Annotated in this window: 217 protein-coding genes and 5 tRNA genes (1 of these 222 cut by a window edge); 113 read left to right on the forward strand and 109 right to left on the reverse strand. The window is 51.6% G+C overall.

Annotation, left to right across the window (positions count from 1 at the left end; all coding sequences use genetic code 11):
• The 8 genes from E4L36_RS09965 to pilM form a co-directional block, all read right to left on the reverse strand.
• A partial coding sequence (locus tag E4L36_RS09965; RefSeq protein ID WP_136680493.1) for an ATP-binding protein occupies nt 1-1,160 on the reverse strand: 1,160 nt, incomplete at its 3' end.
• Nucleotides 1,161-1,178: 18 nt separating this feature from the next.
• Nucleotides 1,179-2,252 carry a 3-dehydroquinate synthase gene (gene aroB / locus E4L36_RS09970; protein WP_136680494.1) on the reverse strand — a complete coding sequence of 358 codons (1,074 nt, stop codon included), beginning with the start codon at nt 2,250-2,252 and terminating at the stop codon, nt 1,179-1,181.
• Nucleotides 2,253-2,271: 19 nt separating this feature from the next.
• A complete protein-coding gene (gene aroK / locus E4L36_RS09975) occupies nt 2,272-2,790 on the reverse strand; it encodes a shikimate kinase AroK (RefSeq protein ID WP_276606067.1) in 519 nt (172 codons plus the stop codon).
• A gap of 13 nt (nt 2,791-2,803) precedes the next feature.
• Nucleotides 2,804-4,972 (reverse strand): type IV pilus secretin PilQ, encoded by a 2,169-nt coding sequence (gene pilQ, locus E4L36_RS09980; protein ID WP_169051520.1) that lies wholly within the window; start codon nt 4,970-4,972, stop codon nt 2,804-2,806.
• A 12-nt stretch (nt 4,973-4,984) separates the two neighbouring features.
• A complete protein-coding gene (locus tag E4L36_RS09985; protein WP_136680495.1) occupies nt 4,985-5,560 on the reverse strand; it encodes a pilus assembly protein PilP in 576 nt (191 codons plus the stop codon).
• A complete protein-coding gene (pilO, locus tag E4L36_RS09990) occupies nt 5,544-6,143 on the reverse strand; it encodes a type 4a pilus biogenesis protein PilO (protein WP_127693322.1) in 600 nt (199 codons plus the stop codon). The genes E4L36_RS09985 and pilO overlap by 17 nt, the downstream gene beginning before the upstream one ends.
• Nucleotides 6,144-6,149: 6 nt before the next feature.
• The gene (locus E4L36_RS09995; RefSeq protein ID WP_127693323.1) at nt 6,150-6,767 is read right to left on the reverse strand and encodes a PilN domain-containing protein; all 618 of its coding nucleotides are present in this window, start codon (nt 6,765-6,767) and stop codon (nt 6,150-6,152) included.
• 12 nt (nt 6,768-6,779) lie between these two features.
• Entirely contained in the window at nt 6,780-7,841 is a 1,062-nt protein-coding gene (gene pilM, locus E4L36_RS10000) for a type IV pilus assembly protein PilM (RefSeq protein WP_127693324.1), read from the reverse strand.
• A gap of 149 nt (nt 7,842-7,990) precedes the next feature.
• On the opposite strand from pilM, the gene E4L36_RS10005 reads away from it, so the two are divergent.
• Entirely contained in the window at nt 7,991-10,324 is a 2,334-nt protein-coding gene (locus E4L36_RS10005) for a penicillin-binding protein 1A (RefSeq protein WP_136680496.1), read from the forward strand.
• Between the two features lie 140 nt (nt 10,325-10,464).
• Here E4L36_RS10005 and E4L36_RS10010 read toward each other — a convergent pair whose 3' ends face one another.
• Entirely contained in the window at nt 10,465-11,733 is a 1,269-nt protein-coding gene (locus E4L36_RS10010) for a malic enzyme-like NAD(P)-binding protein (RefSeq protein ID WP_136680497.1), read from the reverse strand.
• Nucleotides 11,734-12,163: 430 nt separating this feature from the next.
• Entirely contained in the window at nt 12,164-12,382 is a 219-nt protein-coding gene (gene rpmE, locus E4L36_RS10015; RefSeq protein WP_127693687.1) for a 50S ribosomal protein L31, read from the reverse strand.
• A gap of 189 nt (nt 12,383-12,571) precedes the next feature.
• Between rpmE and E4L36_RS10020 the strand changes: the two genes are divergently transcribed.
• The 9 genes from E4L36_RS10020 (at nt 12,572) to E4L36_RS10060 (ending at nt 23,242) form a co-directional block, all read left to right on the forward strand.
• Nucleotides 12,572-14,803, forward strand: a complete 2,232-nt coding sequence (locus tag E4L36_RS10020; protein WP_240770709.1) for a primosomal protein N' — start codon at nt 12,572-12,574, stop codon at nt 14,801-14,803.
• Nucleotides 14,804-14,883: 80 nt separating this feature from the next.
• Nucleotides 14,884-16,854, forward strand: coding sequence for a methyl-accepting chemotaxis protein (locus E4L36_RS10025; protein WP_136680498.1), 1,971 nt, complete (start codon nt 14,884-14,886; stop codon nt 16,852-16,854).
• A gap of 111 nt (nt 16,855-16,965) precedes the next feature.
• Nucleotides 16,966-18,651, forward strand: a complete 1,686-nt coding sequence (argS, locus tag E4L36_RS10030; protein WP_136680499.1) for an arginine--tRNA ligase — start codon at nt 16,966-16,968, stop codon at nt 18,649-18,651.
• 19 nt (nt 18,652-18,670) lie between these two features.
• Complete coding sequence (locus E4L36_RS10035; protein WP_136680500.1) at nt 18,671-19,396, forward strand: SPOR domain-containing protein; 726 nt, start codon at nt 18,671-18,673, stop codon at nt 19,394-19,396.
• A gap of 79 nt (nt 19,397-19,475) precedes the next feature.
• Complete coding sequence (gene hslV, locus E4L36_RS10040) at nt 19,476-20,006, forward strand: ATP-dependent protease subunit HslV (RefSeq protein WP_127693330.1); 531 nt, start codon at nt 19,476-19,478, stop codon at nt 20,004-20,006.
• A gap of 11 nt (nt 20,007-20,017) precedes the next feature.
• A complete protein-coding gene (gene hslU / locus E4L36_RS10045) occupies nt 20,018-21,355 on the forward strand; it encodes an ATP-dependent protease ATPase subunit HslU (RefSeq protein WP_136680501.1) in 1,338 nt (445 codons plus the stop codon).
• A 69-nt stretch (nt 21,356-21,424) separates the two neighbouring features.
• Nucleotides 21,425-21,790 carry a DUF971 domain-containing protein gene (locus tag E4L36_RS10050; RefSeq protein ID WP_206052625.1) on the forward strand — a complete coding sequence of 122 codons (366 nt, stop codon included), beginning with the start codon at nt 21,425-21,427 and terminating at the stop codon, nt 21,788-21,790.
• 63 nt (nt 21,791-21,853) lie between these two features.
• Nucleotides 21,854-22,612 (forward strand): bifunctional demethylmenaquinone methyltransferase/2-methoxy-6-polyprenyl-1,4-benzoquinol methylase UbiE, encoded by a 759-nt coding sequence (gene ubiE / locus E4L36_RS10055; RefSeq protein ID WP_127693332.1) that lies wholly within the window; start codon nt 21,854-21,856, stop codon nt 22,610-22,612.
• Between the two features lie 12 nt (nt 22,613-22,624).
• Nucleotides 22,625-23,242, forward strand: coding sequence for an SCP2 sterol-binding domain-containing protein (locus E4L36_RS10060; RefSeq protein ID WP_136680502.1), 618 nt, complete (start codon nt 22,625-22,627; stop codon nt 23,240-23,242).
• A gap of 14 nt (nt 23,243-23,256) precedes the next feature.
• On the opposite strand, the gene E4L36_RS10065 is transcribed toward E4L36_RS10060, so the two are convergent.
• Nucleotides 23,257-23,670 (reverse strand): CopD family protein, encoded by a 414-nt coding sequence (locus E4L36_RS10065; protein ID WP_136680503.1) that lies wholly within the window; start codon nt 23,668-23,670, stop codon nt 23,257-23,259.
• An 18-nt stretch (nt 23,671-23,688) separates the two neighbouring features.
• The gene (locus E4L36_RS10070) at nt 23,689-24,351 is read right to left on the reverse strand and encodes a fumarylacetoacetate hydrolase family protein (RefSeq protein WP_136680504.1); all 663 of its coding nucleotides are present in this window, start codon (nt 24,349-24,351) and stop codon (nt 23,689-23,691) included.
• 52 nt (nt 24,352-24,403) lie between these two features.
• Between E4L36_RS10070 and E4L36_RS10075 the strand changes: the two genes are divergently transcribed.
• On the forward strand, nt 24,404-24,733 hold the full coding sequence (locus tag E4L36_RS10075) for a peptidylprolyl isomerase (protein WP_127693690.1): 330 nt from the start codon (nt 24,404-24,406) through the stop codon (nt 24,731-24,733).
• Nucleotides 24,734-24,737: 4 nt separating this feature from the next.
• Here the strand turns inward: E4L36_RS10075 and E4L36_RS10080 are convergent, their stop codons facing one another.
• Nucleotides 24,738-26,039: a GGDEF domain-containing protein gene (locus E4L36_RS10080; protein ID WP_136680505.1), complete on the reverse strand. Its 1,302-nt coding sequence runs from the start codon at nt 26,037-26,039 to the stop codon at nt 24,738-24,740.
• 86 nt (nt 26,040-26,125) lie between these two features.
• On the reverse strand, nt 26,126-27,334 hold the full coding sequence (locus E4L36_RS10085) for an MFS transporter (RefSeq protein ID WP_136680506.1): 1,209 nt from the start codon (nt 27,332-27,334) through the stop codon (nt 26,126-26,128).
• A gap of 98 nt (nt 27,335-27,432) precedes the next feature.
• On the opposite strand from E4L36_RS10085, the gene E4L36_RS10090 reads away from it, so the two are divergent.
• From E4L36_RS10090 to serA, 3 genes are all read left to right on the forward strand, one after another.
• Nucleotides 27,433-28,314 (forward strand): LysR family transcriptional regulator, encoded by an 882-nt coding sequence (locus E4L36_RS10090; RefSeq protein ID WP_136680507.1) that lies wholly within the window; start codon nt 27,433-27,435, stop codon nt 28,312-28,314.
• Nucleotides 28,315-28,366: 52 nt separating this feature from the next.
• Nucleotides 28,367-28,648: a pyrimidine/purine nucleoside phosphorylase gene (locus E4L36_RS10095; RefSeq protein WP_127693339.1), complete on the forward strand. Its 282-nt coding sequence runs from the start codon at nt 28,367-28,369 to the stop codon at nt 28,646-28,648.
• Nucleotides 28,649-28,879: 231 nt separating this feature from the next.
• On the forward strand, nt 28,880-30,112 hold the full coding sequence (gene serA / locus E4L36_RS10100) for a phosphoglycerate dehydrogenase (RefSeq protein WP_136680508.1): 1,233 nt from the start codon (nt 28,880-28,882) through the stop codon (nt 30,110-30,112).
• Nucleotides 30,113-30,204: 92 nt separating this feature from the next.
• Here serA and E4L36_RS10105 read toward each other — a convergent pair whose 3' ends face one another.
• Nucleotides 30,205-31,146 carry an alpha/beta hydrolase gene (locus E4L36_RS10105; protein ID WP_136680509.1) on the reverse strand — a complete coding sequence of 314 codons (942 nt, stop codon included), beginning with the start codon at nt 31,144-31,146 and terminating at the stop codon, nt 30,205-30,207.
• A gap of 100 nt (nt 31,147-31,246) precedes the next feature.
• On the opposite strand from E4L36_RS10105, the gene E4L36_RS10110 reads away from it, so the two are divergent.
• The 4 genes from E4L36_RS10110 (at nt 31,247) to E4L36_RS10125 (ending at nt 38,122) form a co-directional block, all read left to right on the forward strand.
• Complete coding sequence (locus E4L36_RS10110) at nt 31,247-34,459, forward strand: mechanosensitive ion channel domain-containing protein (RefSeq protein WP_169051521.1); 3,213 nt, start codon at nt 31,247-31,249, stop codon at nt 34,457-34,459.
• A gap of 31 nt (nt 34,460-34,490) precedes the next feature.
• On the forward strand, nt 34,491-34,907 hold the full coding sequence (locus E4L36_RS10115; protein WP_127693343.1) for a thioesterase family protein: 417 nt from the start codon (nt 34,491-34,493) through the stop codon (nt 34,905-34,907).
• 165 nt (nt 34,908-35,072) lie between these two features.
• Nucleotides 35,073-37,250 carry a malate synthase G gene (locus tag E4L36_RS10120; protein WP_136680511.1) on the forward strand — a complete coding sequence of 726 codons (2,178 nt, stop codon included), beginning with the start codon at nt 35,073-35,075 and terminating at the stop codon, nt 37,248-37,250.
• Between the two features lie 140 nt (nt 37,251-37,390).
• A complete protein-coding gene (locus E4L36_RS10125) occupies nt 37,391-38,122 on the forward strand; it encodes a M48 family metallopeptidase (protein WP_136680512.1) in 732 nt (243 codons plus the stop codon).
• Between the two features lie 213 nt (nt 38,123-38,335).
• Here the strand turns inward: E4L36_RS10125 and E4L36_RS10130 are convergent, their stop codons facing one another.
• The 3 genes from E4L36_RS10130 to E4L36_RS10140 form a co-directional block, all read right to left on the reverse strand.
• A complete protein-coding gene (locus E4L36_RS10130; RefSeq protein ID WP_136680513.1) occupies nt 38,336-39,262 on the reverse strand; it encodes a 5'-nucleotidase in 927 nt (308 codons plus the stop codon).
• 262 nt (nt 39,263-39,524) lie between these two features.
• On the reverse strand, nt 39,525-39,989 hold the full coding sequence (locus E4L36_RS10135; RefSeq protein ID WP_169051522.1) for a GNAT family N-acetyltransferase: 465 nt from the start codon (nt 39,987-39,989) through the stop codon (nt 39,525-39,527).
• Entirely contained in the window at nt 39,986-40,489 is a 504-nt protein-coding gene (locus E4L36_RS10140) for a hypothetical protein (protein WP_136680515.1), read from the reverse strand. The genes E4L36_RS10135 and E4L36_RS10140 overlap by 4 nt, the downstream gene beginning before the upstream one ends.
• 49 nt (nt 40,490-40,538) lie before the next feature.
• On the opposite strand from E4L36_RS10140, the gene E4L36_RS10145 reads away from it, so the two are divergent.
• The 6 genes from E4L36_RS10145 to E4L36_RS10170 all read left to right on the forward strand — a co-directional run bounded on the left by E4L36_RS10145 (nt 40,539) and on the right by E4L36_RS10170 (nt 46,165).
• The gene (locus E4L36_RS10145) at nt 40,539-41,411 is read left to right on the forward strand and encodes a DMT family transporter (protein WP_136680516.1); all 873 of its coding nucleotides are present in this window, start codon (nt 40,539-40,541) and stop codon (nt 41,409-41,411) included.
• A 57-nt stretch (nt 41,412-41,468) separates the two neighbouring features.
• Complete coding sequence (locus tag E4L36_RS10150; RefSeq protein ID WP_136680517.1) at nt 41,469-41,669, forward strand: DUF2970 domain-containing protein; 201 nt, start codon at nt 41,469-41,471, stop codon at nt 41,667-41,669.
• A gap of 305 nt (nt 41,670-41,974) precedes the next feature.
• Nucleotides 41,975-43,105 (forward strand): cytochrome c oxidase subunit II, encoded by a 1,131-nt coding sequence (gene coxB, locus E4L36_RS10155; RefSeq protein ID WP_136680518.1) that lies wholly within the window; start codon nt 41,975-41,977, stop codon nt 43,103-43,105.
• A gap of 10 nt (nt 43,106-43,115) precedes the next feature.
• Nucleotides 43,116-44,699 (forward strand): cytochrome c oxidase subunit I, encoded by a 1,584-nt coding sequence (ctaD, locus tag E4L36_RS10160; RefSeq protein WP_127693351.1) that lies wholly within the window; start codon nt 43,116-43,118, stop codon nt 44,697-44,699.
• Between the two features lie 9 nt (nt 44,700-44,708).
• Nucleotides 44,709-45,290, forward strand: coding sequence for a cytochrome c oxidase assembly protein (locus tag E4L36_RS10165; RefSeq protein WP_136680519.1), 582 nt, complete (start codon nt 44,709-44,711; stop codon nt 45,288-45,290).
• Nucleotides 45,287-46,165: a cytochrome c oxidase subunit 3 gene (locus tag E4L36_RS10170; protein WP_136680520.1), complete on the forward strand. Its 879-nt coding sequence runs from the start codon at nt 45,287-45,289 to the stop codon at nt 46,163-46,165. Before E4L36_RS10165 ends, E4L36_RS10170 begins: the two co-directional genes overlap by 4 nt.
• A 1-nt stretch (nt 46,166) precedes the next feature.
• Here the strand turns inward: E4L36_RS10170 and E4L36_RS10175 are convergent, their stop codons facing one another.
• Complete coding sequence (locus tag E4L36_RS10175; protein ID WP_127693354.1) at nt 46,167-46,379, reverse strand: twin transmembrane helix small protein; 213 nt, start codon at nt 46,377-46,379, stop codon at nt 46,167-46,169.
• On the opposite strand from E4L36_RS10175, the gene E4L36_RS10180 reads away from it, so the two are divergent.
• The 5 genes from E4L36_RS10180 (at nt 46,378) to E4L36_RS10200 (ending at nt 50,252) form a co-directional block, all read left to right on the forward strand.
• The gene (locus tag E4L36_RS10180; protein ID WP_136680521.1) at nt 46,378-47,115 is read left to right on the forward strand and encodes an SURF1 family protein; all 738 of its coding nucleotides are present in this window, start codon (nt 46,378-46,380) and stop codon (nt 47,113-47,115) included. The two genes, E4L36_RS10175 and E4L36_RS10180, sit on opposite strands and share 2 nt — an antisense overlap.
• Nucleotides 47,102-47,572, forward strand: a complete 471-nt coding sequence (locus E4L36_RS10185; RefSeq protein ID WP_136680522.1) for a hypothetical protein — start codon at nt 47,102-47,104, stop codon at nt 47,570-47,572. Before E4L36_RS10180 ends, E4L36_RS10185 begins: the two co-directional genes overlap by 14 nt.
• A 12-nt stretch (nt 47,573-47,584) precedes the next feature.
• Complete coding sequence (locus tag E4L36_RS10190) at nt 47,585-48,589, forward strand: COX15/CtaA family protein (RefSeq protein WP_136680523.1); 1,005 nt, start codon at nt 47,585-47,587, stop codon at nt 48,587-48,589.
• Nucleotides 48,576-49,502, forward strand: a complete 927-nt coding sequence (cyoE, locus tag E4L36_RS10195; RefSeq protein ID WP_136680524.1) for a heme o synthase — start codon at nt 48,576-48,578, stop codon at nt 49,500-49,502. The genes E4L36_RS10190 and cyoE overlap by 14 nt, the downstream gene beginning before the upstream one ends.
• Nucleotides 49,503-49,646: 144 nt before the next feature.
• The gene (locus tag E4L36_RS10200) at nt 49,647-50,252 is read left to right on the forward strand and encodes a Yip1 family protein (protein WP_136680525.1); all 606 of its coding nucleotides are present in this window, start codon (nt 49,647-49,649) and stop codon (nt 50,250-50,252) included.
• A 59-nt stretch (nt 50,253-50,311) separates the two neighbouring features.
• Here E4L36_RS10200 and E4L36_RS10205 read toward each other — a convergent pair whose 3' ends face one another.
• Nucleotides 50,312-51,178, reverse strand: coding sequence for an aminotransferase class IV (locus E4L36_RS10205; RefSeq protein ID WP_136680526.1), 867 nt, complete (start codon nt 51,176-51,178; stop codon nt 50,312-50,314).
• Nucleotides 51,179-51,582: 404 nt separating this feature from the next.
• Here E4L36_RS10205 and E4L36_RS10210 point away from each other — a divergent pair, with 404 nt between their 5' ends.
• The gene (locus E4L36_RS10210; protein WP_136680527.1) at nt 51,583-52,470 is read left to right on the forward strand and encodes a LysR family transcriptional regulator; all 888 of its coding nucleotides are present in this window, start codon (nt 51,583-51,585) and stop codon (nt 52,468-52,470) included.
• Here E4L36_RS10210 and E4L36_RS10215 read toward each other — a convergent pair.
• From E4L36_RS10215 to E4L36_RS10235, 5 genes are read right to left on the reverse strand one after another with little or no spacing between them, the layout of a single operon-like run.
• Nucleotides 52,467-53,315, reverse strand: coding sequence for a DUF4392 domain-containing protein (locus E4L36_RS10215; RefSeq protein ID WP_127693361.1), 849 nt, complete (start codon nt 53,313-53,315; stop codon nt 52,467-52,469). The genes E4L36_RS10210 and E4L36_RS10215 overlap by 4 nt on opposite strands.
• 43 nt (nt 53,316-53,358) lie before the next feature.
• On the reverse strand, nt 53,359-54,297 hold the full coding sequence (locus E4L36_RS10220; RefSeq protein ID WP_136680528.1) for a biotin-dependent carboxyltransferase family protein: 939 nt from the start codon (nt 54,295-54,297) through the stop codon (nt 53,359-53,361).
• Nucleotides 54,294-54,971: a 5-oxoprolinase subunit PxpB gene (gene pxpB / locus E4L36_RS10225; RefSeq protein ID WP_136680529.1), complete on the reverse strand. Its 678-nt coding sequence runs from the start codon at nt 54,969-54,971 to the stop codon at nt 54,294-54,296. Before pxpB ends, E4L36_RS10220 begins: the two co-directional genes overlap by 4 nt.
• Entirely contained in the window at nt 54,971-55,714 is a 744-nt protein-coding gene (locus tag E4L36_RS10230; protein ID WP_136680530.1) for a 5-oxoprolinase subunit PxpA, read from the reverse strand. Before E4L36_RS10230 ends, pxpB begins: the two co-directional genes overlap by 1 nt.
• Before the next feature lie 21 nt (nt 55,715-55,735).
• The gene (locus E4L36_RS10235) at nt 55,736-56,524 is read right to left on the reverse strand and encodes a putative hydro-lyase (RefSeq protein WP_136680531.1); all 789 of its coding nucleotides are present in this window, start codon (nt 56,522-56,524) and stop codon (nt 55,736-55,738) included.
• A gap of 253 nt (nt 56,525-56,777) precedes the next feature.
• Between E4L36_RS10235 and E4L36_RS10240 the strand changes: the two genes are divergently transcribed.
• From E4L36_RS10240 to E4L36_RS10260, 5 genes are all read left to right on the forward strand, one after another.
• Nucleotides 56,778-58,502, forward strand: a complete 1,725-nt coding sequence (locus E4L36_RS10240) for a GGDEF domain-containing protein (protein WP_136680532.1) — start codon at nt 56,778-56,780, stop codon at nt 58,500-58,502.
• Nucleotides 58,503-58,583: 81 nt separating this feature from the next.
• Nucleotides 58,584-60,419 (forward strand): sodium:proton antiporter, encoded by a 1,836-nt coding sequence (locus tag E4L36_RS10245; RefSeq protein WP_136680533.1) that lies wholly within the window; start codon nt 58,584-58,586, stop codon nt 60,417-60,419.
• Complete coding sequence (locus E4L36_RS10250) at nt 60,394-61,233, forward strand: NAD-dependent protein deacetylase (protein WP_136680534.1); 840 nt, start codon at nt 60,394-60,396, stop codon at nt 61,231-61,233. The genes E4L36_RS10245 and E4L36_RS10250 overlap by 26 nt, the downstream gene beginning before the upstream one ends.
• Nucleotides 61,234-61,428: 195 nt before the next feature.
• Entirely contained in the window at nt 61,429-63,063 is a 1,635-nt protein-coding gene (locus tag E4L36_RS10255) for a HAMP domain-containing methyl-accepting chemotaxis protein (RefSeq protein WP_136680535.1), read from the forward strand.
• A gap of 289 nt (nt 63,064-63,352) precedes the next feature.
• On the forward strand, nt 63,353-63,562 hold the full coding sequence (locus E4L36_RS10260; protein ID WP_136680536.1) for a cold-shock protein: 210 nt from the start codon (nt 63,353-63,355) through the stop codon (nt 63,560-63,562).
• Between the two features lie 44 nt (nt 63,563-63,606).
• On the opposite strand, the gene E4L36_RS10265 is transcribed toward E4L36_RS10260, so the two are convergent.
• The 8 genes from E4L36_RS10265 to tkt all read right to left on the reverse strand — a co-directional run bounded on the left by E4L36_RS10265 (nt 63,607) and on the right by tkt (nt 72,841).
• The gene (locus E4L36_RS10265; RefSeq protein WP_136680537.1) at nt 63,607-64,194 is read right to left on the reverse strand and encodes a YitT family protein; all 588 of its coding nucleotides are present in this window, start codon (nt 64,192-64,194) and stop codon (nt 63,607-63,609) included.
• Between the two features lie 174 nt (nt 64,195-64,368).
• Nucleotides 64,369-64,782, reverse strand: coding sequence for a YidB family protein (locus E4L36_RS10270; RefSeq protein WP_136680538.1), 414 nt, complete (start codon nt 64,780-64,782; stop codon nt 64,369-64,371).
• 64 nt (nt 64,783-64,846) lie between these two features.
• Entirely contained in the window at nt 64,847-66,733 is a 1,887-nt protein-coding gene (locus tag E4L36_RS10275; RefSeq protein ID WP_136680539.1) for a diguanylate cyclase, read from the reverse strand.
• The gene (locus tag E4L36_RS10280; protein ID WP_136680540.1) at nt 66,733-67,236 is read right to left on the reverse strand and encodes a molybdopterin-dependent oxidoreductase; all 504 of its coding nucleotides are present in this window, start codon (nt 67,234-67,236) and stop codon (nt 66,733-66,735) included. Before E4L36_RS10280 ends, E4L36_RS10275 begins: the two co-directional genes overlap by 1 nt.
• Nucleotides 67,237-67,357: 121 nt before the next feature.
• The gene (gene fba, locus E4L36_RS10285) at nt 67,358-68,422 is read right to left on the reverse strand and encodes a class II fructose-bisphosphate aldolase (RefSeq protein ID WP_136680541.1); all 1,065 of its coding nucleotides are present in this window, start codon (nt 68,420-68,422) and stop codon (nt 67,358-67,360) included.
• A 133-nt stretch (nt 68,423-68,555) separates the two neighbouring features.
• Nucleotides 68,556-69,722 (reverse strand): phosphoglycerate kinase, encoded by a 1,167-nt coding sequence (locus E4L36_RS10290; protein ID WP_136680542.1) that lies wholly within the window; start codon nt 69,720-69,722, stop codon nt 68,556-68,558.
• A 38-nt stretch (nt 69,723-69,760) separates the two neighbouring features.
• On the reverse strand, nt 69,761-70,789 hold the full coding sequence (locus E4L36_RS10295; protein WP_136680543.1) for a glyceraldehyde 3-phosphate dehydrogenase NAD-binding domain-containing protein: 1,029 nt from the start codon (nt 70,787-70,789) through the stop codon (nt 69,761-69,763).
• 57 nt (nt 70,790-70,846) lie between these two features.
• On the reverse strand, nt 70,847-72,841 hold the full coding sequence (gene tkt, locus E4L36_RS10300; RefSeq protein ID WP_136680544.1) for a transketolase: 1,995 nt from the start codon (nt 72,839-72,841) through the stop codon (nt 70,847-70,849).
• Nucleotides 72,842-73,176: 335 nt separating this feature from the next.
• On the opposite strand from tkt, the gene metK reads away from it, so the two are divergent.
• From metK to E4L36_RS10350, 10 genes are all read left to right on the forward strand, one after another.
• On the forward strand, nt 73,177-74,367 hold the full coding sequence (gene metK, locus E4L36_RS10305; protein ID WP_127693378.1) for a methionine adenosyltransferase: 1,191 nt from the start codon (nt 73,177-73,179) through the stop codon (nt 74,365-74,367).
• A 133-nt stretch (nt 74,368-74,500) separates the two neighbouring features.
• Nucleotides 74,501-76,636 carry an EAL domain-containing protein gene (locus E4L36_RS10310; protein WP_169051523.1) on the forward strand — a complete coding sequence of 712 codons (2,136 nt, stop codon included), beginning with the start codon at nt 74,501-74,503 and terminating at the stop codon, nt 76,634-76,636.
• Nucleotides 76,637-76,673: 37 nt separating this feature from the next.
• The gene (locus E4L36_RS10315; RefSeq protein WP_136680546.1) at nt 76,674-77,411 is read left to right on the forward strand and encodes a 16S rRNA (uracil(1498)-N(3))-methyltransferase; all 738 of its coding nucleotides are present in this window, start codon (nt 76,674-76,676) and stop codon (nt 77,409-77,411) included.
• A 37-nt stretch (nt 77,412-77,448) separates the two neighbouring features.
• On the forward strand, nt 77,449-78,402 hold the full coding sequence (gene gshB, locus E4L36_RS10320) for a glutathione synthase (protein WP_136680547.1): 954 nt from the start codon (nt 77,449-77,451) through the stop codon (nt 78,400-78,402).
• Entirely contained in the window at nt 78,371-79,357 is a 987-nt protein-coding gene (locus E4L36_RS10325; RefSeq protein ID WP_240770710.1) for a TonB family protein, read from the forward strand. The genes gshB and E4L36_RS10325 overlap by 32 nt, the downstream gene beginning before the upstream one ends.
• A gap of 38 nt (nt 79,358-79,395) precedes the next feature.
• Nucleotides 79,396-79,962: a YqgE/AlgH family protein gene (locus E4L36_RS10330; RefSeq protein WP_136680548.1), complete on the forward strand. Its 567-nt coding sequence runs from the start codon at nt 79,396-79,398 to the stop codon at nt 79,960-79,962.
• Nucleotides 79,963-79,983: 21 nt separating this feature from the next.
• On the forward strand, nt 79,984-80,460 hold the full coding sequence (ruvX, locus tag E4L36_RS10335; RefSeq protein ID WP_136680549.1) for a Holliday junction resolvase RuvX: 477 nt from the start codon (nt 79,984-79,986) through the stop codon (nt 80,458-80,460).
• Complete coding sequence (gene pyrR, locus E4L36_RS10340; protein WP_127693384.1) at nt 80,441-80,953, forward strand: bifunctional pyr operon transcriptional regulator/uracil phosphoribosyltransferase PyrR; 513 nt, start codon at nt 80,441-80,443, stop codon at nt 80,951-80,953. The genes ruvX and pyrR overlap by 20 nt, the downstream gene beginning before the upstream one ends.
• Before the next feature lie 14 nt (nt 80,954-80,967).
• A complete protein-coding gene (locus E4L36_RS10345; protein ID WP_127693385.1) occupies nt 80,968-81,972 on the forward strand; it encodes an aspartate carbamoyltransferase catalytic subunit in 1,005 nt (334 codons plus the stop codon).
• On the forward strand, nt 81,969-83,246 hold the full coding sequence (locus tag E4L36_RS10350) for a dihydroorotase (protein ID WP_136680550.1): 1,278 nt from the start codon (nt 81,969-81,971) through the stop codon (nt 83,244-83,246). Before E4L36_RS10345 ends, E4L36_RS10350 begins: the two co-directional genes overlap by 4 nt.
• 83 nt (nt 83,247-83,329) lie before the next feature.
• On the opposite strand, the gene E4L36_RS10355 is transcribed toward E4L36_RS10350, so the two are convergent.
• Together E4L36_RS10355 and E4L36_RS10360 are read right to left on the reverse strand one after the other, a co-directional pair.
• Nucleotides 83,330-84,499, reverse strand: a complete 1,170-nt coding sequence (locus E4L36_RS10355; RefSeq protein WP_136680551.1) for a PilT/PilU family type 4a pilus ATPase — start codon at nt 84,497-84,499, stop codon at nt 83,330-83,332.
• Between the two features lie 42 nt (nt 84,500-84,541).
• Nucleotides 84,542-85,576, reverse strand: a complete 1,035-nt coding sequence (locus tag E4L36_RS10360; RefSeq protein WP_127693388.1) for a type IV pilus twitching motility protein PilT — start codon at nt 85,574-85,576, stop codon at nt 84,542-84,544.
• Nucleotides 85,577-85,659: 83 nt separating this feature from the next.
• On the opposite strand from E4L36_RS10360, the gene E4L36_RS10365 reads away from it, so the two are divergent.
• The 8 genes from E4L36_RS10365 (at nt 85,660) to hemW (ending at nt 92,120) form a co-directional block, all read left to right on the forward strand.
• Nucleotides 85,660-86,355, forward strand: coding sequence for a YggS family pyridoxal phosphate-dependent enzyme (locus E4L36_RS10365; protein ID WP_136680552.1), 696 nt, complete (start codon nt 85,660-85,662; stop codon nt 86,353-86,355).
• 32 nt (nt 86,356-86,387) lie between these two features.
• A complete protein-coding gene (proC, locus tag E4L36_RS10370) occupies nt 86,388-87,215 on the forward strand; it encodes a pyrroline-5-carboxylate reductase (RefSeq protein WP_136680553.1) in 828 nt (275 codons plus the stop codon).
• A 75-nt stretch (nt 87,216-87,290) separates the two neighbouring features.
• Nucleotides 87,291-87,839: a YggT family protein gene (locus E4L36_RS10375; protein WP_136680554.1), complete on the forward strand. Its 549-nt coding sequence runs from the start codon at nt 87,291-87,293 to the stop codon at nt 87,837-87,839.
• A gap of 328 nt (nt 87,840-88,167) precedes the next feature.
• Nucleotides 88,168-89,328: a homoserine O-acetyltransferase gene (locus tag E4L36_RS10380; protein WP_127693392.1), complete on the forward strand. Its 1,161-nt coding sequence runs from the start codon at nt 88,168-88,170 to the stop codon at nt 89,326-89,328.
• Complete coding sequence (metW, locus tag E4L36_RS10385; RefSeq protein ID WP_127693393.1) at nt 89,328-89,918, forward strand: methionine biosynthesis protein MetW; 591 nt, start codon at nt 89,328-89,330, stop codon at nt 89,916-89,918. Before E4L36_RS10380 ends, metW begins: the two co-directional genes overlap by 1 nt.
• 17 nt (nt 89,919-89,935) lie before the next feature.
• On the forward strand, nt 89,936-90,367 hold the full coding sequence (locus E4L36_RS10390; RefSeq protein WP_136680555.1) for a DUF4426 domain-containing protein: 432 nt from the start codon (nt 89,936-89,938) through the stop codon (nt 90,365-90,367).
• 2 nt (nt 90,368-90,369) lie between these two features.
• Nucleotides 90,370-90,981: an RdgB/HAM1 family non-canonical purine NTP pyrophosphatase gene (gene rdgB / locus E4L36_RS10395; RefSeq protein WP_127693395.1), complete on the forward strand. Its 612-nt coding sequence runs from the start codon at nt 90,370-90,372 to the stop codon at nt 90,979-90,981.
• A 5-nt stretch (nt 90,982-90,986) separates the two neighbouring features.
• On the forward strand, nt 90,987-92,120 hold the full coding sequence (gene hemW, locus E4L36_RS10400; RefSeq protein ID WP_136680556.1) for a radical SAM family heme chaperone HemW: 1,134 nt from the start codon (nt 90,987-90,989) through the stop codon (nt 92,118-92,120).
• Between the two features lie 15 nt (nt 92,121-92,135).
• Here hemW and E4L36_RS10405 read toward each other — a convergent pair whose 3' ends face one another.
• From E4L36_RS10405 to E4L36_RS18120, 6 genes are read right to left on the reverse strand one after another with little or no spacing between them, the layout of a single operon-like run.
• Nucleotides 92,136-92,855 carry an HAD family hydrolase gene (locus tag E4L36_RS10405; protein WP_136680557.1) on the reverse strand — a complete coding sequence of 240 codons (720 nt, stop codon included), beginning with the start codon at nt 92,853-92,855 and terminating at the stop codon, nt 92,136-92,138.
• Complete coding sequence (gene xerC / locus E4L36_RS10410; protein ID WP_136680558.1) at nt 92,848-93,768, reverse strand: tyrosine recombinase XerC; 921 nt, start codon at nt 93,766-93,768, stop codon at nt 92,848-92,850. Before xerC ends, E4L36_RS10405 begins: the two co-directional genes overlap by 8 nt.
• A gap of 3 nt (nt 93,769-93,771) precedes the next feature.
• Nucleotides 93,772-94,464 (reverse strand): DUF484 family protein, encoded by a 693-nt coding sequence (locus E4L36_RS10415; protein WP_127693399.1) that lies wholly within the window; start codon nt 94,462-94,464, stop codon nt 93,772-93,774.
• Nucleotides 94,461-95,294 (reverse strand): diaminopimelate epimerase, encoded by an 834-nt coding sequence (gene dapF, locus E4L36_RS10420; RefSeq protein ID WP_127693400.1) that lies wholly within the window; start codon nt 95,292-95,294, stop codon nt 94,461-94,463. The genes E4L36_RS10415 and dapF overlap by 4 nt, the downstream gene beginning before the upstream one ends.
• Nucleotides 95,295-95,304: 10 nt before the next feature.
• Complete coding sequence (gene lysA, locus E4L36_RS10425) at nt 95,305-96,558, reverse strand: diaminopimelate decarboxylase (protein ID WP_136680559.1); 1,254 nt, start codon at nt 96,556-96,558, stop codon at nt 95,305-95,307.
• Nucleotides 96,559-96,578: 20 nt separating this feature from the next.
• A complete protein-coding gene (locus E4L36_RS18120; protein ID WP_338067670.1) occupies nt 96,579-96,692 on the reverse strand; it encodes a lipoprotein in 114 nt (37 codons plus the stop codon).
• A 130-nt stretch (nt 96,693-96,822) separates the two neighbouring features.
• Between E4L36_RS18120 and cyaY the strand changes: the two genes are divergently transcribed.
• Nucleotides 96,823-97,143, forward strand: a complete 321-nt coding sequence (gene cyaY, locus E4L36_RS10435; RefSeq protein ID WP_127693402.1) for an iron donor protein CyaY — start codon at nt 96,823-96,825, stop codon at nt 97,141-97,143.
• A gap of 1 nt (nt 97,144) precedes the next feature.
• On the opposite strand, the gene waaA is transcribed toward cyaY, so the two are convergent.
• Together waaA and msbA are read right to left on the reverse strand one after the other, a co-directional pair.
• Nucleotides 97,145-98,416 carry a lipid IV(A) 3-deoxy-D-manno-octulosonic acid transferase gene (gene waaA / locus E4L36_RS10440; RefSeq protein WP_136680561.1) on the reverse strand — a complete coding sequence of 424 codons (1,272 nt, stop codon included), beginning with the start codon at nt 98,414-98,416 and terminating at the stop codon, nt 97,145-97,147.
• Nucleotides 98,409-100,178 (reverse strand): lipid A export permease/ATP-binding protein MsbA, encoded by a 1,770-nt coding sequence (gene msbA / locus E4L36_RS10445; RefSeq protein ID WP_136680562.1) that lies wholly within the window; start codon nt 100,176-100,178, stop codon nt 98,409-98,411. Before msbA ends, waaA begins: the two co-directional genes overlap by 8 nt.
• A gap of 116 nt (nt 100,179-100,294) precedes the next feature.
• Here msbA and lpxL point away from each other — a divergent pair, with 116 nt between their 5' ends.
• On the forward strand, nt 100,295-101,221 hold the full coding sequence (gene lpxL, locus E4L36_RS10450; protein WP_136680563.1) for an LpxL/LpxP family Kdo(2)-lipid IV(A) lauroyl/palmitoleoyl acyltransferase: 927 nt from the start codon (nt 100,295-100,297) through the stop codon (nt 101,219-101,221).
• On the opposite strand, the gene E4L36_RS10455 is transcribed toward lpxL, so the two are convergent.
• From E4L36_RS10455 to E4L36_RS10480, 6 genes are read right to left on the reverse strand one after another with little or no spacing between them, the layout of a single operon-like run.
• Nucleotides 101,218-102,465: an O-antigen ligase family protein gene (locus E4L36_RS10455; RefSeq protein WP_136680564.1), complete on the reverse strand. Its 1,248-nt coding sequence runs from the start codon at nt 102,463-102,465 to the stop codon at nt 101,218-101,220. The two genes, lpxL and E4L36_RS10455, sit on opposite strands and share 4 nt — an antisense overlap.
• A 4-nt stretch (nt 102,466-102,469) precedes the next feature.
• Entirely contained in the window at nt 102,470-103,222 is a 753-nt protein-coding gene (locus tag E4L36_RS10460) for a glycosyltransferase family 2 protein (RefSeq protein WP_136680565.1), read from the reverse strand.
• The gene (locus tag E4L36_RS10465) at nt 103,219-103,968 is read right to left on the reverse strand and encodes a polysaccharide deacetylase family protein (RefSeq protein WP_136680566.1); all 750 of its coding nucleotides are present in this window, start codon (nt 103,966-103,968) and stop codon (nt 103,219-103,221) included. The genes E4L36_RS10460 and E4L36_RS10465 overlap by 4 nt, the downstream gene beginning before the upstream one ends.
• Nucleotides 103,965-104,966: a glycosyltransferase gene (locus E4L36_RS10470; RefSeq protein ID WP_136680567.1), complete on the reverse strand. Its 1,002-nt coding sequence runs from the start codon at nt 104,964-104,966 to the stop codon at nt 103,965-103,967. The genes E4L36_RS10465 and E4L36_RS10470 overlap by 4 nt, the downstream gene beginning before the upstream one ends.
• Nucleotides 104,963-106,063: a glycosyltransferase family 4 protein gene (locus E4L36_RS10475; protein WP_136680568.1), complete on the reverse strand. Its 1,101-nt coding sequence runs from the start codon at nt 106,061-106,063 to the stop codon at nt 104,963-104,965. The genes E4L36_RS10470 and E4L36_RS10475 overlap by 4 nt, the downstream gene beginning before the upstream one ends.
• Nucleotides 106,060-106,941 (reverse strand): ELM1/GtrOC1 family putative glycosyltransferase, encoded by an 882-nt coding sequence (locus tag E4L36_RS10480; RefSeq protein ID WP_169051524.1) that lies wholly within the window; start codon nt 106,939-106,941, stop codon nt 106,060-106,062. The genes E4L36_RS10475 and E4L36_RS10480 overlap by 4 nt, the downstream gene beginning before the upstream one ends.
• Nucleotides 106,942-107,177: 236 nt before the next feature.
• Here E4L36_RS10480 and E4L36_RS10485 point away from each other — a divergent pair, with 236 nt between their 5' ends.
• Nucleotides 107,178-108,173 (forward strand): branched-chain amino acid aminotransferase, encoded by a 996-nt coding sequence (locus tag E4L36_RS10485; protein ID WP_136680570.1) that lies wholly within the window; start codon nt 107,178-107,180, stop codon nt 108,171-108,173.
• Nucleotides 108,174-108,236: 63 nt separating this feature from the next.
• Here E4L36_RS10485 and glnE read toward each other — a convergent pair whose 3' ends face one another.
• Nucleotides 108,237-111,149 (reverse strand): bifunctional [glutamate--ammonia ligase]-adenylyl-L-tyrosine phosphorylase/[glutamate--ammonia-ligase] adenylyltransferase, encoded by a 2,913-nt coding sequence (gene glnE / locus E4L36_RS10490; protein ID WP_136680571.1) that lies wholly within the window; start codon nt 111,147-111,149, stop codon nt 108,237-108,239.
• A gap of 71 nt (nt 111,150-111,220) precedes the next feature.
• Nucleotides 111,221-111,859: a CYTH domain-containing protein gene (locus E4L36_RS10495; RefSeq protein ID WP_136680572.1), complete on the reverse strand. Its 639-nt coding sequence runs from the start codon at nt 111,857-111,859 to the stop codon at nt 111,221-111,223.
• A gap of 232 nt (nt 111,860-112,091) precedes the next feature.
• On the opposite strand from E4L36_RS10495, the gene E4L36_RS10500 reads away from it, so the two are divergent.
• From E4L36_RS10500 to argA, 4 genes are all read left to right on the forward strand, one after another.
• Nucleotides 112,092-112,772, forward strand: a complete 681-nt coding sequence (locus E4L36_RS10500) for a TIGR00153 family protein (RefSeq protein ID WP_127693415.1) — start codon at nt 112,092-112,094, stop codon at nt 112,770-112,772.
• A 25-nt stretch (nt 112,773-112,797) separates the two neighbouring features.
• Nucleotides 112,798-114,063, forward strand: a complete 1,266-nt coding sequence (locus tag E4L36_RS10505) for an inorganic phosphate transporter (RefSeq protein ID WP_136680573.1) — start codon at nt 112,798-112,800, stop codon at nt 114,061-114,063.
• A 64-nt stretch (nt 114,064-114,127) separates the two neighbouring features.
• Entirely contained in the window at nt 114,128-115,294 is a 1,167-nt protein-coding gene (gene argE, locus E4L36_RS10510; RefSeq protein WP_136680574.1) for an acetylornithine deacetylase, read from the forward strand.
• A complete protein-coding gene (gene argA, locus E4L36_RS10515) occupies nt 115,295-116,632 on the forward strand; it encodes an amino-acid N-acetyltransferase (protein WP_136680575.1) in 1,338 nt (445 codons plus the stop codon).
• Here argA and E4L36_RS10520 read toward each other — a convergent pair.
• From E4L36_RS10520 to E4L36_RS10540, 5 genes are all read right to left on the reverse strand, one after another.
• Nucleotides 116,629-117,990 (reverse strand): ATP-binding protein, encoded by a 1,362-nt coding sequence (locus E4L36_RS10520; RefSeq protein WP_136680576.1) that lies wholly within the window; start codon nt 117,988-117,990, stop codon nt 116,629-116,631. The two genes, argA and E4L36_RS10520, sit on opposite strands and share 4 nt — an antisense overlap.
• Nucleotides 117,991-118,000: 10 nt before the next feature.
• A complete protein-coding gene (locus E4L36_RS10525; RefSeq protein WP_127693420.1) occupies nt 118,001-118,678 on the reverse strand; it encodes a response regulator transcription factor in 678 nt (225 codons plus the stop codon).
• 405 nt (nt 118,679-119,083) lie between these two features.
• Nucleotides 119,084-119,275 carry a DUF2892 domain-containing protein gene (locus E4L36_RS10530; RefSeq protein WP_127693421.1) on the reverse strand — a complete coding sequence of 64 codons (192 nt, stop codon included), beginning with the start codon at nt 119,273-119,275 and terminating at the stop codon, nt 119,084-119,086.
• A gap of 70 nt (nt 119,276-119,345) precedes the next feature.
• Complete coding sequence (locus tag E4L36_RS10535; protein WP_136680577.1) at nt 119,346-120,002, reverse strand: Crp/Fnr family transcriptional regulator; 657 nt, start codon at nt 120,000-120,002, stop codon at nt 119,346-119,348.
• On the reverse strand, nt 119,999-120,235 hold the full coding sequence (locus E4L36_RS10540; protein WP_127693423.1) for a hypothetical protein: 237 nt from the start codon (nt 120,233-120,235) through the stop codon (nt 119,999-120,001). Before E4L36_RS10540 ends, E4L36_RS10535 begins: the two co-directional genes overlap by 4 nt.
• 155 nt (nt 120,236-120,390) lie before the next feature.
• On the opposite strand from E4L36_RS10540, the gene ilvD reads away from it, so the two are divergent.
• On the forward strand, nt 120,391-122,223 hold the full coding sequence (ilvD, locus tag E4L36_RS10545) for a dihydroxy-acid dehydratase (RefSeq protein WP_127693424.1): 1,833 nt from the start codon (nt 120,391-120,393) through the stop codon (nt 122,221-122,223).
• 36 nt (nt 122,224-122,259) lie between these two features.
• Here the strand turns inward: ilvD and E4L36_RS10550 are convergent, their stop codons facing one another.
• The 4 genes from E4L36_RS10550 to ubiM form a co-directional block, all read right to left on the reverse strand.
• On the reverse strand, nt 122,260-123,000 hold the full coding sequence (locus tag E4L36_RS10550; protein ID WP_136680578.1) for a sulfite exporter TauE/SafE family protein: 741 nt from the start codon (nt 122,998-123,000) through the stop codon (nt 122,260-122,262).
• Nucleotides 123,000-125,546 carry an EAL domain-containing protein gene (locus E4L36_RS10555; protein ID WP_240770711.1) on the reverse strand — a complete coding sequence of 849 codons (2,547 nt, stop codon included), beginning with the start codon at nt 125,544-125,546 and terminating at the stop codon, nt 123,000-123,002. Before E4L36_RS10555 ends, E4L36_RS10550 begins: the two co-directional genes overlap by 1 nt.
• A gap of 39 nt (nt 125,547-125,585) precedes the next feature.
• On the reverse strand, nt 125,586-126,827 hold the full coding sequence (locus tag E4L36_RS10560) for an HDOD domain-containing protein (RefSeq protein ID WP_240656926.1): 1,242 nt from the start codon (nt 126,825-126,827) through the stop codon (nt 125,586-125,588).
• A 154-nt stretch (nt 126,828-126,981) separates the two neighbouring features.
• Entirely contained in the window at nt 126,982-128,235 is a 1,254-nt protein-coding gene (gene ubiM / locus E4L36_RS10565) for a 5-demethoxyubiquinol-8 5-hydroxylase UbiM (RefSeq protein ID WP_136680579.1), read from the reverse strand.
• A gap of 157 nt (nt 128,236-128,392) precedes the next feature.
• Here ubiM and E4L36_RS10570 point away from each other — a divergent pair, with 157 nt between their 5' ends.
• Entirely contained in the window at nt 128,393-128,617 is a 225-nt protein-coding gene (locus E4L36_RS10570) for a DUF6677 family protein (RefSeq protein WP_127693429.1), read from the forward strand.
• Nucleotides 128,618-128,671: 54 nt separating this feature from the next.
• Here the strand turns inward: E4L36_RS10570 and E4L36_RS10575 are convergent.
• The 3 genes from E4L36_RS10575 to E4L36_RS10585 all read right to left on the reverse strand — a co-directional run bounded on the left by E4L36_RS10575 (nt 128,672) and on the right by E4L36_RS10585 (nt 130,615).
• Nucleotides 128,672-128,747: transfer RNA gene (locus tag E4L36_RS10575), tRNA-Thr, on the reverse strand.
• 113 nt (nt 128,748-128,860) lie between these two features.
• Entirely contained in the window at nt 128,861-129,757 is an 897-nt protein-coding gene (locus tag E4L36_RS10580) for a DMT family transporter (protein WP_136680580.1), read from the reverse strand.
• A gap of 111 nt (nt 129,758-129,868) precedes the next feature.
• Nucleotides 129,869-130,615, reverse strand: coding sequence for a dienelactone hydrolase family protein (locus E4L36_RS10585; RefSeq protein ID WP_136680581.1), 747 nt, complete (start codon nt 130,613-130,615; stop codon nt 129,869-129,871).
• Nucleotides 130,616-131,064: 449 nt separating this feature from the next.
• Between E4L36_RS10585 and zapE the strand changes: the two genes are divergently transcribed.
• Nucleotides 131,065-132,549 carry a cell division protein ZapE gene (gene zapE / locus E4L36_RS10590; RefSeq protein ID WP_136680582.1) on the forward strand — a complete coding sequence of 495 codons (1,485 nt, stop codon included), beginning with the start codon at nt 131,065-131,067 and terminating at the stop codon, nt 132,547-132,549.
• Between the two features lie 261 nt (nt 132,550-132,810).
• Here the strand turns inward: zapE and E4L36_RS10595 are convergent.
• Nucleotides 132,811-132,887 (reverse strand) — tRNA-Arg (locus E4L36_RS10595).
• 242 nt (nt 132,888-133,129) lie between these two features.
• Here E4L36_RS10595 and E4L36_RS10600 point away from each other — a divergent pair.
• The 3 genes from E4L36_RS10600 (at nt 133,130) to E4L36_RS10610 (ending at nt 135,544) form a co-directional block, all read left to right on the forward strand.
• On the forward strand, nt 133,130-133,594 hold the full coding sequence (locus E4L36_RS10600; RefSeq protein WP_136680583.1) for a c-type cytochrome: 465 nt from the start codon (nt 133,130-133,132) through the stop codon (nt 133,592-133,594).
• 94 nt (nt 133,595-133,688) lie between these two features.
• A complete protein-coding gene (locus E4L36_RS10605) occupies nt 133,689-134,564 on the forward strand; it encodes a DUF2971 domain-containing protein (protein WP_136680584.1) in 876 nt (291 codons plus the stop codon).
• 65 nt (nt 134,565-134,629) lie between these two features.
• Nucleotides 134,630-135,544 carry an MBL fold metallo-hydrolase gene (locus tag E4L36_RS10610; RefSeq protein ID WP_169051525.1) on the forward strand — a complete coding sequence of 305 codons (915 nt, stop codon included), beginning with the start codon at nt 134,630-134,632 and terminating at the stop codon, nt 135,542-135,544.
• A 59-nt stretch (nt 135,545-135,603) separates the two neighbouring features.
• Here the strand turns inward: E4L36_RS10610 and E4L36_RS10615 are convergent, their stop codons facing one another.
• The 4 genes from E4L36_RS10615 to E4L36_RS10630 form a co-directional block, all read right to left on the reverse strand.
• Nucleotides 135,604-136,215: a DoxX family protein gene (locus E4L36_RS10615; protein WP_136680586.1), complete on the reverse strand. Its 612-nt coding sequence runs from the start codon at nt 136,213-136,215 to the stop codon at nt 135,604-135,606.
• A gap of 5 nt (nt 136,216-136,220) precedes the next feature.
• Nucleotides 136,221-137,000, reverse strand: a complete 780-nt coding sequence (locus E4L36_RS10620; protein ID WP_169051526.1) for a putative DNA-binding domain-containing protein — start codon at nt 136,998-137,000, stop codon at nt 136,221-136,223.
• Nucleotides 136,984-137,847 (reverse strand): DUF692 domain-containing protein, encoded by an 864-nt coding sequence (locus E4L36_RS10625; protein ID WP_136680588.1) that lies wholly within the window; start codon nt 137,845-137,847, stop codon nt 136,984-136,986. Before E4L36_RS10625 ends, E4L36_RS10620 begins: the two co-directional genes overlap by 17 nt.
• 72 nt (nt 137,848-137,919) lie before the next feature.
• Entirely contained in the window at nt 137,920-138,321 is a 402-nt protein-coding gene (locus E4L36_RS10630) for a hypothetical protein (protein WP_136680589.1), read from the reverse strand.
• 477 nt (nt 138,322-138,798) lie between these two features.
• Here E4L36_RS10630 and E4L36_RS10635 point away from each other — a divergent pair, with 477 nt between their 5' ends.
• The gene (locus tag E4L36_RS10635; protein ID WP_136680590.1) at nt 138,799-140,235 is read left to right on the forward strand and encodes a hypothetical protein; all 1,437 of its coding nucleotides are present in this window, start codon (nt 138,799-138,801) and stop codon (nt 140,233-140,235) included.
• A gap of 112 nt (nt 140,236-140,347) precedes the next feature.
• Here E4L36_RS10635 and E4L36_RS10640 read toward each other — a convergent pair whose 3' ends face one another.
• From E4L36_RS10640 to E4L36_RS10655, 4 genes are read right to left on the reverse strand one after another with little or no spacing between them, the layout of a single operon-like run.
• Nucleotides 140,348-141,457 carry a DUF1513 domain-containing protein gene (locus tag E4L36_RS10640; protein WP_240770715.1) on the reverse strand — a complete coding sequence of 370 codons (1,110 nt, stop codon included), beginning with the start codon at nt 141,455-141,457 and terminating at the stop codon, nt 140,348-140,350.
• Nucleotides 141,447-142,526, reverse strand: a complete 1,080-nt coding sequence (locus E4L36_RS10645; protein ID WP_136680592.1) for an imelysin family protein — start codon at nt 142,524-142,526, stop codon at nt 141,447-141,449. The genes E4L36_RS10640 and E4L36_RS10645 overlap by 11 nt, the downstream gene beginning before the upstream one ends.
• The gene (locus tag E4L36_RS10650; RefSeq protein WP_136680593.1) at nt 142,527-143,996 is read right to left on the reverse strand and encodes a di-heme oxidoredictase family protein; all 1,470 of its coding nucleotides are present in this window, start codon (nt 143,994-143,996) and stop codon (nt 142,527-142,529) included. It lies immediately after the preceding gene.
• A 10-nt stretch (nt 143,997-144,006) separates the two neighbouring features.
• The gene (locus E4L36_RS10655; protein WP_136680594.1) at nt 144,007-145,275 is read right to left on the reverse strand and encodes an imelysin family protein; all 1,269 of its coding nucleotides are present in this window, start codon (nt 145,273-145,275) and stop codon (nt 144,007-144,009) included.
• Between the two features lie 165 nt (nt 145,276-145,440).
• Between E4L36_RS10655 and E4L36_RS10660 the strand changes: the two genes are divergently transcribed.
• The 4 genes from E4L36_RS10660 (at nt 145,441) to E4L36_RS10675 (ending at nt 148,919) form a co-directional block, all read left to right on the forward strand.
• Nucleotides 145,441-146,598 carry a cytochrome c peroxidase gene (locus tag E4L36_RS10660; protein WP_136680595.1) on the forward strand — a complete coding sequence of 386 codons (1,158 nt, stop codon included), beginning with the start codon at nt 145,441-145,443 and terminating at the stop codon, nt 146,596-146,598.
• Between the two features lie 78 nt (nt 146,599-146,676).
• Nucleotides 146,677-147,222, forward strand: a complete 546-nt coding sequence (locus E4L36_RS10665) for an HD domain-containing protein (protein WP_136680596.1) — start codon at nt 146,677-146,679, stop codon at nt 147,220-147,222.
• Nucleotides 147,223-147,285: 63 nt separating this feature from the next.
• Nucleotides 147,286-147,633 (forward strand): hypothetical protein, encoded by a 348-nt coding sequence (locus E4L36_RS10670; RefSeq protein ID WP_136680597.1) that lies wholly within the window; start codon nt 147,286-147,288, stop codon nt 147,631-147,633.
• A gap of 140 nt (nt 147,634-147,773) precedes the next feature.
• The gene (locus E4L36_RS10675) at nt 147,774-148,919 is read left to right on the forward strand and encodes a hypothetical protein (RefSeq protein ID WP_136680598.1); all 1,146 of its coding nucleotides are present in this window, start codon (nt 147,774-147,776) and stop codon (nt 148,917-148,919) included.
• 43 nt (nt 148,920-148,962) lie between these two features.
• Here E4L36_RS10675 and E4L36_RS10680 read toward each other — a convergent pair whose 3' ends face one another.
• A complete protein-coding gene (locus E4L36_RS10680; RefSeq protein WP_136680599.1) occupies nt 148,963-149,685 on the reverse strand; it encodes a glutathione S-transferase N-terminal domain-containing protein in 723 nt (240 codons plus the stop codon).
• 18 nt (nt 149,686-149,703) lie between these two features.
• Entirely contained in the window at nt 149,704-150,249 is a 546-nt protein-coding gene (locus tag E4L36_RS10685; RefSeq protein WP_127693448.1) for a gamma carbonic anhydrase family protein, read from the reverse strand.
• Between the two features lie 81 nt (nt 150,250-150,330).
• Here E4L36_RS10685 and prlC point away from each other — a divergent pair, with 81 nt between their 5' ends.
• From prlC to E4L36_RS10705, 4 genes are read left to right on the forward strand one after another with little or no spacing between them, the layout of a single operon-like run.
• Nucleotides 150,331-152,358 carry an oligopeptidase A gene (gene prlC, locus E4L36_RS10690; protein ID WP_136680600.1) on the forward strand — a complete coding sequence of 676 codons (2,028 nt, stop codon included), beginning with the start codon at nt 150,331-150,333 and terminating at the stop codon, nt 152,356-152,358.
• A 12-nt stretch (nt 152,359-152,370) separates the two neighbouring features.
• Complete coding sequence (locus E4L36_RS10695) at nt 152,371-152,628, forward strand: YheV family putative zinc ribbon protein (RefSeq protein ID WP_127693450.1); 258 nt, start codon at nt 152,371-152,373, stop codon at nt 152,626-152,628.
• Between the two features lie 12 nt (nt 152,629-152,640).
• On the forward strand, nt 152,641-153,234 hold the full coding sequence (locus E4L36_RS10700; RefSeq protein ID WP_136680601.1) for a DNA-3-methyladenine glycosylase I: 594 nt from the start codon (nt 152,641-152,643) through the stop codon (nt 153,232-153,234).
• 35 nt (nt 153,235-153,269) lie between these two features.
• Nucleotides 153,270-154,154, forward strand: a complete 885-nt coding sequence (locus E4L36_RS10705; RefSeq protein WP_136680602.1) for a DMT family transporter — start codon at nt 153,270-153,272, stop codon at nt 154,152-154,154.
• 4 nt (nt 154,155-154,158) lie between these two features.
• On the opposite strand, the gene znuB is transcribed toward E4L36_RS10705, so the two are convergent.
• The 3 genes from znuB to E4L36_RS10720 are packed head-to-tail and all read right to left on the reverse strand — an operon-like array spanning nt 154,159 to nt 156,214.
• A complete protein-coding gene (znuB, locus tag E4L36_RS10710; protein WP_127693453.1) occupies nt 154,159-154,953 on the reverse strand; it encodes a zinc ABC transporter permease subunit ZnuB in 795 nt (264 codons plus the stop codon).
• Nucleotides 154,954-155,727, reverse strand: a complete 774-nt coding sequence (gene znuC, locus E4L36_RS10715; protein WP_127693454.1) for a zinc ABC transporter ATP-binding protein ZnuC — start codon at nt 155,725-155,727, stop codon at nt 154,954-154,956.
• Nucleotides 155,720-156,214, reverse strand: a complete 495-nt coding sequence (locus E4L36_RS10720; protein WP_127693455.1) for a Fur family transcriptional regulator — start codon at nt 156,212-156,214, stop codon at nt 155,720-155,722. The genes znuC and E4L36_RS10720 overlap by 8 nt, the downstream gene beginning before the upstream one ends.
• Nucleotides 156,215-156,273: 59 nt before the next feature.
• On the opposite strand from E4L36_RS10720, the gene znuA reads away from it, so the two are divergent.
• The 3 genes from znuA (at nt 156,274) to E4L36_RS10735 (ending at nt 157,596) form a co-directional block, all read left to right on the forward strand.
• Complete coding sequence (gene znuA / locus E4L36_RS10725; protein ID WP_136680603.1) at nt 156,274-157,248, forward strand: zinc ABC transporter substrate-binding protein ZnuA; 975 nt, start codon at nt 156,274-156,276, stop codon at nt 157,246-157,248.
• A gap of 109 nt (nt 157,249-157,357) precedes the next feature.
• Nucleotides 157,358-157,444: transfer RNA gene (locus tag E4L36_RS10730), tRNA-Leu, on the forward strand.
• Nucleotides 157,445-157,509: 65 nt separating this feature from the next.
• A tRNA-Leu gene (locus E4L36_RS10735) sits at nt 157,510-157,596 on the forward strand.
• Nucleotides 157,597-157,762: 166 nt separating this feature from the next.
• Here the strand turns inward: E4L36_RS10735 and E4L36_RS18070 are convergent.
• Both E4L36_RS18070 and E4L36_RS10740 read right to left on the reverse strand, forming a co-directional pair.
• On the reverse strand, nt 157,763-157,891 hold the full coding sequence (locus tag E4L36_RS18070; protein WP_276317499.1) for a hypothetical protein: 129 nt from the start codon (nt 157,889-157,891) through the stop codon (nt 157,763-157,765).
• A 209-nt stretch (nt 157,892-158,100) separates the two neighbouring features.
• Nucleotides 158,101-159,372, reverse strand: a complete 1,272-nt coding sequence (locus E4L36_RS10740; RefSeq protein ID WP_136680604.1) for a peptidoglycan DD-metalloendopeptidase family protein — start codon at nt 159,370-159,372, stop codon at nt 158,101-158,103.
• A gap of 151 nt (nt 159,373-159,523) precedes the next feature.
• Here E4L36_RS10740 and E4L36_RS10745 point away from each other — a divergent pair, with 151 nt between their 5' ends.
• The 3 genes from E4L36_RS10745 (at nt 159,524) to E4L36_RS10755 (ending at nt 162,438) form a co-directional block, all read left to right on the forward strand.
• Nucleotides 159,524-160,117, forward strand: a complete 594-nt coding sequence (locus tag E4L36_RS10745) for a gamma-glutamylcyclotransferase family protein (protein WP_136680605.1) — start codon at nt 159,524-159,526, stop codon at nt 160,115-160,117.
• Between the two features lie 79 nt (nt 160,118-160,196).
• Nucleotides 160,197-161,129, forward strand: a complete 933-nt coding sequence (locus E4L36_RS10750) for a DUF808 domain-containing protein (RefSeq protein WP_136680606.1) — start codon at nt 160,197-160,199, stop codon at nt 161,127-161,129.
• Between the two features lie 94 nt (nt 161,130-161,223).
• Complete coding sequence (locus E4L36_RS10755; protein WP_136680607.1) at nt 161,224-162,438, forward strand: bifunctional alpha/beta hydrolase/OsmC family protein; 1,215 nt, start codon at nt 161,224-161,226, stop codon at nt 162,436-162,438.
• A gap of 21 nt (nt 162,439-162,459) precedes the next feature.
• Here E4L36_RS10755 and E4L36_RS10760 read toward each other — a convergent pair whose 3' ends face one another.
• Both E4L36_RS10760 and E4L36_RS10765 read right to left on the reverse strand, forming a co-directional pair.
• On the reverse strand, nt 162,460-163,080 hold the full coding sequence (locus E4L36_RS10760) for a LysE family translocator (protein WP_136680608.1): 621 nt from the start codon (nt 163,078-163,080) through the stop codon (nt 162,460-162,462).
• Between the two features lie 72 nt (nt 163,081-163,152).
• A complete protein-coding gene (locus E4L36_RS10765; protein ID WP_136680609.1) occupies nt 163,153-163,659 on the reverse strand; it encodes a Slp family lipoprotein in 507 nt (168 codons plus the stop codon).
• Between the two features lie 132 nt (nt 163,660-163,791).
• Here E4L36_RS10765 and E4L36_RS10770 point away from each other — a divergent pair, with 132 nt between their 5' ends.
• Together E4L36_RS10770 and E4L36_RS10775 are read left to right on the forward strand one after the other, a co-directional pair.
• Nucleotides 163,792-163,962, forward strand: coding sequence for an oxidoreductase-like domain-containing protein (locus E4L36_RS10770; RefSeq protein WP_136680610.1), 171 nt, complete (start codon nt 163,792-163,794; stop codon nt 163,960-163,962).
• On the forward strand, nt 163,943-164,752 hold the full coding sequence (locus tag E4L36_RS10775) for a transporter substrate-binding domain-containing protein (protein WP_136680611.1): 810 nt from the start codon (nt 163,943-163,945) through the stop codon (nt 164,750-164,752). Before E4L36_RS10770 ends, E4L36_RS10775 begins: the two co-directional genes overlap by 20 nt.
• Nucleotides 164,753-164,970: 218 nt before the next feature.
• On the opposite strand, the gene E4L36_RS10780 is transcribed toward E4L36_RS10775, so the two are convergent.
• Both E4L36_RS10780 and E4L36_RS10785 read right to left on the reverse strand, forming a co-directional pair.
• Nucleotides 164,971-165,996: a TIGR01620 family protein gene (locus E4L36_RS10780; RefSeq protein WP_136680612.1), complete on the reverse strand. Its 1,026-nt coding sequence runs from the start codon at nt 165,994-165,996 to the stop codon at nt 164,971-164,973.
• On the reverse strand, nt 165,996-167,429 hold the full coding sequence (locus tag E4L36_RS10785; protein ID WP_136680613.1) for a YcjX family protein: 1,434 nt from the start codon (nt 167,427-167,429) through the stop codon (nt 165,996-165,998). Before E4L36_RS10785 ends, E4L36_RS10780 begins: the two co-directional genes overlap by 1 nt.
• A 128-nt stretch (nt 167,430-167,557) precedes the next feature.
• Here E4L36_RS10785 and E4L36_RS10790 point away from each other — a divergent pair, with 128 nt between their 5' ends.
• From E4L36_RS10790 to E4L36_RS10800, 3 genes are all read left to right on the forward strand, one after another.
• Complete coding sequence (locus tag E4L36_RS10790; protein ID WP_136680614.1) at nt 167,558-167,944, forward strand: acyl-CoA thioesterase; 387 nt, start codon at nt 167,558-167,560, stop codon at nt 167,942-167,944.
• A 248-nt stretch (nt 167,945-168,192) separates the two neighbouring features.
• Complete coding sequence (locus E4L36_RS10795) at nt 168,193-169,656, forward strand: lipopolysaccharide biosynthesis protein (protein ID WP_127693468.1); 1,464 nt, start codon at nt 168,193-168,195, stop codon at nt 169,654-169,656.
• A gap of 104 nt (nt 169,657-169,760) precedes the next feature.
• The gene (locus E4L36_RS10800) at nt 169,761-171,254 is read left to right on the forward strand and encodes an HD domain-containing phosphohydrolase (protein ID WP_240770712.1); all 1,494 of its coding nucleotides are present in this window, start codon (nt 169,761-169,763) and stop codon (nt 171,252-171,254) included.
• Here E4L36_RS10800 and E4L36_RS10805 read toward each other — a convergent pair.
• A complete protein-coding gene (locus tag E4L36_RS10805) occupies nt 171,240-172,643 on the reverse strand; it encodes an SLC13 family permease (protein WP_136680615.1) in 1,404 nt (467 codons plus the stop codon). The two genes, E4L36_RS10800 and E4L36_RS10805, sit on opposite strands and share 15 nt — an antisense overlap.
• A gap of 81 nt (nt 172,644-172,724) precedes the next feature.
• Here E4L36_RS10805 and E4L36_RS10810 point away from each other — a divergent pair, with 81 nt between their 5' ends.
• Nucleotides 172,725-173,525: a helix-turn-helix transcriptional regulator gene (locus E4L36_RS10810; protein ID WP_136680616.1), complete on the forward strand. Its 801-nt coding sequence runs from the start codon at nt 172,725-172,727 to the stop codon at nt 173,523-173,525.
• On the opposite strand, the gene glcF is transcribed toward E4L36_RS10810, so the two are convergent.
• Genes glcF through E4L36_RS10825 form a run of 3 tightly spaced genes read right to left on the reverse strand, consistent with a single transcriptional unit; the run spans nt 173,518 to nt 177,188 of the window.
• Complete coding sequence (gene glcF, locus E4L36_RS10815; RefSeq protein ID WP_136680617.1) at nt 173,518-174,732, reverse strand: glycolate oxidase subunit GlcF; 1,215 nt, start codon at nt 174,730-174,732, stop codon at nt 173,518-173,520. The two genes, E4L36_RS10810 and glcF, sit on opposite strands and share 8 nt — an antisense overlap.
• A gap of 9 nt (nt 174,733-174,741) precedes the next feature.
• Complete coding sequence (gene glcE, locus E4L36_RS10820; RefSeq protein ID WP_136680618.1) at nt 174,742-175,800, reverse strand: glycolate oxidase subunit GlcE; 1,059 nt, start codon at nt 175,798-175,800, stop codon at nt 174,742-174,744.
• Entirely contained in the window at nt 175,800-177,188 is a 1,389-nt protein-coding gene (locus E4L36_RS10825) for an FAD-linked oxidase C-terminal domain-containing protein (RefSeq protein WP_240770716.1), read from the reverse strand. Before E4L36_RS10825 ends, glcE begins: the two co-directional genes overlap by 1 nt.
• Before the next feature lie 404 nt (nt 177,189-177,592).
• Here E4L36_RS10825 and E4L36_RS10830 point away from each other — a divergent pair, with 404 nt between their 5' ends.
• Together E4L36_RS10830 and E4L36_RS10835 are read left to right on the forward strand one after the other, a co-directional pair.
• Nucleotides 177,593-178,306, forward strand: a complete 714-nt coding sequence (locus E4L36_RS10830; RefSeq protein ID WP_136680619.1) for a FadR/GntR family transcriptional regulator — start codon at nt 177,593-177,595, stop codon at nt 178,304-178,306.
• A 64-nt stretch (nt 178,307-178,370) separates the two neighbouring features.
• Complete coding sequence (locus E4L36_RS10835; protein WP_136680620.1) at nt 178,371-180,632, forward strand: methyl-accepting chemotaxis protein; 2,262 nt, start codon at nt 178,371-178,373, stop codon at nt 180,630-180,632.
• Nucleotides 180,633-180,682: 50 nt separating this feature from the next.
• Here the strand turns inward: E4L36_RS10835 and E4L36_RS10840 are convergent, their stop codons facing one another.
• On the reverse strand, nt 180,683-181,111 hold the full coding sequence (locus E4L36_RS10840) for a hypothetical protein (RefSeq protein ID WP_136680621.1): 429 nt from the start codon (nt 181,109-181,111) through the stop codon (nt 180,683-180,685).
• Between the two features lie 146 nt (nt 181,112-181,257).
• Here E4L36_RS10840 and E4L36_RS10845 point away from each other — a divergent pair, with 146 nt between their 5' ends.
• Nucleotides 181,258-182,019: a helix-turn-helix transcriptional regulator gene (locus E4L36_RS10845; RefSeq protein ID WP_127693476.1), complete on the forward strand. Its 762-nt coding sequence runs from the start codon at nt 181,258-181,260 to the stop codon at nt 182,017-182,019.
• Here E4L36_RS10845 and E4L36_RS10850 read toward each other — a convergent pair.
• Nucleotides 181,989-182,492, reverse strand: coding sequence for a DUF3087 family protein (locus E4L36_RS10850; protein WP_136680622.1), 504 nt, complete (start codon nt 182,490-182,492; stop codon nt 181,989-181,991). The two genes, E4L36_RS10845 and E4L36_RS10850, sit on opposite strands and share 31 nt — an antisense overlap.
• Nucleotides 182,493-182,584: 92 nt before the next feature.
• Nucleotides 182,585-183,466: a LysR family transcriptional regulator gene (locus E4L36_RS10855; protein ID WP_136680623.1), complete on the reverse strand. Its 882-nt coding sequence runs from the start codon at nt 183,464-183,466 to the stop codon at nt 182,585-182,587.
• Between the two features lie 150 nt (nt 183,467-183,616).
• Between E4L36_RS10855 and E4L36_RS10860 the strand changes: the two genes are divergently transcribed.
• The 3 genes from E4L36_RS10860 to E4L36_RS10870 all read left to right on the forward strand — a co-directional run bounded on the left by E4L36_RS10860 (nt 183,617) and on the right by E4L36_RS10870 (nt 186,598).
• Nucleotides 183,617-184,747 (forward strand): S-(hydroxymethyl)glutathione dehydrogenase/class III alcohol dehydrogenase, encoded by a 1,131-nt coding sequence (locus tag E4L36_RS10860; RefSeq protein ID WP_136680624.1) that lies wholly within the window; start codon nt 183,617-183,619, stop codon nt 184,745-184,747.
• Between the two features lie 14 nt (nt 184,748-184,761).
• Nucleotides 184,762-185,601, forward strand: a complete 840-nt coding sequence (fghA, locus tag E4L36_RS10865; RefSeq protein ID WP_136680625.1) for an S-formylglutathione hydrolase — start codon at nt 184,762-184,764, stop codon at nt 185,599-185,601.
• 76 nt (nt 185,602-185,677) lie between these two features.
• Nucleotides 185,678-186,598, forward strand: a complete 921-nt coding sequence (locus E4L36_RS10870) for a DMT family transporter (protein ID WP_136680626.1) — start codon at nt 185,678-185,680, stop codon at nt 186,596-186,598.
• Between the two features lie 4 nt (nt 186,599-186,602).
• On the opposite strand, the gene E4L36_RS10875 is transcribed toward E4L36_RS10870, so the two are convergent.
• The 6 genes from E4L36_RS10875 to E4L36_RS10900 all read right to left on the reverse strand — a co-directional run bounded on the left by E4L36_RS10875 (nt 186,603) and on the right by E4L36_RS10900 (nt 194,808).
• Nucleotides 186,603-187,238 carry a LysE family translocator gene (locus tag E4L36_RS10875; RefSeq protein ID WP_136680627.1) on the reverse strand — a complete coding sequence of 212 codons (636 nt, stop codon included), beginning with the start codon at nt 187,236-187,238 and terminating at the stop codon, nt 186,603-186,605.
• Between the two features lie 111 nt (nt 187,239-187,349).
• Complete coding sequence (locus E4L36_RS10880; RefSeq protein WP_136680628.1) at nt 187,350-187,601, reverse strand: TIGR03643 family protein; 252 nt, start codon at nt 187,599-187,601, stop codon at nt 187,350-187,352.
• 102 nt (nt 187,602-187,703) lie between these two features.
• A complete protein-coding gene (locus E4L36_RS10885; protein ID WP_136680629.1) occupies nt 187,704-189,857 on the reverse strand; it encodes a TRAP transporter permease in 2,154 nt (717 codons plus the stop codon).
• Nucleotides 189,858-189,957: 100 nt separating this feature from the next.
• Entirely contained in the window at nt 189,958-190,989 is a 1,032-nt protein-coding gene (locus E4L36_RS10890; RefSeq protein ID WP_136680630.1) for a TAXI family TRAP transporter solute-binding subunit, read from the reverse strand.
• A gap of 340 nt (nt 190,990-191,329) precedes the next feature.
• Nucleotides 191,330-192,718 (reverse strand): sigma-54 dependent transcriptional regulator, encoded by a 1,389-nt coding sequence (locus tag E4L36_RS10895; protein ID WP_136680631.1) that lies wholly within the window; start codon nt 192,716-192,718, stop codon nt 191,330-191,332.
• Entirely contained in the window at nt 192,715-194,808 is a 2,094-nt protein-coding gene (locus E4L36_RS10900; protein ID WP_169051527.1) for an ATP-binding protein, read from the reverse strand. Before E4L36_RS10900 ends, E4L36_RS10895 begins: the two co-directional genes overlap by 4 nt.
• Nucleotides 194,809-194,966: 158 nt before the next feature.
• On the opposite strand from E4L36_RS10900, the gene E4L36_RS10905 reads away from it, so the two are divergent.
• On the forward strand, nt 194,967-196,064 hold the full coding sequence (locus E4L36_RS10905; RefSeq protein WP_136680633.1) for a GGDEF domain-containing protein: 1,098 nt from the start codon (nt 194,967-194,969) through the stop codon (nt 196,062-196,064).
• A 6-nt stretch (nt 196,065-196,070) separates the two neighbouring features.
• Here E4L36_RS10905 and E4L36_RS10910 read toward each other — a convergent pair whose 3' ends face one another.
• From E4L36_RS10910 to E4L36_RS10930, 5 genes are all read right to left on the reverse strand, one after another.
• Nucleotides 196,071-196,847 (reverse strand): ABC transporter substrate-binding protein, encoded by a 777-nt coding sequence (locus E4L36_RS10910; RefSeq protein ID WP_136680634.1) that lies wholly within the window; start codon nt 196,845-196,847, stop codon nt 196,071-196,073.
• A 162-nt stretch (nt 196,848-197,009) separates the two neighbouring features.
• A tRNA-Phe gene (locus E4L36_RS10915) sits at nt 197,010-197,085 on the reverse strand.
• Nucleotides 197,086-197,144: 59 nt separating this feature from the next.
• Nucleotides 197,145-197,417 (reverse strand): oxidative damage protection protein, encoded by a 273-nt coding sequence (locus E4L36_RS10920; RefSeq protein WP_127693490.1) that lies wholly within the window; start codon nt 197,415-197,417, stop codon nt 197,145-197,147.
• A gap of 16 nt (nt 197,418-197,433) precedes the next feature.
• A complete protein-coding gene (gene mutY / locus E4L36_RS10925) occupies nt 197,434-198,486 on the reverse strand; it encodes an A/G-specific adenine glycosylase (RefSeq protein WP_136680635.1) in 1,053 nt (350 codons plus the stop codon).
• 3 nt (nt 198,487-198,489) lie between these two features.
• Nucleotides 198,490-200,628: an AsmA family protein gene (locus tag E4L36_RS10930; protein WP_136680636.1), complete on the reverse strand. Its 2,139-nt coding sequence runs from the start codon at nt 200,626-200,628 to the stop codon at nt 198,490-198,492.
• Between the two features lie 194 nt (nt 200,629-200,822).
• Here E4L36_RS10930 and hisB point away from each other — a divergent pair, with 194 nt between their 5' ends.
• The 6 genes from hisB to E4L36_RS10960 all read left to right on the forward strand — a co-directional run bounded on the left by hisB (nt 200,823) and on the right by E4L36_RS10960 (nt 208,139).
• The gene (hisB, locus tag E4L36_RS10935; protein WP_127693493.1) at nt 200,823-201,416 is read left to right on the forward strand and encodes an imidazoleglycerol-phosphate dehydratase HisB; all 594 of its coding nucleotides are present in this window, start codon (nt 200,823-200,825) and stop codon (nt 201,414-201,416) included.
• Entirely contained in the window at nt 201,417-202,061 is a 645-nt protein-coding gene (gene hisH, locus E4L36_RS10940; RefSeq protein WP_136680637.1) for an imidazole glycerol phosphate synthase subunit HisH, read from the forward strand.
• A gap of 38 nt (nt 202,062-202,099) precedes the next feature.
• The gene (gene hisF / locus E4L36_RS10945) at nt 202,100-202,873 is read left to right on the forward strand and encodes an imidazole glycerol phosphate synthase subunit HisF (protein ID WP_136680638.1); all 774 of its coding nucleotides are present in this window, start codon (nt 202,100-202,102) and stop codon (nt 202,871-202,873) included.
• Between the two features lie 132 nt (nt 202,874-203,005).
• Nucleotides 203,006-204,019 carry an efflux RND transporter periplasmic adaptor subunit gene (locus E4L36_RS10950; protein ID WP_136680639.1) on the forward strand — a complete coding sequence of 338 codons (1,014 nt, stop codon included), beginning with the start codon at nt 203,006-203,008 and terminating at the stop codon, nt 204,017-204,019.
• A complete protein-coding gene (locus E4L36_RS10955; RefSeq protein ID WP_136680640.1) occupies nt 204,019-207,105 on the forward strand; it encodes an efflux RND transporter permease subunit in 3,087 nt (1,028 codons plus the stop codon). Before E4L36_RS10950 ends, E4L36_RS10955 begins: the two co-directional genes overlap by 1 nt.
• A gap of 86 nt (nt 207,106-207,191) precedes the next feature.
• Complete coding sequence (locus tag E4L36_RS10960; protein ID WP_136680641.1) at nt 207,192-208,139, forward strand: ornithine cyclodeaminase family protein; 948 nt, start codon at nt 207,192-207,194, stop codon at nt 208,137-208,139.
• Here E4L36_RS10960 and E4L36_RS10965 read toward each other — a convergent pair.
• The 3 genes from E4L36_RS10965 to E4L36_RS10975 form a co-directional block, all read right to left on the reverse strand.
• Entirely contained in the window at nt 208,128-209,774 is a 1,647-nt protein-coding gene (locus E4L36_RS10965) for an EAL domain-containing protein (protein ID WP_136680642.1), read from the reverse strand. The genes E4L36_RS10960 and E4L36_RS10965 overlap by 12 nt on opposite strands.
• A 96-nt stretch (nt 209,775-209,870) precedes the next feature.
• Nucleotides 209,871-210,470: an indolepyruvate oxidoreductase subunit beta gene (locus E4L36_RS10970; protein WP_136680643.1), complete on the reverse strand. Its 600-nt coding sequence runs from the start codon at nt 210,468-210,470 to the stop codon at nt 209,871-209,873.
• Nucleotide 210,471: 1 nt separating this feature from the next.
• On the reverse strand, nt 210,472-212,331 hold the full coding sequence (locus E4L36_RS10975) for a thiamine pyrophosphate-dependent enzyme (protein ID WP_136680644.1): 1,860 nt from the start codon (nt 212,329-212,331) through the stop codon (nt 210,472-210,474).
• Between the two features lie 162 nt (nt 212,332-212,493).
• On the opposite strand from E4L36_RS10975, the gene E4L36_RS10980 reads away from it, so the two are divergent.
• Together E4L36_RS10980 and E4L36_RS10985 are read left to right on the forward strand one after the other, a co-directional pair.
• On the forward strand, nt 212,494-213,201 hold the full coding sequence (locus tag E4L36_RS10980) for a GDSL-type esterase/lipase family protein (RefSeq protein WP_136680645.1): 708 nt from the start codon (nt 212,494-212,496) through the stop codon (nt 213,199-213,201).
• Nucleotides 213,188-214,207 (forward strand): acyltransferase, encoded by a 1,020-nt coding sequence (locus E4L36_RS10985; protein WP_136680646.1) that lies wholly within the window; start codon nt 213,188-213,190, stop codon nt 214,205-214,207. Before E4L36_RS10980 ends, E4L36_RS10985 begins: the two co-directional genes overlap by 14 nt.
• 18 nt (nt 214,208-214,225) lie before the next feature.
• On the opposite strand, the gene E4L36_RS10990 is transcribed toward E4L36_RS10985, so the two are convergent.
• The 4 genes from E4L36_RS10990 to elbB form a co-directional block, all read right to left on the reverse strand.
• Nucleotides 214,226-215,146 (reverse strand): hypothetical protein, encoded by a 921-nt coding sequence (locus E4L36_RS10990; protein WP_136680647.1) that lies wholly within the window; start codon nt 215,144-215,146, stop codon nt 214,226-214,228.
• The gene (locus E4L36_RS10995; protein WP_136680648.1) at nt 215,133-217,280 is read right to left on the reverse strand and encodes an EAL domain-containing protein; all 2,148 of its coding nucleotides are present in this window, start codon (nt 217,278-217,280) and stop codon (nt 215,133-215,135) included. The genes E4L36_RS10990 and E4L36_RS10995 overlap by 14 nt, the downstream gene beginning before the upstream one ends.
• Nucleotides 217,277-218,179: a phosphate/phosphite/phosphonate ABC transporter substrate-binding protein gene (locus E4L36_RS11000; RefSeq protein WP_136680649.1), complete on the reverse strand. Its 903-nt coding sequence runs from the start codon at nt 218,177-218,179 to the stop codon at nt 217,277-217,279. Before E4L36_RS11000 ends, E4L36_RS10995 begins: the two co-directional genes overlap by 4 nt.
• A gap of 73 nt (nt 218,180-218,252) precedes the next feature.
• Nucleotides 218,253-218,906: an isoprenoid biosynthesis glyoxalase ElbB gene (gene elbB, locus E4L36_RS11005; RefSeq protein ID WP_136680650.1), complete on the reverse strand. Its 654-nt coding sequence runs from the start codon at nt 218,904-218,906 to the stop codon at nt 218,253-218,255.
• 148 nt (nt 218,907-219,054) lie between these two features.
• On the opposite strand from elbB, the gene E4L36_RS11010 reads away from it, so the two are divergent.
• The 9 genes from E4L36_RS11010 (at nt 219,055) to E4L36_RS11050 (ending at nt 227,781) form a co-directional block, all read left to right on the forward strand.
• Nucleotides 219,055-219,831, forward strand: coding sequence for an ABC transporter ATP-binding protein (locus E4L36_RS11010; RefSeq protein WP_136680651.1), 777 nt, complete (start codon nt 219,055-219,057; stop codon nt 219,829-219,831).
• Nucleotides 219,828-220,442, forward strand: coding sequence for an energy-coupling factor transporter transmembrane protein EcfT (locus E4L36_RS11015; RefSeq protein ID WP_136680652.1), 615 nt, complete (start codon nt 219,828-219,830; stop codon nt 220,440-220,442). The genes E4L36_RS11010 and E4L36_RS11015 overlap by 4 nt, the downstream gene beginning before the upstream one ends.
• Nucleotides 220,443-220,463: 21 nt before the next feature.
• Nucleotides 220,464-221,027 (forward strand): biotin transporter BioY, encoded by a 564-nt coding sequence (locus tag E4L36_RS11020; protein WP_136680653.1) that lies wholly within the window; start codon nt 220,464-220,466, stop codon nt 221,025-221,027.
• Between the two features lie 148 nt (nt 221,028-221,175).
• Entirely contained in the window at nt 221,176-222,186 is a 1,011-nt protein-coding gene (hemB, locus tag E4L36_RS11025) for a porphobilinogen synthase (RefSeq protein ID WP_136680654.1), read from the forward strand.
• A gap of 30 nt (nt 222,187-222,216) precedes the next feature.
• Nucleotides 222,217-224,415, forward strand: coding sequence for a polyphosphate kinase 1 (ppk1, locus tag E4L36_RS11030; RefSeq protein WP_240770713.1), 2,199 nt, complete (start codon nt 222,217-222,219; stop codon nt 224,413-224,415).
• 252 nt (nt 224,416-224,667) lie between these two features.
• Entirely contained in the window at nt 224,668-225,441 is a 774-nt protein-coding gene (locus E4L36_RS11035) for an ATP-binding cassette domain-containing protein (protein WP_136680655.1), read from the forward strand.
• Between the two features lie 50 nt (nt 225,442-225,491).
• Entirely contained in the window at nt 225,492-226,256 is a 765-nt protein-coding gene (locus E4L36_RS11040) for an ABC transporter substrate-binding protein (protein WP_136680656.1), read from the forward strand.
• A gap of 110 nt (nt 226,257-226,366) precedes the next feature.
• Nucleotides 226,367-227,059: an ABC transporter permease gene (locus E4L36_RS11045; RefSeq protein WP_136680657.1), complete on the forward strand. Its 693-nt coding sequence runs from the start codon at nt 226,367-226,369 to the stop codon at nt 227,057-227,059.
• On the forward strand, nt 227,056-227,781 hold the full coding sequence (locus E4L36_RS11050; RefSeq protein ID WP_136680658.1) for an ABC transporter permease: 726 nt from the start codon (nt 227,056-227,058) through the stop codon (nt 227,779-227,781). Before E4L36_RS11045 ends, E4L36_RS11050 begins: the two co-directional genes overlap by 4 nt.
• Before the next feature lie 49 nt (nt 227,782-227,830).
• Here the strand turns inward: E4L36_RS11050 and E4L36_RS11055 are convergent, their stop codons facing one another.
• Complete coding sequence (locus E4L36_RS11055; RefSeq protein WP_136680659.1) at nt 227,831-228,667, reverse strand: SDR family oxidoreductase; 837 nt, start codon at nt 228,665-228,667, stop codon at nt 227,831-227,833.
• Between the two features lie 47 nt (nt 228,668-228,714).
• On the opposite strand from E4L36_RS11055, the gene E4L36_RS11060 reads away from it, so the two are divergent.
• Nucleotides 228,715-229,617, forward strand: coding sequence for a hydrogen peroxide-inducible genes activator (locus E4L36_RS11060; RefSeq protein ID WP_136680660.1), 903 nt, complete (start codon nt 228,715-228,717; stop codon nt 229,615-229,617).
• 15 nt (nt 229,618-229,632) lie between these two features.
• Nucleotides 229,633-230,686: the 5' portion of an ATP-dependent DNA helicase RecG gene (gene recG / locus E4L36_RS11065; RefSeq protein WP_136680661.1), read on the forward strand. 1,016 nt of this gene lie beyond the right edge of the window; only the first 1,054 of its 2,070 coding nucleotides appear in the window; it begins with the start codon at nt 229,633-229,635; its stop codon lies beyond the right edge, outside the window.

The raw sequence follows: 230,686 nt of genomic DNA on the forward strand, positions 1-230,686 counted from the left end.
GCTGGAGCTGGAGCTGGAGCTGGAGCTGGAGCTGGAGCTGGAGCTGGAGCTGGAGCTGGAGCTGGAGCTGGAGCTGGAGCTGGAGCTGGAGCTGGAGCTGGAGCTGGAGCTGGAGCTGGAGTATTCAGCGTACTATCGGCCAGCGCTTGGTCAAGCTTCTTACTTAACTCACTCTTAGTTTCGTTGCCTTCTGGAAGCGGTGGTACCAGCTCACCTTGACGTAGTTTTTCTTGCCGCTCCAAACGTTCTGATAGCGTGCTCCTAATCACTGGGACAGATTCGGTGGTCGCTAGGACCTCCTCTTCAGGCACAGCAACACGCAGTGGCACTGACATCCGACTTTTCGGGTCATCTGAGTTCGCTTGCACAGCCTGCGAATCTTCTGGCATAAACTGCCAAGTTGCGATACCCAATACCCCTACTAGCACCGCAGCCATGCCAATCATGTGCGGCAGCGGTAAAGGAAAGGCAGTTGAGCGCTTAGCTGGAGCAGCTTGACCACCGCTACGGTGAATCTCCGATACGGCATCCGTTAGACGCCCGGGAAACCCCTCGCTGCTTTTAAATACACTCTTCAGTTGCTTGGCTTTGAGCGCCGGCTGATTCGGGAAGCGCAGCTTGATGAACTCTTTCGCTTCATCGAGTGTAAATGGGTGCAACTCTTCAAAGTGTATTTTTCCTTCGAGTAGCTCTCCAACAGCAAGCGAAGCAAGGCGCGTCTTGATAGCCGGCTCGCCCGCGAGAATAACTTTTGGCATTCCGGTGCCAGAGACGAGCAACCCTGCTAGCAGCTCGATCGCTTCATCATTTAGCCACTCGGCATTATCGATCAGTATCAGCAGGTGTTGGTGCACTTCATGGAGGGCACGGCTATGAGCATGAAGCTGTGTTAATGGGTCATCATTAGTAACATCCACTCCCAACGCTTTCGCCGCCAATGCCATCAACTGGCTTGCGCTGGTCTCCTCACGCAGAGATATCCGAATTTGGCGGATATCAGAGGTTAGGCTTTCTACTGCTAACTTTTTCGCAACAGATGTTTTACCACTGCCTTTAGGGCCTGAAACGACCACTAAGAAGTCGGAGTAGCGCAGCAAATGGAGAATTTTGTCGATTAACTGCAGACGGCTATCTGGCTCAAAGTAGAAGTTCTGGCTCATATGGGGATACCTAATAGGCTAGCGTGAGCGGTTCAGTACTTTGGACAAACTGCTCGCCGGATAGTCAGACGTCACCGTCGCTTCGCCCAGTGCTTTGAGAAGCACTAATCGTAGCTCACCATTGATAACCTTCTTATCAACCGCCATCAGTTCTAAAAAGTCTTTTTCAGACATATTTTCTGGCGGCTCGATCGGCAAGTTAGCGGCGGCGAGAAGCTCAGTAGCACGTGCCACATCACGCTCGGTGATCCAATCCAGTTCGCAGGACAACTCAAGGGCTTGAACAGTACCCGCAGCAACGGCTTCGCCGTGCAGCCAATTACCATACCCCTGATGCGTTTCAATAGCATGACCGAAGGTATGACCAAGATTGAGCCACGCACGAATACCTGCTTCTCGCTCATCTTGGGCAACAACTTCGGCTTTGATTTCACACGAGCGCTGTACTGCATAAGAGAGTGCTTTTGGGTCGCGCGCTATCAGCGCAGGCATATTCTCTTCTAGCCACTCAAAAAACTGTACGTCGTAAATGAGGCCGTACTTAATGACCTCAGCAAGCCCTGCGGAAAGCTCTCGGTCAGGTAGCGTTGAGAAGACGCTAATATCCGCCAGAACAGCTTGTGGCTGATAAAATGCACCAATCATATTCTTGCCACGCGGATGGTTTACGCCCGTTTTCCCCCCCACAGAAGAGTCCACCTGAGACAACAAGGTGGTTGGAATTTGGATAAAGTTAACACCACGCTGATAGCTCGCAGCCGCAAAGCCTGTCATGTCTCCTACAACACCACCACCTAACGCAATTAACGTTGTCGTACGGTTGTGTCGCGCCTCTAAGAGTGCATCATAGATTAAATTAAGATGCTCGAGGTCTTTATAAGCTTCGCCATCGGGCAGCACGACGCTATCCACCTCAAACGAGGCCAACATTCCACGTAGTTGATCTAAGTACAGGGGAGCGATTGTCTCATTGGTAACAATCATCACCTGACTGCCTTTGATATAAGGAGTCAGTTGTGCCGTATCGATGACATCTGAACCGATAAAAATTGGATAAGATCGATCGCCCAAATCGACATTAAGTGTATGCACAGTAGATGGCTCCGCAGTACTAGTTGATGAGTTCTTTACGCTTTAGCTGTCTGATAATTTCATTGACAACATTTTTAGGATGGCGCCGGTCTGTTTTAACGACAATATCAGAAGTGCTAAGGTAGAACGGCTCGCGCTTTTCGATCAGCTGCTCTAACACTTGTTTTGGGTTATCGGCTTGCAGTAGTGGGCGGTTTTTATCCTTAGCTGTGCGCTCTAATTGCTGCTCAACAGATGTCATTAGGTAGATGACCGTCCCTCTACTTTGTAAACAAGCTCTGTTTTCGGCACGAATCACAGCACCACCGCCTGTAGCGATAACCAGCCCATCTTGCAGTGTAAGCTCATCTATCACCTGAGCTTCTCTTTGCCGAAAGCCCTCTTCACCTTCAACATCAAAAATCCACGGGATATTCGCCCCTGCCCGTTCCTCTACTTCTCGATCAACATCCGTGAAAGCTAGCTTTAGCTCATGAGAAAGTAGTCGGCCTATGGTACTTTTTCCTGCCCCCATAGGCCCTACTAAAATAATATTCAAAAACTTGCCTCAATTAACGACTAGCTGACAGCGACTCACGGATAATCTTTGGCGTAATAAAGATCAAGAGTTCGACTTTTTCATCGATTTTAGTCTCTTTACGGAACAGACGGCCGATCCCCGGCAAATCACCGAGTACTGGCGTCTTGAGCGTACCGTCAACTTGCTTGTTTTTATATACTCCGCCGAGGACGATTGTATCACCGTCCTTCACGACGACTGAAGTCACAAGCTCATTCGTATCAATAGCAAATTCGCCACTCTCCAATGCTTGGCCAACAGAGTCCTGAGTAATCTTAAGGTCTAGCGCGATTCGATCACCTGGGTTGATTTGCGGAATAACATCTAGGCGCAATACAACCTCTTTGAACTCAATTTTCACTTCGCCGTTTTCGACCGTTTGGTATGGCAGTTCTGTACCGGACTCGATACGCGCCGCTTTACCATTCGTGGTAATCACTTTTGGCTGGGATACCACCTCTGCACTGCCTTCGTTCTGAAGGGCAGATAACTCTGCAGAGATCAAGAAATCACTCGACGCATAACCAATGCGGAAAGTCGACGTTGCCTCATCAACACCTAAGTCGACATTGAGGGGGGTATTTACACCAATTGCGGGAAAATCTTCTGCATAGTAAGGGGATGAGCTACCGCCACCACCAGCCACCCAGCGGTCCGACTGCAAACCAAACCCCCAACGAACACCTAGCTCTTTGGTAAAGTCGGTAGACGCTGTAACCAGACGAGCTTCTACCATGATCTGCTCAACTTCGGCATCAAACTTTTTGATGGTCTTTCGAATCTGCTCGAGCTGCGCTGCCGTTTCTCGAACCATCAGAATATTCGTTTCGTTATCAGCGATAATGAGGCCGCGCTCTGAAATGAGCTGCGCTGCTTCAATACGTGACTTCATTTCTGATGCTTTACGGAAATCAACTTGAATAAAGTCTGTACGCAGCGGAGATAGCTCTTTTTCCGACTGCTGGCTTGCCAACTCAATACGCTCACGTTCGGCAATTTGCTCAGCAGGCGCCACCAGCAAAACATTACCCACTTGGCGCTTGTCTAAGCCTCGCGTTTTCAGCACGATATCCAAGGCCTGATCCCAAGGTACATGTTTAAGGCGCAACGTGATCTGGCCAGTTACTTCATCGTCCACAACCAAGTTAAGTTGAGCCACTTCCGCAAGGATCTGCAACACTGACCGCACGCTAACATTTTGGAAGTTAAGGTCGATCTTCTCACCTTTGTAAGGAAACTCGTTTTCGGCTTCCTCATCCTCTTCTGACCGAGTCAAATGTTTGAAGTCTAGAACGAGCTGAGAACCCGTTTGGTATGCCATGTAGTCGTAAGGTGTCGCTTCTGGTTTGATCAAGATGGTTGTATTACCACCTTGGCTCACCGAATCGATAAACATCACCGGTGTCGCGAAGTCTTGGACATTAACTCGCTGCTGCAGACCTGGAGACAGCAATGCGCTTGTCAAAGTCACCGCAACATTGTTGCCCTCTTCTTCAATATCAATACCAGCCTTGTCATCAGACAAAGCAATCGTCACACGTCCGATACCACCAGCAACGCGCTCGAAGTCGATACCTTTAACGCGTGTATTGTCATCATAGGCCTGCTTGACCGTTTGAGCTTTAGCTAACGCCGGTGCTTTTGCCACCTTCGTTACAGGTGCACTGACCGCAGGCTTCGCTTCTGCGACGGGCTGAGGCTGCACAGGGGCCGAAGCGTTTTTACTAGCAACCGACTCTCCACCACCGAACACGATAAACAAGCTGTTGTCCTGCGCATACGTCTCATAAGGTGTCGCTAGGAATAGGTTTGCGACCACCCGAAGTCGATCTGCACTTTGTGCAAAATTGAGTGTATCGATGTAATCATTTTTGATTGCCACCGATTTGCTACCAATGTCGTTTTCGACTCCGAAGAAGTCGAGTACCAGCCTTGGAGGGCTGTCGATTGCGTACACGCGCGGATCGCCCGGTGCGTGATCGAAGTCAAGCCGCACTTCCAGCTTATTACCGGGTAGTTTTACGAAAGCCGTATCTTTTAATAGTGTATTAGCAGCATTAGCTAGCGAGGCGATGCCCGTAGAGCAAAGCAACAAGCAAACCAGTAATACACGCTTCAGTTCCCTAGCTGAGACGCTCAGCAAACATTTATTGGTAGTCATTCTGGTTCCTTATTACTCTTGTCCTACTAGCTCAACAACACGTGGGCGGTGCATCCATCCGCCTCGACCGTCAGATATAATTTCAAGTACATCTAATCGCTCATCTAAAACGGCGATTACCTTACCAAAATCAAGCCCCATATGGTCACCCACCGATACCCGATGAATCTCGCCGTTTTGATCTCGAACAAGGCCCCAAGTAACTTCAGCTTCGGTCTTCCCAACGGTACCAACCATCTCTAAGTCATCGAGCGAAAACTGCTCGAGATAGCTCCGAGGCCGATTTTGATCAGGCTCTAACTCGACGCCATCATCCATCTCCATCTCCATGTCGCCCAGCTCCACTCTGACAAGAGGTACGAATGGGTCACGCAAACTAGCGCCTTCATACACAAAGCTGAGATAAGGCTTGAACGTGGGAAGAGGCTCTATCTTGCCTTTCGGCCTCGCCTGTACATCACTGACAAAACGCACGAGGTCATTTTTATCTTCAACCCATATACAACCGGATAACAAAGCGACGGAGGCCGCCAAGCATATCAGCTGCCCTTTGGCGGTTAGAAACTTCACTTTATTCTGAGTCATCATAGCGATATGTCTTAGCATCAATTTTCAGCTGCAGTACACCGGCCTCATCAGCAACAATTTTATAGTTATGTAGTGTCACGATTCGTTTAATCGCTGCTACACCACTAACGAACTGCCCCATCTGATGGTAGGTTCCTTGTACTTCTATATTGATCGGTAACTCGATGTAGAATTGCTCTTTTTTCTCGGGCTCAAGGGCAATTCTCTTAATTTCTAGACCCGCTGCTCGGCCGATATCTGTGATGTCTTCTAGCAGACCCGGCACCTCTTTCGCAGTTGGGAGTTGGCGCAGCAGTTCAGAGAACTTGTCCTCAACGTCTTCCATTTGCTTACGTAGAGCAGAAAGGTTCGCCACCTGAAAGGATTTGGACTCAAACTCTTTACGCAGCTCCGACTCACGGCTGATCTCCCGTTCAAGACGATCGTGTTTATCCTGAACGTAAAAATGCACACCACCCCATGAAACTAGGCCAAGCACGATGAGATAGAAGATAACCTTAACACCGATAGGCCAGTTACCAGCGGTATTTAAGTCAAGGTTGTTAGGATCAAACCCTTGAAACGCTTTTTTGAAGGCATCCATATTCGTTTACTCCGCCTCCTCTGCTTTTGGCTTCGCCAAGTCAACCACGAGATTGAACATGTTTTGACCTTGGTGCTCCACAACCACCTTCGAGTTTTTCTCGTCTAAGCGCTCAACCACTGAAAGGTCAGGTTCGCCAAACCAAATCGAATCATTAAGATTACGCATCAGCTCCGATACATCTTCATTTTGATGCACTAATCCACTGATTTTTATAGCATCTTCACTACTAGCTTGGCCTGCATCATCAAAGCCATTCTCACTGCGCTCCAGAGAGACATAATGAAGACCATCAGGTAGCACACGAACTAGCTCGTCGAAGTTTCGTACAATGATAGGTCTGTTGCCCTGTAGTTCTTGAATCGCGTTCAAACGCTCCAGAAGACGCTCACGTTGCTTCTTAAGGTCTTCAATCTCCTCGATTTTGAGATCGAGCTTTGCAATTTCTGATTTGAGGTAATCATTCCGCGCCACTTGACGGTCAAACTGAACGTCGTAGTAGTAGCCAACCAAGAGGACTAGGGCTAAACCAAACAATGCTGAGGCAGCAACATTGGTCACAAACTCTTTTTGTTTTGCTGCCGCGCGCTCTTCACGCCAAGGTCTGAGGTTAATCTTCGCCATATCTCACTGTTCCTACTGATCGAATGATCGAAGAGCCAAACCGCATGCCTTAATAAGTGCAGGGGCGTCTTTCATTAAGCGACCACGATTGATCTTGCTATTAAGTTCCATCTTCGAGAATGGATCTGCCAAAAACACAGGAACATCTAATTCCTCAGTTAATATATCGACAAGCCCATCAATTGCTGCAGTCCCGCCACAGACATATATCTTTGTAAGTTGATGCTGCACACCTGATGAGTAGAAGAACTGCAAGGCGCGTGAAACCTGCTGCGCAACGGTATAACGGAACGGCATAACGATGGCATCTCGTATCTCTTCGCCAAGCTCGCCCAAACGTAATGCTTGCTGCACCTCATCAACCGACATACCGTATTGATGATGAATACTCGTCGTTAAGTCGTTACCACCAAAAGACTGTTCACGGTTATAGATGACTTTGTGATCTCGGATTACGTTTAGCGTCAGCGTAGAAGCGCCTATATCGACGATTGCGACCATATCTTCCACGCCGGGATCTTCGCTGAGCAGCATGGGATAACTGCGCTCTATCGCATAGGTATCTACATCAACCACTTCGCACTTCAGCCCGCCGGCCGCAATCGTATCTTCGCGTTGATCAACATCATCACGGCGACAGGCAACCAAGAGAATTTCATTTAATTCGGGGTGGGAGGGGGATGCCCCGACAACTTCGAAGTCGAGTGCAACTTCATCAAGAGGGTAAGGAATAAATTGATCAGCCTCTACGCGCACCTGCTCTTCCAGCTCAAGTTCGGTAAACGAGCTGCTAAGTTCAATGCGTTTAATAATGACCGCGGATGAGGGCACCGCTGTGACTGCCACACCATTTTTGAGCGCGCATAGCTTAGCGCCGCGCTCTATGGCATCCGCAACAGGCTGCACTTCCTGAATATTTCCATCAATGATCGCTGTTGGCGGCAAAGACACAACCGCGTATGCATCCAGCCCGACCTTGCTTCCATGCCTAGAGAGTACGACGAGTTTTACCGATGATGAACCGATATCCACTCCAACCCAGCTAGCCGACTTCTTCCCGAACAAACTGATCACTATTTTTTCCTTAAAAGATATGGATTTACCTTCTATAGACCAACTTTAGCCATAAAACGATAAAAGTTAAACTCTAATTCAACTAGATAGGAGTATATTTCGCCCTATATAATGCGTTTTCTCTTAAATTTGAGGTAAATCAAGACACAATGCGCGCACTAAAGATTTTTCTCCGGCTTGGGATAGCACTCGCGTTTATCGGTATTATCGGCGCTGCTGCGTTGGGCGTTGGCCTGTATTACCATTTTTCGCCGAAACTACCGGATGTCGAGACACTAAAGGATGTTAAGTTCCAAACACCGCTAAAGGTACTCTCTAGTGATGGCAAGCTCATCGCAGAGTTTGGAGAGAAAAAGCGCATCCCCGTCAACTTTGAAGAGATACCACCAAACTTTGTTTATGCCCTAAGAGCCGCTGAAGATAGCCGCTTCTTTGAGCACTTCGGTATTGATGTCATTGGTTTAGCGCGCGCAGCGGTGCAGCTGGCTTCAAGTGGTCAGATTAAAAGTGGCGGCTCAACCATCACGATGCAGGTCGCGAAAAATTTCTTTCTAACACGCGAGCGTACGTTTGAGCGTAAGTTCAGCGAAATCCTTCTCTCTCTTAAGATAGAACAGTCATTATCAAAAGAGGAGATCATGGAGCTATACGTCAACAAGATCTATCTTGGCCACCGCTCGTATGGCATCCAAGCCGCTGCAAACACCTACTATGGCAAAAACATTGACGAGCTCAACATTGCCCAGCTCGCAATGATCGCCGGATTGCCTAAAGCACCCTCTGCCTACAACCCAATTACCAACCCGACACGCGCGCTGGAACGTCGTAACTGGATCTTAGGCCGTATGCAGAGCTTAAACTTCATCTCATCATCCGAGTATGAAAGCGCAGTCAACACGCCTGTCACGGCTAAGTACCACACAACTGATATCGAACTATACGCACCCTATATTGCGGAGATGGTACGAGGCGAGCTCTTCGAGCATTACGGTGAGGAGCTATACAGCGACGGCTTTACCGTCCACACGACAGTCGATAGCCGCATGCAAGAGGCAGCAAATACCGCGTTACGCAACGGCTTACTCAGCTACGTTAAACGTCACGGCTACCGAGGCCCTGAAAAACAGTTCGACATTAGCCAACTCAGCCTAACTGAGAAGCAACAACTACTGAAAGATGAAACCGCCTTCGCACAAGTGGAGCCTGCTTTAGTTATCGATGTCGACGAGAAAAGTTTAAAAGTGCTGCGCAAAGACGGTTCAGAAATCACTGTCGACTGGGAGGGACTAGCATGGGCTAAACCTTTCAAAACGGTCAACTACACAGGCGCTGCGCCAAAAAAAGCATCTGATATCGCCGCAGTGGGCGATCTAGTTCGTATTTTTAATACGGGCGAACACTGGGAGCTCAGCCAAGTACCTAAGGTACAGGGCGCGCTGGTGGCGCTTAACCCTCAGACAGGTGCCGTTGAGTCATTGGCGGGCGGTTTTAGCTTCACCCACAACAAATTCAACCGCGCAACGCAGGCACTGCGCCAACCGGGATCCAACTTTAAGCCTTTCATCTACGCAGCCGCACTTGAAAACGGCTTTACACCCGCAACGATCGTCAATGACGCTCCGATAGTACAGAACGACTCATTAGATGAAGGCTGGCGACCAGAAAACTCAAACCGCAAGTTTGCTGGCCCAACACGTTTGCGGGTTGGGTTATATCAATCACGCAACCTTGTCTCAATTCGCGTTTTGCGCTCACTGGGAATCAGTAAAGGAATTGATTACCTCGCACGGTTTGGCTTCAACAAGGACACACTTCCCTCCAATCTAAGCTTATCGCTAGGCAGTGCGGACGTTACTCCAATGGAACTAGCCACCGGCTATGCTGCGTTAGCCAACGGCGGTTATCGCGTTGCGCCCTTCTTCATTGATCGTATCGAGGACCAAGACGGCAATATCGTTTTCGAGAACAGCGCCCCCATGGTTTGTAGTGAGTGCGATCATCCAGCACCTCGCATCATGGACAAACGCGCTAATTACCTCCTTTACAGCATGCTGCAAGACGTTATCCGCAAAGGCACCGCAACACGCGCTCGCGCGCTCAAGCGTAACGACTTGGCCGGCAAGACAGGGACAACCAACGAGCAGAAGGATGCATGGTTCTCGGGCTATAACGCCAACATTGTCGCAACCGCATGGGTCGGCTATGACCAACCCGCGCCGCTAGGCCGCCGAGAGTACGGCGGCACGGCAGCGTTGCCGATCTGGATCAACTTTATGCGCACAGCATTAGCCGATACACCAGAGTCACCACTCCCCGTCCCTGCAGGCATTGTACAAGCCCGCATTGATGCGCAAACGGGCTTACGCGCCCAACCCGGGCAAGGCAATACGATCTTTGAATACTTCAAAGCTGAGCAGCTGCCACGCCAAGGCTATAGTGCAACCGGCGCACCACCTGGCCAATCAGCTGAAGATATCTTTTAGCATCACACTAAGGCCGCTTGCCTTAACGCCTAATGGCAAGCGGCGATTACTAGCTCTTCCCGAAGAGCAAATCCTGCTTTTCGCAGACACAAAAAAGCCCAGCATAAGCTGGGCTTTTTAGATCATATTCCTAACCTTAGTTAGCGCTGTTCATCCGCCAAGGTTGTCAACGGATAGTGAGCTGGCAGCGGGTCACGAGCAACGCCCGTATCAATCGCAGCCTGGGCAACTGCCATAGATAGCGCACTGTATAAGCGCGAATCTGTTGGCTTAGGAATGATGTATTCGCGACCAAACTCCAGCGATTCAAGACCGTAAGCATCAAGTACTTCTTGAGTCACAGGTTCTTTTGCCAAGTCAGCCAGCGCACGGACAGCTGCCGCTTTCATCTCTTCGTTAATGGCAGATGCACGAACATCTAATGCACCACGGAAGATGAATGGGAAGCCCAATACATTGTTAACTTGGTTCGGGAAGTCGGAACGGCCTGTACCGATGATCACGTCAGAGCGCGCTTCATGCGCAACTTCTGGACGAATCTCTGGATCAGGGTTAGCGCAGGCAAACACAACAGGGTTGTCTGCCATTTTCTTCAATTGCTCTGCAGACAGAAGATTTGGACCAGATAGACCAACAAATACGTCAGCTCCATCGATCGCATCATCTAGCGTGCGCTTATCTGTCTCGGTTGCAAAGATTGCTTTCTCGGTAGTCAGGTCTTCACGGCCAGAGTGGATCACACCCTTACGGTCAAGCATATAAATATTCTCGACCTTGGCTCCCATATTCAATAGCAGCTTCATACATGCGACAGCTGCAGCACCTGCACCTAGGGTAACGATAGTAGCGTCTTCTAGTTTTTTACCTGCCAATTCCAGCGCATTGATCATACCAGCAGCTGTTACGATAGCAGTGCCGTGTTGGTCATCGTGGAATACAGGAATATTGCAACGTTCGATCAAGGCGCGCTCGATTTCGAAACACTCAGGTGCCTTGATATCCTCAAGGTTGATACCACCAAATGTCTCAGCAATACGCGCTACTGTGTCGATAAAAGCTTGTGGGCTTTCTGCATCTACCTCGATATCGATAGAGTCAATGCCTGCAAACTTTTTAAACAGTAGAGACTTACCTTCCATTACTGGCTTAGACGCCAATGGACCTAAGTCCCCCAGACCAAGGATCGCAGAACCGTTTGAGATCACTGCCACCAAGTTCCCTTTAGCTGTGTACTTATAAGCGTTTTCTGGGTCCTTAGCGATTTCGCGGACAGGTTCCGCAACACCAGGACTATACGCCAAAGCAAGATCACGGGCAGTTTCAGCTGATGTAGACAGCTCGACACTGATTTTACCAGGACGAGGGTTCGCGTGGTAATCCAGTGCCGCTTGTTTTAGATCTTCAGACATGGTTGCTTTTCCAAAATTTAAATAATAAAAGACGGACAAACAATCATATAGAAAAGGGTTTTAGCGAACAACCACTCACATTCGCTTATATTGGAATCAATTTTCCTTTCAAACGCTTTTTCGACAAAAAGGTTTACTAAAAATGAACAGATTGCACGAAATTTTCCGCAATTTCGTAAAATCAAGCGTCGCTAAACAAAGAATGATTAATATTGGCACAGCCTAGAAAAAACCGGCTTGTGAGTGCCAGCAGATATAAAAACACATTTAAGCAACTAGAAACCTTGCCCGTTCGGATATAAATAACGTGTAAGCGCCGCACTCTGCTCACGCACTCATCAAACCAACAACACAAGGCGACCTGCATCCAACACCGAGATCAAAAACAAAAAAGGCGCCAACAAGGCGCCTTTTCAGAATTGTTCGCGTATTACGCTTTCTTAGTACCGATTGCACCAAAACGCTTGTTGAAGCGGTCGATACGGCCACCAGAAGTCGCTTCTTTCTGCTTACCAGTGTAGAAAGGGTGGCATTGGCTGCATACGTCTACGTGCATATCAGAGCACATAGTCGAGCTAGTTTTCATTGTGTTACCGCAAGAACAAGTAATCGTTACTTCTTCATATTTTGGGTGGATATCAGCGCGCATATTAACCTCGGCTTTTCGTTGCACCGCCACTCAGTCATCTATGCTGAGCACCGTACAAAGATTTTTAAATAATGCCGTGAAACCGGCATAAAATCGTAGGCGGCGAATTATACACGACCCAACCACCAAAACAAGAGCCAACACCCTGCGCCGCTGAGGGCTTGGCGCAGCTTCCATCGACGTCCTACAATGGCGCCATACCCAATCACATGTACAACTGAGCAGCCCGATATCAATATGAACATCCTGCGCCTTGCAATCCCTTCGCCACTGCGGCGCACGTTCGACTACCTAGCACGCTCACCTGAAGACAGCGAGCTAAAACCCGGAACGCGGATTAAAGTCTCTTTTGGACGGCGCGAGCTGATTGGCCTATTGTTGGAAGTTGTCGATAAAACTGACATCCCAAGCGGTAAACTGAAACCCATCATCGCGGTGCTGGATGAAAAACCTGTTATACCAAGTTACATTATCGACTTAGCACTATGGGCTGCTGACTACTATCAACACCCGTTAGGTGATGCGCTTTTCCATGCCGTGCCAACCTATTTACGTAAAGGAAATAGCGCCCACCTTGCGCCACATACTGTTTGGTGCGCAGAGCCACTGGGGGCTGAAAAAATTTCGAGCCGCGCCTCAGCCCAAAAAGCGCTATTTGAGCTGATTAGCGCTCATGAACACGGTGTTAGCAAGCCCGCTCTCACTGCCGAAGGGGCCAATACCGCACTGCTCTCTAAACTTGCTGCAAGCGGAGCCATTTCAGAGCACGAGATATCAGCTGCCCCAAACCACCCTGAACACCTGCTCAAAGAGCCGCCTTTGGCGCTCAACACTGAACAACAAGCGGCTCTAAACCACATCACCGAGAGCGAAGGATTTACCAGTTTCCTGCTCGACGGCGTCACCGGCTCGGGCAAAACGGAAGTTTATCTACAAGCCATTCATCACTGTTTGAACTCTGGCCGCCAAGCACTCGTACTGGTGCCAGAAATAGGCCTCACGCCACAAACGCTGCAGCGCTTTCATCATCGCTTTCGCTGCGACATTGTGGTCATGCACTCCAACCTTACCGATAAGCAGCGCTTCGAAGCTTGGAGCAAAGCTAAATCAGGGCAAGCAGCCATTGTTATCGGTACACGCTCCGCCATCTTCACACCGCTTGAAAGGCCCGGCATTATTATCGTCGATGAGGAACATGACGGATCCTTTAAGCAACAAGATGGGTTTCGCTACTCAGCTCGAGATCTAGCCATCGTACGCGGGCATGGCGAGCAGATCCCAGTGGTTTTAGGCAGCGCCACACCTGCGCTTGAAAGCCTTGCAAACTGCCACAAGCAGCGTTCTAACCACCTGACACTGCGCAGCCGCGCAGGTAACGCCCAAGCGCCAACGTTCGCACTGCTAGATATCCGCAAAAAACCGCTTACCAACGGCTTTTCCAGCGACTTATTAGCCCTCATTAAGAAACACTTAGAGAGCGGTACACAGGCGCTGATCTTCATTAATCGCCGTGGTTTCGCGCCCAGTCTCATGTGCCATAGCTGCGGTTGGATTTCCGAGTGCCGGCGCTGCGATGCGCGGATGACTCTGCACCAATCCCCACCTCACCTGCACTGCCACCATTGTGACAGCCAGCGTCCGATACCGCGCCAGTGCGACCATTGCGGGGCAGATGACCTACGCCCGATGGGCACCGGCACGGAACGCGCAGAGATGACCCTTAAGCAACACTTTAACGATGTACCTATCTTGCGTGTTGACCGCGACAGCACGGCCCGTAAAGGCGCGATGGATAGCATTATTGCCGAGACGCTTAAAGGCGAGCCGTGCATCCTCATTGGCACTCAGATGCTCGCCAAAGGGCACCACTTCCCCAAAGTAACGCTCGTGGCAATTCTAGATGCCGATGGCGGCCTGTTTAGCACAGATTTTCACGGCATGGAGCGCACCGCGCAGCTGATTATGCAAGTTGCAGGACGAGCAGGACGCGCAAGCCACCCGGGCCACGTGGTGCTGCAAACGCATCAGCCAGACCACCCGCTTCTGAATACATTGACCACACAAGGATATGAAGCGTTTGCGAAGGAGGAGCTCCTGCTGCGCCAGCAGTACCAGCAGCCACCCTTTACGCATATGGCGCTACTGCGTGCCGAAGCATCCACTCAGGGGCGCAGCATCGCTCTTCTCCAAGCGATCCGAGACCACTTTTCACCGCACGCGCCCTACTGCCAGTGGTCGGGACCATTCCCCTCTCCCATGGAGAAGCGCGCCGGTGTTTATCGCGCTCAAGTATCACTCACCGCCGCGCAGCGCCCTGCACTGCAACACCTACTCAAACTCATCTGTACTACACTAGAAACTCATCCTTTAGCAAACAAAGTGCGTTGGTCAGTTGACGTCGATCCGTACGACCTCTACTAATATTTAGTCGTACAGGTTTGTACTTAACTGCCGACACTACTTTAATAATCATTACAAAAACAAAAAGAAGAATTGGGCTAATGAAAATTTCACAAAAGATCTTGGCAAGCTTCGCTATTCTCACCTTGACCATTCTTATCGTTGGAATTGGCGGTATCGTTGGCATTGGAGATATCAACAAGCAACTCAGAGTCGTGACGGATGACTCGGTACCTAAACTTATGGATAGCTACCAGCAGATCGTGCGCATCAATCAAGCAAACCAAGCACTGCTCAAACTGCTGAATAATCCACTGGATAAGTTTGATGAATATGCTGAAAGTTTTAATGGGCACTACACCGCATTTGAAGAGCAGGTAGCAGCACTTAAGAGCGGTCAGTTAGCGAATAGCGAGTTAGCCACGACGCTTGAGCAGGTTCAAGCAGAAGGTAGCGCATACCAAGCGAAAGCCACTGACATCCAAGCGCTATATCAAACGGTTAATAAGACCCAAGCCGAAGTGATCACCGAGACCCAGATGTTCCAATCGCAGATAGACTCTCTCTCTAACTGGGGCCAACGTTATCTATCTAATGATCCACCAGAGCTACCCATGATTGAGATTCGTAAAATCATGCGTACAGCGAATAAATTACGCCTCTCAATACGCGGGTATCAGCGTACGCGGGATATCAAGCGCCTCGTTAGCTCCGCAGAGAAGAACCGTGATTTGCTCACAGAGCAGTTCAACAACTTCAAACAGATAGAGAGCGATGGCGCTCGTATAGAGGGGATTATCATCGGTATACAAGCCTCGATCCATCGCGAAATCGGCTTGATGGGCGCTTATATCAAGCTAGACCAAGCCCAGAAACAACTGCAAGCAACACTTGATCAAGCAGAAACTCACCTCACCGCAACAGCAACGATGCTAGATAGCGTCCTTCAGATGACATTGGCGGACACGCAAACCGCGCGTGCGTCAGCTAAAAGCACCATCGACACAAGCCGCATGTTGATTATCGGCTTATGTATTGCAGCTATCGTATTGGCGGTTATTGTTGGTATTGCTGTGCTAAACACCATTCGCCGCCCTCTCAGCGCCATTCAGAAGAGCCTTGAAGAGGTGCGCGATGGCAACTTGACCACGCGTTTTGATGATCATCGCAATGATGAGTTTGGCCAGCTGGCGCAGAGTCTTAACTTGGTTGTTAACAGCCTACAAGAGATTCTCAACCGCATCATCAATAACACGCAGCAACTGGCATCAGTGGCCGAGAGCAACGCTTCCACGAGCCAAGAGACAACCTCAGCCATGGCGGAGCAAAGCCGCCAGCTTGAGCTAACCGCTGCAGCTGCAACCGAGATGGAGAGCACCGTCAGCGAGGTATCTCAACACTCCGACTCCACATTGCAGGCGGTACAAAACTGCGAATCACTCAGCTTTGACGTTGTGGGCAAAATGGGGCAAACCCGCGAGAGCATCAAATCGCAATCATCTGCGATTGAGAGCGCCGTACATGCCTCGTCCGAGCTTGAGAATGATAGTAAAAAGATCGACACCATTCTTGAGACGATCAACACTATTGCCGAGCAGACCAATTTACTGGCCCTCAATGCGGCAATTGAAGCAGCCCGTGCTGGAGATCATGGCCGCGGCTTCGCGGTAGTTGCCGATGAGGTACGCCAACTCGCGAGCCGCACACAGAACTCCACCGAGGAGATTCAGAGTATGGTCAACAACATGCAGAGCCGTATTCGTAGCGTGGCCGATAATATGCGCAATAGCCATGACCAAGCCGCTGCGTGTGTCGAGTATGCCCAGTCATCCAGCCATGCTTTAGAAACGATGCAAGAAGCGATTAGCAGCATTCGCGACATGAACACTCATATCGCTGAAGCCGCCGCCCAGCAAAACTCTGCCGTACGTGAAGTCAACCAAACATTGGTTGGCATTAACGAAGTCTCCACCGAAACATCAATGGGTGCCGAGCGTGCAGCTCAAAGTAGCAGCACGCTGTTAAGCATTGTCCAAGAGCAGCGCCAGTTGATCTCTCGTTTTCGGATTTAAACACCAATAAAATGCTCGGATGCAGCGGTCGGGGGTTAACATCCCCCGACCAACAAGAGATAATAGCCGGTCTTTTAACCCATTCTTGAATCGACCGGTATTTAACAACAGATGAAACAGCAAATCGCAGATATTATCAGCGCCGCCGTTCAGGCTCTGATCGAAAACGGCACCTTGGGCGCCGACGTGCAACCGAAAATCATGGTTGAAAATACACGTGATAAGTCCCACGGTGATTTCGCATCTAACATTGCAATGACTCTGGCAAAACCGGCTCGACGCAACCCGCGTGAGCTCGCACAAATGCTCGTTGACGCGCTACCTGCTTCTGAATTCGTAGAGAAAACAGAGATCGCAGGTCCAGGTTTTATCAACTTTTTCGTCAGCGACGCATCCACCAGCAGCTTGATCAAGGCGATCCTGACACAAGCTGACGCGTACGGCCGCAACGATAGCGGCGCTGGTAAAAAAGTACAGGTTGAATTCGTGTCAGCAAACCCGACAGGGCCGCTGCACATCGGGCATGGCCGTGGCGCGGCGGTCGGCGATTGCCTTTGCCGCTTGATGGAAGCGAATGGTTGGGATGTTACCCGTGAGTTTTACTACAACGATGCGGGTGCGCAGATCAATAACTTGGCGCTCTCAGTGCAAGCTCGCTGCAAAGGTCTCACACCAGAAGATCCTAGCTGGCCAGCTGACGGCTACCGTGGTGAGTATATCGTTGAGTTAGCAGATAGCTTCATGCGCGGCGACACCGTAACATCAGAAGACCAGAGCTTTACCGGCACTCAAGATGCTGATGATCTAGACGCGATTCGCCACTTTGCGGTGGCTTACCTGCGCCACGAACAAGACTTAGACTTGAAAGCTTTCGGCGTCGACTTTGATGTCTACTTCCTAGAGTCCTCACTCTACGCTGATGGCAAAGTAGAAGCTGCCGTCAATACGCTTATCGAGAACGACTTCACCTACGAAGAAGACGGCGCATTATGGCTGCGCACCACAGATTTTGGTGATGATAAAGACCGCGTAATGCGCAAGAAAGAAGGCGGTTACACCTACTTCGTCCCTGATGTCGCTTATCACTTGGATAAATGGCAGCGTGGTTTCGACACAGTGATCAATGAACAAGGCGCTGACCACCACGGTACGATTGCCCGCGTCCGTGCAGGCCTGCAAGCGCTCAACACAGGTATTCCAAAAGGCTGGCCGGACTACGTACTGCACCAGATGGTGACCGTCATGCGTGGCGGTGAAGAAGTTAAGATCTCAAAACGTGCGGGTAGCTACCTTACCCTGCGGGACCTTATTGATGAAGTGGGCCGCGACGCGACACGCTTCTTCCTCGCTGCTCGCAAGTCCGACAGCCACCTAACCTTCGATATCGACCTTGCCCGCTCAGAGTCAGCAGACAACCCGGTTTACTACATTCAATACGCTCATGCACGTGTCTGCTCGATCTTCCGTAAGCTTGCAGAAAACAACTGGAGCTGGGATGAGGAAACTGGTATCGCCGCTTTAGGTAGCCTCACACTGGATTCAGAGAAGCAACTGGTGATGAACCTAGGCCGCTACCCGGAGGTTGTGCGCAACGCAGCGGCAGCGCGCGAGCCACACCAGATCGCTAACTACCTGAAAGACCTAGCGGCAGATTTCCATACCTACTACAACTCTGAGAAGACGCTAGTAGAAGATGCCGATGTTCGTAATGCGCGTTTGACGCTGGCACTTGCTGTACGCCACGTACTTGCCAACGGACTTGGCCTGCTGGGTGTTAGCGCACCCGAGCAGATGTAAGACACAGGAGGTCTGCTCTATGGCTTCGCGTAAAGACTATGCGCCACAATCTCGCCGCCAGCGAAAGGCACCGGCAAAGTCCGCTCCGAAGCCACAAAAGGCCCCTCAACCGGCACCCAAAAAAGTGCCATGGAAGCTGGCGATCACCACTTTTCTGGTGCTCGCCGGTCTGGTTTTCCTGCTCAATCAGTTGCTAAAAGTCGACTCTACACCGACGCAGCCTACACAGGTAGAACGCTCAGTTCCCGCTCCAAAGCCGGAACCTAAAGCTAAACCTGCGCCAAAGCCGAGCCAACCAAAGCCTGTCGCTGCAACGCCAAAAACCGAGAAAACGATCGTCGCGCAACCCAAGGTTGTAGAGCGCTCAACCAAAGCGGCGCCAACACCTCCTCCTACCCCGCCGAAGCCGAAAGAGGAGAAGTTCACCTTCTATGAACTACTTCCCGAGAGCGAAGTCACGCCAGCGCAGGTAGATGCCTACAAATCTACGCCACGTACAGAAAAGCTTAGCAAGACCTATCTGCTGCAAGCGGGCTCATTTCGCAGCGCTGCCGATGCCGAGAAGATGCGTGCTCAGCTACTGCTTTCTGGCTTACCCAATGTAAAAACGAGCCGCTCCGATGGCAAAAATGGCGTTTGGTATCGGGTTCGTTTAGGGCCTTTTGAATCACGCTCTGCACTGAACAAAGCGCAAGACAAGCTCGCGCGCCTGAATATCAGCGCGATGAAGATTCAACTGGACTGAGCTCCCGCATTCACCTTGAAAAAGTGAAAACGCCCCCCATCTACTAACCTAATTCGAACCGCAATAAGGTTAGTTACACATGACAACGATTGTTTCAGTGCGTCGCGGCGACCAAGTCGTCGTAGGCGGTGATGGTCAGGTTTCCTTGGGCAATACGGTAATGAAAGGCACGGCGAAAAAGGTCAACGTGCTGCCCAAGCACAATGTTATTACAGGTTTCGCCGGCTCTACCGCCGATGCGATCACCCTTCGCGACCTCTTTGAGCAACAACTTGATAAGCACCAAGGCAATATCGTGAACTCGGTTATCCACCTAGCGCGTGAATGGCGTGGCGATCGGGTATTACGCCGCCTTGAAGCCCTGATGCTCGTTGCAAACGAGGAGAAAACCTACCTTATCTCCGGTTCTGGTGACGTAATTGAGCCGGAAGATGGCGTGATCGCCATCGGATCGGGCGGCAACTTCGCGCTCGCTGCAGCCAAAGCCTTGGTAAACAATACCGAGCTAAGTGCTGAAGATGTGGTGCGCAAGAGCCTCGATATTGCTGCTGAGATCTGTGTGTTCACCAACCACAACCTCACTATCGAAACGCTACCAAACAAAGCCTAAGGAGCCTGAGAATGTCGAATATGACTCCCCGAGAGATCGTCCATGAGCTAGACCGCTACATCGTCGGCCAACAAGACGCAAAGCGCTCCGTGGCTATTGCACTGCGCAACCGCTGGCGCCGCATGCAGCTTGACGCAGAGCTGCGCGCAGAGGTTTCGCCTAAGAATATCTTGATGATCGGCCCAACAGGGGTGGGTAAAACAGAAATTTCCCGCCGCCTAGCAAAGCTGGCGAATGCGCCCTTTATCAAGGTTGAAGCAACCAAGTTCACCGAAGTAGGCTACGTTGGCCGTGATGTAGAGACGATTGTTCGCGATCTTGTTGATATGGCGATCAAAATGCTACGCGAGCAAGAGACCGAGAAGGTTCGCTTCCGTGCTGAAGATGCAGCGGAAGAGCGTATTTTAGATGCGCTACTGCCACAAGCTCGCCCAACGGGCTTCGATGATGCAACGAGCGAGAGCAAAACGGATAGCGCTACACGCCAAATTTTCCGCAAGAAGCTCCGCGAAGGTCAGCTTGACGATAAAGAGATCGATATCGACGTTGCGCCACCTAAGGTGGGTGTTGAGATCATGGCTCCGCCTGGCATGGAAGAGATGACCAACCAGTTGCAGAGTATGTTTTCGAACATGGGCGGCAACAACAAAGAGACGCGCCGCATGAATGTTAAAGATGCATTCAAGCTACTGGTCGAAGAGGAAGCGGCTAACCTCATTAAAGAGGATGATGTTAAGCAGCGCGCTATTGAAGCGGTGGAACAGAACGGCATCGTGTTCTTAGACGAGATTGATAAAGTCTGTAAACGTGCAGAAGCTGGCGGTGCTGATGTCTCCCGAGAAGGCGTACAGCGCGACCTGCTACCGCTGATTGAGGGCTGCACCGTCAACACCAAGCACGGTATGGTAAAAACTGACCATATCCTGTTTATCGCCTCTGGTGCGTTCCATTTAGCGAAACCCTCCGATCTTATTCCTGAGCTACAGGGCCGTCTTCCTATTCGCGTTGAGTTAAGTGCGCTGACGCCTGAAGACTTCCGCCGCATCCTAACTGAACCAACAGCCTCACTGACAACACAATATATCGCGCTTATGAAAACAGAAGGCGTTAATATTGAGTTTACTGAAGATGGTATCGCGCGCATCGCGGAGCTGGCCTATCAAGTCAACGAAGCGACTGAAAATATCGGTGCGCGCCGCTTACACACGATGCTGGAACGCCTTATGGAAGAACTATCTTTCCAAGCTTCTGACGAAGCTGGCAAAACCATCTCCATTGATGCTACGTATGTAAATACGCAGCTAGGCGAACTATCTCAGGATGAAGACCTGAGTCACTACATACTGTAACCGCCTGGTTGATTCCGCCGGCAGCCCTCCTAGGTGGGTTTGCCGGCGCACTATACAGGAGCGCTTCTGATGATCCCCTCTTCCATTAACCTACACAAAAAGTCACGCACCTTAGAGCTTCAGTATGGTGACCATACCTACGAACTCACCGCGGAGTATCTGCGCGTGCACTCGCCCTCAGCCGAGGTGCGGGGCCATGGTATTGGCAACGGCATTTTGCAAACCGGAAAGAAGTTCGTCGGCATCGATAGTATTGAGATGGCTGGCCAATATGCGCTGAAAATCACCTTCGATGACGGCCACGATAGCGGCCTGTTCATATGGGAATACTTGTATGACTTAGCCATCAACCACGATAGCCACTGGGCCAGCTACTTGGCAAAGCTAGAAGCGGCTAACGCGACACGTGATGAAGGACTGATTGGCAAGTTCTAATACAGGACAAATTCACCGCCCCTAGGTACAATGCCAACAAATAGTTTGGCCGAGCAGCAGACAATGAGTGAAGAGAGCAAGAAAAGTACCATCGACTTCGGTTATCGCCAGATTCCAGTAGAAGACAAAGTCAGCCATGTGGCCGACGTATTCCACTCGGTTGCAGGTAAGTATGACCTGATGAACGACCTGATGTCCGGTGGTATCCACCGCCTCTGGAAAAAGCTCACGATCGAACAAAGTGGTGCGCGCCGCGGCCATAGTATTCTGGATATCGCTGGCGGTACTGGCGATCTCACCATGCGTTTCTCCCGCATTGTCGGGGCAGATGGTAAGGTCGTGCTTGCCGACATTAACGATTCCATGCTCAAAGTTGGCCGCGACAAGCTGATGAATAAAGGCGTGGCCGGCAATGTTGAGTTTGTGCAAGCTAACGCTGAGTGTTTGCCCTTTCCAGACAATACCTTCGATGTCATCACCATTGCGTTTGGTTTACGCAACGTGACCGACAAAGACGCTGCATTGCGCTCTATGGCGCGCGTTTTGAAGCCGGGCGGCAAAGTGATGGTGCTAGAGTTTTCAAAAACCGATAACCCAGCTCTCACGAAGCTCTACGATTTCTACTCGTTCAATATCTTACCTAAGATGGGTCAGGTCATTGCAGGGGATTCAGAGAGCTACCAGTACCTAGCTGAATCAATTCGCATGCATCCAGACCAAGAAACCCTCAAGGGCATGATGGAAAATGCTGGCCTTGTGAACTGCAAATACCAAAATATGACCGGTGGTATTGTGGCGCTTCACACAGGCATCAAGCCATAACGAGGTACACTGATGTCAGACATTTTGCACGCTGCCGTTCTTACTCCGTTAGAGGAAGCCGTCAACCATTTACTGGCGAGCGACCCGCTCAGCCGCAAAATTCTGACACCGATCGCTGGGCGAACCATCGCTGTTGAGCTTTCAGATCTGCACCAAATCCTTTACATCCTGCCTTACGAGGGCGGCGTACAGTTGCAGGGAACGCTGCTTAGTTCTGCGGATGTGACCTTATCAGGCGCATCTTCACGTTTTTGTCAGCTGATGATGAGTGATGATAAAAGCGAGCACTTCTTTGGAAATGGTATCGATATCGCCGGTGACTCGCATCTCGCGAATCAATTTCAAGGCGCTTTGGCACAGCTGAAGATCGATTGGGAGAGCTTAGTCGCTGAGCATATCGGTGATTTAGCAGCCCACGAATCGGTTTCGCTGCTTAAGCAACAAGCAGGCTTTTTTACTCATTTGCAACAGAGCTTTCATGCGAATGTGCAGGAGTATGTGCAAGAGGAGGCCCGTTTACTGCCGAGCCGCCCAGAGGCCGAGGGCATGATGGATCAGATCGACCAACTACGCCAGCGCACTGACCGTTTAGCTGCCCGCATCGAGCAACTAAACGCCAAACTCAGCTAGCTCTAGCCAGGCCGTTAGAACGGCTTCACCACCACGAAGATCAAGATTGGAATAAAGATAAGCAGCGGTAGCTCGTTAAAGAGACGAAAATAACGCCCGCTGCGCGTCAGGGTATCTTGCTGCATTTTTCGCAGATACTGGCGGCACCAAACGTGATAGCCAATTAGCAGTGCAACGAAGGTTAATTTGGCGTGCAACCAGCCCCCAGTAAAGCCATAGCCTAACCATAGCCACAGACCTAATGCGAGCGTAAACACCGCCATAATCGTCATGAAGCCATAGAGCTTACGCCCCATTACCTGCAACCGAGCCACATCTTGCCCAGCTTCTCGCCCTTCAACATAATGCACGAATATACGTGGCAGATAGAAGATACCCGCCATCCAACTGGTCATGGCAAGTATGTGAAACGCTTTAATCCACAGCATGGCTGCTTTTCCTCTTAGTTAACGTACGGCGGTTGTAACGCGCAATAGATCCACCAGCTCCACAACCAACTGATCCCCTGCAGCTATCGGCCCAACGCCAGCCGGCGTACCGGTGAGCACCACATCTCCCGGTTCAAGGGTAAAGTACTGGCTAATATGGCTTATCAGACCTAACACCGGATTAAGCATCAGCGCGCTATTACCGTTCTGGCGTGTCTCACCGTTCACTGTTAAACGGATACCCACATCCTGCAGATCACTCACCGCGTCAGGTGTAATAAAAGCCGATAGAGGACAGGAGCCATCAAAAGCTTTCGCACGCTCCCAAGGGTGACCTTGCTCTTTAAGGCGCGATTGTACATCACGTAATGTTAGATCTAAGCCAAGGCCCACACCCGCGATCGCAGCCTTTGCTTCCTGTTCGCTCGCCTTTGATAGCGTCTCTCCAATTAAGATCGCCATCTCGGTTTCGAAGTGCACACTGCCGCGATCTCGTGGGATAGAAAACCCCTCTTCCATCGCAACGGCAGCACTCGCTGGCTTGATAAATAGGATTGGCTCACTCGGAATCGGATTATTCAGCTCTTTCGCATGGTCAGCAAAGTTGCGACCCACGCAGACAATCTTCCCTAATGTTAAATCGCTTGCTTGTTCACCCACAAAGCGGTGTTGAAACGCCATAATCACTCCTCCTAGTTTGGTTTACGTATGATAACAGGTATCCTTGGCTAAGCTGTTCGCTTGGCGGCAGAAACTAACATCTATATTCAGGAGACTCATCATGGCTAGAGCACGCGCACGCCACCTACTGGTAGAAACCGAAGCACAATGTGAAGAACTAAAGCAGCAAATTGAAGCCGGTGCAGACTTTGCAGAGGTTGCTAAGCAGCACTCATCTTGCCCATCAGGCCGCCAAGGCGGTGACCTAGGTGAGTTTGGCCGCGGGCAGATGGTACCGGAGTTCGACCAAGTCGTATTTAGCGGCGAGTTGAACAAAGTTCACGGGCCGGTGAAAACACAGTTCGGCTACCACCTGCTCGAAATCACGAGCCGCTCAGAATAATTGGCTAACGGCGCGCGTAGTCTCGTTTCGAGCGGCGCGCCGCACTTTTGCGCGGTTTAGGCTCAGCCACTTTAGGTTGGGTACTAATAACCGTCTGATTACGCCCCGCCCCTTTCGCCTGATAAAGTGCCTGATCCGCTGACTTGATCACCGCATCAGGGTTCGCATGAATATCCTGCTTGTGTGCCGCACCAATACTAATGGTGACGGTAACAATTTCACTTTCGCTACTTTCATTGCGCCGCTGCTTGCCCGTTTCATTGTCTTTAGGCCGCTGGTCACCGCGAATACGCATGGGATAATTGGCTATCGTTTGGCGAACCTCTTCCAAAAAAGGTTCCGCCTCGTGCTCCTCTTTGCCAGCAAAGACTACGGTAAATTCTTCACCACCAAAGCGATAGGCTTTACCTCCGCCACGCACTTGATTGATCTTGGCCGCCACCATTCGCAACACCTGATCACCAACATCATGGCCGTAGGTATCATTAAACTTTTTGAAATGGTCAATATCCATCATAGCGATCGTGTACTGCTTACCCAGTGTGGCGAGTTTATCGCGCAGAGCACGCCTTGCAGGTATACCGGTCAGCTCATCAATAAAGGCCATGTTGTAGCTGTTCTGCACAACTGATACCGAAAGCGCCAATAGCGCAGCCGATACAAACAGCGATGAGATCATCGCTTGGTCGAACCACACTAGCATCACCAGAGCCGCACCCCACGCCGCTAAAATACCCGCATCTGCGTGGGTTTTACGCAACCCAAGAGATAACAACACCGGCAACAAAGACACACCAAATGCCCATGCCGCCGCATCGCTCAAAAAGGTCTGGGCGAAAGCCATCTCAATCATGCTGGTGGGTAGCGAGGGCAGCCAATAAGCAAGTTCACCGCTTTGCTTCAACGCAAAAAGGACCGCGTAGCCTAACAGCACGCCCACAACACGCGCACACCCCACCCATGTCAGCACGCCGCGCTCTTTATACCAGGCAATCAGCGCAAAATTGAGCGGCAATAACAGGGACAGAAGGCTGAAGAGAACATAGTTATCTGGCCGCGCCAGACTCGTTTGAAGTGATGTTTGGATCAGCAGATAGGCGCCACCCAAATTGAGCGCCGCTAACAGCACACGGCCGCGCTTAAATCCCACTCCCAAGGTCCCTGCAACAATGACAAGCAGATAAGGCAACAGCCCCAACATCTCTTGTTGCGTGCCGGAGAGCTGAGCAACAGACAGCAACGCCACACCTGCACCAACCAAAAGAGCCGCTGCTGGAAGAAGCAATGTGAGAAGCTGAAGTGCCAAGTGTAAGTCCTTAATCAGGCAAGAGTTTAGACTTACATTGTAGCCAACGGATGTGAAAAAAAAGAGTCCCCAGAAGGATACTGCACTTAAACGAGTGCTGTATGACTCGCAGCCCTCTGCTGCGCACTCACCACTCGCAATAAACACACAGCAAACAACGAAAGACTGAGCACCACGAGTGAGCCGACCACCACCCCCTGCCAGCCAGCCCACTGCCAGAACGGTTGGAGGTAAAAACTACCCAAGCTAGAGCCTAAGTAGTAAAACACCAGATAAAGTGATGAAGCACTCGCCTTCGCTACGCTAGCGCGATGGCTAACCCAACTACTAGCCGCAGAATGGGCGACAAAAAAGCCCAGCGCATTGAGCAGAAAACCCATCAAAATGGCGGTGATGCCGGGCAGCAGCGTTACTAATGTACCGGTCATCAGGATACCGATCCCCACCAGCATGATAATCGGCTGCGCTACGCGTTGAGCAACACGTCCAGCGATCGATGAGCCAATGGTTCCCGATAGGTAAGTCAAAAACAGCATCCCGAGCCAACCAGAGGACAAGCTGTAAGGAGCCTCAGCCAAGACAAAGGTGATAAAGCTGTACTGATTGACAAAAATCAGCATATTCAAACCACCGATGATATAAGCGATCAGCAGCAACGGATTACGCATATGGCCCATCAAGGGAGTGGCCAATGCACGCATACATAATGGCCTTGGCGCAAAGTGCTGCGAGCGCGGCAGCAACCAAACAAAGATGGCTAGCAGGGCTAGGCTCATCACTGCCATCACGCCAAAGACATGCTCCCAACCTAACCATTGCGCTGCCAGCCCGCCAATCAGACGTCCACCAATGCCGCCTAGCGAATTACCGCTGATATAAAGCCCCACCGCCAAGACCATCGCCTTATTACGGAACTCATCCCCCATATACGCCACCGCAATCGCTGGCAAACCACCGAGACAAAAACCCTGCAAGGCACGCAATAACAGCAGCTGATCATAGTTGCTAACATACGACAAAAGAAATGTCGTCAGCACCGCACCCACCATGCTGGTCACCATCACGCTCTTGCGCCCCACCACATCAGATAGGGGGCCATAAACTAATAATGATAAGCCCAGCGTTAGCGTTGTTACCGTCAAGCTCATGCTCGCTTGTAACTCCGAGATCTCGAAAGCCTCAGCGAGTGTAGGCAGTAACGGTTGCGTCACATATACGTTGGCAAAAATCATAAATGATCCGAGACAAAGCGCGAGGGTTGCACGCCAAAACTCACGGCTGCCAGCATCAATCATGGTGGTTCTCTGCATTAGGAAAATATGCAGTAACGATAGACAACACCTAAAAATCAGTAAAATATATAGTTATTATCAAAGCCATCAAAAATATTGATATGGATATTAAACAACTCCGCTACTTCGAGGCGGTGGCTAAACACCTCAGTTTTTCGCGAGCGGCCGAGCATCTACATATTGCCCAACCTGCGCTCAGCATGTCGATCAAGAAACTTGAGCAGCAGCTAGCGCTCACACTGTTTCACCGCAATGATCGTAAAATCAGCCTCACCGATGAGGGCAACGAACTACTGCGCCATGCACGCGTGATCCTACGCAACATGGCCGACGCCGAGCACGCCATGCAGCAGCTGCGCGGCATACAGCGGGGCGTTGTGCGGGTGGGTATCCCCAGCATGTTAGGCTCCTATCACTTTCCGCCGATTCTAATGGCTTTCAAACATCGCTATCCCGAACTGGACCTCGAGGTGATAGAAGGAGGTACATGGCAGATCCAACAACAGCTCGAACGGGGTGAACTGGATCTAGGCGTCATCGTTGCGGAGCTCGTTCCCGACTCGCTCTGTGCAACGGTATTCTTGCAGCAAGAGGTGATGGTGACTGTTAGCCGCGAACACCCGCTCGCCTCCCAGCAACAGGTCACCGCCAAACAGTTCTTTGAGCAAGAGTTAGTCATGTTTAAAGAGGGCTATTTTCATCGTAAAGTCGTTGACCGACTCGCCAACCAGACAGGCGCTACGCCGAAGATCAGCTTCGAAACTAACCTTGTTCCGTTGATTAAGTCGATCGTCAAACAGGGGTTTGGCATCTCCACACTCCTTGGCATGGCGGTTGACGATGACCAAGATCTTGTTGCCTTACCCTTCGCCGAACCGGTGATTCTTGACCTCTCACTTGCTTGGAGCCGAGATAGGCACCTGTCGATCGCTAACCAAACCTTCCTAGATTTTGTTTTGGAGCACAGCTGCGCAAATAAGTAGCCAAGGCCTGAGCAACTGCCTATGATGCCTCCATTAGATAAGGAGAAACCTGATGTTAAATGTAAATGAGTACTTCGACGGCCAAGTAAAATCTATCGGCTTTGAAAACAACGAAGGGCAAGTGACGGCAGGCGTCATGGCACCGGGCGAATACGAGTTTGGCACAAGTCAGAACGAATTGATGAAGGTGGTCAGCGGTGAACTGATCGTTAAGCTGCCAAACGAAAGTGATTTCTCAAACTACCCGGCTGGCACTGAGTTCCGTGTTGCTGCAGGTGCAAAGTTTCAGCTGAAAGTCGAACAAGCAACAGCTTACATCTGCATTTATAGCTAAGTCAGATGATTCCTGCGCCCGCCGAAAGCCATGCGCTTGGGCGCAATTTCCCTCCCCGTTAGGTTTAAATTTATTCACCTTTGCGTGAATTATTTTCTGCCTACCGAGCCCCCTCAAGCCCCCATTTTCGCCATTTGCTGTGCTAAGATACGGCTCCTTACATAAATTAAGGTTGCCTAATACTTTCGTATAAGCGACCAACGTCTGGTAAAAAACGAAGAGTTGCAGGAAATGAGCAAAGTTACTTCCCTGGATAAGAGCAAAATCAAAATTCTGTTGTTGGAAGGCGTACACCAGTCCGCTATCGACACGCTGAACTCCCAAGGCTACACCAACATCGAATTTCACACCGGCTCGTTACCGGAAGAGGAGCTCATTGAGCGAATCGCAGATGTTCACTTCATCGGTATTCGTTCCCGTACTCAGCTAACAGAGCAGGTTTTCGCTGCGGCGCAAAAACTCGTTGCAGTTGGTTGCTTCTGTATCGGTACCAACCAAGTCGACCTAACGGCAGCAACACGCCAAGGTGTTGCCGTCTTTAACGCACCGTACTCAAACACACGCTCTGTGGCTGAGCTTGTGCTGGCGGAAGCGATTCTGTTATTGCGTGGTGTGGCTGAGAAAAATGCCAAAGCACATCGCGGTGTTTGGCTAAAATCTGCGAAAAACTCTTATGAAATTCGTGGCAAGAAGCTAGGTATTGTTGGTTACGGCAGCATCGGCTCTCAGCTGAGCGTCCTTGCTGAATCGATGGGTATGGATGTTTATTTCCACGACACCGTCAACAAGCTGGCGCTGGGTAATGCGAAGCAGACAGCCGATCTGAATGAACTGCTGCGTACCTGCGATATCGTCAGCCTGCACGTACCTGAAACAGCGTCGACCAAAGATATGATGGGCGCAGCTCAGTTTGAGCAGATGAAAGATGGAGCCATCTTTATCAACGCCGCTCGCGGTACTGTTGTTGTGATCGATGACCTTTGCGATGCACTGCGCGCAGGTAAACTGCACGGCGCAGCTATCGACGTATTCCCAGTTGAGCCACGCTCTAACGACGATGAGTTCATCTCGCCGCTGCGTGAGTTCGACAACGTTATCCTGACGCCTCACGTGGGTGGTTCCACGATGGAAGCGCAGGAGAATATCGGTTACGAAGTTGCTGAGAAACTCGTTAAGTACAGCGATAACGGCTCATCTATTACTTCTGTTAACTTCCCGGAAGTAGCGCTTCCAGAGCACCCGAATGTTCACCGTTTGCTGCACGTGCACAGCAATATCCCTGGTGTACTATCGGCGATCAACAACGTGTTCTCTGAGAACAACATCAACATCTCTGGTCAGTACCTACAAACCAACGATAAAGTCGGTTATGTGGTGATCGACGTTGATGCAGACTGCTCAGATGTTGCTCTTGAAAAGCTCCTAACCATCGATGGCACTATTCGCTGCCGCCGCTTGTTCTAAGGTAGCCATGCGCTAGGGTAGATATGCTCTAGGCGATAAGATCGAAGAAAGGGTGCCTCAGGCGCCCTTTTTTATGGTGTGTCTTCCTCAGCTTACATATTTGCAAGCCGAGCACGAATATGTGCAAACACTTGCTGACGCCACAGTGGCGCCTCATTGACCAAATGATGCCGTGCGCCGTCGACCAAGTGGATGGCCTCTGCCGGCACACAGGTACGCAAACGCAGTACGTTGTGCTGCCAATCCACTGTTTTATCTCCTGTTCCCTGAATAACGCAGCCGTTCTCAAGCGTCAGTGTTTCGCCCTCTAATTCACGAATCCAATCCAGCATCGCCCCAATCCAGCGTACTGAGATCCAATGTTTGGCAAGCGGGTCTTGATCACGCACAAAGGGTAAAAAGCGCTCATCATGGCTGTTTTCACTGTAGAAACGGCGCACGCGCTTCAGCCATAAATGCATCAACTGGTAACGCAGGCGAATACTCTGAAAGCCTGCCGGGCGAATCAGTGGTGCGAGCAAAATACGCTGGTCGATCTTACGAGCCGGTTCACGGTGGCGACGCTGATGTTCCAGTATGATGGCGCCGCCCGTGCTTTGGCCGATCAAGGTGCACGCCCCCACTGGGGATACTTGGCCCAACACCCGCTCTAAAGCGTCCACATAATGGCCGAACGTATCGATTGCATAAGGCTCGCCACCAGAGAGTCCATGGCCAGGAAGATCAAAGCTATAGACTTGCAAGCCCTGCGCCAATAGATCACTGATTAGGTGGCTATACAAACCCACATGGTCCATGTAACCGTGCAAAACAACCACATTGGCACGGCACTTACCCGGCTTTGCAAAGCGCTGCACCACAACGCGTTCACCACTCTCAACCAAGCACTGCACATCACACTGCACCTCATCTAACCACGGCAGGAAGCCGTAGAGAGACCAGTAGCTACGCCATACATCTGGGTTGGCCGGTTGCCACCCCGCTGTCGCCGCGGGCAATTCGTTGATCAGTACAGTAGGGTTAAAGTCACTCACAATGAAACTCGCATAAACACAGGCACTTTCTATTACTTTAGTCGTCACACAAGCTATGATCTGCTATTACTATCGTGCTTGCACCAACCAACAGGATTTTATGGGATATCTCAGCCACATTATCTTCGCCCTCCTGCTACTTTTCAGCAACTGGGCTTTGGCCTCAAATATTGACGCCATTGAGCAGTACAAAAGCAAGATTGCGCAGCTCCCACAGGATGAGTCCCCAGCAACACAAGCACAACGTGAGCAGTTCCAGCAGATTGTTACGGTCTATCAAGAAGCCGTTGATGCAGACAGTAAAGCTGAGCAGCTTAAAGCGCGGCTAGAAGAGCAACCTCAACTGATCGCCACGCTGGAGCAACAGATCCAACAGCCCACACCCAGTGTGGATCAAAAAGCCTTGAGCCGTGATGATGTCGACCAACTCGAGCAGCGCCACACCCTTGCAAAAGCCAAACTGCTGGAGCTCGAACAGAAACGCAGTTTACTGCAAAAACGGATCAATGCTGCCGATCAAACACTCATCTCCCGCCGCGAACGTCTGGTGGAGCTCAAGCAAACACCCATTGCCGACAACGAAAACCGCACATCGGAGCTGAACGAAGCTCAGTTTGCACGCCGCAACAGCCGCGTCTCGGCAATCGAGCTAGAACTACTCACGTTACCCGGTGAAAACGAGATCGACCGTTTAACGCTGGACGGTCTAGAGCGCGAGGTACAGCACCAGAAAACGCTGATCACCACACTGCGCACTCTGATCCAAGACAAGCGCCGCGCCGATGCGGAAGAAGCCGCCGGTGCAACGTTGCCGGCAGATAGCAGCGCCAACCAGCACCCACTTTTGGCCGCGCTCGCCGAGGAGAACAAGCAGTTAGGCCAGCGCTTGCTGTGGGTGAACAACACATCTGAGGGTGCATTCGGCAAACGCAGTGAGCTGGAATTAAAGCTCTCTATCGTGTCGCAAAGCTACACCACCATCCAGCAGCACTTGCAGTTGAGCTCGCAACCGGTTGGCACTGAACTACGGCGCTTTACACGCAATTTAGCCAAACCGATTGATACAGCAGAAACCCAGAAAAGCATCAATGACCTGCGCGTGCTGAACCTAGAGATCAGTAATGCGTTTATCGAGTCACGCAAAATTACCGCGCGGCCACCCGCTGCACTTGATGAGCCTCAAAGCAAGCAATACATCGCCCTCAAACAGGACAAAACCGAGCTGCTACAGCGGTTGCGCGAATCCAGTGCCCGTGCACTCGACGAAGTATCACAGCTATTGAGTGTGCAAGAGCAGATCAACAAACAAGCGGAACTAGGCCGCCGACTGATCACGCAAGATCTACTCTGGGTACCGAGCATTCGTCCGGTCAGTACCAACTGGTTTACTGAGATCACGCAAAGCGTTGGCCCTCTGCTTTCGATGCTAGCACCGGAAGCACAAGCACCTTTGTTCCAAGAGCAATCAAAGTGGCTGCCCAAGCTCAGTGCACTGTTAGTACTGACGATTTTGTCTGCCACCATCTTGCGTCGCTACCAACGCAAGAGTCGCAAATGGGGTGAACAGATTGGTAATGTTATGCACGACCGTTTTGGTCACACCTTTAACCTCGTGTGGATGCCCATCGCGATTGCACTCCCTATCGTAGGTCTGGTTTGGTTGGTGACCAAAAAAGTGATTAACCAGAGTGCCTGGGTGATCCCGTTTGAATCGCTCGGGCCGCTGCTTGCCGCTATCACCGGTGCATATCTGCTGATGATACTGTGGCTAAGTACACCAAATGGACTGCTCGTTTCCCATCTCGGTGTGCCAGAGAAGCTCGCGGATACGCTACGCCGTTTACTGCACCCTCTCTACTGGATCAGCACACCGTTGCTGAGCCTTTTGCTACTGACCGATCAAAGCAGTGCACCGGAGCAAAGCTCTGGCGTCGGTAGACTGCTCTTTATCGGCTTAGCGCTGCTACTGACCTTCTTCTGGGCAGCGTTGTGGAAAGTCGCACCGCAGATTGACCAAGCAACGCAACGAAACGCATGGTGGCAAAATGCGCGGCTCTGGCTGGCCTCCATGGTTGGGCTTCACCTTGCGATGATCGTCGGCGCACTCTTAGGGTATGTATTCACTGGCGTGGCGATGATGGTCATTCTGGGAGTACTGGTCGGCATTTTGTTCACAACGTTCCTGTTCTTCAAGCTGGGGACACGCTGGTTGCTGATTGAGGAGCGCCGTTTAGCATTTTCCCGCGCGAAAGCGCGCCGCAATGAGATTCTGGAAGCCCGCGAGAAAAACGAAGATGTTCCACCGTTAACCGAGAACTACATCGATCTACAAACTATCTCTGATCAAGCCCGCGTCCTGTTAAAGGCCGCGACGCTCATTATCTTCTTATCGCTGGTTTGGCTGCTGTTGAAAAACGCACTGCCAACGCTGGATGTATTGGATAAAGTTACGCTTTGGAGCAATGACATCACCACCGCCAATGGCGTAATCCCAGAGACCATCACGCTGAAGAACCTCCTCTTCGGCATCGCCACGATTACGCTGTGTATCGTTGCAGCGTACAACTTACCCGGCGTGTTCGAGCTACTGGTGTTACGTCATCTGACGCTTAGCCCCGGCACCTCCTTCGCGATCACCACGATCAGTAAGTATCTGTTGATCGTTATCAGCATCATTGCAGGCTCCAGCCAACTGGGGCTCGAATGGTCGAAGCTACAGTGGCTCATCGCGGCACTGGGTGTTGGTCTAGGTTTTGGTCTTCAGGAGATCGTGGCGAACTTCGTCTCCGGTGTGATTATCCTGTTCGAAAAGCCGATTCGTATTGGTGATACGGTCACCATCGGTGGCTATAGCGGCACCGTCACGAATATTCAGATGCGTGCCACAACCATCGCTGACTGGGACCGTAAAGAGATCATCATCCCCAATAAGACCTTTATCACAGACCAACTGATTAACTGGTCGCTCTCTGACCCGATCACTCGTGTGGTGCTTAAAGTTGGGCTAGCTTACGGCTCAGACACCAGCCACGCGCGCGAGCTTTTGCTGGCAGCCGCCAACCAACATGAGCGCGTCCTGAAAGACCCCGCGCCAGAAGCTTACTTCCTCGCTTTTGGTGCAAGCTCGTTAGATATGGAGCTGCGTCTGTACGTTAATTCTCTAAGCGACCGCCTCGCGGTGACGCATGAGTTAAATGAGATCATTGACCGCCAATTCAAAGAGGCCGGATTAGAGATCGCCTTCCCGCAGCTGGACGTGCACCTCTACCCGCAAACCCAATCGCCGGATACCCCCTCGCCTAAAGGGGCTTAGCAGGGGAAGCCATGCAACACAGGATGAGACGATGGAAAATCAGCAAGGCACGTTAATTTATCAATGTGAGCTACCAGTGCGCTGGGGGGATATGGACGCATATGGGCATGTGAACAATGCCGTCTATATACGCTATCTTGAGGAAGCTCGCGTTCAGATGCTCGTCAAGATGGGCGCAAACCTTGACGGTAGCGGCATCGATCCGGTGGTTATCAACGTGGGTTGCACCTTTTTAAAACCCGTTGTGTATCCAGCCACACTGCGTATCGACTGTTTTGTGAAAGACCCTGGCCGTTCCAGTTTTATGACCACCTATCAGCTTTTCGACACTCGCCAGCCTGACGAGCCGGTTGGCGAGGGCTATGCCAAAGTCGTTTGGATGGATCACCACACCGGTCGATCTGTGCCACTTCCCGAGGCGATAAGAGCTCAAATAACCCCATCATAAGGCCGACAAACCCTCTCATACTTTAGGCTCGAAAGCGCCCCTGAGGGGGCGACAGCACGCTGCCCTTACGCTATTTTTGCGTTGCACAATTGTGTTTATAAAAAACGACCGGCCACGGATGCCTCGCTCCGGACCGGATCACATACTAATTGAGGCAGTATTACTATGAGTCAAAGGGTACAGACTGGCGGCCTAACCGTCGCACAAGGTCTTTTCGATTTCGTTAATAACGAAGCTATTCCAGGCACTGGCGTTTCTAGCGAACAGTTCTGGCGCGCTTTAGATGCCATCGTTCACGACTTGGCACCGCGCAACCGTGAGCTACTCGCAAAGCGGGACGACCTGCAACAGCAGATCGATGCGTGGCACCTCGCCCGTAAAGGGCAGCCGCTGGATATGGCTGAATACAAAGCTTTCCTAACCTCTATCGGCTACCTATTGCCAGAGGGCGAGGACTTCACCGCTGAAACCACCGACGTTGATCCAGAGATGGCAACGATGGCTGGCCCACAGCTTGTTGTTCCTGTGATGAATGCACGCTTTGCCCTTAACGCAGCCAATGCGCGTTGGGGTAGCTTGTATGATGCACTTTACGGCACCGATGCGATCTCTGACGAAGGTAGCGCTGAAGCCGGCAAAACGTACAACCCAGCACGCGGCGCAAAATGTATCGCATTTGCGCGTAACTTCTTGGATGAAGCCGCACCACTAGCACAGGGTTCCCACAAGGACTCCACCAGCTACCGTGTGGCGAACGACGCACTCGTCGTAGCGCTAGCAGATGGTAGTGAAACCGGTCTAGCTCAACCAGAAAAGCTGGTGGCCTTCCAAGGTGATGCAGCAGCGCCGTCCTGTGTTTTGTTGAAGAACAACGGCCTGCACTTCGAGATCCAGATCGATCGCGACAGCCAAATCGGCAAAGACGACGCGGCTGGCGTTAAAGACGTACTGATGGAATCTGCACTGACCACTATCATGGACTGTGAAGACTCCGTTGCCGCGGTAGATGCCGACGACAAAGTTGTGGTTTATCGCAACTGGCTAGGTCTTATGAAAGGCGACCTAGCGGAAGAGGTCAGCAAAGGCGGTAAAACCTTTACCCGCGTGATGAACCCTGATCGCGAATACACCGCGCTCGATGGTTCAGCACTGACACTAAAGGGCCGCAGCCTAATGTTCGTGCGTAACGTGGGTCACTTGATGACAAACAGCGCAATCATCGACAGCGTAGGCAACGAAGTACCAGAAGGTATTATGGATGCCATGATGACCACACTGGTATCGCTGCACGATATGAAAGGTTTGGGTCAGTTCCGCAACACCACAACAGGCTCCATGTACATCGTAAAGCCGAAGATGCATGGCCCTGAAGAGGTTGCCTTCTCGAACGAGCTGTTTGGCCGCGTAGAAGATGCGCTTGGTCTTGCGCGCTTTACCCTCAAGATGGGCATCATGGATGAAGAGCGCCGTACCACGGTAAACCTCAAAGAGTGTATCCGTGCCGCCAAAGAGCGCGTGGTGTTTATCAACACCGGTTTCCTTGATCGTACCGGAGATGAGATCCACACCTCAATGGAAGCAGGCCCAATGGTCCGCAAAGGCGAAATGAAAGGCGCTAAGTGGATCTCAGCTTACGAAGACTGGAACGTAGACACTGGCCTGATGTGCGGCCTAAGTGGGCGTGCTCAGATCGGTAAAGGTATGTGGGCGATCCCTGACCAGATGGCCAACATGCTAGAAGCGAAGATCGGCCACCCGTTGTCGGGCGCAAATACCGCATGGGTGCCATCGCCAACGGCAGCAACACTGCACGCACTGCACTATCACAAGGTTGATGTGTTTGCGCGCCAAGCCGAGCTACGTAGCCGTCCGCGTGCGAGCCTAGACGACATCCTAACGATCCCTGTGGAACAGAACCCTAGCTGGTCTGCCGCAGAGATCCAAGCCGAGCTCGACAACAACGCACAAGGCCTGCTGGGCTATGTTGTGCGCTGGGTCGACCAAGGTGTTGGCTGCTCGAAAGTGCCAGATATCAACAACGTTGGCCTAATGGAAGACCGTGCCACGCTGCGTATCTCTAGCCAACATATCGCCAACTGGTTACACCACGGCATTTGCTCAGAAGAGCAGGTCATGGAAACCCTTAAGCGTATGGCGGCTGTTGTGGACGAGCAAAACGCTGGTGATGCGGAGTACCGTCCAATGGCGGCAGATTTTGAAGGCAGTGTCGCATTTGCAGCCGCATGTGAACTCGTCTTTGAAGGCTGTGCACAACCTGCCGGTTATACCGAGCCGGTGCTGCACCGTCGCCGTTTAGAGGCAAAAGAAAAGTTCGGCGCTTAACCCTTAAGCGCGCAATCAAGCCCTGCGATGCCTGAACGCATTCGCGGGGCTTTTTTATGCGCCCAAGCTATTGAGCCGCTTGGGCCTACGGAGAAAATTCGCTATCGTATCAGCTATTCATTAGCACGAAGGAACTAGCCATGAAACGGATCGCCGTTACCATCGCAACGTGGGTTGCCCTCTCTCTACCACTCTCTGGCTGTATGAACCAAACATCCGTTGCCGCACTCGGAGATGCCTTCAAAGCAGCAACACTGACCGATAGCGCAGCCAAAGAGATGGCGGCACAAGCCACCGTACAGATGGACAAAAAGAACCCTGTGTTACCAGCAAACCATCCCTACAGCCGCCGGTTAGCGAAAATCGTAGCACCTTTCAAAAATGAAGATGGCCTTGCACTCGACTTTAAGGTTTACGATGCTAAACAAGTCAACGCGTTTGCGATGGCCAACGGCACCGTACGCGTGTACCGCGGCCTGTTAGACAACTTCACCGACGATGAAGTGCGCTTTGTGATCGGCCACGAGATTGGCCATGTGAAGCTGGGCCACTCACTCAAAGCGATGCGCACCGCCTACGCAACATCAGCTGTACGTAAAGGATTAGCAAGCCAAGGCGGCCTTGCTGGGCAGCTCTCGGCATCACAGCTCGGCGCTTTGGGCGAACAGCTGGTGAACTCAAAGTTTTCTCGCACCCAAGAGACCGAGTCCGACACCTACGCTGTTAGCTTCATGAAAAAGCATGGCTTTGATCCGCGCGCAGGCCTATCGGTGATGCAGAAGTTCTACAAAATGGACGGTGGCAAACGCAGTATCCTATCCAGCCACCCCGCCTCTAAAGACCGCGAAGAGCATATTGAAAATTTGCTGTGATATTTAGAGAGGGAAAAGCCAAACAGATAGCTGTCGTTTGGCTTACTTAAAAATTTGTACCGGAAGCGTTATTTTCGGTTTATAACATGCGTCTAAAAACCGCAAGCTCGCCTAATAGTCAACGCTGATTAGCTGTTTCAATGAAATAATTTTAGTGTAGATTTGATTCCATTATCCAGCACTCTCCTATAAGATTTTCGTTATTTTTCAATCTTATCGATTAGTCACACCAAATGGAATATGAACTGATGGAAGTACTTTTGATGAAGACTCCAAGTGTATTTTCTGATCATCAAAAAATATATGAGGATTAATAACCTCTAAAACATTAAACTTATCGACTCCACCCATAAAAAAAGCCTCATTTACCATTATACCCCACGACCTCATCGTATTAATAACTCTTTTATGAGAAGGTGCATTACGCGCGGTCACAATTGATACTTTTAGAACCGGTCTATATGAAGGGTCTTTTTCGGCCTGTTCTATCTCAAGCTTTTGAATATCAGAAATTCTTTGTAAGAAATTTTTCAGCGGGCCTGGATTATGAGCTATATCTACTTTCTTTTCTTCATGCTCATGAAAGTCCAATAAATTTCCTGTAGCCTGATATACCTCTTCAGCCTCATCATCGGCAAGTACACCGTCAAAGTCAAAAGCTATTCTCAGTTCGCTATCATTAAGGTCATCCTCAATATTCCCAGATAATATTTCCCCCGCTGGATAACCAGACATCATAGCTTGCTTTACATCTGTAGGATTCGCAGATAAAAAAAGTTCAATATCAAAAGCCGGAATATATTTATAAGGTAATCCACCTTGGAGAAATACAGCTCTTGTCATACCCAAATTATAGTGTTCAATAGAGCTCATGACTCTCATACCTGTATCGGGGTCATTTCGAGATACCAGAATTACTTCAACAGGAGGATCATCCGGATTTAGTTTATTTAGGCTAAGTAGACGCCTTATCAATGGGAAGGCAACCCCTTTCCTTAAAGGAATATTTTCATTCTTTCTCTGATACTTCCTATATTCTTGTTCTCCTTTTGTTCGGAAAACTTCATCAGATTCAGAGAGATCAAATAAAGCGCTTGAAGCTAAACCCACAACAAGCCTAGAAGTCAAATCATATGGCATACACCCTCCCTTTTAACTTAATAAAAACTGATAGTTAGCAATTATCAAAAGTAAATATCCATTTAAATACACCACTTCCCCATAATTATTACCTAGAACTAGAAAGCGGACGTGCATATAAATTCCAGCCGTCTTTTCATATCGTTAATCTTCAATCTGATAATACAGAACGCAGCTCCACCTAAAACATTAATCACATATTTAGGTGCTAGCAAGACTCATTTTGCGGGCTGAGGTACCAATGAAGTACCGTAAAGATGCACTACACTGGTGCCTTTACCATCACGCTATTGGTCAGAAACTCACCGGCGCGTTCAATGTGCTGGCGCTTGATTGCCTTATACCCCCAGTGGCGGAAAACAGGTTCTGCTGCCAGCGATGCTTCTACCCACACCTGCTCCACCTTATTGGCCTTTAACGCGCTAAGAAAGGCACGGTGTAACTCGCTGGCAATGCCCTGCCCTTGGTAAGCAGGATCGGTGTATAGGCAATTTAAATATCCTTGCGGCTGATAGATGATAAACCCCAGCAGCTGGCTACCACAAAAAAGGCCTAACCCTTTTTCTGCGGTAAGTAAGGTGCACCAGTCCTTTGGCTGAGGGCCGATCCATGCTTGCTTTTCAGCAGACGAGTAAAGCGATTGGTCTATTGCGTTGATGGCTGCACAAAAGAGCAGCTGCATAGCTGCGGCATCGCTTGGTCGAAGCGCACGTAGCTGTATGTTCATGCGCGATTCTGCAAACGCGGTTGCAGCCATTCGCGCGCGCTTGTTACCAAGCTATTGGGAAACTGACGATAATCAAAATATGGTGTGCAAAGCGTCTGGTTATCCACAAACAGTTTCGCGTGCTTGTCGATCACTTCTAGCGTTGTGGTGTTGCAGGCTAACGCCTCCCAACTGGCTTTGCCGGCCACAATGCGCAGTTCAGAACCGGTCGGCGCACTGGCCAAGCGTATTTGTGCTGCGCGATGCAGTAGGTGATGATCCCGATAGTGACGCCAATCATCTGCCAACGGTGCGAGCAGCTTGGCGTAAATTGAAAAGATCTTGCGCCAGTGGTTTCCATTAAGAGCGATAAGTTCGGCAATGTTCAACTGGTCACCTTGGCAGGGTTCAACTGGTAGTAGCGGCAAAGTGGCTGTGTATAACACAATGATGGGCTCGTCAGCGCCAAGGGCCAGCAGCGTGTTAGCACCGTTGATATTGCTGTAGTGGGTTTGGATCATCGTTTATCCTAGGCGTTTTCCGTTCGCTTGACTTCAGATAGGTGGTGAGATGTCAGCACACCAGCAAGGGCTTTTATTCGCGTTTTTTGGCGCATTGGTGTTGAGCTTCGATGCCATGCTCATCCGCTTGGCAGATACCAGCGAGTGGCAGGTACTGTTTTGGCGCGGCGGATTGATCGCCATTGCGTTTGGTATCCTAACATGGCTTTTTAAGCAGCGTATTGTTTACCCTAGCCAACCGCATTTATGGTTTGCCATCTTCGCGATAGCACTGATGTATGGCCTTAATACCACGCTATTTGTCTATGCGGTTAGCCATACCAGTACGGCCAATACGGTTGTTATTCTTGCCAGCTCTCCGCTGTTTGCGGCGCTGTTTTCGCGGCTTTTTCTACAGGAGCGGCTCGCGCTGCGTACCTTACTGACCATTGCTGTCGCGTTTGTTGGCGTGGTCAGCATTGTGTATCAGTCGTTAGGAAGCGGCCACTTAAACGGCGATTTGGCAGCACTGGCGCTGGCCATATCAATGGGAGCCGTCCTTACTGCGCTGCGTTGCTTCGCGTCTCTACCACTGTTCCCAATTATTGCGCTATCCGGCGTGGTGGCTGCCGTGTTAGCACTGCTGAATATCGAAGTTGCGCCGCTGGATATTCGCTGGCAACAAGCCCAATGGCTGCTAATTATGGGCGCTATTCAGATCCCATTGGCAACGTGGTTGCTGATGTCGGCAACACGCCTACTGCCCTCAGCGGAGGTGAGCCTGTTTTTACTCATCGAAACCGTCTTTGGGCCGGTGTGGGTATGGCTTGCCGTCAATGAAGCAGTGCCAGAGAACACCCTTTTCGGTGGCGCATTGATTTTGGGCGCGATCAGCTTAAACAGCGTGATAACGCTAGTGAAGCAAAAAAACCGAACCTCTTAGCATAGGTAGCGTCTTAAAAGTTAGAGCATATTCACCCAATGCAGAAGGAGGCCCGTTATGGCGACTAAACCGACGCTTTGGCAAGTATTTTGTTCAACTCTCGCGGCATTTTTTGGTGTGCAATCTGAACGAAATCGCACCCGAGACTTTGAATCAAAAAGCATAATCCCCTATGTTTTTATCGCGATTTTTTCTACCGCCCTGTTCATTATCCTGGTTATTGGGCTGGTTAACGCTGCTCTCTACTTGGTCTCTTAAACATATTTTTTTAAGAAATTAGCAGCAAATAACAGCACAAAGAGAACAATAAAAACCATACCTTTATTAGAGAAATTTGCGGTTGACTTTTCCCAACACGCCACTGCTATACTGAAAACACTCAAACGGATGGGTAAGACCACTGGGAAGGATTTTAGGCATGTTTTGCCTGACTGAAGCCCTAGGCTACCGACGTTGCAGTAGTTCCAGCACCCCGCCAACACCTTGCTGACGGCTTGCTCTATACAGCGCCATAGTGATGAAGGACTTCGTACAGGTTTTGCCCTCCGAAAGGGGAGCCTGCGATGAAAATAAAAATAACGGTCATCGGTGCTCTGCTGCTTTTAGCGAGCCCCTCACAACACACGTTTGCTGATTGGCAGCTCAATATGCCACGCGGCGTGACAGATATCAGCCGCTCGGTCTTCGATCTGCATATGATCATCTTTTGGATCTGTGTCGCCATCGGAGTGCTGGTGTTTGGTGTTATGTTTTGGTCGATCTTTCATCACCGCAAGTCACGCGGAGCCAAAGCCAAACACTTCCATGAGAACACCTTCGTTGAAGTGATCTGGACGTTGATCCCCTTCGCGATTCTGATCGCCATGGCCGTTCCCGCCACCGCTACGCTGATTAAGATGTACGACACATCCGACGCCGATGTGGATATCCAGATCACCGGTTACCAGTGGAAATGGCGTTATCAGTACCTTGGGGAAAACATCGATTTTTTCTCAAACTTATCCACACCGCGTGAGCAGATCGACAACAGCGAAGCCAAGGGTGAAAACTACCTGCTTGAAGTGGATAACCCGCTTGTTATCCCCGCTGGAAAAAAAGTTCGCTTCTTAATTACCTCGGCAGATGTTATCCACAGCTGGTGGGTTCCTGCCTTTGCTGTTAAGAAAGATGCCATTCCCGGATTTATCAATGAGTCGTGGACCCGTGTCGACGAGCCCGGTATCTACCGCGGCCAATGCACCGAACTGTGCGGTAAAGATCACGGTTTTATGCCCGTTGTGGTGGATGTCCGTAGCGCCGAAGACTACAACATCTGGCTTGCGCAAGTTCGCGCGGAGCAAGCAGCCGAAGCCGCCGCAGCACAGCAAGAGCTCGGCATGGAAGCCCTGATGCAGCGCGGTGAAGTGGTTTACAACCAAGCCTGTGCCGCCTGCCACCAAGTCAATGGCGAAGGCCTCCCTAACGTTTTCCCCGGCCTCAAAAACAGTCCTATCGTCATGGGCGATATCGCGGCACATATCGATATTGTGCTGAACGGTAAGCCCGGCACCGCCATGCAAGCATTTGGCGACCAGCTCAGTGCAGTCGATCTTGCTGCGGTTATCACCTACGAGCGTAACGCGTGGGGCAATAATCGTGGCGACAAGGTTGAACCCACTGAGATCGAAAAACTCAAGGCCGCCAACGGTCAGTAGGAGGTGCTAAATGGCCACTCTCAGCTCCACCGACAGCATTGCACCACACCACGGCCCAGCGCGCGGTTTAAGCCGCTGGCTATTTACCACCAATCACAAAGATATCGGCACGCTCTACCTCTGGTTCAGTTTTTTGATGTTGCTCACCGGTGGCTGCATGGCGCTGATGATCCGCGCCGAGCTGTTTCAACCTGGCCTACAACTGATCGAACCTAACTTCTTCAACCAGATGACCACCATGCACGGCCTCATCATGGTGTTTGGTGCGGTCATGCCAGCCTTTGTTGGTCTGGCCAACTGGATGCTGCCAATCATGATCGGTGCGCCAGATATGGCGCTGCCACGGATGAACAACTGGAGCTTCTGGATTCTGCCCTTCGCCTTCTCCATGCTGTTATCCACGCTCTTTATGGAGGGTGGTGGCCCCAACTTTGGGTGGACCTTCTACGCACCGCTATCCACCACTTATGCACCACCGAGCGTGACCTTCTTTATTTTCGCTATCCACATGATGGGCATCAGCTCCATTATGGGGGCCATCAATATTATCGCGACCATTCTCAACCTGCGCGCACCCGGTATGACCATGATGAAGCTACCGCTGTTTGTGTGGACGTGGCTTATCACCGCTTTTTTGCTGATTGCCGTGATGCCGGTGTTGGCGGGTGTCGTCACCATGATGTTGATGGATATCCACTTCGGTACCAGCTTCTTTAATGCCGCTGGCGGCGGTGATCCAGTGCTGTTCCAGCATATCTTTTGGTTCTTCGGGCACCCTGAGGTTTACATCATGATCTTGCCAGCTTTCGGCATTATCAGTGAGATTTTACCGACGTTCGCGCGCAAACCTCTGTTCGGCTACGCATCCATGGTGTACGCCACCGCATCCATCGCACTGCTCTCGTTTATCGTTTGGGTGCATCACATGTTCACTGTTGGCCTACCGCTGGCCGGTGAGCTGTTCTTTATGTACGCCACCATGCTGATCGCTGTTCCAACCGGTGTGAAAGTCTTTAACTGGGTAGCGACGATGTTCCACGGCTCCATGACCTTTGAGACCCCCATGCTGTTTGCCATCGCCTTTGTGGTGCTCTTCACCATCGGGGGGTTCTCGGGGTTGATGCTCGCCATCGCACCGGCAGATTTCCAGTATCACGATACCTACTTCGTGGTGGCACATTTCCACTATGTACTCGTACCGGGAGCTGTCTTTGCCATCATTGCTGGGGTCTATTACTGGCTGCCGAAATGGACAGGGCACTACTACGACGAGAAGCTCGGTAAGTTGCACTTTTGGTGCAGTTTTATTGGCGTCAACCTCACTTTTTTCCCAATGCACTTTATCGGGCTTGCCGGTATGCCACGGCGTATCCCTGACTACGCATTGCAGTTCGCCGACTTCAATATGATTGCGTCGATTGGCGCGTTTATCTTTGGTTTCTCGCAACTGATCTTTTTAACGGTGGTGATAAAAACGATACGCGGCGGGCTTCAAGCACCACCGGCGGTTTGGGATGAACCGAAAGGGCTGGAATGGACGATTCCCTCGCCAGCGCCTTATCACACTTTCTCAACCCCTCCCGAAATAAAGTAGGAGGCCGCTATGAATACGCTAGAACAGAAAAACCGCACCACGCTGATCAAGCTGATTGGCGGCTCAGTGCTGATGTTTGGATTCGGTTTTGCACTGGTGCCACTTTACGATGTGTTTTGCGAAGTGACCGGTTTGAATGGCAAGGTGACCAACACCGGCCCCTATCAGGGCAAAGCCGCAGCAAACGAGCGCACTATCAGCGTACAGCTGCTCGCCACCAACAATGCCAGCATGCCTTGGGCATTCCAGCCTGAGCAGCCCATGATTAAAGTTGCGCTGGGTGAGTCCCGGCACACAGCCTATGTCGCGTTTAATCCAACCCAAGAGCATATGATTGGCCAAGCGGTTCCCTCGGTCTCGCCATCAGAGGCGGCACAATATCTACATAAGGTGAACTGCTTCTGCTTTGAGCGCCAGCCGCTGGATAGCCTTGAAAGCCGAAAAATGCCGCTGCTCTTTGTCGTGGATCCAGAACTGCCAGATCATATCCGCACCATTACGCTCTCGTACACACTATTCGACATTACTCCCAGAGCCACCAACGCCAGCCACCGCTATACCACTGATACGATCGGGAGGAACACACTATGAGCCAAGGCACCTACTACGTTCCCGAACAGAGCCGCTGGCCTATTTTGGCCTCCATCGCCCTCTTTTTAATGGCGTTTGGCGCGGCGAACCTGATGAACTCCCTCGGCCAAGAGGCGGGTAGCGGGCTCTACTTTTTACTCAGTGGCACAGCACTTATGCTGATGATTATGTTTGGCTGGTTCCGCCATGTGGTGATTGAGAGCATGAAAGGGCTCTATTCGGCACAGATGGACCGCTCGTTCCGCTGGGGGATGAGCTGGTTTATCTTCTCGGAGGTGATGTTCTTCGCGGCCTTCTTTGGCGCGCTCTTCTACATCCGAGTGTTCGCCGTACCTTGGTTAGGCGGCGAGGGTGATAAGGGTGTTAGCCAGATGCTTTGGGAGGGCTTTACGCCAGCGTGGCCATTGCTAAGCAACCCCGACTCCGCGCTCTTCCCACCACCGAGTAATATCATCGACCCTTGGCACCTTCCTCTGCTCAACACGATCATCCTAATCGCCTCCAGTTTCACTTTAACTTTGGCACACCATGCCCTAAAACGTGATCAGCGTAAGTCTTTGATTCTTTGGCATCTTTTAACTGTGATATTAGGACTCATCTTTCTCGCGCTGCAGGCAGCAGAGTATGTCGAGGCATACGAAGAGCTGGGCCTTACGCTGCAATCAGGCATCTATGGTTCCACCTTTTTTATTCTGACAGGCTTCCACGGTGCTCACGTCACCTTGGGTACAGTCATGCTAATCATCATCTGGCTAAGGGTGTTGAAAGGCCATTTCTCGCCCCAGCAACATTTCGGCTATGAAGCGGTGGCGTGGTATTGGCACTTTGTGGATGTGGTTTGGATCGGGTTGTTTCTATTTGTGTATGTCTTTTGAACTAACGCGTTAACCACGGCGCTTGTGAGGCGAGCTCACCGGTGTAAAACCCCCATAACAACAACAGTACGATTAAGACACAAAAGCCCACCCGCAGGTAGAGCGACACCACAATACGTTGGCGATTACCGGGGTCACGCAGCAGGAAAAACAAGCCGCAAAACAGGCTAACCACCGCAGCGGCAAACAAGAGTAGCAGCAGGAGTTTGACCATGGGATACCTCCGCTATCAGATAGCTTTCAGTAAAGACGCTAAGCGCACCGGCTTCAAGTTCGCGGTGCTCGCACAGGGCGTGCTGATCGTTGCGCTGCTCGCTTCACTGGGCGTTTGGCAGCTTGAGCGCGCCACTGAAAAAGCCCAAATGCTTAACCAATTTGAGCAAGCCCCCATAACTAGCCAAGATAGCCGTTACTGGACACGCTACGCCAACGTTACCCTAAGCGGCCACTTTCTGCCCGACCTCTTCTTACTCGATAACCGCACCCGTCACGGCGCTAGCGGATATGAAGTCATTGCTGTCATGCGCACCTCAACAGAGTACCAATTGGTCAACTTAGGCTGGACACCAGCACCGTTGCACCGTGGGCAACTCCCCGAAATATCGCTACCTGCCGGTGAGTTAACACTCACTGCGCGGGCCGATCGCCCCTCAGATCATCTCGTATTAGGTGCTGACTATTGGGCAGTAAGCTGGCCAAAACGTATCCAGCAGGTGGATATCGAACGCATCGAATCACAACTGGATATCGCGCTTTCACCTTGGTTAGCACGGGCAAGCGAAGCTGTGGTGGCTAACACCATACCCAACTGGCAACCGGTTGTGCTGCCACCAGAGCGCCATCAAGGCTATGCCGTGCAGTGGTTTGGTTTAGCAGTGGTCTGGTGTATCGGTTCAATCTACTGGTTACGTGCGTTATCAGCGCAGGAGGAGCACCATGAAAAACCTTAACTTCTGGCTGATCTGGTTATGGGGCGCAGGACCACTGCTGATCGCGATCGTACTCTACACGAGCCAAACTGTTCCGCTGACTTCCAATGAGCGCGGCCAATTTGTCGAGCCCGGACGAACCCTAGCTGAGCTTTCAATCACCACGCTTGATAACCAACCGTGGCAGCCTGAGCGCCGCTGGCAGTTGGTGCTAAATGCCGACGCCTCTTGTGATCACGCTTGCCAGCGCTGGATAGAGCAACTGCCAAACCTTGTTACAGCGTTGGGAAAAGACCAGCCGCGAGTGCGCTGGCAAATTGTTGGCCCGAACCGCAAGCTAGCCACTGCAAGCTCCAGCCATGGCATCTGGATTGCCGATCCTCTAGGCAATCTGGTGCTGCACTATCAATTTGATCAGCCTGCGAAAGATCTGTTAAAGGATCTAAAGCGGCTTTTAAAAGTGTCACGCATCGGGTAGGAGGCAGCAGCGATGATCGTTCGGCTTATCCGCATCACTTTCCTACTCTCTTTAGTGGTCGTACTGCTCGGCGGTTGGACACGCATCAACTATGCAGGACTCGGCTGCCCCGATTGGCCGGGCTGTTATGGAGAGCTCGTGGTGCCTTACAGTGCACAGGCGATCAGTGCCGCACAAGCAAGCTATCCCGACCAACCCATCGATGCCTACAAAGCGTGGTTAGAGATGTTGCATCGTTATGTAGCGGGGCTGCTCGGCGTGTTGGTGTTAGCCATCGCAGTGCTTTATCGCCGCACTCGTCCAGAGAACAACACAGCCGTCGCAACGCTGGGGCCATTGCCCTATATGCTCTTAGGAGTGGTGATTGTGCAAGCACTGTTTGGTATGTGGACAGTGACACTACAGCTCACACCCGCCATTGTCACTGCACACCTCTTGGGTGGCCTGACCACAGTAACCCTGCTCTTCTTAATGCAGCGGCGAGTCTCGCATGGGAAACCCCAATCGACACACAACAAACCACGCGTGCTGCACCTTGCGGCACTGTTGTTGATAACTCAACTACTACTGGGCGGCTGGACGAGTGCTAACTATGCCGGCTGGGCCTGTGACAAGCTGGTGCAGTGCAATAGCCTCAACCACTCGCTCGACTTTTCCACAGGCTTCACCATCAGTTACGACCCCAACACGAATTACGAGGGCGGCACCTTACCACTCGAAGCCCGCGCTGCAATTCAGATGACTCATCGCGTAGTCGGGCTGGTGTTGATCATCACCTTATTGGCCGCGGCACTGCAGCTTCGACACAGTCCCAGCCAAGCAACACGAGCGTGGTGCTGTGCAAGCATTGCGGTGTTGCAAGCGATCATCGGGTTCTCAGCGAGCTTACTGGCGATGCCTCTTCCGCTAGCGATGGCTCACCATATTGGAGCCGTTGCGGTGTTACTCAGTTTTTTATGGCTCTACTTAACCCCTTCGACCCTATCCGTACGGGAGGTACGTTATGCAGCTGCGTGAAACCGTCACCGTGAAAGCAAGCAACCCCAAACACTGGCATTTTGTGACCCATTGGCGTGACTATTTGGGGCTGTGCAAACTGAAAGTTGTGGCTGTTATGCTGCTTACCGCAGCCGTAGGGATGTGCCTTGCCACCGTGCAACTCCCCCCTGTGGCTACTGTGTTTTGGGGGTTACTGGGTATTGGGCTGGCGGCCTCTTCAGCAGCAGCGGTCAACCATGTGGTGGATCGCCACATTGATGAGAAGATGGCCCGCACCCGCTATCGCCCTCTGCCACGGGGCAAAGTATCCCACCTTCAAGCGCTCAGCTTTGCAGCGATTGTTGGCTCCTGTGGCATCGCGATGCTCGCTTTGTTGGTTAATCCGCTCACCGCATGGCTGACGCTGGCTTCTTTAATCGGCTACGCCATCATTTACTCTTTGTGGCTGAAACGCGCCACGCCTCAGAATATCGTGATTGGAGGTATCGCTGGTGCTGCTCCGCCGCTGCTGGGATGGGTGGCTGTGAGCGGCACACTCGAACCTCATAGCCTCCTGCTGATGCTGATTATTTTTGCGTGGACACCACCGCACTTTTGGTCACTTTGTCTGGCCCGCAAAGAGGACTACCGCAGAGCGGGAGTACCCATGCTACCCGTCACCCATGGCGATCATTACACCCAGCTCCATATCGTGCTCTATACCCTACTGATGATCGCGACCACAGCCTTACCCTATTTGAGCCAAATGAGCGGCCTGCCCTACTTGATGGGCGTGTGTTTGCTCAATCTTCGTTTTCTGATGTGGGCGTTACGCGTCTATCGCGATGCCTCGCCCGCAACATCCATGGCGATGTTCCGCTACAGTATTACCTACATCATGCTGCTGTTTGTGGTGCTACTTGTGGATCATTACGTCATTTTATGGGTCTGAACTAGAGCAGGTTAAAAATTAATCATCCGTTTCGAAACACTTTTCGTAACGAAAAGGACATACCGACAGAAGGAAAGCAGTTGAACTCACACAAAAATTAGGCGCTCACCCTTGGGGGGGTAAGGCGCTTGGAGGAGAAATATTATGTTTTTTCAACACATGATGGGCATCCTTTACCACCCAAAAGCTGAGTGGAATCAAATAAAAAATGAGCACTACAGTACTGCTCACGTTTTTCTACAACAGATTAGTATTCTCGCCGCTATTCCCGCGGTATCTCTTTACATCGGTACAACCCAAATTGGTTGGAGCATCACTGGTGGAGAGTTTGTAAAGTTACAAAGCAGTAGCGCTTTTATGGCCGCTATCGCGTTTTACTTCGCGATGTGGGTAGCCTGTGGCTTTATAGCTTATTCGATTCGCTGGATGGAGAAGACCTATGGCGGCAGTATCTCCTTTGAGGATTGTTTACTGCTAACGACTTACACGGCAACGCCCATGTTCCTCGCAGGGCTCGCGGGCCTCTATCCGATGTTATGGTTTAACGTCACCGTAGGGTTGGTTGCTGTCTGTTACAGCGTTTATTTACTCTATACGGGTGTTCCGATCATCATGAATATTCCAGAAGAGCGCGCGTTTATGTTTTCCACATCGGTCCTCACGGTGGGTTTGTGTGTGCTGGTAGGTTTGATCGTGACCAGCGTGATCCTTTGGAGCACAGTCATACCACTTAACTACATCGCTGGATAACACTTTTTAGGCACAAAAAAGGCGAGCTTGATGCTCGCCTTTTTTCATTGCAGCTGACCTTATGAGTGGTCGAACTTCGCTGCTGTATAAATGCCGAACGCCTTTTCCCAGACTGGGCCAACTTTACCGTCACCCACTGGCTTGTCGTCGATCTTAACAACCGGAGCGATCTCTTTAGACGAAGAGCTGATCCAAACTTCATCAGCGTTTAGAACTTCGTCCATTGTCACAGTGCGCTCTTCAACAGGGATAGAGCCATCAGCTTTCAAGCTATCAATGATAATACGGCGGGTGATACCTGGTAGGATTTGGTTATCCTGAATAGGTGTGACCACTACACCATCTTTAACGATGAATGCGTTAACCGAACTACCTTCTGTTAGCTCGTTTTTATCGTTATATAACAAACACTCACTATTGCCCGATGCGTAACCTTGTTGGAAGTGCATCACGTTACCCAGCAGTGCTGTAGACTTAATGTGGCAACGCTTCCAACGCAAGTCTTGTGTTGTTGTCACAGAGTAAGCCGTTACTTTTTCACGATCAACTGGCTCTGGCTCTTTAATAGCAAATGTAAAGCAGAAGATAGTTGGCTCAACGTTCTCTGGGTATGCGTGGAAACGCTTCGTGTCAGCACCACGTGATACATGAACATAAACACCTAGGTTTTGGTTCGCACCATCGTTGCGAGCGATAACTTCATCTAGCAGCTCTTTCCATTCATCAACAGATTTGTTGCACTTGATCTCGATAGAGCCAAGGCCGTCAATCATGCGCTCAATGTGTGGAATCAAACCGACAGATTTACCACCGTAGTAAGGGATAACTTCGTAGATACCGTCACCAAATAGGAAACCACGGTCAAGTGGCGAAATGCGCGCTTCTTCAAGTGCCATGTATTCGCCGTTCAGATATGCGATGCTCATCAACTAAATTCCTCTTAACTAGGGCAGGTACCGACGCGCATACCGTACTGAGTTACGCTGGCTTAGCCGGGCTTTCCTGCAAAATCTCTATCGCTACATGGGGTATCTATAAAACCACAGATACCTGAGCGAGTTCAGAGCGGGAGCGAAGTTATAGTACAAAAAGTAAAATCTGTTCAACCAGCAAACAAATAAAATAAAAATAATCCAAAAATCAAAAAAAAGCAGACAATAAACCCAAAAAACATCAAAAAAACCAAAAAATATAAAACAACCGTATTAGCCAGAAGTCTAATAGCCACTTCCTCATTCCTGCTTTGAGTACTCTCGTCTCACAAATGCACTCTTTTCCTTTCGCTAAAATTATCCCTATACTGCCGCAAAACCTCATCGACATCAGCCTCATGCGTATCAGAAACCTCGCCACCTTTGTTAAAGTCGCGCACCTTGGTAGTTTCCATGCCGCTTCGCAACAGCTACACGCCAGCCAACCGGCTATTTCAGCACGTATCGCTGCACTTGAAGAGGAACTAGGCGTTAAGCTTTTTCAGCGCGACAAGAGTGGTACCCGTATTACTGCCCGTGGCGCACAGTTGCTACCCTACGCAGAAAAGCTGCTGGCGATCAGCCAAGAGATGCGCGAGCAAGTCAGCGAAGATAAACCCGAACGCGGCACTTTTCGGGTGGGGATTGCAGATACACTGGCCTATCTTTGGTTATCACCGCTGCTACAGCTTTGGCAGAGTAACCATCCGCTGCTCTCATTCGAGCTCACCAATGATGTGACACCCACGCTTACCCACCAACTGCAGCAACATCAAATCGACCTGGCTTTGATGGTCGCAAACGAAACACTCGCGCCTGATCTTGTCGTTGAGCCGCTATGCAGTTATCCGCAGTGCTGGGTTGCCGCTCCTTCGTTGGTGGGTCAGCAACAACACCTGACACTGGGTACGCTCGCAACTTTCCCTATTTTGAGCTTCCCACGCGACACCCATCCATGGCATTACCTACAACAGCTATTTAGCCAGTGTGAGGAACCACCGGTGGTGCACACATGCAGCGCAGTTGCAGGGTTGTTGATGATGGCGGAGCAAGGCTTGGGAGTGACGTTCTTGCCAGAGCCGCTAGTCAAAACGCCGCTGGAACAAGGCCGCTTGGTGATGATACAGACAGAAGAAACGCCGCCAGAGCTGAGCTTTTGCTACAGCTGGCGGCTGGATGACGACCGCATTCTACCGCGATTGCTGGCAGAAAGCGGCCGCTCGATCATTGATGTATCGCTCGCTTAAGCCATACCGATCAGTTGACGTAATTCAAGTAACACCGCCTCGCCTTCTTTAGGGTCGAGGCCATCTTCGGTGAGTTCGTTCAAACGCGTGACGCCATCAACGCTACCCAGATTTGATAGGTACTCAAGGATCTCTAGAGGCTTCACATCTGCTAGCAGGTCACACTCATTCCAGATGCTTAGATACGCCAAGATGCCATAAGCACCCCAGTTGGAAACATCCGCGATCAGCAACTCATCAACCTGTGTTGCCGAAGAGACGATATCCAGATCTTTCAGTGCTTCGGAGATGTTACCCATGCCGATCTCGTTACCACCATCGCCAATCGCAATCGTTGGGCACTTGGCATGGTTAACAAAGGTGTCGAAACACGCAGTACGAGGGCTGATCGATTCACCGCGCATATTGTAGTAACCGCCATCCGCAGCCTGACCCGGACGCTCGATCGAGACAATCGCATCAGGATGATAGCGATACAGCGCCTGAAACGCTTCCAGTGCGCGCTCTTGGTGTTCACCAACACGGATTTCGTGAACACGGAAATCCTTAGCTAGCGCTTGAGAAACCGGCGGCCCGCACACAAGTACCGGCGTTGCACCCAACTTCTCTAGCGCGTTGTATAGCGCAATAGCACCCACCGGGCCATCGGTTTCAAAGGTATCCACCACGGGAAACCCAGTACCAATCAGCACGTGGCCTTTACACTTATTCAAAACACGCGCAGCACGCTGATAGTAGCCGCTCTGTAACGCTGGCTGTACCGTCTTCATACCACGTAGATTGCGTGCAACAAGCGCATCTTCAATCTGCTTACTCAGTGCAGCATCAATCAATTTATTATTCACGTTTATCTCCACCCGCGCTGGCGCGCGTTATTATTCAGTTCGGTTAGTGCAGCGCCACGAGCTCGGTTGTCATAAAGCGGCGTGTTTCAAGGCAGTTGATGTTGTGTGCCTCTTCCATGCTGATCTGCGTAAACATCACTTTCGCGCCCGGCATCAGTTGCGCAAGGCGTGCCGTGTCGCGTGCGATCACAGAGCCGATTTTGGGATAGCCACCAATCGTTTGGCGGTCGTTGAGTAGCACAATCGGTTGGCCATCCGCTGGAATCTGAATCGCTCCGTGGCAGATACCCTCTGAGAGGATGCCATCCAATGTTGATTTCACCGGTTGCCCTTCAAGGCGAAAGCCCATGCGATCGGCACGGTCAGATAAGGTGTATTCGCTACTGAAGAACAGTGCTTGCTGAACAGAGTCAAAGCTGGCTTGTTGATATCCCAAGATCACCCGCAGCTCAGCGAACTTACCGTAGTTCGGGCGCGCTGCCACCGGCACCTGCCAGCGAGGCTCACTGCCACTGGCCGCACACAGCAACTGATCGCCTTGCTGTAGTTTTTCCCCTGCTAAGCCGCCAATACCCTCACGGGTCACGGTCGCTGTACTACCAAACTGGGCTGCAACATTGAAACCACCAGCAACGGCTAAGTAGGCGCGCGAGCCTGCGGTGGCAAACCCCAGCTCGATCTTATCGCCCGCTTTAACGGCATGTGTTTCCCACGCAGCCGCTTCTTGGCCCGCGATTTTCAGGGGCATCTGCGCGCCCGTTACCGCGATACGGGTATCAACCTGCGCTTCGAGCACCAAACCACCAAAGCTGACCTCGAGGGCCGTTGCTTCCAACGCGTTTTCGCACAAGCGGTTTGCCCAGAAGAACGCTTCACGGTCCAGCGGGCCGCCCGTTGTCAGGCCGATACCATGGTAGCCAAAGCGTCCTGCGTCTTGTATTAGTGTTAGCAAGCCCGGTTGAACAACGTTAAATCCACTCATAGCTCACCTCCCAATGCGATAAATTCTTCCCGCTCAATCGGGCGGAACGTCACCCGATCGCCCACTTGCACAGGCATGGTTGGATCGGCATCAGGATTAAACATGGGTGTTGGACATAGACCAATTAAGTTCCAGCCGCCGGGTGATACCGCTGGGTAAACCGCAGTTTGCTGATCAGCAATCGCCACTGCACCACGGGGTACTTTGAGGCGCGGCGTGCTGAGCCGCGGTGCGGCGATACGCGGATCAACTTCACCTAGGTAAGCAAAGCCCGGCGCAAAACCAATGGCGTAGACACGGTACTCTTGGCTGCTATGGATCTGGATCACTTCCTCCACGGAAAGCCCAGCACGCTTGGCCAAGTCCGCCAGATCAGGGCCTGACTCTTCGCTGTAGTAAACGGGTAGCGCAACCACTTGCCCCGCTTGTGCATCGTGCTCCCCAAGCCCATCCGCCACTTGGCGGATTGCGCTGCGTACAGCAAAGTGGTCGGTACGTAGCGGGTCATAGATCACCAGCAATGAGGCGTAAGAGGCAACCATATCGATCAAATCGCCACCAAGTTGAGTACGCAACAGATGCTCTGCCTGCTGGACTTGGGCGGAGATACGCGGGTCAGTTTGCTCACCAAAGTAGATAATCAGGGCATTTTCGCCCGCGATTTCAACACGCATCAGCTTGCTTCTCCGTTAATCAGCGCACGGATCTCAGCAATCGCTTGAACACCCTCAAGGTTGTCTCCGTGGACGCACAACGTATCCGCGTGCAGGTTGAGCGTATGGCCGCTCACGCTGGTTACAGTGCCGCTCTCTTTCAGCTGTTTAACCTGCGCGAGCATCTTATCGCGACTGTGCACCGCACCTTCGCGGGTACGCGCCAGCAACTTGCCATCGTCGTCGTAGCAGCGGTCAGCAAAAGCTTCAAACCAAAGCGTTAGGCCAAACTCTGCCGCTTCTGCGCGATGGGTTTCCGCCTCAGGTGTCCCCTGCAACATCAACACAACCGGTTTATGGTAGCTTGCGACAGCTTCCATAATTGCGCGGCGCACGTTGCTATCTTTCATCATGTCGTTGTAGAGCGCGCCATGGGGCTTTACGTAGCTCAGCTCAAGCCCCTGGATCGCTGCCATGCCATCAACTGCAGCCATCTGGTAGTGCATCATGGCTTTGATCTCAGCTGGTGTGGCATTCATAGAGCGACGCCCAAATCCAACAAGATCAGGATAGCCGGGATGCGCGCCTACCGTAACGTCATGCGTTTTTGCTAGTGTCAGCGTCTTTTGCAATACCAGCGGGTCGCCGGCATGAAAGCCACACGCGATATTCGCCTGATCGATATGCGGCATCACCGCATCATCCATGCCCATTTTCCAAGAGCCAAAGCTTTCACCTAGGTCACAATTTAGCTTCAGTGACATCGTCGTTCTCCTGCAATCGGTTTAAAGAATGGCCAAGCGGCTGTTAGGAACATCTGAAACCAACATGTGGCCTGGGCTGTGGGTAATACACAGCGGCGGACGTGCAGCTTCGATCGCTACCTGCGGCGTGACACCACATGCCCAAAAGACAGGGACTTCACCCGGATTGATGGTGACGGCATCACCAAAATCAGGCGTGGCAATATCGCTGATACCAATCTCAGCAGGGTCGCCAAAGTGCAAGGGTGCGCCGTGAACGGATGGGAAGCGCGTGCAGATCTGGATCGCGCGGATCGCATCTTTTGGTTTCATTGGGCGCATACTCACCACGGTGGTGCCGCTGAATCGGCCTGCCGACTGGCACTCGATATTGGTGCGGTACATAGGCACGTTCACACCCTCAGTGATATTGCGCACCTCAAGGCCATCAGCAATCAGCGCCTCTTCAAACGAGAAGGAACAGCCCAGTACGAAAGCCACCATATCGTCCGTCCACAGTGAGGTGATATCTGCAACCTCTTCTGTCAGTTGGCCATCACGATAGACTCGATATTTGGGAATATCTGTGCGGATATCGATATCTTTACCCAGCGTGTTAATCATGTAATCGCCAGGGGACGCTGACATACCGACAATCGGACAAGGTTTCGGGTTTAGTTGGCAAAACTGCAAGAACTCGTTGGCCCACTCCTTTGGCATAATCGCTAGGTTACCCTGCACAAAGCCCTGCGCGTAGCCTGATGTGTTAGTGGTGAAGTCACCACGTCGAATCGCTTGGCGAAGTTCATAAGGGGAGATATTTGCATCCATAGCAGTGCCTCTAAACCGTCTAAAATATGATCTTTTATGATCAACATAGAGTGCACTGGTGAGCTGGCGAGTGTCCAATTAAAAATAATTTCTACAACTGATAACAAAAAACTATCAGAAAGTTCGTTACATTCGCCGTGCAACCCCTTAGTTTCGCTTAAACGCTTTGACTTTGAGCAACACGGTTACACCGCTATCGGGTTTAGAATAATTAAAAGGAAGCCGCTCCTAGAGCAGACAGAGGGATAATTTCATGGCGCCCAGCTCGCTACGCCACATCTTCGCGCTACTGATACTTTTTTTTGGGGTCACATTAAGTAGCGTAGCGACTGCCGTTGAAACGCCACGCCATATTTTGGTTTTGCTCGCTTATCGCATTGACCTGCCTTGGTCCCAAGCGTTTATTAGCGGCCTACGCGAAGCTCACAAAGCATCGGGCGAGGAGATCGAATTCTACTTTGAATACATCGATGATCAGCGCCTTAGCTCCCGTTTTACACCCGCACAGCTACACCGTTATCTGCTGGATAAATACCGCGATATTCCTCTCTCTGCGATCGTGATGGAACCCAACACTGCAGATCGACTGCTGCAAGCAGGCACCGATAAACTGTTTGGCGATAGCATGGTGGTTGTGGTGGGTACCGATTACCAGCGGGTCGCGCCCGATGAGCGTTTTTCCTATGTGATTAAACGCAACCTTTTGCAGAACAACATTGCACTAATTACTCAGCTCCACCCTGATATCGATAAGCTTATCGTCGCTGGTGGTGCTGGTTACACTGCCACATGGCTTGCAGAAAATGCCGCACGTATCGGCCGCGACGACTTCCCCAACCTTAAGATCGAGATCGCTAAGCCACGCGAGCCAGCTGCACTCGTTGACTACCTCGCCGACCAGCCAGAGGGCACCGCAATTTTGCTGACAGCGTATCTGCGCTCTCCATCAGGAGCGGCGTTTGATACGCCCCATGTTGCTCATGCGCTACTCGAAAAAACCTCGCTGCCAGTCTATGCCATTATCGATCCAGTTCTAGGCACGGGCGTGATTGGCGGTGACCTCTTTAACCCTAAAGAATCCGCCCGCTTAGCACTGGATAAAGCACTAGCTGCAATGGCTGCAGGGAAACGCGATTTTAGCTTGGTCGTACTGCCAAACCGCTACCGCTTTGATCAAGCCGCTCTTGAGCAACATGATATTAAAACGGCGCAGCTACCGCTCAACTCAGAGGTACTGAATCTCCAGCAGCCGAACGACACCAACCCACAAACACTGCTCATTCAGGCAGCTCTCGCCTCGCTGCTTGCCTTGGCGCTGCTTGGTAGCTTGCTACTCTATCGTGATCGCGCCAAGCTCACGCGCGAGCTCAGATCTCAGCATCGGATGCTAGAATTGCGCGTGGAACAGCGTACCCAAGCTCTAAAGGTGATGGCCGTCACCGACTCCTTAACAGGCCTCGTCAATCGTGGCGAGTTCTACCGGCACTTAAAATTGGAACTGCGCCACTTTAGGGATACCCAAGAGGAGAACTGCTTTTCGATCGCGATGCTAGACCTCGACAACTTCAAACGGGTCAATGATCGCTACGGTCACCCAGCCGGTGACAAAGTGCTGATATCCTTCGCTAGCCGATGCAACCAACTCACCCGTGGGCCTGACATTATCGGGCGCTTAGGCGGCGAAGAGTTCGCTATATTGCTCCCAAACACCAATCTGCAGCAGGCCACGACCATTCTCGAGCGTGTGCGCACCGAGGTCGCGCAAATGCGCGTGGAGCTGGATAGTGGCGATACGGTGAGTGTTACCACCAGCATTGGCGTCGTGGTGGTTGATACCCCTAAACTCAGCACTCGTGAAGTGATGATGTATGTTGACCAGATGCTTTATACCGCCAAAACCCAAGGTAAAAACCGTGTTTGGGCCGGTTGTACGAGCACATTGACCGCGCAGAGCCCCCAACAAGAGGAGTTGGTCTAAACATCATCACCCCCGTTGTGCTGGCATTTATGCGCCAGACCAGTAGAGTGATAACGTCGCCTTCACACAAAGGAACGTGCTATGTCGATACCTGATGCTCTTATGGTTGCACTCATTGCGCTGGCGGGATTGGGCTGCCAATGGCTCGCATGGCGAGTCAAACTCCCAGCAATCGTCTTTCTTCTGCTCACCGGTATTCTTGCAGGCCCTATCAGCGGTATCTTGAACCCCGATCAATTGCTGGGTGACTTGCTATTCCCATTTGTGTCATTGGCTATCGCCATCATCTTGTTTGAGGGCAGTTTAACGCTGCATTTTAACCAAACACGTGATGTGGGCGGTGTCGTTTGGCGCTTGGTTTCGATCGGAGCTGTCTTAACTTGGGGCCTTATCGCATTTGCAACACACACGTTCATTGGCTTATCTGCACAGCTTTCTGCGCTGTTTGGTGCGCTAGTTGTCGTGACGGGGCCCACAGTTATTGTACCTATGCTGCGCACCCTACGCGCAACAGAGCGCATTGCAAATACGCTCCGCTGGGAAGGCATTCTTATTGATCCTGTCGGAGCGCTTATGGCCGTAGTGATCTATGAATGGATCGTGTCAGGCCATATGGAAGCATCACTGCCGTCCCACCTACTATTGTTTGGCGAAATCGCCCTTGTAGGTACGGTCTTCGGTGTTGTGGCAGCAGCAGCGATGACCGTAGCATTGCGGCGTTATTGGCTACCTGAGTATCTACACGCGTTTGGAACATTATCGGTGGTGCTAATTACCTTTACGCTAGCAAACCAAGTCGCGCACGAATCAGGTCTGTTAGCTGTAACGGTGATGGGCATTTGGCTCGCAAACGCACGCGGCGTGCATGTTGCAGAGATACTTACGTTTAAAGAACACCTCACCGTGCTGTTAATTTCAGCACTCTTTATTATTTTAGCCGCCCGCATGGATCTACAAGCTTTACTAGAGCTAGGCATTCCTGCCCTGATGCTACTTGCCTGTATCCAGTTCATTATTCGCCCGCTAGTGGTATTTGCTTGTGCGCTGGGTAGCGATCTCTCTTGGCAAGAAAAAGCTGTGATCGCCTGGGTTGGCCCGCGTGGAATCATCGCGGCAGCGGTGTCGGCGTTATTTGCGTTAAAGCTCGAGCAAGCCGGTTATGAAGAGGCGCAGCTGCTTACGGCGCTAGCCTTCTCTATTATTATCGGCACCGTTATTTTCCAGAGCGCCACAGCGCGCTTTCTTGCAACACGGCTGGGTGTCACGGAACCAGAGCCGCGCGGTGTGTTAATTATTGGTGCCAATTTAGTGGCCCGCGCGATCGCTAAAGCACTAGAAAAACACGATATCGCATGTACTCTGGTTGATCCTCATTATGACAATATTCGCGCAGCGCGCATGGAAGGCCTTAGCACTCTGCTAGGTAACCCACTGTCAGGACACATCGAAGAGCACCTAGCACTGGGCCGCTTTCGCTATGTTTTGGCGGCAACACCGCAACATGAAGCCAACGCCTTAGCCTGTTTACATTTTAAAAGCGAATTTGCTGAACGTTTTATCTTTAGTATTAAAACCGAACGCAACGGTAGCCTGCAGGAGCGCGCCGAAGTTGCCGAGAAACGCCAAGGTCAGGTGATCGGCGAACACGCACTGGGCTTTCAACAGCTTGCCAAACTGATCGCTAAAGGCGCAGCAATCCGTACAACTCAACTGACCAGTGACTACACATTTCAGCAGTGGCGCGAAGCCCATGACGGTAATCGAGAGCTACTTGCGGCTTTCGATCCGAACAAACATCTGCACTTCGTGACGCCCGGCATACAAAACGAAATTGGCGTAGACTGGCTGTTATTATCGTTGGAGCTAGTGGATACCGTTGAATCAACATTACATGAATCAAAACCAGCAACCTTGTGAAGCGGCTGAGAAATTACAGCTATTTATTGAACAGCATCCGCAACTTGTGGTGCTCACTGGTGCGGGTATCAGTACCGCGTCGGGTATTCCAGATTACCGCGATCATAATGCCGAGTGGAAACGCAAGCAGCCAGTCCAGCACCATGACTTCATGTCACAACGCGCAACTCGACAACGTTTCTGGGCACGCAGCTTAGTCGGCTGGCCAATCATGCGGGATGCTAAGCCTAACGTGGCACATAAGCATCTAGTTGAGTGGGAGAAACAAGGCCACATCGACCTGCTAGTCACGCAGAACGTTGATGGCCTCCATCAACAAGCTGGCCACCAAGCGGTGATCGACTTACATGGCCGTTCTGACCGCGTTATCTGTACTCAATGCCACCACAGCCTTTCCAGAAACGCAGCGCATCAGATGATGGCATATGCTAACCCCAGCTTTCTGGCGTTCTCAGCAACTGCGGCACCGGATGGTGATGCCGATCTAGAGGGCGTTGATTTTGACAGTTTCATCGTATCCGACTGCCCAGAATGTGGAGGTATTTTAAAGCCTGACGTGGTGTTCTTTGGCGACAATGTGCCACGTCATACCGTTGAAACGAGCTTGCAGCACCTCAAAGACGCCAGCGCTTTGCTCGTCATAGGCTCCTCGCTGATGGTTTACTCTGGCTACCGTTTTTGTAAACGGGCCCATGAATGGGGGATCCCTATCGCGGCCTTAACACTGGGTAAAACGCGTGCAGACGCGCTCCTCACTCTGAAACTCAATGCGCCTATCCCCGACACGTTTGCTCGCTTGCCGAAGCACGAATAAATAGCACTGAAAGCAGAATGCACCAAAAGAGGGCTAAAGTATTACGTCATCAGTTACGTACTATGCCAAAGCGTGTCTATACTTATAATTAGTTAATGTAGATACCCTACCTAAACTACCAAGCTCTAACACAAATTCAGCCCATAAAGGCAACATATGCCCTTTAAGCTTTAGCCGTTCTTGAGGTGACGTCCTATGCTGCTATCTTCTTTGAGCATTCGCTCAAAACTCCTTTTGCTTTCTATTCTTCCAATTGTTGCTCTAATTTTTATGGTAACAAACAGCATGGTAGCGCTTAACGACGCCAATGACGGCATGGATAAGGTATATCAAGACCGTATCATTCCGATACAGAAACTAAAACTCATCGCCGATGATTACGCCGTTCTGGTGATCGATACGGCGAATAAAGCCAACTCCGGCTTAATTTCAGCCACTGATGCTCTCAGTAACATCAACTCAGCCACTCGCAATATTCAGGAAAACTGGCGCAGCTTCTTAGAGGTAGATCATCCTAATAGCGATGAAAAACGCCTAATTAAAGAAGCTGAGCAGCTGTTCAAACCCGCTAACCAATCGATAGCCGAGTTTTCCGCTGCTTTACGCAATATTCAAGGTTCAACCACCAATAAGCTGCAAGCGTTCGATGGCCCACTCTATGAAACCATTGACCCTATCAGCGAGAAGATCACGGAACTGTTCAATCTACAAACAACCTATACTCATGCATCTATTGAAGAGCTTCATGACCGCTACAACTCAGAGAAGATCACAACCGGCGTACTGATCGTCATTTTAATCTCCGCTATGGCTGTTTTCGCGTTCTTGGTTTATCGCTCTATTCGAGAGCCTTTGGATAATCTGAAGAATGCGATGGAGAATGTACGTGATAACTCCGACCTAACACAGGCGATACCCGTTAACGGCAAGGATGAGCTATCGTCGATTGCAGAGAGCTTTAACCATATGGTCGCGCAAATGCGCCAAGTTCTCTCCCAAATCAATATCTCATCAAAGCAACTATCGACATCGGCTATGGAGCTGAACGGCGTTAGTGCCAATGCGCAGAGCAGCATTAACTTCCAGAACCAAGAGGTCGAGCAAGTTGCCGCAGCAATGAATGAGATGGCAGCTACCGTGACAGAAGTCGCAAAAAGCGCAGATCTAGCTGACCAAGCAGCACAGGACACGCTAAACCAAGCGATGGAAGGGAATAATATCGTCGCGAACGCTGTTGCTGCGACCAACGAGCTTATCCATGAAGTACAGCAGGTTTCCGATAAGATCCTGTCGGTCGAGACGGATAGCACCAACATCGGCTCTATCATTGAGGTGATCCAAGGCATTGCGGAGCAGACGAACTTACTCGCCTTGAATGCGGCGATTGAGGCAGCGCGTGCTGGAGACCAAGGCCGCGGCTTCGCCGTCGTAGCTGATGAGGTTCGTACACTTGCCCAACGTACTCAACAATCAACTGCCGAAATCCAGCAAGCCATTGAGCGCTTACAGGCGGGTACGAAAGCCGCGGTACAGGCGATGGAGCATAGCCGCCAACGCGCCGAAGCAACCGGTGAAGAAGCGACTGCTGCTGGAGCGGCGCTAACCTCCATCCAGCAAGCTGTCTCTAGTATCACTGATATGAACTCTCAGATCGCTTGCGCATCCGAAGAGCAAACCAGTGTAGCCGAAGAGATCAACCAATCTCTTGTGTCGATCAACGATGCCTCTAACTCGTCCGCAGCCGGAACCGACCAGATACTCTCATCAAGTACCGAACTGTCACGACTAGCGAACGATCTTGATACGCTGGTGAAGCGATTCAAAGTTTAAATTATTTTGGCGAAGGGCTTTTTGCCCTATCGCTAGACATTAAGATGACAAGATAGTAATATTCGCCGTTTTTTCAAAAAAACGGCGTTTTTTTTTGCGTTGTGTCGGTTGAATGGATACACTCAAAACTGATCTGTATCCACGATCAAGTTCTTTGCGTTGAAGTAGCACGACTCTTTCAGATGATACCTGCTCCAGTCGCTTTGCTTGCTTGGGTGCAGTGACGCAAAGCTCCTTGCTGCTAGTAAAGAGTGGGAAACCAACGTTCAATAAGAAAGAGTGCTATATCGTGTCTGATACACAAACAGGAACCGTTAAGTGGTTCAATGACGAAAAAGGCTACGGATTCATCAAGCGTGACAGCGGTTCGGATCTGTTCGTTCACTTCCGTTCAATTGTCGGTCAAGGCCGCAAAACCCTCGTAGAAGGTCAATCAGTATCTTTTGTTGAGGTCGAAGGCCAGAAAGGCCCTCAGGCAGACCAGGTGACTCCGCTCTAAGCAGCACAGGTCGTCGTAACTAAAGCAGGCTTCGCCTGCTTTTTTTATGCCTCACTGCCCGTCTGAGCAACTGACTGATGATAACGCCCGACGACTTGACTCATCAAAACAAAAGCAACCACCGAGAGCATGACCTGTGTGGGCGACATCACCAATAGCGCACATGCGCCTAATAGCAAATCGCTGACGAACAACGTCTTCCCAGGATGAATGCCAAAATGTTCTTGCAAGAAAACAGCGAGCACATTGATTCCGCCTAAAGAAGCCTGCTGACGCAGCAACACCATCAAGCCAAAACCAATCAGAGTACCGCCAATAATAGCCGCGACCACTGGAGTAACATCGATGAACGCGTAACGGGCCAGCACCTCAGAAAAGATGGCCAGTAGCGTGACACAAATACCAGTACGCAGCGTAAAAGCAGCACCTAGATAACGCCATGCAAGCAGGCAAAATGGTAAGTTCAACACGAAAAAGAGCTGCCCAAACGATAGCCCAGATAGCGGCTGTAGTAAGATGCCTACGCCCGCTGTGCCACTAATAAGTAGCTGTGACGCGCTCAGCACATGCACACCCAGCGCAACAAGAAAGCAGCCCTCAAGCAAGGAGAGCCAGTAATGAGTACGGTTCATCTGATACCTATTATTCCGACCAACCGGCTTGTGACCTGTTGGTGTAAGAATGAATCATAGGCCTCTTTTGGAGGCCTAATGACCGGTCATAAAAGCGACCGATAGGTAGATTATCCGACTATTTAAGCCAGATAACAGCGCTCACGCTTAATACCGCACAAATGGACAAGGAGACTACCGAAATAGCTTCGAGGCCATACCTGCAAGGCCTTCCACGCCACCGACAGCATCCAATAAACCATCTGCCCCACCCTCATTAAGCAGCTGTGGCAGCATTTGGCCAAGCGCTTGGGTAGAGTCCGCACTATCAAGTCCTATATTGGCAGCAAAATCGCTCAGAGAGCTCTCACCGAACACCTGAGTTAACTGCTCGACAGAAAACCCTTCGCCCTCTCCGCCTTGCAACAACGACTGCGCAACGGATGCTAAGCCGCCGCTGTTGAATTGCTCTAACAGAGCGCTTAGATCAATATTACCGTCGCCACTTCCTAGCAATTGACCAAGCGCAGAAGAGACCGCATCCGCGTCTAAGCCTTGGCCTTCGAGTTGTTGTAAGAAAAGGTCCGACGCAACTTTTAGTAGATCCATGGTGAAGTCTCCAGTTAATTTTCGACTATGACACTACGTGGCATGCTATGAACTCATCATTAACTTAACCGACCGTCGACTGCTTGCCAAGAAACCTTAACAAAGCCGTCAGTTCCACAGGCTCACAGAAGACCCCCCCTTGCCCCCACACAAAGCCCATCCTCCTGAGCACCGCACGCTCAGACTCTGTTTCAACCCCCTCGACAACACCTTCAAGCTTTAGTCCTGCGAGTAGTTGCGCGATCATATACAGCAGCCGCGTATCACGCTGTACAGAGTGCGTTAAACTGCAATCCACCTTGAGCAACTGGATAGGCAGTTCGTTCAAGTGCTTTATCGAAGCACACCCCGCACCAAACTTATCCAATGCGATACCTACGCCCAAACGGGATAGTACTGCTGAAGCTCTTCTTGCGGCCTCCAAATGGCGCACCACCACCTCTTCCGACACCTTGATAACGATGCAGTGCCCCGGTAACGCCAACCGCTCCAACTCTTGCTTTAGTGTGGTTGCTAAATGACTGTCGATATAACTGAGCGACGAAACTTCAAGGTGCACTGGTAATGTTACAAAACCTGCGCGAAACCAAGTAGCACAAGCTTGGCAGGCGGTACGAACTTGCCATTCGCTATACGCACGCCCCAAGCCACAGTACTCCGCTATGGTGCTGATCTCCAGCGAGTCTAAACCGCCAAACACCGGATGCTCCCAATATGCTTGCGCATCTACACCCCAAACATGATCGGTTTTTAGAGCAAGGATAGGCTGATATCGTAAACCAAGTTCATCACCACTCAGCGCAGCAGGAAAGTCCGCAGCAAGCATCTGCCTACGCACTAATTGGTCATTCACGGAGCGGTCGAAAAACTGAAAGCGCATCGCGTGCTGCAGCTTTGCCTGATACATCGCCTGATCGGCGTTCACCATCGTTTGTTCTGCGCTTGCAGCATCATCAGGGTAAATACTCGCCCCCACACTCACCGCAATGTGGAGACTTTCACTACCCAGAGTTATTGGGCCTTGCATCGCTTTGCAAATGCGCTCACCTAGCTGCGCAACGGCCTCCACATCATCCAAGTGTTCTTGAATGATGGCGAACTCATCTCCACCCATCCGCGCCACGGTATCGGACCGGCGTACACAGCTCGATAAGCGCTTGGCCACCTCCGTGAGTAGGTGATCTCCTGCGGCATGACCATACTCATCATTCACCAACTTAAAGTCATTTACATCCACCACGTGAATCGCCATACGTGCTCTGGTACGAAATGCGCGTGCTTCTGCGCTCGCTAATTGCTCATTAAAATAGTTACGATTGGGTAGGCCGGTTAATGCATCGTGCAATGCTAAGCGACGGTTTCGAGCACTCTGGCGAGCGATGATAAAAACAAGCGCAGCACCGCTGCAAAGCAACCCTAATAGGAAAACACTGATCTCTTGGTGCAAGTTTTGAATACGCTCTAGGCGCAGAAATGTGTTCTCCCCGTTGAAACTCTGCACATTGATCTCTCGTATCAACGGCAATAGTGCCGAGAAGTCTGCGTACGTAGAGGCTAAAACAGCGGGAGCCGGTGGCGACTCTCGATCAAAGTATGCTTCGTGCTTCTCAAAGAGCCCCTCTAACCTCACAAGAATCGATCGCACTTCTTGGCGTGATCGAAACTCTCTGTTCTCCTCTCCTTGGGTTAGCACTCCCACACGAGACCAAAACAGATCGAAGCGTAAACGAACCTCCTCCCAACGGCGCAATCCCGCCGGCAGTAACTCCAACGCATAAAGAAAGTGCTGCATCTCACTCTCAAGCTCAGTCGCGCTCCAAGCACCATTTTTCATCGAGACGGCAATCAATTGCGACGCCTCAGAATTGCGCTGCAAGCTGACAACCGACGACACTGCAAACACAACGACGACGATTAAGAGCGGCAAGAGTCGAACCAACGGCGAGCGCATTAACGCACCTCGATATGCCGTAATTGCCAAACCATATGGCTATGAATTTTTGGCGTATCGAGTTCCGGGAAATCGCTCAGCGGATACACAACCCAAACCGGGCCTTTATCGCGCACTCGCATCTTTTTTCCGTCTGCTTCATACGCCAGAACGATCGGATAACGCTGTATTTCGCGCAGCGATAAGGTAGCGGAGTAGTTGTTAAGCGCAGTGAGTTTCACCTCGCTTGCATCAGCGGCGCCTGCCCAGTCCAGCAACTCAATGAGTAACGCACCGCGATAAATCGCTTCACCATCAGTCCAAGGTGTTTTTGTCTTAATTTGATGGGTAGGCAGAGCCTTAAGCAACGCCATATCCAGCTCAACCCCGTGGTGAGAGTTACCAAACGAGAGCTGTCCTGTTAGCGTTAAAATGACCGTCCCTTGAGGTCGTGGTAGTTCATTCGCAGCGACGGGGTTGCTCAACAGTAAGACGCAAACAGCCAGATAGCTGATTGTTCTCATAATCACATCTCTGTTTGAACAACTTACGTTCAGTTTAGTGTAACTCCCCATAAATAGGGAGAGCTAGCGCCAAAAAAAAACCGCCTATAAAGGCGGTTTTGTTTAAAATCAATACACTAGATCAGGCAATTTTTGCGTCTAGTTCACCAGCTGTATATCGATCAGCCATCGCTTCAAGAGAGATCGCCTTGATAGAAGATGCGTGACCTGCTGTACCAAACGCTTCGTAGCGAGCAATACAGATTTCACTCATCGCTTCGATAGTCTTCTTCAAGTATTTGCGTGGATCAAACTCAGCTGGGTTTTCCGCCATGAAACGACGCACAGCACCTGTCGATGCCAAACGCAGATCCGTATCGATGTTAACCTTACGCACACCGTACTTAATACCTTCAACGATCTGCTCAACTGGCACACCGTACGTTTCTGGAATCTCACCGCCAAACTCATTGATCACAGCCAACCACTCCTGTGGAACAGAAGAGGATCCGTGCATCACCAAGTGAGTGTTAGGGATACGATCGTGGATCGCTTTGATACGATCGATCGCCAAGATGTCGCCTGTTGGTGGGCGCGTAAACTTGTAAGCACCGTGCGAAGTACCACACGCGATTGCAAGTGCATCCACATTCGTTTTCGAGACAAAGTCTGCCGCTTCATCTGGGTCAGTTAGCATCTGGTCGTGGGACAAGATACCCTCTGCACCGATACCATCCTCTTCACCCGCCTGCCCTGTTTCCAGTGATCCTAAGCACCCCAGTTCACCTTCAACAGAAACACCGCATGCATGTGCCATTTCAACCGTACGGCGCGTAACATCAACGTTATACTCGTAAGATGATGGTGTTTTTCCATCTTCCATCAATGAACCATCCATCATAACGGATGAGAAGCCCATTGCGATTGAGCGCTGGTTAACCGCCGGAGATGTACCGTGGTCTTGGTGCATACAAACAGGAATGTGCGGGAACTCAGCAATCGATGCCAAGATCATGTGACGCAGGAAGTTAGAGCCTGCGTATTTACGTGCACCTGCAGATGCTTGAACAATAACAGGTGAGTTAGTCTTGTCAGCCGCTTCCATGATGGCACGCATCTGCTCAAGATTGTTTACGTTAAAAGCTGGAATGCCATAGCCGTGTTCAGCTGCATGATCCAGCAACTGACGCATTGAGATCAAAGCCATTATTTTGCCCTGTTATTTTAAGTTTTCAAAAAAGTGACCCAGCATGGCTGAGTCGAATCTGATATCTAACCGCCTAGTACGCTGTGCATAAACGCGCAACTAGGCGATCTGTACAACTCTTTAACCCGCCCGGTTATTGTGCAGCGCATGCCTCAAGCATCGCAACCGCTGGCAGCGTTTTTCCTTCAACAAACTCTAGGAAAGCGCCGCCGCCCGTTGAGATGTAGGATACACGATCAGCAATTTCATACTTATCCACTGCTGCTAGCGTGTCACCACCACCAGCAATCGAGAAACCTTGGTTCTCTGCAATCGCCATAGACAGGGCTTTCGTGCCTTCACCAAACTGGTCAAACTCAAACACACCGACAGGACCATTCCAGATGATCGTGCCCGCGTCCTGCAATAGTGCCGCCAGCGCAGCCGCCGAATCAGGGCCGATGTCCAGAATCATGTCGTCTTCAGACACATCATCCGCCGCCTTGATCGTCGCTTCTGCATCTTCAGCAAACGCCGTCGCCACAACAACATCCGTTGGGATTGGCACGTTCACCTTCTCCATCAACGCTTTAGCTTGCGGGATAAGGTCAGCTTCGTAGAGTGACTTACCTACAGGCTTGCCTGCTGCTGCAAGGAATGTGTTAGCGATACCACCTCCGACGATCAGTTGATCAACCTTGTCGGATAGCGCTTCCAATACGGTCAACTTGGTAGAAACCTTTGAACCTCCAACAATCGCAGTCATTGGCTTAGCAGGCGTTTGCAGTGCTTTTGCTAGCGCGTCTAGCTCACCTGCTAACAGAGGGCCCGCGCAAGCAACTGGCGCTAACTTACCAACACCATGTGTAGAGGCCTGTGCACGGTGCGCCGTGCCAAACGCGTCCATCACATACACATCACATAACGCTGCCATTTTTTGAGAAAGCTCAGCATCGTCTTTCTTCTCGCCTGCGTTAAAGCGCACGTTCTCAAGCAATACGAGTTCACCTTCTGCCACATCGAAGCCACCCTCTAGCCAATCTTTAACCAGTGGCACCTCGCGGCCAAGCAACTTACCTAGGTGGCTCGCAACAGGTGCCAGAGAGAACTTCTCTTCGTACTCGCCTTCTGTCGGACGGCCCAAATGAGACATTACCATCACTTTTGCACCCGCTTTTAGGGCAAACTCAATAGTTGGTAAAGATGCGCGGATGCGGGCATCCGATGTTACCTGACCATCTTTTACGGGAACATTCAGATCTTCGCGGATCAAAACGCGCTTACCGCTCAGATCCAGATCTGTCATCTTTAATACACTCATTTGGCGTGTCCTACTCTGTAAGTTGATAATTCAAAAATTCAGTTCTTCGGCTGGCTGCTCGCCAACCAATCGCGTGCCACATCGAGCATACGATTTGCAAAGCCCCACTCGTTATCAAACCAGCAAAGTAGTTTGATCATCTTGCCACCGCTGACGCGCGTTTGGGTACCATCAACGATCCCTGAGCGCGAATCGCGGTTAAAGTCTACTGAAGCGTGTGGCTCGTCGGTATACCCCAATAGTCCTTTCAGCTCATTATGCGCAGCCTGTTTTAATAGGCTATTAACCTCATCGATACTTGCGGATTGTTCAACCTGTAAACTGACATCCATCGCTGAAACGTTGATCGTCGGAACCCGCAGGTGCAAACACTCAAAGCGCCCTGATAACTCAGGCAAAAGACGATCAATTCCCTTATCAAGGCCCGTATCAACAGGGATGATTGACTGCAGAGCACTGCGCGTCAGACGCAAGTCGGTTTGGTGATAGCTATCGATCACCGGCTGGTCGTTCATCGCCGAGTGAATCGTCGTTGTTAACCCATGAACAATGCCATATTGGCGATGCAACAGATCCAACACAGGTACGATACAGTTGGTCGTACAAGACGCCGCTGAAACGATTGTCATATCGGGACGTAACAGGTGGCTGTTCAAACCGGTAATAATCGTGGCATCGACATCAGGCTTAGCTGGCTGTGAAAACAACAACCGTTTCGCGCCAGAGTCCAAGTGCAATTGAGCCATTTCACGGTCGCTGAAAGAGCCAGAGCACTCAAAGACCATATCTACATCGAGCTCTCCCCACGGCAACTGCGACGGATCCGATTGATTGATGACTCGGATGCGATCCTCTCCAATTAAGAGGTGCTCAGAGTCATTCTCAACCGGCAAAGGGAAACGGCCATGGGTGGTGTCGTAACGCGTCAGATAGGTAACAGTATCGATATCTGATAGTTCGTTAAGCGCTACAACCTGTAGCTGCTTATGCAAACCGGATTCATAGATTGCCCGTAAGACACACTGCCCGATACGGCCATATCCATTGATTGCAACACGATAGGTCATATGAGTGATTACGCTAAAACGCAGGAGCCGCAAAGAGATGCGGCTCCGAGGGTGACATTAAAGTACTGACTTAACCGTATCGACAACATTGTCGACCGTGAAGCCAAAGTGCTTAAATAGCTCGCCAGCAGGCGCAGACTCACCGAAGGTTGTCATACCAACGATAGCGCCATTCAGGCCAACATACTTGTACCAAAAGTCTGCTTGCAGCGCTTCAACTGCCACACGAGCAGTAACAGCCGCTGGCAGCACCGACTCACGGTATGCAGCATCTTGCTTGTCGAACAGACCCGTCTCTGGCATCGACACAACACGTGCTTTGATACCGTCTGCCGCCAGCGCTTTCGCCGCATCCATCGCAAGGCCCACTTCAGAACCTGTCGCGATAAGAATAGCATCAGGCTGACCATCCGTATCTTGTAAGATATAACCACCGCGCTGGATGTTAGCGATCTGCTCCGCGCTGCGTGCTTGATGCGGTAAACCTTGACGAGAGAATACCATCGCTGTTGGGCCGTCTTTGCGCTCCAACGCCGCTTTCCATGCCACTGCAGACTCCACAGCATCACATGGACGCCATGTGCTCATGTTTGGTGTGTGACGAAGGTTAGCAACCTGCTCAACAGGTTGGTGCGTAGGACCATCTTCACCCAGGCCGATTGAGTCGTGCGTGTATACATGGATCGCTTGTTGCTTCATCAAAGCCGCCATACGCAGAGCGTTGCGCGCGTACTCCATGAAGACAAGGAACGTAGCGCCGTAAGGGACGAAGCCACCGTGCAACGCAATACCGTTCATGATGGCAGACATACCAAACTCACGAACCCCGTAGAATAGGTAGTTACCAGATGCATCATCTTTAGAGATGCCCTTCGCACCCGACCATAGCGTTAGGTTAGAGCCAGCCAAGTCAGCAGAACCGCCAAGCAGCTCTGGCAGCATCGGCGCATAAGTGTTGATCGCGTTTTGTGACGCTTTACGCGAGGCGATAGTTTCACCTTTCTCAGCGACTTCTGCGATCCACGCGTCCGCTTTCTCGCTGAAGTCCGCTGGCAGATCACCAGAGATACGGCGCAGCAGTTCAGCAGCAAGCTCAGGATGAGCCGCGCGATACGCTGCTAGACGCTCATTCCATTCGTTTTCAGAGACAGAACCCGCGTTCTTAGCATCCCAGTCAGCATAGATATCTTCTGGTACTTCAAAGGCACCGTGGTTCCAACCCAGACGCTCACGCGTTAAAGCGATCTCGTCGTCGCCTAATGGTGCGCCGTGGCAGTCCTCTTTACCTTCCTTGTTTGGCGAGCCAAAGCCGATGATCGTCTTACAGCAGATCAGCGTTGGCTGCTCTGTGTTCGCTTGCGCTTGCTCAATAGCCGCACGGATCTGATCAGGGTTGTGGCCGTCGATATTTGGAATCACTTGCCAGCCGTAAGACTCGAAGCGCTTCACGTTGTCATCGGTGTACCAACCTTCAACTTCACCGTCGATAGAGATGCCATTGTCATCCCAGAACGCGATCAGCTTGCCAAGACCCAACGTACCTGCCAGTGAACACACCTCGTGTGAGATGCCTTCCATCATGCAACCATCACCTAAGAATGCGTAAGTGAAGTGGTTGATGATCTCGTGGCCTTCGCGGTTGAACTGCGCTGCAAGCGTTTTTTCAGCGACCGCAAAACCAACGGCGTTAGAGATACCTTGGCCTAGCGGGCCAGTGGTTGTTTCAACACCTGGGCAGTAGCCGTATTCAGGGTGGCCTGCCGTTTTAGAATGTAACTGGCGGAAGTTTTTAAGATCGTCGATCGAAACGTCGTAGCCTGTTAGGTGCAGCAAAGAGTAGATCAGCATAGATCCGTGGCCGTTGGATAGAACGAAGCGGTCACGATCAAACCACTGCGGGTTCGTCGGATTGTGCTTCATAAAATCGTTCCAAAGCACCTCGGCGATATCCGCCATACCCATAGGCGCGCCAGGGTGGCCCGATTTTGCTTTTTGAACCGCATCCATACTTAGTGCACGAATAGCATTCGCTAGTTCTCTGCGAGAGGACATTCAATCAACTCCTGGGAAAAACCCAATTAGTTCTAGGCTGGTCAGCATCATTTTTGATACCCGCCAGCACCGGTAAAAAAGGAAGGAAAAACTGCGCGCAATTTTCGCGCAGATAGGCCTCTGCTTCAATAAAAAACCGATAATTCACGTAAAAGTGAACGAATTTCATGTTTCACGCGTAAATTTTCATCTAACCGGCCATTGAATTTCATGCAATAGTGCGGCAACAAGGCTAGAATAGCTGGCTACTTCAATACTTCAGAGACACTTCGCCCGTACGAAAACCTATCTCTGGCTTCCTTAATATCGATTCTTTAAGAGGGTATTTACACGCGATGAGCGAATACAGCCTATTTACTTCTGAGTCCGTGTCCGAAGGGCACCCGGATAAAATCGCCGACCAAATTTCCGATGCTGTGCTAGATGCCATTATCAGCGAAGATAAATATGCACGTGTTGCTTGTGAAACCTTGGTAAAAACGGGTGTAGCAGTTGTATCCGGTGAGATCTCCACATCGGCTTGGGTAGACCTTGAAGATTTAGTACGTACTGTTATCAACGATATCGGTTATACCTCATCTGAGGTAGGTTACGATGGCGATACCTGTGGCGTAATCAATATTATCGGTAAGCAATCTATCGATATCGCCCAAGGCGTTGATCGCTCTAAGCCAGAAGATCAGGGTGCTGGTGACCAAGGTTTGATGTTCGGTTATGCGTCCAACGAAACAGACGTGCTGATGCCTGCACCGATCACCTACGCACACCGTCTTGTTGAGCGCCAAGCTGAAGCGCGCAAATCAGGCTTGCTGCCATGGTTGCGTCCAGATGCGAAGTCACAGGTAACTTTCCGCTACGAAAACGGCCAACCTGCCGGAATCGATGCGATCGTTCTTTCGACGCAGCACAACCCTGATGTATCGCAAGCCGATCTGCGCGAAGCTGTTATGGAGCTGATCATCAAACATGTGATCCCAGCACAGTGGATCACAAACGAAACCAAATTCCACATCAACCCAACAGGCAACTTCGTGATCGGTGGACCTGTCGGTGACTGCGGCCTGACAGGTCGTAAGATTATTGTTGATACCTACGGCGGTATGGCTCGTCACGGTGGTGGTGCGTTCTCGGGTAAAGACCCATCAAAAGTTGACCGCTCCGCCGCTTACGCAGGCCGTTATGTTGCGAAAAACGTAGTGGCTGCTGGTCTAGCTGATCGTTGTGAAATTCAGGTGTCCTATGCCATCGGTGTCGCTGAACCGACTTCTGTTTCTATCAACACGTTCGGTACCGGCAAAATCTCCGATGAGAAGATCATTGAACTTGTTAAGCGCCACTTTGATCTGCGCCCTCACGCGATCACTCGTATGCTTGATCTATTACACCCGATGTATAAAGCAACGGCCGCCTACGGTCACTTCGGCCGCCAGCCATATGAGATGACTGTCGGCGATGACACCTTCACAGCCTTCACATGGGAACGCACCGATAAAGTCGAAGCGTTAAAAGCTGACGCAGGTCTCTAGTTAAAACGTTCGTATGAAAAAAGCGCCTTAAGGCGCTTTTTTTTTGGTAAAAAATCAAACTTTCACTATAAATATAAATTACTTAGTTAACTTTACGATCCGTCGCGCAAAGGATATGCCGGAAGTTTGTAGTGTGATTGAATCAAAACGCCTTTTGCCCAACTTAGAGAACTTCAGCATACACTCGAAACTGTTCCTGCTTGTTTCGGTGCTGCTGGTGAGTGTCTCGGTGATTCATCTGTTGTCGCAGCAGTTTTTCAAAGACGCGCTCTATGAATCACGCAAAGAGGTCCTGCGCAGCGTGGTCACCGGCACCGCCAATCAACTGCAAAGCGTCGCCGAACGTGACGATATCTCCCCAGCAGAACAGATGCAGTTAGCCAGCGACCTAATCAAAGGTTTCCGCTACGGCGAAGGCAACTATCTCTACCTCTTTACCAGCCAAGGCATCAGCATCTCCCACCCGCTACGTCCCGATATCGAAGGTCAACCCTTAAGTTCGCTGTCTGACTCGATCGATATCTCATTGCTGAAAGAGATGATCAGCAAAGCCGCCAGCACAGGGAACGGCTACTGGACGTATCAGTGGCTCCGGCCGGGCGACAGCCAACCCACCGATAAACTCAGCTATGCCATGCACGTAGCTGGCACCGATTGGGTTATTGGTAGCGGTTACTTCACTGAAGATATCGAAGGGATGCTCAATGACCAGCATACGCTGTATGTCGCTCTGCTAGCGATCACAGCGATTTTTACCTTTATTTTATCTGGTGTTATCGCACGTAGTATCAGCCTACCGGCCCACCGAACCGTTAAGCAGATTGATCAGCTTGCCAGCGGCAACCTCGATATCTTAATTACCGATACGATGCGCCGAGATGAGTTCGGCACCATCGCCCGTGCTTTAGCTCACTTCCAAGAGCAAAGCCACGAAAATAGAGAGCTCAAAGATGCGCAAGAATACGCCAAGTACTTAGAAGCCTTCGACCCCACCACACAACTACTCAGCCGCAAAGCGCTCGGTGATCAGCTCTCACATATCTTGAAAAACAATCACCCCGGCGACCGCACGGCTATTCTCGTTATCAAAGTTCCGTTACTACGCGATATCTTGTCCCAGTGGGAGGTCAACGCCAGCCGCGCGGTTGTCACTAATATCTCAGAGCGTCTATGCCAAAGCGTCGCGTCCGACGACCTCGTTGCCCGTCACGGCGATGATAGCTTTGCTGTGGTGCGCCCGCGCTTTTCTACCAATGAAGAGCTGCGCAATTTAACGGCTGCGATCCAACAGTCCATTATGGATCCACAAGCCGATAGCCAATCACTGGCATTTAACTCGCGTATCGGGATTAGCATATCGCCCAATGATGGCGACCAAGAGCTACTGCTCATCAGCCATGCTGAAGAGGCACTCAGTGAAGCACGTAGACTTGAACTGGACTACATGCTGTTTGAGCAGCTTAAAACGCTTGCGGTCGATGAGCGTTTAGCGATGTGGAAAGATATCCAAGAAGCCATCGAGCAGGATCAGTTTCACCTTGTATTTCAACCGCTGTTTGACTTAAAAACTAACAAGCTCGTTTCAGCAGAGGTGCTGTTGCGCTGGCAGCACCCGCGCAGAGGCTTTGTTTCGCCAGCCAGTTTTATCACCTTTGCGGAGCAGAGCGGGCTTGTATCACGGCTCGACAAATGGGTTATCGCCGCGGCGGCCAAGCAGCTCGATACGTGGCGTCAAGATGGCTTAGACGCACCAACACTCGCGATCAACCTATCGGGAATTACGTTTACCCGCAGCGACCTGCGCGAAGTGATCGATAGCGCTATCGAGCCCTACAATTTCCCTGCACATGCGCTGGAACTGGAGCTCACCGAAGGGGTACTCATCGAATCAATCGAGGTACTCCAAGAGAAGATAGAGCAACTCAAGGCTCGCCACATCAGTCTGTCTATCGACGACTTCGGTACAGGTTACTCATCATTGAGCCGCATTCGTAATCTGGCAATCAATAAAGTCAAAATTGACCGCTCTTTCATCGACGAGCTTGATGAAAATATCGGTGATCAAAAAATCGTTGAGGCGATTATCCATATGGCTCATGGTTTAGGCTTCGAGGTTGTCGCCGAGGGTGTCGAGACACTGGAGCAACTCAGCCAACTGCGCCATATGAATTGCGATATCGTCCAAGGTTTCTTTCTCAGCAAGCCACTGCCGGTGGATAAATTTGAACAGATGTTGGAAGACCAAAATATCGTTGTCGAGGTCGACTAAGATGGCATAATGTCATTTTTTAACCTCAGAAGATCCCATGCGTATACCCCGCTTTTATCAGCCCGAACACTTTGCCTGCGGCGAAACCGTGTCACTGCGTGACGATGTTGTCCAACATGTGTGCCGCGTACTACGTATGAAAAGCGGCGAGCTCATCACCCTATTTGATGGCCAAGGCAATGAACACCTATGTGAGCTAGTTGACGTTGCTAAACGCTCCGCCAGCGTACAGGTGCGTGAAGTGACTCAGCTATCGCGCTCCAGTGCCCTCAAAGTGCATATTGGTCAGGCGCTCTCACGCGGTGAGCGAATGGACTATGCTGTGCAAAAATCCACTGAGATGGGCATGACCTCGATGACGCCGCTTTTTACCGAGCGTAGCGAGGTGAAACTCTCAGCAGAACGCCAAGGAAAACGAATTCAGCACTGGCAACAGGTGGCGATCAGCGCGTGCGAGCAATCGCTACGCAATGAGATTCCAGAGATTGCAGCACCGTGTATGCTAACCGACTGGGTACAACAGTGTGATGCGGAACTAAAACTCGTTTTGCATCATCACACCGAACAACCCTTGGCCGCGCTTGATGCACCCCAAAGTGTCGCGCTGCTGGTTGGCCCGGAAGGCGGTTTAACCGAAGCAGAAGTGGAGCAAGCGATCGCTGCAGGCTTTAAACCGGTCGCCTTTGGCCCCAGAGTAATGAGAACAGAAACGGCTCCTGTAGCCGCTCAAGCAATCCTGCAATATATGTGGGGCGACTTGGGTCACGCCGGCTGACACCCGGTCCTTATCCGATCATAGAGGACAATAAGTAATGACATTGAAAATCGGCATCGTGATGGACCCGATCGATCAGATCAGTTTCAAGAAAGACAGCTCACTGGCTATGCTTTGGGCTGCACAGCGTAAAGGCTGGGATATCTGGTATATGGAGCCTCAGCACCTGTTCTCCCGTGATGGTGTTGTACAAGCCGATATGGCCCCCCTCTCAGTCGCGATGGACCCAGAGCAATGGTTTGAGCGGGGCGACTACCAGCGCCGTCCATTGGCTGATCTGGACGTTATCTTGATGCGTAAAGATCCACCGTTCGACCGCGAGTTCCTCTACACCACCCAACTGCTCGCCATGGCAGAGCGCGACGGTGTCATGCTGGTCAATCCAACGCAGCAACTCCGTGACTGCAATGAAAAGCTGTTTGCAACTGAGTTCCCGCAATGCTGCCCGCCGGTGCTCGTCACCCGCCGAGAAGACCTATTACGTGAGTTCCACGCCGAGCATGGCGATGTCATCTTCAAACCACTGGACGGGATGGGCGGTAGTCAGATCTTCCGCATCCAACCTGATGGCGTTAATTTGGGTGTTATTATTGAGACGCTCACGCGCTATGGTGAAGAGACAATTATGGCGCAGAAATATCTGCCGGAGATTGTCGATGGCGACAAGCGTATTTTGATGATCAACGGTGAGCCACTACCCTATGCCTTGGCGCGTATACCTGCACAGGGCGAAACGCGCGGTAACCTAGCCGCAGGTGGCCGCGGTGAGGGCCGCCCACTAACAGATCGTGATCGCTGGATTTGCGAACAAGTCGGTCCAACACTGCGCGAAAAAGGGCTCTTTTTCGTGGGTCTGGATGTGATCGGCGATTATCTTACTGAAATCAATGTCACCAGCCCGACCTGTATTCGCGAGCTTGATAACCAGTTCGGTTTAGATATCGGTATGCAGTTGATGGATGCAATCGAATCAGCATGGAAGCCACGCTAAGGTGTATCAAAGCAACGCAAGCTCATTAGTAGCAGGTGCGCTCTCAACCATGGATCGGCTGGGCTATACGCTCTTTTTTGCTATTGCGTTGCATGGCGTCGCTATCTTCTCGATTACGTTTGGACAGGAGCAAAAATCGCCTCCGACCCAAACGGTCGAGGTTACGTTAGCGCAACACAAGTCGGAGCAGGCGCCGGAGAAATCTGATTTTCTGGCGCAACATAATCAACTCGGTAGCGGTACTGAAGAGGAAGCGCGTACGCTCTCTACCACAGAAGCCTCCAACTTCACCGACAATCGTATCCGCAACCAAGCAGCCGCTGCGGCGGTTCCAACGAATCAACCCCTCCCTCCCACACCGCCAAAACCGATTACAGAGGTTGCGCAAAAAAGCCAAGAAGTGGCGCCCAAGCGGGCTAAGAAGGAGGTTGTGAGCAGTAAAAAAGCAACGCAGAAAGTCGCTAAAAAGCGCGAAGATAAGCCTAAAACAGCGACAGCAACACCGGCGGCAGGCCAATCAACCTCGCTGCTTGCTCGCAGCCTAGAGATCGCCAACCTTGAGGCACAGATCGACTTTCGCCAGCAAGAGCTCGCGAAAAAGCCGCGCATTCGCCGCTTAACCTCAGTTTCAACAGCCGCCTCTAGCGATGCCGCTTACCTTGACAACTGGCGCCGCCGTATCGAACAAGTCGGCAACCTCTACTACCCAGAGGAAGCCCGTAAACGCGATCTCAAAGGCCGTCTACGCTTGTTGGTCGTTATCACGCCTGATGGTGCTTTGCAGAAAGTACAAGTGCTCGGCTCGTCTGGGAACCGCATTCTGGATGATGCTGCCATTCGTATTGTACAGCTCGCAGCGCCCTTCCAGCCGTTCTCGGTAGAGATGCGCAAAACCACCGATATGCTAGAAATTATTCGCACGCTAGAATTTGAGAATACGGCACAGTTGTACTAGAAATAGAGTGTCAGTATCTTTCCACGTGTGGTTTTGTCATGTCGAGAAGTCAGACCAGTTTGCGCGACCAATTTCTTATCTCTATGCCCCATTTAGATGACGATGCATTCGCGCAATCCATTATCTATATTTGCGACCATAGCGAATACGGTGCTATGGGGCTGGTGATCAACCGCCCGATGCAGATGCACTTAGATGCCATGCTGAGCCATCTCGACCTACCCGAAAACCCTCAAGCGGCGGAAATTCCCGTGTATGCCGGTGGGCCTGTGCAGAGTGATCGCGGCTTCGTGCTACACCGTGAGTTTCTTGGTAACCCATGGCTTGCCACGCATGCGATCACTGACAACCTCTTTCTGACGACCTCAATGGACATCCTTGAAGCCATTGGCCAAACAGGCCAAGCCGATGCGCTTATTGCGCTTGGTTATGCCGGTTGGGGGCCGGGTCAGTTGGAGCAAGAAATTAGTGATAACGTTTGGTTAAGCTGTCCTGCGAATTCAGATATAATGTTCACCCTGCCAGCAGAGGAGCGCATGCAAGCCGCTGCTGCTGGAATGGGCTTTAACCTGAATCAGCTTACGGCACAATCTGGCCGCGCCTGATCACAACGCAAGACACCCCTAATGACATCAACCAGCCAACAAGTGCTGGCCTTTGACTTTGGTACGCGCCGTATTGGTATCGCCACAGGCCAGACATTAACTCGCACCTCTACTGCGCTGGCCCCAATTTCTGCAAAAGATGGCATCCCTGACTGGCAGGCCCTTGATCGGGTCGTTGCCGAATGGCAACCCGACACATTAGTGGTCGGCATCCCCCTAAATATGGATGGCACCATCAGCGAAATGGCACGGCGTGCTCGTAAATTTGCCAACCGCATCCAAGACCGCTACCGCTGTGACTGCTTTCTTGTCGATGAGCGGCTCTCATCCGCAGAGGCCAAAGAGATCCATTTTGCGCACGGCGGCAGTGATAACTTTCGCGATGAGTCGGTTGATGGTCTCGCTGCACAAATCATTCTAGATAGCTGGTTTACGGATGAACAACGTATCCCCAGCCACACCCGTTTGGAGGACCTCTATGGTAACGGGCACGCTTAACGTCGAGTCACTACTTGAAAAGATGACAGCCGAGCTCTCGGTACTAATGAAACATCGCCAAATCGAAGACCCATTCATTATTGGCATCCGCACCGGCGGCGTTTGGATCGCCGAGCAGTTACATCAAGCGCTGGATATTCAAAGCCCGCTGGGTACGCTAGACATCTCGTTCTATCGTGATGATTTTTCGCAGATCGGACTCAATCCGAGTGTTCAGCCCTCACAACTCCCTTGTGCTACCGAAGGCCGTGACATCATCTTGGTCGATGATGTGATCATGAGTGGCCGCACCATACGAGCGGCCCTAAATGAGCTGTTCGATTATGGCCGCCCAGCGTCTGTCACGCTGGTAACCTTGGTAGACTTGCAACGCCGTCAGTTACCGATTCAGGCTGATGTGAACGGCGGTGTGCTTACACTGGATACCGACCAGCAGGTCAAACTCAACGGCCCTAACCCACTAACTCTCGAGATCAGCACCAAAACGAGCTAACCGCTGGAGCGATTATGTTTGAGCCACAAGACCCCAACCGTATTCAGCTCAACAGCAATGGGCAGCTGAAGCACTTTATTACTACCGAAGGTTTATCCAAAGCACTCCTAACAGAGATCTTGGACACCGCCGACTCCTTTATCGATATGAGTGAGCAGCAGGTTAAGAAAGTCCCGCTGCTGCGTGGTAAAACTGTCGTAAACCTCTTTTTTGAGGCCAGTACGCGCACCTTAAGTACCTTTGAATTGGCGGCGAAACGCCTCTCAGCAGACGTATTAAATCTTAACATCAGCACCTCCTCGACATCCAAAGGCGAAACGCTCAAAGACACCCTGCAAACCCTAGAAGCGATGCATTCCGATATGTTTGTCGTGCGCCACTCTGACAGCGGTGCACAACACTTTATCGCCCAGCATGTTTCTCCCGATGTTGCGGTGATCAACGCCGGTGACGGACGCCACGCGCATCCGACCCAAGCGATGCTGGATATGATGACCATTCGCCGCCACAAAGGCGCGTTCGAGCCGCTGGTGGTGGCCATCGTTGGCGATATTTTGCACTCACGCGTTGCGCGTTCCCAAATCCATGCCCTGCGCACGTTAGGGGCCGCTGAGGTCCGTCTTATCGCACCTAAAACGCTGCTCCCACGTCATATCGAAATGCTAGGCGTGAAGGTCTATACCGATATGAATGAAGGCCTCAAAGACTGCGATGTTGTGATGATGCTGCGTCTGCAAAAAGAGCGTATGAAAAGTGCTCTGCTGCCGAGCGAATCGGAATTCTACCGACTTTACGGTTTGACCGAAGAGAAACTCAAGCTCGCTAAACCCGATGCGGTGGTAATGCACCCCGGTCCAATCAACCGCGGTGTAGAGATTGAGTCGTCCGTAGCAGACGGGCCACGCTCATTGATTCTTGATCAAGTTACCAACGGTATCGCTGTGCGTATGGCTGTAATGTCGATGGCGATGAGCGGGCAAGTGGCCGAGAAGAACAACCGTATGGAGGCAGCACAATGATCGTCGCAATCGAAAATGGCCGCCTGATCGACCCTAAACAACAACGTGACGAGATCACCTCGATCTACCTACAAGACGGAAAAGTTGTCGCCATTGGCCAACCACCAGCCGGCGAGATCACCCAGCGCATCGATGCCACAGGTATGGTGGTGACACCCGGCCTGATCGATATGGCCGCGCACGTTCGCGAGCCGGGCTATACCCAGAAAGGCACAATTAGCTCCGAGTCAGCCGCTGCGGTTGCAGGTGGCATCACCACGTTGCTCACCCCACCAACTACCAGCCCCGTCGTGGACAACCCTGCGGTCGCTGAACTCATTGTTGACCGCGCCCAAGCCACAGGCTTAGCCAACGTATTACCCATGGGCGCACTCACGAAAGGGCTCGAAGGCGAGCAACTGGCCCCCATGCATGCGCTGCATCGTTCTGGCTGTGTTGCGTTCACAAATGCACGGGCTGCAATTCCTAGTAGCCTGACATTGATGCGCTGCCTAGAGTACGCCAGCACTCATGACTTTCTGGTTATCTTCCAGCCGCAGGATGCTCAGCTCGCCGCTAACGGCTGTATGCATGACGATACTACCTGTACACGCTTGGGCTTGGCAGGCATCCCCGAAACCGCCGAGACGATCGAGGTCGCCCGCTGCCTACTGCTCGTTGAGCAGACCGATGTGCGCGCACATTTTGGCCAACTATCGTGTGAGCGCTCGGTACGTATGGTGATGGATGCGCGTAATCGTGGCCTGAATGTCACCGCAGATGTTGCGATTCATCATCTGTTACTTTCAGATGAGAACGTTGATGGTTTCAACAGCATGTTCCATGTCATTCCACCCTTGCGCGGTCAGCTCGACCGAGCAGGCTTACGCCATGCACTGCTGAATGATGGTATTCAAGCCATCTGCTCAGACCACCAGCCACACGACCCAGCCGCCAAACAAGCACCCTTTGCCGCGACAGAACCGGGTATTTCTGGCCTTGAAACGTTGTTGCCGCTTGGCCTATTACTGGTGGAGCAGGAGCTCATTACGCTGCCACAGCTCGTTGAAAAGCTAACGGCAGGCCCTGCGAATATCTTGGGACTGGCTTCTGGCTCTCTAGCAGTGGGTGAGGTAGCGGACCTTTGTATCTTTGATCCAGAGGCGCGATGGGAAGTACTGCCAGAAACTCTGCGCTCAACCGGTAAGAACACACCGTTCTTGGGTATGACCCTCAAAGGCCGCGTTACGAGCACATGGGTGGCTGGCCGCGAAGTTTATCAAATCAACGCGTAATACCGCCGCTAACTGTTAAAAAACACGCCGTGAACAGTACTAAAAAAGCCGCCTGATTAGGCGGCTTTTTACATTCAAGCTTGTTACATTTTGTGGATATCTAAATCGCCCTCAATGTTCAAGCTATCCTCTTCATCTTGCAGGAAGAGGCTATCCGAAGACTCAAAGCCTTTCGCTAACTCAGGGTTGGTCTCTGCGCTCAGCTTGATCATCAAGCGTAGATCGTTCGCAGAATCCGCATGAGCCAGCGCCGTTTCGTAAGTAATCGCACCCTCTTTATACAGCTCAAACAGCGCTTGATCGAAGGTTTGCATACCCAAGTTCGTTGACTTCTTGATCACGTCCTTGATCTCATGCACTTCACCCTTACGAATAAGATCTTGGATCAACGGTGTGCAGATCATCACCTCAATGGCAGCACGGCGCCCTTTACCATCGGTAGTCGGCAATAGTTGTTGTGCAACAATCGCTTTTAGGTTGAGCGATAACTCCATCCAGAGCTGATCATGATGCTCAGGCGGGAAGAAGCTGATAATCCGGTCCAACGCTTGGTTGGCATTGTTGGCGTGCAACGTCGCCAAACAGAGGTGGCCTGTTTCAGCAAACGTCAAACCGTAACCCATCAAGTCTCGAGTACGAATCTCGCCCATCAAGATCACATCTGGCGCTTGGCGCAAGGTATTACGTAGCGCCACCTCGAACGAATCGGTATCCAAGCCGACCTCACGCTGCGTGATGATCGACTCTTTGTGCTCGTGGATATACTCGATTGGGTCTTCGATGGTGATGATGTGGCCGCGGCTGTTGCGGTTACGATAATCGATCAACGATGCCAACGAGGTGGATTTACCCGTTGAAGTTCCCCCTACGAATAGGATTAAACCACGTTTCGTCATGGCTAGATCTTTCATGACCGGTGGTAGGTTTAGCTCTTCAAAACCCGGAATCGTCATGTTAATCCGACGCAGCACCATGCCCGATGAGTTGCGCTGTAAATAGGCACTCACACGAAAACGACCAAGCCCAGGAGCACTAATAGCAAAATTGCACTCATTCGTCGCTTCGTACTCGGCGATCTGCTTATCGTTCATGGTTGAATAGACCAAGGAACGTGCCTGAGACGGTTTCAGCGGCTCTTTGGTTAATGGCTTTAACGTGCCATCGACTTTAATGCTAGGGCGAGCGCCTGCGGTAATAAATAGATCAGACGCTCCGCGCTCCACCATCACTTTCAGTAGCTGGGTAAACTCCACTGTTATACTCTCCTCATCGCCAGCTCGACTGCGTTGTTATAGTTAGAAACCTTGCGGGTTCTTCGCTTTTTCGCGAGCCGCTTCTTTGGTGATCATACCCTTTTGCAGTAGTTCGGTCAGGGACTGATCAAGGGTTTTCATACCAAAGGCTGCACCGGTCTGAATCGCCGAGTACATCTGGGCGACTTTATCTTCACGAATTAGGTTTCGAATAGCAGGGGTACCACACATAATCTCGTGCGCCGCACAACGGCCACCACCCACTTTCTTAAGCAGCGTCTGTGAAATAACACCCTGTAGTGACTCTGATAACATCGAGCGCACCATATCTTTCTCGGCTGCTGGGAATACATCGATAATACGGTCGATGGTTTTAGCCGCCGATGTGGTGTGCAACGTGCCAAAAACAAGATGACCAGTTTCGGCTGCCGTTAGCGCGAGACTAATGGTTTCTAAGTCACGCATCTCACCGACGAGGATCACGTCAGGGTCTTCACGCAACGCCGAGCGCAATGCATTAGAGAAGCTCTGGGTATCGCGGTGCACCTCCCGCTGGTTCACAAGGCATTTTTTACTCTCGTGCACAAATTCAATCGGGTCTTCAATCGTGAGAATGTGATCTGAGCGGTTATCATTGATAAAGTCGATCATAGCCGCCAACGTGGTACTTTTACCCGAGCCGGTTGGCCCTGTTACCAGCACTAAGCCGCGCGGTTTCAAAGAGAGATCCTGAAACACCTTGCCCATCCCCAACTGCTCCATAGAGAGCACCTTGCTTGGAATGGTACGGAAAACGGCAGCGGCTCCGCGGTTTTGGTTAAATGCGTTCACACGAAAACGCGCCAGCCCCGGTACTTCAAACGAAAAGTCAGCCTCTAACGTATCTTCAAAATCTTTTCGGGTTTTGTCATTCATGATGTCGTAGATCAGCGAGTGCACCTGCTTGTGCTCTAGCGCTGGCAACTTGATACGGCGTACATCGCCATCAACACGAATCATCGGTGGCATACCTGCGGTGATATGCAGGTCGGATGCTCCCTGCTGAACTGTAAAAGAGAGGAGTTCTGTAATATCCATAATGCAAATACTCAGGGCTTACTTTAAGTCGGCAGTTACTTCAGAATAGGAGAACCTATTGTGACTAACCAGTGTAAAAACATATGACTAGCATAGCAGAGAAGTATCGGCATGTTTGCCAGCAGATTGAGCAGGCAGCGACACAAGCGCACCGCTCTCCTGATGAGGTGTTGCTGCTTGCCGTCAGTAAGACGCGATCATCCGCAGAAGTGCGCGCGTTACATCAGCTTGGCCAGCGGGATTTTGGTGAGAACTACTTGCAAGAAGCGCTCGATAAAATCGATGCGCTCAACGATCAAGCGATCGTCTGGCACTTTATCGGCCCCATTCAATCCAATAAGACGCGTCCCATTGCTGAGCGTTTCGCTTGGGTGCACAGCGTTGATCGGGAGAAGATCGCTCGTCGGCTATCGGAGCAACGTCCAGCAGACACGGCGCCGCTAAATATCTGTCTTCAGGTGAATATCAGCGAAGAGGTGAGTAAATCTGGTTGCCTGCCTAGCGAGTTACCCGCGCTGATTGATGCGGTCAAAGCATTACCCGGTATTAGACTACGCGGCTTGATGGCGATTCCTGCTGCCACGGATGATCCAGCCGAGCAGCGAGCAGCTCTTCATGCGATGCAACAGCTATTTCAAGCGGCTAAAACACAGGTGCCTGGCCTGGACACCCTATCGATGGGGATGTCTGGCGATATGGAGGAAGCGGTCGCGCAAGGTGCGACCATCGTCCGTATCGGTACAGCGTTATTTGGCCCGCGTAACTATGCGAATAACTAATACCTGCAACGAACCAACATAAGGACACTATCGTGACTCAATTTCCAACACTTGCTTTTATCGGTGCAGGTAACATGGCCCGCGCTATTATCGGCGGCCTGCTCAACAATGGTTATCCAGCAGAGAAGATTTGGGCATGTGAACCGCAAGCCGAACGGCTCCAAGACTTGGCTGATCAAGGCTTACAGGTCACCACCGACAACAACCAAGCCGTCGCGCAGGTTGATATCGTGGTGCTCGCCGTTAAGCCACAAATACTCAAGCCGGTCTGTACTGACCTTGCCGCTAGCGCAGCGCAAAACCGCCCCCTATTTATCTCTGTGGCCGCCGGGATTACATCAGACAGTATTAACCAGTGGTTAGGCGGCGAACACGCTATTGTGCGCTGCATGCCCAACACCCCTGCCCTTGTGCAGATGGGGGCGAATGGTCTGTGTGCGAATAGCGCTGTTACAGCGGAGCAAAAAGCTCAAGCTGAGAAAGTCATTAGCGCAACGGGTATTGCACTCTGGGTGGATGATGAAGAACATTTACATGCCATTACCGCTGTCTCTGGCTCTGGCCCGGCGTACTACTTCCTCTTTATGGAAGCGATGATCGCTGCGGGTACAAAGATGGGACTCACCCCCGAAGTAGCCACACAGCTGACGCTGCAAACTGCGCGGGGTGCAGCTGAGATGGCGTTCCAAAGCGATGTACCGCCAGCGGAGCTACGCCGCCGCGTGACATCACCTAACGGCACAACCGAGCAAGCGATTCTTTCGTTTCAAGCGAACCAATTGGAAGCCGACGTCGAGACAGCGATGCAAGCCTGCTATGCCCGCTCTGAGGAGATGGCCAAGGAGTTAGGCGAGGCTTGATTGGCGGTGCCATCGCCCCAATAAAGCCACTATACTGCTGATGATATTAACCTTACGAAAGGACTGGTCCTGACTATGGAACAAGATCCGCTAGCATTGATTCTCCGCACCATTGGAGATCTGTACATCTTTATTCTAACGTTCCGCTTTCTCTTGCAGTTAGCGCGTGCCGACTACTACAACCCGATCTCCCAGTCTGTGGTTCGCCTGACAGCCGTGCCTCTAGCACCGTTGCAGCGTCTACTGCCCAAAATTGGGCGGATGGATATTTCACCGCTGGTACTCGCGTTTGTCCTCAAGTTTGGTTTGAGCATGGCTTTGATTGCGATGCATCAAGGCGGCATTCAAGTAGATATCATCACCTTGCTGGTCGTCACGGCTGCAAGCCTGCTCAACAGTGTGCTTACACTCTACTTCTGGGCGGTTTTAGCCTCCGTCATTATTAGCTGGGTGGCACCTGGCAGTTATCACCCAGCGCCGCAAATTATCCAGCAGCTCACCGAGCCTCTGTTTAAGTTAGCGCAGAAAGTGATTCCACCGCTTGGCGGCCTAGATCTCTCACCTATCTTGATCTTCTTGGCGATTCAGATCATTCAGGCGCAACTGGCACCTTTCGTGATTTAATACTCAATAGCGAGGAGAGCCCTCTCCTCGCTATTATCTAATACCTTGGTCTTCGATACCGCTTAGATAGGGTCATCCATAGTTGGAAAGGCTGCGGGACATCTTTTAGAATACCTCCATACTCGACGCATACCGACACCGGTTGGTGTGCGGGCTACGCCAAAGCCTTCATCTTGGCCCTTAAACTATTGGAGTTTACCCACATTGTTCGCACGCGACTTAAACCACCGTCTTGCCAAGCTCTTCTGGCTCGTGCTGCTTCTCTATGAGATGTGATGCTCACCGTTATACAAGCCCCATCACTTTGTAACTTTCGGAGCACCAAACAATGTCGACTTACCCCGAAGATTCCGTTGGCTTAGTAGCGCCACAACAACTTGAATTTGATACCCCGTTAGAGCTCGCCTGTGGCCGCACATTAGAGCGCTACACCTTAATGGTAGAAACCTACGGTGAACTCAACGCCGATGCCTCAAACGCCGTACTGATCTGCCATGCATTAACGGGCCACCATCATGTGGCGGGCTTTTACGAAGGCGACCGCAAGCCGGGCTGGTGGGACTCTGCAGTAGGCCCGGGCAAACCGATCGATACCAACAAATTCTTTGTAGTTGGGCTGAACAATTTAGGCGGCTGTCACGGCTCAAGCGGACCGCAAGAGATCAACCCCGCAACAGGTGAACCCTTTGGCCCCGACTTCCCACTGATGACGGTACCAGATTGGGTTGAGAGCCAAGCCCGCCTAGCCGATAGACTCGGTGTCCAACAGTGGGCTGCGGTGATTGGCGGTAGTTTAGGTGGCATGCAAGCACTTGAGTGGTCGATCCGTTTCCCTGAACGTCTACGCCACTGCGTTGTGATCGCGTCAGCACCCAAGTTATCGGCACAGAATATCGCGTTTAATGAGGTCGCACGTCAGGCGATCTCTAAAGACCCTGCTTTTCACGATGGGCACTATTATGCGCAAGGTGATGTACCAAAAACGGGCTTGATGCTGGCACGGATGGTGGGCCACATCACCTACCTTTCCGATGACGGGATGCGCGAAAAGTTTGGCCGTGAGATGAAAGCCGGCAAACTTAGCTTCGATTTCAATCCGCAGTTTGAGGTGGAGTCCTATTTACAATATCAGGGCGAGCGCTTCTCTACCGCCTTCGACGCCAACACCTACCTGTTGATGACCAAAGCGCTCGACTACTTTGATCCTGCGGCAGAGTACGGCGATGATCTGGCAACAGCGCTGCAACGTGCGCAAGCAAAATTCATGATCATCTCCTTCTCCACGGACTGGCGCTTTTCGCCTGAACGGTCGCGCGAGATTGTCGACGCGCTCGTCAAAGCTGACCAATCCGTTTGCTACGCCGAGGTCGACTCGCCTCAGGGGCATGATGCCTTTTTGATCCCAATTCCTCGTTATATGGATACCTTCCGCGCCTACATGCAACGTATCGCCGATGATATTCCTCGCTCGACAACAGGAGATGTGTAATGCGCGCCGATCTTGAGATTATCCAAGAGTGGATCCAACCCCATACTCGCCTCCTCGATCTCGGTTGTGGTGACGGCGAGCTGCTACGCCACCTGACCGAACATCGCCAAGTCACAGGGTACGGCATCGAAAACGATCACGACAATATCACCGCGTGCATCCGCAAAGGCGTGAATGTCATCGAGAAGGATATCGACGAAGGCCTCGCCTCCATTGAGGATAACAGCTTCGATACCGTTGTTATGACACAGGCCCTGCAGGTGATGCATCGTCCTGATCAAACCATCGACGAGATGCTGCGTATCGGTAAGGAATGTATCGTCACCTTCCCAAACTTCGGCCACTGGCGGGCGCGAGGCTACCTTGCCTTTCGCGGTTTAATGCCGGTTTCCAAGTTTCTACCCTACACATGGTACGACACACCGAATATCCATTTTTGTACCTTTAAAGACTTCGAGCGTCTCTGTGTTGAGCGTAATATCGACATCCTAAATCGAACTGTTGTCGATAATGCGCATCAACATAGTTGGTGGACCAATTTATGGCCCAATATGCTCGGTGAGATCGCGATCTATCGCATCACACGCTAATACCTAGGGGGTGTTCCATGAAAATACTACGTTCACTACTACTGCTAATGGCGTTTGCGCCGGTGGCAATGGCAGAACAGTTGCTAGAAAACGATAAATACATCGTTCATTACAACGCATTCAACAGCACCGTGGTCGCACCAGAGGTTGCACAACGCCACGGTCTTAAGCGCAGCCGCTACAGCGCGATGCTCAATGTTGCCGTATTTGAGAAAACCGACGCAGGGCAAAAGGCGATTCCAGCAACGATCTCTGGAAAAGTACAAAACTTGATCCAGCAATCACAAACACTCGCTTTCAAACCCATAAAAGAGGGCGACGCCCTTTACTACATTGGCAGCTTTAACTTCGGCAATGAAGAGGTGCTCCATGTCACCTTGGATGTGCGCCCAGAGGGTGCGAAGTCGGACGTAAAAATTCGCTTTGATCAAAAATTTTATACGGACTAACGATGAGTAAAACCATAGTCTTGGCCAGCGGTAATGCCGGTAAACTACAGGAGTTTGGCGAGATCCTGAGCGAGTTCGCCTTTACAGTCAAACCCCAGCGGGCATTTGACGTCAGCGATGCCGATGAAACAGGCCTTACCTTTGTTGAGAACGCCATCCTCAAGGCCCGTCATGCTTGCGAAGCGACAGGTCTGCCCGCGCTAGCAGACGACTCAGGCCTTGAAGTTGACGCGTTGAACGGCGCACCCGGTATCTATTCGGCGCGTTTTGCGCGACTCACCAACGAGGGCAGTGGCGATGGCGACAACAACGCTAAGCTGCTGCGCTCGCTGGAAGGGTTACCGCACGAAGAGCGCAGTGCACGCTATCGTTGCGTACTGGTGTTTATGCGCCATAAAGATGACCCCATGCCGCTGATCTGCCAAGGCACACTCGAGGGCTTTATCGGTACCGCGCCAGAGGGTGATAACGGCTTTGGCTACGACCCACTGTTTCGATTGCCTGAACTCGATAAAACCGCGGCTCAGCTCACACCCGCTGAGAAGCACGCCATTAGCCACCGCGGCCAAGCGGTTGCGCAGTTCATCGATCAGATCGGCCAGTACCTACGATAACCGCCATGTCCATACCGCTCTCTCTTTACGTACACATCCCATGGTGTGTGCGTAAATGCCCCTATTGTGATTTCAACTCCCACGCCGTCCGCGATGAGCTGCCTGAAGCCGCATATATCGATACAGTTTTGGCAGATCTGCGCCACGAGGCACGCTGGGCACAGGGCCGCGAGATCCAATCGATCTTTATTGGAGGCGGTACACCTAGCCTGTTTTCAGCGCAAAGCATCGCCAACCTGCTCGATAGCGCCAACCGCATCGTACCGTTCGCCAGCGATATCGAAATTACGATGGAAGCAAACCCCGGCACCTTCGAGCAAGATAAGTTTGCGGGCTTTTTAGCGGCGGGCGTCAACCGGCTTTCTATCGGGGTACAGAGTTTTAACACCCACCACTTAAAAGCACTGGGGCGCATCCATAGCGGGCAAGAGGCAGAGCGGGCGATTGCCGCCGCTCACCAGTTAGGCTTCAAGCGCCTGAATATCGATCTTATGCATGGCTTGCCCGATCAAACACCACAGCAAGCACTGGCGGATCTCGAGCAAGGCCTCGCACTGGGGCCTGACCACCTCTCTTGGTACCAGCTAACGATTGAGCCAAATACTGAGTTTTATCAGCGCCCTCCGCAGATCCCAGAAGACGATGCCCTTTGGGAGATACAGCAGCAAGGGCAAGCGCGTATCCGCGCAGCAGGCTTCACACAATACGAAGTCTCGGCTTACGCTAAAGCACCAACGACGCGGGCTCGCCATAATCTGAACTACTGGGAGTTTGGTGATTACATCGGTATCGGTGCCGGTGCACACGGTAAGGTCACGGACCTTAGCACCCATGAGATCCACCGCCGCTGGAAGCAGCGCTCACCAAAAGCTTACATGACTCATATCGACCCACTCGGCGGTAGCCGCATCCTCGCACCCGACGAGTTACCCTTTGAGTTTATGATGAACGCACTACGCCTTATTGATGGCGTACCAACGGAGCGCTTTCATGAACGCACCGGGCAACCTATTGAGATGATGGCCGCGGTGCTCCAGCAAGCCAGAGAAAAAGGTCTGCTGCATCCCAACAGGCTGCAAGCCACACCGCAAGGCCAGCTGTTCTTAAACGACTTGCTGGCACTCTTCTTAGACGTGTAGTTTTTAGACGAGCCGTTATAAACGCGCGCGCTTGCATGCCGCTATTTTATCCACAGCACCAACCAGCTGATCTAAGCTCGTGACCGTTGCATCTGGAGCCACATTTTCACGCCACGGCTGTTGATAAAGATTTACCCACACACCCCATAATCCGGCGCTTTTGGCACCCAGCACATCATGCTGTGGATTATCACCAATGTGGATAACATTTTCCGGCTTGAGCTTGGTATGGTGCAACATCGCAGTGAATATCTTCGCATCAGGCTTTTCCACACCCACGTGATCCGCACTAAACTGGAAGTCTAAATAGGATGATAGCCCGGTTCTGTGGATATCTGCATTGCCATTGGTGATCGCACCTAACTGGTATCCTGCGGTTTTTAAATCAGCGAGCGCTTTAAGTGCATGCTCAAAAAAGACCACATTCTGGCGGGCACGTAAAAATACATCGAACGCCGCATCGCTCAGCTCTGCCACTTGTTGCTCGGAATAGCCCGCTTGGGTCAGACCTAGCTTCAATACCGCCTTACGAATACGCGTGACGCTATAACTAATCTCTGGCTCTGCCGCCAACGCTTGCTGGCGCAACGTGCCGAGATCACGCAGCGTAAACTGCTGATGAAATAGCGGAGCGTTCTCGTAGAGCCAGTCGAATAACGTCTGATTGGCTGCTTTAACAACGGGATCAACCGCCCATAAGGTGTCATCTAGATCGAAAGTGATGCACTTAATCATCTTGCTTCTTTGCTCGTGGATGGGCAGATTCATACACCGACATAAGATGCTGGAAGTCGAGATGTGTATAAACTTGCGTTGTGGATATATCTTCGTGACCCAGCAACTCTTGTACGGCTCGTAAGTCTCCGCTGGACTCCAACATATGGCTGGCAAAACTATGTCTGAGCCTATGTGGATAAACCTTCCCTTCGGTATGCATACGCTTTGCCCAGTAATCAAACCGTTGCTGTACACTGCGCGTACTTAAGCGTCGCCCCTGCTTAGAGAGAAACAACGCCTCCTCATCCAGCGGTGCCGATTGCGCACGGTACTTCACCCACACACGCAGCGCCTCTAATGCAACGCGCCCAATGGGTAACATACGCGTTTTATTGCCCTTGCCGGTAACCACTAAGCTAGCGCCAGGAAAGTCGATATCGTAGAGGTTAAGGCTCACTAACTCAGATACCCGCAACCCCGACGAATACACCAGTTCTAGCATCGCTTTATCGCGTGCCGATAGCGCATCCGTAACCGCAAACGAGAGCAGGCCGTTAAGCTGATCCACATCGAGCGTTTGGGGCAAATGGCGCTGGGCTTTCGGCGCTTTTACCCCAGCTGCGGGGTTGTGCGTGACACACTTTTCCGCAATGAGGAACTGGTAGAAGGTGCGAATTGCCGAGAGATGGCGCTGGATACTTTTAGCCGCGAGTTCGTCACGATGTAACTCGGCAACGAAGCCGCGAATGTGTTTATCCTCTACCTCTTGCCAAGCGGTAAGACGCCAATCGGCGATAAAGGCGCAGAACTTATCGAGATCGCGCCCGTAACTTGCGCAGGTGTTGGCTGCTAAGCCACGCTCAGTAGCTAAGAACTGCAAAAACGCCTGCACCGACTCATTTAGTAAATCGAAGAAGCGCTGATTGAGCATCGTTTACGATAGCTCCTCATGCAAGATGCGGCTGACAACGCGGCTCAATACCTCACCCACATAACTTAGGAACATCGTCCCTAAGCTGCTATGAAAGTAGCTAGGGTTGGTACTGCCAATCGCCAGTACACCGATAGTTTCACCTTTAACCAGCGGCACCACTGCTGCTGAGCCGACCTCAGGTGCATTATCAGTAAATAGGAAGCGGTTCTCGATCGGTTGTAACTGTCCGCAGGTGGGGAAGTTACTCTTGATCAAAGGCTCGATCACTCCCGCTGTATCACGGGGCAGCACGCGCAAGTTATTCACATCTAGCGAGCGATCATTAAACAGCAACACGGCAATATGGTCGCCCGCAAAGTCTTGGCAAAGGCTCTCTTCCAACGCCACCATCAGCTCATCAAGCGTTAGCGCATCCAACAATGACAGCACCATACGCTCCGTTTTTTGTAGCTGCATATCATTGTGACGGGCGATCTCGAGTAGGTCCGAGAGGTTGATCGTCAGCTGTTGGTTCCGGTCGCGCAGCATCGTGGCTTGACGCTCAACCAAGGAGGTCGCAGGTCCGCTGTCGTGAGGTACATGCAGTACCTCTAACAACGTTTGATGATCATTAAAAAAGTCGGGATGGCTCGCGAGATAATCAGCAACCTGTTTGGCGCTGACTCCATTCGCGGGTTGCTGAGTATCACTCATAGGAAGATCTGTCCTTCAAATACTGTGGTTGCTGGGCCGGTCATGATGACGGCGTCGTGCGCCTCGCCCGACCAGCTAATTTCAAGATCACCGCCCAACAGGTGTAGCGTGACCGTTTCGTCTAGTAGGCCACGCAAACGGCCTGCCACCATCGCAGCACACGCGCCGGTACCGCACGCTTTCGTTTCACCGACTCCGCGCTCAAAAACACGTAGCTTTGCTTCGCGGCGCGAGATCACTTCTAGGAAGCCGATATTCGCTTTAGCTGGGAAGCGTTCATGGGGCTCTAGCAATGCACCGAGTTTATCCACCGGTGCGTTATCCACATCATCAACCACGAGCACACCATGCGGGTTACCCATCGACACGGCCGTGATATCTAAGGTTTGATTATCCACATCGATGGGATAAGTCGCTGCAAACTGCTCCGCCACAAAAGGCACCTGAGCCGGTTCCAACACCGGCGCGCCCATATCAACCTCAACCATGCGCTGCTCACGCAGTTTCAATACCGCTTTGCCGTTGGCCGTTTCAACCGCGATCTCATCTTTGCTACTGAGGCGCTTATCGCGGACAAAGCGAGCGAAACAGCGCGCGCCATTGCCACAGTTTTCAACTTCAGAGCCATCGGCATTAAAGATCCGGTAGCGAAAGTCCACATCGGGATCACTAGGCGGCTCAACTAACAGCATCTGGTCAAAACCCACACCAAAATTACGATCACCTAATTTCTTAACGATCTCTGGCGTGATTTTGATACGTTGCGTAACGAGGTCGATAACAACAAAGTCATTACCTAAGCCATGCATTTTGGTAAAGCGAACAAGCATGTAGCCCCCCTTACTCAGCAGGCAGCAGCTTTTCGCCGCGCATCAAATCCTGATAGGTTTCGCGTGCACGCACTTCAAAAACCTGATTGTCATCAACCATGACCTCAGCTGCACGCAGGCGTGTATTGTAGTTGGATGCCATCACAAAGCCGTACGCACCCGCGGAGCATACTGCTAGCAGGTCACCGGCTTCGATGTTGAGATCACGATCTTTACCAAGGAAGTCGCCAGTCTCACATACTGGGCCAACAACATCATAGCTACGCGTCTCGCCCGCTTCGCGCACTGAGCAAGGGATGATCTCTTGATATGCGCTATACAGAGAGGGACGAATCAGGTCATTCATTGCACCGTCAACAATTGCGAAGCTCTTGCCTTCGTTGAGCTTCAAAAACTCAACCTGTGTCAGCATGACACCGGCATTAGCAGCAATTGAGCGGCCCGGCTCAAAGATCAGGCCAAGCTCGCGCCCAGACATCTTCTCAAGCACCGCTTCGATATAGCTTTGTGCCGATGGTGGTTGTTCATCGGTGTAGCACACACCCAAGCCGCCGCCCATATCCAAATGGCGCAAAGTAATACCCTGCTCCGCAAGGCGATCCACCAATGCCAACAGGCGATCCAGTGCATCCATAAAGGGCGCAACTTCCGTTAGTTGGCTACCGATATGGCAGTCCATGCCCACCACATTGACGTGCTCCATCTGCGCCGCGCGCTGATAGATACGCTGCGCATCTGCAATAGCAATACCGAACTTGTTCTCTTTCAGGCCGGTCGAGATATAGGGATGCGTACCCGCATCAACATCTGGATTCACTCGGAAGGAGATATCTGCAACACTGCCGTGCTCGCCAGCCACTTGATTCACACGCTCAAGCTCAGCTTCAGACTCAATGTTGAAGCAGTGAATACCCACATCAAGGGCACGGCGGATCTCGTGAGCTTGCTTACCCACACCCGAGAACACCACTTTACTTGGATCACCACCGGCACACAGTACCCGCTCAAGCTCACCCAGCGATACAATATCGAACCCTGCACCTAGACGTGCCAGCACGTTCAAAACCGCTAAGTTGCTATTGGCTTTCACTGCATAGCAGATCAGCGCGTTATGCCCCTCAAGGGCGGTCGCATAACTCAAATAGGCACGCTCTAGTGCATCGCGGGAGTATACATAAACCGGGGTGCCGAACTCGTCAGCGATACGCTCAAGCGCTACATCTTCGCAATGCAAACGACCATTGCGGTACTCAAAACTGTCCATCTTTTGCCTCAAATACGAACTTATTGTGTTTGCTCTGTTTCGCTCTGCGTAGACTCATCAGGCAGATATAGGGGGCCTTTCTGGCCACAACCGGATACCAGCAACATACCTGCGCACAAAATCAACCAGCTCAATCTCACAATACAGTTCTCTAATCGGTGAATTATGCGCAAATTATACCCATGAAACCGGTCGGATGAGTACCACGTAAAACCTGATATACTCACACGCCTTCGTCCGCTAATGAAACTATGGGCCAAATTGATGACTGAAACAGAATTTAACAACCTAGTTGATGAGACACTCACCCAAATTGAAGAGTGCCTAGATGATGCCGAGACCGATCTCGACTACCTGATCAGCGGTGGTGTTTTAACCATCAAATGTGAAAACGGCTCGCAGATCATCTTCACACGTCAAACACCTGTGAAGCAGCTGTGGTTAGCAACACGCGGGGGTGGTTTCCACTTTGACTATGTTGAAGGGGAGGGGTGGTTACGTGATAGTGATCAGGCACCTCTCAAAAAGATCTTTGGAGATGCCTTCACTGAACAAGCCGGAGAAACGCTCGACTTCGTGTTTTAAGCTAAGCGAGCAGCCGTGCACGAACCGCTTGCAATAGGCGGTTCAACGCACCTTTTTGCGATTCAGCAAAGCAGCAGCCTGCATCACCCGCCGTTTCTCGTACATGCTCCTGCGCAAGCCAGCTTGCACTCTGGGCCACCGCCTCGGCCATATCGCTTGCACACACTGCACCGCCCGCATCCACCAAACCTTGGGTGATAGCGGCGAAGTTATGATGGTGAGGCCCAATCACAACGGGAACACGCATCAGAGCAGGTTCTAGAGGGTTATGGCCGCCTACCGACACAAAGCTTCCCCCCATCACCGCCACATCAGCAGCGCCACATAGCGTTAACATCTCACCCATGGTATCCGCGATATACACGCGATGATCGCGGCTAAACTCATCGCCACTCGAGCGCAGTACGGGTTGCTCGCCCAGCTCTTTAGCCATGCGCGTAACTTCGACAAAACGTTCTGGATGACGCGGAATAACCATCGCGATGGCATCTTCATGCTGCTGCCACAGCGGCTTCATCGCCTCCAGAAATTGTTTCTCTTCATTAGCGTGACTGCTCAATAACGCAACCACAGGGCGTCCGCCCAGCGTGGTTTTTAGCTGGCGCGCAACACGGCGCTGTGCATCGGTAATATCAATATCAAATTTGATACTGCCCGATACAATGACTTTAGATGGCGTCATCCCCAAAGAGAGAAAGCGCTGTGCATCCGTTGGGTGCTGTGCCACTAGCAATGCGATATCGTTGAGCATCTGTTGGCTTAGACGGCCAAAGCGCGCATAGCCTTTTGCCGAGCGCTCCGATAGCCGCGCATTGGCGATCAACAGAGGGACGCCGCCATGCTTACAACCGGCGATCATATTGGGCCACAGTTCCGTTTCCACCACCATACAACCACGCGGCTGCACGCGCGCAAGGAATAACCGAATCACAAACGGCAGGTCGTACGGACAATAGAGATGTTGAACGCGATCACCAAAGAGGGCACGCACCCGGTCAGCGCCTGTTGGTGTCATGCTGGTCATCACAATAGGAAGCTCTGGGCTTTCTTGCAGCAAGCGCTCCACCAGTGGCGCTATCGCCATGGTTTCGCCCACAGATACCGCATGAATCCACAAAGGACGCCCTTCAATGCGCGGCACAAAACCAAAACGCTGCCACCAACGCGCTCGATAACCTTTTACCTTGGTACTTTTCCAAAACAAACGTACCAATAAAACCGGAATAAGTAGCGTAAAAATAACGCTGTAGATAAAACGCAGGACGTTAGCCATCCGACTCCTCATTTCGCTGCATGTTATACAAGCTGGCGTAGTGTTGTTTACGGTTGATCAACGCATCATGTGTGCCCTGCTCAACGATGTGACCTTGATCCATCACGACGATCAGGTCTGCATTCTCGATGGTCGAGAGACGATGAGCGATCACCAGCGTGGTACGATTTTGCATCACGGTGTTCAACGCCGCCTGAATATGGCGCTCAGATTCAGTATCGAGCGCCGATGTTGCCTCGTCCAAGATAAGAATCGGTGCATCTTTCAAGATGGCGCGCGCAATGGCGATGCGCTGGCGCTGTCCGCCCGAAAGCAGCACGCCGCTCTCACCCACCTGAGTTTGCAAACCATCAGGCAAGCGCTCCGCAAACTCCATCACATGGGCGGCACGCGCTGCAGCTTCGATCTCGGTAAGTGTCGCATTGGCTTGCGCTCCATACGCGATATTCTCAGCAATGGTGCCGTTAAACAGCACCACATGCTGACTCACAATAGCGATCTGTTGGCGCAATGCCGCAAGACTGTAGTCCTGTAGCGGCTGCCCATCGAGTAGAATTTCGCCTTGCCAACCGTCATTAAAGCGCGGTATCAATCCAGCCACCGTGGATTTACCGCTACCAGAGCGCCCCACTAATGCGACCGTTTGCCCTTTGTGTAACTGGAGGGAGAAATGCTGTAGCGATGCCACCGACGCTTCTGGATACTGGTACGTCACATCCGAGAAACACAGCTCACCCGATACCTGCGCCGGTGCCAACGAGCCATGGTCTTGCTCAGCGGTTTGATCCATCGTGGTGAAAACAGCGTTCGCCGCTGCCAGCCCTTTCTGCATCGTCGCGTTAATCTCGGTCAGCATCCGCAGTGGTTTAGTGATCATGCCCGCAACGGTGATAAATGCTACAAACTCTCCGGTAGTCATACTTCCCATCACCGCAGGCGACATCGCGATATACATCAACGTCGCTAGCGCCATCGCCACCAAAAACTGTACCACTGGCGTATTAATCGACTCAGCGACTACCAACTTCATGTACTGGCGGCGGTTGAGATCACTGGCTTTATGGAAACGGTCACGCTCGAACTCGGTGCCGCCGTATACACGCACCACCTGATAGCCTTTGATCGACTCAGATGCAGCACTGGTAATATCCCCCACCGACTTCTGGATACGATGGCCAAGTTTGCGCATCCGCTTCGAGGCAACGCTAATAACCACGCCCAACAGTGGCGCCACCGCAATAAAGATCAGTGTGAGTTTCCAGTTGGTGTAAAAGAGGTAACCCAGTAGCGCCACCACCGTGAGGCCTTCGCGCAGGAACACTTTGACAGAATCGGTGGCTGCCACGGTTACCTGTTCGATATTGAATGTCAGCTGTGCCAGCATCTCACCCGAGGTGTGGTGATGATAATAATCCGCGGGGAGCAGCAACATACGATCAAACAGTTGCGTACGCAGGTGGTGGATTACAAAGCGCGCAACATAGTTGATGCTGTAATTACCAAGGAACGAGCCAATACCGCGGCCCGCGTAGATGACCAGTACCGCCAGTGCCAGCCATAACCGTTGATCCAGCGCACCCTCTTTAACGGCATCAATAACCGATTCTAACCACTTACCTGCCAGAAACTGCGTCGCACCATAGATCGCGAAGCCGACAAAAGAGACTAAAAAAGCCGGCCAATAGGCTGCAGAATAGGTCAGTAGCCGTTTGTAAACAGACCAACCTTGGCCCGCGTCGCTGTCATCGCTCGTCGGCTTCATGAATTGCTGTTTCCTTAAAAATGGTCAATTATACTCACTTTTGAGCCTGAGCTGATAATCTCAGCGCGATGCTCGACGTTAATGACGTGACTGTTACCCCCCTAGATGAGGCCCCAATGAGTTCCAATCAAGCCCCCGAGGCAAGTTTTTTAGCACCACGTTACTGGCCAACGTGGATGGGCATGGGGTTACTGAAGCTCATTTGTAAATTACCCTACAGCTGGCAGATCACGCTTGGACGCTGGCTCGGCATAGTGATGTACCACCTATTCGCCAGCCGCCGCCACATTACGGATGTGAACTTACGTTTGTGCTTTCCACAGCTATCGGATACCGAGCGCCAAGCATGGGTTAAACAAACCTTTATCCACAACGCGATAGGCCTCTTTGAGAGCAGTATGAGTTGGTGGGCGCCGGACAGCAAACTGGATATGCCGATCACCCTCAAAGGCGAGCAGCACCTGAAAGCAGCCCTAGCACAAGGACGCGGAGTTATTCTCTTAGGTGGGCATTTTTCAACGCTTGACCTTGGTGGGCGTCTCTTCTCACGTTACTTCGAAGCTGACGTGATGTACCGCCAGCACAATAACCCTCTAATGGATAAAATGATCCGTGAGGGACGTGGGAACCACCTTGGCACCATTGAACGCGAGAACCTACGTCAGGTGCTACGTGCGCTGCGCAAGAACCGTGTGGTCTGGTATGCGCCGGATCAGGACTTTGGGCCAAAATACTCCGTTTATGCGCCATTTTTTGGCCAAGATGCCGCAACAATCACCGCCACGTCACGCTTGGTGAAGCTCAACAACTCACCTATTTTGATGTTTTCTCAGCACCGCAACCCAGACAATAAGGGCTATGAGCTGGAATTTTTTCCGATCATAGAGGACTTTCCAAGTGGAGATGAGGTGGCTGATGCAAGCCGTATTAACGCCGAAATCGAACGGGCCATTCGTAAAGACCCTTGCCAATACATGTGGGTTCACCGCCGTTTTAAAACGCACCCAAAAGGCAAAAACTACCTCTATCGCAAAACCGACTAGCCGCCTGCAGCAGATGGCTTAGCCAAGGCTTGGCTAAATGATGCGGCAAAGAGCAGCGCCACAAGTAGCCACACCGCTTGCCCCCAGTAGCTGCTGTAGATCGATATTCCGGTATTGAGCGGAAACAACACCCCAACCGCGCCGATAAAATAGGCGCCAGCCAGATAGTTACGGGCTGTAAGAATTGCTTTCAGGCGTTCAGCAAGCAGCGCAAATGCCACCAGCAAGCCAACCAGACCAATCAGACCCATATCGGTTAGCGCTTCCAGAACAATCTGATGTGCGTGGAACGCCCCAGCAGGCTGACCACGTTTAGTATCCGTATGTAGAAAGAAGTCACCTTGTTGCGCGTAACTCGGGTATGCGTAACGAAAACCGCGCACCCCCACACCGTTGATGGGGTTGTCTTGAATCATCCGTAGCGAAGTCGCCCAGAGCGTCAACCGGTAGGAGCTGGCCTCATCCCAAGCCGCGAATGAGCCCTCTGTCGATTTCAGCGAGTGCCCAATACGCTGCTGGACCGCATCATTTTGCACAACGAGCGCACCCGCCAACCCACAGACAAGGATCGAGCTAACCATTAAGGCTTTTGGCAACCTGAAGCGCCAGACATGCAGCATCGCTACCCCCGCCAGCACCATCCAAACCAGCGAGACCACCGCACCACGATTACCGCTAATAAAGTACGAGAGCACCAACACAGGGACCAAAAGATAAAGCGCAGCCAACCCAAATTGGCGCTGCGCCCACCAGAGTAAAACCGTGGTGAATGGAATCATCATCCAACCAAACATAGGGTCTTCGCCGAACACACTGCTGATGCGCCCCGGATCTGCGGAAGCTTGACCGAAGATATCGACCCCCACCGCGAACTGAAACCACGCATCCGCCACCCAAAATAGCAAAATGATAGCTAACCACTTGGCAAGCTGCGCATGGCTCTCAGCACTGTTTAGGCGTGAAATAACGAATACACCGGCAAAGTAGAACCGCCACATGCTAATAACGGTTTTAGCCCCTTTCTCAAGATAAGTAGCGTCAAGTAGCGATATTGCGGCAGGTAGCCAGAAACAGAGAAAAAAGGCGCTAAAGATATGTAAGCTGCTGCGCTGGCGAAGGCGCTCGCGGTTTGTTGCAAGGTCATAGATCCCTAGCAACGCCATAATAAGTGTCGGTAGTTCAAAACTCACCCCAAACGGCTGCGCGAACACAGCCAACGCCACCAATACAACAGCGATATTCACAGCGCTATTTGGACTCCGTATCGCGGGCTACGTTTTGCTCGTAGAGCTTGGCTTCCTTTAGGAAGGCATAGAAAGCGTTCACCACACTTCCAATAAAGCCGCGCCGACCGTTTAAGTAGTTTCGCCTCAGTACGTAAGACTTAAAGAACATCACCGGAAACACCAACAACAGCTTAGCTAAACTGCTCGACTTACCCGCTTCGAACTTATCCAACGCTTTGCTGGTGGAATAGCGGTTGATCTTGTCCACCTTAACCGCGATCGAAAACTCACCATAATGGTTCACCGGCGTCTTCAACTTCGCGATGGGTCCATTAATCGTTAGGCTTTCGTGGTCGCGCTCGTGGCCGTACTCGCCCAAGCTTTTGCGGAACAGCCGTAGGTGGCGATTCTGCTTTGTTTTCGGGTGGATTTTGCGGCCGAGGAAATACTCCTGAAAAGGTAACGATGCCCCCACAAACTGATTCTGCGCCACCAGCGTTTGGATCTCTTCACACAGCGCTGGCGTCAGCTCCTCATCCCCATCGAGATTAAGCACCCATTCGTGGGTACAGAGCTCTTTCGCAAACGCTTTTTGGCGCGCCATGCCCAGCCATGCCTGATGGTAAATACGGTCAGTATAGCGGCGTGCAATTTCGAGGGTTTTATCCGTGCTGCCACTATCAACAATCACAATTTCAGCAAAATCTTTGACGCTTTCCAGCGCGCGCGCGATATTTTTTTCTTCGTTTTGTACCACCAAAAATACACTGATCATACGCGATATCGCCCTTTAGCTAATGCGATGGCAAACTGCCAACGATTGGTACTGCGCAGCACTGAAACGCGCTTAATGCGATGGAAGTCCGTCAGTGGCTCAATCCCCTTTTTAACGGTCACAGCGGAGGTAAACCCTGCCCTCTTAACTTGTTCGACATTCGCGTCGTTAAAGCGACCATACGGGTAAGCAAACGCATCACATGGCTTTTTCAGCAGCGCCTCAACCCAACGCTTAGATGCCAAAATTTCAGCCTCTGCTTGCTCTAAAGGAGTCTGGCTGACATTAATATGGGTCATGGTGTGGGCGCCAAACTCCACCAGACCAGAAGCGTCCATCTCACGTATTTCATCTGCGCTAAGTTTCTCGATCTGCTCCATCTCTGGCGCAAGATAGATCGTTGCCTTCGCACCCTTAGCTTTCAGAATAGGAAACATCACCTGATAGTTATCGCGAAAACCATCATCGAAGGTTAGCGCAACGCGCTTGTGCGCGGCCTCGGGCGCGGCTATCAACTCACTGACCGTACAAAACTGATAGCCCTTACCGATCAGGTAATCGATCTGCTCTGCAAAGCGCTGCGGTGTTACCACAAGCTCCGCAGGCGTATCACCCGGCTGCTCCTGCACGCTGTGATACATCAGCACCCGCGGCGCCAGCGCATCCACCGAAGGGCGCCACCAGTTGTAATGGGCCGACAGGTAAAGACCAACCAAAAACAGAATAATAAGAAGTAGATAGATCATGCGCCGATATTACCCGCTAAGGCAGCTTGGTAAAACTCTTGATACTGATGGGCGATGCGTGGCCACGTAAAGGTCTCAGCATTGGCATCGGCAAACTGGCGAAACTCAGCACGATAGTCCGCGTGATGAGTGATCATATCTGTCAGCTTTTCGACCAACGCACCCTCGCAGATCAAAAACTTCGCCGGCAGTATCTCGGGCGCTGCACCCACCTCAGTCGATAACAACACATTGCCATAAAAAAGCGCTTCAGCCATGACGAGGCTGTAACCTTCGCTGCGTGATGCGATCACCACAGCGTGCGCTTGTGTCATACGCCGTGGCACATCGTTCTGCTGCCCCAATAACTGTACGCGCTCCCCAAGCGATAGCTGATCAACCAGTGCCGCAAGCGCCTGCCGCTGCGGCCCATCCCCGACCACATCAAGGCTTACGTGCTCCGGCAGATGGGACATCGCCTCAATTAATTGATCAAAACGCTTTATGGGATCTAACCGCCCAACCGCCAGCAGTCGAACCTGCTCGCTGAGTATTTGCGGCCGCAGCACTGGATCAATATGAGTGCCGTTAAAGATCACCCGTGCAGGCTGGGTAATGGATTGCTGGACCTTACCCGATACGGCAGTGACGTAGGGTAAGCGGTTAAAAACCCTGCCCTTACGCGAGTTGTGCTTGGTTGCGACCTGCGTAAAACGCACCACACGACGTAATCGCGCAATAATCTTTGATGCTTTCGCGCCATGGCTGTGCACAACGTCCGGTTGCAACTGGGCAATGGTTTGGCGCAGTTTGAAGTAGAGCCGCGGATTATAAGCTGATTCACTGGCCGGTAGGCGCACAACAGCTACCTGATCCGACAGCCGTGCTAACCATCGACTGCCAGTAAACGCAGCAACCGTTACCGATACCCCTTGCCGCGCCAACTCATTACTGAGATCTGCCACCACCTTCTCCGCGCCGCCATCCAGACTAGACGCTAAGAACATCAGTATCTTCATGTCACGAGTTCCTTGTAGAGTGTGAGGGTGCTTTGCAGCATCTCAGCTTTGAGAAAGTGTTGATTAGGTTTTGGCGCTACCGGTGTATCGAGCAGCGCAGTAACGTTGGCTTCGAGCGCATCCAGATCGCTTAACGGAGACAAACCCTGCGGATATAACGCACGCAGAATTTCACCAACGCCACCATGATCATAGCCAACCACCGGCACACCTTGAGTGAGCGCTTCGGCGACGGTACGGCCGAACGCTTCAGGCTTTGTCGATAGCGAGAGCACCACATCAGCGCAGCTGTAGAGTTCCCGAATATCAGCACGTGCTCCGGTAAAAAATAGCACCTCTTCAAGCCCTTTATCTGCCACAAGCTGGCGCAGCTCTTGGGCATAGGCTTGCCGTTTTGGATCCTCTCCACCCACGATAAGCCCAGCCACGGGCTCACCTTTATCACGCAGCCGTGCGATAAGCTCAATAAAATCATAATGCCCTTTTAAGCGCGTTAAACGCCCCGGTAACATCAACACTTTACGGCCTGCTAACTGCGGAAAGTCCTGATAGTATTGCGCCAGCCAACTCTCGCTGGGTTGGTATTGATAGGGAAAGTCAGCAGGGTCAACACCTCGGAAAATCCGCGTGACCTTCTGGTCCGGTGTTTGGGGGTAGTTCGTGCGAATATAGTCTGCAATGGTGTCAGAAACAGCAATGACACGCTCGCCGCGGGTCATGATTGCGCTATATGCCGAAACTGAGTACAGCCCATGCACTGTGGTCACTAAATGGGGGCGGTTTCCAGATGGCAGCCCACGCCACGCAAGCCACATCACCCAAGCAGGCATACGCGAGCGTAGATGCAAAATATCCGGTTGCTCTTTCTGCAGCCAACGGCGTACCGCCCAGATATGCCGAAAAGTCAGTAACGATTTACGCCCCAAATCCCAGCGATAATGGCGGCTTCCAGCGGCTTCCAGCGGCGCCACGAGCCGCCCTCCTGCAGAGACAACAACCGATTCGTGACCCGCGGCCACAAGTGCTTGTGCCACCTCCAGCGTTCCTTTCTCGACACCGCCGCCATCAAGGTCGGGAAGGACTTGTACCACTTTCATAGCCAGCCCTTTTTCATAATCCAAGCTGCTGCGCGATCGGCTTCAGCCAAGGGAGCGTCGGTGGATCGCTGGCGCTGCGTTAATGTCATCACGCGCATTGAAGCCTTCAAGCGCGCCAGCCCGCGCGTTACACGCGAACCTCCGGTTTTGATTGGCAACTCGAATACGCCCGTTTCACAACCGGCACTCAGCGCTTCATACACCATTGAGATGCTATCTTCGGTTACCCAACACGCATTGGCACTGGCTAATTGTTCAGGCAGCCAGTGCCGCGAAGTATTTTCAAACGGCATCACACATAGCAGCGGATAATCTGTTGCACGCTGTAAAAAACTCTCGGGCGTGCGCCGCGATGTGGTCAGCAACCACTGCTGTGTGGTGTCCTCTAATAAACTATCAATCTGCTGCCAGATGTGATCATCACTCCAGTCAAAGTGCTTCGATGGCCCACCCACAAGAATCAAGCCTTGATCAGCCTGCTTGGTGCCCGGTTGCATCCGGTTTAACGCGCCCAATGTGGCTAACGTGTTGGGTAGCTCCGGCGGCTGGTCATGCTCTGGGATAATAGCGGCACTAAACCAAGCGCTCGGTAACGAGGGGCGCATCAATACCACCGCTTTGCAACCCACTATCCATTGCAGCGTCAGTAACGATAGATGCGTGCGGCGCCCCGTGCCCACCACCAGCTTTACATGGCTGAATGCGTGCTGTTTACCGGTAACTCGGGCCGCGATAAGGGCAAAGATAGCGCGCCAACTCAAGATCGTATGCTCAGTGCACGAAAGTTGTGGCGCAGCGCGGCGCAATGCATCCACCAAGCCAAGCGACTGATTCACATGTCCGGGCTTACCATCGCTGATGATGCAAATATCTGACACAAGGGATTCCAAAGCTGAGTGAAAAGCAAAATATCAAGCCTTTCATCATACTAGAGTATGGCGAAACTCCCAATTACCAAACGCTTTCAGGCGGTTTGCGCATTCCCTTTTACCGCCCCGCTGTATTACAATCTGAACCATATCCCGAGTCGCCAACACGTGTTATACGGACCCTGTTCCACCCACTCTGCTTATTGGTTGACTCACCTAACTGTTAGTTTTTTGAGGTAACCCGCATGGCAGCATTTGGTACTGTTTTTATGCCAGAGATGTCGATCTCTTGGTTTGACGGCGAAGGTTGGAGCACAGCTGAGCGCGTCGCAAGCGACAGCATCCAGCTTCACCCCGGAGCGCATGTTCTTCACTACTCCAGCACCTGCTTCGAGGGCTTAAAAGCTTTCCGCCATCAAGACGGTTCCATCAAAATTTTCCGTATGGATCGTAATATTGCCCGCTTTGCTCAAAGTAGCGAGCTGCTATCGTTGCCTGCGATCGATCCGGCACAAACTGAAGCGATGATCCTTGATATCGTCAAGCACTTCGCCGCTGATGTACCTGAGCCACCGGGTTCTATGTATATCCGCCCAACGCACTTCGGTACGGAGCCTGCCATCGGTAAAGCCGCTGCGCCGTCGCTAACTTCGTGCCAGTACATTTTGCTCTCTCCTGTCGGTGATTACTTCTCTGGTGGCGACACCACCTTGCGCCTGCTGCTAGACGATACCGGTATGCGCTGTGCACCACACATGGGAATGATCAAAAGCGGTGGTAACTACGCCAGCGCGTTGAACCCTATTTTAGAAGCGAAGAAAGAGCTACAGGCTGATCAGGTGCTGTTCTGCCCAGGCGGCGATGTGCAAGAAACAGGCGCGGCGAACTTCCTACTAATCGACGGCGACGAAGTGATCACCAAAGCACTCGATGAGAGCTTCTTGCACGGCGTGACGCGTGACTCAATCCTGACGATCGCAAAAGATCTAGGTATGAAGGTGTCTGAACGCCAGCTCACAGTAGACGAACTACTCGAGCGCGCTGCTAAACCGGGCTGTGAAGCAGCACTATCCGGCACAGCTGCGGTATTAACACCGGTGGGTACATTGATCCACAAAGGCCAAGAATACAAAGTCGGCAACGGCGGTGTGGGTGAAACCACAGTGAAACTGCGCCAAGCTTTGAATGCGATTCAGTGGGGCCAAGCTGAAGATAAGCACGGCTGGCTCACATCGATCTAAGCATCTTTGATCGCAAAAAAAACCACCTCTATGCAGGTGGTTTTTTTATTTCAGCGTTGCGCCTTAATGGCTCGTTTGCATCACGCGTTGCCAGATCGTTCTAACTTGATCGCGCAGCTCGCGCATCTCCGCTTCTTTGATCACACTTGACTGCTCTTGCAACGACAATCGATGGCCAGTCGCACGATACGCCTTATAGGCTTCACGCAGCTGCTCCGCTTCTGCTGCGCTCAGTAACCCCTCCGCTTCACAGGCATCCAAAATACGAATGTTATCCGAGTAGCGATACAAACTTGGGTAGCTGATGGCATGAGCCAACACTTGGTACTGCACTAAGAACTCAATGTCTACGATACCGCCTTGATCCTGTTTCAAATGGAACAAGCCCTCAGACTGAGCCTCATGCTCCGATGTCCCTAGATGCTCACGCATTTTTTCGCGCATCTCAACCACCGCTTGTTGCAGCGCTGGCAGCTCCCGTGTTTTCGCTAACACCCGTGCACGCACGGCCTCAAAGTCCTCAGCCAACTGGCTTGGACCTGCCACAACGCGTGCTCTTACCAACGCTTGATGCTCCCATGTCCAAGCTTCCTTATGCTGATATTCTTCAAAGGCGCTCAACGATGACACCAACAACCCCGAATTACCGGAAGGCCGCAGGCGCATATCTACCTCATAAAGCTGACCGCCGGCGGTAAAGGTGTTCAGGATATGGATGATGCGTTGCCCTAAGCGGGTGAAGAACACTGAGTTGGCGATGGACTTTTCACCGTCGGTAAAGAGGTTCGGGTCGCAGTCGTGGATAAAGACCAGATCCAGATCCGAACCATAAGACAGCTCAATGCCGCCGAGCTTGCCGTAGCCAACAACAATAAAATCCAGCTCGCTGGGAGTACCTGCGCTTTTGAGCGGGCGGCCATGCTTTTCAACCATCAAGCCCCAAGCGATCTCCAAAACGCTTTTCAGAATCGCCTCCGCCAGCCATGTCAGGTAATCGCTCACCTTCATCAGCGGCAGTACGCCGGTAATGTCTGAGGCGGCAACCCGCAACATATGGGCGCTTTTGAAGTAACGCAGCGCCTCCATCAGTTGCTCAGTATCCTCTTGTGGAATCCTCAGCAACTGCTGACGCAGCTCCGCTTCAAGCTGGGCTTTGTCCGGCGGTGTGTAGAGGGTGCGTGGGTCAATCAACTCATCGAGCAGCACTGGCTTTTTCGCCAGTTGATCAGCAAACCACACCGATGACGAACATAGCTTGATAAGTTGCTGAATCGCAGCGGGATTCTCCGCGAGCAACACCAGATATGCCGAGCGGCGCAACACCGCTTGCACCAGCGTTAGGACGCGGCTCAAAGTTTCGGTGGCGTTATCCACCGCAGAGATCTGTTCAAGTAGCTGCGGTAATACCGCTTTTAAGCGCTCAAGGCCGGTTTGCTGCAGCATCTGCACTGTACGCGAGTGCTTCAGATCGTTAATCAGCTTAAACGCGCGTGCTGGGTCATCGAAGCCTTGCTCCGCCATCACCGCAGCGCCCTCTTCGTCGGATAGCTCATCGGTCCAGACGGTTAGCCAGTTATTGGTACTCGCCTCATCACCGGTGCTTTCTTCAGCCGGCGCAATGACATCCGCAAAGTGGCGACGCACAGCGTCACGCTGCGCGTCTAATTCATTTACAAAGGTCTGCCAATCAGAAAAGCCCATCACAAATGCCAGCCGTGCTCGGCCAAGTTCATCCTGCGGTAGCTCCTGAGTTTGCTTATCAGCGAGCGCTTGAATGGCGTGTTCGGTGTTACGCAAAAAGGTGTATGCATCCAACAGTTCTGTGACTGCATGTTCGGGCATACCCACCGTTTCAGGTAGGAGCGGAAGAATATTGCGCAACTCACGCTGCTGCAGCCGCAGATCACGTCCGCCGCGGATTAGCTGGAAAGCTTGTGCAATAAACTCCACCTCACGAATACCGCCAGAGCCGAGTTTGACGTTGTCCTCCAGACCTTTGCGGCGCACTTCACGGTTGATCATCTCTTTCATATCGCGCAGTGACTCAAACGCGCTGAAATCGATATACTTGCGATACACAAACGGGCGCAGCTCTTTGAGCAGTTCTGCCCCTTTCTCTTGATCACCTGCGACAATACGCGCTTTGATCATGGCGTAGCGTTCCCAGTCACGGCCTTGATCTTGATAGTAGTGCTCCATCGCCGCAAAGCTGATCGCTAAGGGGCTTGCAGAGCCAAACGGGCGTAATCGCATATCCACGCGGAAGACAAATCCCTCGCCATTGAGGGTATCGAGGGTTTGAATCAGCTTTTGTCCAAGGCGAATGAAAAAGTCTTGGTTAGCCAGACACTTTCGCCCGCCCACTGTCTCGCCATTTTCAGGGAAGCAGAACATCAAATCGATATCGGAGGAGAGGTTCAACTCATTGGCACCGAGCTTGCCCATCCCGATCACAACCATCCGCTGCGGTTGGCGCTCGCCCTGTTCATCAGCAGGCCCGTGCGGCGTGCCAAAGCGCTCACAATGGAAACGATAGAGATGCTCCAGTGTGACATCGATAAACGCGTCAGCCATCCAACTCAGCTCTTGAGTGGTACTTGCCATATCAGCACGCCGCGTGAGATCACGCCAGATCAAACGGATCTGTTCTTGCTGACGCAAGCGGCGCAGCACCGGCATCAGCGCTTCAGCGCTGCTGAGCGTTTGGGTGGCATCTTGGATAAGCGCCCGATACGTAGCAGCCGTGTAGGGTTCGGTTAACGCGTTTCGAGCCATGAGTTCGGAGAGAAACTCCGGGCGACGTTGCAGTTGCTCGGTCACAAAGTCACTGCCAATCAAAACCTGATACAGCTCGGGTAGCAGCGCATCATCGAGCGCCGTCGCGATCAGCTCATGGTGGTCTTCCAAGCGCGTTAGCTGTTGTTTGAGAAGGTCATGCAGTTCAGCAGGAAATTGGCTGTAATCGGGCTGCAACATTTAAGACTCCATCCGCTCAATCGATTTTGTCTCAGCTTATCAAAGGTTGCCGCCCGTGGGGATGATCTTTATCAGCCGTTGCGAGCACAATCGAAAAGCCGATAGCCACGCTGAGCTTTGCTTATATCGCTGGGAACCAAGGAGGGGATCTGCTGTTGCAACTGCTGGGCAAAACTGTTGATGGCTGCTTCAGCACCGCGCTTGAGTTCAATCTCCACTTCGCAAATGGGCTCTTGGTAGCGCTGCTCAGTGTCTGGATCCTCAAACACAACACGGCCTTGATCGATCACCACCTCTAATTCACTTCCTTGCCACTGAATATCCCAAAGGGTGCGCGTAAAATCGGTACTGAAAATAGCAAGTAGCTGATCTTGTAGTTGGGCTTTATCTAACGCCTCAGGCCACTCCACTTCAGTGAGCTTTTGCAGGTCCAACTGTGGTGTTGCCAGTACCCACTCCCATTCTTGACGCTGGTGCAGTCCGTTGATGCTGCGCCCTTGGGTTTTGAAGGTTTGGATAAAAGCCTCACCATCACGGCGAATCCGCAACGCGACCTTGGCACCACTCAATGTAAGCGAAGGGGTGTCGTAGTACTGGTTTTGCAGCATTTTATGCTCGCCTGCGGTTCCTGCCATATCGCTCAACTCGCTTTTTAGTCTTTCGATATCCTCTTCAGGAACCAGCATTTTCAATTCAGTTTCAGTCGCCACACACTTCCCCAACGTCAGAAAATGGCTCAAAAGCCATATGATTTACAATGTATATCGCTCTCATTTACGCATCATATACAGTCGTGATTTATTACATTTTTATTACAACAAAACAGACTGATTCGACGCAATAAATGACACTTTTTTTACCATTTCATGTCATTTTCGCTACAAATAAATGACACCGGCTTTTATACTTGCGCCCGAAAAAATTTCAATTAGGCCCAAGGTTATGGTTACCAATAATCCTATTTTGCAAATGTTCGCCCGCTCACCTTTCAAACCGATGCAAGAGCATATTGCGAAAGCAAATACTTGCGCACGTGAGCTACTGCCATTCTTCGAAGCAGTTATCGCTGATGACTGGACAAAAGCCAAGGACATTCAGCACCGCATTGCGGTTTTGGAAGGCGAAGCAGACGCACTGAAAAAGGATGTTCGTCAAAACTTGCCCAACAGCGTGTTCCTACCGGTACCACGTTCGGACCTTTTAGAACTATTGCGCATGCAAGACAAGATAGCGAATCGCGCAAAAGATATTTCCGGCATCATGCTAGGCCGCGAAATGCCGATTCCAGAGCCTATCCAACCACAAATGCTCGCGTTTGTTCGCTCTGCTCTTGCCACCTCTGAGCAAGCCCTCAAATCCCTCAATGAGCTGGACGAGCTGGTAGGTACTGGCTTCCGCGGTCGTGAAGTCGAGATCGTTGAAAATATGATCATTGAGCTGGACGAGCTTGAGCACAAGAACGATGAGCTCGAGCGCGAGATCCGCTCCCAACTGTTTGAAATTGAGCGCCAATTGCACCCGATTGATGCCATGTTCTTGTACAAGGTAATCAACTGGATCGGCGACCTTGCCGACCGCGCTCAACAAGTCGGCAGCCGTCTACAGCTGTTGCTAGCTCGCTAATTTCTAACTTACGAAAGGCATAATCATGAGTATTATTGCGCAGTACGGCGATATTATCGTTATTTTGGCCTGTATCTTTGGCTTTTTCATGGCTTGGGGTGTTGGTGCAAACGATGTGGCAAACGCCATGGGTACCTCCGTCGGCTCCAAAGCCCTGACCCTTAAACAAGCGATCATGATCGCGATTCTTTTCGAGTTTGCCGGTGCCTATCTAGCGGGTGGGGCAGTTACCTCGACGATCCGTAAAGGGATTATCGATCCCGGCATTTTGTCAGGCAATCCAGAACTACTGGTGTTCGGCATGATGTCAGCCTTGTTGGCAGCGGGTATTTGGCTCTTGGTCGCTACGCATTTTGGCTGGCCAGTATCGACAACGCACTCGATTGTCGGTGCTATTGTCGGCTTCGCAGCAGTCGGTATATCGGCCGATGCGGTTAACTGGGGCAAAGTGTCTAAGATTGTTGCGAGCTGGGTGGTCTCGCCGGTCACGGCGGGCTTTATAGCCTTCTTCCTCTTCCGTAGCGTCCAACGCCTGATTTTGGATACTGCTAATCCATTCGAAAACGCGAAGCGCTACGTACCGATGTACATCTTCTTGGTAGGTTTCATTGTTTCCATGGTGACCTTCACCAAGGGTTTGAAGCATATCGGTCTTGATCTGTCATGGGGTATGAGTGCGCTGATCTCTGTTGGCGTGGCGGCACTTACAATGATGCTGGGTATTGCTATGCTCAAGAAAGTGAAAGCCGACCCAGAAGCAGATAAAGATTACCACTTCGCCAGCGTTGAGAAAGTATTTGGCGTCCTGATGATGTTCACCGCATGTGCCATGGCATTTGCGCACGGTTCAAACGATGTGGCGAACGCAGTTGGCCCGTTGGCAGCGATTGTCGGTGTGGTTAACTCTGGGGGTGAGGTTGTACAGAAATCGGCAATGCCAGCATGGATTCTGCTGCTAGGTGGTGCTGGTATCGTGGCTGGCCTCGTTATGTATGGCCATAAGGTTATCGCAACGGTTGGTAACAACATCACTGAGCTAACACCGAGCCGTGGTTTCGCCGCGACATTGGCAGCAGCCACAACAGTGGTCGTGGCATCAGGAACGGGCTTACCGATTTCGACAACACACACGCTTGTGGGTGCAGTTTTGGGTGTTGGTATTGCCCGCGGTTTAGCAGCATTGAACCTACGTGTTGTCGGTACGATCTTCGCTTCTTGGATCGTTACACTACCGGCAGGCGCGATTCTGGCGATCATGTTCTTCTTTATGTTTAAAGGCATGTTCACCTAACCTCGACCTCTCCCTCGAAAGCCTGCACAATAGTGATGAATAACTAACGTGCAGGTTTTCGCTTATGCAAACGCCCACCTTACTAGAGATGATGACTCGCCTTATCGGTGAGCCTTCCGTTAGTTGCACCTTGCCCGAATGGGACCAAAGCAATCTCGGTGTTATTGAGCTGCTGGCAAGTTGGTTAGAACCGTTAGGCTTCCAGTGCGAGATACTTCCCGTACCTGACTATCCGGGTAAAGCCAATCTGGTTGCCACACGCGGCAGCGGCGATGGCGGCCTCGTATTAGCTGGCCATACCGATACCGTCCCCTTCAACGCCGAACTTTGGCAGAGTGATCCATTCACGCTGACCGAGCGCGATCAGCGCTTCTACGGCTTGGGTAGCTGCGATATGAAAGCGTTTTTCGCCCTTGCGATCGAAGCGATTAAAGCCCTCGACAACAGCGAGCTCAACGCGCCGCTCATCATCTTGGCAACCGCCGATGAAGAAAGCTCAATGTCAGGTGCTCGGGCACTGGCAAACAGTGGCTATCCGCGCGCTCGGTATGCGGTGGTCGGAGAACCCACTAGCCTGACACCCGTGCGGATGCATAAAGGCATTATGATGGAATCGCTGCGCATCAAAGGCCGTGCTGGACACTCGTCGAACCCTGCTCTCGGTGCAAGCGCGCTCGATGCTATGCATAGTGCGCTTGGAACGCTACTCTCATTTCGCCAAGAGCTACAAGAGAATCATCAGAACAGCGCGTTCGATGTTTCCGTACCGACGCTCAACCTCGGTTGTGTGCATGGCGGAGATAACCCAAACCGCATTTGTGGTCAGTGCGATCTAGAGTATGATTTACGCCCGCTACCGGGCATGAATATTGCCAACCTACGCGAAGAGGTTGATAAGCGCCTCGCGCCTATCGCGGATCAGTTCGGTGTTGAATTAACGCACGAGCCGCTATTTCCCGGCGTCCCCTCCTTCGAGACGGCAAAAACCGCTGATTTAGTGGCCACGGCAGAACGATTAACCGGCCAAGCATCGAAGGCCGTGGCGTTTGCAACCGAAGCGCCATTTTTACAATCGCTAGGCATGGAGACGATTGTGCTGGGCCCTGGCAGTATCAACCAAGCCCACCAGCCGGACGAGTATCTCGCCTTTGATCAGATACAACCGTCCATTGACCTACTCCAGCAGCTAATCCAACGTTACTGCCTAGCGCCGCACAAGGAGAGTTCCTAAGTGTCTGACTCGAGTACAGACTATGTTGGATGGTTCCGTCACTCATCCCCCTACATCAACGCACATCGGGGCAAAACCTTTGTAGTGATGTTAGGCGGTGAAGCGATCGACCACACCAATTTCGAAAATATTATTCACGATATCGCACTGCTGAACAGCCTTGGCGTACGACTCGTATTGATTCATGGTGCACGCCCACAAATCCAAGAACGCTTGGACGAGAAAGGGGTTGATTCGCAACTGCACCACCACCTCCGCGTCACCGATAGCGAGACACTTGCCTCGGTTATCGAGGCGATTGGCGTGTTGCGCACGAAGATTGAATCAAAACTCTCAATGGGGCTGATCAACACACCGATGCATGGTGCCGAGCTGCGCGTTTCATCAGGTAATTACGTCAAAGGACGCCCATTGGGTGTGCAAGATGGAGTCGATCTCTGCCACACCGGTGAAGTACGTAAAATCGACCATAACGGTATTCGTCAACAGCTTGACCTTGGCAATATCGTATTGCTCTCGAATCTTGGCTACTCCACCACAGGCGAGATTTTCAACTTACCGGTGGAAGAGGTTGCATCGCAAACCGCTATCGCTTTGCAAGCTGACAAGCTCATTCTGTTTGGTGCACAGAGCGGTATTATCGACAGCCAAGGCAGCACCCGTAGCGAGTTGCTGGTGCGCACGGCAGAGCGCTTCCTCAACCAATATCTTGCGCAGCTCGACGATCCAACGCAAAGCCATACCGAACTCGCACGCCTGCTATTAATGGCCACACAAGCTTGCTCAGGTGGCGTTCCCCGCAGCCACTTAATCAGCTATCAGGATGATGGCGCGTTGCTAGCCGAACTGTTTACTCGCGATGGTTCAGGCACCATGGTTGTGCAGGAGTCCTACGAGAAAGTGCGCGAGGCAGAAGGCAGCGATATCAACGGCATTATCGAGCTGATCAAACCGTTAGAGGAGCGTGGGGCCTTGGTGCGCCGCTCACGAGAACTGCTTGAGGCTGAAATTGATAACTTCTTTGTGGTTGAGCGCGATAGCGTTGTGATTGGCTGTGCTGCGCTCTACCCGTTTCAGGAAGAGCGCGCAGCTGAGTTGGCATGTGTAGCGATCTCGCCCGAGTACCGTGGTGGCGACCGTGGCGAACTGCTGCTTGGCGCTATCGAAGCTCGGGCACGCGAGATGGGACTCACATCTCTGTTTGTACTCACCACGCGCACCGCTCATTGGTTTATTGAGCACGGTTTTACCGAAACCTCACTGGAGCAGCTACCGGGAGAAAAGCAGGCACGCTATAACTTCCAACGTAGCTCGAAAGTGTTCAGTAAACCACTTTAGCCCAATGGGAATATGATGCGGAAACTCGCTCCCCCGAGCGAGGATTCGCCAACCTCTAACTGGCCGTTATAACTACTCAAAATATCCACAGCCACGGTCAAACCGATACCTTGTCCGGGAGCCGCTGATGTATCGACACGCGCTCCCCGCTCAAGAATCACCTGACGCATCTCAGGTGAGACACCGAGGCCATCGTCCTCAATATCAAGCTGAATTGCATCTTGGCTAGTCGCCAGCGTGACACTGACATGAGAGTGGCCATACTTGAACGCGTTCTCAAGCATATTGCCTAGCAGCTCCATCAGGTCGCGCTCATCTGCGGCATAAGCCGCCGATTCATCTAGGTCCAGATCAAGGCGCACACCTTTTTCACGATAGACCTTCTCAAGCGCAGAGGTGATCCGCTTGATCATCGGCGCAATGGCTGTTGTTGACTGCGCCATGCTCTTACTTTGGCTACGTACAGCACGCGCTAACTGATATTGCACAATTTGATCCATGCGACGGACCTGCTCATCCACCACCGAGCGATAACCTTCTGGCGGCAGCTGTTCATTACCCGCCCCACGAATAACGGCGAGTGGGGTTTTCAAGCTGTGCGCCAAATCACCCAGTGTATTGCGATAGCGCTCGCGCTGCTTACGCTCCACATGCAGTAGGTGGTTCAAGCTATCTGTTACACCCTGTACCTCTTTCGGATATTCACCCGCCAAACGCGTGGCGTAACCGCGCTCAATATTGACGAGATCATCCACCATCGCTTGCAAGGGACTTAACGCCCAGCGTGTAATCACTGCCTGAATGACCAGCGAGAGCAGAATAACCGCTACCAACCACCCCCATAACTGCAACTTGTATGCCGTCATGGCAGATTTCAATTCCGTATCGGGTTGTACGATGGAAAAGAGATAGCGGCCAGCGGGCTCTTTTCCACGCCATTGCACGGGATACTGGTAGACAAACACGCCCTCATCTTCCCAGTGCTCAAACCGCACGAGATCAACCGTGAGAGGCCGATCAGATAAAGAGACCGATAGCGGCTCACCGTACGCCTGTGCCGCTGTACTCGACCACTGCAATACTCGCTGATAGTCATGAATATAGATTGGCAATTGGCCCTCTACGCCGGCACTGGATGTCACAACGCTTAAGCGCTGATTCGCATCTTCAGCCGTTGCGTTGATCACCAGATAAGCTTTCAAGCGCATACGCTCTTCAAGGGAGAGTTCGAGGCTTTTATAGAAAGAGTTTTGTAACGCAACACCCGCTACCCCCACCATCAGGGGTAGCAAGACAAAGGAGGCGACCAGTAGCCGCGCTTTGAGGGAGGTGGGCAGCCAACTGAGCGCTGCTTTCATTAGCAAAGCTTTAGGAAGCAGGCAGATCGAAGCGGTAGCCTAAGCCCCGAACGGTGGTTATAGGCTGTAGCTGCTGATCAGGGTCCAGCTTTTGGCGCAAACGACGAATAAACACTTCAAGGACGTTACTGTCGCGGTCAAAGTCTTGATGGTACAGGTGTTCTGTTAGTTCAGCTTTGGAAACCGTCTTACCTGCGTTCAGCATCAAATACTCAAGAGTACGATACTCGTAGCTGGTTAACTTAACAGGGCGCGACTCGAACGAGACAACGCGGCCTGTTGTATCCAAGCTGAGCGGCCCAAAGTTCAGTACCGGCTTGGCATGTCCTGCCGCACGACGCAATAGCGCGTTCAGGCGCGCGGAAAGCTCTTCCATATGGAACGGCTTCACGAGGAAGTCATCTGCGCCCGCTTCAAGACCTTCCACTTTGTCTTGCCAATCGCTGCGCGCAGTTAGGATCAACACAGGAAAATTACGCTTGTTTGCTCGCCACTCTCGAATTAACTCAACACCCGATAGTGATGGCAAACCTAAATCCACAATGGCTAGGTCGTATGCAAATTCTGATCCCAGATAAAGCGCTTCTTGCCCATCTGCAGTCTCTTCTACTGTATAGCCTCGCGACTCAAGGCCAGTTACTAGCTGACGACGCAGATCTGCATCATCCTCTACGACTAAAAGCTTCATCCTGCTCTCCTATTTCCTATCATCAGACCCATACTTGTCTGATCGATATCAGGTCATACGCTGACGGTTAAGTACCCAACGTGACGCTGATTCCTCTGACATTGTGAACCAAACACGTCCATATTGACTAACAAGCCACCTTGGCTGTATTTGCTATCGCGTCCTGAATTAAAGACGTTAATAGATCATATCGTAGCAACTGCGTCAGGAAGGGGATAGACAAACTTCTCTTCTTAACTACGGACCTGATAAATAGCGCGCTAAGACTGACAAGATTCGGGTTAATAAAAGGTTAACAAACGCCTGTTTGGAGGGTAAAAATGTCCGCCATAGAAGACATTAACTACTAATAAACGTAGGACAAAGAGGAAAGGTGGTGGCTTTCAAAGACACCACCTTCGCGAATTACTCGCAGCGGCGGCAGGTAGATACGTTGAGCACTTTATAAAGCGGGCACCAACCAAATAGCGCTATCAAAACCACTGGCACACCAATCCAGCCCCAAGGGGTTTGTGGGCCTACAAACACTAGAGCGATAAGCACCAAACCTACTACTACACGAATGATTTTATCGACAGTACCGATATTCTTTTCCATGGTTCAACTCCTTCTGGAAGAATTCAGTACTTAGTATCCATCTGGTGCCCCACATTCTCAGTGACTCAAGTCACATGACGTTTTTACTTTTTTTATGTGCTGCCACCAAGGCGTGATAATCAAGAATAACCACCTGACCACGCGCCAACGCAACAACCCCTTTCTTTTCGAGAGTTTTGAGCTGGCGAGAGATCACCTCACGCGCAGAGCCCAACGCATCAGCTATCTGTTGATGCGACATACTGATCACCAACCCGTGGCGACACTCACCCAGTAGAAACTCGTTTATGCGTTGTTCAATAGTGTCGAATGCCACCGACTGAACGAGCTGGAGTAAGCGTGTTAGACGGCTTCCATAGCTGGAAAATACAAAGTGCCGAAAAACTTCACTCTGATCCATTAAAGAACGAAACTGCACCACTGGCAGCACCCAGAGTTCGGTGTCTTCCTCTGCAATGGCTTCTGCAGGAAAGCCTTCACCCGCCATCAAACAGGACGTAGTTAATACACAGGTTTCGCCAGGATGGATGCGATACATATCGATCTCTCGCCCCGCACTAGAGCGCGCAAACACACGGATGCAGCCTGTAACCACCACCATAAAGCCTTGGCAGTCCTGCCCTGCGCGAGCCAACACCTGGCCATCCGCGGCGTGCAGGCGCTGTGCATGTGTCTCAATGATGTGTGCAATGGGGGCACTCAGCGGTATGGCGCTCTGATCATTCATTCAGACGACGCTTCTCGTTTAGCGCGTGCCAGCAACATTACATAACGGATGTTGTAGGCAAAACCCAAAATCAATGCGATAGGCAAAGTGACTAAAAACAGCTTCCCAAAGGCTGAATCATTATAAAGGTGGCCCACCCACAAGCTCGCAACACAGATCAGCGCCACAGGTAAACCAGCCTTCATTAGCCGCAGTAGCCATTTGTCTTGGCGAATCGCCTTTCGATCGGTCATGTTCATACTCATAGTCATTAGCGAGGCTTCAAATTCACATTTCAACGCCAGAAAGTAAAGGCACCTGACCTAACACTTTGGGTTGATCATCCCATCGCCGTTATTTTTGGTATACTCGGATCTCCGTGAAACAGAACCCAATGAGAGATTGACTCATGCCAGTTTACCGCTCTAAAACCTCTACTGCCGGCCGTAATATGGCAGGCGCGCGCGCACTGTGGCGTGCCACCGGCATGAAAGACGAGGACTTTCACAAGCCTATCATCGCGATCGCTAACTCCTTTACCCAGTTTGTTCCTGGGCATGTCCATCTAAAAGATATGGGGCAGTTGGTCGCTCGTGAAATCGAAAAAGCGGGTGGCGTTGCCAAAGAGTTCAACACAATTGCTGTTGATGATGGCATCGCCATGGGTCACGACGGGATGCTCTACTCTCTGCCATCCCGCGATATTATTGCCGATTCTGTAGAATATATGGTGAACGCTCACTGTGCGGACGCCTTAGTCTGCATCTCCAACTGTGACAAAATCACACCGGGGATGCTGATGGCAGCAATGCGACTAAACATACCGGTTATTTTTGTCTCCGGCGGCCCAATGGAAGCCGGTAAAACCAAGTTATCCGAGCACAAGCTAGACCTCGTGGATGCGATGGTACTAGCAGCTGACCCTACTGCGTCTGACGAGCTTGTCGATGCCGTGGAGCGCTCAGCATGCCCAACCTGCGGTTCATGCTCAGGCATGTTTACCGCCAACTCAATGAACTGCCTCGCAGAAGCACTAGGCTTAGCATTGCCGGGTAACGGTACCGTTGTGGCGACTCACGCAGACCGCGAGCAACTATTCCTGCGCGCTGGCCGCAGTATCGTTGAGATGGCAAAACGTTATTACGAACAGGAAGACGAGCGTGTACTGCCACGTTCTGTCGGCTTCAAAGCGTTTGAAAATGCCATCACGCTAGATATCGCCATGGGCGGATCAACTAACACCATCTTGCATTTGCTTGCTATCGCACAAGAAGCTGAGATCGACTTCGGTATGAACGACATCGATCGTCTGTCTCGTACTGTTCCGCAGCTGTGTAAAGTAGCGCCAAACACCCAGCAGTACCACATTGAAGATGTACACCGTGCCGGCGGCATCATGGGTATTTTGGGTGAGCTTGATCGTGCAGGGAAGCTCCACACTGACGTGCCAACGGTACATACCGAGACCATGAAAGACGCGCTAGATGCGTGGGATATCATGCGTAACCCGTCACCAGAAGTCGTGGAGTTCTATAAAGCAGGACCTGGAGGCATTCCAACGCAACAAGCGTTCAGCCAAGCAAGCCGCTGGCCAACGCTGGATGGCGATCGCCAGAACGGTTGTATCCGCTCGCTTGAAAACGCCTTCTCCCTTGAAGGCGGCCTTGCTGTACTCAAAGGTAACATTGCCTTGGATGGCTGTGTTGTAAAATCAGCAGGGGTGGATGAGTCTATTCTGGTATTTGAAGGCCCTGCGCACATTACCGAGTCTCAGGACGAAGCCGTCGCAAATATCCTTGATGATAAGGTTAAAGCAGGTGATGTTGTCATCGTGCGTTACGAAGGCCCGCGCGGCGGACCAGGTATGCAAGAGATGTTATATCCAACCTCTTACATCAAGTCGAAAGGCTTAGGCAAAGAGTGCGCCCTGCTCACCGACGGTCGTTTCTCTGGTGGTACATCAGGTCTATCGATCGGACACGTATCGCCTGAAGCAGCAGCCGGTGGTGCTATTGGCCTAGTGCGCAATGGCGATATGATTCGCATCGATATCCCGAACCGCACCATTGATGTACTACTCTCTGATGAAGAGCTAGCTGCACGCCGAGTGGAGCAAGACAAGCTAGGCTGGAAACCTGTGGAGGCACGCCCTCGTAAAGTGTCTGCTGCTTTGAAAGCCTATGCGAAGCTCGCAACCTCAGCGGACAAGGGTGCTGTACGCGATCTTAGCCAGCTGGACTAAGTGCTAAATCTGCAAAGCCCGCGATAGCGGGCTTTTTTATGTCAGCCCCTGATAGAGTAAACGTAACGCAAGCAAAGTGACCACCCCACGAAATACCCACGAGAACATAGCGGCGGGTATACGATTCAACACTTTCAAGCCTAGCCATGTACCAACCACACCGGCTGCAATCATCAGCAGAATCACCCACAACCATTCACTGAAAGCAAAGCCAACCACGCTAAATACCACACCTTTCAAGAGGTGTTGAAAAGACATGCAGGTTGCGAATGTTGCCACTGTTTGTAATTTAGAGAGCTTACGGCGATGCAGAACCGCCGCCACAAGCGGCCCGGTCGCACCAACAAAGGCAGACAACAACGTTGTCAGCCCACCTGCCGCAAAAAGCTGAGTGGATGATAAGGATACTTTTGCCGGCTTAGGCCCCCATACAAGGTAGATAATAAACAGCGCCACACTGATTCGAAGTAGGTCAAGGGGCAGCTGTACAACAACAAAAGAGGCCGCCACAGCCCCTAAAATTGCCCCACCCAAAAACAAACCAACCACCTGCCAATCAACATGGCGGCGCGTCATCCAAGCACGATTACCGTTCGATCCCAACTGCACCAACCCATGCACTGGAATTAATGCTGCGAGCGGCAGCATTTGCGACAGCACTGCGAGCAAAAGAACACCCCCGCCGATGCCGAGCGCAGCGGTAATAAAGGAGGTAAAACCGCTTAACATCATCAGCCAGCCGACATCTAGCCAAACGATACTCTCAGGCAACCACATCACTCTTCGCCCAGCTCCCGACAGAGGAAGCTTAATAGCTCAGGGAAGTTAAGCGGCTGACTAAAGAGGAAGCCTTGGCCAACATCACAACTTTGCTCAGCAAGGAACTGATGCTGCGCTTTCGTTTCGATGCCTTCAGCAACAACACGCATACTTAAGCGATGCGCCATCGAGATAATCGCCGCCGTGATCTCCATATCGTCTTGATGGTCGGGAATATCTTTAATGAACTCACGATCGATCTTCAACACATCGACTGGTAGCGTTTTCAAATAATTGAACGAAGAGTAACCGATACCAAAATCATCAATCGCCACCGTGACACCTAAGTGTTGCAGAGCTTGCAAGGTTTCAATCGCCACCTCCACATCCTGCATCAATAAAGACTCGGTGATCTCAAGCTCAAGATTGGCGGGATTAATCTCGAACTCAGCAATGGTCTGCTGAATCATACTCAGTAACTGTGGATCACGAAATTGCCGCGATGACAGATTGATCGCAACGCGCACATCATCAAAACCGAGCGCGGCCATCTCACGAATCGTCAGGCAGGCCTCTTCCAACACCCAACGCCCCAAAGAGACGATAAAGCCCGTCTCCTCAGCCACCGAGATAAACGCATCAGGGCTGACCAAACCTTTATTCGGATGCTCCCAGCGTAACAATGCTTCAACACTCACCACTCTGCTGCTAGTGAGATCAAGCTGGGGTTGGTACTGCAGGATAAACTCACCAGCATCCAAAGCACGCGGCATCTCTCGGGAAAACTGTACATATGTCTGTAGCTGACGGTGCAGGTTCTCATTGAAGAAGCGGTACTGATTACGCCCCTTCTCCTTCGCTTGATACATGGCAAGATCAGCGTGCTTAAGAAGGCTTTCCGGTGTATCTGCATCTTTTGGCAGCCAAGCCAGCCCTACACTCGTGCTGATTTGAATATCGTAGCTATTGATATAGTAAGGCTTTGCGATGGCGTCTAAGATCGCCTCAGCCACCGTCTCAATATGGTTAACGTTGTGCGCGTTGCGAATCAAGATGGCAAACTCGTCGCCGCCCAAGCGTGCTGCAATATCCCCCTCTCCGATACAGCTAACGAGCCGCTCTGCGACCTCCACTAACAACTGATCCCCAGTGCCATGCCCTTGGGTATCATTGATAGCCTTAAAGAAATCGAGATCCAGCAGCATAACAGCCGCTGTCGAAGTTTCAGTGGTTGGATCAAACAGCTCAGCGAGCTCTTTAAAGAACAAGCGTCGATTCGGTAGTCCTGTCAGCTCATCATAAAGCGCCAAGCGCTCCATACGGGCGTGCGCGTCTTTCAGCTCAGTAACATCTTCGCAAACAATGACAAAGTGGGTGAGCTCATCGTACTCACTGTAGACGGGCGAAATCGATGCAAGCGACCAAAACAGCGAGCCATCTTTGTTCCGGTTTTGCAGCTCGCCACGCCAGTTATTGCCGCTCATAATGGTGTTCCAAAGCAGCTCGTAACGTTCACTATTGAGCCACTTGCGGCTAAGCAAGTCTGGCTGTTTACCTTCGACCTCCTCAAGAGCAAAGCCGGTCACTTCACTATACTTGGGATTAACGTATTCAATAGCGCCCAGAATATCGATAATCATGATACTTGAACCGCTCTGGACAATAGCGCTAGAGAGCTTACGCAACCGTGCTTCAACCGCTTTACGCTCAGTAATATCTTGGCACGTACCTACCACTTTGACGACACGTTGCTCATCATCACGCAGCACACGGCTGACTAAGTGAATATGTCGGCATTCACCAGACGCCGTTGATACACGAAAATCGATCTCCCCCTCCGAGCCTTCGTGCAACATAGCTTGAGCGGCTTTGAGCACCATCGTGCGATCCCCAGGGTAAAGGCTCTGAAAAAACGTCTCTTGATCGACTCGCTCAGCCAATGTATTGCGCATCACAGCAGCAAGACTTGGCGAACACCAGAACATACCGCTGTGCGCACACCACTCCCAACAGCCAAACTGAGCCAGCTCATGGCACGAAGCTAAGGCATCATCACTGCGCTGAACCATCATCGGCACATCTGCCTGGGCGATAGAGCGCGACTCAACCTCCTCTTTGGGCTGTTCAGATGGAGAGCGACGTAACCCTGCCAACAGCAAACCAACAAACAGCGCTGCTAAGTAGCCGAGATTATGTTTGCGCAGGTCTGCTGTAATTGTGGCGCGCAACGAGGGGAGTTTAATACTCGCCGCAAGTGCGGAGGAGGACTCAGAAGGGTAAAGTTTCAGCACCTCAGAGGCCGGCGCTTCCATTGAAGCATCGGTGGAAAAGAAAACGTGATCAGGGTCTGCGAGGTTAAGGACCTCCGCGTATTGGGCTAGGAGCGCTCTGTCCTGAGCCGCTTCAACCACTGACAGGAGTTGCAGATCATCGCGAATCTCGGTTAGGCGAGCTTCAACTTGCGTATCGACTTGATGCGGTAACAACAGTGTTTCGCTGAGCGCAATTGCTGCAACTAAACACACCGCCATTAACGTCACATGTTTCGACACAAGTCGGATCAATTCTAAGCTCTCCTAACCATTGCATAATTGCCACCTTAATCAGCCACGCAGGGCTTTAATTACGGTGTCAGACCAGTTCAAGCTATGGCGATAAGCGACTTCATAATAGCTACGCGGGATTCGCGCCATCAGCAGGTCAAACTGGCCTCGTTCATAATTTTCAACATCCCGCAGCGTATCGCCTAACGAGCCTGTGTAGTGCAGCAGGGCGTTTTTAACTTCACTGTTCAAAGGCACTTGCTCAAGTAGCTCCGCCATTTCGATATCGAACAACGCATCCAACTGCGACAAGAGGCCAACCATAAAGTAGTTCATCGCCCCTTGATAACCTGATAGCTCTGCGATCAGCTCACACATGCGCCCACGGATCAGCATATTGCGGGTCAACTCAGTCGGGCTACCGTTCACACCGGTGGTTAAAAACAACAAAATCCAGCGGCGGATCTGATCAAGCCCAAGTAGCGTAATCGCATGAGATAAAGACTCAACTTCACGCGGCACCTTGAAGGCAGCCGAATTCACCACCTTTAAGATTTTGTACGTGAGCGCAGGGTCGTTCACAGCGATCTGCTCTAAAGAAGCCCCTGTTGCCGTTTCTCGATCTAATTCGGTTAACAACTGCAACAATAAAACTTTGTTACCCGCGATGCGCTTACCTTTGATCGGCTCTGGCCGACTCAGAAAGAAACCCTGATAAAGCGAGAAGCCCATCTCAAGACACTGCCTGAACTCCTCTTTTGTCTCGACCTTATCTGCGAGTAGATCCAAATTATGAGGTCTCAGCTTTTGAATCACCTCAGGTAGGCGGGCCATGCCCAGCGCTTGAATATCTAGCTTCACCACATGAGCGATATTGAGCAATGGCTGCAAACGCACATCATTTGGATCATAGTCAGCCAGTACTATCTTGTACCCCTCTTTTGCTTTCTCTTGCAGGGCTGCGGCTAACTCAGGCGTTACATTCGAACGCCCCAGCAACTCCAGCGCAAACAAGGCGGGCGGCAAAGCCGGAAGCGTACCCGACAGCAGCACCTTGTCAGTGACCTTCAAATAGAATGGTAAGCGCTGCTCACCACCATCACCCACAACACTCGCGTAGGTGTTCATAACCACATCGAAGGTAGCGACTTCATCCTTTTGCGGCGACATCGCGTGCGGGTCATCTCCGCGAAACAGCAGTTCAAACGCAACAACATCTTGGTTCTTCGAGTAGATAGGCTGACGCGCCATCAACACATCTAACTGGTGATCGCCATCGAGGATTGAGTCTAAACTTGTCACTAAAATCTCCATGCGCGAGAAAGCGCGCTCTTATTATGATCTTAAGCCGGAGCTCTGAACCCTAGCTTACTCGACCCAAGCGCCCTATGGCTAGGCCGCAGGACGCTTTAGATATCGCCAATATCAGCGATTTCTTAAGGAGATATTTTAGTTTTTACACGCTAAATAAACGAGGTAAGCGTGGACGCGGCAGCGCTGCCGGTATTGGAGGTAGAGGCACAAGCGGCTTCAACTCGCGGTCTGTTAAACTATTAGTGATCAGTTTTTTGACAGGGGGTAAGTGCTCAGCGGCAGCCAGCACCGCCTTGCGCAGTTGTCGGCCCGGCAAGCTTTCATTGGTGAACAAACCTACCACCAGATTTGTACCGTGATAGAGCACCCGAGAAACCTGCATCTGCTCTTTCTCATAGCTTTTCAGAAGTGTGAGCTGGCCAATATCCTCGCCACACGCGTGTGCTTGCGCGACCTTTTCGGCAAGTAACGCTTGCCCACGCAATCCAAGATTAAAGCCGTGTGCTGTTACAGGGTGCATACCGACCGCTGCATCCCCAATCAATGCAAAGCGCTCAGTAACGAACTGATGGGCGTGAACACCCACCAACGGATAGGTGTGGCGTTTACCGAGTAATGTCATATCGCCAAGCTGCCCATGCAGCTGGTCTTGAATGTTTTTACTAAAGCGGGCGTCAGACATGCTGAGGAACTGCTCTGCCTGTCTCCGGTTCACCGTCACCACCACCGAAGAGCAGTTTCCATTCATCGGAAGAATGGCGGTTGTGCGCCCGTAATGAAAACACTCAAAGGCCGTTTGCTCATGTGAGCGTGTGTGCGACATCCGGCAAACGATCGCCACGCGCGAAAAATCTCGCATCGAAGCCGCCAACCCCATCTGGCGGCGCGACTCCGAAAAGCGCGTATCGGCAGCCACGACTAGCGCTGCACTTAGTTTCTCGCCGCTATCGAGTATAACTGTCGTCGCTTGATCACCCGCAATCACCTCTTTTACGCGCGTGCCAGCTTTTAGCGTAATGTTGCTGCACTCTTCAAGATTCTCAAAGCAAGCTTGACGAATAAGATGATTCGGTACGAGATAACCCAACGCATCGAGCGAGTCATCTTGGCGTTCGAAGTCGAGGCTCTTTGGCGAGTCACCATCAAAGACTTTAGCAGCCTTGATCGGCGCTATTTCTGCCTCATCAATGCGCTGCCACGCGCCCGATGCCTGCATGAGGTTGCGCGATAGATGTGTCAGCGCAATCTCCCGGCCATCCTCTTCAGGTGCTTGTAACTGGGATAGTGGCGCTTGATCAAGCAGCAGCACCGATAACTCTGTGTGGGAAAGCGAGTGAGCAAAACTCAGGCCTGCCGGCCCTGCACCGATAACAATGACATCAAACTGGCCTGACATAGCCGCCTCCCGAATCAATAGAAAGAGATGATGCTACGCCTTCAGCACAAAATTGTTTGGACTCAAGTCAAAGAAAAATAAAGAAAGATTTAGGGAAGCTTCATGTATGAACTGTTAGTCTAGGCGCTTTGAAGCTGTTATTTCTAGGGAGACCACTATGAGCGGACAAGGTAGCTCAGGTAATGTTATTGCTGCGCTTTGTAACGTGTTTATTCCAGGGTTAGGGCATCTGATTCAAGGCAGGTTGCTAGCGGCCCTATTCTTCTTCGTATCGATCACGGTTGGTTACGCGCTTTACTTTTTGATTATCCCTGCCGTTTTCGCAGCCATTCTGCATCTGATCGCTATTATTAGCGCTGCACGCTACAAACCAGAAGAATAGAAATACAGACTTTGGGTAACAGAAAAAACAAGTATTAAGAAGGAAGAAGAGAGGTGGTGCCGGCACCAAGAGTCGAACTCGGGACCTACTGATTACAAGTCAGTTGCTCTACCAACTGAGCTATGCCGGCACATCGTGATGGGCGCGTATTAAAGCGAAAAACTTTAACCACTGCAAGTATTTAATCGCGTTTCTCGCATAATTTTTTGCGCTCGTTTTTATTGCTGCTATATAGCTACATTTCTAAGAACGAGTCGGCACGGAAACCTTATGCCGATCAACAAAAATGACTGCAAGGCCCGACACTAAAATGACACCTGAACCCACCCAAGTGAGTGCGTCGGGATACTCATCGAACACCCAATAGCCCAGCATAGTCGCACCAATGATTTCGAGATATCGAAACGGCGCTAGCACACTTGCCTGACTCAATGTAAAAGCCCAACTAATCAGCCAATATGTCAACGCCGATACCGCCCCCAGCGCCAAGATATAACGCCAGTGTGCTGCAGATACTGATAGCCAGCTCAGCTCTTTGATACCGCTGCTTTGGCCGATTAATAGCGTCAACAATAGTAAAACTGCGCCCACTAAACTTAGATAAGCCTGCAGGGGCACCGCTGCAATTTGCCCCCCTAACGCGCGGATCTGCACTAGATACAGTGCATAGCACAATGCTGCGCATACCGGCAGCAATGTGTGCCAACCGTAAAGTACCCAGTTTGGCCGAATCACAATCATAGCGCCGACCAACCCCGTAAAGGCGAGCATATACTTCACCAAGCTCGAAGGTTCTCTCAAAATAACAGCTGAGAGCAACATCACAAGCAGCGGCTCAACAAAAAATAGCGCGACGGCATTCGCGACTGGCAAATAAGCTAGCGCCCAAATCATCGCCGTGATCGCCATATTTACCAAGCAAGCGGCAATTACCAGACGCCGAGTTAACGGCCACGGGTAGTGCAAACGAGGAAGTTTACGCATTACGATCATTAGTAACACCGCTTGAACAGTGACGCGCAAAAAACTGATCTGAATGGGGCTCAGATCTTGTGATAACAACTTTGCCAAGACATCGACCGCCGGCAAAATCAGCATCGCGGCAACCATCAACCAAACGCCGCTTGATGGCCCTTTCATCACTCCCACCGTCGAGCACCCTCTTACAACAACTCTACAAAGGCGGCTATTGTACCGCTAAGCGGATAAGCAAAGGGGCGGTGCTCGACTAAGTGGCGACTATGCGCGCAGCTACTTCACTGTTTCATCTAGGAAATTCAGAAAGCTACGCCATGACTTTTTATCAGCATCCTCTCGGTATCGGGAGGAGCCCAGCACAGTAAACGCGTGTGGAGCGCCTCCATAGCTGATCATCTCATGGGGGAGATTAGCGGCTTCTAGCTCCCTGGCTAACCCCGCAAACTGTTCCATCGTGATGGCGGTGTCAGCACTACCATGGTGAATTTGAAACCGCCCCTTGGCCATGTCGTAGTTCTGATCTGACGGAGTCTGCAAGCCACCATGAAAGGTAACGAAACCCTTCATATCCGCACCTGAGCGCGCCATCTCTAAGGCTGCTGCGCCGCCAAAGCAATAACCCATCACAACGGCATTATCAACGTTACCGCCACGCGACTTAGCCACTGCGAGTGCACCATTCATTAAGCTACGCATTTTGGAGCGATCTTTATAGAGCTCGCCAGTATGCTGGCGCTTATCAACCACTTCGGTGGGGCGGATACCCGCACCAAACAGGTCTACAGCGAAAACAGCATACCCCTCCTGAGCGAGCATCTCTGCACGTTTAATTTCGTAGTCAGTCAGGCCATCCCAGTCATGAAGCAGCACCACCAGCGGAGCATCATCGGCTGGGCTGACCCAGTAGCCCTCATAATCGGCACCGTTAACCTGATAATTCACTACATCGCCGGCATACGCTTTAATCGAGAGAGCGCATGACACTAGAGCAAAACTAAGAAGCAAAGGAAGCTTGAGCATATTCCTATCCTCGCATTTGAGGGTTAAGAGAAGAGTTTCGTCTTACAACAGTAGTACGACATACCAAGATGAGTAGTTCATACGCTTCAAACAGCGCGAGCTCATAAGCGAATAGATACGCCTTGTTGTGACGAGATAAAAGGATGGGATAAAAAAAAAGGCGCACCTGGAGGGATTCGAACCCCCGACCAACAGGATCAAAAGCCAATCGTCACTACAACCTGTTGGTCAACAGGCCCGCAGTATCTCTCACGAAGTCTCACAACGACCCAAAAGCGACATTTCTCTTTTGATCTGGACTGTATCAACAGGCGTATACGTCCGTTTACCAAGCTGGAGGACTGGCGAGTGAGTCACAGCGAACAAATCAAATATTTGGTTGACCGCATCACTGATACTTTCGAATTTAGAAACAGGTTGTTGGCGAATCTCAAGAATAGAGCAATCTGATGAAGACGGTGATGAAGTATATGGCAGCACAACATCGCATCGATCGGAGGTCCCTCCCGCCAGGCCCCGTGACAGCGGCGTATGAACGCAAGGTGGATGCGGGGGAGGTGCGACGAGATGACGCTCAACTCGCTCTGGCGGCGAAGCTCGATGCTCTGCACGAGTCTTTAACCTCGCTTCCGCTAGCACCCGTGCGCACCAACAAACCGACAAAAAATAGCTCTACAAGCAGCAGTCCGCCGTTACTGTTACTGGCGCGGTCCTTGGCATCCGCTCACTCCTCTCTTCGAGAGAAGTTCCAGTTGTGGTCTTTTGGTCCACCACCGCGAGGCATTTACATTCATGGACCGGTCGGGGTCGGCAAGAGCTTTCTAATGGATCTCTTTTACGCGTCGGTTAATGTTCCTGATGATGATTCTTGCTGTAATCATGACGGCCACAGCCTCAAACACGCAAAAATTACCAAACGCCGCGTCCACTTTCATGAATTCATGTTAGACGTCCATCATCGAATTTTTGTTTACAAAGAAAAACACCCAACAGATGATGCGCTCCCCATCATTGCGCAACAATTGGCACAGGAAGCCCAACTCCTTTGTTTCGATGAGTTTCAAGTAACAGACGTAGCCGATGCCATGATTGTGAAACGGCTTTTTTTATTGTTATTGAATTTGAATGTCGTGGTGGTGGCCACCTCGAATCGCGCCCCAGATGCGTTGTATGAGGGCGGCATTAACCGATCCCTCTTTTTGCCATTCATAGACATGTTAAAACACAGGTTCGACATTATTTCCATGGAGGATTCCGCCAAGGATTATCGGCTCGAAACTCGAGCGGATGGTCAATCCTATTTTTGGTCAAGCAATGATGTTCAAAGCGATAATAATAGCAACAACATACAGGCGCTGTTGAAAGAAATATTTGGTGACACTGCATCTGGAACTGAGGCCGAGGTCATTCATGTACTCTTCGGTCGCACCGTCCAGGTCGCCCGATCGAATGACCGGTGCGCCTGGTTTGATTTTTCCGAGTTATGCTACCAACCGCTCGGCGCAGCCGATTATATTTCCCTCTGCGACCGATTTCCGGTCCTCATCATAGACCGTGTACCGCAATTAGATGCCAATCACCTCGACGAAGCACGACGATTCGTGACCCTCATTGACGTGTGTTATGAATCTCGCACCCGGTTAGTACTGGCGGCAAAAGTCCCGCTCGATGAATTATTTGTCGATTTTGAAGCGCAAATCGACAGTAGTGATGGAAATGAAGAACTATTTGTAAGTGAGAAGGGGGGAAACTCGAGTTCCTTTGCGACGACCATGATTTGCACCAAAGAGGGTGAGCAATTTGAGTGGTCGGCGACGGGTCTAAACGGCGTGTCACTGGCACAGTTATCGGGCGCCAATGATCTCGCATTTTCCTTTCGACGTGCCGTGTCTCGATTGGTAGAAATGGGTGGAAAGGAATGGGGACGACAATGACGAAAGGTCTGCGATTTAAACTAATTAGTCGATTTCAGTACCCGTTTTCACGCCCCATTTAACGTCAGTTCATTAATGCCTTTCGGTATAGAATAATAGTGTTTTCTCCGGAGGCGGGTCTACAAACACAACAACACCATCCTCCGGCACTGTGACCATATTGTGACCGCCGGTGAATACGCCCCCGCAAACGGTTCTTGGGTGCGCCTGTGCTCAGATGGATAAGGTTGGGAATACAAGGAGATAGCTAGGGTAAAAAAATGGCGCGCCTGGAGGGATTCGAACCCCCGACCAACAGGATCGGAACCTGCTACTCTATCCAGCTGAGCTACAGGCGCAAAATCAGGAAGTTTTCAGGGCGACAATCATACGGGTGAATCAGGCTTTTGCCAAGATAGAACGAAGACCTTATGAAGGTTTTGGATATTCAGCATAATCTGAAGGTTAATCAAGCGCGTAAGCAGAGCAAATAGTTGGCTGTTTTTTGATCTAAACCTTAAGGCGCAGATAAACCCCATTTTCGTTACGTGCTTTTGCCGGTATAATTCTGCGCAAATTAATTATAACGATGCATTTTTTCATGCATCACCAGAAACCGTATGAGGTCACCACTGTGAAATTGACTGCTAAAGCTGCTTCAGTATTGAGCATTCTGGGTTTGAGCGTTGCGCTATCAACAACGGTTGGTGCGGCAACAGCTGAAGAGAAAATTGTTGAGCGCATTAAGCCACTTAGCCAAGTGTGTGTAGAAGGCGATGATTCCTGTGGTGGCGCGGTAGCCGTTGCTGCAGCAGCTGCAGGCGGTGCTCGCTCTGGCGCAGACGTCTACAACGCAAGCTGTGCAGCATGTCACGCAATCGGCGTTGCTGGCGCACCTAAGTATGGTTCAAGCGAGTGGACTGACCGTGGCGCGAAAGGTATGGACGCATTGCTAGAAACAGCAATCAGCGGTATCGGCGCAATGCCACCAAAAGGTACATGTGCTGACTGTAGCGATGACGAGCTAAAAGCTGCTATCCAACATATGCTAGACAGCGCGCAATAAGCGAGTGTAGCGTTACCAAGAAGCCTCCTCTTTTGGAGGCTTTTTTGTATCTGTGCTTTACTGATGAAACACCGGATATGAGTGGGAGTTATCGATGCTGCACCAGTTGACGCGCGAGCTGTATTCTCAAGCCCCAAAAGAGACCATCTATCACTACACGTCCTTTAGTGGGTTTATGGGTATTGTTGAGAGCCGCATGCTCTGGACCAGCGATATCCGGTATATGAACGACTCGGCCGAGCTCAACCATATGGTTAACTTGATCAATGATGAGGTCAACGAGCGCATCCAACTCGGCCACCCCAACCCAGCGTTACTCAGCCAGTTAACCGGCTGGCTGCGCGGGCGCGTCAGCTATGGACACCTGCTCTTTACAGGCTCATTTCGCGAAAACGGCAACTTACTCAGCCAATGGCGTGGCTACAGCATTTTGGGTAAAGGCGTTAGCATCGGCTTCAATCCTAGCCATATTTTACAATGTGCCAAACAGAGTGGTTTTATGGTGGGCCGCTGTATTTATGAGCCTCAGCGCCAGCAGGACTTAATCCATCAAATGGTGGATATTATCGAAGACCTAGCCAGCCAGCAGGAGAGAGGCACCAGTGGCCGAGCTGAACCCTGTTATGAGCACGTGTTTGAGCAGGTAGAAAACGAGCTATTACGTATCGGCGCGCTGCTCAAGCACCCCTCGTTTGCAGAGGAAGCGGAGTGGCGTATTGTTTCGCCGATCATCAGCGACTATAGCCATCAGGCGATACGCTATCGCGAAGGTAACTCCATGTTGGTTCCCTTTCTTGAGTTTCCGCTACAGATACCTTGCGATGCACCCTTGAAAGTTGAGCATATATTTTTGGGCCCAACCCCCAATGCTCAACTGTCGATGAACTCACTGAAGATGTTTCTCAAAAAGCACCATATCGTGCCTGCGCGCGGCACCGCGTACTGCAATATCCCCTATCGAAAGCATTAACTTTTGTGAAACTCTCCCCTTTTGCTCTGTGTTAGCCTGCAATGGATAACGAAGGAGTATTCGTGATGAAGCGTTCTATCAAATGGCTAGCCACATTGGCACTATCGGCTAGTTTACCCGCAGCTGCCAGCACGTGTGGCGACCAGGGCGTTTGGCTGCAAGTTTTAGGCTCAGGCGGCCCGGAGGTTGGTGACCAACGCGCCTCAAGCAGCTATTTAATTTGGCACAACGGCAAAGCACGCATCCTAGTCGACTTTGGCTCAGGCGCCCTACTGCATTTTGAAGAGGCACAGGCGAAGATAGAAGACCTATCGGCGGTGGCCTTTACTCACTTTCATGTTGACCACAGTGGCGACTTTCCCGCGCTGGTGAAGGCGAGTTTTTTCTCACCGCGAACAGCATCTTTGCCCGTTTTAGGCCCCTCTGGGAATCACTTACTACCGTCAACCGAACAGTTCGTCACGCGACTCTTTAATGAGAGCAACGGGGTTTGGCCCTACCTGAGTGATCACCTTTCTGGAAACGGCGCCTACCCGCTCATCCCACTCGAGCTAGCAAGTAATAGCACTCAACCAACGACCGTCTGGGAAGGTGTGAGCGCCAAGTTATCCGGCGTGGGGGTTAATCACGGTCCCTTGCCAGCCATTGCATGGCGCGCTGACATTGGCGGTAAATCCATTGTATTTAGCGGTGATATGAATGGCCGTAGCGGCACACTAGAGAAGCTCGCGAAGCACGCCGATCTGTTGGTTGCGCACAATGCGGTGCCAGAATCAGCGCGAGGTGTGGCAAGACGGCTGCATATGCCACCATCCGTTATTGGTAAAATTGCAAACGCAGCATCCGCGAAAGAGGTAGTGATCTCCCATCGCATGTTACGTACGCTTGAGCGCAAAGAGGAAACCGAGCGCTTCATTCGCGACAGCTACAAAGGCCCAGTGCATTTTGCGAACGATTTAAACTGCTTCGCAGTTCCGTAGCAACGCGAACCTGAAGATATAAAAAAAAGCAGCCATTGGCTGCTTTTTTTGTTTACAGCTTACGCTGCTTGGAAGTTGAATTTACGCGCCAACCAGTAATCGACGCTAAAGTAACGACCAGCTCCCGTGAAGAACAAGCTGAGCAACATAATGAAGTAGGTGATGGCAAACTCAATACCGTTATTAAGAATCACAAACGATCCACGACCGGTTAACCAACTGTAGTTACCATTCTCTTCTAGAATCTCTTTACCACGCTGCAAACGCTCAGCCGCTTCAAGCACACGGTCATTGGCTAACCAGCTGTTGGCATCGGCAATGGCTAACCAACCATTTTCCCAGTGCACCGCAAACGCCGCCACCAGCATCGTCACCATAAGGGGAATGCTAATCAAACGGATTGCAAAACCAAAGATCAGTGCGATTCCACCAAAGAACTCAGTGCCAGCCGCCAGCGCAGTCATCACCTCCGGCATGGGTAAGCCCAACCCCCAATCGGGATTACCAAACCATGCTGCGGTATCCTCAAAGTGAGACAGCTTATTATAGCCCGCTTGCATCAGTACGGGCGCCAAGTACAAGCGCAGCAGTAGCGGCGCGATACCATCCGCCACACGAATCCGTGCAAACACCGCGTCGATATGTCGATATAGATTTATTATTGTGTTCATAGGTTTTATTCCTCGAGTGGACGAGCGCCTAACAAGATTCCTGCGTCGTAAAACTGGGTTAAAATTTGCGCACCTGCCTCAATAATGGCGGTTGGGTCTTCTTGTCCCAACTCTGTTGCGATTTGCGCCAATGCCGCTCTACCCGATAACTGTTCATCTTGATCCAACAGATAGAGCAGACGCGCGGTCAGTGCGTTGAGCTCGGTAAACTTGACGCGATCTTGAGCATCGCGATGTACCATCATCCATGTTGGCTGATCTGGCACCTCCGATGGCTGATAATCTGCGCTGATCTGCTGTACCGGATAGTGGTAACTTAACGACCAGGCCAGTGGCGACTGTACCGGGTGCCCTGCTAGTAGATCAGCGGTAAGCTCTGATGCGGTTTGACTTGGATCGCTCTCTGAAATTTCGAGCGCCAACTCCACCCATTCGTAGTGCATTAGCTCATGTAAGAAAGGTGGTTCATCACCTGTACTGCCGCGCACTTCCGTCAAAAAAGTTAAAAAGGCTTGGCTGATAGAGTGAAAGTAGGGGCTATCACAACGATAATCACGCAGGAAATCCCGCACAGCAGTGCGCCACCAGGTCTCTCCCATAATGCTAAAAGCAACGGGAAATGCAGTCGTAGTAAAGTTGCTCACATTGTTGAAGAACAGGTCGCGATAGATCTTCATGCGCCGATCTTCAATGCCCTCAATCACCGGGACCTGTGGATCACGGATATGCGCTGCAAACTGGCGCTGCAGCGCCTTAAAGTCAGATGTGTCAGAGGCGTAAGACATTCGATGCTCCTTGGTAGGCCGGTACACTTGGCGCATCAGCTTGCATACGTTGGATTTTATGGACCTCTTCCATCAACTCAGCCATGGGTGGGATATTGAAGTCACGCTCCAACAGCGTTGGAACCGCACCAAACTGTCGATACGCTTGCTCGAGCAGTGCCCACACAGGGTCAATAACATCAGCACCATGGGTATCAACAATCAGGTCAGACGCTTCATCATAATGGCCTGCAACATGGATATAGCGAATTCGCTCACCGGGTATCGCTGCTAAAAACTCTGCCGCATCAAAGCGATGATTCACACTGTTGACGTAGATGTTATTTACGTCCAAGAGCAGGTCGCAGTCAGCCTCTTCAAGCACTGCCAACAAAAACTCTAGCTCTGTCATATCGTGAGCGGGCATCGCATAGAAAGAGACATTCTCAACCGCCAATCGACGCTCAAGCTGTTCGCTCACAGATTTAATCCGCTCAGCAACGTAGTGCACAGCCTCTTGGGTGAACGGGATAGGCATCAAATCATAAAGATGCCCATCATCTGAACAATAGCTCAGATGCTCGGTGTAGGTATCGATGTTATGGCTATCTAAAAACTGCTTAAGATCGGATAAAAAGTTTCGATCTAAGGGCTCAGGGCCTCCAACAGATAACGACAAGCCGTGCGTTACAAATTGATACTGTTCGGTCAAGTCTTTGAACTGGCGCGCTAAACGGCCACCCATCCGCATCCAGTTTTCCGGTGCGACTTCTAAAAAAGCCGGGCCATCAGCCCCCTGCGGTGGAAGATCATTTAGCATGCAGCGCCGGAAGCCTAAGCCAGCACCTTCTAAGCTTTGTGTCATCATATTGAAGCCCCTTTAACAATACGGGCTCTAAAGTAGAGCCCGTAGGTAGAACATAAAGCTGCTAATTAGCGATTAGCCTTGCTTTTTAGTGCCACCACATTTGCCTTCGCCGCACTTGCCTTCTTCAGACTTGCTAGAGCCGCCGCACTTACCTTCGCCGCACTTACCTTCTTCAGATTTGCTGCTAGAGCCACCGCACTTGCCTTCGCCGCACTTGCCTTCTTCAGACTTGCTGCTAGAGCCACCGCACTTACCTTCGCCGCACTTACCCTCTTCAGACTTGCTGCTAGAGCCGCCGCACTTACCTTCACCACACTTACCTTCTTCAGTTTTGTGGCTACCCGCTAGCTCGTAACCTGTGCTCAGCTGTTGAGCACCGAATGGGTTTTCTGCTGCTTGAACAGAGGCAGCTGCTGCGCCAAGAAGAAAAGCTGTACCAACAGAAGCTACGATAGGTTTGATTGTCTTATTCATTGTTGTCACCTTAAAATTTTAGTTGAGTTACACGGTTCGTTGAGTGAATGAGCACATCTATTTACTGGGTTCTTATTCACTTAGTCGTTTGGGTTTCAGAATCCTTACAGCTTTTTTGAAAATTTTTTTATTTTCTTTTAAAGCCTGCGTATTTCCTTCTCTTATTGGGTTAGTCGCGCCCGGTCACGATTCCTTACAACTTTTTTTAAAAAAATTTCAAAAAAAGTTTTAGCCTTGGTTGGAAGCTCGTAACCAAGCACCATTCTGCAATCGATATATAGAAGATAGACGCTGGGTTACATAGTTCCAAATATACTGACGATGTTATGAAATCGTGATATATCGCAGCAGATGCATCCTATCTAGAAAGCTTCTAAACTAAGGTTCAATATTCGCAACGCGTTGCAGAAGACCTAGTGATCTCAAATGATAAAGAGTAGATCTGTACGCGATAAATCAATACGTTAAGGAATTGTAATGATAGGACTTCGCTCGGGCGCTTATGTGGTTGTGGCCTCTCTTCTGACTGCGTGTGGTGGTGGCGGTGGGGGCGATGACGCTCCACCACCCACTGATGAAGTGCTGACAAAAGAGGGGGTTTTTCTGGACTCCCCAGTAGAAGGGCTTTACTACACTGCTGGCGATATGACCGGCTACACTGATAATGAAGGCCGTTTCTACTACCCAGAGGGCAGCACGGTAAGCTTTGCGATGGGTGATATCTCACTCGGAAGTGCGCTAGGCAACGCTATTCTCACGCCAAAGTCATTACTCCCCGGCCTTGAGAACCGCCTTGATCGCCGCCTGACCAACCAACTGCGCCTGCTCCAAACACTTGATAGCGACGCGAACCCCGATAACGGAATACAGCTCTATAGCCAAGTGCACAACTACTTAGCAGGGCAAACGATCAACTTTAACCTGAGCGAAACTGACTTTGCTGCGCAAACCGCTATCCAAGATCTACTGCGTCTATTCGGCAAGGACCAACTTGTAGCACCGCTCGATGCCCTTGAGCACTTCTACGCCCAGCAACTCGCTGTACTTAATCCATCAGAGACAGAGTGGACAGAGATTACACGCTTGGAATTCGAAGCCGCGCTTGAGCCCGGAACACAGTGGCAGTCTCGTCGGGTGGGGAGTTATGAAGGCTTAAAGCAAGAAGGAGATTCTGCGTTTGGTTTTTACCCAGTCTCAAACTTTGAACAAGAAGCCTTAGATATCGACCAAATATCTATCACATCTAATCGGCGTATCTTAAGCTGCAACGATAATGACTTCAGCAGCAAGAATATAGATGCAATAACTGGCTGCAAAGTTACTTTCAATAATGCAGATTATGGCACAGAAGCCATTGCACAGTATTACAGATCAGAGAGCGGTAATCTCCGCAGCTCCTGTCCTGCTTTTACTACAAACAGAACTCTGACAACTTCAGCCCCCGAAGGCGAAACATACCAAGTTACCGAATCTTTCACTACTCAGTTCGAGCGCATCCTCTTTCCAATCAAAAAGGACGATATACGGCAACTTGCAGTCGTGGCGACTCGCAACGGTAACGCCTTAACTTCGTCGATCAACTGCATCAAGATGAGCGTGACAAACGAAGACCCTCACGGAGATCAATTACCGGAAATAAGGAGGCACAATATCAGCGCTGAGCTTTATAGTGATTCGGTACATGTTGCCACTCTCCGGAACAGCTATGACGCCGCTAAAATCCCATCCAGCAATTCGCCACAGCGCCTGCAGCGCTTCACTTACTTTACATTAAACGGCAGACCCCTTCGCGCAGAGGGGGCATCGGCCCCTGCGGTCGAATATCGCAATGATATAATAAAAACGGTTATTGAGGACTCAACTACTGGGACCACTTACACCATCAATGTAGCAGCTACTCCAGAGCTACCTTAAACTAAGCTTGCTGTATTAATAGATAGGAGCAGTTCAAATACTTTGTGTGTTGAACTACTCCAGACATGAAAAGCGGGGGCGCCGATAGCTAGTCCCCCGCGTTTGTAGCCGCTCAACCAACTAAGCGCGCCATGTGGTTATCCCACTGCCATGTCGCTTCACCCGGTAGCGATAAGCGCTGGCGCTCTGCGGTAGCGGCGTTCACACGGTAGAAGCGGCCACGCCCTGTGCTCACAATAAACTCGCTAGCTACATCCGTCGGTGCAAGACCACAGCCATCTTTTGTTTTCACATCACCCAGATACAGCCCTGAGGTCATATCCCAGAACATCACGCGATTGCCACGTGGAGCAGATACAGCACCGAAGCGCCCTGTGCTATCAAAGCATGCGCTACCGCAGTACTGTTTTAGTTGTGTACGCACAGGCGTAGGTATGTCCAGTGCAATAAGCGGCTGCCCGCGACGATGATGAGCAACTAGTGGTACATCATCGGCCGGGTGGCCTTGGTACTGCATCGCAATTAACACATCGCCATTGGCCGACAGATCAAAGTGACGAATACTGGATTGATGGTAGCGCTCATCCAGTGCCACTTGCTCAACAATCTTACCGCTGGCTAAGTTAAGATAGGCCAATGATGGTTGCATCGTCTCGAGATTCAGCTTTTCACGGCCTTCGGTCAAAATACCGCCATTGGCAATCACCACCTCGGATTGATCCGCAGTGAGCTTTAACTCGTGGGGTCCGATACCGCCAGTCGAATACCGCTGCACCACATCAAAATTAGCGAGTAAGTCGCGCACAACCACCTGCCCCTCCTGCTGGTCGGGGTGTTTTTCTGTGGTTAACAGGTAGCGGCCATCAGCGGTCACTTGAACATGCCCGTAAAGATAGTGGCCCTTAGCAAGAATGATCTGTTTCACCAGCAGGCCGCTGTCGTAATCGACAATATCGATAAATATGCCGGGGCGGCGTGCCACCGCTATAACCCAAGGCTGCTGAGGATGAAAAAGCACCTGATGAGCTCGCTCAGGCAGCAGATGGGTGACGCGTAACGCGTCTTGCGCTACCACATTCAGATAGTAACGGCCATCTTCACCACGGCTAGCCGATGCATACACGCCAGGGATTGCTCGGCTCTGGTTTGCAAGCGCAGGCATTGCTGCCACTGCGCCCGTTGCTGCCAGCAGTCCTAAGAAAGCACGGCGCTTAATCTCCATCACGGCTATTAAATCCTAACTGGATATCCAACTGCCGTGTTGCAGCCAACAAGGAGTTTTGCAGCGTGCGCAGTGCACGTTCAGCCACTTTAAGCTGATCGTAGGCCTCCTTAGATACGGTTTTACCTTTAACCTGCGGTACCGCCTGCAAAGCCGCTAGCGCCGCAGCAAACTGCTCACTGATCGCGGCAGCCAGCGGGGCATCCACGCTATGTAACAACCCTTTGATACTGATCGGCGCAGTCGTCTGATATAACGCTTGTAACGCCAATACGTTGCTCACCATATTCGGTACAGACTGGTCGCTGCGCCATGATTCGCTGCGGGTCCAACGCGCCTTATCGTAAGTCTCGCCTAGCGGTGCAAGGATTTTGCTGTCACGGATCGCCTCAACGGGCTCCACCAGCGCTTTAAACAGAACCGTTGCGGCCTCTTCCGGCGACTCGTAGTAATCGCTATCTTCATTGGCGTTGAGCATCCCGTCACGTTCAGCCGCCCATTCAGATACAATCGCGGCACTACTCGTGGCGATATGCTGCGCGATACCATCGCTCAGCCGACATGTCGGCGTGCCTGATGTCAATTGCTGCGCGTGCTTGGTGAACAGCAAACGCTCCATGGCGGAAAAGCCCTTTAGCGCGATGCTGGCATGCTGTAAGTAGGCAGCATCATAAACAGCATTGGTATCAGCTAGCGCAGCACGCAGCTGCTTACCACCTAAGTTTTTCTTATCAGGCCAATACTGCATGCTGTAGTTACGCATCAGCAGCGTCACTGGGCCAAACTGAATATGCTGAACCTGCTGCCAATCCTGCAATACTGCAATAAACGCTTGCTGCGCCTCAGCCAGCGAGGCCTGCGGCTTGGCAGCACAGAGCGCACTAACACGCGTGGATAGCGTCTTGGAGCTGGCGGCTAACGCTTGGTAGCGCGGTAGAACATGCTGATCCACAACCGACTCGGTAAGGCCAATAAACTGTTCATCACTAAGAACGGCATGCGCTTTAGGTACCATCAGTGCTGCGCACAGCGCTAAAGAATAGCGAATACCCATCCCTTTATTCATCATCTAGAGCGACTCCACAAATCGAATCAAATTTTCTCGCTGCGTTTTAGGCAACTGCATAAAACGCTGTTTCACAGCTTCAGCTTCGCCGCCATGCCAAAGGATCGCTTCTTCCACCGAGCGCGCGCGGCCATCGTGCAGTAGTTGGTTGTGGCCGTTGACGAGTTCAGTCAAGCCGACTCCCCAAAGGGGAGCCGTGCGCCATTCACGCCCATTCGCTAAGAATTCAGGGCGGTTATCCGCTAATCCTTCACCCATATCGTGCAGCAGGAGGTCAGTATACGGCCAGATACGTTGCTGTGCTTGCGGTTTCGGCGCATTTGTTGATGTCAGGTAGCTTGGACGATGGCAGCTTTGGCAGCCCACCGTGTAAAACGCTTCACGACCCGCCTTATACGCCGGAGAACTCACATTCCGAGCCGCCGGTACCGCAAGATTGCCGACGTAAAACGTGACCAACCGTGCCATCTCGGCTGACGCTTCCACACTATCTAGGTGTTCACTGTTACCGTTTGGCAGCGCTAAACAACCCTCTTGGCGGTGTGTGCACTCGCCCTGGCCATAGGGATACGTCGTTGTGGAGATACCGATGTCAGCTAAGAACGCGCTATTGTTTTGTTGCAACAGCGTGGGATGTCCCGCTTTCCAACCAAAGCGACCGATCTCGATCTGCCCCTGAGTTTGGTTCCAAACCCGATTAGCCCGCCCAGAGATCCCATCATGATTGCGATCCAGCTCATCCTCATACGTAAGGATATCGTCGGTTTCGATTGCCGCGAGCATACCCAAACCGATCATCGGCTGAGCAACCCGCGGCGATAACATCACATCGGGATGCAGATCGCCGTAGGCAAGCTGATCAACCCGATAACTCGGCTTGCGTAGCACCACCTTGCGCCCGTCGGGATAAACCACCTCGTGCGGCGTGTAGGTAACATGCCACTGCCCTTCCGCCGGCAAACCTTGCACCGACAGATCTTGCAACTGAGAGCCATACATCGGCTCATCGATCACACCGGCCTGAAACCCAGCTAATAGGCGTTTTTGCTGTGGTGTCTGAGCGGGGATGCTTAGGCGCATTAGCATCGAGGTACGCGAATCATTTTTTACTGTCGGATCCGGTGCGTGACCACGCCCCACACGCGCATGGCAGCGCGCGCATGAACGTGCGTTATACAATGGCCCAAGGCCATCACTGGCCGTTGTGGAAGAGGGCGAGGAGACCCAAAGCTTTTCAAACAGACTGTTGCCTAGATTGAAATCCATGCGATCTTCAAAGGAGATATTGGGTGCAGGATGCATCAGCGCTTTTTTGCTGAGCTTGCCCTGATAGGTGGCGCTGCCAGCCGGTAAGCGCTCAGTCGGATCAAACGCGGGTGCGACATGGCCCCCAGAAACAGCAACCTCCGCCATAAGGGCAGAGGTCAGGAGGACGCTGGCAGCAAAGTACCAGCGTGATGTTAAGGTCTGCATATCGGTTTAATTAACCCTCAAGCACAGCCTTTGGATTGTCCAAGCTGTCAGAGCCTTCAATTTCAATCTTATCAAGCTCTAGCGCTTCGATCGCTTTCTCGATCGACTTGGTTTGCGTTGTCAGTGCATCGACAACATTCTGTACCACTTGGTTGCCCGCTTTGTTGCCGCTTGCAATCAGTACATCGAATGTATTGCCGTCTTGCGCCTCATCAACCATTTTCTGCATCGCAGCTTCTGTTGAATTCAGCTCAGCACGCAGTTGCTTATCAACTGCTGGCGCTTGCTTTTTCAGCAAATCAGATAGACTTGGGCCAGACACTTTGGAACCATCAACACGCGTGTACTCACCTAAGTAAACATTTTTGATGCTTTTTGCATCATAGTAATGTGACCAGTGCGTGTTGTCCGAGAAGCAATCATGCTCCTCTTCTGGATCATGCAGCATCAAGCCTAGCTTGATACGCTCGCCTGCAAGCTCACCGTAAGACAAGCTCCCCATACCTGTTAGCATGGTCGCCAAGCCACCTTTCTCACCTTTCGCCGCTAGCTCTTTGCGCGCTGCGCCGCCCTCTTGCCAGTTACCTACCATCTCTTCGAGATCAGTGATCAATAGATTGGTAGCCGCCATCAGATAGTCGCGGCGGCGATCACAGTGACCACCTGTGCAGTTATCTGTGCTGAAGTCCGTTGCCGGGCGTTTACCTGCGCCTTTGTCGGTGCCATTCAAATCCTGACCCCACAGCAAAAACTCAATGGCGTGGTAGCCCGTTGCAACGTTCGCTTCAACTTCATCAGCTTCATGCAATGTTTCTGCTAATAGCTCAGGCGTGATGTTAGATACATCAACGGTGCTGCTGCCGACTTTAAGCTGCTTATTAGCAATCACGTTAGCTGCGTATAAACCGTTTTCATCAGACTCTTCGCCATAAGACCCTGCATCAACGTAGTCAATCAGGCCTTCATCCAGCGGCCATGCATTCACTTTGCCTTCCCAATCGTCCACGATCGCATTACCAAAGCGGTAAGCTTCCGTCTGCTGGTAGGGTACACGTGCGTCGATCCAAGCTTGCTTCGCGGCTTGTAGGTTTGCCTCAGTTGGCTCTTTCAGTAGCGCTTCAATTTTTGTTTTCAGCACTTTAGCGGTTGTCAGTGAATCCGCATACGTTGCCTGAGCAATATTTCCGTATGTATTCAGAACATCAGAAACATTGGCTGCAAAGGCAGCAGGCGCAGACGCAAGCGAGATAGCAAGCGCTAGCGTTGAGAAAGCTTTCATCAGGACACACTCCATCTTGTGATTGATATTTGCACGAAAATATAAACAATAACCATTCTTGTTTCAATTTTGTTTTTCCTTGAAGCTAACAAAATTGATTGAGATCATTACAAAAAGCCCTGCAGCTTCGCTATTCTTACGCTTTCTATGCTTTCGGTTACCCCCATGAAAAAACTCTACCCAGCAGCCCTTCTTCTGGCCGTTGTCGCGTCCAGTGCTTATGCGCAAGATGAGATTCACTCGGATGAAAAGCACCTCAACCAGAAAGTGTTGCTTGGTCAGCAGCTCTACTTTGACGCGAATCTGTCGAAGAACGGCACGCAATCGTGCGCTACCTGTCACGCACCAAACGCAGGCTTTGCTGATCCGCGTGGTCAAGGCGTTGCTGCCGCCGTATCGTTAGGGGACGATGGGCACTCATTGGGTGATCGCAGTGCACCAACGGCCAGCTATGCCGCATTTACACCGGTATTTCATCGGAACAAAGCGGGTAACTATGCGGGCGGACAATTCTGGGATGGACGTGTTAACACGCTAGCTGAGCAAGCGATGGGACCACCAACCAACCCTATCGAGATGGGGATGCCCAACAGTGCCGCAGTGGTGGCGCGCATCATGGCGAACAGCCACTATGTTGAGCAGTTCAAAGGGATCTACGGGGACGCTATCTTTTCTCAACCTGAAGCGGCTTACACTGCTATGGCGGATGCGATCCAAGCGTTTGAAAAAACAGAGCTGTTCTCTCCTTTTGATTCCAAATACGACCGCTTTTTGCGCGGCGAATATGAGTTCACCCCGCAGGAGGAGTTAGGCCATACACTGTTTTTCTCGCAACAGTTCACCAACTGCAACCAATGCCACCAACTGCGCGATGCACCCGGCCGCAAGCAAGAAACCTTCAGCAACTACGAGTACCACAATATCGGCGTTCCCGAGAACACCGCTTTGCGAGCGCTGAATGGAGCCTCAGGTCCAGATCTGGGCTTATGGCAGCACCCAGCTATCGATGATCCCCAACAGAAGGGGAAATTCAAAACACCTACACTGCGCAATGTCGCGGTAACAGGCCCTTACATGCACAACGGCGTCTTTAAAGATCTACGTACCGTGGTGCTGTTCTACAACAAATATAACAGCAAAAGCGCTAAGCGCCAAATCAACCCGGAGACCGGCGCAGCATGGGCGGCCCCCGAGGTCGCTGAGAACCTCTCGATCGACACGCTAGAGATGGGGCCAGCGCTTAATGATAAGCGCATCGATGCGCTGGTGGCCTTCTTAAAAACGCTCACCGATAAGCGCTACGAGCATCTACTAGCGCAGTAGCCCACCTGTCACATGGTTTTCATACCGGTTGGATAAACTGCGGCACCGTTTATCCAACCAACTAAGATGAGACCAACCATGCAAAACGTGATCGACGAGATAGTTGCTATCTATGCCGAACATGGCGAGAAAACCTACGGCGAAGGTATCTCGCAAACCGAACACGCAGTACAGTGCGCACAACTAGCAGTGCTTGCGCAACAGCCACCTGAGATGGTAACCGCAGCGCTGCTGCACGACATTGGCCACCTTATTGATGAGGTCCACCCACAGCACGGCAACTTTAAGCATGACAAAGCCGGTGCCGACTACCTCCAAGATCTGTTTCCCCCGGCGGTGACCGAGCCCATTCGCTTACATGCCCAAGCTAAACGCTACCTGTGCACTATGGAGCAGGGCTATCTAGAGACACTCTCAGAAGCTTCACGTTATTCACTAAAGTATCAAGGCGGGCTGATGACGGATGAGGAGCTAGATGCCTTCGAGGATGAGCCCTTCTTCACCGAGAGTTTGCAGCTGCGCTACTGGGACGATCAGGGAAAAGACCCTGAACTGGCCGCAATACCTTTTAACCAGTTCAAGGATCAGATGGCTAAAGCCATGTTTAGAAGAATCTTGCAGTAAAAGCTTCACATTTCTACACTGATATCTGCAAAAGAAGTTGTTAAGGATAACAATAGTACAAAAATGAATAACACAGGGAAAAATGGTTGCTGCAAAGGTCAAACGGCTCACCATGTGATTCCTGATACATGGATGAAGGGTTTTGAAAGTTGCCCGGAATATGAACGTAAAGCGGGCTTATCCATTTGTGTGGAAGGCACTAGTCATTCACAAGGCGGTTCTCATGAAAAAATACACACAGAGCTCGATAAGATTTTAAAAAATAAAAAGCTTATCGATACTGCATCTAAACCACGAAAAATTTTACAACCGGAAATAAGTTTTAAAGACGCTAAAAAATGGTGGTTGAATCTATTCTTAAAACATTCCCATTATCGGGTTGTAGTGCAAAATGTCTGTTGGCGCAAATAGAAGATTATTATGATGAACTTTGTGGTTCAACTAGTGGCAGTATGCCATTAACGGATCATAAAACCGCTGCAAAGTGGAATGGTGACCCAAGTGCAGAATCTAATAATACAGGTTCCGGTGATTTAGATTTTGGAGGATAAATGAAAAGGTCAGAATGGGATAACTGCCTGAAAGGCTTTAGTATTGTAGATTGTGCTATCAAAAATAATAGAGCGGCTTACCTGTTAGCTGTTGTTGATAATTTTGACAGGCGGAAAAAGTTTGAAGAATGGAGGGTTATCAGCTGGGCACCTGATTTCTTTCCTGCAGGAAAAACCATCTCTAAATCGGTTTTTAAGAATTTACGTTCAGTCCCTTCCTTAGCCGTCGAAGGTGAACCGTATAATCGCTTATATTTAGCAGATACTGGGGGATACGGTTACTTAGTGGGCTCAGGTGATGAGGAAGCACCAGCTATAGAAAAGCTAAAAACTTTTTGGGAAGAACTTTATATACTGACCTTCGCCTGTGTCTATAAGCGTAATGCTGAGACAAACGAATGGGAAGAAATTAATCTTCCTGAATCCCTCCTTGAAGATAACCGTTCCAAAAGAGGGAGAAGAAGATATGTATTGACAGACTTTGATGCTTTTTCTTCTGACGCGTTCTATTTGCTTGATTCAGAAGGCATAGTCCTCTATCAAGAATCTGGAGAATGGCAAGAAGTTGATTTAAAAAGTCTTGGCTATAAAAAACTGCAAACCGACGGTATCTGCTGCGGCCCGGATGGTTGGGTCTATATTTTTGGTAAAGATGAAAAGGGCGGGAAAATCTTTCAGGGCAAAGGTAGTAAATGGAAAGTGATCTGGGAAGCCAGCAATGAAATCTACCATATCGACTTTGTTGCTTATCAGGATCACGTGATTCTAAGCAACAGCCACATGCTTGTTAAAATCAAAGATGGCCAGATAGAACGTTTTAATCCACCTATCTATTGTAAATACCTCAGCGTGCGTGATGACCTGCTAATGATCGCCAGTGGCAGCGAGGCTGCTATCTACGACGGTAAAGAATGGAAAGTGATTATCAGTCCGCTGTTTAATGAAGACGGTGCCTATGAGCCTGAGTCCTTACGCCTTAGTACGAATGAAGCAGCACTACTTAACAATACACTTGAAGCGACGGAAAGCGACAGCGCTGAAGAAGCCGAAGCGATAATCGAAGAACTGAAAACATTGGACGAAACCGCCATCGCGGAACTGCAGACAAATATCTATAACTCGGTCAAAAAAGATCTCAAGAAGTGATGGTTAACATTATGGATGTATCCAAAGCATTACTTCACAAAGACTACCCCTCTCTTGATGGTATCTGCCAACCGCGGCGCACAGCATCCCGAGCGTCAAAGCGCGCGATATAGGCCTGCACATGAGGGAAGCGGTGTAGCTCCACTTGGTCATCAACTTTGTAAAACTTCGATAGCGTCTGTAACCACGGCGCCACGGCAATATCAGCGATCGAGAACTCACCCACCAACCACTCTTGATCCGCTAGTGCGGCATCTATCACCGTGAGCAAGCGCTTCGCTTCATTGATGTAGCGCTCACGCGGGCGTGGATCTTCGATCTCTTTGCCAGCGAACGCACAGAAGTAACCCAGTTGCCCAAACATTGGCCCAACACCGCCAATCTGAAACATCAACCATTGGGTGATTTTAAGCCGTTCAGCGGCGCTATTTCCCAACAGTTTTCCATATTTATCCGCCAGATAGAGCAAAATCGCACCACTTTCAAACAAACCAAGCGGTTTACCATCTGGGCCATTCGGATCAATGATAGCGGGAATTTTATTGTTGGGATTAAGGGATAAAAACGCATCACTTTTCACATCTTCATCGGTTAATCGCACACGATGCACTTCGTAATCGACGCCCAGCTCCTCAAGCATGATCGAGATCTTCACGCCGTTGGGTGTCGGAAACGAGTAAAGCTGCAGGCGCTCCGGGTGCTGCGCGGGCCAGCGTTTAGCGATGGGGTAATCGCTCAGCGTTGCATAGTCCTGTTGTTTCACCATCAACTCCTTACATTATGTTTAGGCTTGGCTGGGAAGCTCAGCAAGATGCTGATCCTTCAGCTTACGATAATTCTCGGCGGTGTAGGTAAAAAACGAGCGCTCTTTTTCAGTCAATTCACGAGCGGCTTTTGCTGGCCGACCCACATAGAGATAGCCGCTTTTCAAAACTTTACCCGGTGGCACTAAACTGCCTGCACCTAGTACTACATCATCCTCAATCACTGCACCATCCATCACCATAGCGCCCATCCCAATCAACACGCGGTTGCCCACAGTGCAGCCATGTAAAGTTGCTTGATGCCCCACGGTAACGTGGTCACCAATGGTGAGCGGAAATCCGTCTGGATTAAAGGGGCCTGCATGGGTGATATGCAGCACAGAGCCATCTTGGATACTGGTGGTATGGCCAATGCGAATACGGTGCATATCACCACGAATGACCACCAGCGGCCAAACAGAGCTATGATCACCTAAGGTGACATCACCCAGCACGACAGCCGTTGGATCAATAAAGACCTGTTCCCCCGTGACGGGCGTTTTTCCTTGAAAACTTCTGATCGACACAACACACCTCCGGCTTGCATACTGATGAAATGACCCCATTGTATACTATCAATATGACTCAGATGACGACCGGAGAGATTGATGAGTAACCCGTTATTGGATAGCGCCACACTGCCCCCATTCGCAGCCATCAAACCAGAGCACGTCACACCAGCGATCGATCAATTACTCGCAAAGGCACGCTCCGTTGTGGCGGATGTGACGCAGAACGATCAGCTCAGCGACTGGGACAGCGTTGTTGCTCCACTCGACGCGGTAAACGATGCAATTGCTAATGCGTGGTCGCCGGTCTCCCATATGAACGCCGTCGTGAATAGTGATGAACTGCGCGAAGCGTATAACGAAAACCTCGGCAAACTCTCCCAATATTGGACCGAGCTTGGCCAAAATGAGGCGCTGTTTAAAGCCTATCAACGCGTTGCGCAGCAGCCAAACCTATCACCCGCACAGCAAACAGCGCTGGCCCACAACCTGCGGGACTTCAAGCTTTCGGGCATAGACCTGCCGGATGATAAAAAACAGCGTTTCGCCGAAATTCGCCAGCGTTTATCGGAACTCTCGACTAAGTTTTCCGAAAATGTAATGGATGCAACGCAGGGCTGGACCAAACATATCACCGATGCAGATGCACTCGCTGGCTTACCTGATATCTCGCTAGCTGCGGCTGAGCAAGCGGCACAAGCGAAGTCTCTAGAGGGCTATCTGATTACGCTTGAGTTCCCCTCTTTCTATCCTGTGATGGCGCATTGTGATAACCGCGAGCTGCGTCGTGAAGTCTATGAAGCCAATGCAACACGCGCGTCCGATCAAGGCCCTAACGCCGGCCAGTGGGACAATAGCGCGGTGATGCAAGAAACGCTCAACCTGCGCAAAGAGCTCGCGGCGCTACTAGGTTTTGACTCCTACGCCGACTACTCGGTTGCCACAAAAATGGCGGAGTCACCCGAACAAGTGCTTGGTTTCTTGAATGACCTTGCAGACAAAAGCGTTACCGCAGCGCGTACGCAGCTCAGTGAGCTTGCCGAATTTGCCAAAGAGACCGATGGCCTAGCTGATCTACAAGCGTGGGATGTCACGTACTACTCCGAGAAATTAAAAGAGCAACGCTACGCTATCTCACAAGAGATGCTGCGCCCCTACTTCCCGTTTCCAAAAGTGGTAGAGGGCATGTTTGCGGTGGCGGCGAAGCTGTTTGATATTGAGATCAAAGAGGTCGCTGAGTTTGATAGTTGGCACAAAGATGCCCGCTTTTTCACGATCAGTCGTGCGGGTGAGCAGATTGCGAGCTTCTACCTTGACCCCTTTGCCCGCTCACACAAGCGTGGCGGGGCTTGGATGGATGTATGCCGTAATCGCTATCGCCAACAAGATGGATCGTTGCAGCTACCGACCGCGTACCTTGTCTGCAATTTCAACGGGCCTGTCGGAGATAACCCGGCGTTGCTGACTCACGATGAAGTCACAACGTTGTTCCACGAATTTGGGCACGGTCTCCATCACATGCTGACCCAAGTTGAAGTCGCTGATGTCAGCGGTATCAATGGAGTTGCGTGGGACGCGGTGGAGTTACCGAGCCAATTTATGGAGAACTGGTGTTACGAGCCCGAAGCGCTGGCACTGATCTCAGGCCACTACGAAACAGGCGAGGCACTGCCACAATCGCTACTTGATAAAATGCTCGCGGCGAAGAACTTCCAGTCGGCACTGATGTTGGTACGCCAATTGGAGTTCTCATTGTTCGACTTCCGCCTGCACCATGAGTACGATCCGCAGGCCACCAATATACAAGCGCTGTTAGACGATGTTCGACAGCAGGTAGCGGCGGTGACACCACCAGCGTTTAACCGCTTCCAGCATAGTTTTAGCCATATCTTTGCAGGTGGTTACGCGGCCGGTTATTACAGCTATAAGTGGGCGGAAGTGCTCTCGGCTGATGCCTTCTCCCTCTTTGAGGAGGTGGGTATCTTTAATCAAGAAGCCGGACAGCGCTTCCGCTCGACGATCCTCGAACAGGGCGGATCACAGGAGCCAATGGCACTGTTTGTCGCGTTTCGTGGCCGTGAACCAAGCGTCGATGCGTTGCTGCGTCATTCAGGTATTCAATCCTAGGAGGAACCCACTATGTCAGTGGTAAAACGTTTTGTTGCCGGGGCAGTTTGCCCACGCTGCGGTGAGATGGACACGATTCGTGTATATCGTAACGAACGCCGCGAGTATCGCGAGTGTGTGCGCTGCGACTATGTCGACGGTCAAAACCTCGATGGCACGCCTGAGGATGTCGCAGAACTTGAAACGCGCGTGAACAAAAAAGTAGAGCTTGAGCCCGCTCAACCACTCAATTTTGTTGCAAACCCTGGTTCGCAACGCCGCGACCACTGATAGGCGATTACCATGTGCCAACGCTGCTATTGGGCCACCCATTCAGAGCTAGAACAGGCTTACCATGACGCTGAGTGGGGGATGCCCCAAACAGATGATCGCCTGCTGTTTGAGTTTCTTGTCTTGGAGGGTGCCCAAGCAGGCTTGAGTTGGCGCACCGTATTGGAAAAACGCGAGGGTTATCGAGCACTGTTCGATAACTTCGACCCCGCTAAAATAGTCCACTACAACGATGAATACCTAGCTCAGTTGCAACAAGACTCGCGCATTATCCGCAACAAGTTGAAGATCGCCTCGGTGGTGAAAAATGCGCGTGCGTTTCTTGCGATTCAAGCCGAATACGGTAGCTTTGCACGCTACTTATGGTCTTTTGTGGATAACCGCCCACTGCAAAACCATGTGGATGATTACCGTAACGTGCCGGCTGAAACCGCTGAGTCACAAGCCCTTTCCAAGGCACTCAAAAAGGCAGGCATGACGTTCGTTGGGCCAACCATCTGCTATGCCTATATGCAGGCAATCGGTATGGTTAACGATCATGAAGTCAGTTGCCACCGCTACGACGCCTGCCGCATCGCTGGCGAAACCTTCCAACGACCTCAATAGCTTCACCGTAAGCTACACATAACTAAGAGAACTCTATGAACACCGTTGCTTCTGCATCGCTAGTGCCCATCGGCGTCCGCTATATGCTGCTCTCTGCTTTAGGATTTGCTTTGATGGCGGTATGCGTGAAAGCCGTTAGCTTGCAGGGTATCCCTGTATTAGAGATTGTTGCGGCCCGCTCGCTCGTCTCGCTATTGATCAGCTATGTTGATGTGAAGCGAAAAGGTATCTCGATGTGGGGAGAGCGTCACGCACTGCTAACAGCACGCGGCGTGGTGGGGACGGTCGCTCTGATCTGCGTATACTACTCGGTCTCGACGCTACCGCTGGCAGAAGCCACGATTCTTCAATACCTCTATCCGCTGTTTACGGCGCTTCTCGCTCTGATATTTCTCAACGAACGCATTCAGCGTGCCACTGCGCTCTGTTTACTGCTCTCTATCACGGGGTTAATCGTTATTGTCCGACCAGAGTTCTTGTTCGGTGGCACAATGGCGCTCCCGACTCTAAGTGTCGGAGCCGCGCTGGTGGGCGCACTGGGCAGTGCCATCGCTTATGTTTTCGTGCGACGCTTGAGCCAAAGTGAAGATAGCTCGGTTATTATCCTCTACTTCCCGCTGATCGCACTGCCGGTATCGCTCACACTGATAGTGATGCAAGATGCATTTGTTATGCCTTCGCTCAGTACGCTAGTACTACTGCTCTTGGTCGGCGTGTTTACTCAAGTGGGGCAAGTGGGACTCACCAAAGCGATGCAAACAGAAGAGGCCGGTAAGGCTAGCGCCTATGCCTACGTACAGGTGATCTTTTCGATGCTGCTGGGATGGATCTGCTTTGCTGAAATTCCAACGCTTTGGACATGGGTTGGCGGTAGCCTGATCATCTTTGGAGCCCTGATCAACCTACTCTGGAAGCGTTAACCCGTTAAATACGGGCACGCTTAAGTGGCAGTAGATAGATCGCTAAAAACTGGATCAGCGCAGCGACCACAACGGTTGGTCCGGCAGGGGTATCCCACTGCCATGAACCGCTGATCCCCGCCAATACCGCTACACAACCAATGAGCGATGCAAACAGTGCCATCCGCTCTGGCGTTGAAGACAAACGCCGTGCCGCAGCGGCGGGAATAATCATCAGCGAAGTGATCAGCAGAACACCTACGATCTTCATGGCGATCGCGATCACCAACGCGATCAGCAGCATCAAAATCAAACGTGTACGGGCCACATTGACACCCTCGACCTGAGCGAGCTCCTCATTAATGGTAATGGCTAGCAGATCATCCCAGCACCATTTGAGCATCCCTAGTACCGCCGCACCCCCCACGACAATCCAAATCAAGTCCTGCAGGCCAACTGCTAATAGATCACCAAACAGAAACTCCATCAGATCCACGCGCACGCCATCTAAAAACGAGACCGCCACCAAACCCAGCGACAGAGCACTATGCGCCATAATACCCAGCAGCGTATCCGTGGCGATAATCCGCTGCTTTTGTAAACTCACCAGTAACACTGCCAACACCAAACAACAGAGCACCACGGCCAAATTCATGTTGATATCCAACAAGAAACCCAACGTGACACCCAGCAGTGCAGAGTGCGCCAAGCTATCGCCAAAATAGGCCATGCGCCGCCACACCACGAACGCACCTAACGGCCCAGCAATAAGCGCGACACCTAAGCCGCCCAGCACGGCATATAACAGAAAATCGTACATCTAACGGCAGCACTCCGATGGCTGTGGTTGGTCAGCAATCACGTCGCCATGTGTGTTATGACGATGATTGTGATGATGGCTATAAAGCGCCAAGCTATCAGCACCGCGCTGACCGAAGAGTTCAACAAAGGAAGGATCATTACTCACGTGCTCAGGGCGTCCTGAGCAGCAGACATGGTGGTTTAAGCACACCACATGGTCAGTTGAGGACATCACCAAGTGTAAGTCGTGTGAAATCATCAACACACCGCAACGCCGCGCTTTACGGATCTGCGCAATCAAATCGTACAGTTCAACCTGGCCGTTAATATCAACACCCTGCACCGGCTCATCCAGTACTAACAAATCAGGGTTACGCAGCAGCGCTCTTGCCAGCAGAACACGCTGCGTTTCGCCGCCAGATAGATCATGCATCGAGTGATTAAGCAGGTAATCTGCGCGCACTGCCGCGAGCGCCGCTTCAATCTCAGCCATCGCTTTAATACCCGATGTCTGCATAAAGCGCAGCACGGTAAGGGGAAAAGTCCGATCGATTTGTAGCTTCTGAGGCATATAGCCGACTTTCAAGTTCGGCTGACGCCAAACAACACCCAGCGTAGGCTTCATCAAACCTAAAACGACCCGCACTAACGTGGTTTTACCTGCACCATTAGGGCCAATCAGCGTCGTGATGCAGTCTTTGTGCAAGTTGAGTGAGATATTCTGTAACACATGGTTGCTTCCAAAACGGATATCCACATGCTCCAAGCGAACCAAATCCACTGGCTCAGCCATGTTCAGTACCTTTCTGACAGTTCGGGCACGTGCCAGCGATTTCGACGATCTCTGACTCCACCCTAAAGCCCACCTCTTCAGCTCGGCGGCTAACAGCCGTCAATACATCGGGCGCGTCGAGTTCTACCGCGCTTTTGCATTGCGTGCAGATTAAAAAACTATTCGTACAGCGATGATCTGGGTGGCTACAACCGATAAATGCATTCAGGGACGCTATACGATGAACCAACCCTTGCTCTTGCAGAAAATCAAGCGCGCGATACACCGTTGGCGGCGCCGAGTTAAAACCCGCCTCTGCCATAGCAGGAAGTAATTCATAAGCCCCAAGCGGCCGATGACTTTGCCAAATCAACTTAAGCACCAACTCACGAATCGGTGTCAGGCGCAGCTGACGCTCACGACAGCGCTCGGCAGCCTCACGTAGCGCGGTATCAACACATTTTGAGTGATCATGCTCTGGCTGAAACGCCACTTCACTGTTCTTCATAGGCAGCATCTTTATGTTTTGTTATATTGTAACAACTAATTATTTAGGAAACAGTTGCGATGTTTAGAAAACTTTTTTTCCCTATTTTTCTTCTACTCTCTGCGCCTTTCGCGGCCGCTGAGGTTCGCGTTGTGGCTAGTATAACGCCTTTACAGCTCATCGCAGCCGAAGTTCTTGATGGTATTGCGAAGCCTGAGGTACTCATCCCACCCGGCGCTTCTCCCCATGCTTATTCACTGCGCCCATCCGATACCCGTAAAATTCATGATGCCGACCTTGTCGTTTGGGTGGGGCCTGAGCTGGAGCAGTTTTTAACAAAGCCAATCAGCCAATCCAACGCGACAAAGCTCATGTTGCTGGATGATCAGGCCAGACTGCACGCGCAACAGCACGCAGGTGAAGATGGTCACGAAGGTCACGAAGGTCACGAAGGTCACGAAGGTCACGAAGGTCACGAAGGTCACGAAGGTCACGAAGGTCACGAAGGTCACGAAGGTCACGAAGGTCACGACCATGGTGGCGTAGACCCACACATCTGGCTAGACCCCTTCAATGCACTGGCTGCAGCAGAAAAGCTGCGTGACCAAGTCATCGCGATTAAGCCGGAATATACAGCGCAACTGAACAGCAACTACGACGATTTCGCTGCACGCCTGATCGCCGTTGACCGCCAACTACAACGCCAATTGAACCCACTTAGCGGTCAAGGTTTCATCACATTCCACGATGCCTATCAGCACTTTATTGGCCACTATAACTTAAAGCAGATCGATAACTTCACCGTGAATCCAAGCCGCAAACCTGGTGCCAAACATCTTGCGCAACTGCGCGACAAGATCGCTGCCAGTGAAGCGGTTTGCATCTTTAGTGAGCCACAGTTCAGCGACGCACTAGTGCGCTCCATCATCGGTAGCAACCCGATTAAAACGGCAGAGCTAGACCCATTGGGGCAGGATGTGAGCGCTGAAAAGGGCGCGTATATCACGTTTCTAACCCAGTTCAGCCAGCAATTCGTTGACTGTCTCGGCCAATAGTTTAGCCCACCCAAACACCCCAAAATGGCACGCTATCTAGCGTGCTATTTTTTTATTTGAAGTGCTTCACAAACAAAAAGGCGCTCTATATAATGCTGCCCTCTTTCGAGCAGATGTGGTGGAATTGGTAGACACGCTAGCTTCAGGTGCTAGTGCCTTCACGGGCGTGGGAGTTCGAGTCTCCCCATCTGCACCAAGATACAATCACGTATCCGGTGCGACTTGAAAGAATTCAGCGCAGCCGCTCAAGCATGCGCAAACGCAGATGTGGTGGAATTGGTAGACACGCTAGCTTCAGGTGCTAGTGCCTTCACGGGCGTGGGAGTTCGAGTCTCCCCATCTGCACCAATCATTGTTTTCCGATAAGATCTTACTTCGCACTTAACTCTTCACTTCGCGCTCAACTTCGTTGGCAAACATGCGCCGCTTGCGTAGACAATGTCACTTTCGTTACTCTCAAAACCAAAAAAGCCGAGCAAGCCCGGCTAAAAGAGTTGGTAGGAGACTTCGGTGTTTAATTAGACAGCAACACCAACTGCATAATCGCTGGAAAGATAGCAACGAGTAGCCCGACCAAAACCATCAATACCGATGGCACAATACCGATCACTTCTACGCCGCTTTCATCATGTGCACTACCCATGGCTCTACTCCTTTCATAACTGTGTGAGTTACTCAGTAGATAGCAAGCGATATACCAACTTTTACAAAGCCAGTAAGACTTTGATTTTAAAAGATAAAGAATATATCGAGTAGCGTAGCTATGATTGGCACAAAGCAAAAGCTGACATATCCGACAATCTAAACAAAAAAGCTGCCATTTTTGGCAGCTTTTCTAAGCTTATTAAAATATCAGCTTGCGTCGGCTTTCATCAGTGCGAGCGCCTTAGCCACCTTCGCTTTGAAAGGTTTACGCTCTCTTCCTTCAATTTCAGTCATGATTGGGATATCAGCAGACATCGCATTCACAGGACGATTATTGATATGCAGCTCATAGTGTAGATGCGGGCCTGTTGAGCGGCCTGTATTACCTGATAGCGCAATTTTCTGGCCACGAGAAACCGTTTGCCCTTTGCGTACATAAGACTTACTGAGGTGCAGATAACGGGTTTTATATTTCTGACCGTGGCGGATCTTGATGTAGATCCCAGCATAAGGGTGGCGTTTGGACTCAATCACTACACCATCGCCCGTCGAATAGATCGGTGTTCCAATCGGGGTAGCGAAGTCAGTGCCATTGTGAGGACGTATTAAGCGCGTTACCGGATGGCGGCGTTTAGGATTGAAGGGAGAAGAGATACGATAACGCTTCTTCAACGGATAGCGTGAAAATGCGCGCTCTAGGCCCGTTCCCGTCTCGTCGTAGTAACTATCTTTATAGAGGAATGCGGTAAGCTCGCGCTTACGGTTGAGTATGCGCACAGCTTCGACCCGCGTTTCGCCGGTCTCTTGTCCATCGACCATCTGCTTTGCACGCACAACCTGAAACTGATCGCCTGCTCGAAAGCCTTTATTAAAGTTGAGCTTATTCTTGAACAGCGCCGAGATAGACATGATATCGCCCGCGGTTAAGCCACTGCGCTTGGCTGACAGGTAAAAGCTGCCCCGCACCTCGCCACTCAAGACCTCCTCTTGCCAGTCGCCCGGTAAAATGGTGACGTTGTACTCAAACCCCTTGCCCGGCGCACGCACATAAGTCACGCGATGCGCCAAACTAAACTCAATCTCAAGCTTGCTCAGCTCACGGCTGGCAGGATCTAGCCAAAAACTCAGCTTATTACCGGGTTTCAACGTATCCAGCGCAAGTACCGCAAGATCCGTTTCCAAGATCTCGTACATGGTTTTTTGCGGGATTCTTAAGGTATCAAAAATACCACTGAGCACATCGCCCTTGGCAATCTCATATTCGTAATCGGCTAGGCGTGCACGCTGGCTGCTATCCGTTGTGATATCACCAAACTCAGCTTCGCTAATCTGCAGGGGCAATCGCACATTACGCTCCGCGGTCTGTGATGACAGAAGCAGCAGTAAGAACACCATGATTGCCAGTACGGATGAGAGCAGTTTATGTAATTTGGGTAAGCTCGACCAAAACTGGTCAGCGCTGAGAAGAAGTTGCCGCATAAAGTCGTGAGGTAGCTCGAATAGGTCGTTTTGCGAAGCCCATATAGTAACGAGGTTAGTATTAAAAGCGAAGCCAACTCCGCTGCTGGCTTGTACGCGATATCCAAGAGCAGGTTACAATAGCCGTTTATCATCAATTGGGTAGGTAGGAATGAGCAGGCATTATATCTTTGGCTATGGCAGCTTGATCAATGGCATTAGCCGCTCAGCCACGGGTGAGACAGGCCAAAGCTGGCCAGCTCGCGTGGCCGGTTACGAGCGCCATTGGTCGGTGATGAGTGATGAGTTTGGCATGAGTTCGGTGGCCGTTGTGCCTAAAGCTTCGGCACACTGCAACGGCGTTATCGTCGAGGTAGCGGAGTCAGAGTTACCGGCGTTTGATCATCGTGAGCAAGGCTATCAACGCAGCGCAGTGCCTCTTTCGCGTTTAACATCACTCTCCGAAGCGCCTCTGCCGCAGGGCAATATTTGGATCTATCATACCGATGCGATCACCGCACCCTGCCCTCAAAACCCCATTGTGCTTAGCTATGCTGATGTGATCCTTGCTGGCTGCCATGAGATCAGTGCCGCTTTTGCGCTGGAGTTTCTCAACCATACCCAAGGCTGGCATTTCCCCACCCTGAACGACCGTGCCCAGCCGCGCTATCCTCGGGTACAGCGCCAAATAGCTACACCTGTCATTAACCAACTCATTGATGGCGTTGTGAACTTAACATCAGAAGAACTCAAGAAAGGTTACTAACCCAACACCGCGCAAGTAATACAGGGTTCATAGCCCTGTGCTAATGTGACGCGCTGTTTATATTTAAGGAAGGAAAGTCATGGCTGGTGCTAGCTTACTCGCTCTACTTGATGATATTGCCACGCTGCTAGACGACGTTGCAGCCATGACTAAGGTTGCGGCACGCAAGACAGCCGGGGTACTCGGTGACGATTTGGCCCTCAACGCGGAGCAAGTGTCCGGTGTTAGAGCCGAACGCGAATTACCGGTCGTTTGGGCGGTCGCAAAGGGGTCGCTCAAGAACAAAGCGATTCTGGTGCCAGGCGCGCTCGCGATTAGCTATTTTATCCCGTGGCTGATCATGCCATTACTAATGCTAGGTGGCTTATTTCTTTGCTTTGAGGGCGTCGAAAAGCTCGCTCACAAATACCTTCACGAAGACGAAGAGACCGAAAAAGCGGCGCTCAAGGCGGCCTTTCACGATCAACAAGTGGACCTTGTTGCGTTTGAAGAGCAGAAGATCAAAGGGGCCATTCGCACCGATTTTATTCTCTCGGCTGAGATTATCGTCATCACGCTAGGTACCGTGGCTGGCGCAAGCTTAGTGACACAGTTTTCAGTACTGGTGGGTATTGCGCTACTGATCACCATTGGTGTTTATGGGCTTGTTGCCGGCATCGTCAAGCTAGATGACCTAGGACTTTACCTCACCCAACAATCGAGCGCGTTTAAAAAAGCCGTGGGCGAAAAGATATTAGTCGCCGCTCCTTGGCTAATGAAAACGCTAGCGGTTGTTGGTACAGCCGCCATGTTTATGGTGGGTGGCGGTATTCTTAGCCATGGCATTGCGGTGGTGCACCATGCGATAGAGGCGGCAGGCACTTATGCTGCGGGCATTGAGGGCATTGGCAGCGTACTGAGCTTTTTAGTGCCGACTCTGCTAGAGGCACTCTTTGGTATTGCGGCAGGTGCAGTCGCCGTCACTTTGGTGACGCTGGGCAGCAAACTCTTTAAAAGAGAAGCTGCTCACTAAATAAACTATCACCTCGATAGCAAATTCTTACTGGTGTTGCGTTTGGGCATCGTCAATACTGCCTCTCATCCGAGTTCAATCTGTGAGGAAGACGATGAAGACGCAACGCCTTGAGTTTACAGGACATGATGGCTCTACCCTTGCCGCTCGACTAGACCTCCCCAGCGGCACACCCGCTGCATTCGCGCTTTTTGCACACTGCTTTACCTGCTCTAAAGATATTCCCGCAGCACGACGCATAGCACGTCGTTTAGCCTCATTGGGGATTGCCGTGTTGCGCTTTGATTTTACGGGGCTTGGGCACTCTGATGGCGAGTTTGCTAATACCAATTTCAGCTCAAATATCCACGACTTGATCTTGGCAGCAGACCTACTGCGCAACGATTTTCAAGCACCACAGCTGCTCATTGGCCACTCTTTAGGGGGCGCTGCGATATTAGCCGCCGCCGACGCTATTCCTGAAGCCAAAGCTGTTGTTACGCTCAATGCACCGGCATCCCCAGACCACGTGCTGCACAATTTCTCAGCAGATTTGCCACAGATCTGTGAGCAAGGTGAAGCCGATGTTGATCTGGCGGGACGCACCTTTAAGATTAAGCGCGGCTTTGTGGACGATATCTCCGCTCAGTCCCTGAGTGAAAAGGTAGAGAAACTGCGCAAAGCGCTGCTAATCATGCACGCTCCGCTGGATACAACAGTTACGGTCGATAACGCCGCAACACTCTTCCAGCAAGCGCACCACCCGAAAAGCTTTATTACATTAGATGATGCCGACCATCTGCTCACCAAAGCAGCTGACGCAGAGTATGCCGCCGAGATGATCTCAACATGGGTGCAGCGCTACATCGATATCCAAACACTGCCTAAGCTCATGGATGCTCCCGAAGGTGTAACCCGCGTTAGCGAAGCAGACCCAACCAGCTTCACACAAGATATCAGTGTATCGGGCCACCACTTGATCGCCGACGAACCAGCCAGCTACGGTGGCCATTACCTAGGCCCAACGCCCTACCAATTGGTATCTGCGGGGCTAGGCGCCTGCACCGCAATGACAATTCGTATGTATGCGGGCCGTAAGAAGATCGCATTAGAACACGTCGAGGTGGATATTAAGCACGACAAAATTCACGCTACCGATTGCGACCAGTGCGAACAAACAAGCGGTAAGATCGATCAGTTTGTTCGTGAAATCAGACTGAGCGGCGAGCTAACAGAAGCAGAAAGACAGCGGCTACTCGAGATCGCAGACCGCTGCCCCGTACACAGAACACTTGAGGGCGAGATCGATATCGCCACCAAGCTTGTCTAATTAACAGTGACTCATAACACATTAACTGGAGCGGGTTGCTAAATAAGCACCCGCGCCAATCATCAACGACCCCGCTGAGCGATTCAAACGGCGCATAGCAACAGGGGAGCTAAACTGACGTCTGGCCATAGACGCAAATCCAGCCACAAGGGTTAGCCCCATCATCAATGCCACCAGCGTCAGTACAGATGCGAGCACAATATCACTAAACACCAGCGCGTTTAGGTCCATAAAAGTTGGCAAAAACGCAATATAGAACAGAATCACCTTTGGGTTGGACGCCGAGATTAAGAATCCCTGCACGAAACTGCCGGTACGCCCAGGTACCGCGGTGCTACTCGCCTCACCTTCGGTATCAAGTGGCGTGGTCCACAGCTTCCAGCCCAGATAGCATAAGTATGCCGCACCCGCCCACCGAATGACGGTAAACAGCTCGCCCCAGTGCTCTGCTATCGCTGCCAAGCCTAAACACGCGAAGATTAGGTAGCAGATATCGCTGATCACCATGCCAAACGAGAGCCAAAAGCAAGAGCGCCCTCCTAACACCAGCGCTCGCGCGAGAATAGCAAAAATACCCGGCCCTGGCGTAATGCCAAAGATGAAAATCGCTACAAAAAACGTTAAGGCACTCTCAAATGTCATGTCAGTCTCGCTCGATATGCGTTGTAGTAATATGCGACGTTTGCGAAGGTCAGAAGATTCAGACCAAGCCGCTTAGTACCGATAGTAAATGGGTGTGTGCAGAATAAACGGGGTTCTGTACACCGGCTCTATTTGAGGCGTTTTCTCCGGCCAAAGATGAACTTTAGTCTGTTTTAATACCGGAAATCGATACGTGTACTCGCCTATTTTATCGGTCTCGGGAGCTGACACCGTGCCAAGAATCGTAATCGAACGGCCCGGTTTATAAATTTCACTGTCGAGAAAACCGTTCACATAGGCTTTGAAACGGCCCGCACTCTGGTCAGATCCCTTATTCGGATAGGCCGAACTATCTAGCTCAAAGTGCACCACCTCGATCACAGTGTGCTCGGCAAGGTTCGTAACTGCAGCGATCGTACCACCCCAGCGCGCCATGACACCCTGCGAGGGCTGGGTTAGCGATTGCGCCTCTATGTAGCTCACCAGCGGCTGAGTTTGCTCAACGTCCACCGACTTAGGCACGGATGAACACCCGATCAACCCAAAAGCTAAGAGAAAACTGATGGCTAAACGCGTCATAATAGATCCTCCTGTGATGGCTCAACGGCATCGCTGCTGCTCACCCTCTGGGTAAGGAATGCACGGCGAGCAGTTGAGACTTACAAAAATCGGTTTAGACTTAAATCATAATACGATGTAACGAGGTATAACATGAGTAACCCCGAGCGCCCCACACCACCTGGCGATTATGAGTGTTGCGAGTCAGGCTGCGAGCCATGCGTCTGGGACACCTATTACGCTGAGTTAAACGCTTGGCAAGCAAAACAAGCGGCGACAACACAAACAGAAGAGTCTGCCTCCAATGATGAGACACGCAGCTAGACTAACGCTCATTAGCCTACTGCTCTGGGCTAACGCTGTGGCCGCAGGCGCACCCACCAAGATAACGGTTATTGGAGATCAAAGTTACCCACCCTTCTCCTTTTTAGACGAGGGTAAACCAAGCGGTATCTATGTCGACGTACTCACAAAGGTGTTCGCTCAGTTACCAGAGTATGATATCGATATCATGATGATGCCTTGGCGGCGGGGCCTGGCCGAGATTAAAAATAGCCGAGCTCTCGCGATCTTCCCCCCCTACTACTTCCCAAAAGAGCGACCCTATATTGGTGCGTACTCCATCCCCATCTTAACCGAGCATGTGGTCTTGATGTGCGATTCCAGCCGCGTGAGCGGTACCCAGACACTCATCTGGCCGCAAGACTTTAAGCGCAAACGCATTACGGCCAACAAGGGCTATCTACTCACACCAGACTTTCTACAGAGCATCGCCACTAACCATATGACCCATATCGAAGTTTCTGGTGCACGCAGTGCTATCCATATGATGTTACTAAACCGAGCCGACTGCTTTATGCATGCAGAGCTCCCTACGCGATGGGAGCTTGGCCAGCTGACGAAAGAGCAACCCGAGCTCGAGAAAAAGCTGACAACGCTTCACTTTACCGGCACCCAAATTGGCCAATCGGGCTACATCGGTTACAGCGCTGACACCGTTCGTTACCCCTTTCGTGACCAGTTTCGAGCAAAAGTGGATCGCGTGTTAAAAGCACTCATAGCGAACGGCGAGATACAAAGCATCATCGACCGTTACCGCAATCAGTTACCCTAACTACTCACAAAGCAGCTTCATAAATGCATGCCTCAGACTGTTAATAACTCAGTCAAACTACGTGCATAACCTATGGAAAAACGGGGATAACTAAGATCATATCTGTTATTATTCACAAAACAGCGTTAAATAATTATCAACATTTTACTCTATTGATAACGGATACTTAACGAGGCCCATTGCGCTTATACACATTATTCCCAGCATATACACAAGGTTTATCCACTTTTCCTATTGAGGTCTTGCTGTATCGCTGCCGATATTGTGGATAGATCTAACTTCACATGTCCATCATCCGGTAATGGTCGGCACAATCGCATCGCATGCAAACCCGATCGAGCTGTGAATAACCCCGCACCAATACCTTGTCCAATACGTGCAGATACCGCACCGCTCAATGACCCACCCAACACGTGAGTCCCGGCGTGTATTGTGACTTCGCTCAAACCTGCAAACGCGATGTTGTGCAGTACGCCTTTGAGCAACTGCCACTGCGCGGTTGCCCCCGCAGAGATACCGTAAATTTCCGCAAGCTCGCGGAGCATTCTCAAGTTACGCCATCCCACCAGCCACATATCAAAGGTGGCAAAGGGGCTAACGGCGACCAAGACCCCCGAGTGGACGCTATAGCGCTGAATACAGCGTTTTGCGGCCTCATCTTGTTGCGCCAGCCCGTGTGCTGATAGATAACGCACAACCTCTTTGTCATTGTAAGCGCTATCAAGTTGGTGGACTGCTGCAAGAAACTCCTGCTTAGCGCCCCGAGTATTATCTTGATAGTGAGCTTCGATCGTTTTGATCAACTGGATGGCCTCACCTTGGCCTTCTGTCATTTGCTGTGCGCGTGCCCGAATATCCTCACGCGCTTTTAACTGCCGCAACCCTCGCATCCCTTGTAATAGCCACATGCCCGCACTGACAACCGCCGTCGTCACAACAGCAACCGCCACATAACCCACCGTCATATGGAGCGAAAATGCCCAATCAACCAAGCGGTTCACTTCGCTCACAACGGCAGCAAAGAGGACGACACCTGCCGACAACGCAAACACTTTACGCCAACGCGATTTCCGCACTCGTGCGGCAGGTTCACGCTCCACCTTGGGAGCTTCTTCAGTGACCGATACCGCTTGCTCCACAGGCACTTCGCGCGCGTGAGCAAACGACTCATCCTGCGCTGGTTGATGATCGACCTGATCAAGCGGGATATCAACAGGGGCTTGCCATTGCTTTTTGTCCGACATTAAAACAGATCTCCTAATAGATACTCGATCGCCTGATCGAGGCGAATATGGTGCTCAGGCCGTAGTTGCTGCATTGGTAGCTTACGCGGCGCAAAATCAACAAAGCGAAAGCGCTGACTGTGCCAGTCTTTCTCTGTGGGTAGCTCAATAGGCACCTCGCCTGGAAATAGTGCCACGGGCTCACCAGTCGCTTTCTTGTAACCCTTCAAGCACGAGATCGTTTGGCCATCTAACACCGCTTCAGCCGCTTCGGTAGAGCGCACCGATGCCAACGCCATACAGGTGGTCTCTATCCCTTCAAACTGCATCTCCCGTCGAGCATCCGCGATAATTAGTTCAAGAAAGCGATCGAGGTTGTGGTGCTGATTCGCTGTTACATGATCAGCTTTGGTCGATGCAAAGAGAACCTTATCGATACGCGGACTCAACAAGCGCCGTAAAAACCCAGATGGGCCATAATTGAAGCTTTGCAACACATCCGTGACTGCCAAGCGCATATCATCAAAACATTGCTGTCCCTTGTTTAACGTTTTCAAACAATCCACAAGCACCACTTGGCGATCGAAACGGGCAAAATGCTCGCGATAAAAGCGCTTAACGACCTGCTCACGGTAATCAAGATAACGCTGCTCCATAACACGATAGCCACTGTTATCCTCAAGTGTCTCAGCCGGTTTCGCCGCTATCAGCGGAAATAGCTCGATGAGTGTGTCGTTCTCTAACTCAGCAGGCAGCACCGCCCGCCCGGGCTGAATGACACTCATGCCGTACTGCTCACTACGAAAGAGGTGGAGCAACTTAACGTATTCACGATTCAAAATACTCAGTTGCGCCTGATCGACCGGCTGCGACCAATCGATTGCCGCTTGAGCCGCCAGCCAATCAGCTGCCAGAGCGGCGCGCGGCGCCAAGGCAAAGAGCTCCCGCTGCTCACTGCACCACTGCTCGAAGGACTTATGCAGCAACGGCAGATCGAGCAGCCACTCTCCGGGGTAATCGATAATATCGACATACAACGTTGCTATATCACTGACTAAACGCTGCAAACGGCTCGCGGGCCGGTAGCGTATCGCCAAACGGACTTCTGACAGACCCGTTGTGGACGCTGGCCATGTGGGCGGCTCTGCCGCAAGGTTTTGCACCGCCGTTTGTAATGGAAACGCGTGGTCTTTATCCACAGGCAACAGCTTTACACTGATAATTTGGTCGCTACTTGATAGCGCAAAAAATGGCAACGACTCTCCCTTGTCAGATGCCAACAGGTGCTGAGTGAGTGCGGTAATAAACACCGTTTTTCCACTGCGGCTCATGCCCGTCACAGCAATACGCACATGACGATCTAACCCGTGCTCCAGCACATCTTTAACCTGACCGTGCAGATCATCTACCAGATCATCACCCAGTAGCCCCTTAAGACGCTTTTTCAGACCCATAAATCTTCCCTATAAGCTCATTACCCCTAGTGTGACAGAGTTAAAATGAATCGGTGCGAAAAACAGTGTTGCCTTTTCAGCTAAAACGGGAAAAGGCATGATGAGCGCTTAAGCACTGGAGGTGATGTATGAGTGAACAACCACAAGGGCGCCTGACAACCCGCACCGTAGCTATGCCCGCAGACACAAACCCGGCGGGCGATATTTTTGGTGGCTGGGTATTGTCACAGATGGATATGGCAGCCGGTATCTGCGCCGGAGAGCGCGCTCAATGCCGCGTGGTAACCGTCGCGCTAGACAGCATGAGCTTCATCCGCCCCGTTAAGATTGGGGATATCTTAGGTGTTTATACCGAAGTCGAGTCCGTCGGCCGCACATCAATGAATATCCATGTTGAAGCATGGGTGCGACGTGGACGCATCGGGCACCGCGAGAAAGTGACAGAAGCGATTTTTAAATTTGTCGCAATTGATAGCGAAGGTAAACCCACCCCAATCCCTGAGCTGGAAGAGTAATCGTACTACTGCGCCATTCTGCACGTTTCTAGTGTCCATAGATAACGTGCAAGTGCGTAGTTACCGCCATCGCTAACCGGTAAATAATGCTCAACGCGCTACCCGATTGCCGCGACTAATCACCTTAGACATCAAATAATTAGACCGAGCAGCGCGAATATCTCATCACATTTAATGGTTCATTAATGATGCAAGCGCCATACTGTAATATTATCTGCTAAAACCTACCCACAGAACAGGAACAACTGGTGACCAACAAACTTAGGATGAGCTTCGCGTGGTCCTTCGCTTCGCGCTACTTAGTAATCTCATTAAATTTTGTTTCTGTGATTGTGCTGGCTCGTTTATTAACGCCAGAAGAGATCGGGATATTCTCTATCGCAGTTGCTCTGCTCGCTATCGGGCAAGTCATTCGCGATTTCGGTATTTCAGATTATATTATCCTCGAAAAAGATCTCACCAAATCGAAGTTGGCATCCGCCTTTACGATATCGTTATCGATCTGTTACTCCCTTGTTGCGCTCTTCTACTTCCTCAAAGGACCGATCGCCAGCTATTACGGCCGACCAGAAATCGAGGATGTTATTTCGCTGCTGCTAATTAACTTTTTGCTCATTCCTTTTGGCACACTGACACTCTCAGTATTAAAGCGTGAGATGCAGTTTCAAAAGTTAATGCTGGTTGAGGTCAGCTCTACAGTCGTTAACTGTACCGTCTCCATCAGCCTAGCTTATCTTGGCTTTAGTTATATGAGTTTGGGATGGGCCGCTATCTCAGGCACCGCAACCACGATTGCGCTACTCATCTTCTTTAGACCTGCCATCATTCCCTGGCTTCCCGGTTTTAGATCCATTCCTGCGGTTATCTCTTTTGGCTGGAAAATGAGCTGGTCATATATCGCTAACCACCTAACCCGCTCGGCACCTGAGATCATTGTTGGTAAAGCAATTGATGCACAAGCCGTCGCTTTACTCGGTAAAGGTCTGGCAACCACTAGCATGTTTACCGATCTGGTGTATCAGGGGATGCTGCAAGTCATACAGCCATATTTCGCGCAAATTAAGCATAGCGATGGAGACCTGAAGGGCGTATTTTTCTATTCGACAACAGCGCTTACCGCCGTCGCATGGCCATTCTTTAGCTTCTTCATTTTAATGTCCGATGAAGTCGTATTGTTCCTTTTCGGTGATCAATGGACCGCTTCTGCACCATTACTGCAGCTCGCGTCATTGGCGGCGATGATCTATTTCAGTATTACGCTGACAGAGCGAATTTTAGTGACCCAAGGTAAAACAGGGAAAGTTGCTCAGCTGCACACCTTCTATCTGATCATCACCATCATTTTACTTATCATCACAGCGCAGATCAGCTTGTATGCAGTCGCCGCGGCGTTTGTTGCTGAAAAGGCGATTCGTGCCATTATTCTCTATCGCGAACTGGGCAAATGTATGTCAGTTACCCTCGCCGACTTTAAACCCATGTTTGTACAAAGTGGCGGTGTCACCTTGCTCTGTATCGCAACAATCGTAGCGATCCAGTTCAGCGGTATCACGGCCACATGGAATGAGTTTTGGTCCCTGCTATTAACAGGCATCTGCTTTGTAGCCGCATGGTTAGGTGGCCTCTATCTGTTCCGCCACCCGCTCCATACCGAGGTTACCAATATTGTGCTAACCGTGAAGCAACGCATTCTCAAACAGGCGGCGAGCTAACGTTAGGCCGTCGCATTTTTTCTACAAATTGCCCGAGCTGTACTATCTTTTGTTTTGTGTGTACGTCTTACACAGCAGTCATAAGATAATAAGAGGATCATCGGGTGATCACGACATCGCAACGCGCCCATCTTCATGATGGTATCGCGCTCCTACTGTTCGCCGTTTACGGGATGCAGGTGTGTCCATTTTTGGACTCTCTTACCCCGTTGCAATTGTTCCTCCCTATCTTGCTGGTGTTTGCTGGAAAAAGTCTTGCTCGACACTATGTCACCCGCTACATAGAACGCCGCCCTCTCGCAGAGCAGGTGCAGGTACAGTTCAAGACAGATCTTGGGCTTTTCTTGATCGCAGGTGCGGTACTCGCTAGCTACAACAGCATTGTGTATAGCTTCCCCTTAGAAAGCACCGGTAAAGTCATGATTGGCATGTTGGTGCTCGGATTCTTTATCGCTTGCGATCTAGCACTCTATCGTGAATATACGATCGCAGAACAACTGCGCGCGAGCCAACAAAGCTTGCCGCTATCGGCCTCACACTTTCCTATCAGCCGCAAGTTCACGCTGTTCGCATCTGCCTGTGCATTTGCTGTTGTCGGTGTTGTCTTTTTGGTGATCAACAAAGACCTTGAGTGGCTGATCCATACCGGTGATAAAATCCCACTGAGTACCTCGCAGCGCTATATCCTGACGGAGATCTTCTTTATTGTTGCAGCGGTTATGGGCTATGTGCTCGCCATTATTTTAGGTTACTCGCGCAACTTAAAGCGCTTCCTATCTTTCCAACATGAGGCCCTCAGCCAAGTGGCAGAAGGGTCGCTCGATGTGCATGTGCCGGTTGCGTCCAACGATGAATTTGGCCACATCGCTGCCAGCACTAACGCGACCATTGCGAAGCTCGCAGATCGTACTCAAGAGCTACATAAAACGCGTGATGTCAGTATTTTAGGTTTAGCAACACTCGCAGAGACCCGCGATAACGAGACAGGCGCCCATATCATCCGCACTCAGCACTATGTGCGTGCTTTAGCAAATCAGCTTAAAACAGAACCCGCATTTGCCGAGCTGCTCACTGACGAGGTGATCGACCTCCTATACAAATCGGCACCACTGCATGATGTGGGCAAAGTCGGCATCCCCGACGCGATCTTACTGAAGCCCGGCAAGCTGACAGATGATGAGTTTGCGATTATGAAGCAACACGCCCAGATCGGCGCAGATGCGCTATGGAAAGCGGAGCAGCAGTTGGGCAGTAACTCGTTCCTGCGTTTGGCACGCGAAATTAGCCTCACCCACCACGAGAAGTGGGATGGCAGTGGTTATCCACAGGGACTCACAGGCAACGATATCCCTTTGGCGGGCCGCTTGATGGCGCTCGCGGATGTCTACGACGCGCTGATCTCCAAACGTGTGTACAAACCAGCCTTCTCTCACGATAAAGCCAAGTCGATTATCCTCGAAGGTCGAGGCAGCCATTTTGACCCAGCCATTGTGGATGCTTTTTTAGCCACCGAGGCAGACTTTATCTCGATCGCGAAAACGTATGCTGATACCGAAACAACTGAGGAGGAAACCTCTGCACCGCTACAACCAGCCTAGCAGCAGCCACCACAGGTAGTTCAGCGGCCAAAGCAAAACCACGCTCATGGCCGCCAGCACAAGCGTATACTTGAGCGCCAAACGCATCGGCACATTGGCCATGCTCAACGCCAGCAATAATGGGCCTGACTCATAGGGAAAGAGGAAGGTCGATATACCCACCACCTGAGACATCAAAACCGCTTTCAACGGTAAGCCAGATGCTTGGGCAAATTCAGCTGCCACAGGCGTTAACACCGCCGGAATACCCGGCAGCCCCGCCACCACCCCAGAACTCATCGAAAGAAGTGATAACGAGAGATAGTTTTGTAATGGCTCGTTGGGCGCAAGCGGCAAAACAGGCGCTAGCAAGTGCGCGAACCAAGCGCCTAAACTGCTATGGTTGATCACCGCACCAATGCCTAAAATAGCGGCGATAAACAGCACCGTATTAAAGTTGAACTGCTCAGAAAACTGCTGCTTTGATACCAAGCCAACCCTCGGTAGCAACAAAATCACCGCCACCGTTAACGCCACCCAAGCCGGAGAGAGTTGGTGGACACTATCGGTTAACCAGAACCCCAAAGCCACCAAAAGTAACCCCAACAGATAGATCTCGGTGCACTGGAGCGGCTTGATCTCAGATTGCGTGGCCACCAACGAACCCGCCGGAAACATCTTGATAATCAGCCAGATAATAAGCACCGCTTTTAAGGCGCCGAGTACCGGAAAATGCAGCCACAGATACTCGGCATAACCCAACGTTAAACCGTGCACCGTATCAGCCACGCCCACCAAAACCATATTGGGCACATTGGCAGGCAGCACAGCGAACGAGGGCACATGCGCGCCGAAGCCAGCAGCCAATGCTATACCGATATAGCCTTGTGATCCCGGCTTTAAGCCACAACGCTCTGCCAACAGCAGGACAATAGGCATCAACAGCACAATCCGCCCCATTGAAGATGGCATCAAAAATGCGAGACCGACTCCTAGCACAACCACCGCACTGATCAGGCGCGTATAACTCGAGGCAAACACCATCAGATAACCACTAAGCCGCTGACCAAGCCCGGTGGACTTTACCGCCATCCCGATCACAAACCCGCTAATGATGAGCCAGGTTGCGCCTGCCGAAAACCCCGCAAAGACCACCTCAGCAGGGGCTATTGCAAACAGCATTGCTGCCAAAAAGAACAGCAGCGCTATTAGATAATCGGCCACAACAGCTGTCGCCATCAACCCAAGAGCAGCCACCACCAGTGCAGCGCTCCAGCTTTGCTGCGCAGTCAGCCCAGCGGGTGCAATATACCCAAGCAGCAGGGCGCCGCTGACGATGATGATACTGGCCCAATGGACAACAGAGAGCGGCCCTAACGCCGATAAAACCCCAGTTTTACGAGTCGACATGGTGCTACCAACAACTTTACAGACAGAGTAAAAACGTTATTCTGGCATCAATTCAGATGGCGCAGTAGCGACAAAAAGACAATGGATAGCGAGAAAAGGACACATCGCCAGCCCTCGGGTTCCGGTGATATCGAAGACCTGAGCCGCCCCATCATTGGGACGCAAGGGCAGATGAATAGCGGCCTAGAAGTTGTGCCCCATCGGCACGTTCGCGCGCAGTTGGCTTTTGCTGCAGAGGGTGTCATACGGGTGATAACCGATACCGGTACATGGCTGATTCCACCCCAGCAGGCGGTATGGATTCCAGGAAATACTCTGCACCATGTGGTCGCCGAAACCGATGTGTTAGTGCAGCACCTACATATTGATGCTTCGGTTGCAGCACGTTATCCAACCGTGTGTGCTGTCATGGATGTGCCGCCGCTGGTGCGTGAGCTGATCAAACGTGTGGTTAACTTTACACAGCACTATTCACCTGATGGCCGTGAGGCGCGCTTAGTTCACGTGCTTATGGATGAGCTTGAAGCATTGCAGCCAGCCGAGCTATACCTGCCACTGGCCAAAGATCGCCGCATTTTACGCATTATGCAGCGCCTTATGCAGGACCCAGCTAACGAGCAATCTGCGCAAGCATGGGCGCAGGAGGTGGGAGCAAGCCGCCGCACCCTCACACGGCTCTTTCAGAAAGAGACCAATATGAGCTTTAACGCTTGGCGCAAGCAGCTGCGCTTGCAAGAGGCGATCAACCGCCTCAGCCGCGGTGACAGCGTGACCGACGTGGCATTATCTCTTGGCTACGCAAGCCCCAGCGCTTTTGTAGCGATGTTTAGGCAAACACTAGGTAAGCCACCTAAGCAGTTCTTTCAAGAGCAGCTTAGCTGAGCGCTTCATCAAGCCATTCAATCCAATGTTTAACGGGTACGTCGGCATGCGCACCAAGGTGTAACTGACACCCGATGTTCGCCGTCACGATTTGCTCAGGATTATCGGCAGATAAAGCCGCTAATTTTCGTGTAAGTAAACGCTCACTTATATCAGGCTGCAGTAAAGAATAACTTCCTGCAGAGCCACAACACAGATGTTTCTCCTGTGTTTTCGCTAAGTTTGCCCCCATACGCAACGCCAATTGCTCAACAATATCGGGCAGTTGTTGCCCATGCTGCAGTGAACAGGGGCAATGCAGGGCCGTTTTTTTCGGCAACTTAACCGCTAACGAGCTCACATCCTCGCAGGCGATCACTTCGGCAATATCTTTGGCGATAGCACTGACACGTGCTGCTTTTTCAGCATACTGAGGGTCAGCGGCTAATAGCTCACCGTACTCTTTGACCGTCACACCACATCCCGAAGCCGTTACAACGATCGCCTCAGCGCCCGCTTCCACCGCTGGCCACCACGCATCAATATTCTGGCGTATCGCCAACAGCGTACTCTGCTCATGACTTAAATGATGCGTGAGCGCACCACAGCAACCCGCATCCGGCGCGACCACCAAACTAATACCTAATCGATCCAACACCCGTGCGGCCGCTTCGTTTGTTTGCGGACTCGACACTGATTGCACACAACCCTGTAATACCAACATAACGCGATTATGGCGTTGAGCAGGCCAAGTGTTAGCATTGACTAACGGAGGAACCTGCTTTTGCAGGGACTTGGGAAGCACGGGTTTGAATAAATGAGCCACCCGTAGCAAGGTCCGAAAGCGTTTAGGCTTGGGGACAATCGTTCTCAATAGGTATCGCTGCGCACGCGCTAACCAACCCCTTGGCAGTGTTTGCTCAGCCAGTGCCCGACCAATATCCAACAGCCTGCCGTAACGCACCCCCGAAGGGCAAGTGGTTTCACAACTACGACATGCGAGGCAGCGATCGAGATGGCGGCGCGAGCGCTCTGTTAATGTGCCCGTTTCCAAAAATTGTTTGATTAGATAGATGCGTCCACGCGGGCCATCACGCTCATCCGATAACTCTTGATACGTTGGGCACGTGGCCGTGCAAAAGCCACAGTGTACGCAGCTGCGCAAAATGGTTTCGGCTTCCTGAACGGCTGGAATCTTATTCCAGCGCTTGTGAATTTTCGTCTGCATACAGCGCTCCTACATCCAGCCGTAGAGGCGTCCGGGGTTGAAGATGCCATGTGGGTCCAGCGCGTGTTTTACCTCACGCTGTAAATGTTTCAGAACCGCATTGGGCTGAGAAAACACCTCGGCTTGACGATCACCGCCTTGCCACTTCGCTACACTGCCGCCGGCCTCCTGAGCGATAAGCGACAACGCCTCAAGCTCATACTCGCCGCGTAGCCAACGCTGTGAGCCACACCAATCAATCACACTGTCGGCATCATGGGGCAGCACGGCACTGCTGCGCACACTGAATCGCCAAAGAGGATCAGCACCTAGCAATAAGTTTTGCTCGCGTAACGAGCGCCAGCAATGGCTACCGTTTTCCTCTGTCATAGTGTAATCACGCTGCCACTGCGCCATCGTCTGCGTTACTGCAGCTTCAGCCCCCGATAAACGCATGTGAAGTTGGCCCACATACCAACAAGCACCGCTGATTGGCGCGGAGGTTCCGGCGAGCTGATTCATCAGGATCACGGCATCCTCTGCCGTAAGCGCTAGCCCGAGATAGGCGGTTGTCTCGGGCTTGGGTAACACTTTAAAGCTGACTTCGGTGATCACTCCTAACGTACCCAGCGCTCCCGCTTGTAACCGCGATACGTCGTAGCCTGCTACGTTTTTCATCACTTGGCCGCCGAAGCGCAGGAGTTCACCTTGCCCATTGATCAGCTGCGTCCCTAGCACCAGATCACGAATGGACCCACCCCACGGTCTTGCAGGCCCAGATACGTTACTAGCTAAGGTTCCGCCAATGGTTGCTGCGCCACCAAACAGCGGAGACTCACAGGGCAACATCTGATTATGCTCGTCGAGGTGGGCGATAATCTCATCAAGGCGCGTTCCAGCACGTGCGGTCATAACGAGTTCAACCGGTTGATAACTGATAATACCGGTATGTTCAGATAGATCTAAACACGTTAGTCCGCTCGTGGTGCGTCCCAAATGGTCCTTGGTACCATTGCCACGAACGGAGAGTGGCTGGCCCGTGGCAATAGCATGCTCAACCTGAGCAACGAGTTGGGTGGTTTTATCCATTAGGAGGCCTCTCCTTTCGCCAACGCCCGGTACTCTTGGCAGCGGCCAAGCACCGGGATGCCTTTTCCTGGGTTAAGCGTACCGCGGGGGTCAAAAGCGGACTTCAAACGATGAAATTGCGCAATTTCGGCATCATTAAACTGCACAGCCATCTGGCGAATCTTCTCTAAGCCCACACCATGCTCACCTGTGATGCAGCCCCCGACCTCAACGCATAGCGCCAGAATACGGGCACCAAATGCCTCCGTACGTGCAAATTCGCCCGGCTTGTTTGCATCAAACAGGATAAGTGGGTGTAAATTGCCATCGCCTGCATGGAAGACGTTTGCCACGCGCAGACCAAACGTCTGCGACATCTGTTGCATCTGGGTCAGGACATAGGCCAACTGGCTACGCGGGATCGTGCCATCCATGCAGTAGTAATCTGGCGAGATACGCCCAACCGCAGGAAACGCCGACTTACGGCCTTTCCAGAGCGCCGCACGCTCCGTTTCACTCTGGGATACACGAATAGAGGAGGCACCTTGTGCGGTGAAGATCTCGGCAACTGCCGCAATATACTGATCTACCTCAGCAGCAGTGCCATCAAGCTCACATAGCAGCAAGGCCTGAGCATCGAGCGGATATCCCGCTTGCGCAAAGGCTTCGGCAGCCACAATCGCATGATGATCCATCATCTCAAGGCCTGCTGGAATAATGCCAGCGGCAATCACCGCTCCCACCGCATCTCCCGCCGCTTGAACGGTGGGGAAACCAGCTAACACCACTTGTGCTTTTTCGGGCATCGGCAGGAGACGAACTGTCACCTCGGTCACCACACCAAGTAGGCCTTCAGAGCCATTAATCAGTGCCATTAGATCAAGACCGGAGCTATCCAAACCCTCACTTCCCAATGTCACCAGCTCGCCACTCACGGTTACTAGTTGCACACTCAACACGTTATGCGAGGTAAGACCATATTTGAGGCAGTGCACGCCGCCAGAGTTCTCAGCGACGTTGCCACCTATTGAGCAGGCGATTTGTGAGGAAGGATCTGGCCCATAATAGAGGCCATGCTGAGCCGCCGCTTCACTGATCGCAAGGTTGCGAACGCCGGGCTCAATACGCGCGGTACGCGCTAATGGGTCGATAGCGAGGATACGGTTAAACTTGGCCAGCGATAAGACAACGCCGTCGGGATGGGGCATGGCACCCGCACACAGTCCAGTTCCCGCGCCTCGTGCGATAACAGGAACACCCTGTTGATGGCAAAGTGTCATCACCTGCTGCACTTGCGCGAGCGTCTCTGGTAAAACAACCAGCAACGGCATCTCGCAGTACATCGAAAGGCCATCGCACTCATATGGCTTCTGCGTTTCGCGATCGGCAATAACATATCCAGGATCAATAAAATCCGCAAACGCCGCAGCTAACTCACGCCGCAGCGCAGACCTTGCATCTTGCACACTGCCTCCTTGGCTCTATCGCCGAGAGGTTTATCGTGACGTTAGAGTTACCATATTCACAACAGCATGGGTAGGGACAAAGGGGTCAGATGTCACCATCACCGCTCGTAACGGGATTGAACAAATGGATGGCAACATCTGACAAAACAGCATAAAAATGTGGTGCATTGCACGTGGAGGCTCATCCTAGCGATCTAAATCATGGTTTAAAACACTGGTATGACCAGTAATTTAATATCCAAACCACTATCCGGATTGCTCAGAGGTGGTGAATTCCCCTATAAACTATATAGTTAATGCATGTTTTCTAAGACAGTAGTACGTGGCGTGATAGGACGGAGTGCCCGATGACCAACAGCAACACCTCTGCCACCGGTAAACTGGTTTATCAATTAGAGGAGATGATCCTTGAAGGCGTCTGGCGGCCCAACCATAAACTGCCCTCCGAGCGCAGACTCGCGCAGCGTTTTGGATACTCCCGCACCGTGATTCGAGAGGCCCTACGCCAATTGCAGGCGAAGGGGCTCATTATCACACATCAAGGTATCGGCTCTTATGTTGTTGAGGTATTTCACAGCATAGAAGAGGAGCTTATCGACCCTCTTGTCCACCTGTTCGATAGCCATGAACGGACCTTATTCGATCTCCTTGATGTCAGAGAGCAACTCGAGAGCCACGCGGCGTTTCTGGCGGCACAGCGCGCAACACAAACCGACCTGTATCAATTGACCCAAGCTTACGAAAGGCTGATTTCCCCTGACACAGAGCTAACGATGGATACCTACTTTAACTTCCATCATATGGTCATCCTCTGCTCCCATAACCCTATATTGGTCCAAACACTGTGCCAGATAAAAGCCTTGCTCTGTAAGGCCATCCAAACCTGCCTGCCGCTGCTCATACAAGACGCTGAGGTGCAAAACCAAGTGAGGTCACAGCAGCAACAGATGTATGAAGCCATTGTGCAACGCGATCCTGTTGCAGCGCGCCGCGCGACCAAAACCCACATTCGCTTTGTCAGTCACCACGTTCATTCTGTGAAAAAAAGTAATTTTTATTAATCCGCGGCCGACTTAATTAGAATACACTTATGTAACTTCCCTAACACCTGCAAGGATATCGTCGATGTTGTCTCAGTTGCGGATAAGAACGCGCCTATTAGTGGGCTTCACACTATTAATCGCGTTAGTTTGTGCCGTTGTCATGCCTTTTATGCTCAGTGATATGAAGCAAATTATCAGCGAAGCGGAAAAGCGTGAATTGTCGAGAATCTACCTGAAGTTCAACGAAAAACTACACCAAGAGGAGCGTGTCGCGACTGCTTTAGCGTCTTTCATCGCAGAGATGCCCGTAGTACAAGCACAACTCAAATCGGGTGATCGCCAAGCGCTACTGCAAACACTAGAGCGCAGCTTTGCCAAGCTGAAAAGCCAATACGGTTTGCGCCAACTACAGTTCCATAAACCACCAGCCACCTCATTCCTGCGTGTTCATAAACCGGCCAAGTTTGGAGATGACCTGTCCAGCTTCCGCCGTACAGTGGTACAGACCAACCAACAGCGCCAGCCCGTAAAAGGAGTTGAGAAAGGCGTTGCTGGCCTCGGTATCCGCGGCGTGGTGCCCGTGATAATCGCCGGCGAGCACTGGGGGTCATTGGAGTTTGGTTTCTCTCTTGGCCAAGCGATGCTCGACCAGTTTAAAGGAGAACAGGGCACCGAAGTGGCGATCCACATACAGGAGCAGCGCTCCCTCGAGCCCTTTGGCAGCACCTTTAAAGCACCCGCTGTACTCTCTGCTCAGGTCTTGAATCAAGCTGCAGATGGCCAGCCACAGATCGTCAACGGTGCGATCGGTAAAACAGAGTACGCCTTCTACGCCGATCAGCTACAAGACTTTTCCGGACGCGGTATTGGCGTTATCACCGTGGCCATACCTCGTACCGACTACCTCGAAATATTGGATCGTTCGTTTATCCACACCGTGATTATCGGCGTTGTTTTCCTTGTTTTGGGTGGCCTCATAGCCATGCTCATTACCCGCAGTATCGTCAAGCCACTCAAGGAGATGCGCGATGCGATGGAGAATGTTGCCAGTGGCGATGGCGATCTGACACAACGCTTGGATGATAGCGGCAAGCATGAACTGGCAGATATCGCGACGGCGTTCAACCACTTTGTTGGTAATACCGAGGAGTTGATTAAACTGCTGATGCGCTCGATTTCCGGCGTTTCCCGCAACGGTTCTGAGCTATTCAGCATTACCGAGCGCACCATTAACTCAGTACGCGAGCAGCAGGCGAAAACCGACGAAATCGCAACAGCGGTTAACGAAATGAACGCTAGCGCCCATGAAGTTGCCCACAATGCGGAGCGTGCGACCACGCTCACCACCGAGTCCCAGACGCAATCAGACCAAGGCTATCAATCTGTTGAAAAGTCGATCGAGAATATCAACCGTTTAGCCACCAATGTCGCGTCAACAGTCGAGCTGATGCGTGATGTGGGCGACCAAAGCAACCGCATTCACACTATTCTGGATGTGATTCAAAGCATCGCTGAGCAAACCAACCTGTTAGCACTCAACGCAGCGATCGAGGCCGCTCGCGCGGGTGAGCATGGCCGTGGCTTCGCCGTAGTAGCCGATGAAGTGCGCTCACTAGCCTCACGCACACAAGCCTCTACCTCAGAAATCGACGCGATGATTTCACATCTGCAATCGGGTACCCAACAAACCGTAAACGTTATCAACGAGAGCCAGTCTCAGGCGCTGGCAACCGTCGATGTTTCTAGCGAATCGGGCCGCGTACTGGAGCAAATTCGAGCCACAATGGCCGAGGTGAATAATGCGGTGCTGCAAATTGCAGCTGCGGCTGAAGAGCAAAGCCAAGTATCGGAAGAGATCAATCGCAATGTGGTTGAGATCGCAGACCGTGCCCACAATGTGGCAAGCGGAGCCGACCAAATACTAGACGCCTCAGCGAACGTCGGCTTGGAGTTGACCAGCCTGATGGGCGTGGTACGCCGCTTTAAAGTCACCAAAGACCCCAAAATTGAGCTTGCCGTTGCGCTCAGTGCACACCAAGCGTGGAAGATGCGCTTACGCGCCTTCTTAGATGGCAAGAGCACCCTGTCCAAAGAGCAGGCCGTCTCCCATAAAGAGTGTGATTTTGGGCGTTGGTACTATGGCGATGGGCACAGCATCTGTAGCCAACTCTCTCCGCTACGCGCTATCGAAAAGCCACACGAAGAGCTACACCGCTTAATAGGCGAGATCGTAAGCGCCAAAGAACAAGGGGATCTGCAACGAGCAGAACGCAGTTATCAGCGCGTTTGCGAGTTATCAGATGAGATCGTAACCGAGATGGAAACCGCTATAGATCAGTGCTAGCGGTCATAATGATCAGCGGCAGGCATAGCCCTGCTGCTGATCAATCGATATTACCACCAGCAGCGCAGTGCTAATAAAGCAATCAGCGCCACATATGGATACGCCACCGTTGGACGCAACGACTGTTTAACATACTCTTGCACCAAACCCACAAGACCCGGACGCGTTGCTTGCCACTGGTTATGTAACTGACACGGTGCCACAGGCTTATCCCCTGCGATCATGTCCTCAAGTTCCAGCAAGCGTGCTTCCAAACGGCTCTGGAAAGTTTTCCAGATACCCTCTTGCAGCCATAGCAGTGCAATCATAGCAGCCATCAAAATACTGCTGCCCGCTGCAGTCAATAGTGCTGTCGCGACGAGCGCAGTCGCAACAAGCTTGATATAGAGCCCATGCTTCTCATAACCTTCCACCTGAGTTTGCAACAGTTCCCACTCTTTTACCGCTGCAAAACGCGGGTCCCACTCTTGATCTGCCACTGTGTGCCTCCTATGCGATTGAGTGGGCAATTACAGCGTGCGCATCTATCAAAAGCAAGATGAGGACAATCAGCGACAGTTTCAAAGCCAGCGAAACTGGCTCAGATCCCTTATACTCGCACACTCAGTTTCCACAAGGATGAGATATGGCTCAGGTTACCGCCCTTATCGATACGCTAAAACGCGAGTTAAAAGCCCACGGCAAAACCTACGCGGATGTCGCTACACATCTCAATCTGAGCGAAGCCTCCGTCAAGCGCCTGTTTGCCGAGCGCAGCTTTACCCTGCAACGCCTCGAAGCGGTGTGCACCTTACTAGGGATTGAGTTATCGGATTTAGTTCAGCGTATGACCTATCACCACGCGCAACTGAGCCAACTCACCCGAGAGCAGGAGCAAGAGATTGCCGATGATGTTGAGTTGCTCTTAGTGGCGATCAACGTGATCAATGGGATGCGTTTTGAGGATATCTTGCGCTACTACGACCTCAGTGAAGTTGACTGCATTAGTAAGCTGGCGAAGCTTGATCGTCTAAAGATCATCGATCTATTGCCAGGCAATCGCGTTAAGTTACGCATCGCACCTAACTTTCACTGGCGTCCCGATGGACCGATTCAGCGCTTTTTCCATGACAAAATCGAGCAAGACTTCTTTAGCTCGCGCTTTGATCGTAGCACCGAAAAATTGCTGGTCTCCAATGCGCTGTTAAGTGCAGCCAATAACGCGCTACTGCAGCGGAAAATGCAGCGCTTGGCCGAAGAGTTTAACCAACTTATGCGTGAAGATATGGCGCTACCGGTTGAAGAGCGCCATGGCACCACGCTGGTTATGGCGATGCGCCAATGGAATGCGAGCCTCTTTAAGCAGCGAAGCCGACCTCAGAAACGCTCCAGCAAATCGCCTGAGTAGTCCATCAAAGATGCAACACCAAATGCTTCACGCTGCTCATCTAGGGTACGTTTTGCCCGCTCAAGCTCTTCCAGCGTAAGCGTGTTGTTATCCAGCTCATAGACTTGTCGCGAGGCACGGTAGCTAAAATCAAGGATGGTCATCGCCACTGGGTCACCCTTCTCGGCTGCCGCTTTTATCTTTTGCTGCTTACGGTAGATGCGGTTGAGTTCCCCTTTAACGCGCCGCACGTACGCCACTTCGTATAAAAATGGATGATGGCGCAGCATCGAAAGAATCTGCGCTAATGCCAACGCAGCGATAACCACACCCAAGGCGTTTAGCCAGAAGTTGTCGCCCTCCGGCCCACCCCAAAAGTGAATCAACACCGCCGAGGTACCCAAAGCCACCACCAGCATAAATCCGCAGATGGCGAAAAAGGTGATTTTGACGTGTTTGTTATAGCGTGCTTTATCGATTGTCTCTAACTGCATTGTGAATCTCTTCGTTAACGCCCCACAAAAGAGTGCCCATCTTGCGGGAAAACGGCCACGCCGTCATCTGTATCGCGCACCAAAGGGTCTATTTAAATCAACTTGTTCTCAAACGCCTTGGCAAAGTGATCAAGCAACTGCCGTACCTTTGGCGAGAGCTGCCGGTTATTGGGATAAAGCGCCCAGACCCCCTCATCGGGGATACGATACTGCGCCAACAGCGAGACCAACCGCCCTTGGGCGAGCGCGTTTTCAACGTAGTAGTCGGGTAGTTGCACGATGCCCAGCCCCTGCAGCGCCGCATCCAGCAAGGCATGGCCACTATTGCAGCTTAAATTGCCGCGCACGCGCACCACCCGTTCGCGCCCCTCCACTTGGAAGCGCCAATAATCCAGCGTACCCAGTAGGCAGTTATGCTGCTCAAGCTCGGCCAGCGTATTCGGCACACCACAACGCGCCAAATAATCTGGAGAAGCACACACATAGGGAATACGCGGTGCCAGCTTTCGGGCCATCATCGATGAGCTTTCGAGCTTACCCAAGCGAATCGCAAGATCATAACCTCCCTCAACTAAGTCGAGGGGCTGGTTGGTTAAGCGCAGCGTGATCTCAAGTTCTGGATGCTCGGCAAGAAACTGATTCACCAGCGGTGCGATGGCTCGCTCACCGAGGGTGACTGGGGCTGTTAGACGCAGCTTACCGCGCAGCATTCCTTGGCGTTCGGAGAGCGCCCGCTCGGCATCTTCCAGCCCTTCCAATAAGGTGCGGCACTGCTGAAAAAAGCTGCGGCCATCTTCACTCAACGAAACCTTACGCGTGGTGCGGTACAGCAGCTTCACCGCTAAACGCTGCTCAAGTTTACTAACTTGGCGGCTGACATGGGCCGTAGACACACCCAGTTTGTCAGCTGCCGCTGTAAAGCTGCCGGTGTCGGCTACCGCAACAAACTCTGAGATTCCTTCCCAGTTATACATCGATACGCCCCCTGCAATACGCCCAACTATTACCATACAGTAAAAGTGATTTTACATATCCCTGATTATTAACTGAAGCGGAGCAATTACACTAGCACTACTGAACATGCCGTTAGAGCATCTACCAAGACAAACCATAGGAGCATCATCATGGCTGAGGTCATTAAATCGCGCGCAGCAATCGCTTGGGGCCCAAATCAACCGCTATCTATCGAAGAGGTCGATGTCATGCCGCCGCAAAAAGGCGAAGTACGGGTACGTATTGTTGCCAGCGGCGTTTGCCATACCGACGCATTTACACTCTCTGGTGAAGATCCTGAGGGTATTTTCCCAGCGATCTTAGGTCACGAAGGCGGCGGTGTCGTGGAGTCCGTGGGCGAGGGTGTCACTAGCGTAAAAGTCGGCGATCACGTCATCCCACTCTACACGCCAGAGTGTGGCGAGTGTAAGTTCTGTAAATCAGGTAAAACCAACCTGTGCCAAAAGATTCGTGAAACACAGGGCAAAGGCTTGATGCCAGACGGCACGACCCGTTTCTCAAAAGATGGCCAGCCGATCTATCACTATATGGGCTGCTCAACCTTCTCTGAGTACACCGTCTTACCTGAGATCTCCCTTGCCAAAGTGAATCCAACTGCCCCGCTTGAAGAGGTTTGCCTTTTAGGGTGTGGTGTCACAACAGGGATGGGGGCGGTCCTGAACACCGCCAAAGTGGAGCCCGGCGCAACGGTCGCTATTTTCGGTTTAGGTGGCATCGGTCTATCGGCCATTATCGGCGCGACGATGGCACAAGCAAGCCGCATCATCGCTATCGATATCAATGAAAGTAAGTTTGAGCTAGCCAAGCAGCTGGGCGCCACCGACTGCATCAACCCGAAACACTATGACAAGCCAATCCAAGAGGTGATTGTTGAGCTAACAGATGGCGGCGTTGATTACAGTTTCGAATGTATCGGTAATGTCGATGTCATGCGTTCAGCGCTGGAGTGTTGCCACAAAGGTTGGGGGGAATCCGTCATCATCGGTGTTGCGGGAGCTGGACAAGAGATCTCTACCCGCCCATTCCAACTAGTGACTGGACGCGTTTGGCGCGGCACCGCATTTGGTGGTGTGAAGGGCCGCTCCGAGTTACCAGAGATCGTCGAGCGCTACCTCGCTGGCGAGTTTAAACTCAACGACTTCATCACGCATACCATGGGCCTTGAGGGCATTAACGAGGCCTTTGACCTCATGCATGAGGGCAAGAGTATTCGTAGCGTTATCCACTACGATCCGGCCTAATTGGGAGCGCTGATATGAACCTTGAAAACCTCAGCGAAAACCGCTGCTTTGGCGGCTGGCACAAGCAGTATCAGCACCATTCCGGGGTGTTGAACTGTGCCATGCGCTTTGCGATTTTCCTCCCGCCGCAAGTGGCGAGTGGCCAAAAAGTGCCAGTACTCTACTGGCTCTCAGGCCTGACCTGCACGGATGAAAACTTTATGCAGAAAGCGGGTGCACAGCGTATTGCGGCCGAGTTGGGCATCGCCATTGTCGCGCCTGACACCAGCCCTCGAGGAGAGGATATCGCCAACGATGAAGCCTACGACTTAGGCCAAGGGGCAGGTTTCTACGTAAATGCAACGCAAGCGCCATGGAACTCACACTATCGTATGTATGACTACATCGTGGATGAGCTACCTGGGCTAATTGAAACCCACTTCCCGGTTAATCAGCAACGCGCCATTGCTGGCCACTCGATGGGTGGGCATGGCGCGATGATGATCGCCCTGCGTAACCCCGAGCGTTACCGCTCCATGTCAGCATTCAGCCCGATCTGTAACCCGATTAACTGCCTCTGGGGTGAAAAAGCGTTCACGGCTTACCTCGGTGATGACCTTGATACATGGGCGCCATACGACACCACAGTGCTACTGCCCAACGCACAGCAACCGGTTGTCGGCTTGGTAGATCAGGGTGAAGCCGACAGTTTTTTGGCCACTCAGCTAAATACTGATGTGCTCGAAAGCGTGGTGGCACAGACGGGCTACCCGCTAGAAGTGCGCCGCCAAGCAGGCTATGACCATAGCTACTACTTTATAGCGAGCTTCATTGAAGACCATCTGCGGTTTCATGCGCAGCACCTCGCTGCATAATTAAAAGTGCATACTAGCCTCTGCCGACCCGTCCGTCGGTAGGGGCTTATTTATCGTGCTGGTCTATAGTTGCCCTATGAATTTTTCTCTGCGCTCCTCAGCTTTTATCGGTGGCTTCTGTGCACTGGCCGCCACCATTATCTGGTCTGGCAATTTCGTTATCGCCCGCGGCTCAGTCGATAGCGTACCGCCCATTAGCTTGGCATTCTGGCGCTGGACGCTGGCTATTCTGGTGTTTCTGCCCTTTGCACTTAAGCCAATGCTGCACGCATGGCAGCCTATCCGCGTACACCTTGGCTACTTAACCTTGACCGCCCTGTGCGGTGTAACGCTCTTCAATACCCTTATCTATATCGCCAGCCATAGCACCAGCGCGATCAACCTCTCGTTAATCGCCATCACCTTTCCGATCTTCGTTATCTTGCTCGCCCGCTTTTACTGGCATGAGCGTATTACTCGGCCCAAAGCGATCGGGGTTGGCTTAGTGATTATTGGGGTGATCAATTTGGTCACACAGGGAAAGCCCTCTCAACTACTGAGTGTCGAGTTTGCTCAGGGCGATATTTGGATGCTGGCAGCGGCGATCTGTTTTGCGCTCTACAGTGTGATGGTAAAGCGCAAACCCGCAGCACTTGGGGCATGGGCCTTTCAGCTCATTACTTTTATCATTGGCTGGGTTTTACTGCTGCCTTTTTATCTATGGGAGGCCAGCAACACCCACTTTCAGATCCACGAAGCCGACCTTTCCATACTCGCCGCTATTGCTTATGTGGGAGTCGCCGCATCACTGCTGGCATTCGTGCTTTGGGGCCATGCAATCGCATTACTGGGGCCAACGACACCCGCCATTATCTATTACAGCTTACCAATTTTCAGCGGCTTGGCCGCGTATCTATTCTTAGGTGAGACGCTGGGCAGTATTCATCTACTCAGCGCGAGCTTAATCCTTGCGGGAGTGATACTTGCGATCTATCGCAAAGACCAAGCACAGCGCTAACAGGTTAACGACTGGTGATCAGTTTAAGGCCAAAGATCACCAGTAGGGAGCCGGTAATCGCTTCCATGGTTTTCGCAACGCGGGGGCGCTGCAACCAGATACGTGCCTTATGCACCATCAACACCAGCGAGCCTTGCCAGCATAAACCGATCACAAAGTGGATGCCTGCCATCAACATCGCTTGTGGCATCGCGGGGTGGTTCGGGTCAATAAACTGGGGCAAAAACGCCATATAGAAGATGATTGTTTTGGGGTTAAGCACGTTTGAGAGCAGCCCTTCACGCAACGACACCCAGCCCGACACCTGCGACATCGGGGTACTTACTGCGTCGATTGGCAGAGGCTTCGCACGGTAAGCGGCTCGCAAGCTTTGCACACCCAACCAGATCAGATAGCAGGCACCGGCCACTTTTAGCAGCATAAATAGCTCGGCAGAGCCCAACAGAATGACAGATAACCCCGCCGCCGAGATCAATGCATGAAAGAACAGTCCTGAGCAGATACCTAAGTTTGTTAGCAGCCCGTCGCGTACTCCGCCGCGTGCGGCGTTGCGCATGACCACCAGCGTATCCACACCGGGCACCATCGTTAGCGCCGTAATCGCCACCAAGAAAGGAAGCCAAGCAAAATTCTCAAACATCAGACAGCCCTCAATATTAGGCTGTTGAGTTTACGAGAGGTGCTGGCAGGCGGCAACAAAAAGCCGCATATGCACCACAGCGCCGGCGATAAAAACCTTAGAACAATTGGGTTAGCGCTGCTTATATTGGCCCGGTGCATAGCCGCGAATGACGGCCGCCGGTCTGCGCTGCTGATGCTTGGTTGCGCGCCCAGAAACGCGGCGGCGCCACAAACGGAAGCTACTCGGCTTTAAGCTACGCTGCATCAGCCGGATAACCTCAGGTTCCGACAAGCCAAACTGAGTTTCAATGGCCTCGAAAGGGGTTCGATCCTCCCAAGCCATCTCGATAATACGCGACTGGTCAGCGGCATTGTGCATCATGTGATCTCCTAGTTAGCGTTGCCTTTACGTACCCCGCTACGTTTCGGTTTTCATCGACACAAAAAAACCCGCCTAAGGCGGGTTTTGGCCAATCTAAAGTGCTTACGCGGTCGCTGCAGCAGGGCCTTGTTTACGGCTGTAGATAAACAGCGCAATGAACACCGCAAGGCCTGCAAAATCAAGCCACAACATAGCGTGGGGCCACAGCATCGCCACACCGGCAGCACCAGATAACAGACGCAAAGCGATATTTAATTCGCTCTCTAGGTAGCCTTCCATAAAGCCAACCAGTGCATAGATACCAAAGACCGCAAAGAAGAAGATACGTAACACCTCTTCAGTGCTACCGCCGATAAAGTTTGTGTAGGCAAACAGTAGCGGTACGATATACAAGCCTTTCGCCACCTTCCACGCCGTAAAACCTGTCGCCATGGGCGGTGTTTTCGCAATGGCAGCGGCAGCAAATGCCGTTAAGCACACCGGTGGGGTGACATTACTATCTTGAGATAACCAAAAGATGATCATGTGGGCTGCTAGCAGAATCATAGCCAACTGTTCAGGTGCAATGGCTTGCTCTAAAAGTTGGCCCTTAAAGTCACCCGGCACCAATGCCAACAGTTGCTGCGCGTCCACCTCGCTCATCGGCGCTGCTAACAGAGCGGCTTTCTCGGCATCGACGAGGAGGAAAATCGTCCGTGCCACCTCGGGCAGCGTGCCATTCACCATCATCTCGATCACTTGCATTTCGGCGATCAAGTTGTAAAGCGCCGGAGCAGACAGTGTTGCCAACACGATGTAGGCGGCGGTCACCGGTAGCCCCATGCCTAAAATCAGCGACGCGAGCGCGACCAGTACAAGCGTAATCAGCAAGCTTCCATTGGCCCATTCAGCCACCATCAGCGAGAAGGTGTTACCAATACCGGTCATCGCGACCACATTGATCACCAGCCCCACGGCTATCAACAGCATCGCCGTGGTCGCCATGTTTTTTGAGCCTTGGGCTAGGGCATCCAAGATATCGCGCACGCCCATCGGGTGCTTAGAGAGCCAAGATGCCGCCACCACTGAAATAATCGCGATACCCGCAGCATACGTAGGCGTAAAGCCGTAAATAAGCAACGCCACCAACACCACCAACGGCAACAGGTAGTGCCAGCCGTCTTTCAATACTTCGCCAATCGGTCGTGTATCCAGTTCCACCGCTTCGGCATGGCTGCGCATCGCCTCCACACGGACAAAGAAACCCACTGATAAGAAGTACAACAACGCAGGGAGCGCCGCCACTGCGATCACATCCACGTAAGGTACCTGTGTGTAAGACGCCATAATAAACGCACCAGCGCCCATCACGGGAGGCATCAACTGCCCACCGGTGGATGCAGCCGCTTCAACACCGGCTGAGAAACGCGCGGGAAAGCCTGCACGGCGCATCAATGGAATGGTGATAACGCCTGTCGATACCGTATTGGCCACCGAAGAGCCTGATACCGAACCCATCAAGCCAGAGCCCAGTACCGCCACAAAGCCCGGCCCGCCAACGAAGCGGCCTGCCGCACAGCGTGAAAGCTCGATAATGAAATCACCGGCGCCGGACTTCACCAAAAAGGCACCGAACAGAATAAACATGAACACGTAGGTCCACGAAATGCGCGCAATTGAGCCAAACATACCTTCAGACGAGAAATAGCTGCGGTACAGCACGGTCTCTAAGCTGAGGCCCGGGAAGTTGAAGATTCCGCCCAGATACTGCCCCCACCAAAATACGTAAGTTAGCGCCGTAAGAATCATCAAGGGGATAAACCAACCGGTGGTGCGGCGGGCCATCTCGAGTGAAATAAAGATTGCCGCAATCGAGGCGACCCAATCGGTAGGTATATATTTCACACCACGGTCATAGAGCGCATCTTCGAAGCCAATCAAATAGAGCGTGCAGATGATCGCTGCCACGCCGAGCAATACATCCAAAAGCAGCGCTACGCGCCGGCCTGCAACACTTTGGCTGTCAAAGGCTGGCACCATCAGTGCACACAAGAGTGCAAAGCCGCCAAAGTGGATCGCCGAAACCCACAGCTCTGGTAGTGTTCCCAGCGTATTAAAATAGATATGCGCCAGCGCAAACAGGACGCCGGCCCAATAGATGCTCCGCCCCACAAAAGACTGCTCAGGGCGCTGGATCAGCTCAAGGTTCTTTAATTTATCCGCCGTTTCCTGATCAGGATCCAGCGACTTATCTGCAACTGATGCACTCGCACTCATAGCAAAATCATTCCGTCAGTTGTGGTCTCAATCGATATTGCCAGCTAGGGCAACCAAGAGGTCAGAGGCGCCTAAATAAGCGCCTCTGAGGTGCGGCGTATTACTTATCCGCAATCAGATGAGCAGGAATTTCGATACCTTGCTCTTGGTAGTAGCGTGCAGCACCTGGGTGCAGCGGTACTGGCAAACCGGCGATCGCCTTTTCAATAGACATCGCTTTGGTCGCTTTGTGGATACCATTCAGGAATGGGAGGTTCTCGTACACCACCTTCGTCAGGCGATATACGTCATCTTCAGACACATCATCACGCACCGCAAGGAAGTTTGGCTGCGCCATGGTGTTGATCGCCTTGGTCTGCCCAGGATAGCTGTTCGCTGGGATCACATAACGCGTCCATAGATCATATTCACCGTTCGCTTCTTTGATCTGTTCATCCGTGAAGCTCAACATCGTGATGTCATTGCCCATCGCGGCGTAAGCGCGCGTGACAGCCGATGTCGGGATACCCGATGGAATGTTCATACCGGAGATCGTGCCGTTTTGTAGTGCATCAGCCGATGGGCCATAGCCAAGATGCGCCAGTGACATCTTGCTGGTATCAATGCCAAGGTTACCCAAAATCGTTTGCGTAGCCCCTTCCGTACCGGAGTTTTTCTTACCGATAGAGAACTTCTCATCACCGAAGTCAGCTAAGTCTTTTACCGTGCCGCTCTTAGCCAGATCACTTTTCACGATGAACTGTTCAACGTTCTGCCACAGCATCGTCACTGAACGGAGGTGTTTTTGCGGGCCAGATTGAGCAATTTTACCTTCACCGCTCCATGCCCATGCGCCGTAAACACCCATCAAGATCGCAAACTGCGCTTCGTTTTCACGCAGTAGCTTAACGTTTTCGCCTGAACCTGCAGAGTTGATCGCCGACAACGACATCTTGTATTTAGGCTCTAGCTTCACTTTGGTAAGCGTCGCTAGCGCAACACCAACGGGGTAATAAGTGCCACCTGTTGTGGCCGTTGCCATGATGTAAGAGCGCTTATCTTCGGCGTGTGCCAGTGTTGTTAGGCTCATTGCGGACGCGACTGCCGCTGCAATACCGGCTTTCTTTAACAGGTTACGTTTGCTGATTTTCATAGATGCATTCCTATCGTGCAGACATTGTTATTGTTTTACCTACGTGGGTATAGCAAACGAAATGCCAACCTAGAAAAAACCGTAACTCTTTGTTTTTATTTGCTTAAAATTTTATAAAAACAACCATTGCCAGCACGGTCGGCACTTTTTTGCTGATAACTATCGCTTTGGATAAGCAAAAAATTGCCGATTACCGGGTCAAGTTCAGCACATCACCCCTGTCACGCCGCTCGCACAACTGCCAAGATGCAACTTTTGTCGTATAAGAAAAGCCGGTAATGCGCTCACCACGGGGTAAAAATCATCGCTCAGCCGCTATAGGCCGTTTTTTGCCGACCGGCTAATCACTCTGCGTTTCACGTTCAGCGTCACTCAGGAAATCGCTACGGTTAAGGTCATACTTCGCCATCTTTTGGTTCAGGGTACGCCGCGGTAAATCAAGCATATCCATCACCGCTTTGATGTTGCCCTGATGTGTCATCAAAGCATGTTGAATCACCGCACTCTCAAAATTAGCTACTTGCACAGCTAATGGCAGCGAGGTGTCTACAAAGCGTTCGTGGGTCAGTTCTCCCTGCTGCGGATATAGCAGTTGAGCCGCACTTTGCTCGCCATCTAACGCATAACGTACCGCGATATTTTTCAGCTCACGCACGTTGCCCGGCCAGCGATACTGTTGGATAGTCCGCACATCTTGGCCGCTGATACGGCGCGGTTCACGGCTGTGTTGCGTTGCGGCTAGGCGCGCATAGTGCTCAAACAGCAGCGGAATATCTTCGGTACGCTCGCGCAGCGGCGGCAGATACAGCGTTGAAACGTTCAAGCGATAGAAAAGGTCTTGGCGGAAATTATCGTCGATGCTCAGGTCAGCCTTCGATGCGGCCACGATACGCAGATCAACAGGGATCTGCTGGTTTGACCCTAAGCGCTCGATAACACCCTCTTGCAAGGTACGTAGTAGCTTGATCTGTAGGTGGTGCGGCATACTTTCGATCTCATCAAGCAGCAAAGTGCCGCCATCAGCATATTCAAACTTGCCAATCCGCTTTGCCGTTGCACCTGTAAATGCGCCCGACTCATGACCAAACAGCTCACTCTCAATCAAAGATTCGGGAATCGCACCGCAATTTAACGCCACAAACGGCTTCTTTTGGCGCTTGCTGAACTCATGCAGGCACTGCGCCACCAGCTCTTTGCCGGTGCCCGTTTCACCATAGATGATGACATTCGTATCCAGCTCAGCGCACTTGAGTAGATCAGAGCGCAGCTTTTGCAGCGACGGCGAAATACCGATCAGGCGCGTGTCCAGCCCACTCTGTGTGGCTAAATTCTGTTGCAAACGCACATTCTCTAACATCAATTGGCGCTTTTCACAGGCACGGTGCACCGCCTCAGCCAGCCGCTCAGGCACAAAGGGTTTCTCGATAAAATCATAAGCGCCATCGCGTACAGCCTTGATCGCCATATCCACATCACCGTGGCCGGTGATCAAGATCACGGGCAGATTGGGTATCCGCGCCTGTGCTTGTGCCATCAGCTCCAAACCATCGATATCGGGCATCATCACATCAGAGACAAGGATACCGCCAAACTCCGTGCTTAAATGGCTAAGCGCCTCATGAGCAGTGCTACAGCAGGTGACAGCAAAGCCGCTCATGGTTAGCCACTGCTCGGTGGATTGACGAATGAGTGGGTCATCATCAACTAATAACACTTCGCCTCGAATCACTCTGGACGCTCCTTAATCAGTGGCAGTAACAAGGTAAAACAGGCACCGCCCTCAGGACGATTGCTCGCCTGAATGGTGCCATCTAAATCCCGCACGATCGTGCGCACAATCGATAACCCAAGGCCGAGGCCTTCACCCATCTTTTTCGTGGTGTAAAAGGGTTCAAACAGTTGGCTGGGGTCCGCAAGGCCGCAGCCATTATCTTGCAGGCTAAAGCGGCCCATATCGCTATCAGCGGTTAGCGTGAGCACAAGGCGCGGTGCTGCCACCTCAGCAACCGCATCACAGGCATTGGTGATCAAGTTTGTCAGGACCTGCTCGATACGAGCATTATCGGCGGCAACATAGATCGGCTCCGTTGGCCGCTCGTACACCACGTCGATCTGCTGCTGGCGAAATGTTTCAGCAAAGAGTTGCAGCACCGGATCGAGTGCGGTCACCAGATCGAGCGTAATCAGTTGCTCAGGTTTTTTGAACGCAAAGGTTTTTAGTTGACGAGTCATCTGCGCCATACGCCCAGTCAGATCATCGATAAGATCTAGGTTCTGCCCCAGTTGCACCGTCTCTTCTCGGGCGATTAATGCACGGCTGATAGCGATGTAGGTGCGCAGCGCAGTCAGCGGCTGATTTAACTCATGCACTAGCGCCGATGACATACGCCCCAGCGCAGCCATTTTCTCAGCTTGCACCAACTCAGATTGGGCTTCTTCGAGTGCACGGGTACGCTCTTTTACCTTATGCTCGAGCTGATCATTGGCGCGCTGCAGTGCCTTTTCAGCTCGCTTTCGCGGTGTAATATCGATCACCGTTACCAAATACGTAGCGTTCACCCCTTGCTCCATCGGCTTTAAGGAAAACAGCATCGGAAAGGTACGGCCATCTTGGCGCAACGCGACTGATTCCAGGGCCGTGATCGGTGTAAAGCTGGCGCTCGGGAGGGAGACTAACGCTGCACGTAGGCTCTGCTGCTCAGGCTGATCTGCGATGAGCGCGGTAATCGGCTGCTGCAACAGCTGCGACATCTCCGCACCAAATTGCTGGCGCGCCATCGGGTTGATAAAGGTGATACGTCCTTGCGCATCCAGCGTGATCATGCCCACTTGAGTGGTATTGATAATACGTCTTTGCTGGCGGGCGTTGCGCTCCAGCGCTTGACGGGTTTCTTGTCGGGAAAGGTTTTTTAGGTGGCGTTCACGCAGATACAGCAATAGTAAAAGCAGCGCCACTGAACCACCCAAGCCATAGAGCACCGCGGTGCGCCCCACCCGCTGCGCGGTGGAAATATCGCTCAGCACCGTGACTCGCCAGCCTAAATCGTCCAGCAATACGCTTTGGCTCAATACTCGCTGGCCATCGGGTAGATAGCGTAACTCAACGGTACTGCCATCACTGAGTTGTTGCACCTGAGCCGCTTTCAATACCTCAGCCATCGGGCGTTGCTGCCATTTGGTTTGGCTGGCGAGCAGAATTTTATCCTGCAAGCTCAACAAGTAGTCACGTACTTGAGGCAGATCAGGGCGTAGCTGGCTCAGATCAACCCGCACCGTAGCAGCTCCAGCAAAGTTCCCCGCAGCATAGACCGGAGCTGAGAGATAAAACGCCCCCCGAAAGGGCCCTTCTGGAATCGCAATATAGAGGCCCTGATCTCCCTTTAGTGCCTGCTGAAAGTAGGGGCTGGCACTATGGGAAACTTGGTAGAAGTCTTGCTGCTCGCGCCAGTTACTGAACGCCACCGGCCACCCTTCACGATTCAATACAAACTGAGCGGTTGAGCCAGCAACAAGATTCGTTTGCTCCAGAAAACGACTGACCGTTTCAACCTGGTTAGGTGTCTGAGCCTTGAGGAGTGTATGTACATCTTTATTCTGGGAGATCAAAAACGGCAGGTACCTAAAACGCGCCAGCAACAGGCGAATCTCACTGACAGTATCTAACAGGCGATCTTCACCCTCTGTTTTCAGCTGCCGCATCGACCAGTCGCGCGCGTATTGCCCTAGCTGCCATGTGCCCGCCAACGAGAGCATAACAACAACAAGCAAGAGTGGAACAAAGCGGCTCGACTTCGACATTTCGATGGCATCTACCTGCACAAAAAACGCCATTCTAAAGCAAGCGATTGGGTTTAATAAAACTAATCGCACGCAAACCAGCGTATTTAGGGACTCTGTATTACACTGAAAGTGATCAAAAGATGATCACTTGTAAAATATAGAAGCCGCCTAGTCTGCTCAGAAGGAGACGCTAGTCCATGCCTGTTACCGCTCGTCGCACTGCTGATCTCGTCGCACGACGTATCCTGCGTACAGGTTTTCAGTGGGTCAGTCTTACGACGCTGATCAGCTTACTCATTGTGGCGTTCTTTTTTCTGCGCACGCCCCAAATTGCAGCGCCTGCGTACCATTTTTCTTATGCGGCGGTCACCCTGTGCATATTAGCGGCTGCGCTATTTCGTTACCCGCGGTCCCTAACGCTTCACTTAGATACATGGGACCTTAGCGCCCTTGCGTTAGCGGGTGCCTGGGCCTGTGCTGCGCTATCGGTTTACTACTGCACGAACAATGAAAACACGGCTCAGAAACTGCTACTGGTGGGATTTTTTGTTTTCATGCTGGGGTTCTATTCACGCATCGGGCTATTACTAACAACCCTGACAGCGCTCTTCGCAACCTATGCATTTTTGATGGTCCATGGTACCGACGCACCACTACTTGCCATGTTGATCTCGCTATCCGTCTTTCCGGTGTTGCTGGCATTCTTTCTCGTTACCATACGTAAGCGACTTGTTATTGGTGAACGACGTTACGTGGAAAATCTGCGCCTTGTACGCCAGCTCGAGGCCATCACACGCACGGATGAGTTGACCGGTCTGTTAAACCGTAAAGGATTTAATGAGGCGCTGGGCAACGCGCTCAACCACGTTGAGCGTTTTGGTGAGCCCCTAAGCTTGGTCATTATCGACATCGATTTCTTCAAACACTATAACGACGCACTTGGCCACCCCGCCGGAGACAAATGCCTCACTCAGGTTGCCAGCCTGCTACAAAACGCAACCAAGCGCGCTATTGATGTTACCGCCCGACTCGGCGGAGAGGAGTTTGCTCTCGTACTACCGGGCAGCGATATCGAGCGAGCTGCACAGTTAGCAGAGCAGATTCGCAGTGCTGTGAATGGTGCGAATATCCTACACCCCCAGTCCCCCATCGCTATGCATGTGACGGCCAGCTATGGATGCGCCCAACTGCATGAAGGGGATGATGGCGAAGCGCTATATCGCAACGCAGATAAAGCGCTGTATTTCGCCAAACAGAACGGCAGGAACCGCGTGCAGTGCTTCGCGTATCAATAACAGGATTTAATCAGCCGCGACATAGCGGTCGATAATAGCCTCCACCTCACCGCTCTGCCACATCTGTTCAAGCGCCTGATTCAGCGCATCGATCAACTGCTCACGATCATCAATCGGCGCGGCTTTCGATAACATCAGATACGCGGGGCGGGCAGGATGCAAGGGTTGCTCAAGCATAAGCAACTCATCTTGGCGGCGCATCTTATGCGCTGCATACCAGATCGCCTCTTCGCCTCCGATAAAGGCTTCCACACGGCCATTCATCAACATACCAAGACCGCTATAGGTATCCGAAGCTTCCTGCACATCAACCTTGCCACTTACGCGCGCGGCATCAAATTGAGGATTAACTGAATAGCCCAACTGCAAGCCGATACGACGCCCATGAAGGTCAGTTAGCTGCTCGAAGGGAAAGGGAGCGCTCTTACACACGAATACCTTAAATTTGCTGTAGTGCAGCGGCTTGGCCAGAAAATCAGCAAACCGTTCACGCTCGGGTGTACGATAGCCCGCAAAAAGGCCATCTGCGCTGCCACTCTCAACCATCGACAGCGCGCGCTTCCAAGGTAAGCACTCCAGCGTTACGGGCCGTCCGATACGGGCAAATAGGCGCTTAATGATCGCTTGGTCAGCACCTTTTACTTCACCATCTTCACACCAGCTAAAGGGCCTAAAGTCCATTAGCGTCAACAGGTGCAGCGGGCGCGCATCGGCATTTCCTACAACGCCTGCAGCCGCCGTAGAAACCAATAAAAGTAGTATGCAGCAATAGCGAACGAGCATACGTGCCTCATATTAAGTGGAGCGATTGGGTTCTTTAAGCATTACTCGGGAATGGCAGATTGCAAGCATTGCAACTTGAGAAGGATTCACGGACAACAGTAGCTTAACGCTAAAAACAAGAAAGCCCCGCGATTAGCGAGGCTTCTAAAAAGAGTTCTTGAATGGTGCCCAGAGGCGGAATCGAACCACCGACACGGGGATTTTCAATCCCCTGCTCTACCGACTGAGCTATCTGGGCAACTCAAGAGGCGCGTATTAAACCCCATCCTACGAATGAGGTCAAGCACCTTTTCGCAATTAATTTTTCGGCGGTACGTAACCTTCAACCTGAGTGAGTTCGCCACCATCCATGAATTTCTCCATCTCCTCCTGCAAGAAGGTGCGCGTCGCGGGATCCATCAGGCTCATGTGTTTTTCATTGATGATCATCGTTTGGTGGTCCAACCACGCTTGCCATGCTTTTTTAGAGACCGTTTCGAAGATCTCCTGACCTTTCGGACCTGGGTACGGCGGTTTGTCCAACCCTTCCAGCTCAGTTTGGTATTTACGGCACATCACTGTACGGCTCATGGTGTTCTTCTCCAGATTAATCATTGCTGCGGGCATATGTTTCCAGCAAGCGCTTTACAGGCGCCGCCAACCCAACATTCTGCGGTTGCTGTATGTTATACCAGAGTGATGGCGCAGCTTCCATGACACGATCTGTAGGGGTATTTAGCACAACCCTCACTGGGGTGATATCTAAATGGAAATGGCTAAAGGTGTGGCGCAATGGCTCAAGCACCTCAACTGCATCTAGATCAAGCGGCAAACCGAGCGCCGCATCGCTGTCGCGCAGGTCATCCACCTGCGGTAAACACCACAATCCACCCCATAAACCCGTTGGCGGCCGCTGTTGCAATAATGTGTGGCCTTGGGCGTTTTGCAGCAACAGCATGTAGGTTTTGCGCTCGGGTATCGCTTTGCGTGGTTTGGGATGAGGGTAATGCGCAGGATCACCCTGTTTTAATGCCTCACAGTCGCTTTGCAGCGGGCATAACAGACAGCTAGGTTTAGAGCGCGTGCATAGCGTTGCACCAAGGTCCATCATCGCTTGCGTGTAATCACCCACACGCTTATGCGGTGTATTTTGCTCGGCATAGTGCCATAACGCTTTCTGATTTGCCGTGGTACCCGGCCAACCTTCCAGCGCATAGAAACGGGCTAAAACACGCTTGACGTTTCCGTCTAGTATTGCGGCGCGTTTACCGGTAGAGATAGATAGCACGGCCCCTGCAGTCGAGCGGCCAATGCCGGGCAAGGCCTCAAGGCCGTCAACGGTATCTGGAAACACGCCGCCCAGCTCATAAGCCACCTGTTGAGCCGCTTTATGCAGATTGCGCGCACGTGCGTAGTATCCAAGCCCCGTCCAGAGGTGTAAGACCTCATCGGTATCGGCATCGGCTAGGCTTTCCACGGTGGGAAAGCGCGCCATAAAGCGCTCATAATAAGGGATAACTGTCTTTACCTGCGTTTGCTGCAGCATAATTTCGGAAATCCACGTGTTGTAGGCTGTTTTACGCTGCTGCCAAGGAAGATTGTGGCGGCCGTGTTGGTCAAACCACTCCAACACGGCGTCATGGAATTGTGAGGGTGTCATTAACTACTTAAATAGGCCTTTTAACAGCCCTTTTACCTTCTCGTTGTCTTTAAGTTTCTCTTCCAGCTTCTCTTTAAGCTTATCTTCCGCTTTCTCTTTAACTGAGTTACGCACGATATCTTTGATCACTGAAAGATCGGGTTTACATAGCTGTGCAGGGGGCGTATCAAACGCGCCTTTACAATCTACTGGCCACTCAATCCCTTGAATTTTGTTGTTCACCGAGCAACTCTTCTTGAAGAGATTCTCTTGAATTAGCAGCCCTAAGCGATAATCAATAAGCGCGCTGGGCAGATTCACAGAGCCGCGCCCCGTTGCTTCGATCGCATCTAAACTGACTTTGAGGTCTTTGTTACTCACCACGCCGTTGCGGATATTGAACTGGCCACCCATCTTCGCAAAGGGCGTTGATTGGTCCACCTGCCCCGCCGCTTGCAGTGAACCCAGCGCCGTCAGATTATTCATTGTTTGGCACATCTGCTGCGCCATATCGATCCCTTTCACCACGCCGTTGCTCAGCGCGACATTGGCCGTACCATTGAGGGTGTTAACAAAGCTATGCACTGATTGGCCACTCATGCGCACATCAGAGCGTGTTTCCAGCGTCCCGGTAATGGGCGCATCGCCCGTCAAGGTAGTTAGCATCTGCTCCAGATCTAGGCCTTTGACCGATTTAACACTATGAATCGTCAGCGGTTTCTTACGCGCATCCAGCGTAATCCGATTGCTCACTTGTCCACCAAACACAGCAGCATTGATACGTGGCGCTTTCACTAACCCGTTAGCAGCGTCGATCGCCACATCCACATTGCTCAGCTGTAACTTATCGTGTTGAACCTTGGCAAACTTCAGTTGCACATCCATGTTCAGTGCCTGCAGCGGCGCAAGGGGAATAACCTCGGCTTTTGAGTAACGTTCGCCACTCTTTTGCTGGCTGTTTGCTTGTGCGTCAGCGGGAGAGTCGCTGGCCGCTTGAGGCGGCAAGTAATCTGTCAGATTAATCGCATCACCCTTAAGATCGGCAAAGATACGCCCTGATTCCGTGGCAAAACCCGCGGTACCTTTAAGCGTGGTGTTATCCACAACAATTTGTAGATCTTTAGCATTGATGCGCGCAATATCGCCTTCTAAGCGTGTGGATAAACTAATCTTTTGCAGTACATCCCCCGCCGTTTCAAGCTCAGCTTGCCCTAAGCTTTTCAGCAGCGGATTTAACGCAAAGGGTGCTACAGCGAGCTCTCCTGTCAGCGCCATCTTTTCAAGGTCGGTTACCGCCACTTGGCCAGTCACGTTGAGATCACCCACCGAAAGCTTGAGAGGGTTAACACTCACTGCGCCTTTGGCCATATCGGCACTCAGATCAAACGCCGTTTCAGCGGTAAGGTTTTGTGCGCCTGACAACTCAGTTACGGCATTAAAACCGCGTAGTTGATAGCTCTGAGCTGCCAAATCAAAACGCAACTCACCTTGCGTCTCCAGTCCGATATTGAGCGGTTGCTCCGCGCCCTGTTGCGCCACCTGCATCGCTAGCGTGACGGGGATAAACTGGTTATTTTGGATACGCCCTGTTGTTAGGTTGATCTGCTTAGCTTCAAAACGTTGGCCAGACTGGGCATCTTGGTAGACCACTACGCCATTTGAGACGGTCACACTCTCGATGTCGATCTCAGCAGGCAACGCAGCAGTTTGTGGCTCTGCTGATTCAGTTTTAGGTGTTTTTTCTGTTTCAGGCGTTTTAGCTTGCGCTGGAAGGTTTTTCCCCTGCCAGTTAACCTGCCCCGCTTTATCGCGATTCAGATACAGCTGCAAACCATCAATCGACACGGCGCTCATCTGAACTTTGCCAGAGAGCAGCGGCTGCAGTTGCACGGCAACATTGGCGCTCACTAACTGCGCCAAGGTATCACGTTCAGCGAAACCGGCTTTTATATCACTCACCGACAAACCCAAACGCGGGAAAACCGACCAACCGATATCGCCCAAAATCTCTAGTTCAACACCCGCTTGATCACGTGCTGCCTGTTGAATCTCTTGCTTGTAATCATTTGGGTCTACTAATAAGCCAAGTGCTACACCTGCAGCGACCACGAGCACAACCAAAACAGCAACAATACCAACCAACCCTTTGAGCAGTTTTCCCATACCAAACTCCTTTATTCGATCATCCTATGACGATGCTTCGTAGTGTATTAGGGTGCCCAAGGGATGTGAACCACAGGTTAAGGCACGCACCAGCCCGTGCTTAAGTTCTACATCGCACAGCGCTGTTGTGCGGTGCATCCTTAAGCGGCTCGCTATATAATAGCTTTTTTACCTCAGTATCAGTGGAGAACAGCATGTCTGAGCGCATCGCAGAAGTGTATCGCGAAACTCTGGAAACGCAGATTAAGATTAAAATTAATCTCGACGGCACCGGCCAATTCAGTGCCGATACTGGCGTGCCATTTCTAGAGCATATGATGGACCAGATCGCTCGACATGGCCTAATCGACCTCGATATCGAAGCCAATGGCGACATCTATATTGATGACCACCATACCGTTGAAGATATCGGCATCACGCTCGGCCAAGCGTTCCACAAAGCCGTGGGCGATAAAAAAGGTATTCGTCGTTATGGCCACGCTTATGTGCCACTAGATGAAGCACTCTCGCGTGTTGTGATCGATTTCTCGGGCCGCCCAGGGCTGGACTTTAAGTGCGACTTCACGCGCGCCACGATTGGCCGCTTGGATACACAACTATTTTGGGAGTTTTTCCAAGGCTTCGTGAACCACGCAGGCGTGACGCTGCATATCGATAACATCAAAGGCTTCAACGCGCACCACCAGGCCGAGACGATTTTCAAAGCCTTTGGCCGTGCACTGCGCATGGCACTCGAACATGACGAGCGCGCGGCTGGCATGATGCCATCCACAAAAGGAGTGCTGTAAATGAGCAGCATCGCTGTTATCGATTATGGCATGGGCAACTTACACTCCGTTGCTAAAGCCCTAGAACACGTTGAACCTAATGTCCGAGTACAAGTTACCAACGACCCTAAAGTCGTTGCCGAGGCCGACCGTGTTCTGCTACCAGGCGTTGGCGCGATTCGCGACTGCATGGCTGAAATCTACCGCCAAGATGTGGACAAAGAGGTCGCTGAAGCGATCCGCTCTGGCCGCCCCTTTTTAGGCATCTGTGTTGGCTTTCAAGCGTTGATGAGCCACTCGCAAGAGAACGGTGGGGTTGATTGCCTCAATGAGTTTGATGGCCAAGTGAAATTCTTCGGCAACGACCTGCAAGAAGCAGGGGAGCGCTTGAAAGTCCCTCACATGGGTTGGAATGAAGTACAACAAAGCATCGATCACCCACTTTGGCACAACCTCGATGAGGGTAGCCGCTTCTACTTTGTCCACAGCTACTACGTAAAGTTGGCGCAAGCAGCACAAGTCGCTGGCCGCTGCCACTACGGCGTGGACTTTGACGTCGCGCTGGCACATAAAAATGTCTTTGGCGTGCAGTTCCACCCGGAGAAAAGCCATACAGTGGGCTTACAGCTGCTGAAAAACTTCCTCAATTGGGATGGACAGTTCTAGTCCTTAATTGTTCTGCAACGCTATAACGGAGAATTTAGATGGCATTAGCAAAACGCATCATCCCATGCTTGGACGTGGAGAACGGCCGCGTTGTGAAAGGGGTGCAATTTGTTGATATACGCGATGCTGGTGACCCTGTAGAGGTTGCCAAGCGCTACGACGAGCAAGGCGCAGACGAGATCACCTTCTTAGATATCACGGCCACGCACGAAGGGCGCGACACCATGGTACAGACGGTGGAGCGCATGGCATCGCAAGTGTTTATTCCGCTTACCGTCGGTGGCGGTATCCGCACCTGTGACGATATCCGTACCATGCTGAATGCTGGCGCCGATAAAGTATCGATCAACAGCGCAGCGGTCTTCAATCCTGATTTCGTACGCGAAGCCGCTGAGCGCTTTGGCTCCCAGTGTATCGTCGTGGCGATTGATGCCAAGCGCGTCTCCGCAAAAGAAGAGCCCGGACGCTGGGAGATCTTTACCCATGGTGGCCGTAAGCCAACGGGGATTGACGCGATTGAATGGGCACGCAAGATGGTAGACCTTGGCGCGGGCGAAATTTTGCTGACATCCATGGATCAAGACGGTGTGAAGAACGGCTACGACATCGGCCTGACGCGTGCGATCTCTGAGGCAGTTAACGTTCCGGTCATCGCATCGGGCGGGGTGGGAAATTTAGACCATCTGGTTGAAGGCTGCATCGAAGGGAAAGCCGATGCCGTGCTAGCGGCATCCATTTTTCACTTCAACGAATACAGCATTCCTGAAGCCAAACGCTACATGCAAGAGCGCGGTATCGAAGTTCGCCTGTAAGTCGTTACCAAGCAATAAAAAAGGAGAGCTTAGCTCTCCTTTTTTATTGTTCAACATTTATCCGCATGGTTACTGGAAGTGTCACTAAACTTTAGTATCATCCTCTTTCACATCAGAGAAAGGACTACCGTGATGAGCCGCTTTACCATTGCCGCGCTATTGGGATTATTGATGAGTCAGTCGTTGCACGCGGCAAGCCTTGTCGAGATAGAAGCATGGCACGCCGTTGCTGAACCAGTGAGCGATAGTGCTCCAGCGGAGGTGGTAAATGACTATCTCATCACCATCAGAGCCGAGCGCAACGGGCGTTTAACGGCAGCCCTACCGCAAGTGGGCGATATCGTTGCAAAAGCAGACGAACTCACCCAGATAGAGTGCACGCCGGCAAAACTGCGCCTAACGGAATATCAGCAGCGTTTACGGAGCCTGCAAAGTGAGCGCCGCTTGGCTCAGCAACAGCTCAACAGAACCAAACAGCTAAAACGCAGTGGCAGCACCTCGCAAGAGCAATTGAATGAACGTGAGGCGCGTTTCCAATCGTTGAGTGCACAAGTCAGCGAGCAACAAGCGCGTATTGCCCAAGCCGAATTTGATCTCAGCCGCTGTGCAGTAACGGCGCCCTTTAACGGGGTTATCACCCGCGTAATGAACCAACTAGGCGGTTATGTCGTCGCGGGAACGCCACTGTTGGAAGTACTCGACCCCACCAAAGCCGAGTTAAGCGCAGCACTAAGCCGCGAGCAACTTGCCACCTTGCAAGATGCAGAGGCGGTTTTCTTCCAACTTGGTGATACCCAATATCCCGTCAAGATTCGCCAAACCGTGCCGCTGATCCAGCGCAGCGCGCGCACCCAAGAGATACGCTTAACCTTTACCCAGCAACCGGCCACCAGCGGAGCAACAGGCGAATTAGTTTGGCAGCTAACAACGCGCGCCTTACCCGCGCATTTGCTGGTTAGCCGCAGCAAACAGCTCGGTGTCATGATCGCAAACAACGACCGAGCTGAGTTTCTGCCTTTGCCAAATGCCCGCGAAGGCCAGCGCACGATCATCGATTTACCCGCAGACACATACGTTATTGTCGCGGGGCAACATGGTCTGGAGGATGGCGCTGCCATCACTGTTAAGCAGCTGGAGTCACGCTAATGTGGTCACGCCTACTGACCAACCATGTGTTGGCGAACTTGACCTTTGTATTGGTGCTTGCCATTGGCATCATCGCGTATCAAATGCTGCCACGCCAACAAGACCCCACGATTAACTTTAACTGGATCAGTATCGTTACGGCGCTACCGGGTGCTAGTGCCAGCGATGTCGAACGCCGCGTAACTGATCCACTAGAGCAGGCGGTTCAGGGGATTTCCGACATTCGTTTCGTCTCATCCAACAGCCGCGAAGGCATCTCAAGCCTGCTTATCCGCTTTAACGATATTGACGAGCGCACCTTCGACAAACACTTGAGTGCAATCCGCCGCGAGATACAAAACGCCGAAGATGAACTCCCCGAACAAGCCAGTGATCCATTTATCTTAGAGATCACCTCAGCCAACGCCTTCCCAAGCGTCATGGTGGCCGTAACAGGCCCGGCTCGGGATGAGAATCTACGCCGCCAAGCGGTGAATATCGAAAACGATCTTGAGCGCATCAAAGGGGTCGATCGCGTCGATGCCATCGCATTAGATGACCCGGAAATTCACATCAACTTGGATCTGCCGCAGCTGGAACGCCTCGGCATCAATCCAGCACAGGTGTCGGATGCCGTGGCGCAATGGTTTAGGGATATCTCTGCCGGTAGCGTCAATGTTGGCGACCAAAGCTGGCTCGTGCGCCTGGTTGGCCGCAGTGAACAGCCCGATACCATCAAAGCTTTGCCACTCACCACCCAAGTGGGTGAGATTCGACTTGAGCGTATTGCCGATGTCGTGCGCGCCAGAGAGCAAGCGGCGCAACTCGCCACGGTGAATGGCCAACCCGCCGTGCTGATGGCTGTAATGAAGAAAGACAGCGCAAATACGCTTTCACTTGTGGAGCGGGTTGAAACCTACGTAGCAGACCGCAATGCGCTCACTGCAGAGACGGGAGTGCACCTCTCCTTGGTGGACGATCAAACCGTGCCGACCCGAGAAGCGATCAATCTTATGCAGAACAATGCCGCCATCGGGCTACTGTTGGTGTTGCTGGTCGCGTGGCTGTTCTTAGGTTTTCGCATCGCCCTACTCACAGCCATCGGGATCCCCTTTATTTTGGCAGGCACCTTCTGGGTACTCTGGATGATGGGTGAAACCCTCAATGTTGTGGTGCTATTGGGTGTCGTCATAGTGCTAGGGATGCTGGTAGATGATGCTGTCGTGGTTGTTGAGGCGATCTACTATCGCTTGCAACATGGCGAAGCACCGCTAGCCGCAGCAGTGAATGCCCTACATGAAGTTGCTCAGCCTGTTTTGAGCGCGGTCTTAACAACGATGGCAGCATTTCTACCGTTGATGTTATTACCGGGTATTCTTGGCGACTTTATGCGCGTCATTCCCATGGTTGTCACACTGGCGTTGGCGATCTCGCTGCTCGAAGCGTTCTGGATGCTGCCGGCCCACGTTGTCGTCGCCAACGTCAATGTCACCCAACCCAAACGCTCCCAACAGCTGCGTGAGCGGATGACAGCAAAAATTCAACGTACCTACCTACGTCTGCTGCTGCGCAGCTTGCGCCGTCCTGTGCTCACGCTCATGGGAATAGGGGTGTTAGTCGTCAGCACCGGAGGATTGATCGCCTCAGGGCAGATCAAGATGGACTTCTTTGCCTCAGACCCGCTGCGTCTATTTTATGTCAACGTGGAGATGCCACCCGACTATCCGCTGGAAAAAACCCAAGCCAAAGTGATCGAAGTAGAGGCGATTGTTAAGCGCCACCTAGCGCCCGATGAAGCTCGTGCCGTGGCCACTTATGCCGGCCAGATGTTCACCGAGACAGAGCCCTTCTTCGGCAACCAATACGGGCAAATTTTAGTCGGCTTAAACCCGAAAACGCCCGAAAGCCGTGATGTGGATGCCGTGATGGATAGTATGCGAGATGCGGTACAGCAAGTGGCTGGGCCACTGCGCATCTCATTTTTGCGTATGGCAGGCGGGCCACCCGTTTCTAAGCCAATTAGCGTCAAGGTGCGCGGCGACAACTATGCTGAGATTCGACGCGCCGCAAACGACCTCCAAGCCATCCTCGCCACACAGCCCGATATACGGGATATAGGCGATGATGCCGGCGCCGGTCGTATGACGTTAACGGTCAAACCCAATTACAGCGCTATCACGACCGCAGGTTTACAGCCCAGTGATGTAATGCGCACTGTGCAGCTGTTGGTGGATGGCGAAGTGGTTGCGGATATGCAATCGCAGGGCAAAAAGCTCGAGATTCGTGTGCGCGCTAACTCTCGAGATTATGCCAATATCGATGATCTATTGAAGTTCCGTATTCCTGATAACCAAGGTGCTTTGATCCCGCTATCAGCGCTAGTCGATGCCAGCTACGCGAAGAGTTTAGGAAATATTCGCCACTATAACTTCCGCCGCGCTATCACCGTGGAGGCGGATCTCGTCGAGGGCGGTATGGATACTGTACAAGCAAACGCGTGGCTAGTGGCACAGTGGGAAGAAAAGCTGCAAGCCAGTTACCCTAACATTAACCTCGATTTCTCTGGCGAGCTGGATGATATCCAAGAAAGCATGGACTCGATTGCCGTGCTGTTTCTATTTGGATTGGGCTTGATGTATCTGATTTTGGGCACGCAATTTTCCAGCTACTGGCAGCCCTTTATGATCATTGCAACGGTGCCGATGGCCTTTACCGGCGTCGTACTGGGTTTATGGCTCACAGGTAACCCTTTGAGCCTTTACACACTTTACGGTGTTGTGGCGCTTGCGGGTATCGCCGTCAATGCCGCTATCGTGCTGATCTCTGCCGCCAATCAGCGCTTGGCGGCTGGTATGAGTGTCTTACATGCAACGCTTTATGCTGCTCGGCGCCGTGTTATCCCTATTTTGATCACCTCGCTAACCACGATTGCTGGCCTTTTCTCTCTCGCGACGGGGTTGGGCGGTAAGTCGTTGATCTGGGGGCCGGTTGCCACCTCTATCGTTTGTGGATTGGCGTTTTCTACACTGCTGACGCTCTTTGTTGTTCCGCTGCTCTATCGACTGTTTATGAGCCGAAAACATAAGAAAAGCGTACCAATGGTATAGCCGCGCGGAGCAAATGCGCTCTCGCGCTGTCTGCTGAAGGGAGCTTGCGCTTTTAAGTACTTATCGTGTCGTAGAGGAGAGTATCGATGCGCGTGATTGACGCACCACACATCAACGCAACACTGACGTTTGACACCCTGATTCCAGCCTTGCGTCATGCCTTTGAGAGTGAATTCGGGATGCCCCAGCGCAGCCTCTTCCATTTACCAAATGGCACCGATCAAGCAGACTCCTTTGCCCTGTTACCTGCTTGGAATGATGCCGTCATCGGCGTCAAAGCGTTCACCCATTTTCCAAATAACGCGGCGCTTGGACATGACATTTTAGCCTCTAAAGTGCTGCTGTTTTCACGCGATACTGGCGCGCCATTAGCGGTGGTCGATGGTACCGAGCTGACTTTGTGGCGCACAGCAGCCACCTCTGCGCTAGCTGCGGACTACCTTGCCCGCGCTCACTGCCGCAGCCTGTTGCTGTTTGGCACGGGGCGCCTCGCCCCCTTTATGGCACGCGCGCACGCGGCGGTGCGCCCTAGTATCGAAGTCATCTATGTCGCGGGCCGTAGTGAAGATAAAACCGCCAAAACCGTTGCTGATATAAAGGCGCACCTGCCCCATTGCGATGTCATCAGCATCGAGAATCCAGCACAGATAGTGCCGGAAGTTGATCTTATCAGCTGCGCCACAGGCTCGCCGACACCCCTGTTTAGCTATGCGGATATCCGCGCAGGTGTACATATCGATCTGGTGGGCAACCATCATCGTGATCGCCGTGAGTGCGACTCAGCCACGGTTGCTACGGCACAGGTTTTTGTTGATAGCCGCCTGAACGTACTAAATGAAGCCGGAGAGCTGTTAATTCCGCTGCAGGAGGGAGAGATTACCGAGGCCCATGTACTGGGCGAACTGGCCGACCTGTGCCGCGGTAAAATCGAGGGCCGCACCGAGCACAACGATATCACGCTGTTTAAATCGGTCGGTAGTGCACTATCCGATCTTGCTGCAGCGTATCTGGTGTACCAAGCATCAACCGCTTGATGTGTCAGCGCGAAGATGGGTATTGAGCAGCGCCTCCGCGGTCATGGGGTAACCGTGATGCCAGCCTTGCTGAAGATCAACACCCATGGTGCGGAGCTGTTGATCCTGCTCTGCCGTCTCCACTCCTTCGGCGACGGTGGTCAGGTTAAGCTGACGCGCTAAGGTGAGAATCGTTTTGAGAACATCAGCATTGACGGCATCCGTTCCCATCGCGGCGATAAAGCTCTTATCCGCTTTTAGGATATCCACAGGAAGCTCACGCAAGTAGCTTAAGCCGCAATAACCGGTGCCGAAGTCGTCGATGGCAATCCGCACGCCAGCCGCTTTCAACTGCTGTAGGGACTGACGAATCAGGTCCGATGAGAGCGCCAACATATGACCTTCGGTAATCTCCAGCACCAGCCCCGGTATCTTCTGCTTATACGCAATGAAGCGCTCGATGGAGCGGCGATCGATCAGGTGCTGCGCGCTGATATTAACGTGCACCCAAAGCTCAGGGAGCTCGGCTAACACGGGTGCCAACTCCTCTGCACACTGCTCTAGCTGCAAGGCCGTCATCTGTTTAACAAGCCCGGTACTTTCAGCCTCCGGTATAAAGGTAACCGGACTTTTTAGGCCCTCACTTGGATGGAGCCACCTCACCAACACCTCCACACCAACTAACTGACCTGTCTCAGAGCATCGTAAAGGCTGATAAAGGTTAAAGAACTCACGCTGTTGAATGGCATGTTTTAGCTGATGAGCGGGATTCAGAATATAACGCTGTAGTAGTATCGAAAGCGCGAGGAAAAACAGGAAGACACCACTACCCGCCAAGAACCACATCGGCTGTACTGTCACTAAATTGGTGTACAACACATTCGATTCATCGCTCACAACCACACTGAGATGCGGTAATGTCAGCAACGGCGCAAAGTGGATAACCTGCTCTCGGCCGTTATCAAATATACCCTCGAATGTATGGATCCCATCGACGGGAAACAGCTTCTCTTTGGAGTTGAGCGGTAAGGTGTAATCGCCATTTAGCACGATGGGCACACCGGTATCACTATCGATTAGCGCGATAAACCCAAGATTACTAGTGCGGTTACGAATCTGCTCGCGTAACCAACTGACCCGCAACAGCGCGTTGATCTCGCCTTGATCGCGGATGGTGCGGGCTAATACAAACGCGGGCTGGCGCATAAACTCAACCACCAACGGGCCGAGAAAGCGCAGGCCATACTGCTGCGGCGCTTTCGATACCTTGAGCGGCTGATCCAACTGCTCCCAACTGGTGCAATCAAGCTCCCCTGTCGGGTTAACAAAGCCTAGCTCGACCACTTGCGATAACGAAAAGAGGGTCGAGCGCATTTGAAACAAGACCTCATCATCACAGCGGCCAGCAAAGCGCTCCAAACCAATCAGTTGCTGATTAATCTCACTAAAGTTTTGGTCGATCCATTGGGCGGTGACTTCAGCGCGTGATTGCAAGCCGTGCAAACGCTCAGCTTTGCTCTCTTTGATTTGATCAAAAAGAAAAGCGGCGCCGATGATAAAAGTCATCGTCAGACTGAAGATAGCTGGTACCACATACTCTTTGAGCCGGCCCAGCTCGCGAAGCCCGCTAGGGCGTGACAAAGGCTGATTGGTCAAGCGAACTCCTTATCGATTGGACATCCAGCCAATAACTGGCAGTTGCGCAATGTGTCAATAAGCCAACACTATAACGGGACTAAGCGGAATTCAATGCTAAGCCGCCACTTCTGCCGCGCTATGCCCTGCCTGATACGCTTGGTCATTGAGCGCAAGTAAACGCTCACCTTTCGATTGGAAGCGCCCCAACAATGCCTGTTTTAAGCTGGTTTCATTCAAGCGCAAATGCGGTGCAATCGCGCCGAGCATGATGGAATTCACCAAACGACGGTCACCCAACTCGATCGCCATTTGTCCAGCATCAAAGCTGATCACATTCACAGGCGAGTCACGCAGCTGCTGTTCCGGCGCCTCGGGATAATCGAATAGTCCAATCGATACGACCGGTGGGCTTTGCGGATAGCTGTTTACCATGACCGTCGCCCCCGGACGCATATGGCTCACCCAACGCAGCGCTTCTGCTGGCTCAAAGGCCAACATAATGTCGGCTTCTCCGGGAGTGATGGCAGGTGACAGCACCTGTTTGCCAATCCGCACATGGGATGTCACCACACCGCCACGTTGCGCCATGCCAGCAACCTCAGTTTTTTTGACATCTAAACCCTCTGCAATGGCCGCATGAGCGATGATATCTGCGGCGGTCATGACCCCCTGCCCGCCTATCCCAACTACAAGAATATTGAAAACACCAGACATCTCACACCTCCACTGCGTTGATTCGATTAACATTTCCAAGTGGAACGATGGCATCTGGCGCACAGGTTTCTAAGCACAGGTTACATCCAGTACAGGCGGCACTGTCGATCTTCACGAACGCAAGCGTCTTTTCGCGCCCGTTCGGTTTGATCACCTGTTCGCGGTGGCTAACATGAATAGCGGGGCATCCCGCATCAAGGCAATTCCCGCAGCCGGTGCAATCATCCGCGTTGACCGCCAGTGGCGGCTGTTTCGCGTAACGCTCAGTGAGCACACAAGGCTGATTGGTGATGATGACCGATGGCGCTTCAACCTTCACCTCCTCACGTAACGCCTTAAATAAAGTCGGCAGCTCATAAGGGTTAACTTCACGGATACGCTCCGGACGAACACCTAACGCTTCGCACAACTTGCGGAAGTCGACTCGAATCGTTTCATCGCCCTGCAAGTTCAAACCAGAGGAGGGTGCGTTTTGCCCTCCGGTCATACCAACAGCTCGGTTATCGAGCAGCAACACCGTCACGTTGCCACGGTTATAGGTGATATCGAGCAAGCCTTGCATCCCCATGTGCAAGAAGGTGGAATCGCCTATAACCGCTAGGACACGCTTCTTCTCGTCGGCTGCAGTACGCCCTTTATCCAACCCTTGAGCAACACTGAGTGAAGCCCCCATACTGATACAGGTATCCAGTGCGTTCCATGGGTGTCCTGCGCCAAGCGTGTAACAACCGATATCCCCTGAGATAATCGTGTTCTTCACATGAGATAGGCAGTAATAGATACCCAAGTGCGGGCACGCCACACACATCGTAGGCGGGCGCGGAAAAACTGACGACTGCAGATTCGGACTGCTATAGGTTTCGCCGAGCAGCGGCTTCACCGCAGGTAACAACACGCTTGGCGTGAGCTCGCCGATGCGCGGCAAATGTTCTTTACCGATAACCTCAACCCCCGCTGCCCGTAGCTCTGTTTCAAGCAGCGGCTCCACCTCTTCAACCACCACTAACTGCGCTACGCTGTTAGCAAACTCCGCGATTTTGTCGAGCGGCGCAGGATGACTTAAGCCCAGCTTCAACACAGGAGCCTCTGGAAACGCCTCTTTCACATGGCAATATGCCGCACCAGAGGTAACAAAACCGACGCGCTTATCAGATCCCTGCTGCACTGCGTTTAGGGTAGTTTGTTCCGCCAGAGCACGCAGCTTTGCGTCACGCTCTAACATTAACGGCAAGCGCTGCTTAGCATTGCCCGGTACCATCACGTACCGCGATGCATCTTTCTCAAAAGCCCCCTGTTGCGCGGCGAGCTCAGCGGGATAACAGCGCACCAGCCCTTTAACATGGCAAATTCGCGTCGTTAAGCGGACGATAAACGGAACTTGGTACTCCTCAGAAAGCGCAAAGCCTTCCCGGACCATCTGATACGCCTCTTGAGCATCACTCGGCTCAAGTACCGGCAGGTGGGCAAAGCGGCCCCAATAGCGTGAATCCTGCTCGTTCTGAGATGAAGATAGGCCCACATCATCTGCCACCACTATCACAAGACCCCCAACCGCACCGATCAGTGTTTGCGTCATCAACGCATCAGAAGCGACGTTCATGCCCACATGCTTCATTGCACAGAGGGCTCTACTACCAGCTAACGAAGCACCAATCGCGACCTCCAGCGAGACTTTCTCATTAATAGACCACTCACTGTACACATCCGTATAATGGGATATGTACTCAAGAATTTCGGTCGAAGGTGTGCCCGGATATGCCGCAGCAACTCGGCAGCCAGCATCCCGGGCTGCGAGCGCAACCGCTTCATTACCTGAGACAAAACAGGCCTGATTAATAAGATTTTGTTCTTGAGCTGACATCGTTCTGACCCCCTTTCGACCTAGGTGCCGCGCTTTGCAAATAAGCAGCAGTGGTTCGAGTCTACGATTTAGGGGTATCTACTTATGCAGATATAGATCAATAAAATTCGGGAACTAGGCGAAGGTCGAACATCGAGATTATTTAGCCAGCAGGCCAAGAGAATGCAGAAGAAGACACCAATTCACTGGGGCTTATGGCTCTATTGCATCCTGCTAACACTGGCGATGGGCGCGGTGTTAGCTAAAAGTAACTTTATTGAGCTTATTCAGAAAAATATAGGGCTTTATAAGCCTCCCGCTGTAACGAATTTCCAGCATGAAATGGCAGGTCATTTACGGCGCCGCGATGATAATACACCCGCTGGGGCCATTCTCTTTATTGGTGATAGCATTACACAGGGAATGTCTGTTGCTGACCTCCCTCAACCGGCTGAAAATTTCGGTATAGGAGGCGATACCTCCGAATTCTTGGCGCAGCGCACAAAGCGAATGCACTCACTCGATGCTGCATCACACGTGTTTCTGCTAGTTGGCATCAATGACCTGATGCGACAAGTAACGGGTACCGCTCGTCATATTGAGGAAGTGATTAAACGCATTCCTCCAAGTGTCCCGATTCACCTGATCTCGGTATTACCAACGTCCGAGGAAACTGACATAAGTAACCAGGCCATCAAGCAGTTAAATAAAGACTCATTTTCAGTGTGCGCTCGTTACCAACACTGCAAGCCGCTCGATATTGCCTCACATTTTCACAAGCGAGGTAAAACCGACATTTCCCTTTATGAACCAGACGGCATTCATTTGAATGCACAAGGCTATGCAGTACTTAAGCAGGCCGTAATGGAGAGGTTAAATGCTGACCAATAGCCAACGATTTGAAGAACTTGATAGCTTTCGGGGGCTCGCAGCACTCGCTGTCGTGCTATATCACTTTACGCTGCGGTATGAGCATGTTTATCACCATAACGAGATACCTTTTTTCTCGCTTCCTTATGGCGACTATGGTGTGCAGTTTTTCTTCATGATTTCGGGGTTTGTCATCTTTATGACCCTCGAAAAATGCACTTCATCACGAGATTTTCTCGTGTCGCGTTTTTGTCGGCTCTTTCCAGCATACTGGGTCGCTGTGTTAATCACCTTCTCTGTGGGCTACTTTGCACCGCTGCCTAATCAGGAGCTAACCATGACACAGCTACTGGTAAACTTGTCGATGCTGCAAGCCTTTTTCTACATTCCATCCGTCGACGGAGTCTATTGGAGCTTGGCATTTGAGTTGAGCTTTTATTTTGTAATGCTCATGATCTTTCTATCAAGGCAGTTACACGCGATGGAGTATCTGATCATAGTGTGGCTCAGCGCAATGTTAGCCAACTTTTTGCTGCCCTATACAGGCTTCGAGATTCCATGGCGTTTGCAACTGCTGGGCGTTCTAAAGTACACCAACGCGTTTATGGCGGGGATTGTGTTTTATCAGATCTATCATCATGGATTTAGCGTGCTGCGCATAGCAACGCTAATCGCGTGCTTGGTGCTAGAGCTCATCTGTGTAAGCGTCACCAGTTTTATCTTTTTTACCGCGTTTTTCGCGCTGTTTTTACTCGCGATTCGCGGGCAGCTAACGCTTCTCAAGCACCCAGCGCTGCTGTACATGGGTGCCATTTCGTACACGCTATATCTCACCCACCAGATGCTGGGCTTTAAGGTGATTTACTTGCTCGAAGCACAAGGCATGGCGCCCGACTTAGCCATTTTGATTGCGGTTATCTGCTCAATTCTGCTGGCCAGTGTATTGACTCGATATGTTGAGCGCCCAGGCGGGCGCTTTTTCAAAAAACTTTTACAGAGTCCTATTAAACCTGTAGCGGCGCGATAGATTCGATCACGCCCCTAATTAAAACTCGTAACTTAACTCTACATTGAAGCGCTGCTTGCCCTCTTCTGGGCCGCGCAGCGTCTCTTCAAGACGCGCCTCAAACTCGAACCCTGGCATCGGTGCTTCATACTCTAAAACGATCCGTGCCACGCCGTTTTCGTCATCTTGCCATGTCCAACGTGATTCATTTTCACGCCGCTCGGCATCACGCTCACGCTGCCAGTACCCACCGATATTGAGCTCCCAACCCGGCGTTGGCATCACCCAACTCAGCGACATACCCGCCTCGTATTGGAGTTCTCGCTCGGCCTCTTCAACTTTGTCGCGGGCACTGTTGTACCATAGCCCTAAACGCTCCTCCTTAAACTGTACGTAAGGCAGTACAAAGATGCTTGGCCACGGAGTCGAATACTCAGCGTACAGGCGAGCTTGCCACTCATAGCCTGATACGCTTCCCCGACGGTCGTTGGCGTCTTTACCAAGACGATGTGCGCTGTATTCACGCTGCAGATAATGATCGTAGTAGAACGATGCGATCCATACATCAGCACCCAACTGTTGATACACCCTGGCCTCACCGGTTAATCCCAAGTAGGTCGTGCGATCAATCTCAGTGCGGCTTTTGTCTTTTTTGACCTTGCCACTTTTTTTAAGCTGCAGCTCTCGGTCGCGCTGTGTTTTATAGCGATGTCCCGCCCGCACACCCCACTTCAAATCATCCTGATAGAGCCAGTAGTGGGCTAGCTGGGTTTCAAACTCCTTACTGTGCTTCTCTTTGATTTTACGCTTATCGAAGCTGCCATCAGCCTCGTATGTGGTCTGATCCAGCCGGGCACCATCACGATAGGTGGCATCTGTTTTTAGCTCCCACTCTCCGGCAACCGCAAGATGCGAACACACCATGAGCGTTGCAGCGGTGGCTGTATTAGCTCGTTTCATTCGTTCTCTCTACTTCGGCGACTAAACACGCTTTAAACTCATCCAAAGGAATGGGTCGGCTAAACAGATAGCCCTGCCCACAGTGGCTTCCGAGCCGCTTCAAGGTTTTGTGCTGTTCGGCTGTTTCGATCCCCTCAGCGACGATCTCTAGATGCAGTGCCGACGCTAAATTGATAATGGTTTCAACGATCCGTAACGAAGCGGGATCATCCATACCTTCCACAAAACTACGGTCGATCTTGAGGCCATTGATGGGTAATTGATGCAGATAATTCAACGACGAATACCCTGTCCCAAAATCATCCACCCAGATATCAGCGCCCGCATCGTTCCACGCCTGTAACGTACGCGTACAGGTGCCTAAGTTTTCCATCAAACTCGTTTCGGTTAGCTCGACATGTAAGCAGTTGAGTGGAATCTCATAGCGCTGCATCAACTCGGTCACTTCGTGACGAACCATCTCGTCTTCGGTTGCTTTACCCGAGACATTAACCGACAGTTTAAAATCGGGTTTGAGCGGCAATAACGCGTGTTTCAGGTCGTAGCAGGCTTGCCGCAAAACCCACAGCGTCAAGGGCACAATGAGTTCGCTTTTCTCCAAGAGCGGTATAAAGCTGGCGGGATTCATAAGACCTTTTTTGGGATGGTTCCAGCGAATCAGCGCTTCAGCCCCTTCGGTACCTCCTGTCTTTAGATTCACGATGGGCTGATACACCAAGACAAGCTGGCCGGTTGTGAGCGCTTCGAGAATATCGGTGCGGATCATCAAGTCATGGGCCACATCCACATCCATACGCTCGTCGTAAAAACGATAACCATGACGGCCAGAGCTTTTCACGTCATACATCGCTATGTCCGCTTGCTTAAGCAGATCAATGGCGTTGTTTGCGTTGTCAGGATATAGGGTGATACCTACGCTGGCCGATAGGGAAAAGCGGTGCTCATCCATGGTAAACGGCGCCTTAAAGTTTGCCAAAATACGCTCAGCTATCGTGCGTAAATAGGCTTTATCACTATAGTTTTGTACCAACAGTACAAACTCATCGCCCCCTAAGCGGGCAAGGTAGAACTCAGGCTTGTTGAGATAGTGCCCTTCAAGATCCCGCAAACAGTGCATCAAGCGTTGCGCTGCATCTTTGAGAAGCTGATCGCCAAGCACGTGTCCAACGGTGTCGTTCACCTCTTTAAAGCGATCTAAGTCGATAAACACCACCGCAGCCGAGCGGCGGCGTTCGCGTGATGTGCTAATCATATCTTCGATGGCACGATTAAAGTGGCGCCGATTCGGCAGTAGGGTCAGCGGGTCTTGATAAGCGAGTGCCTCAATCTTAGATTGTGACAACGCAATGGCTGTGCGCATCTCTTCTAACGCTTCGGCAAGTTGGCCTATCTCATCGTCACGCTTTAATAAGAACACCATGTTTTTATCGCCATCAGCGTAACGGCGGCAGTACTCTGCTAATGCGCGCAACGGTGACAACAACCGCCGAGAGAAGATAAAAACAGCGATACCCGCAACTAACAGCCCAACCGAGATCAATACCAGCAGCCACGTTGTGATCTGCTTTTGTAACGTCAGGCTTTTACTCGCCAACCCCGCGGTAAACTGGCGAATATCCTCCTCCGCTCCGGTATAACTGATCGCAACATTCAGCATCCCGATACGTTCACCACCTGCGGTGATATAGCGCCCAACATGCACAAAACGGCCACGTTTTTGCGTGTACTCGCTAAAATCACGCGGTACGGTGTCAGGTAGCCAAGGCCTTACCGGTTGGCCAAAGCGCACTGCCTCCGCGGTATTGTCATGGATGATGCGGTAGTCGCTGTCGTATATAAACGCATAGAGGACATCGCCCTCTTGGTTTAAAAAACTGAGCTGGCGGTACATCTCGCTAAAGTCCAAGTTATATACCGACACATCAATATTGTTTGCGATCGTTTCCGTGACAATCTCAGCATCATTGATGAGCTGTTTCTCCATCACCGCGGTCAGCTGTTGCTGGGCAAAGCTGGTTGATTCTTGAGAGTAGCGTTCGAGGTAATAGAAATTAACAAGCATAACGGCGCTACCGATTAGCGCTGCGAGTAGCGCAAAGATCACACCGTAGCGAGTCGCGAGTGAAACTTTCAATTCACGCCCCACGCCTTTTGGTGCTGATAGATCTCTTCCAACTGCCGGTAAAGGTGGTTGGAGATTTTGCTGAAGCCCGTTGTCCCTTCATAACGCGCCATCACGTCGCTATCAGCGACCGGTGACATCTCTAGCAATACCGATCGTAAACCCTCGGCAACCTGCGCATCTAAATGAGGGCTAACAAGCTCCAGTGCTCTGGGGTAAAACTCTGAGCGGTGGATCACTTTGAACATTTGGCGCTGCTGCGCAGAGACGCGCGCTTCATCCTTCCAATCCGCTTCGCTGATGACCCCTGCATCAACAAGCCCTTTCTCAACCCAAAGCACATTGTTTTTCTCATTGCGGCTGAAAAGAAAATTGACCACATCCGGTTTTCGGTGCGCCCGGATGTTCTCAAGATAGTGAGTAACAAGACCTTGGCTATCGAAAAGATGACGTGGCAGATAATAACTACTGAATGATGCCGGATGCTCAAAGGCAACCGAGCGGCCCACAAGATCATTCAGGTTATTCAGTGCACTATCACGGCGGGTGAAAAGGAAACTGCGGTATTCGTGATCTCCGCCCTTCCACTTTTGCACCAGCGGCTTGGCGTTGGCTTCCGCAACTAAAACAGCGGCGGAGTAGAGGGTCTCTGTAACCCAATCTACCTCACCTCGCTGCATGGCGAGGGTCAGCTCTTTTAAACTAGGGTATAGCTGAACTTGCCCTTCTGTAATGCCGTATTGGCTTAATCGTTTTGCGACTTCCGCTGCCATCGGGCGCAGCTGTTTGAAGTCCTTTTTAGGGCGATCACTGACCTGTGCCAGCACGATAGGCCGCGCATATGCTTGGGAAAAGCCGAGCCACCCAACAATCATCAATAACAATGTGGCTCTAAAAAAACCTGTTCGCATCTTCAACTTCCTAAATAAAGAGAAACCGGCAGCATCTCGGGCGCTATCAACAGCGTGCTGGCACCATAAGCGTTTAGCTCATCGCGAGTACTTTATCGACTAACTTATTGATTCCACTGGCCGCTTCTGTGATCGACCCAGCCAGCATGTAGGCAGGGGTTGTCACCAGTTTGCGCTGTTCATCTACCACGATATCACTCACCGAACAGGTCTGATGTGCGCCACCCATGGTATTAATGGCACCTGCAGCACCTTCGTCAGAGCCAATCGTACATGCCACCCCTTCACCGAACAGGCGTGGTGCCATCGCCGGTGCAATACAGATCATACCGACGGGTTTACCCTGCTGATGGATCGCTTGTGTAAATCGCATCAGTTCAGGGTCTAACGCACAGTCGGCCCCTGTTACTGCAAAATCAGAGAGGTTTTTTGCCGCGCCAAATCCGCCAGGAATAATGAGCGCGTCGTAATCATCAGGATTCGCTTGGGCAAGATCGATAATCTCGCCACGGGCGATGCGCGCAGCTTCCGTCAAAACGTTGCGAGATTCTCCCTCAACAGCGTCTCCCGTTCGATGATCTATAACATGCATCTGCAATTTATTCGGTGCCATGCAGTGATACTTCGCTCCCTGCTGCTCAATACGTAATAGCGTCAGTACTGACTCATAGATCTCCGCACCATCAAACACACCACAGCCTGATAAAATTACCGCGATATTTTTCATTCGACTCTCCTGTTCCCTCTAGTTGATCTAAACAGACTTTTTCCAGATGTAAAAGCACCACCGACTAAGGTGCCGTTTTTAATAGCCTTTTCGCAAGATTCCCAATCGCTTATCGGCCTTTTATACTTAGCTCCCTTTTTGGACAGTGATGCAAGGGCGATCGGTGGCTTGGTTTAGGAAAACCCAACACACAAAAGCGTGGCAACAGACACCGCCTACATCCACACAACAGAGCGATCATATCACGCTCTCAGGTGTGCATTTACGCCGTGGACAACACGACGTGCTCAAAGGCCTAAGTTTGCATTGGCACGAGAAAAAAGTAGGCTTGATCGGCAATAACGGCTCAGGTAAAAGCTCGCTCATTCGTCTGCTAAACGGCTTACTGCTGCCCGATCAAGGGCAGGTTGAGGTATTTGGCTACAACACCCAGCAGCAGCCGGAAGTACTACCCTCTTTGGTTGGTTTTATTTTTCAAAACCCAGACCACCAGCTCATTTTTCCAACGGTTGCTGAAGAGCTCGCCTTTGGTTGCGAGCAGCTAGGAGATTCACCACACACTGCGCGCGAAAAAGCGCTCAATCTGTTATCCCAGTATTCGATGCAGGACTGGGCAAACCGTCCGGTGAGTGAGCTATCCGAAGGGCAAAAGCAAAAAGTGTGTATCCTCGCCATCCTGATTATGGAGCCTAAGCTGCTCGTCTTGGATGAGCCTTTCTCTGCACTGGACCTACCCACACGCCTACAGCTGATGGCACTGCTCGAGCAGAGCGATTGCCACCTCTTGCTGATCAGTCACGACTTCAGTGTGTACGAGCAGTTTGACCGTCTCATCTGGCTAGATGCAGGCCAAATTCGTGCCGATGGCCAACCCGCCGATGTAATCGAGGTCTATCGCAACGCGGTAACACAGGAACGGGCATGATTAGTCTGTACTTGGAGCAACAAAGCTGGCTACATCGCTTGCCCACCAGCGCTAAGTTGATCGCCTTAGCGCTCTCAAGTGTTGCGCTGCTGACGGTAGCCAGCCCATGGATCATGCTAGCTGCGCTGCTGGGTACGATACTGATTTACCTCTCTCTGGCACCGCAAGGTTGGCGCCATCTCAGCGCCGCACGGCCACTGATTCCGTTCCTGCTTGCGATTTTAGTGATCCACTACTTCACCGACACCCTCGTCGAGGGTAGCGTTTCACTGGGACGGCTACTCACACTGTTTTTGATCGCAAACCTGGTTACGTTAACCACACGAATGAGTGATATGATCAACACCCTGCAACCATGCTTTAAACCGTTGCAGCTGTTTGGTATTCAGCCGCGCTCACTGGCCTTGGCAATTGCACTGATGATCCGCTTTGCTCCTGTACTGGCCAAAGTACTGGAGAGTCTCGATGAGGCTTGGCGCGCACGCGGCGGCGGCAAACAAAAGTGGCGCCTACTGGTGCCGCTAATTATTCAAGGGATTACCCTATCTGAGCATGTAGCCGATGCCCTCGCCGCTCGTGGCGGCAGTGCCGGGCTCAATAAGCGCATTTAATTTAAAAGGAAACGACGCACCATGAATAGAGATCGTTCATTAGTACAAATCGCCCTCTATGCCGCCATTATCGCCGCACTCGGTTTGCTACCGAAATTCAACATCCCATTGGCAGGTGGTGTGCCCATCACTGCACAAACGCTTGGATTGATGTTGGCAGGTATTATGTTGGGTCCAGTACGTGGCGCGTTATCGGTGCTGTTGTTCCTGTTTGTGGTTGCGCTTGGTGCACCTCTGCTTGCCGGTGGCCGTGGTGGTCTCGGCGTGTTTGCAGGCCCCACTGTCGGCTTTTTGATTGGTTTCCCTGTGGCTGCATTCGTGACAGGGTGGCTGATGCAGCAGTTACGTCAAAATCAGCTGTTTATTGCCGCTTTAATCGCTTCCGTCTGCGGCGGCATTATAGTGCTCTACCTCTTCGGGGTGCCGGGTATGGCCTTGATGACCTCCTTAACCTTTGGTGCGGCGGCAAAAGCGATTTTGGTGTTCATCCCGGGCGATCTGATCAAAGCGCTCATCGCTGCATTGCTGGCCCGCGCAATCAGCCGGGCTAAGCCAGGCTCTGTACCTTCGCATCCTGCTGGTTAACTCGCTGGGGGCTTAGCCCCCCATTTGCCCCACTTTTACACGCCTGATAATGTCCTATGTAGTAAGCGTTTGCTTATCTAATCGGCATTCGTCATATTTTTGTCATATTTTTTGAGTCCAATTCACTTACCTTTGAAAGGATAACGCTGTGGCTTTTAACGACTCCCAACGCTACTTCCCAGATACCCGTATGCGCCGTATGCGTGCTGATAGCTTTTCACGCCGCTTGATGCAAGAGCATGTGCTGACGCCAAACGATTTGATCTACCCTGTGTTTGTACTCGAAGGTGAGAACCAAACCGAGCAGGTCGCTTCGATGCCGGGTGTTGAGAGAATGAGCATCGATCTACTGGTTAAGGAAGCGAAGGCACTGGATCAGCTTGGCGTACCCGCGATGGCGCTCTTCCCGGTTACACCGCTGACCGCAAAGTCTGAATTTGCCGAAGAAGCTTATAATCCAGACGGGTTAGCTCAGCGCGCCGTGAAAGCGATTAAAGAAGCGTGCCCAGAGATGGGGATCATCACCGATGTTGCGCTCGATCCGTTCACGACTCATGGCCAAGATGGCATCTTGAATGACCAAGGTTACGTGCTGAACGATCGCACCGTTGAGACATTGATGAAGCAAGCGCTGTCACACGCCGAAGCGGGCGCAGATGTCGTGGCACCGAGCGACATGATGGACGGCCGTATCGGCGCGATCCGCGACATCTTAGAGGAAGAGGGCCACTGCAATACGCGGATTATGTCCTACGCTGCTAAATACGCGAGTGCCTACTACGGGCCGTTCCGAGATGCCGTAGGCTCCGCCGCAAACCTAGGCAAAGGTAACAAGTTTAATTATCAAATGGATCCGGCTAACAGCAACGAAGCGCTGCATGAAGTGGCTCTCGATCTTGCTGAAGGTGCAGATATGGTCATGGTTAAACCAGGCATGCCCTATCTCGACATCGTGCGTCGGGTGAAAGACGAATTTAAAGTACCGACTTTTGCTTATCAGGTAAGCGGTGAGTACGCCATGCATATGGCAGCATTTCAGAACGGTTGGCTCGATGAACGCAGTGTAATGATGGAATCATTGCTGGCATTCAAGCGTGCCGGCTGCGACGGTATTCTGACCTACTTTGCGAAACGTGCTGCCCAACTGCTAAACGAGTAGGATCGGTCTCAAGCATTACTGGAGACGAAGATGACAGGGCAGGTGGATTCACTGACGGAGCAGGAACAGCAGATGACAGAAGAGATGCAAAATCAAGCCGCACAAGCATTGGTTGATAGCCGGGAGATACTCCCGACGGTCGACCATCCCGACGAAGTCGAACCGGTTGATCTCAAAGCCGCCGAGCTCTACATCAACCGCGAACTGAGCCACCTGCAGTTCAACGTTCGCGTGTTGGAGCAAACCCTTGATGAGCGCCATCCGCTTTTAGAACGGCTGATGTTCCTGCTGATCTTCTCCAGTAACTTGGATGAGTTCTTTGAAATTCGTGTTGCCGATCAGCTCAGCCAATTGAAATATGGCCGTGAGGCCGTCGGCCCAGATGCCATGTATCCGGGCAAAGTATTGGAGAAGATCTCCGAAATTTGCCACGCCAATGTGGATCGTCAGTACCGCATTTTAAATGAGATCATGTTCCCTGAGATGGCCGCGCAAGGGATACGTTTCTTGCGTCGCCGTGATTGGTCTGATGAGCAAAAAGCGTGGATACGCACCTATTTCGAAGAGAAGATTCTCCCCGTCATTAGCCCCATCGGGTTAGACCCGGCCCACCCATTCCCACGGCTGGTCAATAAAAGCCTCAACTTCATTGTGGAACTGGAGGGTAAGGACGCCTTTGGCCGTGAAACAGGTATGGCGATTATCCCCGCGCCACGCTCGCTACCACGCTTGATTCGCCTACCAGACGAACTCTGCGAAGAGGGCGATAACCTGATCTTCCTCTCATCGATCATCCACGAGTTTGCAGATGAGTTATTCCCGGGTATGACGGTAGAGGGCTGCTATCAGTTCCGTATTACCCGTAACGCCGACCTCACCTTTGACTACGAAGAGGTCGACGATCTTGCACGCACACTGCGTGGCGAGTTGCACTCACGTAAATATGGCGATGCCGTGCGCCTTGAGGTGGATAACCGCACACCACAAGAGTTGATCGACTTTCTGATGCGCGAATGCAACTTATCCGATGATCAAGTCTATCGCGTGGATGGTCCTGTCAACCTCACACGTCTGATGGCGGTAAGAGATCTTATCGAGCGTAAAGACCTGCGTTGGCCACCTTTCTCGCCTGGGTTACCCGGCAAGATAAAAAAAGAGAAAGAGAAGGACATGTTTCAAGCACTGAAAACCGGTGACATGTTGTTGATGCACCCGTTTCAGTCCTTCACGCCGGTTATTGATCTGCTTCGCCAAGCCGCAAAAGATCCAGATGTGGTAGCGATCAAGCAAACGCTCTACCGCACCGGCGACAAGTCTGACATCGTTAATGCACTGGTTGAAGCTGCGCGTAACGGTAAAGAGGTGACCGTGGTTATCGAACTGCGCGCCCGTTTTGACGAAGAGAGCAACCTGCACCTTGCAAGCCGTCTCCAAGAGGCAGGCTGCTTGGTCGTATACGGGGTTGTAGGCTACAAAACCCACGCAAAAGCCGTGTTAGTGGTACGCCAAGAGGGGAACAAACTCGTGCGGTACTGCCACTTAGGCACGGGGAACTACCACTCAGGCACAGCACGCCTGTACACCGACTACAGCTACATGACCGCTGATAACGATATCGGCGAAGATGTCCACAAAGTATTTCAGCAGCTCACGGGCATGGGCAAAATCCAGCGCCTGAAAAAGCTCTATAACGCGCCGTTCACACTGCACGCAAAAATGATCGAGCTCATTCAGCACGAAGCGAAACTCGCGAAGTCTGGTAAGCCGGGGCACATCATTGTGAAGGTCAACGGCCTCACTGAGCCAAAAATGATTCGTGCACTGTATGAGGCATCACAGGCTGGGGTAAAAATTGAGCTGATTATCCGTGGCATGTGCCGCCTACGTCCGGGCCTAAAAGGTATATCAGAAAACATCACCGTACGCTCGGTGATCGGCCGCTTCTTAGAACACACGCGTGTGTACTATTTCGGTAACAACGGCAAGCATGAAGTGTTCTGTGCGAGCGCCGACTGGATGGAGCGCAACATGCTCAACCGTGTTGAAACCGGCTTCCCGCTCACCGGTAAACTGGCTGATCGCGTCAAACGCGAGCTGGATTACTACCTGCAAGACAACACGCAAAGCTGGGAGCTGCAGGCAGATGGCCGCTATACCCTGAATCTACCCGAAGAGGGTGCAGAACCTTTCAGTGCACAACAACAATTACTACAAGATTTTGCGACTTAAGCAGCAAAATCGACCAAAACGGGCATCTTTCGATGCCCATTTTCAGTTATAGCGACCTGCTCTTTAGAAAACATCTACTCCAGCGACGCGCCCATTTGACCACTTTTTATCTGTTTTGACATGATGACGACCAGACCATCAACAGAGTAGACTCTGTGGTCAAGAATTTCATATAAGAAAAAAGTTGGCGTATCATTAGCCTTTAGTCCTGTACTAAAGGCTTATCTCATTCGCCCAATAATGGAAAACACTATGTCCGATTCCTCGATCGCGCTAGAACTGGTCGACATTCACAAGTCATATGGAAATCTAGAAGTTCTGAAAGGTGTTTCCCTTCAGGCGAAAGACGGGGACGTCATCTCGATTCTGGGCTCGAGCGGTTCAGGAAAGAGCACATTGTTACGCTGCATCAACCTTTTGGAAAAACCGGCCAGCGGCCGCGTTGTGATCAGCGGTGAGGAGCTTTTGCTAAAACCTGGCAAAAACGACGAACTAGACGCAGCCAACCGTAAACAACTCGAGTCAATGCGCTCACGTATTGGCTTTGTATTCCAAAACTTTAACTTATGGCCTCACAAAACTATTCTTAACAACATTATCGAAGCGCCGATGCAGGTCTTGGGCCACTCCCGAGAACAAGCCGTTAATCGTGCTGAGACCTTGTTGAAGAAAGTAGGGCTGTATGAGAAGAAAGATGCCTATCCCGGAAACCTTTCCGGTGGTCAGCAGCAACGCATCGCCATCGCGCGGGCACTGGCGATGGATCCACAAGTCTTGCTATTCGACGAACCAACGTCGGCGCTGGATCCTGAGCTAGTAAATGAGGTGCTGAGCGTAATGCGAGAACTGGCAGAAGAGGGGCGTACCATGCTGATCGTGACTCACGAGATGCGGTTTGCCCGCGAAGTTTCAAGCCAGGTCGTTTTCCTGCATCAAGGGCAAATTGAAGAAATAGGCCCGCCAGAACAGGTATTCGATAATCCGAAATCACAACGTGTACGCGACTTCATGTCGAGCCACGTATGATCTCAATCCATCTATAGACATAATAATTTCACAATATAGAGAGAAACCTGATGAGTGTACGTAAAATTATCGCAGCGGCAACGCTGGCAGCAACCGCACTGGTAGGCACACAAGCACTGGCAGGCGATAAAATTCGCATCGCAACAGAAGGCGCATACGCACCTTTCAATATGAAAAACGAACAGGGCGAGCTGATCGGCTTTGACGTAGAGATCGCGAAAGCGTTGTGCGTTGCCATGAAAGCCGACTGCACAATCGTCGAGCAGGATTGGGACGGTATGATTCCCGCGCTGCGTGGTAAAAAGTTCGACGCTATCATCGCATCTATGTCGATCACTGAAGAACGTCTACGCGCGATCGACTTCACCGACCCTTACTACACCAACGCACTCGCATTCGTTGCAGCAAAAGGCGCTGATCTGCAAACAGACAAAGCCTCTTTGAAGGGCAAAACGCTGGGTGCACAGCGTGCCACTATCGCGGGTCAGTACTTGGAAGATGAGCTGGGCGATATCGTTGATGTGAAGCTATACGACACCCAAGACAACGCTTATCTTGATCTTGCATCAGGCCGTCTCGATGGTTTGGTATCTGACAAATTCCCAGCATACGACTGGATGCGTACAGACGCCGGTAAAAGCTACGAGTTCAAAGGCGATGAAATCAAAACAGCGACGGTCGATAAAATTGGTATCGGCATCCGTAAAGGCGATAACGAGCTGAAAGAGAAGTTCAACAAGGCGCTGAAAGCGATTGTACAAGACGGTACATACGCGAAAATCAACGCTAAGTACTTCCCATTCTCGATCTACTAAGCCGTTACGCGTAACGCAAAGCAACACATACGCTAAGCATCATTTACGGTGCTTAGCGTACCGTAAACACAAGTGGATTCTCCCACTTTTCCACGCATGAGTATTTTAACGTGATTGATCTTCATGGTTTCGGGCATCTTTTGCTAGCCGGCACATGGGTCACAGTAAAACTGGCTGTTGTCAGTCTTATTGTTGGCTTGATGTTTGGCCTATTGGGCGCAGCGGCAAAGCTATCTGACTACAAAATTTTGCGTGGTATCGGCACCGCTTATACAACGCTGGTGCGTGGTATTCCAGAGCTACTGATCGTATTTGCGATCTACTTTGGTGGCTCAGCGGTCGTTATGGCAATCGCCAGTTGGTTTGGGTATGACGAGTATATCGAAATCAACCCATTTATGGCCGGTGTCACTGCGCTATCTATCGCTTTCGGTGCCTATGCAACCGAAGTGTTCCGCATGGCGATTCTATCGATCCCTAAAGGACAATGGGAATCTGCGCAAGCGATGGGAATGACGCCCTCAAAAACCTTTTTCCGCATCATCTTACCGCAGGTTTGGCGTGTTGCACTGCCGGGCCTTGGCAACCTGTTCCAAGTGCTACTCAAAGACACGGCGCTGGTGTCGGTTGTGGGTCTTCAGGATATTATCCGCCAAGCCTCTACAGCGGTCGCAGCCACAAAAGAGCCGTTCACCTTCTACCTAGCCGCAGCCTGTATCTACTTGATTCTTACGGCCATAGCCACAGGTACAACACACTGGTTTGAGCGTTTGAGCAACCCACAAGCGAGGTACAAAGGATGAGCTGGGATTGGGAAGTAATCATCAAGTATTATCCAAAACTCCTTGATGGTGCATTACTAACACTAGAGCTGGTGCTGATCTCAGGTTTTATCGGGGTGGCGCTTGCTGTACCTACCGCACTGGCCCGCGTCTCGCCTAACCGTTTGATCAGCACGCTGCCATTTTGCTTTATCTACTTCTTCCGCGGCACGCCACTGCTGATTCAGATCTTCTTGATCTATTACGGTGCTTCGCAATTCGAGGCGATCCGAGAGTCGAGCCTGTGGCCGATCTTAAAAGAGCCATATTGGTGCGCCATTATCGCGTTTTCACTCAATACCGCAGCCTATAGCGCCGAGCTTTTCCGCGGTGCGATTCAGGCGATACCTCGCGGAGAGTTGGAAGCCGCTGACGCGTTCGGTATGAGTTGGTTTAAGAAAACTCGCCGCATCGTGTTGCCACGTGCCTTTGGTATTGCTCTACCAGGCTACGGCAATGAAGTGGTACTGATGCTGAAAAGTAGTGCGCTGGCATCCACCATCACCCTGCTTGATCTCACCGGTATGGCGCGCACCATCCAATCGAGAACCTACACGCCAGTGGAGCTATTTACCGCCGCCGGTGTTATCTACCTCGTGATGGCGGCTGTGGTTATCGGGCTGTTCCGCATGATGGAAAGTCACTTTAACCGCTACCAGTATTACAAACCGCCTATCGACCCACTCGGTGTTGAAAAGCAGTAAATAAAAAGCCGCTCTATTGAGCGGTTTTTTATTATAAGGCTCCAAAGCATTAAGCAGAGAGCGCAGCGGCTAATAGCGCGCGATAGCCTTCGCGGTAGCTTGGATAGATAAACTGATAACCGCTCGCTTTCAAAAAGGCGTTATTACAGCGCTTACTCCCCGTACCGCGGCTCATCGAACGCTCTTTAATCGTCACGTTTAACTCAGCCGCTAACCAGTCCATCACCTCAGCAAGGGGTGCAGGTTGATCGTCAGAGGCAAGATAAACGGGCGCTAACCGCTCCCCTTGAGCCGCCAACTTCACTAGATGCGCTAAAACACCCGCGCAGTCATCGCGGTGGATACGGTTAGTAAAGCTCACGGGCTCCAGAGGGGCAGAGATGCCCTGCTTCACCCGCTCAAGCAGGAAACCACGGCCAGGACCATAGATACCGCTAAAGCGCACCGCAGTGCCGCCTAGCGCCTGAACCTGTTGCTCAGCTGTACGCATAATTTTGCCGGTCGCCGTGCGCGGTTCAGCGGGAGACTGCTCATCAACCGTTGTACTGTCGGCTTGGCCGTAAACGCTCGTACTGGATGTAAAGAGCAGCGTTTTGGGCGGCTTAGGCAGTGCTGCAACCACGTGTTTAACGCCATCAACATACGCACGTTGGTAGGCCTCTTCAGTGCGGCCAGATGCGGCGGCACAATAGATCAAAACATCTATCTCAGGCAGGTTTGATAGTGTATCTTTATCACCAAGGTCGGCTGATATCCCTTGGATAGCGGCCGGTAGTTTGGTGATATCACGGCGTATCCCCCAAACCGTTAGCCCTTGTTCGGCCAGCAACACACCTAGAGCGCTGCCAACATCACCACATCCAGCAATCAAAACACGTTGCGGCATCTCGTTCTCCTTTTGGTTTGCAGCTGCATCATAACAGAGGACCGACTATGACACTTACTGAGCTGCGCTACATCGTGACGCTAGCAAAAGAGCAGCACTTTGGACGTGCCGCTGAGCAGTGCTTTGTCAGCCAACCCACGCTCTCGATTGCCGTTAAAAAGCTGGAGGAGGAGTTGGGCGTGGCGCTGTTTGAGCGGACTAAGAACTCCGTGCACTTAACAGATGTCGGCGCTCAAGTAGTGGAGCAAGCACAAAAGGTGCTGCAACAAGCGGATGCTATAAAAGATGTGGCGCAAAACGGTAAAGACCAACTGCTGGCACCGCTGCGGGTCGGTGCCATCTACACCATCGGCCCCTACCTGTTTCCACACTTGGTACCTCAGGTACGCCAACTAGCGCCCAATATGCCGCTCTATATCGAAGAGAACTTTACCGCCCGCCTACGTGAAAAGCTGCGCCAAGGGGAGCTAGACGCGATTATCATCGCCCTACCCTTCGAGGAACCTGATGTCGTCACTCGGCCTCTGTATGACGAGCCTTTCGTGATGCTGCTGCCCAAGCAGCACCCGTGGAAAGATCAGCGCCAGATCGATGCAGCCAGCCTCAGCAGCACCGAATTACTATTACTCGGCGAGGGCCACTGTTTCCGCGATCAAGTGCTTGAGTCCTGCCCAACGCTCACACAAGCGATTCAGCAGCAGCATCGCGTGACCGAAGGCAGCTCGCTAGAAACGATCCGCATGATGGTGGCCACAGGCCTTGGCGCAAGTGTATTACCGATCTCTGCGACCGATGGGCACTACCAGTCTGATCTGGTCATCACCAAGCCGTTCAAGCAGCCGCAGCCCACCCGCACCGTGGCCGTGGCATGGCGTGCAAGCTTCCCACGTCCACAGGCGATCGATGTGCTGATCAACGCCGTCAGCTTGTGCAACGTGACGCCCCACTAAGGACACCGTAAGATCATGGCATCGGCAAACGATATCACCCAGCTCAAAGGGGTGGGTGCAGCGATGGCGCTTAAACTGGAGCGCTTGGGCATTACGCAGATTCAAGACCTGCTGTTCCACCTGCCACTACGCTATCAAGACCGCACGCGCATCGTACCCATAGGCTCATTGCAGCCCGGCGATGAAGTGGTCGTGGAGGGCGAAGTACGCATCAGTGATATTCAGATGGGACGCCGCCGCGCACTACTGTGTCGTATTCAAGATGGCACAGGGACATTAACACTGCGCTTTTTTCACTTTAGCGCCGCACAAAAAAACGGTCTGGCACCTGGCAAGCGGGTGCGCTGCTTTGGCGAAGCACGCCCAGGCCCCAACGGACTCGAGATGGTGCACCCTGAGTATCGCGCCAGCGGCAACGATGGACTACAGCCCACCGATACACACCTAACGCCCGTCTACCCGATGACCGAGGGCTTGCAGCAAAACAAACTGCGCAAACTTATGGAGCAAGCACTCAGCTGGCTAGATACCGGCCATATCGAGGAACTCCTGCCCGCCAGTGTGCGTAGCTACTGGAAACTGCCTGAGTTAAAAGCCGCACTGCGCTACCTGCACACACCCCCGGTGGATGCCGACCAGCATCTACTGTTGGCAGGCCGACACCCTGCGCAGCGCCGCCTCGCCTTTGAAGAGCTGCTAGCACATCATTTAACGTTGCTGAAACTGCGCCAGCAGATCCAACAAGATGGAGCCCCTGCCATGGCGGCCACGGGTCACTTCTCGCAGCCCTTTCTTGCCCAATTGCCCTTTTCGCTCACTAACGCTCAACAACGTGTTTGCCAAGAGGTGGCAGTAGACCTTGCCCAACCGCGCCCCATGCTACGCTTGATTCAGGGCGATGTTGGCTCAGGTAAAACGATGATTGCTGCACTGGCGGCCCTGCAAGCGGTGGAGAACGGTTTTCAAGCTGCGATCATGGCACCCACCGAAATCTTGGCTGAGCAGCACTTCAACAACTTTCAGGCGTGGCTGGAGACGCTGGGTATTCAGGTGGCGTGGCTCGTGGGTA

This window comes from Neptunomonas sp. XY-337, assembly GCF_004959845.1.
GTDB classification, from domain to species: Bacteria; Pseudomonadota; Gammaproteobacteria; order Pseudomonadales; family Balneatricaceae; genus Neptunomonas; species Neptunomonas marina.

Coding starts and splice junctions, on each gene's coding strand:
- pilQ (WP_169051520.1), bottom strand. CDS start 4,972: ATGACTACCAATAAATGTTTGCTGAGCGTCTCAGCTAGGGAACTGAAG.
- E4L36_RS09985 (WP_136680495.1), bottom strand. CDS start 5,560: ATGATGACTCAGAATAAAGTGAAGTTTCTAACCGCCAAAGGGCAGCTG.
- pilO (WP_127693322.1), bottom strand. CDS start 6,143: ATGGATGCCTTCAAAAAAGCGTTTCAAGGGTTTGATCCTAACAACCTT.
- E4L36_RS09995 (WP_127693323.1), bottom strand. CDS start 6,767: ATGGCGAAGATTAACCTCAGACCTTGGCGTGAAGAGCGCGCGGCAGCA.
- E4L36_RS10005 (WP_136680496.1), top strand. CDS start 7,991: ATGCGCGCACTAAAGATTTTTCTCCGGCTTGGGATAGCACTCGCGTTT.
- E4L36_RS10010 (WP_136680497.1), bottom strand. CDS start 11,733: ATGTCTGAAGATCTAAAACAAGCGGCACTGGATTACCACGCGAACCCT.
- rpmE (WP_127693687.1), bottom strand. CDS start 12,382: ATGCGCGCTGATATCCACCCAAAATATGAAGAAGTAACGATTACTTGT.
- E4L36_RS10020 (WP_240770709.1), top strand. CDS start 12,572: ATGGCGCCATACCCAATCACATGTACAACTGAGCAGCCCGATATCAAT.
- E4L36_RS10025 (WP_136680498.1), top strand. CDS start 14,884: ATGAAAATTTCACAAAAGATCTTGGCAAGCTTCGCTATTCTCACCTTG.
- argS (WP_136680499.1), top strand. CDS start 16,966: ATGAAACAGCAAATCGCAGATATTATCAGCGCCGCCGTTCAGGCTCTG.
- E4L36_RS10035 (WP_136680500.1), top strand. CDS start 18,671: ATGGCTTCGCGTAAAGACTATGCGCCACAATCTCGCCGCCAGCGAAAG.
- hslV (WP_127693330.1), top strand. CDS start 19,476: ATGACAACGATTGTTTCAGTGCGTCGCGGCGACCAAGTCGTCGTAGGC.
- hslU (WP_136680501.1), top strand. CDS start 20,018: ATGTCGAATATGACTCCCCGAGAGATCGTCCATGAGCTAGACCGCTAC.
- E4L36_RS10050 (WP_206052625.1), top strand. CDS start 21,425: ATGATCCCCTCTTCCATTAACCTACACAAAAAGTCACGCACCTTAGAG.
- ubiE (WP_127693332.1), top strand. CDS start 21,854: ATGAGTGAAGAGAGCAAGAAAAGTACCATCGACTTCGGTTATCGCCAG.
- E4L36_RS10060 (WP_136680502.1), top strand. CDS start 22,625: ATGTCAGACATTTTGCACGCTGCCGTTCTTACTCCGTTAGAGGAAGCC.
- E4L36_RS10065 (WP_136680503.1), bottom strand. CDS start 23,670: ATGCTGTGGATTAAAGCGTTTCACATACTTGCCATGACCAGTTGGATG.
- E4L36_RS10070 (WP_136680504.1), bottom strand. CDS start 24,351: ATGGCGTTTCAACACCGCTTTGTGGGTGAACAAGCAAGCGATTTAACA.
- E4L36_RS10085 (WP_136680506.1), bottom strand. CDS start 27,334: ATGATTGATGCTGGCAGCCGTGAGTTTTGGCGTGCAACCCTCGCGCTT.
- E4L36_RS10090 (WP_136680507.1), top strand. CDS start 27,433: ATGGATATTAAACAACTCCGCTACTTCGAGGCGGTGGCTAAACACCTC.
- E4L36_RS10095 (WP_127693339.1), top strand. CDS start 28,367: ATGTTAAATGTAAATGAGTACTTCGACGGCCAAGTAAAATCTATCGGC.
- serA (WP_136680508.1), top strand. CDS start 28,880: ATGAGCAAAGTTACTTCCCTGGATAAGAGCAAAATCAAAATTCTGTTG.
- E4L36_RS10110 (WP_169051521.1), top strand. CDS start 31,247: ATGGGATATCTCAGCCACATTATCTTCGCCCTCCTGCTACTTTTCAGC.
- E4L36_RS10115 (WP_127693343.1), top strand. CDS start 34,491: ATGGAAAATCAGCAAGGCACGTTAATTTATCAATGTGAGCTACCAGTG.
- E4L36_RS10120 (WP_136680511.1), top strand. CDS start 35,073: ATGAGTCAAAGGGTACAGACTGGCGGCCTAACCGTCGCACAAGGTCTT.
- E4L36_RS10125 (WP_136680512.1), top strand. CDS start 37,391: ATGAAACGGATCGCCGTTACCATCGCAACGTGGGTTGCCCTCTCTCTA.
- E4L36_RS10130 (WP_136680513.1), bottom strand. CDS start 39,262: ATGCCATATGATTTGACTTCTAGGCTTGTTGTGGGTTTAGCTTCAAGC.
- E4L36_RS10135 (WP_169051522.1), bottom strand. CDS start 39,989: ATGAACATACAGCTACGTGCGCTTCGACCAAGCGATGCCGCAGCTATG.
- E4L36_RS10140 (WP_136680515.1), bottom strand. CDS start 40,489: ATGATCCAAACCCACTACAGCAATATCAACGGTGCTAACACGCTGCTG.
- E4L36_RS10145 (WP_136680516.1), top strand. CDS start 40,539: ATGTCAGCACACCAGCAAGGGCTTTTATTCGCGTTTTTTGGCGCATTG.
- E4L36_RS10150 (WP_136680517.1), top strand. CDS start 41,469: ATGGCGACTAAACCGACGCTTTGGCAAGTATTTTGTTCAACTCTCGCG.
- coxB (WP_136680518.1), top strand. CDS start 41,975: ATGAAAATAAAAATAACGGTCATCGGTGCTCTGCTGCTTTTAGCGAGC.
- ctaD (WP_127693351.1), top strand. CDS start 43,116: ATGGCCACTCTCAGCTCCACCGACAGCATTGCACCACACCACGGCCCA.
- E4L36_RS10165 (WP_136680519.1), top strand. CDS start 44,709: ATGAATACGCTAGAACAGAAAAACCGCACCACGCTGATCAAGCTGATT.
- E4L36_RS10170 (WP_136680520.1), top strand. CDS start 45,287: ATGAGCCAAGGCACCTACTACGTTCCCGAACAGAGCCGCTGGCCTATT.
- E4L36_RS10180 (WP_136680521.1), top strand. CDS start 46,378: ATGGGATACCTCCGCTATCAGATAGCTTTCAGTAAAGACGCTAAGCGC.
- E4L36_RS10175 (WP_127693354.1), bottom strand. CDS start 46,379: ATGGTCAAACTCCTGCTGCTACTCTTGTTTGCCGCTGCGGTGGTTAGC.
- E4L36_RS10185 (WP_136680522.1), top strand. CDS start 47,102: ATGAAAAACCTTAACTTCTGGCTGATCTGGTTATGGGGCGCAGGACCA.
- E4L36_RS10190 (WP_136680523.1), top strand. CDS start 47,585: ATGATCGTTCGGCTTATCCGCATCACTTTCCTACTCTCTTTAGTGGTC.
- cyoE (WP_136680524.1), top strand. CDS start 48,576: ATGCAGCTGCGTGAAACCGTCACCGTGAAAGCAAGCAACCCCAAACAC.
- E4L36_RS10200 (WP_136680525.1), top strand. CDS start 49,647: ATGTTTTTTCAACACATGATGGGCATCCTTTACCACCCAAAAGCTGAG.
- E4L36_RS10205 (WP_136680526.1), bottom strand. CDS start 51,178: ATGAGCATCGCATATCTGAACGGCGAATACATGGCACTTGAAGAAGCG.
- E4L36_RS10210 (WP_136680527.1), top strand. CDS start 51,583: ATGCGTATCAGAAACCTCGCCACCTTTGTTAAAGTCGCGCACCTTGGT.
- E4L36_RS10220 (WP_136680528.1), bottom strand. CDS start 54,297: ATGAGTGGATTTAACGTTGTTCAACCGGGCTTGCTAACACTAATACAA.
- pxpB (WP_136680529.1), bottom strand. CDS start 54,971: ATGCGTGTTGAAATCGCGGGCGAAAATGCCCTGATTATCTACTTTGGT.
- E4L36_RS10230 (WP_136680530.1), bottom strand. CDS start 55,714: ATGTCACTGAAGCTAAATTGTGACCTAGGTGAAAGCTTTGGCTCTTGG.
- E4L36_RS10235 (WP_136680531.1), bottom strand. CDS start 56,524: ATGGATGCAAATATCTCCCCTTATGAACTTCGCCAAGCGATTCGACGT.
- E4L36_RS10240 (WP_136680532.1), top strand. CDS start 56,778: ATGGCGCCCAGCTCGCTACGCCACATCTTCGCGCTACTGATACTTTTT.
- E4L36_RS10245 (WP_136680533.1), top strand. CDS start 58,584: ATGTCGATACCTGATGCTCTTATGGTTGCACTCATTGCGCTGGCGGGA.
- E4L36_RS10250 (WP_136680534.1), top strand. CDS start 60,394: ATGAATCAAAACCAGCAACCTTGTGAAGCGGCTGAGAAATTACAGCTA.
- E4L36_RS10255 (WP_136680535.1), top strand. CDS start 61,429: ATGCTGCTATCTTCTTTGAGCATTCGCTCAAAACTCCTTTTGCTTTCT.
- E4L36_RS10265 (WP_136680537.1), bottom strand. CDS start 64,194: ATGAACCGTACTCATTACTGGCTCTCCTTGCTTGAGGGCTGCTTTCTT.
- E4L36_RS10270 (WP_136680538.1), bottom strand. CDS start 64,782: ATGGATCTACTAAAAGTTGCGTCGGACCTTTTCTTACAACAACTCGAA.
- E4L36_RS10275 (WP_136680539.1), bottom strand. CDS start 66,733: ATGCGCTCGCCGTTGGTTCGACTCTTGCCGCTCTTAATCGTCGTCGTT.
- E4L36_RS10280 (WP_136680540.1), bottom strand. CDS start 67,236: ATGAGAACAATCAGCTATCTGGCTGTTTGCGTCTTACTGTTGAGCAAC.
- fba (WP_136680541.1), bottom strand. CDS start 68,422: ATGGCTTTGATCTCAATGCGTCAGTTGCTGGATCATGCAGCTGAACAC.
- E4L36_RS10290 (WP_136680542.1), bottom strand. CDS start 69,722: ATGAGTGTATTAAAGATGACAGATCTGGATCTGAGCGGTAAGCGCGTT.
- E4L36_RS10295 (WP_136680543.1), bottom strand. CDS start 70,789: ATGACCTATCGTGTTGCAATCAATGGATATGGCCGTATCGGGCAGTGT.
- tkt (WP_136680544.1), bottom strand. CDS start 72,841: ATGTCCTCTCGCAGAGAACTAGCGAATGCTATTCGTGCACTAAGTATG.
- metK (WP_127693378.1), top strand. CDS start 73,177: ATGAGCGAATACAGCCTATTTACTTCTGAGTCCGTGTCCGAAGGGCAC.
- E4L36_RS10315 (WP_136680546.1), top strand. CDS start 76,674: ATGCGTATACCCCGCTTTTATCAGCCCGAACACTTTGCCTGCGGCGAA.
- gshB (WP_136680547.1), top strand. CDS start 77,449: ATGACATTGAAAATCGGCATCGTGATGGACCCGATCGATCAGATCAGT.
- E4L36_RS10325 (WP_240770710.1), top strand. CDS start 78,371: ATGCAATCGAATCAGCATGGAAGCCACGCTAAGGTGTATCAAAGCAAC.
- E4L36_RS10330 (WP_136680548.1), top strand. CDS start 79,396: ATGTCGAGAAGTCAGACCAGTTTGCGCGACCAATTTCTTATCTCTATG.
- ruvX (WP_136680549.1), top strand. CDS start 79,984: ATGACATCAACCAGCCAACAAGTGCTGGCCTTTGACTTTGGTACGCGC.
- pyrR (WP_127693384.1), top strand. CDS start 80,441: ATGGTAACGGGCACGCTTAACGTCGAGTCACTACTTGAAAAGATGACA.
- E4L36_RS10345 (WP_127693385.1), top strand. CDS start 80,968: ATGTTTGAGCCACAAGACCCCAACCGTATTCAGCTCAACAGCAATGGG.
- E4L36_RS10350 (WP_136680550.1), top strand. CDS start 81,969: ATGATCGTCGCAATCGAAAATGGCCGCCTGATCGACCCTAAACAACAA.
- E4L36_RS10360 (WP_127693388.1), bottom strand. CDS start 85,576: ATGGATATTACAGAACTCCTCTCTTTTACAGTTCAGCAGGGAGCATCC.
- E4L36_RS10365 (WP_136680552.1), top strand. CDS start 85,660: ATGACTAGCATAGCAGAGAAGTATCGGCATGTTTGCCAGCAGATTGAG.
- E4L36_RS10375 (WP_136680554.1), top strand. CDS start 87,291: ATGGAACAAGATCCGCTAGCATTGATTCTCCGCACCATTGGAGATCTG.
- E4L36_RS10380 (WP_127693392.1), top strand. CDS start 88,168: ATGTCGACTTACCCCGAAGATTCCGTTGGCTTAGTAGCGCCACAACAA.
- metW (WP_127693393.1), top strand. CDS start 89,328: ATGCGCGCCGATCTTGAGATTATCCAAGAGTGGATCCAACCCCATACT.
- E4L36_RS10390 (WP_136680555.1), top strand. CDS start 89,936: ATGAAAATACTACGTTCACTACTACTGCTAATGGCGTTTGCGCCGGTG.
- rdgB (WP_127693395.1), top strand. CDS start 90,370: ATGAGTAAAACCATAGTCTTGGCCAGCGGTAATGCCGGTAAACTACAG.
- hemW (WP_136680556.1), top strand. CDS start 90,987: ATGTCCATACCGCTCTCTCTTTACGTACACATCCCATGGTGTGTGCGT.
- E4L36_RS10405 (WP_136680557.1), bottom strand. CDS start 92,855: ATGATTAAGTGCATCACTTTCGATCTAGATGACACCTTATGGGCGGTT.
- xerC (WP_136680558.1), bottom strand. CDS start 93,768: ATGCTCAATCAGCGCTTCTTCGATTTACTAAATGAGTCGGTGCAGGCG.
- E4L36_RS10415 (WP_127693399.1), bottom strand. CDS start 94,464: ATGAGTGATACTCAGCAACCCGCGAATGGAGTCAGCGCCAAACAGGTT.
- dapF (WP_127693400.1), bottom strand. CDS start 95,294: ATGCTTGTTCGCTTTACCAAAATGCATGGCTTAGGTAATGACTTTGTT.
- lysA (WP_136680559.1), bottom strand. CDS start 96,558: ATGGACAGTTTTGAGTACCGCAATGGTCGTTTGCATTGCGAAGATGTA.
- cyaY (WP_127693402.1), top strand. CDS start 96,823: ATGACTGAAACAGAATTTAACAACCTAGTTGATGAGACACTCACCCAA.
- waaA (WP_136680561.1), bottom strand. CDS start 98,416: ATGGCTAACGTCCTGCGTTTTATCTACAGCGTTATTTTTACGCTACTT.
- msbA (WP_136680562.1), bottom strand. CDS start 100,178: ATGAAGCCGACGAGCGATGACAGCGACGCGGGCCAAGGTTGGTCTGTT.
- lpxL (WP_136680563.1), top strand. CDS start 100,295: ATGAGTTCCAATCAAGCCCCCGAGGCAAGTTTTTTAGCACCACGTTAC.
- E4L36_RS10460 (WP_136680565.1), bottom strand. CDS start 103,222: ATGATCAGTGTATTTTTGGTGGTACAAAACGAAGAAAAAAATATCGCG.
- E4L36_RS10465 (WP_136680566.1), bottom strand. CDS start 103,968: ATGATCTATCTACTTCTTATTATTCTGTTTTTGGTTGGTCTTTACCTG.
- E4L36_RS10470 (WP_136680567.1), bottom strand. CDS start 104,966: ATGAAGATACTGATGTTCTTAGCGTCTAGTCTGGATGGCGGCGCGGAG.
- E4L36_RS10475 (WP_136680568.1), bottom strand. CDS start 106,063: ATGAAAGTGGTACAAGTCCTTCCCGACCTTGATGGCGGCGGTGTCGAG.
- E4L36_RS10485 (WP_136680570.1), top strand. CDS start 107,178: ATGGCAGCATTTGGTACTGTTTTTATGCCAGAGATGTCGATCTCTTGG.
- glnE (WP_136680571.1), bottom strand. CDS start 111,149: ATGTTGCAGCCCGATTACAGCCAATTTCCTGCTGAACTGCATGACCTT.
- E4L36_RS10500 (WP_127693415.1), top strand. CDS start 112,092: ATGGTTACCAATAATCCTATTTTGCAAATGTTCGCCCGCTCACCTTTC.
- E4L36_RS10505 (WP_136680573.1), top strand. CDS start 112,798: ATGAGTATTATTGCGCAGTACGGCGATATTATCGTTATTTTGGCCTGT.
- argE (WP_136680574.1), top strand. CDS start 114,128: ATGCAAACGCCCACCTTACTAGAGATGATGACTCGCCTTATCGGTGAG.
- E4L36_RS10520 (WP_136680576.1), bottom strand. CDS start 117,990: ATGAAAGCAGCGCTCAGTTGGCTGCCCACCTCCCTCAAAGCGCGGCTA.
- E4L36_RS10525 (WP_127693420.1), bottom strand. CDS start 118,678: ATGAAGCTTTTAGTCGTAGAGGATGATGCAGATCTGCGTCGTCAGCTA.
- E4L36_RS10530 (WP_127693421.1), bottom strand. CDS start 119,275: ATGGAAAAGAATATCGGTACTGTCGATAAAATCATTCGTGTAGTAGTA.
- E4L36_RS10535 (WP_136680577.1), bottom strand. CDS start 120,002: ATGAATGATCAGAGCGCCATACCGCTGAGTGCCCCCATTGCACACATC.
- E4L36_RS10540 (WP_127693423.1), bottom strand. CDS start 120,235: ATGACCGATCGAAAGGCGATTCGCCAAGACAAATGGCTACTGCGGCTA.
- ilvD (WP_127693424.1), top strand. CDS start 120,391: ATGCCAGTTTACCGCTCTAAAACCTCTACTGCCGGCCGTAATATGGCA.
- E4L36_RS10550 (WP_136680578.1), bottom strand. CDS start 123,000: ATGTGGTTGCCTGAGAGTATCGTTTGGCTAGATGTCGGCTGGCTGATG.
- ubiM (WP_136680579.1), bottom strand. CDS start 128,235: ATGTCAGGCCAGTTTGATGTCATTGTTATCGGTGCAGGGCCGGCAGGC.
- E4L36_RS10570 (WP_127693429.1), top strand. CDS start 128,393: ATGAGCGGACAAGGTAGCTCAGGTAATGTTATTGCTGCGCTTTGTAAC.
- E4L36_RS10580 (WP_136680580.1), bottom strand. CDS start 129,757: ATGAAAGGGCCATCAAGCGGCGTTTGGTTGATGGTTGCCGCGATGCTG.
- E4L36_RS10585 (WP_136680581.1), bottom strand. CDS start 130,615: ATGCTCAAGCTTCCTTTGCTTCTTAGTTTTGCTCTAGTGTCATGCGCT.
- zapE (WP_136680582.1), top strand. CDS start 131,065: ATGAAGACGGTGATGAAGTATATGGCAGCACAACATCGCATCGATCGG.
- E4L36_RS10600 (WP_136680583.1), top strand. CDS start 133,130: ATGCATCACCAGAAACCGTATGAGGTCACCACTGTGAAATTGACTGCT.
- E4L36_RS10605 (WP_136680584.1), top strand. CDS start 133,689: ATGCTGCACCAGTTGACGCGCGAGCTGTATTCTCAAGCCCCAAAAGAG.
- E4L36_RS10610 (WP_169051525.1), top strand. CDS start 134,630: ATGAAGCGTTCTATCAAATGGCTAGCCACATTGGCACTATCGGCTAGT.
- E4L36_RS10615 (WP_136680586.1), bottom strand. CDS start 136,215: ATGAACACAATAATAAATCTATATCGACATATCGACGCGGTGTTTGCA.
- E4L36_RS10620 (WP_169051526.1), bottom strand. CDS start 137,000: ATGTCTTACGCCTCTGACACATCTGACTTTAAGGCGCTGCAGCGCCAG.
- E4L36_RS10625 (WP_136680588.1), bottom strand. CDS start 137,847: ATGATGACACAAAGCTTAGAAGGTGCTGGCTTAGGCTTCCGGCGCTGC.
- E4L36_RS10630 (WP_136680589.1), bottom strand. CDS start 138,321: ATGAATAAGACAATCAAACCTATCGTAGCTTCTGTTGGTACAGCTTTT.
- E4L36_RS10635 (WP_136680590.1), top strand. CDS start 138,799: ATGATAGGACTTCGCTCGGGCGCTTATGTGGTTGTGGCCTCTCTTCTG.
- E4L36_RS10640 (WP_240770715.1), bottom strand. CDS start 141,457: ATGGAGATTAAGCGCCGTGCTTTCTTAGGACTGCTGGCAGCAACGGGC.
- E4L36_RS10645 (WP_136680592.1), bottom strand. CDS start 142,526: ATGATGAATAAAGGGATGGGTATTCGCTATTCTTTAGCGCTGTGCGCA.
- E4L36_RS10650 (WP_136680593.1), bottom strand. CDS start 143,996: ATGCAGACCTTAACATCACGCTGGTACTTTGCTGCCAGCGTCCTCCTG.
- E4L36_RS10655 (WP_136680594.1), bottom strand. CDS start 145,275: ATGAAAGCTTTCTCAACGCTAGCGCTTGCTATCTCGCTTGCGTCTGCG.
- E4L36_RS10660 (WP_136680595.1), top strand. CDS start 145,441: ATGAAAAAACTCTACCCAGCAGCCCTTCTTCTGGCCGTTGTCGCGTCC.
- E4L36_RS10665 (WP_136680596.1), top strand. CDS start 146,677: ATGCAAAACGTGATCGACGAGATAGTTGCTATCTATGCCGAACATGGC.
- E4L36_RS10670 (WP_136680597.1), top strand. CDS start 147,286: ATGAATAACACAGGGAAAAATGGTTGCTGCAAAGGTCAAACGGCTCAC.
- E4L36_RS10675 (WP_136680598.1), top strand. CDS start 147,774: ATGAAAAGGTCAGAATGGGATAACTGCCTGAAAGGCTTTAGTATTGTA.
- E4L36_RS10680 (WP_136680599.1), bottom strand. CDS start 149,685: ATGGTGAAACAACAGGACTATGCAACGCTGAGCGATTACCCCATCGCT.
- prlC (WP_136680600.1), top strand. CDS start 150,331: ATGAGTAACCCGTTATTGGATAGCGCCACACTGCCCCCATTCGCAGCC.
- E4L36_RS10695 (WP_127693450.1), top strand. CDS start 152,371: ATGTCAGTGGTAAAACGTTTTGTTGCCGGGGCAGTTTGCCCACGCTGC.
- E4L36_RS10700 (WP_136680601.1), top strand. CDS start 152,641: ATGTGCCAACGCTGCTATTGGGCCACCCATTCAGAGCTAGAACAGGCT.
- E4L36_RS10705 (WP_136680602.1), top strand. CDS start 153,270: ATGAACACCGTTGCTTCTGCATCGCTAGTGCCCATCGGCGTCCGCTAT.
- znuB (WP_127693453.1), bottom strand. CDS start 154,953: ATGTACGATTTTCTGTTATATGCCGTGCTGGGCGGCTTAGGTGTCGCG.
- znuC (WP_127693454.1), bottom strand. CDS start 155,727: ATGGCTGAGCCAGTGGATTTGGTTCGCTTGGAGCATGTGGATATCCGT.
- E4L36_RS10720 (WP_127693455.1), bottom strand. CDS start 156,214: ATGAAGAACAGTGAAGTGGCGTTTCAGCCAGAGCATGATCACTCAAAA.
- znuA (WP_136680603.1), top strand. CDS start 156,274: ATGTTTAGAAAACTTTTTTTCCCTATTTTTCTTCTACTCTCTGCGCCT.
- E4L36_RS18070 (WP_276317499.1), bottom strand. CDS start 157,891: ATGGGTAGTGCACATGATGAAAGCGGCGTAGAAGTGATCGGTATTGTG.
- E4L36_RS10740 (WP_136680604.1), bottom strand. CDS start 159,372: ATGCGGCAACTTCTTCTCAGCGCTGACCAGTTTTGGTCGAGCTTACCC.
- E4L36_RS10745 (WP_136680605.1), top strand. CDS start 159,524: ATGAGCAGGCATTATATCTTTGGCTATGGCAGCTTGATCAATGGCATT.
- E4L36_RS10750 (WP_136680606.1), top strand. CDS start 160,197: ATGGCTGGTGCTAGCTTACTCGCTCTACTTGATGATATTGCCACGCTG.
- E4L36_RS10755 (WP_136680607.1), top strand. CDS start 161,224: ATGAAGACGCAACGCCTTGAGTTTACAGGACATGATGGCTCTACCCTT.
- E4L36_RS10760 (WP_136680608.1), bottom strand. CDS start 163,080: ATGACATTTGAGAGTGCCTTAACGTTTTTTGTAGCGATTTTCATCTTT.
- E4L36_RS10765 (WP_136680609.1), bottom strand. CDS start 163,659: ATGACGCGTTTAGCCATCAGTTTTCTCTTAGCTTTTGGGTTGATCGGG.
- E4L36_RS10770 (WP_136680610.1), top strand. CDS start 163,792: ATGAGTAACCCCGAGCGCCCCACACCACCTGGCGATTATGAGTGTTGC.
- E4L36_RS10775 (WP_136680611.1), top strand. CDS start 163,943: ATGATGAGACACGCAGCTAGACTAACGCTCATTAGCCTACTGCTCTGG.
- E4L36_RS10780 (WP_136680612.1), bottom strand. CDS start 165,996: ATGTCGGACAAAAAGCAATGGCAAGCCCCTGTTGATATCCCGCTTGAT.
- E4L36_RS10785 (WP_136680613.1), bottom strand. CDS start 167,429: ATGGGTCTGAAAAAGCGTCTTAAGGGGCTACTGGGTGATGATCTGGTA.
- E4L36_RS10790 (WP_136680614.1), top strand. CDS start 167,558: ATGAGTGAACAACCACAAGGGCGCCTGACAACCCGCACCGTAGCTATG.
- E4L36_RS10805 (WP_136680615.1), bottom strand. CDS start 172,643: ATGTCGACTCGTAAAACTGGGGTTTTATCGGCGTTAGGGCCGCTCTCT.
- E4L36_RS10810 (WP_136680616.1), top strand. CDS start 172,725: ATGGATAGCGAGAAAAGGACACATCGCCAGCCCTCGGGTTCCGGTGAT.
- glcF (WP_136680617.1), bottom strand. CDS start 174,732: ATGCAGACGAAAATTCACAAGCGCTGGAATAAGATTCCAGCCGTTCAG.
- glcE (WP_136680618.1), bottom strand. CDS start 175,800: ATGGATAAAACCACCCAACTCGTTGCTCAGGTTGAGCATGCTATTGCC.
- E4L36_RS10830 (WP_136680619.1), top strand. CDS start 177,593: ATGACCAACAGCAACACCTCTGCCACCGGTAAACTGGTTTATCAATTA.
- E4L36_RS10835 (WP_136680620.1), top strand. CDS start 178,371: ATGTTGTCTCAGTTGCGGATAAGAACGCGCCTATTAGTGGGCTTCACA.
- E4L36_RS10845 (WP_127693476.1), top strand. CDS start 181,258: ATGGCTCAGGTTACCGCCCTTATCGATACGCTAAAACGCGAGTTAAAA.
- E4L36_RS10850 (WP_136680622.1), bottom strand. CDS start 182,492: ATGCAGTTAGAGACAATCGATAAAGCACGCTATAACAAACACGTCAAA.
- E4L36_RS10855 (WP_136680623.1), bottom strand. CDS start 183,466: ATGTATAACTGGGAAGGAATCTCAGAGTTTGTTGCGGTAGCCGACACC.
- E4L36_RS10860 (WP_136680624.1), top strand. CDS start 183,617: ATGGCTGAGGTCATTAAATCGCGCGCAGCAATCGCTTGGGGCCCAAAT.
- fghA (WP_136680625.1), top strand. CDS start 184,762: ATGAACCTTGAAAACCTCAGCGAAAACCGCTGCTTTGGCGGCTGGCAC.
- E4L36_RS10870 (WP_136680626.1), top strand. CDS start 185,678: ATGAATTTTTCTCTGCGCTCCTCAGCTTTTATCGGTGGCTTCTGTGCA.
- E4L36_RS10875 (WP_136680627.1), bottom strand. CDS start 187,238: ATGTTTGAGAATTTTGCTTGGCTTCCTTTCTTGGTGGCGATTACGGCG.
- E4L36_RS10880 (WP_136680628.1), bottom strand. CDS start 187,601: ATGATGCACAATGCCGCTGACCAGTCGCGTATTATCGAGATGGCTTGG.
- E4L36_RS10885 (WP_136680629.1), bottom strand. CDS start 189,857: ATGAGTGCGAGTGCATCAGTTGCAGATAAGTCGCTGGATCCTGATCAG.
- E4L36_RS10890 (WP_136680630.1), bottom strand. CDS start 190,989: ATGAAAATCAGCAAACGTAACCTGTTAAAGAAAGCCGGTATTGCAGCG.
- E4L36_RS10905 (WP_136680633.1), top strand. CDS start 194,967: ATGCCTGTTACCGCTCGTCGCACTGCTGATCTCGTCGCACGACGTATC.
- E4L36_RS10910 (WP_136680634.1), bottom strand. CDS start 196,847: ATGCTCGTTCGCTATTGCTGCATACTACTTTTATTGGTTTCTACGGCG.
- E4L36_RS10920 (WP_127693490.1), bottom strand. CDS start 197,417: ATGAGCCGTACAGTGATGTGCCGTAAATACCAAACTGAGCTGGAAGGG.
- mutY (WP_136680635.1), bottom strand. CDS start 198,486: ATGACACCCTCACAATTCCATGACGCCGTGTTGGAGTGGTTTGACCAA.
- E4L36_RS10930 (WP_136680636.1), bottom strand. CDS start 200,628: ATGGGAAAACTGCTCAAAGGGTTGGTTGGTATTGTTGCTGTTTTGGTT.
- hisB (WP_127693493.1), top strand. CDS start 200,823: ATGTCTGAGCGCATCGCAGAAGTGTATCGCGAAACTCTGGAAACGCAG.
- hisH (WP_136680637.1), top strand. CDS start 201,417: ATGAGCAGCATCGCTGTTATCGATTATGGCATGGGCAACTTACACTCC.
- hisF (WP_136680638.1), top strand. CDS start 202,100: ATGGCATTAGCAAAACGCATCATCCCATGCTTGGACGTGGAGAACGGC.
- E4L36_RS10950 (WP_136680639.1), top strand. CDS start 203,006: ATGAGCCGCTTTACCATTGCCGCGCTATTGGGATTATTGATGAGTCAG.
- E4L36_RS10955 (WP_136680640.1), top strand. CDS start 204,019: ATGTGGTCACGCCTACTGACCAACCATGTGTTGGCGAACTTGACCTTT.
- E4L36_RS10960 (WP_136680641.1), top strand. CDS start 207,192: ATGCGCGTGATTGACGCACCACACATCAACGCAACACTGACGTTTGAC.
- E4L36_RS10970 (WP_136680643.1), bottom strand. CDS start 210,470: ATGTCTGGTGTTTTCAATATTCTTGTAGTTGGGATAGGCGGGCAGGGG.
- E4L36_RS10975 (WP_136680644.1), bottom strand. CDS start 212,331: ATGTCAGCTCAAGAACAAAATCTTATTAATCAGGCCTGTTTTGTCTCA.
- E4L36_RS10980 (WP_136680645.1), top strand. CDS start 212,494: ATGCAGAAGAAGACACCAATTCACTGGGGCTTATGGCTCTATTGCATC.
- E4L36_RS10985 (WP_136680646.1), top strand. CDS start 213,188: ATGCTGACCAATAGCCAACGATTTGAAGAACTTGATAGCTTTCGGGGG.
- E4L36_RS10990 (WP_136680647.1), bottom strand. CDS start 215,146: ATGAAACGAGCTAATACAGCCACCGCTGCAACGCTCATGGTGTGTTCG.
- E4L36_RS11000 (WP_136680649.1), bottom strand. CDS start 218,179: ATGCGAACAGGTTTTTTTAGAGCCACATTGTTATTGATGATTGTTGGG.
- elbB (WP_136680650.1), bottom strand. CDS start 218,906: ATGAAAAATATCGCGGTAATTTTATCAGGCTGTGGTGTGTTTGATGGT.
- E4L36_RS11010 (WP_136680651.1), top strand. CDS start 219,055: ATGCAAGGGCGATCGGTGGCTTGGTTTAGGAAAACCCAACACACAAAA.
- E4L36_RS11015 (WP_136680652.1), top strand. CDS start 219,828: ATGATTAGTCTGTACTTGGAGCAACAAAGCTGGCTACATCGCTTGCCC.
- E4L36_RS11020 (WP_136680653.1), top strand. CDS start 220,464: ATGAATAGAGATCGTTCATTAGTACAAATCGCCCTCTATGCCGCCATT.
- ppk1 (WP_240770713.1), top strand. CDS start 222,217: ATGACAGGGCAGGTGGATTCACTGACGGAGCAGGAACAGCAGATGACA.
- E4L36_RS11035 (WP_136680655.1), top strand. CDS start 224,668: ATGTCCGATTCCTCGATCGCGCTAGAACTGGTCGACATTCACAAGTCA.
- E4L36_RS11040 (WP_136680656.1), top strand. CDS start 225,492: ATGAGTGTACGTAAAATTATCGCAGCGGCAACGCTGGCAGCAACCGCA.
- E4L36_RS11050 (WP_136680658.1), top strand. CDS start 227,056: ATGAGCTGGGATTGGGAAGTAATCATCAAGTATTATCCAAAACTCCTT.
- E4L36_RS11055 (WP_136680659.1), bottom strand. CDS start 228,667: ATGCCGCAACGTGTTTTGATTGCTGGATGTGGTGATGTTGGCAGCGCT.
- E4L36_RS11060 (WP_136680660.1), top strand. CDS start 228,715: ATGACACTTACTGAGCTGCGCTACATCGTGACGCTAGCAAAAGAGCAG.